We start from the raw sequence: 175,611 nt of genomic DNA on the forward strand, positions 1-175,611 counted from the left end.
CGGTGAACAAGGCCATCGCCGAGTACGAGCAGTCCCTCGTCGACTCGGGCGTCCTGGAGCCGATCACCCCGCACCCGAACGGCGCGGACATCTGCGAGTCCGCGTTCCTGCGCATCGGTGAGGAAGTGGGGCTGGGCAGCCGCTCGGTGGGTGATGCCGTCAAGCAGTTCTTCAGCGAGTCGAAGACGGCTCTCGGCAACTGATGGGAACCACCGTGACACACGCCCCTGCGACGGAGAGCCCGACCCAGCGCTCCGAGCCGCGGCACGGTCCGGTGAAGTCCGCGCGCCCCGCCGCCACCAAGCGGCGGGGCCGTCGGGAGAACCTGGCCGGCTATCTGTTCATGTCTCCCTGGATCGCCGGTTTCCTGCTGCTCACAGCGGGCCCGATGGTCGCCTCCCTCTACTTCGCGTTCACCGACTACAACCTGTTCGACGCGCCGAAGTGGATCGGCCTGGACAACTTCTCCGAGATGCTCGGGGACCCGCGCTGGCGCCACTCGGTGCAGGTGACGCTGTGGTACGTCGTCGTCGGCACCCCCCTGAAGCTGCTCCTCGCCCTCGGCGTGGCGCTGCTGCTGGCGCAGAAGCGGCGCGGACAGGCGTTCTACCGGGCCGCCTTCTACGCGCCGTCGCTGATCGGGGCGAGTGTCTCCGTCGCGATCGTGTGGAAGGCGATCTTCTCGGACGACGCGATCGTCGACCGTACCCAGCAGTTCTTCGGGATCGACGTCGGCGGCTGGACCGGCGACCCGGAACTCATCATCTACAGCCTGGTGGCGCTCACCGTCTGGCAGTTCGGTGCGCCCATGGTCATCTTCCTGGCCGGCCTCAAGCAGGTCCCGCGTGAGCTCTACGAGGCGGCCGAGGTCGACGGGGCGGGCAGGCTGCGGCGGTTCTGGAACATCACCCTGCCGATGATCTCACCGGTCCTCTTCTTCAACGTCCTGCTGGAGACGATCCACTCCTTCCAGATCTTCAGCTCGGCGTACATCGTCGGCGGCGGCGCCGGCGGCAACGCCTGCGGTCCGGCGGACGGGTCGATGGTCTACACCTGTTATCTCTATGTCCAGGGCTTCGAGAACAGCCGGATGGGTCTGGCCTCCGCCATGGCCTGGATGCTGCTGCTCGCGGTCGCCCTGGTGACCGCCGTGCTGTTCTGGTCCCAGAAGCGCTGGGTGCACTACGAGGAGGGTGCCCGATGAGCGCACAGGCCACCGACATCACACCGGCCCCCGCGAGCCGAGTCGGCCGCCTCCGGCGGAAGCTGCCCGGCTCCCTCGCCTGGCACATCGGGTCGCTGGCGATCCTCGCGGTGATCCTCTACCCCGTGATCTGGGTCATCGGCGGGTCCTTCAAGAAGAGCGAGGACATCGTCGGCAGCCTGGACCTCTTCCCGAGCGACCCGATCGCCTCGAACTACTCCAGCCTCGCCGACGGCATCGCGGACATCTCGATCTCCACGTTCTTCCTCAACTCGATCTTCCTCGCGGTCGGCTCGGTGATCGGGATCCTGATCTCCTGCTCCCTGACGGCCTACGCCTTCGCGAAGATCAAGTTCGCGGGCCGCAACCTCCTCTTCACCCTCATGATCGGCACGCTCCTGTTGCCGTACCACGTGCTGCTCATCCCGCAGTACGTGCTCTTCCGCAACATGGACATGGTCAACACGTACACCCCGCTGCTGCTCGGGAAGTACCTGGCCACGGAGGCGTTCTTCGTCTTCCTGATGGTGCAGTTCATGCGCAACCTGCCCAGGGAGCTCGACGAGGCGGCCCGCCTCGACGGCTGCGGGCATCTGCGGATCTACTGGTCGATCGTGCTGCCCCTGTGCCGCCCGGCCCTGATCACCAGCGCGATCTTCACCTTCATCAACGCCTGGAACGACTTCATGGGACCGTTGATCTACCTCAACGAGCCCGACAAGTACACCGTCTCCCTCGGCCTGAAGATGTTCGTGGACCAGGAGGGCGTGGCCAACTACGGCGGAATGATCGCCATGTCGCTGGTCGCCCTGCTTCCCGTCCTCGCCTTCTTCCTGGCCTTCCAGCGCTATCTCATCGACGGCATGGCCACGTCCGGCCTGAAGGGCTGAGGTGAGCCGACCATGGCCCAGGCCCGGGTGAAAGCGCCCAAGGAGTCGCTCTTCGCCGAGCGGTTCGCCGTCTTCGCCGAGTGTCTGCTCACGGGGGTGTGGATCGCCGTTGTCTCGTTGGGCGTGGTGACCTACCCGGCCGCCTTCGCGGCCGGCGCCCGGCATCTGCGCCGTCGTATCGCCCATGAGGGCGGCGGCTGGCGGGAGTTCGCCGCCGACTTCCGGGCCGCCGTGCGCGGCGGCTGGCTCGTCGGGCTCGCCGGGTGGGTTGCCGTGGCCGTGGCCTGGGTGGACATCCAAGCCGTACGGGCCGGCCTGCCCGGCGGGCCGCTCGTCGGCGCCCTGGGGCTGTTCGCCCTGATCGGCGCCCTCGTCGCCGGGCTGCGCGCGGCGGCGGTCTGGACGCCGGGCGCCGCCTGGCGCTCCCTGCTCGCCGCAGCCGGCCGTCGTACCGTCCTCGACCCCGCCGGTTCCTTCCTGCTCACCGGCGGAGCGGCCGTCGTCGCCGTCTCCGGCTGGTTCGTCGCACCGCTGGCCGTTCCGGTCCTGGGGTGCGTCGCCGCCGCGGCCGTCGCCGTGGAGGAGCGCTACCGGCACCGCTGACCGGCGGTGTCCCGGCCACCAGGTGGGCGCCGCGTGCGCCGTACCTCGCCCTGTCATGCCCCTGACCCTCCTTTGCCCCCGCACCCGCACGGAAAGGAAAGGCAGCATCCCCATGTCTCCCATCCCCCGTAGATCCCTGCTCAAGACGGCCGCCGTCGCCGGAGCCGCCGCACAGTTCAGCTGGGCCCTGGGGAGCGCCGAGGCCCAGGCCGCCCCCGCGGCGGCGCCCGCGGACGCCGACCCGGTCACCCTCGACTGGCTGGAGGACGGCGGCCTCGGCGCCGCCCCCGGCTCCACCCTCGGTGTGCCCTGGCCCAAGGGCGCTCTCCAGAAGGACCAGACCTTCGCGCTGACCGACGCCGACGGCAAGGCCGTCCCCGTCCAGTCCTGGCCCCTCGCCTACTGGCCCGACGGCTCCCTCAAGTGGACCGCCCACGCGGTCAGCACCGGCACCGGCAAGCTCACCCTCACCACCGGCACGCCCGCCGCGCCCGCCAAGAAGGTCACCGTCAAGAAGGCCGGCGCCACCATCGACGTCTCCACCGGCGTCATCACCGCCAAGATCGGCAAGAGCGGCGCCACCCTCATCAAGTCCGTCACCCGCGGCTCCACCGAGATCGCCAAGAACGGCCGGCTCGTCCTCGTCCGCCAGCCCGAGATCGAGGACGGGGACCAGGGCGCCGTCAGGACCGAGCGCTTCGACGGCGCGATCGACGAGGTCGCCGTCGAACAGGAAGGCCCCGTCCGCGCCGTCGTCCGCATCGACGGCAAGCACCGCAAGGGCACCCGCAGCTGGCTGCCATTCTCCATCCGGCTCTACTTCTACGCGGGCGCCGACTCCTTCCGCATGGTGCACACCATCACCTACGACGGGAAGCAGGAGCCCGGCAAGGCCGGCGGCGACTTCATCCGCGGCCTCGGCGTCCGCTTCACCGTCCCCATGCGCGACGAGTCCTACGACCGCCACATCCGCATCGGCGGCGAGGGCACCGGCCTGCTCCGCGAGGCCGTCAAGGGCATCACCGGCCTGCGCCGCGACCCCGGCGCGAACGTCCGGACCGCCCAGTTCGAAGGCCGGAAGCTGCCCGACCCCTCGACCTGGGACCAGCGGGTCACCACTCGCCTCCAGTACATCCCCGAATGGGGCGACTACACCCTCTCCCAGCTCTCCGCCGACGGCTTCTCCGTCCGCAAGCGCACCAAGAAGGGGCACGGCTGGATCCCCGCCGGCGGCGGCCGACGGGCGAGCGGCTTCGGCTACGTCGGAGGCGCCGGCGGCGGCTTCGCCTTCGGCCTGCGCGACTTCTGGGAGAAGTTCCCCGCCCAGTTCGACATCCGCGACGCCCATACCGACGCGGCCGAGGTCACCCTCTGGCTCTGGTCACCCGAGGCCCAGCCCATGGACCTGCGCTTCTACCACGACGGCATGGGCCAGGACACCTACCCCGAACAGCTCGAGGGCCTCAACATCACCTACGAGGACTACGAGCCCGGCTTCGGCACCCCCTACGGCATCGCCCGCACCAGCGAACTCCTCTTCTGGGCCCACGAGTCCACGCCCAGCGCCGACGCCATGGCCCAGCAGGTCGAGGCCGTCCGCACCCCGCCCCAGCTCGCCGCCCCACCCCAGCACCTCATCAAGGCCGGCGTCTTCGGCCGCCTCTTCTCCGAGCCGGACCGCTCCACCCCCGCCAAGGCGAAGATCGAGGACCACCTCGACTTCCTCTTCACCTACTACAAGGACCAGGTGGAGATGCGCCGTTGGTACGGCTTCTGGGACTACGGCGACATCATGCACAGCTACGACCCCAGCCGCCACCAGTGGTGCTACGACGTGGGCGGCTACGCCTGGGACAACTCCGAACTCTCGCCCGACCTGTGGCTCTGGTTCGCCTATCTGCGCTCCGGCCGCGCCGACATCTTCCGCTTCGCCGAGGCCATGACCCGGCACACCGGCGAGGTCGACGTCTACCACATCGGCCAGTGGGCCGGCCTCGGCACCCGCCACGGCGTCCAGCACTACGCCGACAGCGCCAAGCAGCAGCGCATCGCCAACACGACGTACCGCCGCTACTACTACTTCCTCACCGCCGACGAACGCGTCGGCGACCTCATGCACGCGAACGTCGACTCCGACGAGACGTTCCTCGTCCTCGACCCCATCCGCAAGATCCGCACCGAGCCCTATGAGCCGGACCGCAACGCCCTGTCGATCGGCTTCGGCACCGACTGGAGCGGTCTGGTCTCCGCCTGGCTCACCGAGTGGGAGCGGCGCGGGCCCAAGTGGGAGAAGGCAAAGGCGCGGGTCCTCTCCACCATGGAGACCATCGCCGCCCAGCCCAACGGGTTCGTCCAGGGCAACGCGCTGTACGACCTCGACACGGGGCGCTTCGCGATCGCCTCCGAACCCAGGGTCGGCGTCTCGCACCTCTCCGCGATGTTCGGGCTCGTCGAGCTGTGCGCCGAGCTGATCGACCAGGTCGACATGCCGGAGTTCAAGGAAGCCTGGCTCGACTACTGCCGGTACTACAACGCGTCCCGGGCCGAGCAGACCGCACGGTACGGGTCTCACTTCGGCACGCTGCTGCTCTTCCAGGGCCACTCGCGGCAGGACGCGTACGCGGCGGTGCAGCTGGGCGACGACTCGCTGGCCGCTCGGGCTTGGCAGCAGTTCTATTCGAGCCGGGACACCTGGGACTACAAGGAGTCGACGGACTGGTCGACGAAGAGGATCGAGGGGCCGACGGGGCTCGTGGCCGGTGGCGAGGCGTCCTGGGTCTCCACTAATGCCACTGCTCTGTATGGGCTGGCGGCCATTCAGAACCTTGCGCTTGTGGGGGACAAGATGCCGTGATGGGTGGCTGGGGGTGTGGGGTGACTGCGGGCCGGCTGTGGCTGGTCGCGCGGTTCCCCGCGCCCCTTTCAGGTCAGTGCATGCCGCCCAGGATTTCCCGTGCCCGGCGGACATCCTTGAGACGCTGCTCGTATGTTGCACCTACAGCGAGCAGGAGCAGGCCCGACAGGGCGGGGGGTACCCAGCGGGGGACGGCGTCGGCGAACTGGACGAGGTACGGGGCCAGCTCGTGCAGTGCGTCCAGAGTCAGCGCCGAGCCGCCGAGCATCAGCGGGGCCTGGAGGCGGTGACGGGCGCCGAGCAGGGTGAGCAGCAGTGCCGCCATGCCCAGGAGCAGCGGCCGGGTCCAGCCCGGGTCGGTCCAGACCGCGACCAGGCTCGGGACGAGCGTGGCCGCCAGACCCGGGCCGTACGCCGTCCAGGACGAGGTCTGCGGATCACGGCGCCTGCGCCACACGCCGAGCAGCAGGGCCGGGATCGTCACCGGAAGTGTGTACGCCTCCGGCGTTTCGACCTGCCAGGAGGCCAGCCGGACCCAGGTGGCCAGTACGAACAGGGCCGCGGCCGCGTAGCCGACGGGGCGGCGGCCGGGACGGGCCGCCGTGCCCGCGGCCATCACTCCGAGCAGGGCCAGGACCAGGGCGAGCGTCGGCGGGTGGGCGACCGCCAGGCCGATGGCGACGACCCCCGCCACGGCACCCGCGACCTCGATCGCGAGCCCGGTGGCCCCGCCGAACCGCGCCGCGAGCAGGGCGGCGGCCGCCGGTACGGCCAGCACCAGCAACGCCGTGTGCTGCGGCCCCCAGCCCGCGGCGGTACCCGTCGCGCAGGCCAGCGCGGTCGCGTACGCGACCGCCGCCGGAGCGGTGGCGGGGGAGAGGCGGGGCCAGGTCGACGCCACCGTGAACAGCACGGTCAGCGCGGACAGGGTGACCAGCGTCGCCGTCCGGTCGGCCAGGGCCAGGAACGCCAGGTCGACCGAGGCCAGCAGGGCGAGGACCGTACCGGTCGGCGGGTGGGGCAGGCGGTTGTCGACAGCGAGAGCCGCCGCCGTCACCAGGCCGAGCACCAACAGTCCGACGGCGTAGGGGAGTTCCAGGACCGCGGGGGCGGTGAGCGCCGCCGCCCACGCCAGCGCCGCCGCACCGGTCAGCGCGCGCGGCCGCCGGCCGGCCTGCCGGACGAGCAGGGCCAGGACACCGGCGACGACCACGAGTACGACCAGGGCCTGCGGCGCGTACGCCAGCCACGGGGTGTGCACGGTCACCGCCTCCCGCGCATCCGCCGGTCCGCCCGACCACGGCCGCTCCACCCAGCCGACCGGACCCGTCCCCACGACGGCGACCAGCGGCAGCGCCCACAGCAGCGCCCCGGCCTGTACGGCCCCGGAGGCCCACACCAGCCCCTGCCGCACCGCCTCCGGCAGCCGCACCCGGACCGCCGCAAGCAGGACCACCGCGCAGAGGAGGTGTGCGGGCACCGCCCAGCCATCGGGCAGCGACACCCGCAGCATGCCGCCGAGTGCGACGACCAGAAGGAGACCGCCGAGCAGCGCCGTGCCGGTGGCGACCGAAGGGGCATGGGACGGGCCCGGTGCGGAGCCCGCCGTCGTCGTACGCCAGGCCGCTCCCACCGCGATCGCCGAGGCGAGGACCAGGAGCGCCGCCGCACGGGCGGCGGCGCCCGGGCCGGTGGCCGTCCAGGACAGCCAGACGGCCGCCAGGACGCCCCAGCCGCCCATGCCGTACGCGCCGGTCACGGCCACGACACGGACCGCCCGGCCGGACCCGGCGGTCGCCCGGAGCGCCGTCGCCGCGTCCGCCGCGGCCGTGGCCAGCAGCGCCGCCGTGACGCCGTACGCGTCCGCGTCGAACGCCAGAGCGGCCAGCGGAAGGGGGAGTTGGGCGGCGCCCAGCGCGGCGGGGTGAGGGAGCCGGAGGTCCTTGAGCGCGGTCCCGTACGCCGCCCAGAGGGCCGCGAGCAGCGCCGCCGCGACTGCCGCGTACGCCGTGCCGTCCAGGTCGCCGAGCGCCGCCTCATGCAGGGCATAGGCGTCCAGCACCGTCAGAGCCAGGCCCAGCCCGGCCACCGACTCCGCCGTCGAGCGCAGCCCCCGGCGCAGCAGGAACACCGGCGCGGACAGCACCGCCGCCGTCACCGTGCCGAGCACCGCCGCCCGCCCCGCGATCCCCAGATGACCCCAGCTGACCAGCGTGAACGCCATCGCGGCGATCGTGAGCAGCGCACCACCCAGCACCAGCAGCACATTCTGGACCCGCGGCGCCGACGCCTCCGGGCGCGGGGCGAGCGGCGCCGCCACGGGGGCGGGCCGGGGCGCCGCCGCGTGCAGAGCCGCGACCAGCCAGGCGCGGCGGGCCAACAACTGGGCGCGCCGGGCGTCCAGTTGCCGCAGTTCGGCGTCGAGAAGCCGCAGCTCCTCGGCCGGGGGCGGAAGGTGTGTCATGCCACGGAGTGTGGCTCGCGTCACGCGCCCTGCCATGAGTACGGGTACTCAGGAGGTACTCGGATCCCGGCGCCGACCGCCGGTTTGAAGGATGCCCGCGGGGACCTGTATTGTTCAGTGCGTTCCCGGGCGATTAGCTCAGTGGGAGAGCGCTTCGTTCACACCGAAGAGGTCACTGGTTCGAACCCAGTATCGCCCACCGGGAAAGACCGGTCCGCCGCAGCGGGCCGGTCTTTTTTCATGCCGCCGCTCTTCACGCCGGCCGGCCCACTCACGCCGCCGCCGGCAGCTCCGGCCGCAGCGGCCACGACGTGTCCACCGTCTCCTCCTGACCGCTGCGCGCGAACCACGCCTGCAGCCCCCGCGCCTGCGCCGCATGCCAGCCCGTCTGCAGCGTGTGCAGCTCCGCCGGAGACAGCCGCTCCAGTCGGCCCGCGAAACGACGCCCCAGCGCCCGCACGACCTCCAGCGCCGCCAGCGCGTCCGCCGCCGCGTCATGAGCGTCGGACAGCGTCACGCCGTAGTGCGCGCACAGATCGGTGAGCGTTCGACGGCCCTTGCGATACCGGTCCAGATGCTTGTCCAGCACCCTGGGATCCAGCACCGTCAGCGACGCCGACTCCAGCCAGCGGTCCAACGACGACGCCCGATGCCGACGCAGCTCACGATCGAACAACGTCAGATCGAACGGCGCGTTCATCACCACCAACGGCCGCCCCGCCGACGCCTGTTCGGCCAGCAGCTCGGCTATCTCGTACATCACCGGCGCGGGCCACCGGCCGTTGCGCTGCAGATGCTCCTCCGTCAGCCCGTGCACCGCCGTCGCAGCCTCCGGCACCGGCACACCCGGGTTCACCAGCCACCGGCTCACCCGCGGCCGGGTGCCGGACGCGTCCTGGACGACGAGCGCGGCCGACACGATCCGGTCGCTCTCGACGTCCACTCCAGTCGTCTCCGTGTCGAACGCCGCCAAGGCGCCCTCGTACCAGCACGCCATACCAACACAACCCCTCGTTCACCCATGGCAGCTGACGTACCGTCTTCTGCCGGTCTGGTGATACCCGGGCTGTTTGCGCCGTACGCCGGAAGGACACAACAGGAGTACGGGTCTTTGCAGTTCAGCGGCCCGGCGCGGGATTCGCTCGGCATTCACTCGGCCCGGATCGGGCATCTCTCTTCGCTGGGAAGGCTGTTGGACATGGCGATAGCGCAGCCCGAGCGGGGCGGGCTGCTGCCCGACCGCCCGGGGCCCCATCGCGGCACACTCGCCACCACCGCCTGCATGGAGACCCTGCAGGTCGGCTATCTGCACGCCGTCGCCGCGGCCGCGGGATGCTCCCTGTCCCAGCCCTTCCCCGACAACGGCATCGACTGGCACGTCAGCCACAGCGCCCCCGGCCACACCGTCGACGACGAGGTGACCATCAAGGTGCAGCTCAAAGCGACCTACCAGATCGCCCCCCACCCACCCGGCCGCTCCTTCTCCTTCACACTCGACAACGACCATCTGCGCAAACTCGCCCGCACGCCGGTCTCCGTGCACAAGATCCTCGTCGTGATGATCGTCCCGCGCTCCCAGGACCAGTGGCTGCGGGCCGGCCACGACCGCCTCGACCTCAGACACTGCTGCTACTGGACCAACCTCGCCGGCCATCCCGTCACCGGCCGCCACCGCACCACCGTGCGCATCCCGACCTCACGCATCTTCGACGACCGGGCGCTCTGCGAGATCATGACGCGCGTCGGGACGGGAGGACGACCATGACCCACCGCCCCCTCGACGAACAGCACAGGCCCGCCCGCCCCCACCCCGCCGAACCGCCCTGGGGACGCACCCCCGAACCCGGCGACATCGACCCCACCGTCCTCGGCGCCCTCCTCGCCCGCCACGGCTGGCAGCGCCGCGGCGGCGCCCCCGGACGCTACGGCCGCTGGACACCGCCCGGCCCCGCCGCGCACGGCACCAGCCTGCTCGTACCCGAGAGCCGCGCCTTCCCCGACAGCGACGACCTCCTCGGCGAGGCCCTCGACGCCCTGACCCGCAGCGCCACCCCCTCCGCACGCGCGGTACTGATCGCACTCGCCGTGCCCAGCGACGAGATCCACTGGTGGCGCGACGCACCGGCCGGACCCGCCGGAGCCGCGCCCTGGACCGTCGAGGAGCAGCTGCGCACCGCGGCCCGCCAGATGCTGCTCGCCGGCGCGCTCGCCACACGCGCGCGTGCCGGCTACTACGGCGCCCGCCACCGTCGCACGGCCGCCGCGCTGCTGGAGGACGTGCTGGTCGGCTCCGCCGCCGAGGGCCGCCGCCTCACCGCGTTCCTGCCGGTCGCCGCCACCCGCGCGCTCGCCGTACGCCTCCACCAGGCCCTCTACGCCACCCGCGAGGCCATCGACTACCAGCGGGCCACCGGCGGCATGGACGCCTTCGACGGCGCCGTCGAGGCCGGCGTCAGCCGCGAACTCACCGAGGCGATCATCACCCTCGTCCGCGGCACGGAGGGCGCACGCGTCGCCGTCGACTGGGCACCCGCCGCCGGAGTCCCCGACGACTGCGCCGCCGGCGACGAACCCGTCGAGTTCTCACCCGGCGACCTCCCCGCCCTGCGCGAGGCCGGCGCCCGCTATCTGCGCGAGGAACCCGCCGTCACCGTAAGGATCACCGGCACCGTCGTCCGGCTGCGCAGGTCGGGGCCGCGCGGCGAGGGCAGCGTACGGCTGAGGGTGCTCGCCGGGGCCGAGATCCCGCACGTCCGGCTCACCCTCGACGAGGAGGACTACCGCATCGCCGGACAGGCCCACCTCGTCGGACTGCCCGTGCGCGTCCAGGGCCGGCTGGAGAGCAGGGGCGGCTTCCGGCGGCTCACCGGGGCCTGTGACGTCGTACCCGTTCAGGTCGACGACTCCGAGCGGGACCGGCTCATGAAATCGCTCCAGGAGAACCTTGACTTCTTCGAGGAGGCGTGCGGAGGGGAATGATTTCGCGGTCGGCGGGTGCGGGTCGGTACGATTCCCTCTTGCGCGCGCTCCCGGTATGGCGCCGCACCCCACCTGCAGTCAGGAGAGACCGGTGTCAGACGTCCGTGTGATCATCCAACGCGATTCCGAGCGGGAAGAGCGCGCGGTGACGACGGGCACCACGGCCGCCGAGCTCTTCGCCGGCGAGCGCTCGATCATCGCCGCACGCGTGGGCGGCGAGCTCAGGGACCTGTCGTACGTGCTCGCCGACGGCGAGGAGGTCGAGGGGGTCGAGATCTCCTCCGAGGACGGTCTGAACATCCTGCGCCACTCCACCGCGCACGTCATGGCGCAGGCCGTGCAGGAGCTCTTCCCCGAGGCCAAGCTGGGCATCGGCCCGCCCGTCAAGGACGGCTTCTACTACGACTTCGATGTCGAGAAGCCGTTCACGCCCGAGGATCTCAAGGCCATCGAGAAGAAGATGCAGGAGATCCAGAAGCGGGGCCAGAAGTTCTCCCGCCGCGTGGTGACCGACGAGGCCGCCCGCGAGGAACTCGCCGACGAGCCGTACAAGCTGGAGCTGATCGGCCTCAAGGGCGCGGCGTCCTCCGACGACGGCGCGGACGTCGAGGTCGGCGCCGGTGAGCTGACGATCTACGACAACCTGGACGCCAAGTCCGGGGAGCTGTGCTGGAAGGACCTGTGCCGGGGCCCGCACCTGCCCTCGACCCGGCTCATCCCGGCGTTCAAGCTGATGCGCAACGCGGCCGCCTACTGGCGCGGCAGCGAGAAGAACCCGATGCTCCAGCGCATCTACGGCACCGCCTGGCCGTCGAAGGACGAGCTGAAGGCGTACCTGGAGTTCCTCGCCGAGGCCGAGAAGCGCGACCACCGCAAGCTGGGCAGCGAGCTGGACCTCTTCTCCATCCCGGAGCAGATCGGCTCCGGCCTCGCCGTCTTCCACCCCAAGGGCGGCATCATCCGCCGGGTCATGGAGGACTACTCGCGCAAGCGGCACGAGGAGGCGGGCTACGAGTTCGTCTACACCCCGCACGCGACGAAGGGGAAGCTGTTCGAGACCTCGGGCCACCTGGACTGGTACGCCGACGGCATGTACCCGCCCATGCAGCTCGACGAGGGCGTGGACTACTACCTCAAGCCCATGAACTGCCCGATGCACAACCTGATCTTCGACGCGCGCGGGCGTTCCTACCGTGAGCTGCCGCTGCGGCTCTTCGAGTTCGGAACCGTGTACCGGTACGAGAAGTCGGGCGTCGTGCACGGCCTCACGCGTGCGCGTGGCTTCACGCAGGACGACGCGCACATCTACTGCACCCGCGAGCAGATGTCGGAGGAGCTCGACAAGCTGCTCACCTTCGTGCTGGAGCTGCTGCGGGACTACGGTCTGACCGACTTCTACCTGGAGCTGTCGACCAAGGATCCGGAGAAGTTCGTCGGCAGCGACGAGGTCTGGGAGGAGGCCACCGAGACGCTCCGCCAGGTCGCCGAGAAGCAGGGCCTGCCGCTCGTGCCCGACCCGGGTGGCGCCGCCTTCTACGGTCCGAAGATCTCCGTCCAGGCGAAGGACGCCATCGGCCGCACCTGGCAGATGTCGACCATCCAGCTCGACTTCAACCTGCCCGAGCGCTTCGACCTGGAGTACACGGCGGCCGACGGCACCAAGCAGCGCCCGGTCATGATCCACCGCGCGCTGTTCGGCTCCATCGAGCGCTTCTTCGCCGTGCTGCTGGAGCACTACGCGGGCGCGTTCCCGGCGTGGCTGGCGCCCGTCCAGGCGATCGGCATCCCGATCGGCGACGCGCACGTCGAGTACCTGGAGAAGTTCGCGGCCGCCGCGAAGAAGAAGGGCCTGCGGGTCGAGGTGGACTCCTCCTCCGACCGTATGCAGAAGAAGATCCGCAACGCCCAGAAGCAGAAGGTGCCCTTCATGGTGATCGCGGGCGACGAGGACATGTCCCACGGGTCCGTGTCCTTCCGCTACCGCGACGGCTCCCAGGAGAACGGCATCCCCTTCGACGAGGCGATCGAGAAGATCGTGAAGGTCGTCGAGGAGCGGGCGCAGGTCTGACCGGGCCGTGTGACAAGGCCCCCGGTGCGTTCCCGCGCATCGGGGGCCTTGCCTTGTCCCTCACCCGGACGCCATATGCTGCACGCATGACGAGTGAGCCGGAGCAGCAGATCGGAGTGGGGACGCAGGACGCGTTCCAGCGCCTGTGGACGCCCCATCGGATGGCCTACATCCAGGGCGAGGGCAAGCCGACCGGCCCAGGGGCTGACGACGGCTGCCCGTTCTGCTCGATCCCGGCGAAGTCCGACGAGGACGGGCTGGTCGTCCGGCGCGGTGAGCATGTGTACGCGGTGCTGAACCTGTACCCGTACAACGGCGGCCACCTGATGACCGTGCCCTACCGGCATGTCGCCGACTACACGGATCTCACCGGTCCGGAGACCGCGGAGCTGGCGGAGCTGACCAAGCAGGCGATGACGGCCCTGCGCACGGCGTCCGGCGCCCACGGCTTCAACATCGGTATGAACCAGGGCACGGTCGCCGGCGCCGGTATCGCCGCGCACCTCCACCAGCACATCGTGCCGCGGTGGGGCGGCGACACGAACTTCATGCCGGTCGTCGGCCACACGAAAGTCCTGCCGCAGCTGCTCGCCGACACCCGGAAGATGCTCGCCGAGTCCTGGCCGGTGTGAGGGCTACGCGTCGTAGAGGTCGGCCTTCTTCGGTGAGGCGTCCTGGACCGATCCGCTGAGGGTCGACGAGCGTGAGCTGAACTTCTCTATGTCCACCCGGTGGTCCTTCAGGACCTGGAGGGCGGCGTGGTGCACACGCCGGAGCACCGGGGTGGCGGCGCGCAGGACGTCGTCGCTCATGAAGCGGTTGTCCCAGGGGGGTCCGGCCCAGACGTGGCGCAGGCCGAAGGGCTCGGGCAGTCCGATCGAGCCGCCGAGCCACTTCAGCAGCGGCGGGTACCAGCTGATCGTGGCGCGCGCGGCCAGTCGTACGACCTCGTCCGGGGTGATCAGGGGGAGTTTGATCGTGCGGGTCTCCCAGAAGCGGACGGTCTTGGCGACTTCCTTGGTCGGGGCTTCGGGCTTGCTGAGGAACAGGCCGTGGACGGGGCCGAGGGCATGGCCGGTGACCTCGATGCGCAGGGTCTCCTTGAGGACGGTGACGGTGATCATCATGGTGATGATCAGCTGGCCGTCGTACAGAGTCCACTGCACGCCGAGGTAGTGCCGGTCGCCGCTGTCGAACTGCTGGTCGTTGCAGATCGTCTCCATGGCCTTCGGCTTGACCTGGTACGCCTCCACGTCGGGGCCCTCGGGCCGGGAGACGGCCTTGGTGTCCTTGCCGACCGAGGTGACGATCCAGTCCTTCACCAGGGGGGTCGGGAAGCCGCCGGTCTTGAGGCTCTGGCGGGGCAGCAGTTTCAGCTCGTCGTGGATGGCGCGGGCGACGGTCCAGCTGCGGAACTCGTGGATGCCGAGCTGGGGGTCGGAGGGGACGAGTTCCTCGGCGAGGTGCCAGGCGCCCCAGCGGGTGCCCATGCCGAGTATGCCCTTGGGGCCGGCGTAGAAGATCGAGTTGGACTGCTGTTCGGCGCTGAGCCGGGCCAGGGACTGGCGGAGCTGTTCGGCGGCGGTCTGGTTGGGGCTGGTGGGTACGGCCTCGGGGACTTTGGCGCCGATGCTGCTGCCGGACAGCAGGCTGTCCCAGCGGCCGCGCAGGTCGTCGGCGGTCTTCTCGCAGACGCGGCGGGCCAGGAACCAGCCGGCGACGGGTGCGATGACCGCGCCGCGCGCGTACCAGCCCCAGATGCCGGTGAACGGCATGCGGACGAGGAACAGCACGGCGAGCACGCCGACGGCGACGAGGAGGGCGGTGGCCGCTCCGGAGACCTTCTTGTTCTCCTGTTTGCCGAGGGTGGCGCGGAGTTGGAAGACCAGGAGCCAGGCCAGCAGCCCGGGCAGGAACAGCACGCCGCACAGGAGCATGATGGCGGTGAGCTTCTTGTCGCGTTCGCGTCGGATGCCGTTGGCCGCGAGGCAGTGCTCGACGATGGCCTGCGGCTGGGTGCCGAAGGACTGGATGAGGGGTTTGCGGCCGACGCCGATCATGCGGTCGATGACCGCTTGGGAGAAGGCTTCGCCGAAGTTGGGGCGGAAGATCTTCGCCCAGGGGCGGCCGGTGTTGACGCTGGTCTGGTACCACTCGTTGTCGGCCTTCTTGATGTCCTCCATCGGGTTGTCCCGGTAGGCCGCCGAGGCCAGGGCGAAGGTGGGTGTCTGTCCCTCGTCGCCCGTCCGCGGGACCTGTGGTCCGAAGAAGTCCGCGTAACCGCCGTCAACGGTCATTCCCGCCCCCGATCGCCGCCGTTCTCGCTTCTGCGGCCTTCCCGACTTCCGTGCTCCGCACACCTGTTGATCAGGTCATCAGGGTATCCGCCGGCGCTGACATCCGTCGGCGGACGGCCGAAGCCGCCCGCCGATCCGGAAACGAATGTTCCGCATGGGCCACTTGAGTGCGGCCCCGTATCAACTCCTACCCGTTTCCTACCCGTTCTTCGCCTGTTCGCGGACCTTCTCGGCCAGTTGCGGCGGCATCGGCTCGTGCCGGGCGTAGGAGCGGCTGAAGCGGGCGGTGCCGTGGGACAGCGACCGCAGGTCGACCGAGTACCGGCCGATCTCGATCTCGGGCACCTCGGCGCGGATCAGCGTGCGTCCGCCGGGCGTCTGTTCGGTGCCCAGGACGCGGCCGCGGCGACCGGACAGGTCGCTCATCACGGAGCCCACGTAGTCGTCGCCGACCAGCACGCTCACCTCGGCCACCGGTTCCAGCAGATGGATCCTGGTGTCCGCGGCGGCCTCCCGCAGGGCGAGGGCGCCCGCCGTCTGGAAGGCGGCGTCGGAGGAGTCGACGGAGTGCGCCTTGCCGTCGAGCAGGGTGATCCGCACGTCGACGAGCGGATAGCCGGCGGCGACGCCCTTGGCGGCCTGGGCGCGCACGCCCTTCTCCACCGAGGGGATGAACTGGCGCGGTACGGCCCCGCCGACGACCTTGTCGACGAACTCGATGCCCGAGCCGCCGGGCAGCGGCTCCACCTCGATCTCGCAGATCGCGTACTGCCCGTGCCCGCCGGACTGCTTCACATGCCGCCCGCGCCCGGCCGACTTCCCGGCGAAGGTCTCCCGCAGGGACACCTTGTGCGGTACGACGTCCACCTGGACGCCGTAGCGGCTGCGCAGCCGTTCCAGCGCGACGTCGGCGTGGGCCTCGCCCAGGCACCACAGGACGACCTGGTGGGTGTCCTGGTTCTGCTCCAGGCGCATGGTCGGGTCCTCGGCGACCAGCCGGGCCAGGCCCTGGGACAGCTTGTCCTCGTCGGGTTTGCTGTGCGCCTGGATGGCCAGCGGCAGCAGCGGGTCGGGCATCTGCCACGGCTCCATCAGGAGCGGGTCCTCCTTGGCGGAGAGGGTGTCACCGGTCTCGGCGCGGCCGAGCTTGGCCACGCACACCAGGTCTCCGGCGACGGCGTGGGACACCGGGCGCTGCTGTTTGCCGAAGGGGGTGGACAGGGCGCCGACGCGTTCGTCGACGTCGTGGTCCTCGTGTCCGCGGTCGGCGAGGCCGTGTCCGGAGACGTGGACGGTCTCGTCGGGGTGGAGGGTGCCGGAGAAGACGCGGACCAGGGAGAGCCGGCCGACGTACGGATCGGAGGACGTCTTGACGACCTCGGCGACGAGGGGGCCTTCGGTGTCGCAGGGTTTGAGGTCGCGCGGTTTGCCGTCGACGGTGGTGACGGCGGGGGTGGGGTGTTCGAAGGGGGTGGGGAAGCCGCGGGTGATCAGCTCCAGCAGTTCGACGGTGCCGAGGCCCTGCCGGGCGCCGTTGCCGGCGGGGGCGGCGGCGAGGACGGGATGGAAGGTGCCGCGGGCGACGGCTCGTTCCAGGTCCTCGACGAGGGTCTTGACGTCGACCTGCTCGCCGCCGAGATAGCGGTCCATGAGGGTCTCGTCCTCGCTCTCGGCGATGATGCCCTCGATCAGCCGGTTGCGGGCTGCCTCCATGTCGGGCAGCTGGTCCTCGCCGGGTTCGGACTCCTGGCGGGTGCCGGACGAGTAGTCGAACAGCTTCTGGGACAGCAGTCCGGTCAGGCCGGTCACCGGCGCGTGCCCGTCGGGCCCCTGGGGGCCGTGCAGCGGCAGGTACAGGGGGAGTACGGCGTCGGGGTCGTCGCCGCCGAACGCCTCGGCGCACACCCGGGTCATCTCCTCGAAGTCGGCGCGTGCGGCTTCCAGGTGGGTGACGACGATGGCGCGTGGCATGCCGACGGCCGCGCACTCCTCCCACACCATGCGGGTGGAGCCGTCCACGCCGTCCGAGGCGGAGACGACGAAGAGGGCCGCGTCCGCCGCTCGCAGACCGGCCCTCAGCTCCCCGACGAAGTCGGCGTATCCGGGGGTGTCCAGAAGGTTGATCTTGATGCCGTCCCACTCGACGGGCACCAGGGAGAGCTGTACCGAGCGCTGCTGCCGGTGCTCGATCTCGTCGTAGTCGGAGAGGGTGCCGCCGTCCTCGACGCGGCCCGCCCGGTTCACGGCCCCGGCGGTCAGCGCGAGAGCCTCCACCAGGGTCGTCTTGCCCGAGCCGGAGTGGCCGACCAGCACCACATTCCGTACGGACGCGGGGTGGTCGGCCGCCACTGCCCTGCCGGCGGCCCCGGGGTGTGTCTGTGTCTTGTCGCCCATGATCCTGCCTCCCGTGCACGGTGAGGTCACTGGGGGCGCGGACACCACGGATCCGGCCTGAGGGCGGCTCCGGCGACGCCCGCGGTTCTTCGAGCTTTCCACTCCCGTCACGGCGCGTCCATACGAAGGACGCGACCGTGCCGCTCGGCCGGCGCGGTACGGCCCGTGCGGCTGGGCCGCCCGGTCCGTGGCCGGTGCCCGGTGGGGCGGTGACACGGGTCCGGGTGCCCGAGGGTCGGGCACGCGCACGCGTGGCTACGATGGGCCAGCCGATGGCCAGCAAGGGCCGCGGCGCCACACCGACCGTCGGGAAGGCCATGCTGAACAAGTACGCGCGTGCATTCTTCACGCGTGTCCTCACACCGTTCGCCGCGTTTCTCATCCGCCGGGGCGTGAGCCCGGACACGGTCACGCTGATCGGCACCGCCGGCGTGGTCGCGGGAGCGCTGGTCTTCTACCCCATGGGTGAGTTCTTCTGGGGCACGGTCGTGATCACGCTGTTCGTGTTCTCCGATCTCGTCGACGGCAACATGGCCCGCCAGCTGGGCCGCTCCAGCCGCTGGGGCGCCTTCCTGGACTCCACGCTGGACCGGGTCGCCGACGGTGCGATCTTCGGCGGTTTCGCCCTGTGGTACGCGGGGGGCGGCGACGACAACGTGCTGTGCGCGGTCTCGATCTTCTGTCTGGCCAGCGGTCAGGTGGTGTCGTACACGAAGGCGCGCGGTGAGTCGATCGGTCTGCCGGTCGCGGTCAACGGGCTGGTGGAGCGTGCCGAGCGGCTGGTGATCTCGCTGGTGGCGGCCGGTCTGGCGGGCATGCACAAGTTCGGGGTACCCGGCATCCAGTACCTCCTGCCGGTCGCGCTGTGGATCGTCGCCGTGGGCAGCCTGGTGACGTTGGTCCAGCGGGTCGTCACGGTCCGCCGGGAGTCGGCCGAGGCGGAGGCCGCGGCCGCCGCCCAGCAGGACGGGTCCCAGGGGAGGGAGACGGCGAAGTGAGCGCCCAGGACCGGCTGACCGACGCGCTGTACGGCCTTGGCTGGGCCACCGTGAAGAAGCTCCCGGAGCCCGCCGCCGTCCGCCTGGGCCGGTCCATCGCCGACCTCGCCTGGAAGCGGCGCGGCAAGGGCGTCCAGCGGCTGGAGAGCAACTACGCGCGCGTGGTGCCCGACGCGGGCCCGGAGCGGCTGGCGGAGCTGTCCCGCGCGGGCATGCGCTCGTACCTGCGCTACTGGATGGAATCCTTCCGGCTGCCGTCCTGGAGCGCGGAGCGCGTCAAGGGCGGCTTCGCCCCCAAGGACCTGCACTACCTGACCGACGGCCTGGCCGCCGGCAAGGGCGTCATCCTGGCGCTGCCGCATCTGGCGAACTGGGACCTGGCCGGCGCCTGGGTCACCACCAAGCTGGAGACCCCCTTCACGACGGTCGCGGAGCGGCTCAGGCCGGAGACCCTGTACGACCGTTTCGTCGCCTATCGCGAGGGCCTCGGCATGGAAGTCCTGCCGCACAGCGGCGGCACCGCCTTCGGCACGCTCGCCCGGCGGCTGCGCGACGGCGGCCTGGTCTGTCTGGTCGCCGACCGGGATCTTTCCGAGTCCGGCGTCGAGGTGAAGTTCTTCGGCGACACGGCCCGGATGCCGGCCGGACCGGCCCTTCTGGCCCAGCAGACGGGCGCGCTTCTGCTGCCGGTGACACTCTGGTACGACGACTCGCCCGTCATGCAGGGCCGGGTGCATCCCCCGATCGAGGTGCCCGAGACAGGTACCCGCGCGGAGAAGACGTCTGTCATGACACAGGCGCTGGCCGATGCCTTCGCCACGGGGATCGCCGACCATCCGGAGGACTGGCACATGTTGCAGCGGTTGTGGCTCGCCGACCTCGATCCCCGGAGGGGCTCGTCGTGAGGATCGGCATCGTCTGCCCGTACTCCTGGGACGTGCCGGGCGGCGTCCAGTTCCACATCCGCGACCTCGCCGAGTACTTCGTCCGGCTCGGCCACGAGGTGTCCGTCCTCGCTCCCGCCGACGACGACACGCCCCTGCCGCCGTACGTCGTCTCGGCCGGCCGTGCGGTCCCGGTGCCGTACAACGGCTCGGTGGCGCGGCTGAACTTCGGCTTCCTGTCGGCGGCCCGGGTGCGGCGCTGGCTGCACGACGGCCACTTCGACGTGGTGCACATCCATGAGCCGACCTCGCCGTCGCTGGGCCTGCTGACCTGCTGGGCGGCGCAGGGGCCGATGGTGGCCACGTTCCACACCTCCAACCCGCGCTCCAAGGCGATGATCGCCGCGTACGCGATTCTGCAGGCCGCGCTGGAGAAGATCAGCGCGCGGATCGCGGTCAGCGAGTACGCCCGCCGCACGCTGGTCGAGCACCTCGGCGGGGACGCCGTCGTCATCCCGAACGGCGTCGACGTCGACTTCTTCGCCAAGGCCGAGCCCAAGGCGGAGTGGCAGGGCGACACCCTCGGCTTCATCGGCCGGATCGACGAGCCCCGCAAGGGCCTGCCGGTGCTGATGCGCGCCCTGCCGAAGATCCTCGCCGCCCGCCCGCAGACCCGGCTGCTGGTCGCCGGCCGCGGTGACGAGGAGGAGGCGGTGGAGAGCCTGCCGAAGGAGCTGCGCCCGCGGGTGGAGTTCCTCGGCATGATCAGCGACGAGGACAAGGCGCGGCTGCTGCGCAGCGTCGACCTGTACGTCGCGCCCAACACCGGCGGCGAGAGCTTCGGCATCATCCTCGTCGAGGCGATGTCCGCGGGTGCCCCGGTCCTCGCCTCCGACCTGGACGCCTTCGCACAGGTTCTCGACCAGGGCGCGGCGGGCGAACTCTTCACCAATGAGGACGCCGACGCGCTGGCCGACGCGGCGGTACGGCTCCTGGCGGACCCCCTGCGACGGGCCGAGCTGAGCGAGCGCGGCTCCGTGCACGTTCGCCGCTTCGACTGGTCGACCGTCGGCGCGGACATCCTGTCCGTCTACGAGACGGTCACGGCGGGCGCGGCCGCGGTGGCGGCGGCGGACGAGCGGGACTCCGGTCCGGGCTTCCGTTCCCGTTTCGGCCTGGCACGTGACTGACATCAGCCGACACCAGCCGAGGCAGCCACACTGACCGCCGGGACGCCGTGGTGCGGTCGCCGAAGCACTGTCGCGGTCGTCGTCGGGGCGCCGGGGTGTGGCTGCCGGGACGGCGTGGTGTGGTTGTCGGGGCGGTGTCGAGTGCCGCAGCGCCGGGGTGTGGCTGTCGGGATGCGGCTGTGAGGTCGTCGGAGCATGTCGCGGGGTCGTCGTCGGGGCGCCGGGGTGCGGCTGCCGGGATGCCGTGGTGCGGTCGTCGGGGCGTCGCCGTATCGCCGTCGGGATGCCGCTGTGCGGTCGGTGGGACGTCGCCGTGCGGACGCCCGGACGCTGTGGGAGAGACGGGCGCCGGGCTGAGCGGGCGCCGCTCGGTCGGTTCCGTGGAGCGTAAGGTTTCGGGCCGTGACCGCAACCCTCATCTGGATCCTTGTCGTCCTCGTCGCGATCGGCCTCTACCTGAGCTGGACGGCCGGCCGGCTGGACCGGCTGCACGCCCGTATCGACGCGGCCCGGGCGGCGTTGGACGCGCAGTTGCTGCGCCGGGCGTCGGTGACCCAGGAGCTCGCCACGTCGGGTGTGCTCGACCCGGCCGCCTCGATCGTGCTGTACGAGGCCGCGCACGCCGCCCGGCAGGCCGAGGAGGAGCAGCGCGAGGTCGCCGAGAGTGAGCTGAGCCAGGCGCTGCGGGCCGTGTTCGCGGACGCGCAGCAGGTGGAGGCGGTGCGTGCGGCGCCCGGGGGAGAGGAGGCGGCCCATGAGCTCACGGAGGCCGTCCGCCGCGTCCCGATGGCCCGGCGGTTCCACAACGACGCCGTCGGCGCGGCCCGCCGCCTGCGCGAACACCGCAAGGTCCGCTGGTTCCGCCTGGCCGGCCACGCCCCCTTCCCGATGGCGTTCGAGATGGACGACGAGCCCCCGGCGGCCCTGGCGGACCGGGCGCCCTAACGGCCGCCCGACGCCGACCGGGTACCAAAAGGATCCACCGGCTTACCATTGGCCCTTGCTGTGGACTGGTCCATTCACGTTTCCTCGGTGGCGCAGCAAACCCTCTTTCCCTTCAGTGAGGTCAACCCGTGTCCATCACCGAGAACCAGGCTCCCGAGACCGGCACCGCCCGCGTCAAGCGCGGTATGGCCGAGCAGCTCAAGGGCGGCGTGATCATGGACGTCGTCACGCCGGAGCAGGCCAAGATCGCCGAGGACGCGGGCGCCGTCGCCGTCATGGCCCTGGAGCGGGTCCCGGCCGACATCCGCAAGGACGGCGGCGTGGCCCGTATGTCCGACCCGGACATGATCGAGGGCATCATCAACGCCGTCTCCATCCCGGTGATGGCCAAGTCCCGCATCGGCCACTTCGTCGAGGCCCAGGTCCTGCAGTCCCTCGGCGTCGACTACATCGACGAGTCCGAGGTCCTGACCCCGGCCGACGAGGTCAACCACTCCGACAAGTGGGCCTTCACCACCCCCTTCGTCTGCGGTGCCACCAACCTGGGCGAGGCCCTGCGCCGCATCGCCGAGGGCGCCGCGATGATCCGCTCCAAGGGCGAGGCCGGCACCGGCAACGTGGTAGAGGCCGTCCGTCACCTGCGCCAGATCAAGAACGAGATCGCCAAGCTGCGCGGCTTCGACAACAACGAGCTGTACGCCGCCGCCAAGGAGCTGCGCGCCCCGTACGAGCTCGTCAAGGAGGTCAGCGAGCTCGGCAAGCTGCCGGTCGTGCTGTTCTCCGCCGGTGGCGTGGCCACCCCGGCCGACGCCGCGCTGATGCGCCAGCTGGGCGCCGAGGGCGTCTTCGTCGGCTCCGGCATCTTCAAGTCCGGCGACCCGGCCAAGCGCGCCGCCGCCATCGTGAAGGCCACCACCTTCTACGACGACCCGAAGATCATCGCCGACGCCTCCCGCAACCTCGGCGAGGCCATGGTCGGCATCAACTGCGACACCCTGCCCGAGGCCGAGCGCTACGCCAACCGCGGCTGGTAAGGCAGCGACACCCATGAACACCCCCGTCATAGGCGTCCTGGCCCTCCAGGGCGACGTACGGGAGCACCTCATCGCCCTGGCCGCGGCCGACGCCGTGGCCAGGCCGGTGCGGCGCCCCGAGGAGCTCGCCGAGGTCGACGGCCTCGTCATACCCGGCGGTGAGTCGACCACCATCTCCAAGCTGGCCGTCCTGTTCGACGTGATGGAGCCGCTTCGCGCGCGGGTGCGGGACGGCATGCCCGTCTACGGCACCTGCGCCGGCATGATCATGCTCGCGGACAAGATCCTCGACCCGCGCTCGGGCCAGGAGACCGTGGGCGGCATCGAGATGATCGTCCGCCGCAACGCCTTCGGCCGACAGAACGAGTCCTTCGAGGCCGCGGTCGACGTCAAGGGCGTCGAGGACGGCCCCGTCGAGGGCGTCTTCATCCGCGCCCCCTGGGTCGAGTCCGTCGGCGCCGGGGCCGAGGTGCTCGCCGAGCACGACGGCCACATCGTCGCGGTCCGTCAGGGCAACGCGCTGGCCACGTCGTTCCACCCGGAACTGACCGGTGACCACCGTGTGCACGCGCTCTTCGTCGACATGGTGCGCGCGTCCCGGGCGGCGGAGTCCTTGTAGGATCTCTGGCGTTCGTATCTGGATGGGTTACGCGAAGGAGACAGGCAGATGTCCGGCCACTCTAAATGGGCCACGACGAAGCACAAGAAGGCCGTGATCGACGCCAAGCGCGGCAAGCTCTTCGCGAAGCTGATCAAGAACATCGAGGTCGCGGCCCGCATGGGCGGCGTCGACCTGGACGGCAACCCGACGCTGTACGACGCCGTTCAGAAGGCCAAGAAGCAGTCGGTCCCCAACAAGAACATCGACTCCGCGATCAAGCGCGGTGGCGGTCTCGAGGCCGGTGGCGCCGACTACGAGACGATCATGTACGAGGGCTACGGCCCCAACGGCGTCGCCGTGCTCATCGAGTGCCTCACCGACAACCGCAACCGCGCCGCCTCCGACGTCCGCGTCGCCATGACCCGCAACGGCGGCTCCATGGCCGACCCGGGCTCGGTGTCGTACATGTTCAGCCGCAAGGGCGTCGTCATCGTCCCCAAGGGCGAGCTGACCGAGGACGACGTCCTCACCGCCGTCCTGGACGCGGGCGCCGAGGAGGTCAACGACCTCGGTGAGTCCTTCGAGGTCATCAGCGAGGCCACCGACCTGGTCGCGGTCCGCACCGCCCTCCAGGAGGCCGGTATCGACTACGACTCCGCCGACTCCAGCTTCGTGCCGTCCGTCCAGGTCGAACTGGACGAGGAGGGCGCCAAGAAGATCTTCAAGCTGATCGACGCGCTCGAGGACAGCGACGACGTGCAGAACGTCTTCGCGAACTTCGACGTCTCCGACGAGATCATGGAGAAGGTCGAAGCCTGAGCCGACGCTCACGCACGAACGGGCCGACGGGACACACCCTGTCGGCCCGTCGCGTTGTACGGCGTTGTCAGTGGCACCCGCTAGCCTGCACAAACTGGGGGTACCGCCCAGCGAAGCTGGGGGAGATCGAACGGAGGGGCGCTGGTGCGCGTACTGGGGGTGGACCCGGGGCTGACCCGATGCGGTGTCGGCGTGGTCGACGGCGTCGCGGGGCGGCCGCTCACCATGGTCGGCGTCGGCGTCGTCCGCACGCCTTCGGACGCCGATCTGAGCCACCGGCTGCTCGCCGTCGAACAGGGCATCGAGGAGTGGCTGGACCAGCACCGGCCCGAGTTCGTCGCCGTGGAGCGCGTCTTCAGCCAGCACAACGTCCGTACGGTGATGGGCACCGCCCAGGCCAGCGCCGTCGCCATGCTGTGCGCCGCCCGCCGCGGCATCCCCGTCGCCCTGCACACCCCCAGCGAGGTCAAGGCCGCCGTCACCGGCAGCGGCCGCGCCGACAAGGCCCAGGTCGGCGCCATGGTCACCAGGCTGCTCAGGCTGGACGCCCCGCCCAGGCCGGCCGACGCCGCCGACGCCCTCGCGCTCGCCATCTGCCACATCTGGCGCGCCCCCGCGCAGAACCGACTCCAGCAGGCCGTCGCCCTGCACGCGGCCAAGGCACCGACATCGAAAGGCCGTACGGCATGATCGCCTTCGTCAGCGGCACAGTGGCCGCACTCGCTCCGGACGCCGCGGTCGTCGAGGTGGGCGGCGTCGGCATGGCCGTCCAGTGCACACCGAACACCCTGTCCACGCTCCGGCTCGGCAAGCCCGCCAAGCTGCACACCTCCCTCGTCGTACGGGAGGACTCGCTGACCCTGTACGGCTTCGCGGACGACGACGAGCGGCAGGTCTTCGAGCTGCTGCAGACCGCGAGCGGAGTCGGCCCCCGCCTCGCCCAGGCCATGCTCGCCGTGCACACCCCCGACGCCCTGCGCCGGGCCGTCTCCACCGGTGACGAGAAGGCGCTGACCGCCGTCCCCGGCATCGGCAAGAAGGGTGCCCAGAAGCTGCTGCTGGAGCTGAAGGACCGCCTCGGCGAGCCGATCGGCGCCCCGGTGGTCGGCGCCCCGGTCACCCAGGGCTGGCGCGACCAGCTGCACGCCGCCCTGATCGGCCTCGGGTACGCCACGCGTGAGGCCGACGAGGCCGTGGCCGCCGTGGCGCCCCAGGCGGAGGCCGCCGAGGGCACGCCCCAGGTCGGTCAGCTGCTGAAGGCCGCCCTTCAGACGCTGAACCGCGCCCGCTAGCCCGTACCGAGGAGACTTCAGTGAACTGGGACGACACGACCGACACCGCCGCCCCCGAGCGGCTGGTGGACTCTGTCGCCGACCGTGAGGACCAGGCCGTCGAGGCCGCCCTGCGCCCCAAGGACCTGGACGAGTTCATCGGCCAGGAGAAGGTCCGCGAGCAGCTCGACCTCGTCCTGCGCGCCGCACGCGCGCGGGGAGCCACCGCCGACCATGTGCTGCTCTCCGGCGCCCCGGGCCTCGGCAAGACCACCCTCTCGATGATCATCGCCGCCGAGATGGGCGCCCCCATCCGCATCACCTCCGGGCCCGCCATCCAGCACGCCGGCGACCTCGCCGCGATCCTCTCCTCCCTCCAGGAGGGTGAGGTCCTCTTCCTCGACGAGATCCACCGCATGTCCCGGCCCGCCGAGGAGATGCTCTACATGGCGATGGAGGACTTCCGCGTCGACGTCATCGTCGGCAAAGGGCCGGGCGCGACCGCGATCCCGCTCGAACTGCCCCCCTTCACCCTCGTCGGCGCCACCACGCGCGCGGGCCTGCTGCCGCCCCCGCTGCGCGACCGCTTCGGCTTCACCGCGCACATGGAGTTCTACGAGCCCGTCGAGCTGCAGCGCGTCGTCCACCGCTCGGCGAGCCTCCTCGACGTCCACATCGAGGCCGACGGCGCCGCCGAGATCGCCGGCCGCTCCCGCGGCACCCCTCGTATCGCCAACCGTCTGCTGCGCCGGGTGCGCGACTACGCGCAGGTCAAGGCGGACGGCGTCATCACCCGCGACATCGCCTCCGCCGCCCTCGCCGTGTACGAGGTCGACGGACGCGGTCTCGACCGGCTGGACCGTGCCGTCCTGGAGGCCCTGCTGAAGCTGTTCGGCGGCGGCCCGGTCGGTCTGTCCACGCTGGCCGTCGCGGTGGGGGAGGAGCGCGAGACCGTCGAGGAGGTGGCCGAGCCCTTCCTGGTCCGCGAGGGCCTGCTGGCCCGCACCCCGCGCGGCCGTGTCGCCACGCCCGCCGCCTGGACGCACCTCGGTCTCACCCCGCCGCGCTCGTCCGCCGGGGGAAACGGACAACAGGACTTGTTCGGGACGTGACACACGTGCCGTTCAGGACGTGATGCAGCTGTGACGGCGAGCGCAGTGGCCCGAGCAGGAACCCGGGTGCCATGCTGAGCGTTGTTCCCTGCGCGGGGACTCGCTTAGACTCCGCCGATGCCGCCGTTGTCGGCGGCACACACACCCCCATCCAAACAGGCCGCTCACGTCCGCGGTCGTGCGAAGGAAATGTCGTCCCGTGAATAGCCTCGTGACCCTCCTCCCGTTCATCGTGCTCATCGGGGCCATGTTCCTGATGACCCGCTCGGCCAAGCGCAAGCAGCAGCAGGCCGCCGACATGCGGAACCAGATGCAGCCCGGCTCGGGCGTCCGCACCATCGGCGGCATGTACGCCACGGTCAAGGAGGCCAGCGACGACACGGTCCTCCTCGACGCCGGCCCCGGCGTGGAGCTGCTGTTCGCCAAGAACGCGATCGCGGCCGTGCTCTCCGACGACGAGTACAACCGCATCGTGCACGGCATCGAGCACGACCTGAAGGCCGACGTCGTCCCGGACGACGCCTCCTCCCTCACCGAGACCGACGAGTCCGCCGCCGACGCTGCCGCCGCCTCCGACGACGACAAGTCCGTCGACCTCGGCAAGAAGGAGTCGGCCGAGGAGCCGTCCGAGGAGACCCCGGCCGCCGAGGCGACGACGGGCGACGAGGCGAAGAAGACCGACGGCGACACCGACGCGAAGTAGTCATGGTCCGGGGCGCGCGGGCCGGACTGGCCGCGCGCCCCGGACCATGACGATCTGACGCAGGGGTCCCGACACCAGTCATGGCCGTCCGCCCGCTGATCCGGCGCGGAGCGGCCCGAGAGGGAGTACGAGAAGGTGGCAGCACCTAAAAAGGGCCGGAGCGCGAGCGCCCAGAGCAAGCCATGGCGCTCGCTGGTCCTGATCCTGATCGCCATCGTGGGGCTCACCGGGGGCATGTTCGCCACCGGTCAGACCAAGCCACGCCTCGGCATCGACCTTGCCGGCGGTACGAGCATCACGCTCGAGGCCAAGGCCGACCAGGGATCCGCGATCAACAAGGCCAACATGGACACCGCGGTCGACATCATGCACCGCCGTGTCAACGGTCTGGGCGTCTCCGAGGCGGAGGTGCAGACCCAGGGTGATCGCAACATCATCGTGAACATCCCCAAGGGCACGAACTCCGAGGAGGCCCGGGCCCAGGTCGGCACCACCGCCAAGCTGTACTTCCGCCCGGTCCTGGCCAGCGAGCCCACCGGCCCCGCCGCCCCGAGCCCCTCGCCGAGCGCGTCCCCCGGCGGTTCCGCGAGCCCTTCGCCGAGCGCCTCGGCGACCGGTGACGAGGCGACCTCGTCGGCGTCCCCCTCCCCGTCGGCCTCCGCGACCTCACAGGGCCGCGCCGTCACCGACGCGCTGAAGGCCGACCCCACCAACTCGCCGTCCGCCACCGCGAGCCCGTCCGACTCCGCCAGCCCCTCGGCGGCCCCAACCGGCGACGCGGCCGGCTCCGACGACGCCGCGCTCCAGGCGAAGTACGCGGCCCTGGACTGCACCGACAAGGCCGCCCGCGCCAAGGCCGCCGAGGGCACCAAGCCCACTGACTCGATCGTGGCCTGCGGCGAGATCGAGGGCGTCTGGTACAAGTACCTGCTCGGCCCGGCCGCCGTCGACGGCACCGACGTGAAGAAGGCCCAGGCGGTCTTCGACACCCAGACCGCCGCCGGCTGGCAGGTCAACATGACCTTCACCGGCAAGGGCGCCGACAAGTTCGCGGACATCACCGGCCAGCTCGCGCAGAACAGCCCCCCGCAGAACGAGTTCGGCATCGTCCTGGACGGCGAGGTCGTCTCCAGCCCGTACGTGCGCACCGCCATCACCGGCGGCCAGGCCCAGATCTCCGGCAGCTTCACGCAGGAGGAGGCCCAGGGCCTCGCCAACATGCTGTCGTACGGTGCCCTCCCGCTCTCCTTCAAGGAGCAGAGCGTGACCACCGTGACCGCCGCGCTCGGCGGTGAGCAGCTGCGCGCCGGTCTGCTCGCGGGCGCCATCGGTCTGGCGCTGGTCGTGATCTACCTGCTGGTCTACTACCGGGGCCTGTCGCTCATCGCGATCTTCTCGCTGCTCATCTCCGCGGCTCTCACCTACACGATCATGTCGCTGCTCGGTCCGGCCATCGGCTTCGCGCTGAACCTGCCGGCCGTCTGCGGTGCCATCGTCGCCATCGGTATCACCGCGGACTCGTTCATCGTGTACTTCGAACGCATAAGGGACGAGATCCGCGAGGGCCGCTCCCTGCGCCCCGCCGTCGAGCGGGCCTGGCCGCGCGCCCGGCGCACCATCCTGGTCTCCGACTTCGTGTCCTTCCTCGCCGCCGCGGTGCTGTTCGTGGTCAGCGTCGGCAAGGTGCAGGGCTTCGCGTTCACGCTCGGCCTGACCACCGTTCTCGACGTCGTCGTGGTCTTCTTCTTCACCAAGCCGCTGATGACGATCTGCGCCCGCCACAAGTTCTTCTCCGACGGCCACAAGTGGTCCGGCCTCGACCCGAAGAGCCTGGGCGCCAAGCCGCCGCTGCGCCGCACCCGCCGCCCCGCCGGTCCCGTCGCCGGCCCCGTCGAGACGAAGGAGGCGTGAGCGATGTCGAAACTCGGCAACCTCGGCGCCCGACTGCACCGTGGCGAGGTCAGCTACGACTTCATCGGCCACCGCAAGCTCTGGTACGGCATCTCCATCCTGATCACCATCACGGCCTTCGTCGGCCTGGCGGTGCGCGGCCTGAACATGGGCATCGACTTCCAGGGCGGTGCCATCTTCACCACCCCGAAGACCAGCGTCTCGGTCTCCCAGGCGGAGGAGTACGCGCACGAAGCCTCGGGCCATGAGGTGGTCGTCCAGAAGCTCGGCAACGGCAGCCTGCGCATCCAGATCGCCGGCATGGACACCCAGCAGTCCGACCAGATCAAGACCGCCCTCGCCGAGGACTTCAAGGTCGACCCGGAGCAGATCAACGCCGACCTGGTCGGCCCGAGCTGGGGCGACCAGATCGCCAACAAGGCATGGCAGGGCCTGGCGATCTTCATGGTCCTCGTCGTGATCTATCTGGCGATGGCCTTCGAGTGGCGCATGGCCCTCGCGGCGCTCGTCGCCCTGATCCACGACATCACCATCACCGTCGGCATCTACGCCCTCGTCGGCTTCGAGGTCACACCGGGCACGGTGATCGGTCTGCTGACCATTCTCGGTTACTCGCTGTACGACACGGTCGTCGTCTTCGACTCCCTCAAGGAGCAGACGAAGGACATCACCAAGCAGACCCGCTTCACCTACAGCGACGTCGCCAACCGTTCGATCAACAGCACCCTGGTGCGGTCGGTCAACACCACGGTGGTCGCGCTGCTGCCGGTGGCCGGCCTGCTGTTCATCGGCGGCGGCTTCCTCGGCGCGGGCACGCTCAACGACATCTCGCTGTCGCTGTTCGTCGGCCTCGCGGCCGGTGCGTACTCCTCGATCTTCATCGCCACGCCGCTCGTCGCCGACTTCAAGGAGCGCGAGCCGCAGCTGAAGGCCCTGCGCAAGCGTGTCCTGGCCAAGCGGGCCCAGGCCGCCACCGAGGCGGAGTACGGCCCGGCGACGGACGGCGGCGACGAGCCCGAGGACGCCGCACCCGCGGTGGTCGGTCCGCGCAGCCGCGGCCGTGGCCGACCCTCCGGGAAGCGCCGATGACCGGCATCGAGGAGTTGCTGCTCAGCCGTATCCGCGACGTGGCGGACTACCCGGAGCCCGGCGTGATGTTCAAGGACATCACCCCGCTGCTCGCCGACCCGTCCGCGTTCACGGTGCTCACCGACGCGCTCGCGGAGATCGCCGAGCGCACGCGCGCCACCAAGGTCGTCGGCCTGGAGGCCCGGGGCTTCATCCTGGGCGCCCCGGTCGCCGTCCGCGCGGGCCTCGGCTTCATCCCCGTACGCAAGGCGGGCAAGCTCCCCGGAGCCACCCTCAGCCAGGCGTACGACCTGGAGTACGGCTCGGCGGAGATCGAGGTGCACGCCGAGGACCTCACGTCCGGCGACCGCATCCTGATCGTCGACGACGTGCTGGCCACCGGCGGCACCGCCGAGGCGTCGATCCAGCTCATCCATCGTGCGGGCGCCGAGGTCGCGGGCGTCGCCGTCCTGATGGAGCTGGGCTTCCTGGCGGGCCGGCCCCGCCTGGAGGCGGCGCTGAACGGCGCGCCGGTGGAATCCCTGCTGACCGTATGACAAGCTGACCGTCTTACCGACGTACCGCATCGGGGCGGGCCCGGAGGAATCCGGCGCCCGCCCCTTGCGTTTCTCCGGTACAAGGCCCTCACAACGGCCTGAAGGCGATCCTGGGGCGCAGGATCGCTACGATGGGTGCTCCGGAGCCTGACCGGGGGACCCGGATCGCGCACGAGGAGTCCTCTTGCCAGACGAGGCCCAGCACCTGACCGCCGCCAAGCCCGAGTCCGCCTCGGCCCCCGCGGCGAAGCCCGCGTCACACGCGCAGAACGACACCCGCGGGCCGGTCGAGCACGGCCGCACCGCGCCCGTCGACAAGCCGGCCGAGCACCCGCGCCCCAAGCCGGCCCCGCCCGAGCGCCCTGCCGGCCCGTCCACCGGCACCTCCGCCGGTCGCCCCGCCGCCGCGCAGCCGCCCGCCCGCACCGGCTCCTCCAACCGCGTGCGCGCCCGCCTCGCCCGCCTCGGCGTCCAGCGCGCGAACCCCTACAACCCGGTCCTGGAACCGCTGCTGCGGATAGTCCGCAGCAACGACCCCAAGATCGAGACCGCGACCCTCCGCCAGATCGAGAAGGCATACCAGGTCGCCGAGCGCTGGCACCGCGGCCAGAAGCGTAAGAGCGGCGACCCGTACATCACGCACCCCCTCGCGGTCACCACCATCCTCGCCGAGCTGGGCATGGACCCGGCCACCCTGATGGCCGGCCTGCTGCACGACACCGTCGAGGACACCGAGTACGGCCTCGACGACCTGCGCCGCGACTTCGGCGACGTCGTCGCCCTCCTCGTCGACGGCGTCACCAAGCTGGACAAGGTCAAGTTCGGCGAGGCCGCGCAGGCCGAGACCGTGCGCAAGATGGTCGTCGCCATGGCCAAGGACCCGCGTGTCCTGGTCATCAAGCTCGCCGACCGCCTGCACAACATGCGCACCATGCGCTACCTCAAGCGCGAGAAGCAGGAGAAGAAGGCGCGCGAGACCCTGGAGATCTACGCGCCGCTCGCCCACCGCCTCGGCATGAACACCATCAAGTGGGAACTGGAGGACCTCGCCTTCGCGATCCTCTACCCCAAGATGTACGACGAGATCGTACGGCTGGTGGCCGAACGGGCACCGAAGCGTGACGAGTACCTGGCCATAGTGACCGACGAGGTCCAGTCCGACCTGCGCGCCGCCCGCATCAAGGCCACCGTCACCGGCCGCCCCAAGCACTACTACAGCGTCTACCAGAAGATGATCGTCCGCGGCCGTGACTTCGCGGAGATCTACGACCTGGTGGGCATCCGCGTCCTGGTGGACACCGTCCGCGACTGCTACGCGGCGCTCGGCACGGTCCACGCCCGCTGGAACCCGGTTCCGGGGCGGTTCAAGGACTACATCGCGATGCCCAAGTTCAACATGTACCAGTCGCTGCACACGACGGTCATCGGGCCCAACGGCAAGCCGGTCGAGCTGCAGATCCGCACCTTCGACATGCACCGCCGCGCCGAGTACGGCATCGCCGCGCACTGGAAGTACAAGCAGGAGGCCGTGGCCGGCGCCTCCAAGGTCCGTACCGACGCGCCCAAGTCCTCCGGCAAAGACAAGGACGCCATCAACGACATGGCGTGGCTCCGGCAGCTCCTGGACTGGCAGAAGGAGACCGAGGACCCCAGCGAGTTCCTGGAGTCGCTGCGCTTCGACCTCTCCCGCAACGAGGTCTTCGTCTTCACCCCCAAGGGCGACGTCATAGCGCTGCCCGCCGGTGCCACCCCGGTCGACTTCGCGTACGCCGTCCACACCGAGGTCGGCCACCGCACCATAGGAGCGCGGGTCAACGGCAGACTCGTACCGCTGGAATCCACGCTGGACAACGGCGACCTGGTCGAGGTCTTCACCTCCAAGGCGGCCGGCGCAGGCCCGTCCCGCGACTGGCTGGGCTTCGTCAAGTCGCCGCGCGCCCGCAACAAGATCCGGGCCTGGTTCTCCAAGGAGCGCCGCGACGAGGCCATCGAGCAGGGCAAGGACGCCATCGCGCGCGCGATGCGCAAGCAGAACCTGCCGATCCAGCGCATCCTCACCGGCGACTCCCTGGTCACCCTGGCGCACGAGATGCGCTACCCGGACATCTCCTCGCTGTACGCGGCGATCGGCGAGGGCCATGTCGCCGCGCAGAACGTCGTGCAGAAGCTGGTGCAGGCCCTCGGCGGCGAGGAGGCCGCGACCGAGGAGATCGACGAGGCGGTCCCGCCGTCCCGCACCCGTGGCCGCAAGCGGCGCAGCAGCAACGACCCCGGTGTGGTCGTCAAGGGCGTCGACGACGTCTGGGTGAAACTGGCCCGCTGCTGCACGCCCGTCCCCGGCGATCCGATCATCGGTTTCGTCACGCGCGGTAGTGGCGTATCGGTTCACCGCAGCGACTGCGTCAACGTGGAGTCACTGTCCCGTGAACCCGAGCGCATCCTCGACGTCGAGTGGGCACCGACCCAGTCCTCGGTCTTCCTCGTCGCCATCCAGGTCGAGGCCCTGGACCGCTCCCGCCTCCTCTCGGACGTCACCCGCGTCCTGTCCGACCAGCACGTCAACATCCTGTCCGCGGCCGTCCAGACCTCCCGCGACCGGGTGGCCACCTCCCGCTTCACCTTCGAGATGGGCGACCCCAAGCACCTCGGACACGTCCTGAAGGCCGTACGGGGCGTGGAGGGCGTCTACGACGTGTACCGCGTGACATCGGCCCGCAGGCCGTAACCCGCCCGAACAGGCGGAAGCCCCCGTACCCGAGGTACGGGGGCTTCCGCCTGTTCGGGGTGGCGGGGTCAGCCGCCGAACTCCTGCAGACCCTTCAGCGCCTGGTCCAGCAGGGCCTGGCGGCCCTCCAGCTCCCGCTCCAGCTTCTCGGCCCGGGACGTGTTGCCCTGGGCACGAGCCTGCTCGATCTGGCCCTTCAGCTTGTCCACGGCGGCCTGCAGCTGACCGGTCAGACCCTCGGCCCGCGCGCGTGCCTCAGGGTTCGTACGACGCCACTCGGCCTCCTCGGCCTCCTGGATCGCCCGCTCCACGGCGTGCATCCGGCCCTCGACCTTCGGCCGGGCGTCCCGCGGGACATGGCCGATGGCCTCCCAGCGCTCGTTGATCTGCCGGAACGCGGCCCGCGCCGCCTTCAGATCGCCGACCGGCAGGAGCTTCTCGGCCTCCTCGGCCAGCTCCTCCTTCAGCTTCAGGTTCTCCGCCTGCTCCGCGTCCCGCTCTGCGAACACCGAGCTGCGCGCCGCGAAGAAGACGTCCTGGGCGCCGCGGAAGCGGTTCCACAGGTCGTCCTCGTGTTCGCGCTGGGCACGGCCGGCGGCCTTCCACTCCGCCATCAGCTCGCGGTAGCGCGCGGCCGTCGGCCCCCAGTCCGTCGAACCCGACAGCGCCTCGGCCTCGGCGACCAGCCGCTCCTTGGTCCGGCGGGCCTCCTCCCGCTGCGCGTCCAGCTGCGCGAAGTGCGCCTTGCGGCGCTTGGAGAACGCCGAGCGCGCGTGCGAGAAGCGGTGCCACAGCTCGTCGTCCGACTTGCGGTCCAGCCGCGGCAGCCCCTTCCAGGTGTCCACCAGGGCGCGCAACCGCTCACCGGCCGCCCGCCACTGGTCGGACTGTGCCAGCTGCTCCGCCTCGGTGACCAGGTCCTCCTTGGCCCGGCGGGCCTCGTCGGACTGCTTGGCCCGCTGCGCCTTGCGCTCCTCACGCCGCGCCTCGACGGTCTGCACCAGCTTGTCCAGCCGGGCCCGCAGCGCGTCCAGATCGCCGACCGCGTGATGGGCGTCCACCTGCTCCCGCAGATGGTCGATGGCCGTCTGGGCGTCCTTCGCCGACAGGTCGGTCGTCTGCACACGCTTCTCGAGGAGGCCGATCTCGACAACCAGGCCCTCGTACTTGCGCTCGAAGTAGGACAGCGCCTCCTCAGGGGAGCCGGCCTGCCAGGAACCGACGACCTGCTCGCCGTCGGCCGTACGCACGTACACGGTCCCCGTCTCGTCGACGCGGCCCCACGGGTCGCTGCTCACAGCGCCTCCTCCACATGATGCCTGCGGAGGGCCTCAGCACCCCCGGGCATCGTCCACAGTTTCGTCACGGCCAACATAGGCGACCGGCAGGCCGCCTGTCCGCATCCAGCGCGACCGAAATTCCGCTTGGCCGCCCTGGTCATCAGGACTTCGTGACCGTCGCCTTGTCGATCACGACCGTCGCGTTCGGGGCGCCGTCACCGGCTCCCGTGTTCTCCCCCGCGGCGGCGATCTTCTTCAGGACCTCCATGCCCTCGGCGGACACCGTACCGAACGGTGTGTAGCTGGGCGGCAGCGGACTGTCCTCGTAGACCAGGAAGAACTGGCTGCCTCCGCTGTTCGCCTGCCCCGTGTTGGCCATGGCTACCGTGCCCGCCGGGTACATGTCGTCCTTCAGGCTCGCGTCCTTCAGGTTCTCGTCCGGGATGGTGTAGCCGGGACCGCCGGTGCCCATGCCCGTCGGGTCGCCGCACTGCAGCACGTAGATGCCGTTGGTGGTGAGGCGGTGGCACTTCGTGTGGTCGAAGTAGCCCTTTCCGGCCAGGAAGTCGAACGAGTTGACCGTGCGCGGGGCCGCCGAGGTCTTCAGGGCGACGTCTATCTCGCCGCACGTCGTGGCCAGCTTCATCGTGTACTTGGCCGACTTGTCGATCGACATCGCCGGCTCCTTCTCCCACGTCTGCGTCTTGACCTCGCCGGCCGCCGGCTTCTCGCAGGGGTCCTCGACCGGGGTGGGGCTGGGAGTGGCGTCCGCCGTCGCGCTCGCGTTGGCCTTGTCGTCCTTGTCCTCCTTGAGGACTCCGGTCGTGTACAGCGCGAGGCTGCCCACCAGGACCACGCCCAGCACCGACGCGATGACCGAGTTGCGGACCTTCGCCTTCCGCCGCGCCTCGGTACGCCGCTGCTGCTGCCGCAAGAACTTCTCCCGGGCGAGCTGCCGCCGCCGCTGTTCCTGGGTGACCACCGGGTTGTCTCCTCATACGTCCGTCTGTGTTGCCCCGTACCGTATATGGGTTCGCTGAGGAATCGGCAGCGCCGGTAGGCTCGGACGGAAGTCGTAGCCACCCGTATCGATACAAACGAAGGACGATCGTGCTCATTGCCGGGTTCCCCGCCGGGGCCTGGGGGACGAACTGCTACCTCGTCGCCCCCGCCGCCGGTGAGGAGTGCGTGATCATCGACCCGGGCCATCAGGCCGCCCCAGGAGTCGAGGAAGCGCTGAAGAAGCATCGGCTCAAGCCCGTCGCCGTCGTCCTCACCCACGGCCACCTCGACCATGTGGCCTCGGTCGTCCCCGTGTGCGGCGCGCACGACGTACCGGCCTGGATCCACCCCGACGACCGCTACATGATGAGCGACCCCGAGAAGGCGCTCGGCCGGTCCATCGGCATGCCGCTGATGGGCGAGCTGACCGTGGGGGAGCCGGACGACGTCCGTGAGCTGACCGACGGCACGAAGCTGGAACTGGCCGGTCTGGAGCTGACCGTCGCGCACGCGCCGGGCCATACCAAGGGGTCGGTGACCTTCCGGCTTCCCGAGACCACCGACATCCCGTCGGTGTTCTTCTCCGGGGACCTGCTGTTCGCCGGCTCCATCGGACGCACCGACCTGCCGGGCGGCTCCATGGAGGACATGCTCCAGTCGCTGGCCCGCGTGTGCCTGCCGCTCGACGACTCCACCGTGGTGCTGTCCGGCCACGGCCCCCAGACGACCATCGGCCAGGAGCGCGCCACCAACCCGTATCTGCGGCAGGTGGCGGCAGACCGCCAGGGGCACAGCGCGGATCCCGCCGCCGCTCCCCGACGAGGAATGTGACGAGAGACCTTCCGTGAGCACCTTTCAGGCCCCCAAGGGCACGTACGACCTGATCCCGCCGGACTCCGCGGCCTACCTCGCGGTCCGCGAGGCGATCGCCGCGCCGCTGCGCGCCTCCGGCTACGGCTACATCGAGACACCCGGCTTCGAGAACGTGGAGCTGTTCGCGCGCGGTGTCGGTGAGTCCACCGACATCGTCACCAAGGAGATGTACGCCTTCGAGACCAAGGGCGGCGACAAGCTGGCGCTGCGCCCCGAGGGCACGGCGTCCGTGCTGCGCGCCGCGCTGGAGGCCAACCTCCACAAGACCGGCAACCTGCCCGTCAAGCTCTGGTACTCCGGCTCGTACTACCGCTACGAGCGTCCCCAGAAGGGCCGCTACCGCCACTTCTCCCAGGTCGGTGCCGAGGCCATCGGCGCGGAGGACCCGGCGCTGGACGCCGAGCTGATCATCCTGGCCGACCAGGCGTACCGCTCGCTGGGCCTGCGCAACTTCCGCATCCTGCTCAACAGCCTGGGCGACAAGGAGTGCCGCCCGGTGTACCGGGCCGCCCTCCAGGACTTCCTGCGCGGCCTCGACATCGACGAGGACACGCGCCGCCGCATCGAGATCAACCCGCTGCGGGTGCTCGACGACAAGCGGGAGTCCGTCCAGAAGCAGCTGACCGGCGCCCCGCTGCTGCGCGACTACCTGTGCGACGCCTGCAAGGCGTACCACGAGGAGGTCCGTGAGCTGATCGGCGCGGCGGGCGTCGCCTTCGAGGACGATCCGAAGCTGGTCCGCGGCCTCGACTACTACACCCGTACGACCTTCGAGTTCGTCCACGACGGCCTGGGCTCCCAGTCCGCGGTCGGCGGCGGCGGCCGCTACGACGGCCTGTCCGAGATGATCGGCGGCCCCGCGCTGCCGTCGGTCGGCTGGGCCCTCGGCGTGGACCGCACGGTCCTCGCGCTGGAGGCGGAGGGCGTGCGGCTCGACATCCCCTCCACCACGGCCGTCTACGCGGTCCCGCTCGGCGGGGAGGCCCGCCGCCTGCTGTTCGCCAAGGTCACCGAACTGCGCAAGGTGGGCGTCGCGGCGGACTTCGCGTACGGCGGCAAGGGCCTCAAGGGCGCCATGAAGAACGCCAACCGCAGCGGGGCCCGCTACGCGATCGTCGCCGGCGAGCGGGACCTCGCCGAGGGCGTCGTCCAGCTCAAGGACCTGGAGTCCGGCGAGCAGACGGCGGTCGGTGTGAACGAGATCGTCGCGGAGCTGGAGTCCCGGCTGGGCTGAGGCAGCGGGGTGGCAGGGGATCAACCCTGCCGCCCCCCGTTCTCCGCCCGTCAACTCCGTGTGCCCCGATTCGTCCGGCCAGACGATTCCCAGACACCGGGCGGCGGAGAGACGATCGTGGTGCCTCCTTATGTCCAGCGAACGGTGGACACATGGGTGGGTGCGGCACAATGGCCCCTGCCCGAAGAAGGTCCCACTCCCCGAGCAGACGGAATCGGCCTGATGAGCAAGACGACAGTGAAAGACGTCTCCACGGTGTCCGAACCGGAGGGCGCCGAAGTGGCCGCGCCGCGGACGGCGGGGGCCGGCCGCGCCTTCGCGCTTCTTCTGGTGATCACCGGCGCGGCCGGTCTGCTCGCCGCGTGGGTCATCACGATCGACAAGTTCAAGCTGCTCGAGGCCAAGGTCGAGGGGAAGACGTTCGTCCCGGGCTGCAGCCTGAACCCCGTCGTCTCCTGCGGCAGCGTCATGGAGTCCCAGCAGGCGTCCGTCTTCGGGTTCCCCAACCCGATGCTCGGCCTGGTGGCCTACGGCATCGTCGTCTGCGTCGGCATGAGCCTGCTGGCCCGCGCCCGCTTCCCGCGCTGGTACTGGCTCACCTTCAACGCCGGCACCCTCTTCGGCGTCAGCTTCTGCGCCTGGCTGACCTTCCAGTCGCTGTACCGGATCAACGCCCTGTGCCTGTGGTGCTCCCTGGCCTGGGTCGCGACGATCATCATGTTCTGGTATGTGACCTCGTTCAACATCAGGAACGGCTTCCTGCCCGCGCCGAACTGGCTGAAGAACTTCTTCGGCGAGTTCACCTGGGTGCTGCCGGTGCTGCACATCGGCATCATCGGCATGCTGGTCCTGACCCGCTGGTGGGACTTCTGGACCAGCTGACAGCCCCGCTCCGGACCGGCCGACGGCCCCGGAGGGATTGTCGGTGCGGTGATTTAGGGTTTCAGCGTGGAGCCCGATCTGTTCACCGCCGCAGCCGAAGAACGCCAGGAGAAGGACCCGACGACCAGTCCCCTGGCGGTCCGCATGCGCCCGCGCACGCTCGACGAGGTCGTGGGCCAGCAACACCTGCTGAAGCCGGGCTCCCCCCTGCGCCGCCTGGTCGGCGAGGGCGCCAAGGGCCCGGCCGGACCGTCCTCGGTGATCCTCTGGGGCCCGCCCGGCACCGGCAAGACGACCCTGGCGTACGTCGTCTCCAAGGCCACCAACAAACGCTTCGTCGAACTGTCCGCGATCACCGCCGGCGTCAAGGAGGTCCGCGCGGTCATCGACGGCGCCCGCCGCGCCAGCGGAGGCTTCGGCAAGGAGACCGTCCTCTTCCTCGACGAGATCCACCGCTTCAGCAAGGCCCAGCAGGACTCCCTCCTCCCGGCCGTCGAGAACCGCTGGGTGACCCTGATCGCGGCCACCACCGAGAACCCTTACTTCTCGGTGATCTCCCCCCTGCTGTCCCGCTCCCTGCTGCTCACCCTCGAACCCCTCACCGACGACGACGTCCGCGGCCTGCTCCGCCGAGCCCTGGCCGACGAGCGCGGCCTCAAGGACGCCGTCGCCCTCCCCGAGGACACCGAGAGCCATCTGCTGCGCATCGCCGGCGGCGACGCCCGCCGCGCGCTCACCGCCCTGGAGGCAGCCGCCGGGGCAGCTCTCGACAAGGGCGAGACCGAGATCGCCCTCGAGACCCTGGAGCAGACCGTCGACCGCGCGGCCGTGAAGTACGACCGCGACGGCGACCAGCACTACGACGTCGCCAGCGCCCTGATCAAGTCCATCCGGGGATCGGACGTCGACGCCGCGCTGCACTATCTGGCCCGCATGATCGAGGCCGGCGAGGACCCCCGCTTCATCGCCCGCCGGCTGATGATCTCCGCCAGCGAGGACATCGGGCTGGCCGACCCGAACGCCCTGCCGATCGCGGTCGCCGCCGCCCAGGCCGTCGCCATGATCGGCTTCCCCGAGGCCGCGCTCACCCTCAGCCACGCCACCATCGCCCTGGCCCTGGCCCCCAAGTCCAACTCCGCCACCACCGCCATCGGCGCCGCCCTGGACGACGTACGCAAGGGACTGGCCGGAGCAGTCCCGCCGCATCTGCGCGACGGGCACTACAAGGGCGCGGCCAAGCTGGGCCACGCGCAGGGTTACGTGTATCCGCACGACCTGGCCGAGGGCATCGCCGAGCAGCAGTACGCCCCGGACGCCCTGAAGGACCGCGAGTACTACACCCCGACCCGGCACGGAGCCGAGGCGCGGTACGCGGACGCCGTGGAGTGGACCAGGAAGCACCTCGGTCGCAGACGGTCCTGAGCAGCCTGTAGACTGCTCCGAAGTGCTGAGTTCCGCGCAGTCAGAGCGGGACAGTCAGCCGGAACCCCCAGGGGGTTCCAGGAGCGTCGCGCACCGTCGATGGTGTCGCGGGCAGCCCACCACCACCCGGAGCCCCGGGAGAGGTCGGTGGGCCACTCGCGTGCTGCACATATGTGCCCAGACCAGGGGAGCGGCTGCCCGGCAGGTCCGGCCACGGACCCGGCGGGATTCCCCGGCTGCGGATGCGACCTCCCACCACTTCTGACAAGCCGAACTAGGAAAAGAGAAACAGTGGCGAACCAGTCCCGCCCCAAGGTCAAGAAGTCGCGTGCCCTCGGCATCGCGCTGACCCCGAAGGCCGTCAAGTACTTCGAGGCCCGCCCCTACCCGCCGGGTGAGCACGGCCGTGGCCGCAAGCAGAACTCGGACTACAAGGTCCGTCTGCTGGAGAAGCAGCGTCTGCGCGCGCAGTACGACATCTCCGAGCGCCAGCTGGTCCGCGCCTACGAGCGCGCGTCCAAGGTTCAGGGCAAGACCGGTGAGGCCCTGATCGTGGAGCTCGAGCGCCGTCTCGACGCCCTGGTCCTGCGTTCGGGCATCGCCCGCACCATCTACCAGGCCCGTCAGATGGTCGTGCACGGCCACATCGAGGTCAACGGCCAGAAGGTCGACAAGCCGTCGTTCCGCGTCAAGCCGGACGACGTCGTCATGGTCCGCGAGCGCAGCCGCGAGAAGACCCTCTTCTCGATCGCCCGCGAGGGTGGCTTCGCCCCCGACGGTGAGACCCCCCGCTACCTCCAGGTGAACCTCAAGGCCCTGGCGTTCCGCCTGGACCGCGAGCCGAACCGCAAGGAGATCCCGGTGATCTGCGACGAGCAGCTCGTCGTCGAGTACTACGCCCGTTGATCCTTCAGCGGTCGTAGGACTCTCCGCGCCGGAGCCCGTCGTCTCGTCCCGCCCTTCCGGGCGGGCGCAGCGGCGGGCTTTCGCGTGCCGCCGCGCACCGCCCGCAATCCGGTACGGAGCGCCGGCCACGGCGCGATAGGCTCAGAGAGTTGGAGTGATGACGCAGCGGTAGCGGGAAGCGGGTGCGCAGTGTCCGGTGGAGAGGTGGCCGGAATCCTGGTGGCCGTCTTCTGGGCGATCCTGGTCTCCTTCCTCGCGGTGGCACTCGTGAGGCTGGCCCAGACGCTCAGGGCGACGACCAAGCTGGTCGCGGACGTGACGGATCAGGCCGTCCCGCTGCTCGCCGACGCCTCCTCGGCGGTACGCTCCGCGCAGACCCAGATCGACCGGGTCGACGCGATCGCCTCGGACGTCCAGGAGGTCACGTCGAACGCCTCCGCGCTCTCGACCACCGTCGCCTCCACCTTCGGTGGCCCGCTCGTCAAGGTCGCCGCCTTCGGCTACGGCGTGCGCCGGGCCCTCGGCGGCCGCAAGGACGACGTGCCCGACAAGGGGCCCCGGCGTACGGTGATCGTGGGCCGTACCGTCCCGGCCGCGCGGCGGGCCAAGCGCAACGCCCGCGGAAAGAAGGACTGAGACCGAGCGATGTTCCGCCGTACGTTCTGGTTCACCACAGGTGTCGCCGCCGGTGTGTGGGCCACCACCAAGGTCAATCGCAAGCTGAGGCAGCTGACCCCCGAGAGTCTCGCCGCGACCGCGGCCAACAAGGCGCTCGAGACGGGAGCGCGCCTCAAGGACCGCGCGGTGGGCTTCGCCCTCGACGTCCGCGACAACATGGCCCAGCGGGAGGCCGAACTCCACGACGCCCTGGGCATCGCCGAGGACCCCGAACTCCCCGCACCCCGGCGGTACACCGCCATCGAGACCAACCGCAGCAACCCGAAGTACACCGAAACGTCGTTTTCTTCGCAAGCGAAGTACTCGTACAACCGGAATGAGGACCACTGATGGAGTCGGCCGAGATTCGCCGCCGCTGGCTGAGCTTCTTCGAGGAGCGCGGGCACACCGTCGTCCCTTCGGCGTCGCTCATCGCGGACGACCCGACTCTGCTCCTCGTCCCGGCCGGCATGGTGCCCTTCAAGCCCTACTTCCTGGGTGAGGTCAAGCCGCCCTTCGCGCGCGCCACCAGCGTGCAGAAGTGCGTGCGCACGCCCGACATCGAAGAGGTCGGCAAGACCACGCGGCACGGCACGTTCTTCCAGATGTGCGGCAACTTCTCCTTCGGCGACTACTTCAAGGAAGGCGCCATCAAGCTGGCCTGGGAGCTGCTCACCAGCCCCCAGGACAAGGGCGGTTACGGCCTCGACCCCGAGCGCCTGTGGATCACCGTCTACCAGGACGACGACGAGGCCGAGCAGATCTGGCACGAGGTCGTCGGCGTGCCCAAGGAGCGCATCCAGCGCCTGGGCATGAAGGACAACTTCTGGTCCATGGGCGTCCCCGGCCCCTGCGGCCCCTGCTCCGAGATCAACTACGACCGCGGCCCCGAGTTCGGTGTCGAGGGCGGCCCCGCCGTCAACGACGAGCGGTACGTGGAGATCTGGAACCTCGTCTTCATGCAGTACGAGCGCGGCGAGGGCACCGGCAAGGAGAGCTTCGAGATCCTCGGCGACCTGCCGAGCAAGAACATCGACACGGGCCTCGGCCTGGAGCGGCTCGCCATGATTCTGCAGGGCGTGCAGAACATGTACGAGATCGACACCTCCATGGCCGTCATCAAGAAGGCCACCGAGCTGACCGGCGTGGCCTACGGCGACGCCCACGCCTCGGACGTCTCCCTGCGTGTGGTCACCGACCACATGCGCACGGCCACCATGCTCATCGGCGACGGTGTGACACCGGGCAACGAGGGCCGTGGCTATGTGCTGCGCCGCATCATGCGCCGCGCCATCCGCAACATGCGTCTGCTGGGCGCCACCGGTCCGGTCGTCAAGGACCTGATCGACGTCGTCATCGGCATGATGGGCCAGCAGTACCCGGAGCTGGTCACCGACCGGGAGCGCATCGAGAAGGTAGCCCTGGCCGAGGAGAACGCCTTCCTGAAGACGCTGAAGGCCGGCACCAACATCCTCGACACCGCCGTGACCGAGACCAAGGCCGCCGGCGGCACGGTCCTCGCCGGCGACAAGGCGTTCCTGCTCCACGACACCTGGGGCTTCCCGATCGACCTCACCCTGGAGATGGCCGCCGAGCAGGGGCTGTCCGTGGACGAGGACGGCTTCCGGCGCCTGATGAAGGAGCAGCGGGAGCGCGCCAAGGCCGACGCCCAGGCCAAGAAGACCGGTCACGCCGACATGGGCGCCTACCGTGAGATCGCCGACTCCGCCGGCGAGACCGAGTTCATCGGCTACTCGGACACCGAGGGCGAGTCCACGATCGTCGGCATCCTCGTCGACGGGGTCTCCTCCCCGGCCGCCACCGAGGGCGACGAGGTCGAGATCGTCCTCGACCGCACCCCGTTCTACGCCGAGGGCGGCGGCCAGATCGGTGACACGGGCCGCATCAAGGCCGACTCCGGTGCCGTCATCGAGATCCGCGACTGCCAGAAGCCGGTCCCGGGCGTGTATGTCCACAAGGGCGTCGTCCAGGTCGGCGAGGTCACCGTCGGCGCCAAGGCCCATGCCTCGATCGACAACCTGCGCCGCAGGGCCATCGCCCGCGCCCACTCGGCCACCCACCTCACCCACCAGGCCCTGCGCGACGCCCTCGGCCCGACGGCCGCCCAGGCCGGTTCCGAGAACCAGCCCGGCCGCTTCCGCTTCGACTTCGGCTCGCCGTCCGCCGTACCGACGGCCGTGATGACCGACGTCGAGCAGAAGATCAACGAGGTGCTCGCCCGCGACCTCGACGTGCACGCCGAGGTCATGGGCATCGACGAGGCCAAGAAGCAGGGCGCCATCGCCGAGTTCGGCGAGAAGTACGGCGAGCGGGTGCGCGTCGTGACCATCGGCGACTTCTCCAAGGAGCTGTGCGGCGGCACGCACGTCCACAACACCGCCCAGCTGGGCCTGGTGAAGCTGCTGGGCGAGTCGTCGATCGGCTCCGGTGTGCGCCGTATCGAGGCCCTCGTCGGGGTGGACGCCTACAACTTCCTGGCCCGGGAGCACACGGTCGTCGCCCAGCTCCAGGAGCTGATCAAGGGCCGTCCGGAAGAGCTGCCGGAGAAGGTCTCCGCGATGCTCGGCAAGCTGAAGGACGCCGAGAAGGAGATCGAGAAGTTCCGCGCCGAGAAGGTCCTGCAGGCCGCCGCCGGTCTCGCCGAGTCCGCCAAGGACGTACGCGGTGTGGCCCTGGTGACCGGTCAGGTCCCGGACGGCACCACCCCGGACGACCTGCGCAGGCTGGTCCTCGACGTGCGCGGCCGCATTCAGGGCGGCCGGGCCGCCGTGGTCGCCCTGTTCGCGGTCAACAACGGCAAGCCGCTGACGGTCATCGCCACCAACGAGGCCGCCCGCGAGCGCGGTCTCAAGGCCGGTGACCTGGTCCGTACGGCCGCCAAGACGCTCGGCGGCGGCGGTGGCGGCAAGCCGGACGTCGCCCAGGGCGGCGGCCAGAACCCGGCCGCCGTCGGCGAGGCCGTCGACGCCGTCGAGCGGCTCGTCGCGGACACCGCCAAGTGACGATGCGCAAGGGCCGTCGACTCGCGATCGATGTCGGGGACGCCCGGATCGGGGTCGCCTCGTGCGACCCCGACGGGATCCTCGCCACTCCGGTGGAGACGGTCCCCGGCCGGGACGTGCCCGCCGCTCACCGCCGGCTCAGGCAGCTTGTCGAGGAGTACGAGCCGATCGAGGTCGTCGTCGGTCTCCCTCGCTCCCTGAAGGGGGGCGAGGGCCCGGCCGCGGTCAAGGTGCGGGGCTTCGCCCAGGAGCTGGCCAGGGCGGTCGCCCCTGTTCCGGTTCGCCTCGTCGACGAGCGGATGACGACCGTGACGGCCGGCCAGGGACTGCGCGCCTCGGGCGTGAAGTCGAAGAAGGGACGCTCGGTCATCGACCAGGCTGCCGCTGTGATCATCCTTCAGCAGGCGCTCGAATCCGAACGGGTGTCAGGAAGGCCACCCGGCGAGGGCGTCGAACTGGTCATCTGATCGCGATACGGTAACGTTCCGCGCGATGCGCCGGTTTTCGAACAGCCGGTGCACAGAAAGAGGCGGAACGGACGCCGGACCCTCACGGGCCGCGAGAACGCCGCCTCGCGGCTCTAGGGGATCGATGACTGAGTATGGCCGGGGCCCAGGCTCCGAACCGTGGCATCCCGAGGACCCGTTGTTCGGGGACGGCGGATGGGAAGGGCAGCAGGCCCACACGGGTCATCAGCCTGCCTACGGCGGCCAGCCGCAGCACTACCCGCAGCAGCCGCAGCAGCCCGGATACGGCGACTGGGGCCACGGAGCGCAGCAGTCCGCCTACGACCAGGGGCAGCAGTACGGGCACGGCCAGCAGCAGTACGACCCCCAGCAGTACCCGCAGCAGTACGCGGGACAGGGCCAGCCGTTCGAACAGTACGGTCATCAGTACGGTCAGCAGTACGGGCAGCAGGGACAGCAGCCGGGACAGCAGCCGGGGTACTCCCAGGGCGGCTGGGACGGCACCGGCGCCCACGCCCATGTGCCGTACGCGGCCGACACCGGCGACCCCTACGGCCAGCAGCCCGCCTCCTACGGCGGTGAGCAGCCGGACTTCTACCAGACCCCGGAGGCGTACCCGCCGCCGGAGCCGCCCACCCGCAGGCGCGCCGAACCGGAGCCGGAGACCGACTGGGACCCGGGCCCGGACCAGGGCGAGCACGCGTTCTTCGCCGACGGCGAGGACGACGAGGGCGAGGACGACGACACCCCCGGCAACCGCCGTGGCCGCGGTGAGCGGCGCGGCGCCAAGGGCGGTAAGGGTGCCAAAGGCGGCAAGGGAACCAAGAAGAACCGCAACGGCTGTGCCTGCCTGGTGGTCCTGCTGGTGTTCGGCGGCGGCCTCGGCGGTGTGACGTACGTCGGCTACAAGTTCTACCAAAATCGTTACGCCGAGGCCCCGGACTACGCGGGCGACGGCACCGACGAGTCCGTGACCATCGAGGTCCCCAAGGGTGCGGGCGGTGCCCAGATCGGACGCGTGCTCAAGGCGGCGGGCGTCGTCAAGAGCGTCGACGCCTTTGTCGCCGAGCTGGCGAAGGACCCCGAGAAGCAGATCCAGGCGGGCGCCTACATCCTGCGGAAACAGATGTCCGCGAAAAGCGCCATCTCGATGATGCTCGACCCGAAGAGCCAGGCCAATGTGATGGTCACTCCGGGGCAGCGCAATACCCAGGTCTACAAGGCGATCGACCAGAAACTCGGACTCTCCGACGGCACCACCGGCAAGGTCGCCAAGGAGCAGTACAAGAATCTCGGGCTGCCGAGCTGGGCGAACAGCAACAGCGAGATCAAGGACCCGCTGGAGGGCTTCCTCTTCCCGGGCACCTATCCCGCGGCCAAGGGCATGAAGCCCGAGGCGGTGCTGAAGGAGATGGTCGGCCGCGCCACCGCGAAGTACACGAAGTACGACCTCGAGACCAAGGCCAAGGCGCTCAACCTGGACAACGCGCTGCAACTCGTCACGGTCGCCAGCCTCATCCAGGCCGAGGGCAAGACCACCGACGACTTCCGCAGGATGGCAGAGGTGGTCTACAACCGCCTCGACCCCGCGAACCGCGAGACCTACGGGGCCCTGCAGTTCGACTCGACCTACAACTACGTGAAGAACCAGAGCAACATCGACGTCACCGAGGAAGAGGTCAAGGGCGACAAGGACCCGTACAACACGTACACCAACAAGGGCCTGCCGCCGGGGCCGATCGGCAACCCGGGCGACGACGCGCTCACGTCGGCGCTGAACCCGACCGACGACGGCTGGTACTACTTCGTGGCGGTCGACGGCGTGAGCAGGACCGAGTTCGCCAAGACGCACGCCGATTTCCTGAAGCTCAAGGACAAGTTCAATGCGAGCAGGGGCAACTGACACCCGCCGGGCCGCCGTACTCGGCAAGCCCATCGCCCACTCCCTCTCCCCGGTGCTGCACCGCGCCGCGTACGAGGCACTGGGGCTCACCGGCTGGACGTACGACCGCTTCGAGATCGACGAGGCGGCCCTGCCCGGCTTCGTCGACGGCCTAGGCGCCGAGTGGGCGGGCCTGTCGCTGACCATGCCGCTGAAGCGGGCGGTCATCCCGCTGCTCGACGAGATCAGCGACACCGCGGCCTCGGTCGAGGCGGTCAACACGCTGGTCTTCGCCGAGGACGGCCGCCGGGTCGGCGACAACACCGACATCCCCGGCATGGTCGCCGCCCTGCGTGAACGCGGCGTCGAACAGGTCGACTCCGCGGCGATCCTCGGCGCGGGCGCCACCGCCTCGTCCGCGCTCGCCGCGCTCGCCCGCGTCTGCACCGGCGAGGTCGTCGCCTACGTCCGCAGCGAGGCCCGCGCTGCTGAGATGCGGCAGTGGGGGGAGCGGCTCGACGTGGAGGTGCGTACGGCGGACTGGGCGGACGCCGCCGAGGCGCTGCGCGCCCCGCTGGTGATCGCGACCACCCCGGCCGGCGCCACCGACGCCCTCGCCCAGGCCGTGCCGGAGCGCCCCGCCACCCTCTTCGACGTGCTGTACGAACCCTGGCCGACCGAGCTCGCCGCCCGCTGGTCCATGTACGGCGGTGCCGTCGTCAGCGGTCTCGACCTCCTGGTGCACCAGGCGGTCCTCCAGGTGGAGCAGATGACGGGCCGTGTCCCGGCCCCGGTCGACGCCATGCGCGCAGCAGGCGAACAGGCGCTCGCCGCTCGATAGGATCCCCGGGTCGATCGGATCATCGCGGTCCGCCGGGGGGCGGGGCGAGCAGGGGGGAAGACCGTGACCACGGGGACCGCTGGGCTGCAGCTGGCGTCCGGCAAGGCCGACATCTTCGAGTTCGTCGTGAGACTGCTGCCCGACCTCCTGGGGCTGCTGCCCGACTGGCTGCAGGGGCCCGTGATCGCCCTGTGCGTGCTCTCCTTCGTCGTCCTCGCCGTCCGCAGGGTGAAGCGCAGGATCGCTCGGCGGCGTGCGCGGCGCCAGGGCCAGGAGCCCCGCGGCGCCGACTTCCTCGGCTCCTACGCGCCGCCGCAGACACAGCGGGACGCCCCGAGGTGACATGTCCCGTCCGCTTTGTGGACCGGCGGCCGGGGCCAGGCGCCGGACATGGGAGGATCGTAGGAGGCGGACCCGGGTCGAACACCTGGTCACGCCGTTGCCGTACGCGAGGACACGCGTACGCAGTGCAAGTACCACGGGCGAGCACGGAGGAGCACCGTTGAGCAGGTTGCGCTGGCTGACCGCGGGAGAGTCTCACGGACCCGCACTTGTGGCGACGCTGGAGGGGCTTCCCGCCGGCGTGCCGATCACCACGGCCATGGTGGCGGACCATCTCGCGCGGCGGCGGCTGGGCTATGGGCGCGGTGCGCGGATGAAGTTCGAGCAGGACGAGGTCACCTTCCTCGGTGGCGTCCGGCACGGGCTCACCCTGGGCTCCCCGGTCGCGATCATGGTCGGGAACACCGAGTGGCCGAAGTGGGAGCAGGTCATGGCGGCCGACCCGGTCGACGCGGACGTGCTGAAGGACCTGGCCCGCAACGCGCCGCTGACCCGGCCGCGGCCCGGTCACGCGGACCTGGCGGGCATGCAGAAGTACGGCTTCGACGAGGCCCGCCCGATCCTGGAGCGCGCCTCCGCCCGGGAGACCGCGGCCCGGGTGGCGCTCGGCGCGGTGGCCCGGTCGTACCTGAAGGAGACGGCCGGCATCGAGATCGTCTCGCACGTCGTGGAGCTGGCCGCCGCCAAGGCGCCGTACGGGGTGTACCCGGTCCCGGCCGATGTGGAGAAGCTGGACGCGGACCCGGTGCGCTGTCTGGACGCGGACGCGTCGAAGGCGATGGTCGCGGAGATCGACCAGGCCCACAAGGACGGCGACACTCTCGGCGGCGTGGTCGAGGTTCTGGCGTACGGCGTCCCGGTCGGCCTGGGCTCACACGTCCACTGGGACCGGCGCCTGGACGCGCGCCTCGCCGCCGCGCTGATGGGCATCCAGGCGATCAAGGGCGTCGAGGTCGGCGACGGCTTCGAGCTGGCCCGCGTGCCCGGCTCGAAGGCGCACGACGAGATCGTGACGACCCCCGAGGGCATCAAGCGCTCCACCGGCCGCTCCGGCGGCACCGAGGGCGGGCTGACCACCGGCGAGCTGCTGCGCGTGCGCGCGGCGATGAAGCCGATCGCCACCGTGCCGAAGGCGCTGGCCACCGTCGACGTCGTCACCGGCGAGGCCGCCAAGGCTCACCACCAGCGCTCCGACGTGTGCGCGGTCCCGGCCGCCGGCATCGTCGCCGAGGCCATGGTCGCCCTCGTCCTCGCGGACGCCGTCGCGGAGAAGTTCGGCGGCGACTCGGTGGCCGAGACCCGCCGCAACGTCGAGTCCTACCTCGACAACCTCCACATCCGATGAGCGCGCCGCTGATCGTCCTCGTCGGCCCGATGGGCGTGGGCAAGTCCACCATCGGACGGCTGCTCGCCGAGCGGCTCGGCGTCGGCTACCGCGACACGGACGACGACATCGTCGCCGCGCAGGGCCGCTCCATCGCGGACATCTTCGTGGACGAGGGCGAGCCGGCCTTCCGGGCGCTGGAGAAGGAGTCCGTGCGCCAGGCCCTGGCCGGGCACGAGGGCGTCCTGGCCCTCGGCGGCGGCGCGGTCCTGGACGCGGACACCCGCGCGCTGCTCGCCGCGCAGCGGGTGGTCTACCTGTCGATGGACGTCGAGGAAGCGGTCAGGCGCACCGGCCTGAACACGGCCCGGCCGCTGCTCGCGGTCAACCCGCGCAAGCAGTGGCGTGAGCTGATGGAGGCCCGCCGCCATCTGTACGAGGAGGTCGCCACCGCCGTCGTACCGACAGATGGTCGTACGCCCGAAGACGTCGCCCAAGCCGTTCTGGACGCACTGGAGTTGAAGGAAGCATGAGCGAGTCGGTGAGCCGGATCCACGTCGGCGGCAGCGCGGGCAGCGACCCGTACGACGTCCTGGTGGGGCGTCAGCTGCTGGGCGAGCTGGCCGGGCTGATCGGTGACAAGGCCAAGCGGGTCGCGGTCATCCACCCCGAGGCGCTCGCCGAGACCGGCGACGCGCTCCGCGCCGACCTCGCCGCACAGGGCTACGAGGCCGTGGCGATCCAGGTGCCCAACGCGGAGGAGGCCAAGACCGCCGAGGTCGCCGCCTACTGCTGGAAGGCGCTGGGCCAGTCCGGATTCACCCGCTCCGACGTCGTCGTCGGCGTCGGCGGCGGCGCGACCACCGACCTGGCGGGCTTCGTCGCCGCCACCTGGCTGCGCGGGGTGCGCTGGATCGCCGTCCCCACCACCGTGCTGGCGATGGTGGACGCGGCGGTCGGCGGCAAGACCGGCATCAACACCGCCGAGGGCAAGAACCTCGTCGGCGCCTTCCACCCGCCGGCCGGCGTGCTGTGCGACCTGGCCGCGCTGGACACCCTCCCGGTCAACGACTACGTCTCCGGGCTCGCGGAGATCATCAAGGCCGGCTTCATCGCCGACCCGGTGATCCTGGACCTCATCGAGGCCGACCCCCAGGCCGCCCGGACCCCGGCGGGCCCGCACACGGCCGAGCTGATCGAGCGCTCCATCCAGGTCAAGGCGGACGTCGTGTCGGCGGACCTGAAGGAGTCGGGCCTGCGGGAGATCCTCAATTACGGCCACACGCTCGCCCACGCCATCGAGAAGAACGAGCGCTACCAGTGGCGGCACGGCGCCGCGGTCTCCGTCGGCATGCACTTCGCCGCCGAACTCGGCCGTCTGGCGGGCCGGTTGGACGACGCCACGGCCGACCGCCACCGTACGATCCTGGAAGCGGTCGGCCTGCCGCTGCACTACCGCTACGACCAGTGGCCCAAGCTGGTGGAGACGATGAAGGTCGACAAGAAGTCCCGCGGCGACCTGCTGCGCTTCATCGTCCTGGACGGCCTGGCCAAGCCGACCGTGCTGGAGGGGCCCGACCCGGCCGTGCTCCTCGCCGCGTACGGAGAAGTGGGCCAGTAGGTCCCCCGCTGTTCCTTCCGCCCGATTCGCCTTGCGGGCCCGGGCACTTCGTACCGCCCCCTGCCGTTCATCAATCGACGGCCGGGGGCGGTACGGTTCGGTAGCGCGGGAGAGCCCCGCGCGGCCGGCGCCTGTGGCGAGCCGAGTACGACGAGACGGAGTGGCACCGGATGCAGCACGCAGTGGGTTCTCCGCTGCCGCCGCCCCATCAGCCGGGGCACGGGCCGGCCGCCGACTGGTCGTCGGCCGCACACCACCCGGGTCCGCACCAGCCGGGCACCCCTCAGCCAGGCACCCATCAGCGACCCGCCCCCGTACCCCCGCCGCCCCCCGGCTTCACCGGCGCACCCTCGGGCCCGGTCCCACCGGCCCCGCATCCGCCGGTACCGCCCGCTCCCCACCCGCCTGCCTCGCCGGCTCCCCATCCGCCGGGCCCGCCGGCGCCGCACCCCCAGGCCCCGCACCACGCCCCGGCTCCCGCTCCTCAGACACCCCCGCCCGCGGACACCACCGGCCATGTCCCGTTGCCCCCCGGCGGCCCCGTCGGTATGCCGAGCGCGCCGCCCGCCGCGGCCACCCCCGATCCGGCGACCACCACCCTCGCGGTCCTGCTCATCGGCCCCGCGGGCGCCGGCAAGACCAGCGTCGCCAAGTACTGGGCCGACCACCGCCGGGTGCCCACCGCCCACATCAGCCTCGACGACGTCCGCGAGTGGGTCCGCTCCGGCTTCGCCGACCCGCAGCGCGGCTGGAACGACCACTCCGAGGCCCAGTACCGCCTGGCCCGCCGCACCTGCGGCTTCGCCGCGCGCAACTTCCTCGCCAACGGCATCTCCTGCATCCTCGACGACGCGATCTTCCCCGACCGCCCCGCCGTCGGCCTCGGCGGCTGGAAGCGCCATGTGGGCCCCGGCCTGCTCCCGGTCGTCCTCCTGCCCGGCCTGGAAGTCGTCCTGGAACGCAACGCGGAACGTTCCGGCAACCGCCGCCTCACCGACGAGGAGGTCGCCCGCATCCACGGCCGCATGGCCGGCTGGTACGGCTCGGGCCTCCCCATCATCGACAACTCCCAGCTGGACGTCCCGACGACGGCCCGAATCCTGGACGAGATCCTGGCAAGGGCGATCGCCAGCCCGCCGAAGTGGTGACCAAGGGGAGCTTTCACCCAGGGGCGCGGGGCTGTTTCGATATGCGGCTTCGCCGCATGGGCGTGACCAGCCCCCACCGGTGGGGAGCCGAACAACAACCCCACTCGGCCGTTCCCAACCGGCACAATTCACCCACGGCTCCTACGCTCGACACATGCCAGAGATGTACGCATCCCGCCGAGCCAGGCTGAAAGAACGCTGCACCGCGGCCGGCAGCGCGGCAGCGCTCGTCTCCCGGCCCGCCAATGTGAGATACCTCGCCGGAGCGGCCCCCCACGGCGCCGTCCTCCTCCTCGGCACCCAGGAGGACGTCCTCGTCTGCGCCGGCCCCCCGGACGACCGCCCACTGGAGGGCCGCCCGGACGACACCCTCCGTATGCACACCCTGCCCGGCGCCGGAGGCGATCCGGCGGTCGCGGCGGCCGACCTCCTCACGGCGGAGGGCGCCGACTCCCTCGCCGTGGAGGAACACCACCTCACCGTCACCCGCCACCGCGCCCTGCGCTCGGTCGCCCCGCGCCTGCGCCTGGCCGACCTCGGTCAAGCCGTGGAACAGCTCAGGATCGTCAAGGACGAGGAGGAGATCTCCTGCCTGCGCATCGGCGCCGAGATCGCCGACCAGGCGCTCGGCGAGCTGCTGGAGTCGATCCTCGTCGGCCGCACCGAACGCCACCTGGCCCTGGAGCTGGAGCGCCGCCTCGTCGACCACGGTGCCGACGGCCCGGCCTTCGTGACCTCCGTCGGCACCGGTCCGAACTCCGGCCGCCGGGGGCACCGGCCCACCGACCGCCGGGTCGAGGAGGGCGACTTCCTCTCTGTCTGCCTGGGCGCGACGTACCGCGGATACCGCTGCGAGATCGGCCGTACGTTCGTCATCGGCACCGCCCCCGCCGGCTGGCAGATCGAGCTGTACGACCTCGTCTTCGCCGCCCAGCGCGCCGGACGCGAGAGCCTGGCACCCGGCACGGCCTGCCGCGATGTGGACCGTGCCGCCCGACAGGTGCTGGACTCCGCCGGGTACGCCACCGCCCTGCCGGTGCTGACCGGGCACGGTGTCGGACTGGAAATCGACGAGGACCCGCAGTTGGCTCCCGCGGCCATGGGTAAACTGGACGCTTGCGTGCCGGTCACCGTCGAGCCGGGGGTCCACCTCCCGGGCCGGGGCGGTGTCCGGATCGATGACACGCTCGTCGTCCGCCCCGAGGCGGACGGCGGACCCGAGCTACTCACCATCACGACCAAGGAGCTGCTCGCGCTCTAGCGACCCCAGGTAAGTTCAGGCACGTCCCCACGCCGCCCGGCACGCACTCTCGCCGCCGAAGGCCCTAGTAGCTCCGCTACGAGGACCTTCACCCGGCACACCGAGAGCACGCACCGAACGACGCGGGAACGCACCCGACCTTCCCCGGCGCCGCTCGGTGCGTGCCCCGGGGTCGTCCACGTCAGTCCAGGAGATTCCGCAACCGTGGCTTCCACGAACGACCTCAAGAACGGCATGGTGCTCAAGCTCGAAGGCGGCCAGCTCTGGTCCGTCGTCGAGTTCCAGCACGTCAAGCCCGGCAAGGGCCCGGCCTTCGTGCGCACCAAGCTCAAGAACGTGCTCTCCGGCAAGGTGGTCGACAAGACCTTCAACGCCGGTGTCAAGGTCGAGACGGCCACTGTCGACAAGCGCGACATGCAGTTCTCGTACATGGACGGCGACTACTTCGTCTTCATGGACATGGAGACCTACGACCAGCTCATGGTCGACCGCAAGGCCGTCGGTGACGCCGCCAACTTCCTGATCGAGGGCTTCACCGCCACCGTCGCCCAGCACGAGGGCGAGGTGCTCTTCGTCGAGCTGCCGGCCGCCGTCGAGCTGACCGTCGCCGAGACCGAGCCCGGCGTCCAGGGTGACCGCTCCACCGGTGGCACCAAGCCCGCCACCCTGGAGACCGGCCACCAGATCCAGGTCCCGCTCTTCATCACCACCGGTGAGAAGATCAAGGTCGACACGCGCTCCAGCGACTACCTCGGCCGGGTGAACAGCTAACCGTGGCTGCCCGCAACACGGCCCGCAAGCGCGCCTTCCAGATCCTCTTCGAGGGCGACCAGCGCGGCGCCGACGTCCTGACGGTCCTCGCGGACTGGGTCCGGCTGTCCCGGAGCGACACCCGGCAGCCGCCGGTGAGCGAGTACACGATGCAACTGGTCGAGGGCTACGCGGAGCACGCGCGGCGCATCGACGAGCTGATCGCGCAGTACTCGGTCGGCTGGACGCTGGACCGGATGCCGGTCGTGGACCGCAACCTCCTGCGCCTCGGGGCCTACGAGCTGATCTGGGTCGACGAGACCCCGGACGCCGTGGTCCTCGACGAGATGGTCCAGCTGGCGAAGGAGTTCTCGACGGACGAGTCCCCCTCGTTCGTCAACGGCCTGCTCGGCCGGCTCAAGGAGCTCAAGCCGTCGCTGCGCCGTGAAGGCGCCTGAGCGGCTCCATCAAGACGCCGGAGGGCCCACAGCGCAGCGCTGTGGGCCCTCCGGCGTCTGGGGTGGAAACACCTCGGGCTGGTCGTGGAAACACCTCGGGGTGGGGGGGCCCCCCCCGGGGGCGCCCCCCCCCCCGGCGGGGTGTGGTGTGGATGTCGGGGGGCCGCGCGACGCGGGGGGGGCCGCCGCGCGCGCGGGCGGCGCCCCCCCCCCCCCCCCCCCCCCCCCCCCCCCCCCCCCGGGGGGCCGGGGGGGGGGGGGGGGGGGGACCCAGGGGGGGGGGGGGGCGGCCGGCCCCCGGGGGGGGGCCCCCCCCCTCGGGGCCCCCCCCCCCCCGGCGGTACGTTTCTGCTGAACTGCTCGGCGGTCAGCTCTCCTCGTGGGCGACCGCGCGGCGCGCGTCCGCGTCCAGCACGCCCCAGCTGATCAGCTGCTCGGTGAGGACCGACGGCGACTGGTCGTAGATGACGGCGAGGGTGCGCAGGTCGTCCTGGCGGATGGAGAGCACCTTGCCGTTGTAGTCACCGCGCTGGGACTGGATCGTCGCCGCGTAGCGCTGCAGCGGACCCGCCTTCTCGACCGGCACATGGGCCAGCCGCTCCAGGTCCAGGACCAGCTTCGGCGGGGGCTCGGCGGCACCGCCCGGGGTCGTGCCCGGCAGCAGCTCCTGCACCGGAACGCCGTAGAAATCCGCCAGTTCGGCGAGGCGCTGCACGGTCACGGCGCGGTCGCCGCGCTCGTACGAACCGACCACGACCGCCTTCCAGCGTCCCTGGGACTTCTCCTCGACACCGTGGAGGGAAAGGCCCTGCTGGGTGCGGATCGCCCGGAGCTTCGCCCCGAGCTGTTTGGCGTATTCGCTGGACATATAGCTCCCCGGCACTGTGTCGACGCGGCTGGCGTTGGTCCATGCCGCGCGGCTGGTAACTCATTGTGAGGTTACGCAGCGTGATTCTTCTGCGTCAAGCCGAATGGTCCACACCGACTCTTCCGTGGTATCGATGGCCCATTGCGCCAGGGGTGTGATCGCGCGGACCCGAACGGGTGATCGCCCGGGGTGTCGGGGCGGGATCCCGAGGTGTCGTACGGGCCTGATACCGTGGATGGCGCAATCCCGACGTCCTTTAAGGTCCGTCCCGTGAGGCGGAGAAGGAGGTCCGTTTCGTATGGACACGCACGCCGACGCGCAAGCGTCCGATGCGAGGCCCGTTCTCGAAGGCCCCGACATCGCGCGGGTACTGACCCGCATCGCCCACGAGATCGTCGAACGCGCCAAGGGCGCCGACGACGTGGTGCTCCTCGGCATTCCGACCCGGGGCGTCTTCCTCGCCCAGCGGCTCGCCGTCAAGCTCGAACAGATCACCGACCGCAAGATCCCGGTCGGCTCGCTCGACATCACCATGTACCGCGACGACCTGCGCATGCACCCGCCGCGTGCGCTGGCCCGCACCGACATCCCCGGTGACGGCATCGACGGCCGGCTCGTCGTCCTCGTCGACGACGTGCTCTTCTCCGGCCGCACCATCCGCGCCGCCCTCGACGCCCTGAACGACATCGGGCGTCCCCGTGCCGTGCAGCTCGCCGTGCTGGTCGACCGCGGCCACCGCGAGCTGCCCATCCGCGCCGACTACGTCGGCAAGAACCTCCCCACGTCGCTGCGGGAGACGGTCAAGGTCCAGCTCGCCGAGGAGGACGGTCGCGACACCGTGCTGCTCGGTGTGAAGCAGACCCAGTAGCAAGTCAGGCGCGACCGGCCGCTGCCGCCTGGCGTCCCACGCGCCGGTCTGCCCCAATTCTCCCGAATGAACTGCCTTACGGAGCCTGACAGATGCAGCGTCATCTCATCTCGGCCGCCGACCTCACCCGCGACGACGCCGTCCTGATCCTCGACACCGCCGAGGAGATGGCCCGGGTGGCCGACCGGCCCATCAAGAAGCTGCCGACCCTGCGCGGCCGCACCGTCGTCAACCTCTTCTTCGAGGACTCCACACGCACGCGTATCTCCTTCGAGGCCGCCGAGAAGCGACTGTCCGCGGACGTGATCAACTTCTCCGCCAAGGGATCCAGCGTCTCCAAGGGCGAGTCCCTGAAGGACACCGCCCAGACCCTGGAGGCCATGGGCGTCGACGCCGTCGTCATCCGGCACGGCGCCTCCGGAGCCCCCTACCGCCTGGCCAACTCCGGCTGGATCGACGCCGCCGTCATCAACGCCGGCGACGGCACCCACCAGCACCCCACCCAGGCCCTCCTGGACGCCTTCACCATGCGGCGCCGGCTGATCGGGCGGGACGCGGGGCTCGGCCAGGACCTGGCCGGCAGGCGCATCACCGTCGTCGGCGACGTGCTGCACAGCCGGGTCGCCCGCTCCAACGTCGACCTGCTGCACACCCTCGGCGCCGAGGTCACCCTCGTCGCCCCGCCCACCCTGGTTCCGGTCGGCGTCGAGAACTGGCCCTGCGAGGTCTCCTTCGACCTCGACAGCACGCTGCCCAAGTGCGACGCGGTGATGATGCTGCGCGTCCAGCGGGAGCGCATGAACGCCGCCTTCTTCCCCACCGAGCGCGAGTACTCCCGCCGCTACGGCCTCGACGCCGACCGCATGGCCAAGCTGCCCGAGCACGCCATCGTGATGCACCCCGGCCCCATGGTCCGCGGCATGGAGATCACCGCCGAGGTCGCCGACTCCGACCGCTGCACCGCCATCGAGCAGGTCGCCAACGGGGTGTCCATCCGGATGGCCGTCCTCTACCTGCTGCTCGGCGGCAACGAACCCGCCGTCACCCACGCCCGTCCCGCCGAGGAGAAGTAGGACAACATGAGCAAGATCCTGATCCGTGGTGCGAAGGTGCTGGGCGGCGAGCCGCAGGACGTCCTGATCGACGGCGCGACCATCGCCGAGGTGGGCGCCGGGCTGAGCGCCGAGGGCGCCGAGGTCGTCGAGGCCGCCGGCAAGGTGCTGCTGCCGGGCCTGGTCGACCTGCACACCCATCTGCGCGAGCCGGGCCGTGAGGACTCCGAGACGGTCCTGACGGGCACGCGCGCGGCGGCGAGCGGCGGCTTCACCGCCGTGTTCGCCATGGCCAACACCTTCCCCGTCGCCGACACCGCCGGCGTCGTCGAGCAGGTCTACCGGCTCGGCCAGGAGCACGGCTACTGCGACGTCCAGCCCATCGGCGCCGTCACCGTCGGCCTGGAGGGCAAGAAGCTCGCCGAGCTGGGCGCCATGCACGAGTCCGCGGCCGGCGTCACCGTCTTCTCCGACGACGGCAAGTGCGTCCACGACGCGGTGATCATGCGCCGGGCGCTGGAGTACGTGAAGGCGTTCGGCGGGGTCGTCGCCCAGCACGCGCAGGAGCCGCGGCTGACCGAGGGCGCCCAGATGAACGAGGGCGTCGTCTCCGCCGAGCTCGGCCTCGGGGGCTGGCCGGCGGTGGCCGAAGAATCGATCATCGCCCGGGATGTCCTGCTCGCCGACCACGTCGGCTCCCGCGTCCACATCTGCCACCTGTCGACCGCCGGGTCCGTCGAGATCGTCCGCTGGGCCAAGTCCCGCGGCATCCAGGTGACCGCCGAGGTCACCCCGCACCACCTCCTGCTCACGGACGAACTGGTCCGCAGCTACAACCCCGTCTACAAGGTCAACCCGCCGCTGCGCACCGAACGCGACGTGAGGGCGCTGCGCGAGGCCCTCGCCGACGGCACGATCGACATCGTCGCCACCGACCACGCCCCCCACCCGCACGAGGACAAGGACTGCGAGTGGGCCGCCGCCGCCATGGGCATGGTCGGCCTGGAGACGGCACTGTCAGTGGTCCAGGAGACCATGGTGGAGACGGGCCTGCTGGACTGGGCCGGGGTCGCCGACCGTATGTCCTTCAAGCCTGCCGGCATCGGGCAGGCCAAGGGCCACGGTCGTCCCGTCTCGGCTGGTGAGCCCGCCAACCTCACGCTCGTCGACACGGCATACCGTGGCCAGGTGGACCCCGCGGGCTTCGCCTCGCGCAGCCGCAACACTCCGTACGAGGGGCGTGAGCTGCCGGGCCGTGTGACGCACACGTGGCTCCGGGGCAAGGCCACGCTCGTCGACGGGAAGCTCACGTGACATCTGCTGTACTCCTGCTGGCGGCCGAGAAGGAATCGGCCGAAGTGACCGACTGGGCGGCCCGGCTCGGCTGGGTCGTCGGTCTCGCCCTGTTCGTCGCCCTCGTCTACTGGCTGATGCGCGAGGGCTGGAAATGGCGCGGCACGCTCCAGAGCGACCTGCCGGAGCTGCCCGCCTCGCCGAGCGAGCCCGGTCCGGCGAAACTGAGCCTGACCGGCCGCTACCACGGCTCCACCACCGCCGGGCAGTGGCTGGACCGCATCGTGGCGCACGGCCTGGGCACCCGCAGCCGGGCCGAGCTCACCCTGACGGACGCGGGACTGGTCGTCGAGCGCCCCGGCGCGACCGACTTCTTCGTCCCGGCCGACGCCCTGCGGGAGGCCCGGCTCGACAAGGGCATCGCCGGCAAGGTCCTCACCGAGGGCGGACTGCTCGTGGTGACCTGGGCACACGGCGACAAGCTGATCGACTCCGGGTTCCGCTCGGACCACGCGGCCGAGCACAACGCGTGGGTCGACGTCATTAACTCCATGATCAACACTAGGGAAGGCGCCGAACGATGACGACCTCCACCAGGGGAGCCGAAAAGGTTCCCGCCGTACTCGTCCTGGAGGACGGCCGGATCTTCCGCGGCCGTGCCTACGGGGCCGTGGGGGAGACCTTCGGCGAAGCGGTGTTCTCCACCGGCATGACCGGCTACCAGGAGACCCTCACCGACCCGTCGTACGACCGCCAGATCGTCGTCGCCACCGCCCCCCAGATCGGCAACACCGGCTGGAACGACGAGGACGACGAGTCGAGCCGCATCTGGGTCTCCGGCTACGTCGTGCGCGACCCCGCGCGCGTGCCGTCCAACTGGCGGGCCAAGCGCTCCCTGGACGACGAACTGGTCCGCCAGAGCATCGTCGGCATCTCCGGCATCGACACCCGCGCCCTCACCCGCCACCTGCGTGAGCGCGGCTCCATGCGCGCCGGCATCTTCTCCGGCGAGGCGATCACCGCCGAGACCGAGCTCCTCGCGCGCGTGCAGGCCCAGCCCCACATGAAGGGTGCGAGCCTCTACGAGGAGGTCGCGACCCAGGAGGCGTACGTCGTCCCGGCGATCGGCGAGAAGAAGTTCACCGTCGCCGCCATCGACCTCGGCATCAAGGGCATGACCCCGCACCGCATGGCCGAGCGCGGCATCGAGGTGCACGTCCTGCCCGCCACGGCCACCGAGGAGGACATCTACGCCATCGACCCGGACGGTGTGTTCTTCTCCAACGGCCCCGGCGACCCGGCCACCGCCGACGGCCCGGTCGCCCTGATGACCGCCGTCCTGAAGCGGAAGACGCCGCTGTTCGGCATCTGCTTCGGCAACCAGATCCTCGGGCGCGCCCTCGGCTTCGGCACCTACAAGCTGAAGTACGGCCACCGCGGCATCAACCAGCCGGTCCAGGACCGCACGACCGGCAAGGTCGAGGTCACCGCCCACAACCACGGCTTCGCCGTGGACGCGCCGCTCGACAAGGTCACCGAGACGCCCTTCGGCCGCGTCGAGGTCTCCCACGTCTGCCTCAACGACGACGTCGTGGAGGGGCTCCAGCTGCTCGACCAGCCGGGCTTCTCCGTCCAGTACCACCCCGAAGCGGCAGCCGGCCCGCACGACGCCGCCTACCTGTTCGACCGCTTCACGTCTTTGATGAGCACAGTCCTGATGGAGGGCCAGCGTGCCTAAGCGCACCGATATCCAGTCCGTCCTGGTCATCGGCTCCGGCCCGATCGTCATCGGCCAGGCCGCCGAGTTCGACTACTCCGGCACCCAGGCGTGCCGCGTCCTCAAGGCCGAGGGCCTGCGCGTCATCCTGGTCAACTCCAACCCGGCGACGATCATGACCGACCCGGAGATCGCCGACGCCACCTACGTCGAGCCGATCACCCCGGACTTCGTCGAGAAGATCATCGCCAAGGAGCGCCCCGACGCCCTGCTGCCCACCCTGGGCGGCCAGACGGCCCTGAACACCGCCATCTCGCTGCACGAGAACGGCGTCCTGGCCAAGTACGGCGTGGAGCTGATCGGCGCCAACGTCGAGGCGATCCACAAGGGCGAGGACCGCGACCAGTTCAAGGAGGTCGTGGAGGAGGTCCGCCGCAAGACCGGCCACGGCGAGTCCGCGCGCTCGGTCATCTGCCACACCATGGACGAGGTGCTCGCCGGAGTCGAGCAGCTCGGCGGCGGCTACCCGGTCGTCGTCCGCCCGTCCTTCACCATGGGCGGCGCCGGCTCCGGCTTCGCCCACGACGAGGACGAGCTGCGCCGCATCGCCGGCCAGGGCCTCGCCCTCTCCCCGACCACCGAGGTGCTCCTGGAGGAGTCCATCCTCGGCTGGAAGGAGTACGAACTGGAGCTGATGCGCGACAAGCACGACAACGTCGTGGTCGTCTGCTCCATCGAGAACTTCGACCCCATGGGCGTGCACACCGGCGACTCCATCACCGTCGCCCCCGCCATGACCCTGACCGACCGCGAGTACCAGACCCTGCGCGACATCGGCATCGCGGTCATCCGCGAGGTCGGCGTCGACACCGGCGGCTGCAACATCCAGTTCGCGGTCAACCCCGTCGACGGCCGGGTCATCGTCATCGAGATGAACCCGCGCGTGTCGCGGTCCTCCGCGCTGGCCTCCAAGGCGACCGGCTTCCCGATCGCCAAGATCGCCGCCAAGCTCGCCGTCGGCTACACCCTCGACGAGATCCCGAACGACATCACCCAGGAGACCCCGGCCTCCTTCGAGCCCACGCTCGACTACGTGGTCGTCAAGGCACCCCGGTTCGCCTTCGAGAAGTTCCCGCAGGCCGACTCCACTCTGACCACCACCATGAAGTCGGTCGGCGAGGCCATGGCCATCGGCCGCAACTTCACCGAGGCGTTCCAGAAGGCGCTGCGCTCCCTGGAGAAGAAGGGCAGCCAGTTCACCTTCGTCGGCGAGCCCGGCTCCGCGGGAAACAAGGCCGAGCTGCTGCGAGAGGCCGTGCGGCCCACCGACGGCCGGATCAACGCCGTCATGCAGGCCATCCGCGCGGGCGCCACGCCCGAGGAGGTCTTCGAGGCCACGAAGATCGACCCGTGGTTCGTCGACCAGCTCTTCCTGATCAAGGAGATCGCGGACGAGATCGCGGCAGCCGCCGAGCTGACGCCCGAGCTGCTCGCCGAGGCCAAGCGGCACGGCTTCTCCGACCAGCAGATCGCCGAGATCCGCGGCCTGCGCGAGGACGTGGTCCGCGAGGTGCGGCACGCCCTGGGCATCCGCCCCGTCTACAAGACGGTGGACACCTGCGCCGCCGAGTTCGCCGCGCGGACGCCGTACTTCTACTCGTCCTACGACGAGGAGAGCGAGGTCGCGCCCCGCGAGAAGCCGGCCGTCATCATCCTGGGCTCCGGACCCAACCGCATCGGCCAGGGCATCGAGTTCGACTACTCCTGCGTCCACGCCTCCTTCGCGCTGTCCGACGCCGGGTACGAGACCGTGATGGTCAACTGCAACCCGGAGACCGTCTCCACCGACTACGACACCTCCGACCGGCTGTACTTCGAGCCGCTGACCCTGGAGGACGTGCTGGAGATCGTCCACGCGGAGGCGCAGGCCGGCCCGATCGCCGGCGTGGTCGTGCAGCTCGGCGGGCAGACCCCGCTGGGCCTCGCCCAGGCCCTCAAGGACAACGGCGTGCCGGTCGTCGGCACCTCGCCCGAGGCCATCCACGCGGCCGAGGACCGTGGCGCCTTCGGCCGGGTCCTCAAGGAGGCCGGCCTGCCCGCCCCCAAGCACGGCACCGCCACGACCTTCGCCGAGGCCAAGGAGATCGCCGACGAGATCGGCTACCCGGTCCTCGTCCGCCCGTCGTACGTCCTCGGCGGCCGCGGCATGGAGATCGTCTACGACGAGACCCGTCTGGCCTCCTACATCGCCGAGTCGACCGAGATCAGCCCCACCCGGCCGGTGCTCGTCGACCGCTTCCTGGACGACGCCATCGAGATCGACGTCGACGCGCTGTACGACGGCGAGGAGCTCTACCTCGGCGGCGTCATGGAGCACATCGAGGAGGCCGGCATCCACTCCGGCGACTCGGCGTGCGCCCTGCCCCCCATCACCCTGGGCGGCTTCGACATCAAGCGCCTGCGCGCCTCCACCGAGGCCATCGCCAAGGGCGTCGGAGTGCGCGGCCTGATCAACATCCAGTTCGCGATGGCCGGCGACATCCTCTACGTCCTGGAGGCCAACCCGCGCGCGTCCCGCACGGTCCCCTTCACATCGAAGGCGACCGCGGTGCCGCTCGCCAAGGCCGCCGCCCGGATCTCCCTGGGCGCGACCATCGCCCAGCTCCGCGAGGAGGGCCTGCTGCCCGCCCACGGCGACGGCGGCGAGCTGCCCCTGGACGCGCCGATCTCCGTCAAGGAGGCGGTCATGCCCTGGAGCCGCTTCCGGGACACCTCCGGGCGCGGCGTCGACACCGTCCTCGGCCCGGAGATGCGCTCCACCGGCGAGGTCATGGGCATCGACTCCGTCTTCGGCACGGCCTACGCCAAGTCGCAGGCCGGTGCCTACGGCGCCCTGCCGACCAAGGGCCGCGCCTTCATCTCGGTCGCCAACCGCGACAAGCGGTCGATGATCTTCCCGGCGCGGGAGCTGGTCGCCCACGGCTTCGAGCTCCTGGCCACCTCGGGCACGGCGGAGGTGCTCAAGCGCAACGGCCTGCACGCCACCGTCGTGCGCAAGCAGTCCGAGGGCACCGGCCCGGGCGGTGAGAAGACCATCGTCCAGCTCATCCACGACGGCGAGGTCGACCTCATCGTCAACACCCCGTACGGCACCGGCGGCCGCCTCGACGGCTACGAGATCCGTACGGCGGCCGTGGCGCGCTCGGTGCCGTGCCTGACGACGGTCCAGGCGCTCGCCGCCGCCGTCCAGGGCATCGACGCGCTCAACCGCGGGGACGTGGGCGTCCGTTCGCTCCAGGAACACGCGGAACACCTGACCGCGGCCCGCGACTAGCAGCCCTGAGGGGGACACCGGAAACGGTGTCCCCCTCTTCATGAGGCTCACTTCATGAGGCTTACGAGGACACCTACATGTACAAGCTTTTCTTCCGTCTGGTCTTCACACGGATGGACCCGGAGCAGGCCCATCACCTCGCCTTCCGCTGGATCCGCCTCGCCGTCCGCATCCCCGTGCTGCGCACGTTCGTCGCGGCCGCGCTCGCACCCCGCCACAAGGAACTGCGCACCGAGGCGTTCGGGCTGCGCATGCACGGCCCCTTCGGGCTCGCCGCCGGCTTCGACAAGAACGCCGTCGCGATCGACGGGATGTCGATGCTGGGCTTCGACCATGTCGAGATCGGCACGGTCACCGGCGAGCCGCAGCCCGGCAACCCCAGGAAGCGGCTGTTCCGCCTGGTCGCAGACCGGGCGCTGATCAACCGCATGGGCTTCAACAACGAGGGCTCACTGGCCGTCGCCGCGCGCCTGGCCTCCCGTACGCCCGTCTTCAGGACCGTCGTCGGCGTCAACATCGGCAAGACCAAGGCCGTACCGGAGGCGGAGGCCGTCGCGGACTACGTGAAGTCGGCCGAGCGGCTGGCGCCGTACGCCGACTACCTGGTCGTGAACGTGTCGTCGCCGAACACGCCCGGCCTGCGCAACCTGCAGGCCACCGAGGCGCTGCGGCCCCTGCTGGGCGCAGTCCGCGAGGCCGCGGACCGCACGGTCACCACCCGCCGGGTCCCGCTCCTCGTCAAGATCGCCCCCGATCTGGCCGACGAGGACATCGACGCCGTCGCCGACCTGGCCGTGGAACTCGGTCTGGACGGGATCATCGCCACCAACACCACCATCGCACGCGAGGGACTCGGTCTGACCTGCGAGCCCTCCCTGGTGAAGGAGGCCGGCGGACTGTCCGGCGCCCCGCTCAAGGCGCGCTCCCTGGAGGTGCTGCGCCGCCTCTACGCGCGCGTGGGCGACCGCATCACCCTGGTGGGCGTCGGCGGCATCGAGAACGCCGAGGACGCCTGGCAGCGCATCCTGGCGGGCGCCACGCTGGTCCAGGGCTACAGCGCCTTCGTCTACGAGGGCCCCTTCTGGGGCCGTGCGATCCACAAGGGCCTCGCCGCGCGCCTGCGCAGCAGCCCGTACGCGACCCTCGCCGACGCGGTCGGCGCCGACGTGAGGAGGACGGCATGACCGCTCTGGAACCCTTCGGCGCACGGCTGCGGCGCGCCATGGACGAGCGCGGCCCGCTGTGCGTGGGCATCGATCCGCACGCCTCCCTGCTCGCCGAGTGGGGCCTGGACGACGACGTGGCCGGTCTGGAGCGGTTCAGCCGCACGGTCGTGGAGGCGATGGCCGACCGGGTCGCCGTGCTCAAGCCGCAGAGCGCCTTCTTCGAGCGGTTCGGCTCGCGGGGCGTCGCCGTCCTGGAGAGGACGGTGGCGGAGGCCCGGGCGGCCGGTGCGCTGGTCGTGATGGACGCCAAGCGCGGCGACATCGGCTCGACCATGGCCGCGTACGCGGAGTCCTTCCTGCGCGAGGGCGCCCCGCTGTTCTCGGACGCGCTGACGGTCTCCCCGTACCTCGGTTACGGCTCCCTGTCGCCGGCGGTGGCGCTGGCGCGGGAGAGCGGCGCCGGGCTGTTCGTGCTGGCGCTGACGTCCAACCCGGAGGGCGGCGAGGTGCAGCACGCGGTGCGGGCGGACGGCCGGAACGTGGGCGCGACCATGCTGGGGCACCTGGCCGCCGAGAACGCGGGGGAGGAGCCCCTGGGGTCCTTCGGCGCGGTCGTGGGCGCGACGCTGGGTGACCTGTCGTTGTACGACCTCGACATCAACGGTCCCCTCCTCGCGCCCGGTATCGGCGCCCAGGGGGCGACGGGGGGCGACCTTCCCCGGGTCTTCGGGGGGGCCGTGCGCAATGTGGTGCCGAACGTCAGCCGCGGGGTGTTGCGCCACGGTCCCGACGTGGTCGCGCTGCGTGACGCCGCGGAGCGGTTCGCGGAGGAGATCAGGGCCGCGGTGGCGTCGGCCTGAGGGGGATCGGCCGCTCGTTCGGGTCGGCGGACGGGCGGCCTGGGGCGACTTGAGTCTGAATACATTCTCAAATCGAGGGCATTATGTCCTAAATGTCCGGCCTGGCGGAGGCTGACCAGGACTTTTCCTCTGTTCTCGCTGACTCTGGCGAACTTGACCGCTAGTCTCCGACGTGTGTGAGCGGGCGAGCGTGTTGCTCGTGGCTCCCCAGGTGTGGGGCGACTAGGTTCCTCACCGGTCCGTATCCGACAGTTCGACATCCGAGGTGACGTAGGCGTGGCTCTTCCGCCCCTTACCCCCGAACAGCGCGCAGCCGCGCTCGAAAAGGCCGCCGCGGCTCGCCGGGAGCGGGCCGAGGTCAAGAATCGACTCAAGCACTCCGGCGCCTCCCTGCACGAGGTCATCAAGCAGGGCCAGGAGAACGACGTCATCGGCAAGATGAAGGTCTCCGCCCTGCTCGAGTCCCTTCCGGGCGTGGGCAAGGTCCGCGCCAAGCAGATCATGGAGCGGCTCGGCATCTCCGAGAGCCGCCGCGTGCGCGGCCTCGGCTCCAACCAGATCGCTTCCCTGGAGCGTGAGTTCGGCAGCACCGGTTCCTGACTCCGGACACTGCCGGGAAGGGAGTCCCGGGCACTCCGGGATTGCTGGAATAATCGCTGCATGGCTGCAACATTCCGGGGGACGACCCCCGAGCCCCCGGACGTACGTCCGCGGCTGACCGTGCTCTCCGGCCCCTCCGGGGTCGGCAAGAGCACGGTCGTCGCCCATATGCGCAAGGAACACCCCGAGGTCTGGCTCTCGGTGTCGGCGACGACCCGCAAGCCCCGCCCCGGCGAGAAGCACGGAGTCCACTACTTCTTCGTCACCGACGACGAGATGGACAAGCTGATCGCCAACGGCGATCTGCTGGAGTGGGCCGAGTTCGCCGGCAACCGCTACGGCACGCCCCGCGCGGCCGTGCTGGAGCGGCTGGAGGCCGGTGAACCGGTCCTGCTGGAGATCGACCTCCAGGGCGCCCGGCAGGTCCGCGAGTCCATGCCGGAGGCCCAGCTGGTGTTCCTGGCTCCTCCCTCCTGGGAGGAGCTGGTGCGCAGACTCACCGGGCGGGGCACCGAGCCGCCCGAGGTCATCGAGCGCCGGCTGGACGCGGCCAAGACCGAACTGGCGGCCGAGCCGGAGTTCGACCAGACCCTGGTCAACACCTCCGTCGAGGATGTGGCGCGTGAGCTGCTAGCCTTGATGGATGTCGTGTGATCGCCAGCATGTGATCGCGACCTGATCTTTTCCCATCCATCGGAAGGTAGAGCGTGTCCTCTTCCATCTCCGCGCCCGAGGGCATCATCAACCCGCCGATCGACGAGCTCCTCGAGGCCACCGACTCGAAGTACAGCCTCGTGATCTACGCGGCCAAGCGGGCCCGCCAGATCAACGCGTACTACTCGCAGCTCGGCGAGGGCCTCCTCGAGTACGTCGGTCCGCTCGTCGACACCCACGTCCACGAGAAGCCGCTCTCGATCGCCCTCCGCGAGATCAACGCGGGTCTGCTGACGTCCGAGGCCATCGAGGGCCCCGCGCAGTAATACGATCGGCTCGCAGTAGGTTTTTCCACAGGCCCGGCAGCGCGACTGCCGGGCCTGTGGTGTCTCATGGAGTCGTACGTTTTCCGAGGCCGGGGAGAGATGGTGGACAAGCCGAAGGTCGTACTGGGGGTCAGCGGTGGCATCGCCGCCTACAAGGCGTGCGAACTGCTCAGAAGGCTGACGGAGTCGGGACACGACGTCCGTGTCGTGCCCACCGCCGCCGCGCTCCACTTCGTCGGCGAGGCCACCTGGTCCGCCCTGTCCGGCAACCCCGTCTCGACCGAGGTCTGGGACGACGTCCACGAGGTCCCGCACGTGCGCATCGGCCAGCACGCCGACCTGGTCGTCGTGGCCCCGGCGACCGCCGACCTGCTCGCCAAGGCCGCCCACGGCCTCGCCGACGACCTGCTGACCAACACCCTGCTCACCGCCCGCTGCCCGGTCGTCTTCGCCCCCGCGATGCACACCGAGATGTGGGAGCACCCGGCCACCCAGGAGAACGTGGCGACGCTGCGCCGCCGGGGCGCCGTCGTCATCGAACCGGCGGTCGGCCGTCTCACCGGCGTCGACACCGGCAAGGGCCGGCTGCCCGACCCGGCCGAGATCTTCGAGGTCTGCCGCCGGGTCCTGGCCCGGGGTGTGCGCGAGCCCGACCTCCTCGGCCGGCATGTCGTGGTCAGCGCCGGCGGCACCCGCGAGCCCCTCGACCCGGTGCGCTTCCTCGGCAACCGCTCCTCCGGCAAGCAGGGTTACGCTCTCGCCCGCACCGCCGCCGCCCGGGGCGCCCGGGTGACGCTGATCGCGGCCAACACCGGCCTGCCCGACCCGGCGGGTGTCGACGTGATCCAGGTCGGCACCGCGGTGCAGCTGCGCGAAGCCGTCCTCAAGGCCGCCCCCGACGCCGACGCGGTGGTCATGGCCGCCGCGGTCGCCGACTTCCGCCCGGCGGCGTACGCGGCCGGGAAGATCAAGAAAAAGGACGGCCAGGAACCGGACCCCATCGTTCTGGTGCGGAATCCGGACATCCTCGCGGAGATCTCCGCCGACCGCGCCCGCCCCGACCAGGTGGTCGTGGGCTTCGCCGCGGAGACCGACGACGTCCTCGCCAACGGCCGGCTCAAGCTGGAGCGCAAGGGATGCGACCTGCTGGTGGTCAACGAGGTGGGGGAGCGCAAGACCTTCGGCGCCGAGGAGAACGAGGCGGTCGTGCTGGGCGCCGACGGCAGTGAGACCCCCGTCCCGCACGGCCCGAAGGAGGCCCTGGCCGAAACCGTATGGGACCTGGTGGCGCAACGCCTCGGGTGACAGTTTCATGCGACTTCGAGGATCTCTCCAGTCTCGCCGGATTCGGCGTGGCGCCCCTGGCCAACGGCACACGGCATTGGGCAGAATGCCCGTGCCGCAGGTCACAGCGCTCCCGAGAGGCGAGACAGGGGGTCCGCGGTCGAGCGCGACCGATAAACTGTTCCCGGACGACGCCGGGCGCAGCCTCCGTCGCGTCCGTCAATGATCAGCCAGCAGCCGCTGCAACCACAGGGAGCGTTGTGTCCCGTCGCCTGTTCACCTCGGAGTCCGTGACCGAGGGTCACCCCGACAAGATCGCTGACCAGATCAGCGACACGATTCTCGACGCGCTTCTGCGTGAGGACCCGACCTCCCGGGTCGCCGTCGAGACGCTGATCACGACCGGCCTGGTGCATGTGGCCGGTGAGGTCACGACCAAGGCGTACGCGGACATCGCGACGCTGGTGCGCAACAAGGTCCTCGAGATCGGCTACGACTCCTCGAAGAAGGGCTTCGACGGCGCCTCCTGCGGTGTGTCGGTGTCCATCGGCGCGCAGTCCCCGGACATCGCGCAGGGCGTCGACACGGCGTACGAGACCCGCGTCGAGGGCGATGACGACGAGCTCGACAAGCAGGGCGCGGGCGACCAGGGCCTGATGTTCGGCTACGCCACCGACGAGACGCCGACCCTGATGCCGCTGCCGATCTTCCTGGCGCACCGTCTGTCCAAGCGCCTGTCGGACGTCCGCAAGAACGGCACGATCCCCTACCTGCGCCCCGACGGCAAGACCCAGGTCACCATCGAGTACGACGGCGACAAGGCGATCCGCCTCGACACGGTCGTGGTCTCCTCGCAGCACGCGAGCGACATCGACCTGGACTCGCTGCTGGCCCCCGACATCCGTGAGTTCGTCGTGGAGCCGGAGCTGAAGGCGCTGCTGGACGACGGCATCAAGCTCGACACCGAGGGCTACCGCCTGCTGGTCAACCCGACCGGCCGCTTCGAGATCGGCGGCCCGATGGGCGACGCCGGCCTCACCGGCCGCAAGATCATCATCGACACCTACGGTGGCATGGCCCGCCACGGCGGCGGCGCCTTCTCCGGCAAGGACCCGTCCAAGGTCGACCGTTCCGCCGCCTACGCGATGCGCTGGGTCGCGAAGAACGTCGTCGCCGCGGGTCTGGCCGCCCGCTGCGAGGTCCAGGTCGCCTATGCGATCGGCAAGGCCGAGCCCGTCGGACTGTTCGTGGAGACCTTCGGCACCGCCAAGGTCGACACCGACAAGATCGAGAAGGCCATCGACGAGGTCTTCGACCTCCGCCCGGCCGCGATCATCCGCGACCTCGACCTCCTCCGTCCGATCTACTCCCAGACGGCTGCCTACGGCCACTTCGGCCGCGAGCTGCCCGACTTCACCTGGGAGCGCACGGACCGCGTGGACGCCCTGCGCCAGGCGGCGGGCCTGTAGCCCCGGCCGACCCGTCACGAGGCCCGGTTCCCTTCGGGGGCCGGGCCTCGCTGTTCCCCCAGCTCGGCGGCGGACGGCCGCTGTCAGTGGGGTTTGGTAAGAATGCAAGCGTGAGCAGCGAGGACGGGATCGGTCAGGGTGGTGCGCAGGGGGCGCCGCCCGAGCAGCTCGCGTTGATCCGGGAGAGCCTGCGCAAGGCCAAGGTCCCGCGGGCCAAACCGCGGACATGGCGGGGGGCCGCACTGGCGGAGCGGTTGCCGGTGGCCCGGGTGCTGGTCGACAAGGGGGTGCTGCATCTCGACCGGTACTTCGACTACGCGGTGCCCGCCGAGCTCGACGCGGACGCCCAGCCGGGGGTGCGGGTGCGGGTGCGCTTCGGGGCCGGGCGGCACCGGGTGCGGGAGGGCCGGCGTGAGGGCGGGGGGCTGATCGACGGGTTCGTGGTGGAGAGGGTCGCCGAGAGCGACTACTCCGGGCCGCTCGCGGCGCTCGCCCAGGTCGTGTCGCCCGAGCCGGTGCTGAGCCCCGAACTGCTGCGGCTCGCCCGGGCCGTCGCCGACCGGTACGCCGGGAGCCTCGCCGATGTGCTGCAGCTCGCCGTGCCGCCGCGCAACGCCCGAGCCGAGCAGCGGCCCTCGCCGCAGCCCCTGCCGCCGCCGGCGGCACCGGAGACGGGGTCCTGGGCCCGGTACGAGCACGGGGGCGCGTTCCTGGAGTCGCTCACCTCGGGCGGCTCGCCGCGGGCCGTGTGGCAGGCGCTGCCCGGGCCACGGTGGAGCGAGGAGCTGGCCCGGACCGTCGCCGCGACGCTGGCCTCAGGACGCGGCGCGCTCGTCGTCGTACCGGACGGGCGGGCCGCTGCGCGGGTCGACGCGGCGCTGACCGCGCTGCTGGGGGCGGGACGGCATGCGCTGCTGACCGCCGACGCCGGGCCCGAGAAGCGGTACCGGGAATGGCTCGCCGTCCGGCGCGGGTCGGTGCGGGCCGTGGTCGGGACCCGGGCCGCGATGTTCGCGCCGGTGCGGGATCTGGGGCTCGTCGCCATCTGGGACGACGGGGACGACAGCCACAGCGAACAGCACGCGCCCCAGCCGCACGCGCGGGACGTGCTGCTGTTGCGGGCCGCGCAGGACAAGTGCGCGTTCCTGGTGGGCGGCTGGAGCTGCACCGTCGAGGCCGCCCAGCTCGTGGAGAGCGGATGGGCACGGCCGCTGGTCGCCGGGCGGGAGCAGGTCCGCCGGGCCGCTCCACTCGTACGGACCGTCGGCGACCAGGATCTCGCCCGGGACGAGGCGGCCCGGGCGGCGCGGCTGCCGACCCTCGCCTGGCAGGTGGTCCGGGAGGGACTGCGGCACGGGCCGGTGCTGGTGCAGGTGCCCCGGCGCGGGTATGTGCCGCGGATGGCCTGTGCACAGTGCCGGGCGGCCGCCCGCTGCCGGCACTGCTCCGGGCCGTTGGAGGCACGCGACGGCGGCGCCCTGTGGTGCGGCTGGTGCGGGCGTGAGGAGCCCGGCTGGCACTGCCCGGAGTGCGGGTCCTTCCGGCTGCGGGCCCAGGTGGTGGGCGCCCGCAGAACCGCCGAGGAGCTGGGGCGGGCCTTCCCGGCCGTGCCGGTGCGGACCTCGGGCCGGGAGCAGGTGCTGGACACCGTGCCCGGCACGCCCGCGCTGGTCGTGAGCACGCCCGGGGCCGAACCCGTCGCCGAGGGAGGGTACGCGGCCGCCCTGCTGCTGGACGGCTGGGCCATGCTCGGCAGGCCCGACCTGCGGGCCGGGGAGGACGCGCTGCGCCGGTGGATCGCGGCCGCTGCGCTCGTACGGCCGCAGGAGGCCGGTGGGACCGTGGTGGCGCTGGCCGAGCCGACGCTGCGGCCGGTGCAGGCGCTGGTGCGGTGGGATCCCGTGGGCCATGCGGTGCGGGAACTCGCGGAGCGGGCCGAGCTGGGCTTTCCGCCGGTGTCGCGGATGGCGGCCGTGTCGGGGACCGGGGAGGCGGTCGCCGCGTTCCTCGGTGCCGTGGAGCTGCCGCCGGAGGCGGAGGTGCTCGGGCCGGTGCCGGTGCCGGTCACTCCGGTCGGGCGACCTCGGCGGCCTGGGGGGCCGCCGCCCGGAGAGCAGTGGGAGCGGGCGTTGATCCGGGTGCCGCCGGGTCGCGGCGCGGCGCTGGCGACCGCGCTGAAGGCGGCGCAGGCGACGCGGACGGCCCGGGGAAGTGCGGGAGACGGCGGTCGCGGGGGCGCGGGCAGCCGTGGCGGCGCGGGTGCGGGGGCCGGTGGAGAGGACGCGCGGGTGTGGGTGCGGATCGATCCGCCTGATATCGGGTGAGGGGCGCGTGTGGGGGAGCGGGTGCCGGGTGGGTCTCGCGGAGCCGGTGACGCGGGGGTCGGGGGGACTTGTGCCGTCGCCGCCCTCCAGGCGATGAAGGGTCCGTCGCTGCGCAGCAGTGCGTCCCGCAGGTCCTTGCACAGCCGCCCCCCGGAACGGTCGTGGACCTTGGCGAGCACCTGCGCGGCGACGGCAGCAGCGCGCCGACCGCTCGCGGAGCGACTGGCACGGGTCTGCCCTCCCGGTGGGGGCGGGAGGGCAGACCCGTGCTGTGGCGTGTCAGCCGTTGCGTGGGCCGGGCAGGGCCGTTGGTCTCACCTCGTCGCGCAGGGCAGGACTGCCCGCGGTCGGCTGGGTCGGCATCGAGCGGGCCGCGGGGACCGTCGGGACCGGGGAGATGCCGGCGCCCACGTTGACCGGGTGGGTGCCGGACGACTCCGAAGCGCGGTCGGTCTCGGCGGCCGCCTGGGCCGCGGCGCGTCGCGTGCCGTAACGGCGGTGCACCGCCTGCTTGGTGACACCCAGGGCCGAGCCCACCGCGTCCCAGGAGAAGCCGAGCGAACGGTCGAAGTCGACCGCCGCGGTGACCAGGGTTTCGACGCTGTCCCGAAGCTCCTGGGCGAGGCGGACCGTGGGGGCGGGGGCGCGTCCGTAGACGACGAAGCCCGTGGACGGGCCGGAGCGGCGCGGGCGGTAGACGTTGCCCAGTTGGGCGGTCAGGGTGCGCAGTGCGTCCACCTGCCGGCGGACCCGCTCGATGTCCCGCACCAGCAAGTGCAGGCTGGCCCGGGCCTGGGCGTCGTGGGTTGCGTGGTCGGCCATGAACAAGCCTCTCGAACCGGCGTTAAGAGAAAGTGGTCAACTCTTTCTTGACCAACGCGGATTCGCTCCGCTGGTCACGCTGGGGGGCGTGTGGGCCTGTGCGTACGCCCCCTGTGGTCGGCCCGCCTTCGGCTTCGCCCCTTTGTCTCCCACCCACGCACCATCCGTTTCCCATGGGAGAGAGGCTTGGGTCTGGGGTGGGGGGTTCTGTGGGGTGGCGGCTTTCCGACTGGTCATAAACTGGGCTTCGTTCGTGTGGTTCGTCCGAGAGGGCCGTGCTCTTCCATGAAGCTTGTCTTCGCCGGTACACCTGAGGTCGCCGTTCCCGCTCTGGACGCTCTGCTGTCCTCCGGGCGGCATGAGGTGGCAGCCGTCGTCACGCGGCCCGACGCTCCTGCCGGGCGGGGGCGCCGACTGGTCGCCTCTCCCGTGGCGCAGCGGGCGGAGGAGGCCGGGATCGAGGTGCTGAAGCCGGCCCGGCCGCGTGAGCCCGAGTTTCTGGAGCGGCTCAAGGAGATCGCACCCGACTGCTGTCCGGTGGTGGCCTACGGGGCCCTGCTGCCCAGGGTCGCCCTGGACATCCCGGTCCACGGATGGGTCAACCTGCACTTCTCGCTGCTGCCCGCCTGGCGCGGCGCCGCGCCCGTGCAGCACTCCATCATGGCGGGGGACGAGATCACCGGCGCCTCCACCTTCCTCATCGAGGAGGGGCTGGACTCGGGGCCGGTCTACGGCACCATCACCGAGGAGATCCGGCCCACCGACACCAGCGGTGACCTGCTGACCCGCCTCGCCTTCGCCGGCGCCGGGCTGCTCGCCGCCACCATGGACGGCATCGAGGACGGCACCCTGAAGGCCGTACCGCAGCCGGGCGACGGCATCAGCCTCGCGCCCAAGATCACCGTCGAGGACGCGCAGGTCGACTGGACCGCGCCCGCGCTCCGCGTCGACAGGGTCGTGCGGGGCTGTACGCCGGCCCCTGGCGCGTGGACCACCTTCCGTGGGGAGCGGCTCAAGCTCATCCAGGTCACGCCCGTCCCCGACCGGACCGATCTCACCCCCGGGCAGCTCGCCGTCGGCAAGAACAGCGTCCATGTGGGCACCGGCTCCTACGCCGTCGAGCTGCTGTGGGTGCAGGCCCAGGGCAAGAAGCCGATGCGGGCCGCCGACTGGGCGCGCGGCGTGCGGATCGCGGAGGACGAGCGGGTCGGGGGCTGATCAGCCGGTTCCGGCCCGCGGCGTACGCTGGGGGGACAGCCCTCATCTGCGATCCGGAGCACCTTTTTCGTGAGCGATCAGTCCCGCCGTCCGCGTAAGCCCGGCAAGCCGTACCGTCGGCCCCAGAAGGACCCCGTCCGCATGCTCGCCTTCGAGGCGTTGCGCGCGGTGGACGAGCGGGACGCCTACGCCAACCTCGTGCTGCCTCCGCTGCTGCGCAAGGCGCGGGACAAGGGCGACTTCGATGGGCGGGACGCCGCGCTCGCCACCGAGCTGGTCTACGGGACGCTGCGGCGGCAGGGAACGTACGACGCGATCATCGCCGCCTGTGTCGACCGGCCCCTGCGTGAGGTCGACCCACCGGTGCTGGACGTGCTCGGCCTCGGGGCGCACCAACTGCTCGGGACACGGATCCCCACGCACGCCGCCGTCTCCGCGTCCGTGGAGCTCGCGCGGGTCGTACTGGGCGACGGGCGGGCCAAGTTCGTCAACGCGGTGCTGCGGAAAGTCGCCCAGGACGACCTGGACGGGTGGCTCGCGAAGGTCGCGCCGCCGTATGACGAGGATCCTGAGGACCATCTCGCCGTCGTCCACTCGCATCCGCGGTGGGTCGTCTCCGCGCTGTGGGACTCCCTCGGCGGTGGCCGCGCCGGTATCGAGGAGCTGCTGGCCGCCGACAACGAGCGGCCCGAGGTGACGCTCGTGGCCCGGCCCGGGCGGGCCACCACCGAGGAACTGCTCGGCGAGGACGCGGCCGTGCCCGGGCGCTGGTCTCCCTACGCGGTGCGGCTGACCGAGGGCGGCGAGCCCGGTGCCATCGAGGCCGTACGGGAAGGGCGGGCCGGTGTCCAGGACGAGGGCAGCCAGCTGGTCGCTCTCGCACTGGCCAACGCGCCCCTCGACGGGCCCGACGAGCGGTGGCTCGACGGGTGTGCGGGGCCCGGCGGCAAGGCCGCGCTGCTGGGTGCGCTCGCCGCCGAGCGCGGGGCGGCGTTGCTCGCGTCCGAGAAGCAGCCGCATCGGGCCGGGCTCGTGGCGAAGGCGCTCGCCGGGAATCCGGGGCCGTACCAGGTGATCGCCGCGGACGGGACCCGTCCGCCGTGGCGGCCCGGTTCCTTCGACCGGGTGCTGATGGATGTCCCGTGCACCGGGCTCGGGGCGTTGCGGCGGCGGCCGGAGGCGCGGTGGCGGCGGCGGCCGGAGGACCTCGACGGGTTCGCTCCGCTTCAGCGGGCGCTGTTGCGCTCCGCGCTGGAGGCCGTGCGGGTGGGGGGTGTCGTCGGGTACGCGACCTGTTCGCCTCACCTTGCGGAGACTCGGGCTGTTGTCGGGGATGTGCTGAAGCAGGTGCCGGAAGCCGAACTGATCGATGCGCGGGCGTTGTTGCCCGGGGTGCCGGGGCTGGGGGAGGGGCCTGATGTGCAGTTGTGGCCGCATGTGCACGGGACCGACGCGATGTATCTGGCGTTGATGCGCCGGACGGGATGAGGGGGTCATTTGTCGGGCGGGTGCGGGGCCGTTGTGGTTGTTCGCGCCCGCGCGGCGGAGCCGCTTGTGTCAGGGCCCCGCGCCCCTGAGAGAGCTGCCCCGCCCTTCCCGTCATGGCGCGACAAGGGATGCGGCCACCACACCCTCTTCCCCACATCCAGGAAGAGTGCCGTCACCAGCACCGACCGTACGACGAAGGTGTCCAGCAGGACGCCCAGCGCGACCGCGAAGCCGATTTCCGCGAAGCCGACCATGGGCAGGGTGCCCAGAGCGGCGAAGGTGCCGGCCAGGACCAGGCCGGCCGAGGTGATCACCGCGCCGGTGGCGGCGAGGCCCGTCACCACGCCCGGGCGGGTGCCCTGGCGGATCGCCTCCTCGCGGACGCGGGTGGTCAGGAAGATGTTGTAGTCGATGCCCAGCGCCACCAGGAACACGAAGACGAACAGCGGGAAGGCCACGTCCTCGCCCGCGTAGTCGAACACATGGCGGAAGGCCAGCGCGCTCAGGCCCAGGGCGGTCGCCAGTGACAGCATCACCGTGCCGATCAGCAGCAGCGGGGCCAGCACGGCGCGCAGCAGGACGCAGAGGACCAGCAGGACGACCAGCAGGACGAGCGGGATGACCAGGTAGTTGTCGTGGGTCTGGGCCTCGTCCATGTCCAGCAGGGCCGCCGTGCCGCCGCCCACCTGTGCGTCGGCGCCGGGCACGGCGTGCACCGCGTCACGCACCCGCTCCACCGTCTCCTTCGCGGCGGCGCTGTCCGCGGGGTCGGTCATGGTCGCCTCGAACAGCACCTTGCCGTCGTGCTCGGGTGCCGTGCCCGGCGGCACGCCGATGCTGGCCGGCACGACCCCCGGGTCCGCCGCGACCACGCGGCCCACCTGCTCGGCCCGGTCCGCGTCGGAGACGATGACGAGCGGATCACCGGCGCCCGCCGGGAAGTACCGCGCGGACACCTCCTGGCCGACGATCGAGTCCGGTTTCTCGGTGAAGGCGTCGGCGTTGGAGATGCCCTCCGCGCGCAGCTGGAAGAGGCCCAGGGAGAGCACCGCCAGCACCGCGGCCGTGATGCCCCAGACCATGCGCGGGCGGTGGGCGATACGACGGCCCATGCGCGCCCACACCCCGCGTGCGGTGGGATCGGGCGCGCCGAAGTGCGGGACGACCGGCCAGAAGATCCAGCGCCCGCAGACCAGAAGCAGCGCGGGGAACAGGCTCAGCATCGCCAGCAGGGCGATGGTCACGCCGATGGCCGCGACCGGACCCAGCCCGCGCGTGGAGTTCATCTCCGCGACCAGCAGGACCAGCATGCTCAGCACCACCGTGGCGCCGGAGGCCAGTACCGCGGGGCCGGCCCGGTTGAGGGCCAGCTGCATCGCCTCGTGCCGGTCCTCGTGGCGGCGCAGCTCCTCCCGGTAGCGGGCGACCAGCAGCAGCGCGTAGTCCGTGCCCGCGCCGAAGACCAGCACCAGGAGGATGCCCGCGCTCTGACCGTTGACGGTCAGGCCGGCGTGCTCGGCCAGGAGATAGATCAGCGCCTGTGCGGTGAACAGGGCCGCCACCACCGAGAGCAGCGGCACGAGCAGCAGGGTCGGGCTGCGATACGTGAGCAGCAGCATCACGATCACGACCGACATCGCGGCGAACAACAGCGTGGAGTCGATGCCCTCGAACGCCTCGGCGAAGTCGGCCGACGTACCGCCCGGGCCGGTGATGTGCACCGCCAGCCCCTGCTCGCTCCCGCCGACATCGGCGCGGATGGAGTCCACGGCCGGCGCGATGCGCTGCCAGCCGCTGGCGTCCATCGTGATCGGCACGAACACCTGCGCGGCCCGGGGGGCGTCGGCCCGGTCGAAGACGGGGCCCCGGGTCTCCCCGCCCCGCACGCCATGGTCGTCCAGCTCCTTCAACTGCCGTACGTCCTCGGCGATCCGCGCCCGGTCCGTGGCCGTCAGCCCGCTGTCCCGGGCGTACACGACGACCGCGGGGATCTGCTCCGGCCGGAACTCCTCGGAGATCTCCAGCACCTGTGTGGACTCGGCCGACCCCGGCAGCCACGACTGCGCGTCATTGTCCTGAGCGTCATTGAGCTTCGCCCCGAACGGCGCGGCGATCAACAACACCAGCAGCCACAGCCCCACGACCAGCCACTTCGACCGCCGCCCGCACACAAACCGGATGACAACCTGCTTCGCCTTCTCGAGATGCCTCATGAGCGACTCCAGGAAAGGGGCGCGGGGAACTGCGCGACCAGCCCCACACGGCCCGCGCCCGCCCGACGACAGTACTCCCCGGGACCGGTGCGGCTCTCCCCCTGAGGACATGGCAGGCTTGGGTCATGGCCGCGCAGATCAACCCCAGCATCCTGTCCGCCGACTTCGCCCGCCTCGCGGACGAGGCGAAGGCGGTCGCGGGAGCCGACATGCTCCACGTCGACGTCATGGACAACCATTTCGTCCCCAACCTCACGCTCGGCGTGCCGGTCGTAGAGTCGCTGGCCCGCGCGACGGACACCCCGCTGGACTGCCATCTGATGATCGAGGACCCCGATCGGTGGGCTCCCCAGTACGTGGAAGCGGGTGCATCCTCCGTCACCTTCCACGTCGAGGCGGCCGCCGCGCCGGTGCGGCTCGCCCGGGAGATCCGTGCGAAGGGCGCCCGTGCCTCCATGGCGCTCAAGCCCGCGACGCCCATCGAGCCGTTCGAGGACCTGCTGCCCGAGCTCGACATGCTGCTGATCATGACGGTCGAACCGGGCTTCGGGGGCCAGGCGTTCCTCGACATCATGCTTCCCAAGATTCGCCGTACCCGCGAGTTGATCAGCAAGCACGGCCTTGAGCTGTGGCTCCAGGTGGACGGCGGGGTCTCGGCCTCGACGATCGAGCGGTGCGCCGAGGCGGGGGCGGACGTCTTCGTCGCCGGTTCCGCGGTGTACGGCGCCGACGACCCGGGCGAGGCGGTCCGGGCGCTGCGTGCCCAGGCGGACGCGGCCACCGCGAAGGCGAGCTGGGCGTGCGACCACTGAGCCACAGCCAAGTGAACGGCTCTCATCAGGGCTGATCGACCGCGCCGGATCTGCAAGGATGAACGGCGAATCCAGAATGTGAACAGCAGTGAGGAGATCGCCGTGTCGGGTATGTCGGCGGGCCGGTCAGCCATGCGGATGGGACCCGCTGAGCTGGTGCAGGCGGCGGCCATGGCCCGCCGCTTCTACCTCGAGGGAAAGTCCAAGATCCAGATCGCTGAGGAGTTCGGCGTCAGCCGCTTCAAGGTGGCCCGGGTCCTGGAGACCGCCCTCGAACGGGATCTCGTACGGATCGAGATCCGCGTGCCGGCCGAGCTGGACGCCGAGCGCTCCGACGCGCTCCGCGCCCGCTACGGCCTCAGGCATGCCGTCGTGGTCGAGTCCCCGGCCGAGGCGGAGGAGACCCCGGACCCCGAGAACCTGGGGGAAGTGGCCGCCGACCTGCTCGGCGAGCTGGTCAACGAGGGAGACGTGCTCGGGCTGGCCTGGGGCCGGTCCACCATCCACATGGCGGCGGCCCTGGACAAGCTGCCTCCCTGCACGGTCGTGCAGCTGACGGGCGTGTACGACGCCGGTACCTCCGAGCGCGGCTCGGTCGAGGCCGTGCGCCGCGCCGCCCAGGTGTCCGGTGGGGACGCCCACCCCATCTACGCGCCGATGCTGCTGCCGGACGCGGCCACCGCGGCCGCGCTGCGCAGCCAGACCGGGATCGCCCGGGCCTTCGAGTACTTCGACAAGGTCACGGTCGCCTGTGTCTCCATCGGCTCCTGGGAGCCGGGCATCTCGACGGTGCACGACATGCTCAGCGACGAGGAGCGGGCGCACTACGCCTCGCTCGGGGTCGCCGCCGAGATGGCCGCGCACCTCTTCGACACCGAGGGTCGCCGGGTCGGGCGGGACCTGGGGGAGCGGTGCATCACGGTCAAGGCCGACCAGCTCCGCCGTATCCCGGAGGTCGTCGCGATCGCCGGCGGGCAGCGCAAGGCGGCCGCGATCGACGCCGTCCTGCGGTCGGGGCTCGTCACCAGCCTGGTCACGGACACGTCGGCGGCCGACTATCTGATGACCGCGGGACCCACCCCGCGGCCCGCCCTGAACCGGGCGGACCCGGACGGAGCCTGACGGCGGGTCGTACGGGGACGGTCGTGGCAGCATCGGCACCATGCTGCCGCGGTTCGTCCCCCGTCTGTTGCTGTGCCTGCTCGCCCTGCTGGTGGGGTGCTCCGGCACGGACACCGCCGCGCCGTCCTGGGCCGACGGCCTGGCCACCGTACGGGAGGCGGACCTGCCCGCCGAGGCGCGGGACACGCTCGCCCTCGTCGACCGGGGCGGCCCCTACCCGTACGCCAAGGACGGCGCCGTCTTCGGCAACTTCGAGAAACGGCTGCCCGAGCGGCGGCGCGGCTACTACCACGAGTACACCGTCGCCACCCCGGGCTCACGCGACCGCGGGGCGCGGCGCGTCGTCACCGGACAGGGCGGCGAGATCTACTACACCGACGATCACTACGACAGCTTCCGGGCGGTGCTGAGATGACGGAGTACGTCGTCACGCTGGACCTCGACGGGGTGACCGACAAGGCGGGCCTGATGGACCGCTGCGCCGAGGCGTTCGCCCTCCCTGAGTGGTTCGGGCGCAACTGGGACGCGCTCGCCGACAGCCTGTCCGACCCGTCCGTGTGGCCGTCGGAGATCGGCGACCGGGATCTGCGGATCGTCGTCCGCGGCTGGCGGCCGTACGCTCAGGCCCGGCCGGCCGAGTGGGAGACCGCGCTCGATGTGTTCGCCCACGCGATGAACGTGGTGATGCCCAGGCTCTCGGTGATGCTGGCCCTTGGAGGTTCCTCCTAAGGGCTCCCTGACCAGCCTGGATGTTATGACGGGGCATGCCGGGGCCGTCGTCATGGGACACTGAAGTACGTGCTCTTTTCCCCCTGGCACACCTGTCAGGGGGTCACCTCTGATCGACTGGGATGTGCAGCACGTGCGTTTCCTCAACGACATCCAGCCCGCCTACGACCTGACGTACGACGACGTCTTCATGGTGCCGAGCCGCTCCGCGGTCGGGTCGCGTCAGGGCGTGGACCTCTCCTCCCCGGACGGCACGGGCACCACGATCCCGCTGGTCGTCGCCAACATGACGGCCATCGCCGGGCGGCGGATGGCGGAGACCGTGGCACGGCGCGGCGGGCTCGTGGTCATCCCTCAGGACATCCCGATCGACGTCGTCACCGATGTCGTCTCCTGGGTCAAGAGCCGCCATCTGGTCCTCGACACCCCGATCGTGCTCGCCCCGCACCAGACCGTCGCCGACGCGCTCTCCCTGTTGAACAAGCGGGCGCACAACGCCGGTGTCGTGGTGGACGAGGACCACCGTCCGATCGGTGTCGTCACCGACCGCGACCTCAGCGGGGTCGACCGCTTCACCCAGCTCGAAGTGGTCATGTCCAAGGACCTGCTGCTGATCGACGCCGACATCGACCCCCGTGAGGCGTTCAACAAGCTCGACGGGGCCAACCGGCGCTACGCCCCGGCCGTGGACCGGGACGGCAGGCTCGCCGGCATCCTCACCCGCAAGGGCGCCCTGCGCGCCACGCTGTACACGCCGGCCGTCGACCGGAACGGCAGGCTGCGCATCGCCGCCGCCGTCGGCATCAACGGCGATGTCGCGGGCAAGGCCAAGCAACTGCTCGACGCGGGCGTCGACACCCTCGTCATCGACACGGCGCACGGCCACCAGGAGTCGATGATCGGCGCGATCAAGGTGGTCCGGGCGCTCGACCCGCAGGTGCCGATCGTCGCGGGCAACATCGTCTCCGCCGAGGGCGTCAAGGACCTGATCGACGCGGGTGCGGACATCATCAAGGTCGGTGTCGGCCCGGGCGCCATGTGCACCACCCGGATGATGACCGGCGTCGGCCGGCCGCAGTTCTCCGCGGTCCTGGAGTGCGCCGCCGAGGCGAGGAAGTACGGCAAGCACGTCTGGGCCGACGGCGGTGTGCGGCACCCGCGTGACGTGGCGATGGCGTTGGCCGCCGGCGCGTCCAACGTGATGATCGGTTCCTGGTTCGCGGGCACGTACGAGTCCCCGGGCGACCTTCAGCAGGACGCCGACGGGCGGCTCTACAAGGAGTCCTTCGGCATGGCGTCGTCGCGTGCGGTGCGCAACCGTACGTCCGAGGAGTCGGCGTACGACCGGGCCCGCAAGGCGCTGTTCGAGGAGGGCATCTCCACCTCCCGCATGTTCCTCGACCCGGCCCGCCCGGGCGTCGAGGACCTGATCGACTCGATCATCGCGGGCGTCCGCTCCTCCTGCACCTACGCCGGTGCCGGCACCCTGGAGGAGTTCGCCGACAAGGCCATCGTCGGCATCCAGAGCGCGGCCGGCTACGCCGAGGGCAAGCCGCTGCACGCCAGCTGGAACTGAGCCTCTCCGACGGCCCCCGTCCCCTCCCACTCACCGGGGAGGGACGGGGGCCGTCGCCGTGTCCGCAACGCCGCGCCGCCTCCGTGCAACGAATGCCCGCCGCCCCGCGATGAACGCAACGATCTTGCGGATATGCGCAAGGTTGCTGCATTACAGGGGCAACGCCCCGGCTCATAGGGTTCTGCGCTGTACGTGAGTGGCGGGGACCCCGCTCGGTGGGTTCCCGCAGTACCCGCCGGTCCCCGTCGCCCGACCGCAGCGACGAAGGAGTCAGCGCGTGCTCGACCAAGGCGCACCCCCGCAGCAGCGCCCCCTGCCCACCCCGCCGTCCCTCGGACCCGGCGCCCGCCTCATGCGGCGCAAGCCGGTGGAACGCCTGGTCGCCGAGGGTGGCCAGGGCGAGGGAGGGTCCCTGCGGCGCTCCCTCGGCCTGTGGCAACTCACCATGATCAGCATCGGTGCCACCCTCGGCACCGGCATCTTCGTGGTCCTCGGTGAGGCCGTCCCCAAGGCCGGCCCGGCCGTCACCCTGTCCTTCGTGATCGCCGGTCTGACCGCCCTCTTCTCGGCCCTGTCCTACGCCGAACTCGCCGGCACCATCCCGGTCTCCGGCTCCTCCTACTCGTACGCATACGCAACGATGGGTGAACTGGTCGCCTGGGTGTGCGGCTGGTGCCTGGTCCTGGAGTACGGCGTCTCCGTGGCCGCCGTCGCCGTCGGCTGGGGCGAGTACCTCAACGAGCTGCTCGACGGGACCATCGGCGTCACCATCCCCGCCGCGCTGTCCGCCCCGCCCGGCGACGGCGGGATCTTCAACCTGCCCGCGCTGATCGTCGTCCTGCTGGCCATGGCCTTCCTGCTCGGCGGCGCCCGCGAGTCCGCCCGTGCCAACACCGTCATGGTCGTCGTGAAGATCGCAGCCCTGCTGCTGTTCTGCGCGATCGGCGTGCAGGGCTTCCGCTCCGGCAACTACGACAACTTCATGCCGCTCGGCATGGCGGGCGTCAGCGCGGCCGGTGCCACGCTCTTCTTCTCGTACATCGGCTTCGACGCCGCCTCCACCGCCGGTGAGGAGGCCAGGAACGCGCAGCGCGACCTGCCCCGTGCGATCATGCTGTCCCTCGTCATCGTCACCGCGCTGTACGTCCTCGTCGCGGCCGTCGCCATCGGCGCCAAGCCCTGGCAGGCGTTCGACGGCACGGAGGCCGCGCTCGCCCAGATCATGCGCGAGGTCACCGGCCAGACGCTGTGGGGCACCGTGCTCGCCTTCTGCGCGGTCATCGCCATCGCCAGCGTCGTCCTGACCGTGCTCTACGGCCAGACCCGCATCCTCTTCGCGATGTCCCGCGACGGCCTGGTGCCCAAGGTGTTCGCGCGCGTCCACCCGAGGACCGGCGCGCCCCGCGCCAACACGGTGATCGTCTCCCTGTTCTGCGGTGTCCTCGCCGCCGTCGTCCCGCTGGGCCGGCTCGCCGACGCCACCAGCATCGGCACGCTGTTCGCCTTCGCGCTGGTCAACGTGGCCGTCGTGGTGCTGCGCCGGAGCCGCCCCGAGATGCCCCGCACCTTCCGGGTGCCGCTGTCCCCGCTGCTGCCCGCGCTGGGCTTCGCCTTCTGCGTCTGGATGATGGGCAGCCTGTCCACCGTCACCTGGGTGGTCTTCGGCGTCTGGATGGCCGTCGGGCTCGTGTTCTACTTCGTATACGGCTACCGCCGTTCCCGCCTCGCGACATCCTGAGAAGTGATCGACCCACCGTGCTGAACGATCTCGACGAACGCATCGTGCACGCCCTCGCCGAGGACGCCCGCCGCTCCTACGCGGACATCGGGCAGCTGGTCGGCCTGTCCGCGCCCGCCGTCAAGCGGCGCGTGGACCGGCTGCGCGCGACCGGCGCCATCACCGGCTTCACCGTACGCGTCGACCCGGCGGCGCTCGGCTGGGAGACCGAGGGGTACGTCGAGATCTACTGCCGGCGCAACACCTCGCCGGAGACCATCCAGCGGGGCCTGGAGCGCTACCAGGAGGTCGTGTCCGCGTCCACCGTCACCGGGGACGCGGACGCGATCGCCCAGGTCTTCGCCGCCGACATGCGGCACTTCGAGCGGGTGCTGGAGCGCATCGCCGGGGAGCCCTTCGTGGAGCGCACCAAGTCGGTGCTGGTGCTCTCGCCGCTGCTGCGCCGCTTCTCGTCCGGCTCACCGACGTAAACGGCTGGTGGCGGGGCCGGTCCCGGTCCTACGATCGCTGTCATGAGCCGACGACGACATTGATGCCCGTGTAGATCCCCGCGTCGGGGATCGCTGTGTCATGCCTCCCGAGGACCGCCTCGGACGCCGTACCTCCGGCATCCGATCCGATCCGACGGGAAGGCCCCATGACCCTCTCACCCGTGCGTGTGCCCGCCACCGGCGTCCGGCGGCTCACGGCCACGCTCTACGCCTACGCGTTCCTCGACGAGTTCGTCCTGCTCTACCCGGTGTACGTGCTGTTGTTAGCCGACACCGGGCTGTCGTTGTGGCAGATCTCGTCCCTCTTCGTGCTCTGGTCCCTCACCGGCGTCCTGCTGGAGGTCCCCTCCGGTGCCTGGGCGGACGCCTTCTCACGCCGGCTGCTGCTGTGGCTGGGCCCGCTGCTGACCGCGGTCGGCTTCGGTCTGTGGGTGCTCGTCCCGTCGTACTGGACCTTCGCCCTCGGCTTCGTGCTGTGGGGTGCGCGCGGTGCCCTGGGCTCCGGCGCGCAGGAGGCCCTCGTCTACGAGGAGCTGGACCGGCTCGGTGAGGCGGGCAGGTACGCCCGGGTCATGGGCCGGGCCCACGCGGTCGGGCAGATCGCCGTGATGTCGGCCATGGCCCTGGCCGGACCCGCGTTCGCGTTCGGTGGGTACCGGCTCGTCGGCGCGGCGAGTGTGCTGGCGTGTGTGCTGACAGCGGCCGTCGCGGCGCGTTTCCCGGAGCACCGGGCGCAGGCCGGCGGGGGCGAGGACGAGGGCCCGGGCTCGGACGAGCAGGGTTGGGCCGCCAGTCTGCGGTCCGGTCTCCGTGAGGCGCGGCGTGACCGCTCGGTCCGCGGGGCTCTGCTTCTGATCCCGGCCGTCTCGGCCGTGTGGGGTGCGCTGGACGAGTACACGCCGCTGCTGGCGCGGGGTACGGGTGTGGCCGCGGAAACCGTGCCCTATCTGCTGGTGCTGATCTGGGTCGGGGTCACGGTCGGCAGCCTGCTGGCCGGTCCGGCGGCACGGCTCGGGCGCCGTGGGTTCGGCGCGCTGCTCGCGGTCTCCGCGCTCGCGATGGCCGCCGGGGCGAGCGTCGGCACACCGGCCGGCATCGCGCTCGTCGCCGTCGCCTTCGGCGGCTTCCAGCTGGCGACCGTGCTGGCCGACGTCCGCCTCCAGGAACGCATCGAGGGCACCGCGCGGGCGACCCTGACCTCCGTCGCGGGCCTCGGCACCGAGCTGCTCACGATCGGGGTGTACGGGGTGTACGGCGCCCTGGGCTCGACCCTGGCCCACGGCACGGTGTTCGCGGCGTTCGCGGTCCCGTACCTGGTCACGGCGCTGTGGGTCGCGGGGTTGGGCCGCGCGGCCCGGCGCTGACGGGCGCGTCGGGGCTGGTGCGGCGGCACCTCCCAGGCTCTTGAGGCACTCGGGGAGGCACGACTGCCCGCAGCTGGGGCGGCTACGGGGGCGCAGCTGGGCGGGACAACGGGGCTGCGTGGTCCGGCCGGAAAAGGGGCGCGGGGAACTGCGCGACCAGCCCCCGCGCGCCCGCAGTCGGAAGCGCGCCGGAACCCATGCAACGAATTGCCGCCGGACGGCACCCGCACGCAATGAATCGCTCACCGGCGCGCAACGGCTTCTCCTTGTCCGGCCTGGTCAGGCGACCGTACCGTCTACGTGGCCCCCCAACCCCCCGTCCGCCCGGTGAGGAACCCGCATGCGCACAGCCCTGCTCCAGAGCTCCGGCCGCCCCGGCTCGCCCGTCGAGAACCTCAAGGTGCTCGACGAGGCCGCGGGCCGGGCCGCCGCCGCGGGCGCCGGGCTGCTGATCGCGCCGGAGATGTTCCTGACCGGGTACGCGATCGGTGACGACATCGCGCGTCTGGCCGAGGCAGCCGACGGCGAGTCGGCCGACGCCGTCGCGGAGATCGCCGGCCGGCACGGGCTCGCCGTCGCGTACGGCTACCCGGAGCGCGCCGGCGAGACCGTGTACAACTCGGCCCAGCTGATCTCGGCGCACGGCACCCGCCTCGCGAACTACCGCAAGACCCACCTCTTCGGCTGCTTCGAGCGCGACCACTTCACACCGGGCGAACAGCAGGTCGTACAGGCCCGGCTCGGCGGCCTGACCGTCGGCCTGCTGATCTGCTACGACGTGGAGTTCCCGGAGAACGTCCGCGCCCACGCCCTGGCCGGCACCGACCTCCTCGTCGTACCGACCGCGCAGATGCACCCCTTCCAGTTCGTCGCCGAGTCGATGATCCCGGTGCGGGCCTTCGAGAACCAGATGTACGTGGCGTACGTCAACCGGGTCGGCGGCGAGGGGGAGTTCGAGTTCGTCGGGCTGTCCACCCTGGCCGGCCCCGACGGGATCGCCCGCACCCGCGCCGGCCGCGCCGAGCAACTGGTGTTCGCCGACGTCGACCCCGCCTTCCTGGCCGCCTCCCGCGAGGCGAACCCGTACCTGAAGGACCGCCGCCCCGGTCTCTACGGGTCGCTGGTCTGACACCCCCGCTTTCTTTCCCGCAGTCGCAAGGAGTCCGTACCCCATGACGTCCACGGTGCCCAACGCCGTCGAGCACGCAGACGAGCAGCAGCCGCCGATCACCATGTTCGGCCCGGACTTCCCGTACGCGTACGACGACTTCCTCGCCCACCCGGCGGGCCTCGGCCAGATACCCGCGACCGAGCACGGCACCGAGGTCGCGATCATCGGCGGCGGCCTGTCCGGCGTGGTGGCCGCGTACGAGTTGATGAAGATGGGCCTCAAGCCGGTCGTGTACGAGGCCGACCAGCTCGGCGGACGGCTCCGCACGGTCGGTTTCGACGGCTGCGACGAGTCGCTCAACTGCGAACTGGGCGCGATGCGCTTCCCGCCGTCCTCCACCGCACTCCAGCACTACATCGACCTGGTCGGCCTGGAGACGAGGCCCTTCCCCAACCCCCTCGCCGAGGCGACCCCGTCGACGGTCGTCGACCTCAAGGGCGAGACGCACTACGCCGAGACCCTCGCCGACCTGCCGCAGGTCTACCGGGACGTCGCCGACGCCTGGAACAAGTGCCTGGAGGAGGGCGCCGACTTCTCCGACATGAACCGCGCGATGCGCGAGCGGGACGTGCCGCGCATCCGGGAGATCTGGGCGAAGCTCGTCGAGAAGCTCGACAACCAGACCTTCTACGGCTTCCTCTGCGACTCCGAGGCGTTCAGGTCCTTCCGGCACCGCGAGATCTTCGGCCAGGTCGGCTTCGGCACCGGCGGCTGGGACACCGACTTCCCGAACTCCATCCTGGAGATCCTGCGCGTCGTCTACACCGAGGCCGACGACCACCACCGCGGCATCGTCGGCGGCTCGCAGCAACTGCCGCTCAGGCTCTGGGAGCGTGAGCCGGAGAAGATCGTGCACTGGGAGTACGGCACCTCGCTGGCGAAGCTCCACGAGAACGGCGCGCCCCGCCCGGCCGTGACCCGGCTGCACCGCACCGCCGGCAACCAGATCACCGTGACGGACGCGAACGGTGACATCCGTACGTACCAGGCGGCGGTCTTCACGGCCCAGTCCTGGATGCTGCTGTCGAAGATCGAGTGCGACGACTCGCTCTTCCCGATCGACCACTGGACGGCCATCGAGCGGACCCACTACATGGAGTCCAGCAAGCTCTTCGTCCCGGTCGACCGGCCCTTCTGGCTTGAGAAGGACGAGGAGACCGGCCGGGACGTCATGTCGATGACGCTCACCGACCGTATGACGCGCGGGACGTACCTCCTCGACAACGGCCCGGACCAGCCCGCCGTCATCTGCCTCTCCTACACCTGGTGCGACGACAGCCTGAAGTGGCTGCCGCTGTCCGCGAACGAGCGGATGGAGGTCATGCTGAAGTCGCTGGGCGAGATCTATCCGAAGGTCGACATCCGGAAGCACATCATCGGCAACCCGGTGACCGTCTCCTGGGAGAACGAGCCCTATTTCATGGGCGCGTTCAAGGCCAACCTGCCCGGCCACTACCGCTACCAGCGGCGCCTGTTCACCCACTTCATGCAGGACCGGCTGCCCGACGACAAGCGGGGCATCTTCCTCGCCGGCGACGACATCTCCTGGACGGCGGGCTGGGCCGAGGGCGCCGTGCAGACCGCGCTGAACGCGGTCTGGGGCGTCATGCACCACCTCGGCGGCACCACGGACCCGTCCAACCCGGGCCCGGGAGACGTCTACGACGAGATCGCGCCCGTCGAGCTGCCGGAGGACTAGCGTCCACGGCCGCTAGCGGGACAGCGGCGTGAGCAGCATGCGGCCCGCGAAGCCGACTGCCGCGTCGAGGCGTTCGGTGAACTCCTCGGCTACATCCGGCAGTCGGCGCAGGGCCCACAGGGCGCGGGCCGCCGACCAGGCGGCGTCGCGGGCGCGCTCCAGGCTCCAGGAGCCGAGGAAGTGCGTGAGCGGGTCGGCGATCTGCAGCAGGTCGGGGCCCGGCATCAGCTCCTCGCGGATGCGCTCCTCCAGCGTGATCAGGAGATCGCCGATCCGTTCGAACTCGTCCTCCAGGGCGGCCGGTTCGCAGTCCAGGTCCTGGCAGCTGTCGACGACGGACAGCGCCAGGTCGTGGCCGATGTGCGCGTTGATGCCCGCCAGAGCGAACTGCAGCGGTCGTACACCGGGATGGCGGCGGAACTGGAACAGCGGCCGCCAGCAGGCCGGGGGCCGGCGGTCGGCCGCCGCCGCGTCCACCGCCGCCAGGTACCGCTCGGCGAACCGTACGTCGAGGGTGCTCGCGGCCCGCGCGTCCGGGAAGCGGCCCGCGTCGATGTGCCGGTCGACCTCCTCCGTCACGGTGAGATAGACGCGGTTGAACACCGCGATCCCGTCCCGCGCGGGCAGGGCCGCGTCCAGGGCCCGCATACGGGCGATGACCGAGTCGACGGTGGGGGCGGTCGGCTCTTCCAACTGTTCCAAGGGGGGCATGCAGGAAGAGTCGCAGCCCCGCGCCGGGCCGTGCGGTGACGCCCCGACGCTTCCCCGGAACGAGCGAACGGCCGCGTCGTACCCCCTGTGACTCGGTGCGCCGGGCCTCCTCATGGGCGGCGGTCGAGTGGACGCGGGTGGCCGCCATCACGCCGATGTTCTCGGAGTGCGAAGGCGAGGTGAGCGGCCGCTTAGGATGGGCGGTACGTGTCCCATGCACCCAGGAGCCCCACCGTGACCGCCGAAGCCCCGACCGCCCCCGCCACCCCGTCGTACGGCCGGCTGATCCCCGTCACCGTCCACTTCGACGACCTGGACGCGCTCGGTCTGCTGCACAACGCCCGGTACCCGCTGCTCGTCGAGCGGGCCTGGACCGAGCTGTGGCGGGAGCAGGGCGTGCGCTTCGAGGGCGACTGGGCGGCGGCCGGTGACGCCTGCAACGCGGTCAGGGAACTCCGCGTCAGCTATGAGGCCCCGGTCACCAGGCCCGGCGGCTACGCCGTCCACCTCTGGCTGGAGCGGCTCGGTACGACCGGGCTGACGTACGGCTTCCGCCTCTGCTCGGCGGACGGGCTCACCACGTACGCGCACGGCACCCGGGTCCTGGTGCGCCTGGACCCGGACACCCTGCGCCCCGCGCCCTGGAGCGAGACCCTCAGGACCGCCGGTCGGGCACTGCTGCGGCCGGCGGACTGACCTTCGCGCCGGTCCGCCCGCCGCCGCGCAGCACACCCGCGAACACCACCAGGCCGAACGCCAGCGCGGTCACCACGCCGAACGACACCACCAGGCTGGTCGCCTGGGCGACCCCGCCGATCAGGCTCGGCGCGATCAGCCCCGAGGTGTACGTGATCGTCGCGACGCCCGCGATGGCCTGGCTCGGGTTGGGGCCGCTGTGACCGGCCGCGGCGAAGCACAGCGGTACGACGACGGCGATACCGAGGCCCATCAGGGCGAAGCCGACCATCGCCGACGCCGGGTGCCCCGCGAACACGATCAGCAGGCCGCCCAGCGCGGCCAGCGCACCGCCGGTGCGGACCGTGCGCACCGGGCCGAACCGGTTCACCACCGCGTCGCCGACGATCCGGGCCACCGCCATGGTCAGCATGAAGCCGGTCGTGCAGGCGGCGGCCAGGCCGGCCGACGTGCCCAGCTCGTCCTCCAGGTAGACCGCGGACCAGTCCAGGCTCGCGCCCTCCGCGAACACCGCGCAGAAGCCGACCGCGCCGATCAGCAGCGCCGAGCGCGGCGGCAGCGCGAACCGCGGCGGCGGCTCCTCGTCCTCGGTCGGCCGCAGGTCCAGCACCCAGCGGCAGGCCAGCAGGCCCAGGGCGGTGAGCACGGCCGCTGCCAGCGCGTGGTGCAGGCGCGCGTCGGAGCCCAGGTGCGCGGCGAGTGTGCCGCCCGCCGAGCCGATCAGCGCGCCCGCGCTCCACATGCCGTGCAGCCCCGACATGATCGACTTGTCGAGGCGGTGCTCGATCTCGACGCCCAGCGCGTTCATCGCGACGTCGGCCATGCCGGCCGTGGCTCCGTAGACGAACATCGCCAGGCAGAGCGTCAGCAGGTTCGGCGCCAGGGCCGGCAGGACCAGCGACAGCGTCCACAGGGTGAGCAGTCCCCGCAGGGCGGGGCGGCTGCCGAAGCGGTGGGTGATCCGGCCGGCCAGCGGCATCGCGCAGGAGGCGCCGAACGCGGTGAAGGCCAGGGCGAGGCCGAGTTGGCCCGCGCCGACCCCCGCGTGGTCCTGGATCCAGGGGACGCGCGTCGCGAAGGAACCCGTGACCGCGCCGTGCACGGCGAACACGGCCGCCACGGCGTATCGGGCGCGCACGACGTCGCGCTGCTCGTCGACCATCTCCGCCATTGTCCGGCCCCTCCCGTGAACGAGTGTCGTGGCAGTGCTGGCGTAAACTATCAGGAACCCTTCCTGATAGATAGGCGATAAAGTGGCCACAGGGCCGAGGGCCCGCCGGACTCGCAGCACTGCGCTGCCGACCTGGGAGGATTCGCGGCATGCCCGCATCAAAGCCAGCGTCCCCGAGCACCGCCCGGGCCATCAACGACCGGCTCGCACTGCGGCTGCTCCAGCAGGAGGGCCCGCTCACGGCGGGGCAGCTGAAGCAGCTCACCGGTCTGTCCCGGCCGACGGTCGCCGACCTCGTCGACCGCCTCACCGCCTCCGGGCTGATCGAGGTCGTCGGCGAGACCGGCGAGCAGCGACGCGGCCCGAACGCCAAGCTCCACGGCATCGTCGCCGGCCGGGCCCACCTGGCCGCCCTGGACGTGCGCACCGAGGGCGTGTCCGTGCTGGTGTCCGACCTGGTCGGACGGGTGCTGACGGAGGCGTCGGTGCCCATCGGCGGGGACCTCGGCACCGGGCCCGCGGTGGAACAGGCGGTGACCCTCGTCGAGCGGGCGGTGAAGGAGGCCCGCGCGGACCGGCTGCACACCGTCGGCATCGGCGCGCCCGGTCTGATCGACCCCGCGACCGGTGAGCTGCGCGACTCCACCGGCCTGCCGGAATGGCACCGCCGCCTGGTCGCCGCCCTCCAGGAGCGGCTCCCCGACGCCCGGGTGACCGTCGAGAACGAGACCAACCTCGCCGCACTGGCCGAACAGCGTGAGGGTGCCGCGACCGATCGCGACACCTTCGTGCTCCTCTGGCTGGGCCACGGCACCGGCGCCGCCGTCGTCCTCGACGGCACCCTCCGCCGCGGCGCCTCCGGCGGCACCGGCGAGATCGGCTTCCTCCCGGTCCCGGGCACCGAGGGCCTGCCCTCCGCGAAGGCATGCGCGGGCGGCTTCCACTCCTTGGCCGGCTCCGCGGCGGTGCTCGCCCTGGCGGCGGAGCACGCACTGACCGGCCCGCAGACGAGCGACGGTCCCGGCGCGGCGAGCGTGGTGCGGGCAGCGGTGACGGCACTGCGGGGGGAGGCCATGGGCAGCGGCGAGGGCGGGTCGGCGGGTGTCGGCGGTCGGCCGGGGGGTGTGGGGTCGTCTGTCGTCGGAGGTCGAGCGGTGGGTGAGGGCCTGTCCGGTGGGGGGACGTCGGCCGGGGGAGGTCGGGCGGTGGGCGTGGATTCGTCCGGTGTGGAGCTGTCGGCTGTCGGAGGTCGGGCGGTGGACGTGTCCGGCGTCGAGCCGTCGGCCGCGGGAGGTTCGGCGGTGGGCGTGGACGTGTCCGGTGTGGGGTCGTCGGCCGTCGGAGGTTCGGCGGTGGGCGTCGGTCCGTCCGGTGTGGGGGCGTCCGCCGTCGAAAGCTCGGCGGAGAGGGTCGGCTCGTCCAGCGCCTCCTTCCCCGCCGACACAGGCGCCGTCCCAGCAGGTGTCGCCCCGCTGGGCGCGGCCTCGGCAGGTGCCGCCGCCCGGTTCCTGGACGTGCTCGCCGATCGTGTCGCGCTCGGTGTCGCCTCCGTCGTCGCCGTGCTCGACCCGGGATGCGTGGTGCTCGGGGGAGAGGTCGGGCAGGCCGGTGGGGCGGAGCTCGCCGCTCGGGTCGAGGCGCGGATCCGGCGGATGGCGCCGCTGGCGACCGAGGTCCGGTCGAGCGTCCTCGGCGGCACGGCCGTACTGCGCGGGGCGTTGCTGACCGCCCGGGAGTCCGCGCAGGAGGAGCTGTTCGCGCCCAGGGACCGCTAGGACATGTCCGGCGAATCATCGCCGCCCTCCTCAGCAGCCGCGCCTCGTCGGGTACGCGCGCCCACTCGCCAGGAACGCCTGGGCTGCCGAGGGACCTCGTCGCCGAGGCCCACTCGGCCTAGCTCGACCGTGCGCGAGGGGTGCCGGCCCGGCACGACTGCCCGCAGCTGCGCCGGCCGGAGCAACCACCACCTATCGGGACTCCCGAGCGGTGAGGTACTCCTCGAAGGTGCCCTTGCCCACCGACTCGGCCGGGTTGAGGTGGCCGCCCGCGCGGAAGGCGCGGTACGCCGCGCCCCAGAGCGGTACGGGAAGCAGCGGGCGGCGCTTGCCGTGGGCCCGCAGATAGGCCCGGGCCAACGAGTCGAGCGTACGGACCTCGGGGCCGCCCATGTCCGCCACCCGCCCGGCGGGCGCGCCGGTGGCCAGTTCCGCGAGCCGGGCCGCGACCTCGGCGACCTCGATCGGCTGGTCGCTCACCCCCTTGGGCACCGGCATCACCGGCAGCTTGGCGAGCGAGCGGAACACCGTCGTCAGGAGATCGTGGAACTGCGTCGCACGCAGCACGGTCCAGCCGAGCCCCGACTGCTCGACCAGCTTCTCCACGGCCAGCTTCGACTGGTAGTAGCCGTACGGCACCCGGTCGACACCCACGATCGAGATGTACACCAGGTGCCCCACCCCGGCCTCGCGGGCCGCCGTGATCAGATGCCCGGCGGCCTGCTCGTCCCCGCCGCGCGGGCTGCTCGCACAGTGGACGATCGTGTCCACGCCCGCCACGGCCTCCGCCAGGCCCGGCCCGCCCTCGCGCAGATCGACGGCGTACGGGCGGCTGTGCCGGCTGAGCACCCGCACCTCGTGCCCGTCCGCCCGCAGCCGCTCGGCGACGAGCCGGCCGAGGGTTCCGGTACCACCGGTCACCAGGATCGTGGTCATGCTGTTCAGCCCCTTCGGAATGTAACCGGATGCCGGACGCCCCGGGTGGGGCGCCCTTCACCGACTGAGACGGAGCAGCCCACGCGAATGTGACGCGCCCCGGGCACTTTTCTACGGCCGCCCGAGCTGCCGACGTACAAATCCCAGCTTGTCCGGATCCAGCGCAGCCCGCAGGGCGGCGATCCGAGGACCCGGCGGCGGGCAAGGGCCGTCGTCACCGCCGCCGGGCCCGGTCCTGTGTCGGCGGGTGTCAGCAGGAACCGAGGTCCTGCCACACCCCCCACTCGCCCGTGGTGCCGGGCTCCTCGCCCTTCGTCCACCACTTGGCCTTCCACGAGTGCCCCTTGTGGGACACGGTGTTGCCTCCCGTGTAGGCCGTTGCCGGGTCCCAGGCCGGGGCGGTGCACGTCCCACCCGTCGGCGTCGGCGTCGGAGTCGGAGTGGGATTGGCCGTGTCCGGCTCCACGAGCGTGGTGCCGCGCGCCAGGTTCCCCGCGAGCGAGTACGTCGTACCGGCGATGGTCACGGTCCAGTTCCACGGGGTGGACACCGGCAGGTAGTAGTTGAACGACAGTTCCACCGAGGCGCCCGGCGCCAGCGACTGCCAGCCGGGCAGCTTCAGCGAGACACGGTGGAAGTCGCCCTTCAGCCCGCCCACGTTGGACCCCGTGTGGTCGCTGCTGATCACCTCGGTGCCGAAGCCCGACTGGTCGGAGGCGTTGCCCGGGGCCGCGGTCGAGTAGTCGAACTGGAACTCCGTACCACCCGGCAGGGTCGTCCTGGTGTTGTTGGTGATCCTCACCTTCGGCGTGATCGGGTAGTTGGAGTCGCCGAGCTTGAAGTCGCCGAACTCCACGCCGATGTCGACGGCCCGCGTCGGCAGCGCCTTGTCGGAGACCTGCGCGCCGTACGGCGCGGCCGACTTGAACTTGTCGTACATCAGCGAGGTGAGCGTCGAGCCGGGCCCGTACTGGCCCTCGGCCGCGTTCCACGCGTAGTCGCCCGCCAGCTCCCACACCATCGTGCCGCCGATGCCGCGGTCGACGACGTAGTCCGCCTTGGTGTTCACCGACTGCTCGTCCTCGGTGGACAGGAACACCTTCTTCTGGGCGTTCCACAGCCAGGGCGCGACCAGCGCGGCGTCGTACTTGCGGACGTAGGTGCCGGTCAGCGCGGTGCCGGCGGGGAAGCCGTAGCGGGTGACGTAGTCGCCGACGATCCCCTTCTCCAGGTTCTTGGCGTGCCACATCGGGTTCGAACCCGCGGGTGACTCCTGGCCGTTGGTGTCCAGGTCGTGCCAGAGGTTGTCGATGCCGACCGCGCCGTCACCGCACTTGGTCAGACCCGATCCGGCGGGGCAGACGGTCGAGGGCGCCTTGCCCCACAGGCCGTCCGTGCCGCCCGTCACGTTCTTGAATCCCCGGGTGTAGTAGGGGAGTCCGATGTTGATCCGCCCGGCCGGCATCGAGCCGCGGAAGTAGTGGTAGGCCCAGTCGGTGTTCAGATAGCCGATGCCGCCGTACTGGGCGGTGGAGTACACGCCCGCCGCGGCGAGTTCGGCGTCCTTGCCGTCGTCGAAGAGCGAGGCGTTCGGGCCGACGTACTCGTTCCAGGCGCCGTGCAGGTCGTACGACATGATGTTGACGTAGTCCAGGTACTTCTGGACCTGGAAGGTCTCCATGCCGCGCAGCAGGTAACCGGACGAGGGGGCCGCGACCGTCAGCAGGTAGTGCCTGCCGTCCGCCGCGCCCGCGCGGTCGAGCTTCTCGCGGAGGGTCTTCATCAGGGCGGCGTAGCCCTTGACCAGGCCGGCCCGGCGGGCGTTGGCGAGCGACCAGTCGAGCGGGTTGCCGGCGTCCTTCATGGTCGTCGGGTACTCGTAGTCGACGTCGACGCCGTTGAAGCCGTACGTCCTGATGAAGTCGACGGCCGAGGTCGCGAACGTGTCGATGCCGGCCTGGTTGACCGAGCCGTCGGCGTTCGTGGCCATCGAGTAGAAACCGCCCGAGTTCACGCGTGTGCCGTCGGCGTCGAAGTAGCCGCCGGTCTCCGCCCAGCCGCCGACCGAGATCAGCGTCTTGACGTCCGGGTGCCGCTTCTTGAACTTGTTGAGCAGGTTGAAGTGGCCCTGGTAGGGGAACGCCGGGTCCATCTCGGCGCCCGCCACGCCCGGCCAGGTCATTCCCGTGGCCGCGTTGGTGGCGCCGTCCGCGCCGACGGAGAGCTTGTTCGCGCTGTCGACGTGCGCGAACGCGTAGTTGATGTGGGTGATCTTGTCCCAGGGGATGTCCGAGGCCAGATAGGCGGGCGTGCCGTCCTTGCCGGTGCGCCAGCCGGTGAAGTAGCCGATCACCCGGCGCTGGTGGTCGGCGCCCATCTTCTCCCGGCCGGCCGGGTCGTAGACCGAGCAGTAGGGGACGTCGACGCCCGGGGTGGCGTACAGGCCGTCGGGGCGGCAGGACTCCTGGCCGGCCGCCTGCGAGACGGCCGCCGGAAGTCCGGCGAGCAGCAGGCCCGCGAGCGCGGCGGTGCCCGCGAACAGGGCGGGTCTGGACCGATGGCGATGAGGTGAGGGGGACAGCACGGTCGGATCCTCTCCACGGAAGTCCACGGAAGTTGCGCAGACCCTAGGGAGGACTAGACCAATGCGTCAATAGGTATGGACCAATGGGGGAGTTGAGGGCGGGAGTGTGTCACCTGTGAGCCACCCCACAGGATTCACCCGCATGGACGCGTATCGGCCGTGGCACACTGGCTCTGTACCAGAAGCAGCGCACTCCGGGGTCGGTGAAAGTCCGAACCGGCGGTTACAGTCCGCGACCCGGTCACGTCCAGTGACCGGTTGACCAGGTGAAATTCCTGGACCGACGGTTAAAGTCCGGATGGGAGGCAGTGCGCGGCGGGCGGGCATTCGTGCGCGCCGCCGTATGTGTACTCGTCGATGGACGAGTCTGTCCGGCGTCGCCCCGGTGTCCTCGCCCGTCCTTTCTGTCGTCATCGACAGGCCCCGGAGTCCGTGCCCGAAGAGGCAGGAGGACCCGGGAAGTGTTCACCGGAATCGTCGAAGAGCTGGGCGAGATCACCGCCGTCGAGAACCTCGGCGACGCCTCCCGCTTCCGGCTGCGCGGCCCCGTCGTCACCGAGGGCGCGAAGCACGGCGACTCCATCGCCGTGAACGGTGTCTGTCTCACGGTCGTCGAACACGAGGGCGACGAGTTCACCGCCGACGTCATGGCGGAGACCCTGAACCGCTCCAGCCTGGGCGCCCTCACCGTCGGCTCCCGCGTCAACCTGGAGCGCCCCACCGCCGTCGGCGCCCGGCTCGGCGGGCACATCGTGCAGGGCCATGTCGACGGCACCGGCCGGGTCCTGGAGCGCAAGCCCTCCGAGAACTGGGAGATCGTGAAGATCTCCCTCCCCGCGGACCTCTCCCGGTACGTCGTCGAGAAGGGCTCCATCACTGTCGACGGCATCAGCCTCACCGTCGTCGACGCCGGCCCCGACCACTTCACCGTCAGCCTCATCCCCACCACCCTCGACCTGACCACGCTCGGCCTCAAGCAGCCCGGCGACCCGGTCAACCTCGAGGTCGACATCGTCGCCAAGTACGTCGAGCGGCTGCTCGGTCAGGGGGCCGGCCGGTGAACTGGCTGAACTCCGAGGCGTTCGTCCTGTTCGACCAGCACATCATCTGGTCCGACATGGTCGGCAACGTCTTCGGCCTGGCCGCCCTCGCCCTCGGCTGGCGGCGCTCCATCTGGACCTGGCCCGTGCAGTTCCTCGCCGGTCTGATCCTCTTCGGCGCCTTCTTCGGCCATCTGACCGGCAGCGCCGGCAAGCAGGCCGTCGTCATGCTGGTCGCGCTCTACGGCTGGTGGCAGTGGCAGCGCGGCAAGGACAGCGCGGCGGACGGCCATGTCTCCGTCCGGTTCGCCACCTGGCCCGAGCGCGCGGTCATGGTCGCCGCGGCCGCCGCCGGCACCGTCGCGGTCGCCCTGCTCTTCAAGGCGTACCCGTCGCTGTCCTGGGACCCGTGGCCGGACGCCTACATCTTCGTCGGCACCATCGTCGCCATGTACGCCCAGGCCCGCGGCATGGTCGAGTTCTGGTTCGCCTGGCTCCTCGTCGACCTCGTCGGCGTCCCCCTGAACTTCGCCAACGGCTACGCCTTCTCCGGCTTCGTCTACGTCATCTACGGCGCGCTCGTCCTGTGGGGCATGCGCGACTGGTGGCTGCGCTCCCGCAAGAGCACGCGGCCCGCTCTGGAAGGAGCCCCCGCATGACCACGGCACCCATCCTCTACAGCACCGACGGCATCGAGGACCTCACCCTCGACCCGGTCGAGCAGGCCATCGCGGACATCGCCGCCGGCCGCCCCATCGTGGTCGTCGACGACGAGGACCGCGAGAACGAGGGCGACCTCGTCATCGCGGCCGAGAAGATCACTCCCGAGATCGTCGCCTTCATGATGAGCGAGTGCCGTGGCCTGATCTGCGCCCCCATGGAGGGCGAGGAACTCGACCGGCTCCAGCTGCCGCAGATGGTCGGCGACAACACCGAGTCGATGAAGACCGCGTTCACCGTCTCCGTCGACGCCTCCGGCGCCCACGGTGTGACCACCGGCATCTCGGCCGCCGACCGCGCCACCACCCTCCAGTTGCTCGCGAGCGGCACCGCCGAGCCCACCGACTTCGTCCGCCCCGGCCACATCTTCCCGCTGCGCGCCCGGTCCGGCGGCGTCCTGACCCGCAACGGCCACACCGAGGCCGCCGTCGACCTCGCCCGGCTCGCGGGACTGCGCCCGGCCGGCGCCATCGTCGAGATCGCCGGCGAGGACGGCCGGATGCTCCGCCTGCCCGAACTGATCCCGTTCGCCCGCAAGCACGGCCTGACGATCATCTCCATCGAGGATCTGATCGCCTACCGCCGCAGCGCCGAACCCACCGTCCGCCGCGAGGCCGAGGTCCACCTGCCCACCGCGCACGGCGTCTTCACCGCGTACGGCTACCGCTCCAGCGTCGACGGCGTCGAGCATGTCGCCCTGGTGCACGGCGACCTCGCCGCCGGCGAGGACGTCCTGGTGCGCCTGCACTCCGAATGCCTCACCGGCGACGTCTTCCACTCCCTGCGCTGCGACTGCGGCCCCCAGCTCGACGCGGCCCTGGAGCGCATCCAGGCCGAGGGCCGCGGAGTCGTCGTCTACCTGCGCGGACACGAGGGGCGCGGCATCGGCCTGCTGTCCAAGCTGCGGGCGTACGAGCTCCAGGAGCGCGGCCGCGACACCCTCGACGCCAACCTGGAACTGGGCCTGCCCGCCGACGCCCGCGACTACGGCGCCGGCGCGCAGATCCTCGCCGACCTGGGCGTGCGCAGCGTCCGCCTGATGACCAACAACCCCGAGAAGTCCGACGCCCTGGCCCGGCACGGCATCGAGGTCTCCCTCCGGGAGCCGATGCCCGTGCAGGCCGACGAGCACAACATCCGCTACCTGCGCACCAAGCGCGACCGGATGGGACACGATCTGCCTTGGCTGGACGCGGCACCCGCGTCCACCTGCACCAACCAGTGAAAGACCGACGAGGAGACACGAGAACGTGAGCGGCAAGGGCGCACCGGAGCTGTCCGTACGCAATGTGGGTGACCTGCGGGTCGCCGTCATCGCGGCACAGTGGCACGAAAAGGTGATGGACGGTCTGGTGGACGGCGCCCTGCGCGCCCTGCACGAGCTGGGGATCGACGAGCCGACCCTGCTCCGCGTCCCCGGCAGCTGGGAACTGCCGGTGGTCGCCAAGGTGCTGGCCGGACGCGGCTACGACGCGATCGTCGCGCTCGGCGTCGTCATCCGCGGCGGCACCCCCCACTTCGACTACGTCTGCCAGGGCGTCACCCAGGGCCTCACCCAGGTCTCCGTGGACACCGGAGTCCCCGTCGGCTTCGGCCTGCTCACCTGCGACGACGAGGAGCAGGCGCTGGACCGGGCCGGCCTGCCCGGCTCCAACGAGGACAAGGGACACGAGGCGGTGACGGCGGCGGTGGCGACCGCGGCCACCCTGCGCTCAGTATCTGAACCGTGGCGCTGACGAAGCTCGTCTGTGGCATAGGCTGAGCGTCACCATGTCCAATAAGACGTTCGAGGAGCTCTTCGCCGAGCTCCAGCAGAAGGCCGCCACCGGCGACCCCGCCACCTCCCGCACCGCCGAACTGGTCGGCAAGGGCGTCCATGCCATCGGCAAGAAGGTCGTCGAGGAGGCCGCCGAGGTCTGGATGGCCGCCGAGTACGAGGGCAAGGAAGCGGCCGCGGAGGAGATCTCCCAGCTGCTCTACCACGTCCAGGTGATGATGGTCGCCCGCGGCATCTCCCTCGACGACGTCTACGCCCACCTCTGAGCCGCACCCCCGCACCCAGCACCGTACGAACGAACGAAGGAAGCCGACCTCATGCTGCGCATCGCCGTCCCCAACAAGGGTTCACTGTCCGGCCCTGCGGCGGAGATGCTGCATGAGGCCGGCTACCAGCAGCGCCGCGAGTCCAAGGAGCTGCGCATCGTCGACCCGGAGAACGAGGTCGAGTTCTTCTACCTCCGCCCCCGCGACATCGCGATCTACGTCTCGTCCGGGCGGCTCGACATCGGCATCACCGGCCGCGACCTGCTGGTCGACTCCGGCGCCGACGCCGAGGAGATCCTGCCCCTCGGCTTCGCCCGCTCCACCTTCCGCTTCGCCGCCAAGCCGGGCACGGTCGACGGCGTCGAGGACCTCAAGGGCAAGACCGTCGCCACCTCCTACGAGGGGATCGTCGCCGGGCACCTCGCCGACCGGGGCGTCGACGCCTCCGTCGTCCACCTCGACGGCGCCGTGGAGACCGCCATCGAGCTGGGCGTCGCCGAGGTCATCGCCGACGTCGTCGAGACCGGCACCAGCCTGCGCAACGCGGGCCTGGAGGTCTTCGGCGAGCCGATCATGAAGTCCGAGGCGGTCGTCGTCCGCCGCACCGGCGCGGACACCGAGGACCCCAAGGTCCAGCAGTTCCTGCGCCGCCTCCAGGGCGTCCTGGTGGCCCGGACCTACGTGATGATGGACTACGACTGCCGGGTCGAGCAGCTGGAGAAGGCCGTCGCGCTCACCCCCGGCCTGGAGTCCCCGACCGTCTCCCCGCTGCACAACGAGGGCTGGGTCGCCGTACGCGCCATGGTCCCCGCCAAGGAGGCCCAGCGGATCATGGACGACCTGTACGCCATCGGCGCCCGGGCCATCCTGACCACGGCGATCCACGCCTGCCGCCTCTGATCCGGTCCAAGGCCGCCTCTGATCTGATCCAAGGGGTCACGCAGCGATGTCCGAGCTTCCCGCCCTGCCCGTCACCTTCCGGCCCGGCCGCACCCGTGCGGTCCTGCTCACCGCCGGTGTCGCGATCTTCGCCGTCATCACGGCGATCGCGCTCCTGCTGGAGCAGCTCGGCCCGGGGGAGCGGCTCAGCTTCATCTTCACCGGCGCACTGATCTTCGGTGTGCTGGCCACGCTCGCCCGGGTGAGGGTCGTCGCCGACGAGACCGGCGTCACCGTGGTCAACATCGCCAGCAAGCGGCGCCTGCACTGGGCCGAGATCCTCCAGGTCAATCTGCGGCCCGGCGACCCCTGGGTCTTCCTCGACCTCAGCGACGGCACCAGCCTGCCCGCGCTCGGCATCCAGCCGGGTATCGCCAAGGCCAGGGCGATCGACGACGCGCGCACCCTGCGGGCCCTCGCCGAGGCCCGCTCCATCCGGGACCCCGAGCAGGGTCAGGGCTGAGCCAAGACGCTCTCCGGGTGTGGTCCGGGTGCACTCAGGGGGCGTCCACCCTGCCCCAAGAGGCCCTGTCTTGATTAATCTGGTGGCGGAGGCGACGCGGTCGCCTCCGCCGCTGACGTACCACCCGGTCCTCAGAGGTTTCCTGCTACCCGAGGAGTGACTCGCTCCAGCGATGGACGGATCGTCCTGTAGTACCTGCGCCGCCCCCTCCCGAGATACCGGGGCGGCGGCATCATGACCATCCCCCTGCTGCTGCTCGCGGCCGCCTTCCTGCTGATTCTCGCCAACGGCTTCTTCGTCGCCGCCGAGTTCGGCCTCGTCACGGTCGAGCGCCAGGACGCCGAGCAGGCCGCCGCCGACGGCGACCGACGTGCCCACCGGGTCGTGGAGTCGCTCAAGGAACTGTCCTTCCAGCTCTCCGGCACCCAACTCGGCATCACCATCACCTCCCTCGTCGTCGGCATGCTCGCCGAACCGGCGCTGGCCCAGATACTGGACGGCCCGTTCATCGCGATCGGCATTCCCGACGGCGCGGTCTCCGGCGTCGCCGTCGTCGTCGGCATGCTGCTGGCCTCCGCCGTCCAGATGGTGATCGGCGAACTCGTGCCCAAGAACTGGGCGGTGTCCCGGCCGCTGCAGGTCGCGCGCTTCGTCGCCGGCCCGCAGCATCTGTTCGCCCGTCTCTTCCGGCCGGTGATCGCCACGCTGAACGCCGTGGCCAACCGTCTCGTCCGCGCCCTCGGCGTCGAGCCCACCGAGGAGCTGGCCTCCGCCCGCACCCCCGGCGAACTCGTCTCCCTGGCCCGGCACTCGGCCCAGGCGGGCGCGCTGGAACAGGACACGGCCGACCTGTTCGTGCGCACCCTGTCCCTGGCCGAGCTGACCGCGCAGCATGTGATGACCCCGCGTGTGAAGGTCAGCGCCCTGCAGTCGTCGGCGACCGCCGAGGACGTGGTCAACCTGACCCGCGCCACCGGCCTGTCCCGCTTCCCCGTCTACCGCGAGAAGATCGACGAGATCGCCGGCATGGTCCACCTCAAGGACGCGCTGGCCGTGCCCGTGCACGACCGGCTGCGCACCCCCGTCGGCCGGATCGCCCGCCCGGCCCTGCTCGTCCCCGAGACGCTCCCCGTCCAGCCCCTCCTGGCCCGGCTGCGCAGCGAGCAGCCCATCGCCGTCGTCGTCGACGAGTACGGCGGTACGGCGGGCGTCGTCACCCTGGAGGACATCGTCGAGGAGATCGTCGGCGAGGTCCGCGACGAGCACGACGGACAGGACACCCCCGAACTCGCCGCCGCCCCGCCGGAGGACGGCCGGCCCGCCTGGGACGTCGACGGCAGCTGCCGCGTCGACATCCTCCGGCGCATAGGGCTCCAGGTCCCCGAGGGGCCCTACGAGACGGTCGCCGGCCTCGTCGCCGACCTGCTCGGCCGCATCCCGGCCGTCGGTGACCGCGCCGAACTGCCCGGCTGGCGGCTGTCCGTCCGCCGCGTCGGCCACTACCGGGCCGAGCGGGTCCGGCTCGTGCGCACCGGCGTGGTCGTGGAGGTCGCCCGATGAGCCTCCTCCAACTCCTCTTCGCCGCGCTGCTCGTCCTCGCCAACGGCTTCTTCGTCGGCGCCGAGTTCGCGCTCGTCTCCGTCCGCCGCAGCCAGATCGAACCGCTCGGCACCGCGCGGGCCCGCCAGGTGCTGTACGGCCTGGAGCGGCTGCCGCAGATGATGGCCGCCGCCCAGTTCGGCATCACGGTCTGCTCGCTGACCCTGGGCGCGGTCGCCGAACCGACCGTCGCGCATCTGCTGGAGCCGGTCTTCGAGTGGGTCCACCTCCCGCACGGGATGATCCACCCCCTCGGCTATGTCATCGCACTCGCGGCCGTGGTCTTCTTCCACCTCGTCATCGGCGAGATGGTCCCGAAGAACCTGGCCATGGCGGCCCCCGAGAAGGCCGCCCTGTGGCTCAGCCCCGGCCTGGTCTACTTCGCCCGCCTGTGCAGGCCGATCACCGTCGCCCTCGGCGCCGTCGCCCAGGCCGTCCTGCGGCTCTTCCGCGTCGAGCCCAAGGACGAGGTCGAGGCGGTCGTCACCAGCGAGCAGCTCAACCGGCTGCTGGAGGACTCCGGCCAGGCCGGGCTTCTCGATCCCGAGGAGCGGGAGCGGCTGGAGGACGCGCTGGAACTGGGCTCGCGGCCGGTGACCGACGTGCTGCTCAAGCGGGAGTCCCTGGTGACGGTGCCGCCGTCGGTCACGCCGGGCCAGATCGTCGAGCTCACCGCCCGTACCGGGTACTCCCGTTTCCCCGTCGCCGCGGAGAACGGCGCCTTCATGGGCTACCTGCATGTGAAGGACGTACTCGACCTGGAGGACTCCGAGCGGGCGGTGCCACAGCAGGTGTGGCGGCCGATGACGACCCTGCGGTCCGAGCTGCCGCTGGACGACGCGCTCACGGTGATGCGGCGGGCGGCGACCCATCTGGCGCAGGTCGCGGATGCGGGGGGTCGGGTACTCGGCCTCGTCGCGCTGGAGGACGTACTGGAGCTGCTCGTCGGTGAGGTACGCGATCCGGCGCACCGGGAGGTACCCGAGGTGAGGGTGACGGAGCCGCGGGGGAGCGGGGAGCCGGAGGAGGTACTGGCTACCTAGCTGCGGGCCGGTGGGGTTCGCTCGCCCGCGCCGGCGGGGTGCCTTACATGGCCGACGGATCCTGAGGTGCCCTGCCGCTCAGCACCTCCCCGTACGCCTGCATCAGGTCCGGCAACCGCAACGTGGCCAGGTCCTCCCGGGACAGCACCCCCGGGTACGTCGACAGCCGCAGATCCCGGTACGCACAGCTCTTCTCGTACAGGGTCCGCAGGAACCGCCCGTTCCCCAGCTCGTCGATCCACCCCTGGTCGACCACGTGTCCGGCGATCGACCGCAGCTCGTCCAGCGCCTCCTCGTCCCACCCGTCCCCGTTCTCCGCCGCGAGGACCTTGCCGATCTCGGTGAGTTCCAGGGGACGGTACGAGGGGAAGTCGACGCGCGTCGTGAAGCGGGAGGAGAGGCCGGGGTTGGCGGCGAGGAGGCGGTCCATGCCCTCGGGATAGCCGGCGAGTATGACCACGAGGTGGTCGCGGTTGTCCTCGGCCCGCTTCAGCAGCACCTGCAGCGCCTCGTCGCCGTACGCGTCGCCCTTGCCGTACCCGGAGTTGGAGAGCGAGTACGCCTCGTCCACGAAGAGGACCCCGCCGAGCGCGGAGTCGATCAGTTCGTTGGCCTTCACGGCCGTCTGACCGAGGTACTCGCCGACGAGGTCGGCCCGCTGCGCCTCGACGAGGTGGTCGCCGCCGAGCAGTCCGAGGGCGTAGAAGACCCGGCCGAGGATGCGGGCCACGGTGGTCTTGCCGGTGCCGGAGGGCCCGGAGAAGACGAAGTGGCGTTTCGGCGGCTGCACCGGCAGGCCCTGCCCGGCCCTCAGCCGGGCCATGTTCAGCTGTGCGGACAGGGCCTTGACCTGCCGTTTCACCGGCTCCAGGCCCACCATGCGCTCCAGTTCGGCGAGCGCCTCCTCCAGCAACGCGGGGTCCGTCGGCCCGGCGGGCAGCGTCGACGGCGGTGGGGCGGTCCTGTGGCGCACCGCCGGGTCGGTCACCGCCGGCAGTGGTCCGGCGGGCGGCCCGTCGGGTTCGCCGAGTTTCAGGTCCCGTCCTTCGGTGCCGAACAGCGGGTCGAGGGTGTCGGGCCCGTCCACGCTGTCCTGGCCGAGGCCGGTGAGGGTGATCGCCGCGAGGTCGGCGGGATCGTCGTACCCGTCGCCCTCGGCGATCGCGGCGAGCCGGGCCGAGGTGTCCATGAAGGCGGGGTCGACGCGGTGCACGGCCCGGTACAGCGGCAGCGCTGCGGCCGAGCGGCCGGTGCCCTCGTGGGCCCGCGCCAGCCAGTAGCGCAGCTCCTTGCGCTGCGGCTGCTCGCTGCGGCAACGCATCAGCGCGGTGGCCAGCAGCGGCTCGGCCTGCCCGTACATCTCCAGCCGGACCCGGGCCATGCCGCCGAAGAGCCCGGCCTCGATGCCGAGCAACGGGTCGTCGAGCAGCGGGTCGGTGTGCCGTACCAGTTGTTCCCAGTCCTTGACCAGATAGGACCGGCAGGCGTGCAGAAAGCGGACCTGGTGGTCGGTGTCGACCGGCGGCAGTCCGGCGAGCGCGCGGTCCAGCTCGGGGACATGGCGGCCGTCGAGCCAGTGGGAGGCGTGGGCAAGCAGCAGATCACGCGGGCTCTCCAGCACGGGCTGCACCCACCAGCCCAGCCAGTACCAGGAGTTGAGGGTGCGGCGGTGCCGGGAGCGCTGCTCGCCGAAGCGGTCGCGGTGCCGGAACATCCGCAGCAGCGCGGTAGTGGTGTCCACCCGCAGCGCGTGCAGCCCGAGCCATCCGTCGGCCATCCCCGGGTCGATCCGCACGGCTGTGCGGAACTCCTCCTCCGCCTGCGGATAGGCGCCCATGGTGTAGGCGTCCACGCCTCTCAGCCAGGCGAGGTCGGCCGGGGCCTCGGGGCCCTGCGTGCCGAAGTCCATCACGTCCCCCACAAACCGTGCCGCGGACCGGAGTTGCAACGAGCGTGAAGCAGCCGTCCGTAGGTCGCACCGAGGGCATCGTACCCGTGGGGGTGTCGCCCGCCTAAGGGTGCCGCACGGGCCGTTTGACGAGGTGGGAGCAGAAGGGTCGCATCGCGGGCGGTGACCGAGGGTGAGCGAATCGCGCCGTCGCGCGTCCGGACCGGGCCCCGCGCGCGTCGCGCGGGCAGAACGAAGCCCCCGATCACGGGGGAACAACCGGGGGCTTCGCGACTTGGGGCGGCTTCCATTGCCGCACATTGAGAACGTAAGTCCTGTACGGGCCGCCGGTCAAGCGGAGTTGAAGCACTGGGGGAACTTCTTCCGCAAGGGTCTTCACAGGTTCACCACATCGCGGGTGGTCCATCACGGTCGGTGACATTCTGGTCTCCCTCACCCGCCGCGCCGGGGCCCGGCAGCACCTCGTAGCCCCGCTTCAACTGCCGTACCAGAAGGTCCGCGTACGGCCGTGAGGGGTCCGCCGCGAAGTGCCGGCGCTCCGCCTCGACCCACTCCTCCCAGAACTCCCGCTGCTCCTCCCCGTCCCGGGCCCGGCCGCGCGCCCAGGACTCCTCGGGCGGCACCTCCATCCACAGCAGATGCGCCAGATACGGACGCAGCTCCCGGCGGCCGGCGCCCACGCCCTCGATCAGGACCACGGGCGCGGGAGGCAGTGGGCGGGGCGCGCCGAAGCGCCGCGCACGCCAGTCGTACGGGGTGTAGTGCGCCGTCTCGCCCTGCCCGAGGGGCCCGATCACCTGCGCCCGGAGCCGCCCGGTCCACGCGAACAGCTCGGCGTGGCTGGCGATGTCGTCCAGGTGCAGCACCGGCGCGCCACCCAGCGCCTGCGCCAACCGCTCGGCGAACGTGGACTTCCCGGACCCGGCATGCCCATCGACACCGACCAGACGAACCGACCCACAGGACGGCGGCAGACGGCGGAGCCGGGAGGCGAGCGGGTCGATGGCACGGTCCTGGGACGGGGGCGAACGGGTGCGCGCGCAGTCTATTGCGACCGACGGCACCACACCGCACCGTCCCGGATCGATCACGGCCTGCGAGCGCGTGTTGATCCTGGGCGACTGACGGTTATGACGCTGCTGGTCGGCGGTGCCGGCGAGCGGCGTGTCTGCGGCGGCCGCATCGTGTCGTCGTGGGGCGATCGCGGGCTCCGAGCACGCACCGACGTCAAGCGCCTGCCGACCCTGAGCGACGGTCGACTGTGATGCCGCGGTGCGCGACGTCGGCGGACCGCTCGTCGGCGGCGACCGCACGGCACCGTTCAGGAGCGATCGCCGACTTCGAGTGCGTACCAATCCCGAGTGACCGTCGACGTGGAGTGATCGCCGATCCCCAGCGCGTACCGATCCCGAGCGACCGTCGATCCGTCAGCGTGTGTCGATCCTGTGCGGCTGCCGGCTGCGTCGCCGCTGACGGGCGGCGTCGGCGGGGCTGCCGGGGGCGCCACTACCTGGGGCGGCTGACTTCGGTCGGCGTGGCACGCGCTCGGGTGCTGGCCGTGGTGGTCGGTCGCGTCCATAGTGGGCGCGAGCCGTGCACCGGATCTGCCCCGTGTCGGGCCATATCACCTGGGGGTCCTCCGCCCATGAGCAGAGCCGAACTGCCTCAGCCCTCCCGCCGTACCGTCCTGACCGTCGCCATGGTCGCGGCAGTCGGTGGGACCGCGGGCCCGGCGGCCGCAGCCGATCCGCCCGGGGTGGGCGTGACGCCGGGTGCCGAGGGAGTCGGCGCCGCCACGCCCGACGCGAAGGCGTCGGCCGGCACGGCGGGCGCCCGGGGCGGCGCCGCCGTACCGGCCCGGCCTGTCGACTACCGCTCCTGGACCACGTACGCCGAGTGGCGCGGCGGCGCCGCGCACGGCACGCGGCCCGTCGCGGGCGCGCGTCCCGGCCTGGTCATCGGTGCACCCGGCGGCACCAGCGACTACACCGACCCGCACACCGGCGAGAGCGCCCGCTGGGAGTACGCGACCTGGACGTCCCCCGTCCATCGGCTCGCCGTACCCTCGACGGAGGCGATCGCCTCCTGGAACGCGCACACCCCCGATGGCACCTGGCTCCAGGTCGAGCTGAAGGGGACGTACTCCGACGGCGAGGACACCCCCTGGTACGTGCTGGGCCGTTGGGCGGCCGGCGACCGGGACATCCGGCGGACCTCCGTCGACGACCAGAGCGACGGCCGGAGCACCGTGTGGACGGACACCCTGGCCGTCGACAACGCCTCGACCGGCCTCCGCCTGGTGTCGTACCGCCTCCGGCTGACCCTGTACCGCCGGCCAGGCACGAAGCTCACCCCGACGGTGTGGCGCCTGGGCGCGATGGGCTCGGACGTCCCCGACCGCTTCACCGTCCCGGCCTCGACGCCGGGTGAGGCGCACGAGCTGAGCGTGCCGCGCTACTCGCAGGAGATCCACCAGGGTCGGTATCCCGAGTACGACAACGGCGGCGAGGCATGGTGCAGCCCCACCTCCTCCCAGATGATCATCGAGTACTGGGGCTGCCGGCTCACCGACGAGCAACTGGCCTGGGTGGACCCGGCCCACGCCGACCCTCAGGTGTGTCACGCGGCCAGACATACGTACGACTACCAGTACGGCGGCTGCGGCAACTGGCCGTTCAACGCGGCCTACGCGGCCACCTTCGACGGGCTGCAGGGCGTGGTCACCCGGCTCTGTTCGCTCACCGATCTGGAGACGCTGATCGCCGCGGGGATCCCGGCCATCACCTCCCAGTCCTTCCTGAAGGAGGAGCTGACCGGCGCGGGGTACGGCACCGCCGGTCATCTGATGACGGTGATCGGCTTCACGGCCGACGGTGACGTCATCGCCAACGACCCGGCCGCGCCGAGCAATCGGGCGGTGCGGCGGGTCTACCGGCGGCGGGAGTTCGAGAACATCTGGCTGCGGACCAAGCGGTACAACGCCGGCGGGAAGGTCGTCTCCGGTACCGGCGGCGTCTGCTACCTCTACTTCCCGGCCCAGCCGACCCCGGCCCAGCGCAAGGCGCTCGCGGCGGTGGGGGTGCGCTGAGCGGCGCCCGTGTGTGAGCAAGGTCTCGGCCGCGAGCCGGGCGGACGGTGGCAAGGTGGATGAATCGACCGGGGGGACACCTGACCGCGCGACCACCACCAGCGAGACACCATGACCGCACACTCCGCCACCGCCGTCCGCGCCCGCACCGGCGGGCCGAAGGGCGACGGGCCGAAGACCTTCGAGCACCTCATGGGCTGGACCCTGGTCGTGGTCGTCGCGATGCTCGTCACACAGCTGGGCCTGGTGTGATCATCGGTTTAGTCATGTGACAGGTGTGACATGACCCACGCATGACCTGACATACTGCGGATGTCCCGCCGACCGTTGAGACCAGGGTCGAAATTTGAACATCCCGCAGCAGCGCGACGCCGCCCGTCCCAGAGCGCGCGGAACCGAGCGCTCACTGGCGCGCCGGGCCGAACTCATCGCCATCGGGCGCAAGTTGTTCGCCGACACGTCCTACGACGCGCTCTCGATGGACGACATCGCCAAGCAGGCGCATGTCGCCAAGGGGCTGATCTACTACTACTTCCAGTCCAAGCGCGGCTACTATCTGGCGATCATCCAGGACTCGGTCGCCGATCTGGTCTCCTTCGCGGCGAGCGGCGTCGAACTGCCGCAGGTGGACCGGGTCCACCGCACCGTGGACAGCTATCTGCGCTACGCCGAGCACAACCAGGCCGCCTACCGCACGATCGTCAGCGGCGGCGTCGGCTTCGACACCGAGGTGCAGGCCATCCGGGACGGCGTGCGCGAGGCGATCGTCGCGACCATCGCCGAGGGCGCGTACGGGCGCACCGACATCGCCCCGCTGGCCCGCATGGGCCTGCTCTCCTGGGTGTGCAGCGTCGAGGGTGCCACCCTCGACTGGATCGGCCGCCCCGGCCTCTCCCGCGACACCATGCGCGAACTGCTGGTGAAGACCCTCGGCGGGGCCATGCGCGCCGTCGAGGACCTCGACCCCGCCTACCCGGCCCCGCGGCCGGCCCGCCGCGGGGACTGAAACCCGCCCTTGGGGCGGAGGCGTCGGCCGTGATCGCGGCCGTGGCCGCCTGCCGTGCGCGGGCCGCCGTGCCGGGGCATACTCACAGCGCGCACTCGCAGGTCAGCCGGTGAGGAGGAGCCCGCCATGCCCGACCGTGCCCCTCAGTCGGTGGACCGTCCGCTGACCACGGACGAGGCCCGGGATCTCATCGCGCTCGTCCGTGACATCGCCCGCCGCGAGGTCGCCCCGAGCGCGGCCGAGGAGGAGGAAGCGGGCCGCTTCCCGCGTGAGCTGTTCACCCTGTTGTCCGAGTCGGGCCTGCTCGGCCTGCCGTACGACTCCGCCCACGGCGGCGGCGACCAGCCGTACGAGGTCTATCTGCAGGTCCTGGAGGAACTCGCCGCCGCGCGGCTCACCGTCGGCCTGGGCGTCAGCGTCCACACCCTCGCGTCCTTCGCGCTCGCCGCGCACGGCACCGACGAGCAGCGCGACGAGCATCTGCCCGCCATGCTCGGCGGCGGACTGCTGGGCGCCTACTGTCTCTCCGAGCCGTCCGCCGGCTCGGACGCGGCGGCCCTGCGGACCCGGGCCGAACGCGCGGGCGGGGACTGGGTGCTGAACGGCACCAAGGCGTGGATCACCCACGGCGGCATCGCGGACTTCTACACGGTCATGGCCCGCACCGGCGGCGAGGGGCCGCGCGGGATCACCGCGTTCCTGGTGCCGGGCGACGCCGAGGGCCTCACGGCCGCGCCGCCGGAGAAGAAGATGGGCCTGAAGGGCTCACCCACCGCCCAGCTCCACCTCGACGGCGTACGGATCCCGGACGGTCGGCGGATCGGCGAGGAGGGGCAGGGCTTCGCCATCGCCCTGGCCGCGCTCGACGCCGGCCGGCTCGGCATCGCGGCCTGCGCCGTCGGCCTGGCCCAGGCGGCCCTCGACGAGGCGCTCAACTATGCCGTCATGAGGCGGCAGTTCGGGCGGCCGATCGCCGACTTCCAGGGGCTGCGCTTCCTGCTCGCCGACATGGCGACCCAGATCGAGGCGGGGCGCGCCCTCTATCTGGCGGCAGCGCGACTGAAGGACGCCGGGCGCCCGTTCGCCCGGCAGGCCGCCATGGCCAAGCTGCACTGCACCGACACGGCGATGCGGGTCACCACCGACGCCGTCCAGGTCCTCGGCGGCTACGGCTACACCGCGGACTTCCCCGTCGAGCGCTATCTGCGCGAGGCCAAGATGCTGCAGATCGTCGAGGGCACCAACCAGATCCAGCGGATCGTCATCGCCCGTCACCTTTTGGGTCCGGAGACCCGCTGAACTGTCCCGGCCGCACCAGCGGCGCCGCCAGCCGCACCCACTCCGGGTCGTGCCGGCCCGGCAGGGTGCGGCCGCGGTCGGCCCAGGCGCGCATCAGGTCGCGGTAGATGGGCGGGTCCTGGGGCGGCGACGGGGCGTGAGGTGGTGGAGGCTGAGGCGGCGGAAGGTGCGGAACCGATTCTGTGCCCACCGGCGAGACGGGAGCAGGAACGAAGAGCTGGCGAGGACGTCCGGACACCGAGAATGTACGGGTCATACCAGGGCAACGCGCCCGGTCACCGCCGGGTCACCGGCGCGTGGGGTCGCGCTTGCGTTCGCGTTGTGCCCCGGCGCGTGCGGACGCACTGTCCCGCACCACGGCAGCCTGCGGGCCATGGTGCAGGTCAGTTCGGTGAAGGTGTGGGGCGGGCGCGGCGCGCTCAGGCGGCGTGGCGACGCATCGTCGGCACGCGCATCGGGCGCGAGCCCGGGCCGCCGACGTGCGAGAAGGGCTGGGTGCGCCAGTCGAGCCCCTGAGGGAGCGTCAACAGCAGCGCGGTCTCCTGCTCCTGGGGCTTGACGGACTCGTCCGCGGGGCGGGCCTCGGAGGCCGCGCGGCCCGTACCCGCGCAGACCGTGAGCCCGAACGGGTTCCACGGCGAGGCGCACAGCGCGTGCTCCGGCAGGACCTCCTCGTCCGCCAGCAGCGCGATGGGCTGCGCGCAGTCCGGGCAGATCACCCGGTACATCTCGAAGGTGTCGTACGCGTCGAGCTCGTCGGCGTCGTACCCGTCGGTGTCGTCGGGTTCGACGCCCTCCGGCTCGGGCTCGACAACCGACTGGAGCCGCTTGGACGCGGTGCGACCAGGGCGCTTAAGACTCTGCATGGGATTCTCCCCCTCGGGCTGGGCCGTGAAGGCGCTGCGGCCTCGACCACAGCAAGCACTTCCCATGCCGTTCCGGCGGTAATCACGGGGACATCACGAAGGCCGCCCGGGGGATGTGGCGTTGGTCACATGCCAGCCGCAGATGCGGCCGGCCGGCACATCACAAACGGGGTATGACCTGGGCTGCATAGGTATACGAGGTGATCGGGCGCCCTGTAGGTTCTTGCGCCATGGAGGAGCTGGACCGGCAAATCGTGCAGCTGCTCGTCAAGGACGGGCGGATGAGTTACACCGACCTGGGCAAGGCCACCGGCCTGTCCACATCGGCCGTGCACCAGCGGGTGCGCCGACTGGAACAGCGCGGCGTCATCCGCGGCTACGCGGCCGTCGTCGATCCGGAGGCGGTGGGACTGCCCCTGACCGCGTTCATCTCGGTGAAACCGTTCGACCCCAGCGCCCCCGACGACATCGCCGACCGCCTCGCCGGCGTCCCCGAGATCGAGGCGTGCCACAGCGTGGCGGGCGACGAGAACTACATCCTCAAGGTGCGTGTGGCGACCCCCCACGAACTGGAGGAGCTACTGAGCCGACTGCGCGCCCTGGCCGGCGTGTCGACCCGCACGACGGTGGTCCTCTCGACCCCCTACGAGGCCCGCCCGCCACGCATCTGATCCGCCTGTCCCTGCCCCAGTGAGTGCGCCGCCGACCGAGCCGCAACCACTGTGGCCTGCCAGGGCGGGACCGCCGTGGGCCGTCGACCCGTCACCGCCGTGGTCTGCCGATCGGTGACTGGTGCGGGCGGTGGGATCGCGACTGCAGTGGCTTGCCGGGTTGGGTTGGCTGTGGGCTGCCGACCCGTTACCGCCGTGTCTGCCGACTGGCGATGGTGCGGGTGGTGGGGCCGCGACTGCGGTGGCTTGCCGGGTTGGGTCCGCCGTGGGCCGTCGACCCGTCACCGCCGTGGCGTGTCGGTCTCCGCCGTGGGCAGTCGTTCCGCAGGGCGATGGGGGGTGGGCGCGGCCGACAGCGCCGGGTGCCTTGGAGTCCGCCCCAGGTGAATCCCGGGACCGGCCCCGCGAGAAACTGTCGGTCATGAGTGAACGCACCCCGGCCCCGAAGACCGTACTGCTCCGCCGAGGCGAGGTGCACAGCCCCGCCGACCCCTTCGCGACAGCGATGGTCGTCGAGACCGGCCAAGTCGCCTGGGTCGGCTCGGAAGGCGCCGCCGACGCCTTCGCGGACGGCGTCGACGAGGTGATCGACCTCGACGGCGCCCTGGTCACCCCCGCGTTCACCGACGCCCACGTCCACACCACCGCCACCGGCCTCGCCCTCACCGGCCTGGACCTGTCCGCCGCGCCCACCCTTGAGGCGGCCCTCACCCGCGTCCGCGAGTTCGCCGCCGCCCGTCCCCACGACCGCGTCCTGCTCGGCCACGGCTGGGACGCCTCCCGCTGGCCCGGCGGCCGCCCGCCCACGCGCGCGGAGCTGGACGAGGCGACCGGCGGCCGCCCGCTGTACCTGTCCCGCATCGACGTGCACTCGGCGGTCGTGACCACGGCCCTGCTGGACCTCACCCCCGGCGCCACCCCGCCCGGCGACGGCCCGCTGACCGCCGACGCCCACCACGCCGTCCGCGCCGCCGCGTTCGCCGCGGTCACCCGGGAGCAGCGCACCGAGGCGCAGCGCACCGCCCTCGCCCACGCGGCCTCCCTCGGCATCGGCTCGGTCCACGAGTGCGCGGGCCCCGAGATCTCCTCCGAGGAGGACTTCACCGACCTGCTGCGGCTCGCCGCCGAGCAGCCGGGCCCGAGAGTGATCGGCTACTGGGCCGAACAGAACGTCGAGAAGGCGCGCGAGCTGGGCGCGCTGGGCGCGGCCGGCGACCTCTTCGTCGACGGTGCCCTCGGTTCCCACACCGCGTGTCTGCACACCCCGTACGCCGACGCCGACCACACCGGCACCGCCTATCTGGACGCCGCCGCGGTCGCCGCCCATGTCGCCGCCTGCACGGAGGCCGGCCTCCAGGCGGGCTTCCACGCCATCGGGGACGCCGCCGTCAGCACCGTCGTGGAGGGCGTGCGCGCCGCCGCCGAGAAGGTGGGCCTGGCCCGCGTCCGGGCCGCGAGGCACCGCGTCGAGCACGCCGAGATGCTCACCCCGGGGACCATCGCGGCCTTCGCCGAACTGGGCCTGACCGCCTCCGTGCAGCCCGCCTTCGACGCGTTGTGGGGCGGCGAGGGCGGCATGTACGCCCAGCGCCTGGGCGCCGACCGGGCCGCGACCCTGAACCCCTTCGCCGCCCTGCTGCGTGCCGGCGTCCCGCTCGCCTTCGGCTCCGACAGCCCCGTCACGCCCCTGGACCCGTGGGGCACCGTCCGCGCCGCCGCCTTCCACCGCACCCCGGAGCACCGCGTCTCCGTACGGGCCGCCTTCACCGCCCACACCCGCGGCGGCTGGCGGGCGATCGGCCGGGACGACGCGGGCGCCCTGGTGCCCGGCGCGCCCGCGGACTACGCCGTGTGGCACACCGGGGAACTGGTCGTGCAGGCCCCCGACGACCGGGTGGCCCGCTGGTCCACCGACCCCCGCTCCGGCACCCCCGGGCTGCCCGACCTCACCCCCGGCCGCGACCTCCCGGTCTGCCTGCGCACGGTGGTCGGCGGCCGGACCGTGTTCGTACGGCCGGGCGAGTGATCCCGCGGGGCGTGGGCGGGCGAGATCACCCGTCCGCCCGCCGTCGCTCGACCTGCGCGCCCACCGCGCTGACCTGGGCATCGACGGAAGATCCGCAGGTCGTACGGCTGTTGACAGCTGATGCCCGGGGGCCGGTAGGTTCGGCGAGTCCACCATCGGACGCCCCGCCGGGGAACCTCCGGTACTCGCCGCGACGCCGCTGGGTCAGGGACGGTGTGCCCCACCGGAGCACCGTCACGGGAGCCAGGCTCAGCGCCGCGCACGGCGAGGGAACGCTCCGTCCGGACGGGGAGGTGTGACCCGGATGGGGCCGGGCGCTCAGTAGACAACGGTTCTCGGCCGACCCGCAGCCAGCGGGTCCCGGGCCGGCCCGAAGGGCGCCGGGCCCCCATCCGCAGCGGTCCAAGGTCCCGTGCACGGCCCGCGTGTGCGCTTGCCTGCCGCACGCGCGGGCGTACAGGACGAAAACCGGATCCCTACCCCGATCTTGTGGAACGACACCGCAAACGAACGTCCTGTCACGTCATCGCAGACGAAGCCCACTATGGTGGTGCCTGCGTACGGACATGAAGGGGCAGCAGTGAACGACGGCGACGGGACCCTCGCGGCACAGGACCGGGGGAGGCAGTTCGGCCCGCTCGGCACGGCCTTGGTGATCATCCCGACCTACAACGAGGCGGACAACATCAAGACCATCGTGGGCCGGGTGCGCAAGGCCGTTCCCGAGGCCCATGTGCTGGTGGCCGACGACAACAGCCCCGACGGCACCGGCAAGCTCGCCGACGAGCTGGCCGCCGAGGACGAGCAGGTCCACGTCCTGCACCGCAAGGGCAAGGAGGGCCTCGGCGCCGCCTACCTCGCGGGCTTCCGCTGGGGCCTGGACCAGGGCTACGGCGTGCTCATCGAGATGGATGCCGACGGCTCCCACCAGCCCGAGGAACTGCCCCGGCTGCTCACCGCCCTCAAGGGCGCCGACCTGGTCCTCGGCTCCCGTTGGGTGCCCGGCGGCCGGGTGGTGAACTGGCCCAAGTCCCGCGAGTTCCTCTCCCGCGGCGGCAGCACCTACTCGCGGCTCATGCTGGACGTGCCGATCCGTGACGTGACCGGTGGCTACCGCGCTTTCCGCCGCGAGACCCTCGAAGGGCTCGGCCTCGACGAGGTCGCTTCCCAGGGCTACTGCTTCCAGGTCGACCTGGCCCGCCGCGCGGTCAGGGCCGGCTACCACGTCGTCGAGGTACCCATCACCTTCGTCGAGCGGGAGCACGGCGACTCCAAGATGAGCCGCGACATCGTCGTCGAGGCGCTGTGGCGGGTCACCGCGTGGGGCCTGGGCGAGCGCGTCAACAAGATCACGGGCAAGCCCGGCGAGCGTGGCCACTAGCCTTGTCCGGACCAGCGGCCTTATCCCGCTCTGAGCCGGGCCCAGGCACACTGGAACCATGACGACAGGCGTTCCGACCAGCCCCTACCCCGCCCGACCCCGGCGCTCCCGGCTGCGCACGTTCCTGCCGCTCGGCGTCGCCGCCTGGCTGGTGCTGGAGATCTGGCTGCTGACCGTGGTCGCGGGCGAGGCGGGCGGGCTCACCGTCTTCCTGCTGCTCGCCGCCGGGTTCCTGCTCGGCTCCGTGGTCATCAAACGGGCGGGCCGCCGCGCCTTCAGGAACCTGAACGAGGCGCTGCAGCGCGGCACACCCCCGACCCGGGGCGGCGGCAACGGCCTGATGATGCTCGGCGGCCTGCTGCTGATGCTCCCCGGCCTGGTCTCCGACGCCTTCGGCCTGCTCCTGCTGCTCCCGCCGGTCCAGAAGACCGTCGGCGCCTACGCCGAGCGCACGGTCGACCGCAAGCTCCGCGAGGCGGCCGGGGGTCCCTTGGGGGACGCCTTCCAGCAGGCCCGTATGCACCGCCCGGACGGCAAGGTGGTGCAGGGCGAGGTGATCAGGGAGGACGGCCGCCCCGGTGGCGCCCCGGAGGAACCGCGTCCGCCGCTCACCCCGTGACACACCCGCTCACCCCGTGACACATCACTTCACAGCACTCCGGGACACACCACAGACCGCGGGCGCCGTACCTCAGGTACGGCGCCCGCGGTCATGTGCGTGCGTTGCGGCCGGCTTTTCGCTACGCGGACTTGCGGCTGTCCCGGGGATGCACCGCGAGGTTCATCGCCCCGGACCGCAGAACGGCCAGCCGCTCCTCGAGGACCTCTTCGAGCTCCTCACGGGTGCGCCGCTCCATCAGCATGTCCCAATGCGTGCGCGCGGGCTTGGCCTTCTTCTCCTCAGGGCCGTCACCGTCCACCAGGAGTGCCTGGGCCCCGCAGACCTTGCACTCCCACTCCGGCGGGATCTCCGCCTCGACCGAGAAGGGCATCTCGAAGCGGTGCCCCTTCTCGCATGCGTACTCCACGGCCTGGCGCGGGGCCAGGTCGATGCCGCGGTCCGTCTCGTAGCTGGTCACCACGAGGCGCGTGCCGCGAAGAGCTCGCTCACTCATGAATCGTGCCTCCCGGGCTTGTCGCCCACAGGACAGGTGTCGCTGTCGTCGTCATCCGGTCAACGTCCGGTCGGCGGTAAAGATTCCCGTTCCGAGTCCCGTTCCGGGCAATGCGTCGCCGTCGTAGCCGCAGCCTTGTCAACCAGTGCAGTACCCACCGGCGCCCGGTTTGTCACATCTGTTAGGAGATGTCACCCAGCGTTTCGGCATCTTTGACGCGCAGTAACGGTACGCCTGGCAGGCCAAACGCGTACACTACAGCCCTTTCGTCGCGAGTGCTAAATCTTCTCGGGTACGGGATTGCCCGCGTCGCCGATCGCCCGCCGGACCGGAACCCGTGCGAGCAGCAGGAACCCCAGGACGAAGAAGGCGACCAGGGAGATGATCGCGTCCCGATAGCTGCCGGTCAGCTGGTAGGTGACGCCGAACAGCAGCGGGCCCAGCCAGCTCATGCCGCGGTCGCTCATCTCGTACGCCGAGAAGTACTCGGCCTCCTTGCCCGGCGGCACGAGATGGGAGAACAGGGAGCGGGAGAGCGCCTGGCTGCCGCCCAGGACCAGCCCGATCGCGGCGGCCAGCAGGAAGAAGCCGACCGGGGCCCCGGCCGGGAGGAAGTAGCCCGCGCCCAGAGTGAGCGTCCAGGCGACCAGCGAGCCGAGGATCGTCCGCTTCGCCCCGTACCGGCGGGCCAGCCGCCCCATGCCCAGCGCGCCCGCGACCGCCAGCACCTGCACCAGCAGCACGGCGGCGATCAGCGTGGACTGCTCCAGGCCCAGTTCCTCGGAGCCGTAGATCGACGCCTGGGAGATCACGGTCTGGATGCCGTCGTTGTAGATCAGATACGCCAGCAGGAAGGCGAGGGTGAGCGGGTGGCGGCGCATGTCGCGGACGGTCGCCACGAGCTGCCGCAGCCCGGGAGCCGTGGTCCCTGTCTCCCGTACGGCCGACGGGCGGTCGCGCAGCCGCAGCAGCGGAATCAGCGCGAAGCCGCCCCACCACAGACCGGCCGAGGCCAGACAGATCCGCACCGCCATCGACTCGGAGAGGCCGAAGGAGTCATGGGCGAGATAGAGGACCAGGTTGACCACGAGGACCAGCGAGCCCGCCGCGTACCCGAAGGCCCAGCCCCGCGAGGAGACCGCGTCGCGCTCCTCGGGAGCGGCGATCTGGGGCAGGTAGGAGTTGTAGAGCATCATCGCCACCGACTGGGCGGCGTTCGCCACGATCAGCAGCAGCCCACCCAGCAGATAGCGTTCGCCGCCGAGGAAGAACATGCCCGTCGTGGCCGCGGCGCCCAGATAGGCGGCGGCGCCCAGCAGCGGCTTCTTGCGGCCGGTGCGGTCGGCCGCCGCACCCACCAGCGGCATCACCAGTACCGCCACGATCACCGACAGGGACACCGAGTACGCGAAGAAGGAGCCCGCGCGCACCGGGATGCCCAGCGGATGCACATAGCCGTCGGCGTCCGCCGCCGCCTTGGCGACCGAGGTCAGATAGGGCCCCAGGAACACGGTGAGCACGCTCGTCGAGTAGACGGAGCAGGCCCAGTCGTAGAAGTACCAGCCGCGCTGTTCGCGCCGCCGCCCGGCGGCCTCGTCGGCCGCCGTCGCCCGCACGGTCTCGGTGCCCACCCGCGCCCTCACTTCCCCGTGTGTGCGCGAGGGCCCGGGGCTCAGACCCAGACGCCCCGGTCCTGCATGACCTTGCGCAGTGTGTCGATGTGATCGGTCATGATGCCATCGACTCCCAGGTCCAGGAGCCGGTGCATCCGCTCCGGTTCGTTCACCGTCCACACGTGCACCTGCAACCCGCGCGCGTGGGCGGCACGGACGAAGCGGCGGTCGACGACCTGGATGCCCGACTGGGCCTCGGGCACCTGCGCCGCGACGGCCGAGCGGCGCAGCGCGGCGGGCACGCCCCAGGAGCGCAGCCGCAGATTCAGCACACCCCGGGTGCCGTACGAGGTCGCCAGGCGCGGGCCGGCCAGCCGCTGGGCGCGCAGCACCCGGGCCTCGGAGAACGAACCGACGCAGACCCGGTCCCAGGCGCCGGTCCGCGCGATCAGGTTGAGCAGGGGGTGCAGGGCCGGCTCCGCCTTGATGTCGACGTTCCAGCGCACCTCGGGGAAGGTCTCCAGCAACTCCTCCAGGAGGGGCACCGGCTCCTTGCCCGCCACGCGCGCGTGGCGGACCTGCGACCACGGCAGGTCCGCGATGCGGCCCGCGCCGTCGGTCACCCGGTCCAGCGTCGCGTCGTGGAAGGCGACCAGCTTGCCGTCCCGCGTGGCGTGCACATCGGTCTCGATATAGCGGTAGCCCGCCTCGACCGCGCGCCGGAACTGCGCCACGGTGTTCTCCAGCCCGTCCGCGGCCCCGCCGCGATGAGCGAAGGGAATGGGGCCGGGATGGTCGAGGTACGGGTGCGGGTGGCGTGTCGGCGTGGTCACCGACGCAGTATCGCCCGCCGCGGTGACCCTCCGGCAACCACCGAGCTGCCGGAGGGTGCCGAGGCAACGGCGAACACCCGCAGGAAGAACTGGGCGAGCGGCCCGATCGACACCGCGTAGAGGACGGTGCCGACACCGATGGTGCCGCCGAGCGCGAAGCCGGTCACCACGACCGCCGCCTCCACGCCGGTGCGCATCAGCCGGATCGACCGCCCGGTGCGCCGGTGCAGCCCCGTCATCAGCCCGTCGCGCGGGCCCGGCCCGAAGGCGGCGGCGATGTACAGGCCCGTGGCGACGCCGTTCAGGACGATCCCGGCCAGCAGCAGCGGCACCCGTACGGCCAGGGAGTGCACCTCGGGCACCAGGGCCAGGGTGCCGTCCATGGCGAGGCCGACCACGAACACGTTGGAGACGGTGCCGAGGCCGGGGCGCTGGCGCAGCGGGATCCACAGCAGCAGCACCGCCGCGCCGACGACGATCGACACCACGCCGATCGTCATCCCGGTGTGCTCGGCGAGACCCTGGTGGAGCACGTTCCACGGCTCCAGACCGAGGCCCGCCTCGACGAGGAGCGCGGTGCTGGCGCCGTAGAGCGTGAGACCGGCGTACAGCTGGATCAGCCGTCGCCCGAGACGCCGTGACATGGACAAGGGTCCCCCCGAAGTGGTGGTGGTGGCCTGACCCGTGTCACTCTGTGGCTTGGTGGGAGACGTCATCCATGGCCAATTCGGGGAAGGTGGACTGGTAATCATGGCGCAGTGGACCTCGGCGGTGGGTGCCGCGCAGCTGGCCCGGCTGCTCAAGTCCCAGCAGGAGCGCCCCGCGGGGCCCGGGTCGCGTCGCCCGCCCGCCTACCGCGCGCTCGCCGACGGCATCCGCCTGCTGGTGCTGGAGGGCCGCGTCCCGGTGGCCGCCCGGCTGCCCGCCGAACGCGAACTGGCCCTCTCCCTGTCCGTCAGCCGGACCACGGTGGCCGCCGCCTACGAGGCGCTGCGCGGCGAGGGCTTCCTGGAGTCCCGGCGCGGCGCCGGCAGCTGGACGGCCGTACCGGCGGGCAACCCGCTGCCGGCCCGTGGCCTGGAACCCCTGCCGCCGGAGGCGCTCGGCTCGATGATCGACCTCGGCTGCGCGGCCCTGCCCGCCCCCGAGCCGTGGCTCACTCGCGCGGTGCAGGGCGCGCTGGAGGAACTGCCGCCGTACGCCCACACCCACGGCGACTACCCGGCCGGGCTGCCCGCGCTGCGCGCGATGATCGCCGACCGGTACACCGCGCGCGGGATCCCGACCATGCCCGAGCAGATCATGGTGACGACCGGCGCGATGGGCGCCATCGACGCGATCTGCCATCTCTTCGGCGGGCGCGGCGAGCGCATCGCCGTCGAGTCGCCGTCCTATGCCAACATCCTCCAGCTCATGCGGGAGGCGGGCGCGCGTCTGGTGCCCGTCGCCATGGCCGAGGGGCTGGCCGGCTGGGACATGGACCGCTGGCGGCAGGTGCTGCGGGAGGCAGCGCCGCGCATCGCGTACGTCGTCGCCGACTTCCACAACCCGACCGGCGCGCTCGCCGGCGACGACCAGCGGCGGGCGTTGGTGGAGGCGGCCCGGTCGGCCGGGACGGTGCTGGTCGCCGACGAGACGATGAGCGAGCTGTGGCTCGACGAGGAGGTGCGGATGCCCCGGCCGGTGTGCGGCTTCGACCCCGCCGGGTCGACCGTGATCACCGTCGGCTCCGCGAGCAAGGCGTTCTGGGCCGGGATGCGCATCGGGTGGGTGCGGGCGGCTCCGGACGTGATCCGCAGCCTGGTCGCGGCGCGGGCGTACGCCGACCTGGGGACGCCGGTGCTGGAGCAGCTCGCCGTGAACTGGCTGTTCGCCACGGGGGGTTGGGAGCAGGCGGTGGAGCTGCGGCGCGCGCAGGCCCGGGAGAACCGGGACGCGCTCGTGGCGGCCGTACGGCGGGAGCTGCCGGACTGGGAGTTCTCGGTGCCCAGGGGCGGGCTGACGCTGTGGGTGCGGGCCGGTGGGCTGTCCGGTTCGCGGCTCGCGGAGGCGGGGGAGCGGGTCGGGCTGCGGGTGCCGTCGGGGCCGCGCTTCGGGGTCGACGGGGCGTTCGAGGGGTATGTCCGGCTGCCGTTCACCGTGGGCGGTGCGGTCGCGGAGGAGGCTGCGACGCGACTGGCCGCGGCGGCGCGGATCGTACGGAGCGGGGGGACTGCGGGCGGGGAGCCGCCGCGGACGTTTGTCGCGTAGTCGCCGTAGCTGCGGGCAGTCGTGCCTCCCCCAGTGCCTTAAGGGCCTGGGAGGTACCCCCAGGGCGGCACGGGTGGGCGGTGGGGGTCCCCCGCTCGAGCGAAGCCGAGAGTGGGGGAGGCACCCCGCCGGCGCGGGTGAGCGACACCCCCCGACCCCGGCGGCAACTCCGGGTGGCTCAGCTCACGAGCTCTCCGCGGCGACGGCCTGGACTTCAGGCTTGACGACCTCGACCGACGACGGCTCCTCGTCCGCCGGAGTCGTGCGCGGCGGCAGAAGGTCCAGTACCGCCTGCCGGTGGGTGTCGCTGGTCGCGTCGTCGTACGGGTCGGGGGTCGCCGGCACCTGGAGGCGGTGGACCGGGCCGGTGCCGAGGCGGGCGTAGCCGCGCCCCGGCGGGACGTGGTCGAGGGGAGTGGTGTGCGGGGGAGCTCCCAGGACCGCCTCCAGCTGCCGCGCCGTCGCCGGACCGAGCACGGCACGCGCGCGCGTGTGCTGTTGTACCGCGTCGCTGAGCGAGTCGAGGGCGTCGAACTGCTCGGCCACGACCACCGTCACATGCGCTGCCCGCCCGTGCCGCAGCGGCACCTGGAGCAGCGTCTGCGGATCCTTGCGGCCGTCCGCCTCAGCGAGGTGCGTGAAGAAGGTCGGCCGGTCGAGGAGGATCCACAGCGGCCGCTTGGTGTCGTCCGGCGGCGCCTGTCCCGCCTGCCGGGCACGGTTCGCGGCGATCAGCCGGCGTTCCGTCTCGTGCGCCGCCCACTCCAGGCCGGCCAGCGCCCCGGCCAGCCCCACCTCGACGCCCAGGACGCCGTCCCGTCCGGTCAGACAGGCGTACTCGCCGGTGCCGCCGCCCTCGACGATGAGGACGTCGCCGTGGCGCAGCGCCTGCAGAGCGATCGAGCGCAGGAGGGTCGAGGTGCCGCTGCCGGGCTGGCCCACCGCCAGCAGGTGCGGCTCGGTGGAGCGGATGCCGGTGCGCCAGACCACCGGCGGCACGTCGCGCTGTTCCTCGCCATGGGTGAGCGGGAGCGTGCGCTGCACATGCGTGGGGTCGGTGAACCCGAGGACCGTCTCGCCGGGGGTGGTGACGAAGGGCTGGACGGCGATGTCGGTGGGGAGCGGGGCGAGGACGCCGACGGTGAGTTCGTTGCCCTCCTCGTCCCAGGAGAACAGGTACTCGCGGCCTCGGCCCGACTTGGCGGACAGCAGATGCTCGACACGCGCGCGTGCCTCCGCCTCGCCGTCCGGGAAGTACGCCGGGTAGCGGATCACCAGCTGGGTGATCCGGCCGGAGCCGTCGAACTCGTACGTCGGGAACGCCTTCTCCCACTCGCCACCGTGCGCGTACAGCGGGGCGGGGTCCTCCGCCGTCGCGAAGTACGGGACGAGCGCCTCGTAGAGCGCCTGGAGCCGCTGGGTCTGCGACTCGTCGGGCCCTTCCGGGGCCGGTGGGGTGCGGTCCCGTCCCTGCCAGGCTGCCGCCGCCATCAGGGTGATGACGGCGAGCAGAGGGCCGTACGGAGCGAGCGCCACGACCAGTACCAGCGAGGCCACCAGGAACAGCAGCGGCCCGCGCTTGTCCTTGGGGGTCTCGGCCCACTTGCGCCGCCCGGCCGAGGCCAGCCGGCGCAGCCCGCGGGTGATCGTGATCAGCGGATGGAGGACGTCGGTGGCGCTGTCGGCCGCCGTCCGGGCCAGCTCCCGGCTCCGGGCGATCTGCGCGCTGCCTGTGCTCAGGATGCGGGGGAGGGGGCGCCGGGCCACTGCTGTCTCCTGAAGGTGCGTACGGACGGGGCGGACGGATCGGACGGCGGTACGGGCGGAGGGGCGGGCGGCGTCAGAACTTGATGCCGCCGAGGAGGCTGGCCAGGCTCTCGCCGCCCGCCTTGATGCTCGGCGCGATGGCCGTACTGGACAGGTAGAAGCCGAACAGGACCGAGACCGTGGCGTGTGACGCCTTCAGTCCGTCCTTGCGGAAGAACAGGAAGACGATGATGCCGAGCAGGACCACGCCTGAGATGGACAGGATCATTTGGGATCTCCTGGTTCGCGGGGACAGTCACCATGAGTACTTCCAGGCTCACAGCATGTATCCATACGATAAAAGGTGCAAATGGGGGAAATTCCATAGATTTCCCCCAGATGGTGGAGCGTTGGAGGGCCCGTCTGAACTGCGAATTTGCGGCGAACGGAGCTGCTGCTGATCTTTGCCTCCGTCCGGGCCGGTCATGTCCGCCCGGAGCCAGTACCCTGGCGATTCACCTGAACGGTGGCACACAGAGATGGATGGAGAGGCGGTCCGGCCGATGACTGAAGCCCCCGACCCCGAGGTCGTGGAGCTGGCGACCAGGATCTTCGATCTGGCCCGGCAGGGGCAGACCGAGGCGCTCGTCGCGTACGTCGACGCGGGCGTTCCGGCCAACCTCACCAACGACCGGGGCGACTCGCTGGTGATGCTCGCCGCCTATCACGGGCACGCCGACGCCGTCCGTGCGCTGCTGGCCCGCGGGGCCGACGCCGACCAGATCAACGACCGAGGCCAGACCCCGCTCGCGGGGGCGGCCTTCAAGGGTGAGACCGAGGTGATCCGGGCCCTGCTGGAGGCGGGCGCCGACCCGGCCGCGGGGACCCCCTCGGCCGTCGACACCGCCCGCATGTTCGGCAAGGCGGAGCTTCTGGAGTTGTTCGGAGTGGACTGAGACAACATGCCTGAGCAGCTAAGACGCAGTTTCTGACCAGGTAGATCAACGACCACGGGGGAGGCGGTACAGGGCCGCCGGAAATTTCGGTCGCGGCAGGCAGAACAGCCGAGTCATCATGACGTCGTGATTCACGGACGCGATGGCTGGGCAGGTGTTGCCGCACCGCGCGGGCCGTGATGCGGTCCGCATGGGCCACTTGACGAGAGGCAGAGGAAGATGGCTTACAGCAAGCAGGAAACGGCGGGCGCCCCGACGTGTTGTCACGCGGCCAGGTAGTGCACGTCCCCGGTTGCGTCGACGCTTGATGTGAGGCTGTTTCCCATGTTCGATCCGTTCATAGCGCCCAGCGGTACGCTGCTCGGCCTGCTGCAGCGGGGCCGCGGCGACGGCACACTGCACGCGCTCACCGCCCCGCGGGCCGAAGCGCTCGCGGCCCTCAACCACTGTGTGCTGCGCGACCCCCGCCACGACTGGCAGGTGGAGAACCGCTCCCTCTACTACGCCCGTCTCTACCTCGACCTGGGCGGCGACCTGGACGAGATCGAGGCGCACCTCTTCGACGTCGAGGACGCCTTCGACACCGAGGAGTCCCGCACCGGGCTCGCCCTGGCCGTCCTCGGCCACCTCGCCTCCTACGGCAGGCGGGACGCCCTGGAACTGCTGCGCCGGTACGCCGCGTCCGGGTCCAACTGGGCCTGGGCCCTCGACGAGCTCGCCCTGCGCGACGACGACGCGGGCCTGCGCGCCCTCGCCACGCCCGTCCTGGCCCGGTTCGCCACCGACCCCGAGGGCGAGGCCGAGCTGGCCGCCGCCGTACGGGACGCCTTCGAGCCCCGGCCCTGGCGGCTGTGGGCCGAGGACCCGCGCGAATACATCTCCACACGCGTGCGTGCCGCACAGGAGACCGGCTGTTTCGACCGCTGGCAACGGCAGATGCGACCTACCGGGCCCCGTCCGGGGTGGAGCGTGCGGGCCGTGTTCGAGTGGGCCCAGCAGGGCGTCGAGCGTGGCGCCGCACTCCATGTGCCGGCCGCCCGATGTCTCGCGGCCGTCGCGGGACCGGAAGACCGGCCGGAGATCGTGCGGGCCGCCCAGGACGGCACCGAGGGAGCCCGGTGCACCGCCCTGCGCTACCTCGCCGACAGCAACGACCCCGACGCCCTCGACCTGATCGAGCGGGCCGTGGCCACCGGCCCGTCGCCCGTGGTGGACGCCGCCGTCGACGCCTTCGAACGCATGCGCAGTGTCGCCGCCGTCGACCGCGCCCGAGGCTGGGCCCGCCGGCCCGACGCCCTCGGCGCCGCCGCCGGACGCGTGCTCGCCTGCCGGGGCGGCACCCAGGACAGCGACCAGGTCCTCGCCGCCCTGCGTGAGGCCGTACGCGGCGAGGGCTGCGACGCGCCGACCCTGTGGACGCTCGTCGACGGCGCCGGACGCCTCGGCATCGTCTGCGCGGCCCCCGTACTGCGCCACATCTACCGCGAGACCGCCTCGTCCCATCTGCGCGGCCGCTGCGCCCGCGCGCTCGCCGCCACCGACCCCTCCTTCGCCACCGGCTTCGCCGTCGAGTGCCTCTGGGACTGCGAGGAGGCCACCCGCGAGATCGCCGCACGACACGCCGAGACCGGTGACGCCCGGGTGGCGGAGCGGCTGCGCCGGCTCGCCGCCGACCCGGCCGAGGAGGCGGAGGTCCAGACGGCCGTCCGCAGCCGGATCGGCCCGGACCCGACCGCCATGTGAGCGTCCCGGGCCTTCGCGCGTCCGCCGGGTGAACAGGGGATGACCCGCGGGTCAGGTGGGTATGCACACCGTCTGACCTGCGAGGGTGCGCGGTGCAACGCTCATGGGACGTTTGTCGTTCGGAAAGATCCACTTTGACGCGGGCACGTCCGGCACGGCGACAACACCCCTATGCGTGTCGTCATCGTGACCGAATCCTTTCCCCCCGATGTGAACGGCGTGGCCCACTGCGCGCTCCAGACCGCCCGGCACCTCGTAGATCGCGGTCACCTTCCGCTCGTCGTCGCGCCGGCCACCAGCGCCGGCAGCGGGCCCGACGCCCTGGCGCCGTGCCCCGTCGTCCGTGTCCCCTCCCTCCCGCTCCCGGGCTACCCCCAGGTCCGCGTCGCCCTCCCCAGCCGGCGTGTCGCCACGGCCATCGCCGAACACCGGGCCGACCTGGTCCACCTGGCCAGCCCCTTCGTCCTCGGCGTGCGCGGCATGGCCGCCGCCGCCCGGCTCGGCATCCCCGCCGTCGCCGTCTACCAGACCGACCTCGCCGGATACGCCCGCACCTACATGGGCGCCGGCGAGGCCGCCGCCTGGCGGCGCATCCGCTCCGTCCACGCCGCCGCCGACCTCACCCTCGCCCCGTCCAGCGCCGCCCTGCGCGACCTGGAGGCACACGGCGTGCCCCGGGTCACACTGTGGCCGCGCGGCGTCGACACCGTCCGCTTCCGCCCCGCCCACCGCGACGAGTCCCTGCGCCGCGCCCTCGCCCCCAACGGCGAGGTCCTCGTCGGCTACGTCGGCCGGCTCGCCCCCGAGAAACAGGTCGAACTGCTGGCAGGCGCCTGCGCCCTGCCGGGCGTGAAAGTCGCGGTCGTGGGCGACGGGCCCAGCCGGCCACAGCTGGACGAGGCGCTGCCCGGCGCGCTCTTCCTGGGCCGCCGCACCGGGCACGACCTCGCCCGGATCTTCGCCTCGCTGGACGTCTTCGTGCACACCGGCCCCTTCGAGACGTTCTGCCAGACCGTGCAGGAGGCCATGGCCAGCGGTGTGCCCGTCGTCGCGCCCGCCGCCGGAGGCCCCCTGGACCTGGTCGCCCACGGACACACCGGGCTGCTGGTGCCACCGCGCGACCCGGCCGCCGTACGCGACGCCGTCCGGGCCCTGGCCGCCGACCCCGCCCTGCGCACCGCCTACGGCACCGCCGCGCGCGCCATGGTCGAGGACCGCACCTGGGCCGCCGTCGGCGACCGGCTCATCGGCCACTACGCCGACGTCCTGGCCGCCCGCACACCGGTGGTGGCCGCATGAAGACCGAAGGACTGCGGATCGTCCGGCTCGCGAACTTCGTCGCCCCGGCCTCCGGAGGGCTGCGCACCGCGCTGCGCGAACTGGGCAAGGGCTTCCGGGCCGCCGGCCACGAGCCGGTGCTGATCGTGCCCGGCGAGCGGCACACCGTCCAGGACACCGAACAGGGCCGCGTCATCACCCTGCCCGGCCCGCTGCTGCCCGGCACCGGCGGCTACCGCGTCCTGACCGACCGGGGGCGCGTCGCCCGCCTCCTGGAGGAGCTGGCGCCCGACCGCCTGGAGGTCTCCGACCGTACGACCCTGCGCTGGACCGGCAAGTGGGCGCGGCGCGCCCGCGTCCCCGCCGTGATGGTCTCCCACGAGACCGCCGACGGCGTGCTGCGCACCTGGGGCGTGCCCGAGGCCGCCGCCCGGCGCACCGCCGACGCACTCAACGTCCGTACGGCGAACACGTACGCGCGCGTGGTGTGCACCACCGAGTTCGCCGAGCGGGAGTTCGTCCGCATCGGCGCCCGCAACGTGGTGCGCGCCCCGCTCGGCGTCGACCTGACCGAGCGGCACCCGTCCCTGCGCGACCTCGGGCTGCGCGCCCGGTACGCCCGCCAGGACGAGGTGCTGCTGGTGACCTGCACCCGGCTGTCCGTGGAGAAGCGGCCCGGCACAGCGATGGACACCCTGGAGGCGCTGCGGGCGCGCGGCATGCGGGCGGTGCTGGTCGTGGCCGGGGACGGGCCGCTGCGCCCGCGCCTGGAACAGCGGGCCCGTGACCGCGCCCTGCCGGTCACCTTCCTGGGGCACCTCGCCGACCGGGGCGCGCTGGGCGCGCTGCAGGCGGCCGCCGACCTCTGCCTGGCCCCCGGGCCCGCGGAGACCTTCGGGCTCGCCGCGCTGGAGGCGATGGCCTGCGGCACGCCCGTCGTGGTGAGCGCCTCCTCCGCGCTGCCCGAGGTGATCGGGTCGGCGGGAGCCACCGCGGCCGACCGGGGGGACGCCTTCGCGGACGCCGTGGAGGCACTCCTGGCCGCCCCCGAGGGCGAGCGGCGGGCGGCGGCACGCGCGCGTGCGGAGTGCTTCGGTTGGGGGACGGCCGTCGCCGCCTTCCTGGCGGCACACGACGCGACGATACCGACCCGTCCCGTCGTGTCCGGGAGCCGCGGATGACCGTGGTGCGCCCCGTCCGCTTCGTGGCGCTCGGGGACTCGTTGACCGAAGGCGTGGGCGATCCCGTCGGCGACGGGTGGCGCGGCTGGGCCGCGCTGCTCGCCGGCGGGCTCGGCCCGGCCGTGGACTTCACCAACCTCGCCGTCAGCGGGGCGCAGACCCGGGAGGTGCTGGAACGGCAGCTTCCGGTCGCGCTGGAGCTGCGGCCGGACGTCGTGTCGGTTCTGATCGGCGTCAACGACACCCTGCGCCACACCTTCGACATCCATGCCGTGGCCGCCCGGCTGGACCAGGTGTACGCGGCCTGCGCCCGGCGGGACGCGGTCCTGCTCACGGCGTGCCTGCCTGACCCCGGCGCCATGCTCGGGCTGCCGGGGGCGCTGGCCCGGCCGTTGGCGCGACGGCAGCGGGCGGTCAACACCGTCGTACACGCGCTGTCCTCGCGGTACGGGGCCGTTCATCTGCATGCCGCGGAGGGGGCCTGGCTGACGGATCGCGCCATGTGGAGCGCGGATCGGCTCCATCCGGGGGAGCGGGGGCACCGGCAGCTGGCGTTGCGCTTCCACACGGTGCTTTCGGACGTGGGCCTCGCGACGGGTGCGGCTCCCTCGGCTGAGCCGGAGTTTCCTGTGCCGACCAGGGCGGAGAGCTTGCGGTGGCTGGCGACGGAGGGTACGGGGTGGGTGTTGCGGCGGTGTACTGATCTGCTGCCGCAGCTGGTCTCCCTGGCCGCGGACGAGATGCGTCATCGGGCGCGTGGGACCAGTGCGCGGTTGGATGTGCGGGCGGCTGCGGCGGTGTCGGCGGCGCTGGGGGCTCTACCCGGGTGCCGTGACGGGTCGTTGGGCGGGTGCGGCGCCGTGGGGGCTGGTCGCGCCCACGCGGCGGCAGCCGCACATCGAATACCGCCCCGCGCCCCCGTATAGCCGCCGTATGGCCAAGAAGCGGACCGGTGTACCCGGTACCGCCTGGGCCGCTGCCGGGAGGTCGGTCGGGTGGACCACGGCGATCACCGGGTAGCCGCCGGTGGTCGGGTGGTCTGCGAGGAAGACGACCGGGCGGCCGTCCGGGGGGACCTGGACGGCGCCCAGGACCATGCCCTCGCTGGGGAGTTCGCCGGTGCGGGCGCGTGCCAGGGCTGGGCCCTCCGTGCGCAGGCCGATGCGGTTGCTCGCCGGGGAGACGCGGTACGCGCGTGTGGTGAAGGTGTGGAGGGCCTCCGGGGTGAACCAGTCGTCGCGTGGGCCGAGGGTGACTCGCAGGGTCAGTTCGGTCGGGGGGGCGGGCTGGGGGGCCACGTCCACGCGCGCGTCGGGCGTGGCGGCGGGGCCCAGGGGCAGGACCGTGCCGTCGGCGAGGGGGGCCGGGCCGAGGCCCGACAGGAGGTCCGTGGAGCGGCTGCCGAGGATCGGTTCTACGGCGACGCCTCCGCTGACGGCGACGTAGGAGCGCAGACCGGAGACGGCTCGTCCGACGTCCAGCACCGCCCCGGCGGGGACCCGGACGGGGGCGCCCCACGCGGCCGGCCGCCCGTCCACCGTGACCGGGCAGGGGGCGCCGCCGACCGCGGCCGTGACGGCGGATCGCGGCCGCAGGGCGCAGCCGTCGAGGGTGGTCTCCAGGACGGCCGCCCCGGGCGGGTTGCCGACCAGCCGGTTGACCAGCGCGGCGGCCGGTGCGTCCAGGGCGCCGGAGCGTGGCACGCCGAGGTGGGCGTACCCGGCCCGGCCCCGGTCCTGGACCGTGGTGAGGGCTCCCGCGCGGACGACCGCGAGGGCACGGTCGCTCATACGGCGGCCCCCGGGGGCTCGGGCACGAACCGCACGCGTGTGCCCGGCGCCAGCAGCGCGGCCGGCACGCGCGCGTGGTCCCACAGCACCGCGTCCGTGGTGCCGATGAGCTGCCAGCCGCCGGGGGAGGAGCGCGGATAGACGCCCGTGTACGGGCCCGCGAGCGCCACCGAGCCCGCGGGGACGGCGGTGCGCGGGGTCGCCCGGCGCGGCACGTCGTAGCGCGGAGGGAGACCTGTGAGGTAGCCGAAGCCGGGCGCGAAGCCGCAGAAGGCGACGCGGAACTCGGTCGCCGTGTGCAGCCGGGCGACCTCGTGGGGCGCGACATCCCAGTGGGCGGCGACCTCGGCCAGGTCGGGACCGTCGTAGCGCACCGGAATCTCCACGACGTCCGGGGCCGACGCGGGCGCGGGCGGCACCTCGGCGGTGGTCAGTTCGGCCGCCACTCCGGCCGGGTCGGCCAGGCCGTCCAGGAGGACCGTACGGGCCGCCGGGACGATCTCACGCACCGTCAGCAGGCCGGCCGCCCGGCGGCGCAGCAGTTCCGCGTGGAGGGCCTGCGCGGCCGGGCCCGAGGCGACCTCGACGAGCAGGGCGTCCGTGCCGACCGGCAGCACGCGGACGCTCATGCGAACGCCTCCACCCGCACGCCCGACTCCTCCAGCCGTCGCCGGACCCGCCGGGCCAGCTCCACCGCGCCGGGCGTGTCACCGTGCAGGCACAGGGACCGCGCGCTGACCTCGATCGGCGTCCCCGTGTGCGCGGTGACCAGGCCGAGGCGGGCCAGGCTCACCGACCGCTCCACGACCGCCGCCGGATCGTCGACCACAGCGCCCTCCTCACCGCGCGGCACGAGCGTGCCCCGAGCGGTGTAGGCGCGGTCCGCGAACGCCTCGGGGACGGCGGCCAGCCCCGCCTTCCCGGCCAGCTCCAACAGCCGGGAGCCGGGCAGCCCGAGCACCGGCAGCGCCCGATCGGCGAGGAGCACGCCGTCGACGACCGCGCCCGCCTGCTCCTCGTCGTGCACGACCCGGTTGTAGAGCGCGCCGTGCGGTTTGACGTACGCCACGCGCGCGCCCGCCGCCCGGGCGAACACCTCCAGGGCGCCGATCTGGTACGCCACCTCGGCGGCCAGTTCGGCGGGCGGCACGTCCATGGCGCGCCGCCCGAAGCCCGCGAGGTCCCGGTAGGAGACCTGCGCGCCGATCGTCACGCCCCGCTCGGCCGCCAGCTCGCACACCCGCCGCATGGTGGCCGCGTCCCCGGCGTGGAAGCCACAGGCCACGTTGGCGCTGGTGACGACGGACAGCAGCTGCTCGTCGTCGGTCAGCCGCCAGCGGCCGAAGCCCTCGCCGAGGTCGGCGTTCAGATCGATCGCGGTCATGGATCCTTCCGGTTTCTCTGATCGGTTCTCTGGTCAGAGAACGCGGTACTGCTCGTCGCGGGCGTCGGTGAGGAACATCTGTCCCGGGGCGTGGGTGAGGACGAACGGCGGGCGCGAGGCCATCACCGCGGCCTGCGGGGTCACCCCGCACGCCCAGAACACCGGGATGTCGTCCCGCTCGGCGGCCACCGGGTCGCCGAAGTCGGGCCGGCCGAGGTCGCCGATGCCGAGCGTCGAGGGGTCGCCGCAGTGCACGGGGCTGCCGTGCACCGCCGGGAGCAGACTGCTCTCCCGGATCGCTGCCGCCAGGTGCTCCGGCGGCACCGGGCGCATCGACACCACCATGGGGCCGCGCAACCGCCCGGCGGGACGGCACCGACGGTTCGTCACATACATCGGGACGTTGCGGCCCTGCTCGACATGGCGGACGGGGACACCCGCCGACGTCAGCGCCCACTCGAAGGTGAAGCTGCAGCCGATCAGGAACGTCACCAGATCGTCGCGCCAGTACGCGCGCACGTCCGTCGGCTCGTCCACCAGGGCACCGTCCCGCCACACCCGGTAGCGCGGCAGATCGGTGCGCAGGTCGGCGCCCTCGGCGAGGACGGTCCGGAAGGAGCCGGCGTCCGTCACGTCGAGCACCGGACAGGGCTTGGGGTTGCGCTGGCAGAACAGCAGCATGTCGTACGCCCAGTCGGCGGGCACCGCGACCAGGTTGACCTGGGTGTGGCCCGCCGCGACCCCGGCCGTGGGGCCCGTCAGGCCGTCCCGGAAGTGGGCCCGGGCGGTTTTCGGGCTCCACGCGTGCGCGTGCGCGTCGACCAAGGTGACGAGGCGGTCGTCCGTACGGTTCACACCAGCTCCTTCCCGCGCGTCTCGGGCAGGCCGAGCAGCGCCAGGGCGGCGATGCCGTAGCCGATCGCGCCGAAGACCAGCGCGCCGCCCACACCCCAGCTGTCCGCCAGGAAGCCGACCGTGGTCGGGAAGACGGCGCCGACGGCGCGCCCGGTGTTGTACGTGAAGCCCTGCCCGGTGCCGCGCACGGCCGTCGGGTACAGCTCGCTCAGGAAGGACCCGAAGCCGCTGAAGATCGCCGACATGCAGAAGCCGAGCGGGAAACCGAGCACCAGCAGCAGGGTGTCGGCCCCGCTCGGGATGTTCGCGTACGCCACGATGCACAGCGCGGACAGCAGGGCGAACAGCCAGATGTTGCGGCGGCGGCCCAGCCGGTCGGTGAGGTGGCCGCCGGTCAGATAGCCGAGGAAGGCGCCCGAGATCAGGAAGGTGAGATAGCCGCCCGTGCCGACCACGGACAGCCCTCGCTCGTTCTTCAGATACGTCGGCACCCAGGTCGCCAGCGTGTAGTAGCCGCCCTGGACACCGGTGGAGAGCAGCACGGCGAAGAGGGTCGTGCGCAGCAGCGGGCCCTGGAAGATCGCCGGGAACGAGCCCTTCACAACGCTCCGCTCCCGGGCGGCGGCAGCCTCCGGGGCGTCCTGCACCCGGCGCCGCATCCACACCACCAGCAGCGCGGGCAGCGCGCCGGTCCAGAACATCACGCGCCAGGCCACGTCGTCGCCGAAGAACGAGAAGACCAGCGTGTACACGATCACCGCGAGCCCCCAGCCCACGGCCCACGAACTCTGGATCGCGCCGAGCGTGCGTCCCCGGTGCCTGGCGCTCGCGTACTCGGCGACCAGGATCGCGCCGACCGCCCACTCGCCGCCGAAACCGAGGCCCTGCAGGGCCCGGAAGACCAGCAGCGTCTCGTAGTTCGGCGCGAAGCCGCAGGCGACGGTGAACACCGCGTACGTGATCACCGTGATCATCAGCGCCCTGACCCGGCCGACCCGGTCGGCCAGCACGCCCGCGAGGGCGCCGCCGATCGCCGACACCACCAGGGTGACGGTGGTGAACAGGCCGGTCTGACCGCTGTCCAGCCCGAAGTACGCCGCCAGCGCGACCATGCTCAGCGGCAGCGTGAAGTAGTCGTAGGAGTCCAGGGCATAGCCGCCGAACGCGCCGGCGAAGGCGCGCCGGCCGCGCGGGCCGAGGGCGCGCAGCCAGCCGAACGCGCCGTCGTCGACGGCGCGCGTGTCTGTCGGGGGAGGTGTTGTCAGGGACGGGGGCGGAGGGGTCGTGCTCATGGAGGCACCTCGCAAGGGATGACGGAGGGTGCGTTGACTGAGCCGTGCCGTGCGAAAACCGCGGCGCCGCGGTGGGGACGGGGCGGTGCCGTGTCCAGCAAGGTAGAGGATCGTTGAACGATCCTTCAATACCCCCGTTGTCTCGTCCTGGTGTCTGCGATTGAATTCCGGGCATGGCAGAGCAGCTGGCGGGACTGGCCGACGACCGTGCCCTCCTGGGGCGCACCAGCACGGCCGAGCGGGTCGCCGACATCCTCAGGAGCCGTATCGCCGAGGGGTTCTTCCCGCCCGGCACCCGGCTCTCCGAGGACAGCATCGGCGGCGCCCTGGGGGTGTCCCGCAACACCCTGCGGGAGGCGTTCCGGCTGCTCACCCACGAGCGCCTGCTCGTCCACGAGCTGAACCGCGGCGTCTTCGTGCGGGTCCTCAGCGTGGAGGACGTCGAGGACATCTACCGCACGCGCGCGTTGGTGGAGCGCGCCGTCGTACGGGGTCTGGGCGAGCCTCCGTACGCGCTCGACGCCCTCGCCGCGGCGGTCGCGCAGGGGCGGCGCGCGATAGCCGAAGGCGACTGGAACGCGCTGGGCACGGCCAACATCCACTTCCACCGGGAGCTGGTCGCCCTGGCTGGCAGCGAACGCACGGACGAACTCATGCGCAGTGTCTTCGCCGAGCTGCGCCTCGCGTTCCACGTCGTGGGCGACCCACGCCGGCTGCACGAGCCCTACCTCGCGCGTAATCAGGAGATCCTGCGGGCGCTGGAGGCGGGGGACCGGGACGGGGCGGAGAAACTGCTCGCGGTGTATTTCGGGGACTCGCTGGAGCGGATCGTGGAGGTGTACCGGCGGCGCGTCGGTGAGGACGGCTGAGCGGTCCGTCCTACCGGTGTGACCACCATGACGCCGGAGCACGCCTGCGTCGTTTGGGTCGATGTCAGACCCAGCACCTACTCTGTGCATCGTGACTTCGCCTGCCTCGACGGACCGTGTTCCGCCCCAGCTCAGCGCGGGGCCGCGCCCCGCACCGGGCCCGGCCGCCGACGAAGGGCTCGCGCGGCGCCTCCGCGCGCTCGCCTGCACCGCGCCGATCCACGACCTGGACGCGCGCAAGGCCAACCTGGCCGGTGAGTACTCGGTGTACGGCATGGCGGAGATCGCCCTCGCCGCGATCGACCTCGTCACCCTGAACATGGACTTCGACACCGGTGCCGACCACGACCAGATCGTCGCCCGGCTGCTCCCCCGCATCGGAGCCCAGGCCCCGCAGCGCCCCGTCGCCGAGCACGAGCGCGTGGCCCGCTGGGTCCTGGAGAACCTGATCAATGTCGGCAGCGTCGACCGCGGCTTCCGCGCGGTGTACGGCACCTTCGCCCCGGACGGCAGCTATGTGCGCCGTGACTACGACTTCAAGCTGATCGAGGAGGTCCCCGGCTACGGCGGCGCGGTGTACCTCCGCACCACGGACGAGGCCGTCAACGTGCTCGTCGGCGCCCTCGACACCGATGTCACCAGCGCGCAGATCGCCGCCGAGGTCAAACTGGAGGTGCTCATCCGGCGCGGCCGCCTCGCCGACGCCCAACTCGCCGCCGAACAGGCCCGCTACCGCACCGTGCAGTACTCCGAGACCCTGCGCCGCGCCCTGGACGCCACCCGGCGCAACGTCCGCGCGGTCGACTGGCTCAGCGCCGTGCCCGACATGATCGCCGAGGCCCTCGACCACGTGGCCGACCGCTACCGCCACGAGAACGCCATCCTCACCAACATCCGCAAGGCCCGCGACGAATCCGAGGACCCCGAGCACAAGCGGCGGGCCGCCGAGCTGGTCGACATCGTCAAGGACTGCATCCGGCGCCACACCCAGCTGCAGTCCCGCCTGCTGGAGGCGGGCCCGCTCTTCCGCGCCGAACAGGACCGGCAGGCGTTCGCCACCCCCATGACCTCGTCGGGCATAGACCTCTACGGGCATCTCGTGGCCCCCGTCCTGCCGCTGCCCCTGGAGGAGGCCGTCCGCGTCACCGACGCGTTCTTCGCGCGCGGCACCGGGCTGCGCACACCGGTGTCCGTGCGGGTGGGCGACCTCGTCGACATCCTGCTCACCCCGCCGCTGGAGCGGGAGCACCTGGGCGCCGAGATGCCCGAGCCGGACCTCATCGCCACCCCCGACGACAGCCGGTTCAGCGACGAGCAACTGGCCGCCGCCATGGAACTGCTGGACCTGCCCGCGGACGCCCCGCGCAGACTGTCGGGGCTGCTCGCCGAGGCGCGCCGACAGGACCCCGAGCTGCCCTACCTGGTCGCCCTGCTGGCGGTGCACGCGGCCAGCCCGGCGGTCGGCACCGCCTACCGGCAGGGCGAGGAGAAGCTGCTGTTCGCGGTCGACGACGGCACCGAGCTGACGGACCCCGAGTTCGGCGGCGCCGACCTGATCGTCGGCACCGCCCTGCTGGACGCCGTCGGCATGGCGGCGGACCGGACGGAAGCAGCATGAGTGAGCACCAGCGAAGCAAGGAGCCGACACCGTGACCGAGCACGTCGAGTGGAGTGAGCCGGAGACCGCCGCCGCGCCGGTGAGCACCGCCGTCACCCCCGCCGACGCCGCCGACGCGGCCCGGCTCGTCGCCTTCGGACTCCAGCCCAAGCTGCAGCCCGCGCGCGACCAGGAGTACACCGAGCTGCTGCGCCGCTACCGGGAGGACCCGCCGTTCGCCCGGCTCGCCGACGCCGTGGCCGCCGGGCTCGGGCTCGTCGTGCTGGAGGTGTCCCCGCGGGCGGGGATGGCCGTCACCGCCGCCGAGGACTCGGTGTTCGCCGTCCGCATGGGCGACTACGCGCGTCGCACCTCCGCGGACGGCGGCGACCGGTTCCTGCACGGGCTCGCCCATCTCGCCGTCGCCGCCCTGGCGTTCCCGCGCCCCGAGGACCTCGCCGACGACGGGTACATCGGGCGGGTCAGCGTCAACGGCGTCGACGCCTTCGTCCGGCAGGCATGCCGCCGGCTGGAGGCACGGGCCGAGGAACAGGGCGAGAACACCGACCCGGCCAGCGGTGCGCCCGGCCTGGAGACCGCCTGGCGGATCTGGGCCAGACGCAGCGCCACCGGGGCCACCAAGGACGCCCGCCGCCTCGCCGGCTCCACCACCGGCATCGTCGGCAAGGCCGTCGCCTTCCTCACCGACTCCGGCTTCCTCCAGCGCACCGGCGACGACAACGGCGGCACGTACCGCACGACCGCCCGCTACCAGCTCCAGGTCCGCGACATGGCCGGCAGCGCCGCCATGGCCGAGCTGCTGGAACTGGGCGTCGTCCCGGTGACCGACGGCACGCCGACCCTGCTGCCCGCCGAGGACACCGACGACCTGGAGCTGGTGGCCGAGGCCGGGCTGCCGTTCCACTCCTGACGCCGCGACACCCCGACGCACCAACGCCTCGACGTCCTGAAGTCCCGAACCACCGCACCCTTCCGAAGACTTACGAGAGTCCGCCATGTACGAGCTGTCCCGGGTCCGCCTCTACTCCATCGGGCCCGCCGGTGCGCGCTACGCCGACACCGTGCTTGACCTGCGAGGCGTCGGCGACGTCGTGCCCGAACCCGCCCCCGCGCAGGCGGAGTTCTTCGAGGACGAGCCGGTCGGCCCACCGCGCCGGCCCGCGCCCGCCGGGGTGCTCTTCCTGGAGAACGGCGGCGGCAAGTCCGTCCTGCTCAAGCTGATCTTCTCGGTGATGCTCCCCGGCCACCGCAACACCCTCGGGGGCGCCAGCTCCGGCGTGCTGCGCAAGTTCCTGCTCGCCGACGACTGCGGGCACGTCGCCCTGGAATGGCAGCATGTGCAGACCGGCGAGTGCGTCGTCGTCGGCAAGGTCAGCGAGTGGCGCGGGCGGCAGGTGTCCAACGACCCGCGCAAGTTCGCCGAAGCCTGGTACTCCTTCCGGCCCGGGCCCGGCCTCACCCTGGACAACCTGCCCGTCGCCGAGTCCACCGCCGTCCGCCCGCCCGTCGAGGGCGCCTCCGGGGCACAGGGGCGCCGGCGCACCATGAAGGGCTTCCGGGACGCGCTCACCGAGGCGGGCAAGGCGTATCCGCACCTGGAGGTGCACTGGGAGGAGACCCACGAGCGCTGGACCGAGCACCTCGGCGACCTCGGCCTCGACCCCGAACTCTTCCGCTACCAGCGGGAGATGAACGCCGACGAGGGCGAGGCGGCCGGCCTCTTCGCGGTCAAGAAGGACTCCGACTTCACCGACCTGCTGCTGCGCGCGGTCACCGACACCCGCGACACCGATGGGCTCGCCGACCTGGTCAGCGGCTTCGGCAACAAGCTGGGCCGACGCTCCGAACTGATCGCCGAGCGGGACTTCACCGCCGGGTCGGTCGACCTCCTCGGACGGATCGTCGAGGCCGCCGGGACACGCTCACGCGCGCGTGACATCCACGTCGGCGCCGAGCGCCGCACGCGCACCCTGGCCCGCCGGCTGTCCGCGCGGGCCGTACGCGAGCGAGCCCGGGCCGCCGACCTGGCCCAGCGGGTCACCGCCGCCGCGTACGCCGTGACGCACTCCGAGGGCGCCCGCGAGCGCAGCGCGCTGATCGCCGCCGAACTCGCCTACCGGCACGCCTCCTTGGCGCTCGCCGCCGCCGAGAAGACGACCGCCGCACAGAAACGGGAACTCGCCGACGCGCGCACCCTGCACTCCGCCTGGCAGGCCGCCGAGGCCGTGCTGCGCCACCGGGCCGCCGCCGACCGCGTCGCGCGCGTGTCCGCCGCGATCCAGGAGGCCGAACGGGACGCCGCCCCGGCCCTCGCCGCCCGCGCCAAGGCCGCCATCGACCTCGTCCGCGCCCTGCACGCGGCCGCCGAGAGCGCCGAGCACCTCGCCAACGAGGAGGAGGAGCGCTCCGCCGCCCTCCAGGAGGCCGGCGAGACCGCCCACCGCGACTCCACCGCCGCCGCCACCGAGGCGCAGCGCGCCCGCAGCGAGATCGGGCATCTGCGACAGCGGCTCACCGAGGTCGAGCAGGAGACCGCCGAAGCCGTCCGCGCGGGCTGGCTCGACGACAGCGCCCCCGACGCCGACCCGGCGCGCGCCGCCCTCGCCGCCAGCGACGCCGAGAAGACCGCAGTCGCCGCCTGGGACACCGCCCGCGAGACCTCCCGCCGGGCCACCGAGCACGCTCGCGAGGCCGCCTCCGCCGAGTCCCGCGCCGAGCTGACCGCCGCCCGCGCGTCCGACGCGGCCACGGCCGCCCAGCGGTCGTACGAGGCCGAGCGCCGCATCGCCGAGACGCTCGCCTCGGAACCGCGGCTGGCGGAGCTGCTCAGCCTGCCGGGCGCGCCGGACGGTGGACGGGCCGGTGTGCCCGGCCCCCGGAGCGGGGCGAGTGACGGGGCTGCGGGCCCGCGGGGCCGGTCCGCGGGTCCGCGGGGCGGGACGGAGCCCACCGACGGTGCGTCGCCCGGCCCGCACGCGGGCGCGTCCCCGCGTGTCCCCACCGGCGGATCCGACACCGCGAGCCTCCTCGCCGACGGCCCTCTCATCCCCGAGGAGCTCGACCGCTGCGCCGACGAACTGCGCGAACTCCTCGACGACGCCGTCTCCTCCGCCGAACGCCAGCTCTTCGAGCTGCGCACCGCCGCCGCCGACGACTCCCGGATCCTCGGCGCGCTCGGCGACGGCGGACTGCTGCCGCCCGGACCCGATGTGCTGGCCACCGTCGAGTTCCTCGGCGAGCACGGCATCCCCGCCCTGCCCGGCTGGCGCTACCTCGCCCAGGCCGTCGACCCCGCCGACCACGCGCGGGTGCTCGCCGCCCGCCCCGAACTGGTCGACGGTGTGATCATCACCGACCCGGACTCGCACACCCGCGCGCGGGACGCGCTCAGCGACGCGGCCCTGCTGCCACGCTCGGCCGTCGCCGTCGGTACGGCGGCCGCCCTGCTCGCCCCGACCCCGGCGCCGACGTCGGACGACGGCGCCGTGTTCCTCGTACCGCCGAACCCGGCCATGCACGACGAGCACGCCGCCGACGAGGAGCGGCAGGCGCTGCGCGCGCGGGCGACCGAGCGGGACGAGGAGATCCGCCGGCTCGCCGCCCGCCTCGGCAAGGACCGGGAGCTGGCCGCGCGGCTCGCCTCCTGGCGCACGAGCTGCCCGGCCGGCCGGCTGGCGGAGCTGGCGCGGGCCGCCGAGGACACGCGCGCCTTCGCCGAGGAGGCCGAGGCCGAGCTGGCGGAGGCGCGCACCGTGCGGGCGGAGGCCGAGGAGGCCGCCGCCGAGGCCGCCCAGGTCCGCGACGAGCGCCAGGAGGCCGCGCAGCGGGCCCGGCGCGCCGCCGACGCCCTCGCCGGGCTCGCCTTCCGACTGCGCGAGCGCGCCGGCTGGCAGGTCAAGCTCCGTGAACTCGCCGACGAGGCCACCGAGTCCGAGGCCCGTGCCCAGACCTGTCTGGAGCGGGCCCGCGCCGCCGACGAGGACCGCCGTGCCGCCCAGCGCGCCGCCGACGACGCCCGCCGCACCGCGCGTGCGCTGCGCGCCGAGCGCGCCGAGATCGCCGGCGCCCCTGACGACGTACCGGACGGCGACGGCGACGACACGCCGGGTTCGTCCCTGCCCGCGCTGCGTGAGGCGTACCGGGCCGCCTCCCAGGTGTACGAGAAGGTCGGCGTCGGCGCCGACCTGCGCGCCGAGCAGGCCCGCGCGGAGAGCGACGAGAGCGCGGCCCGCGCGGAGCTGGACCGGCTCAGCAACAAGGTGCGCACGCGCGCGGAGCAACTGCTCCAGTCGCCCGACGGGTCCGACGGGCCGTCCCGGCAGGCGGCCGCCGCGCGCGCCGAGGAGCTGGTGCAGCTCCTGGAGACCCGGATGTCCACCGCGAGCGAGCAGCTCGGCCGACTGCGTGGCGAGGCCGAGCGGCACGCGCCCGAGGACGGCGAGGCGCACACCGAACTGCCCGAGGACCAGGAACCGCGCGACGCCGAGCACGCCCAGGCCCTGCTGCGCACCGCCACCACCGAACTCGCCTCCCGCACCGAGGCGTTGGCCCAGGCCCGCGACGCGCACGCCGAACTGCTGGACACCCACCGCGCCGCCGAGGACGCGGCCGGCGGCTTCGACGAGATCGCCGCGATGCTGCGCGACCTGCTGCGCGAGCACACGCCCGAGGAGGACCAGGAGGAGCCGGAGCCCTACCCCGGCAGCCTGGAGGAGGCCCGGCAGTCGGCCGCCGAGGCCCGCCGCTCGCTGCGCGGCTGCGCCGCCGACCTGTCCGCCGCCGAGGCCGCCGTACGCGAGGCGAGCGACGTCCTCGTACGGCACGCCAACTCCACGCGCTACGAGCAGGTCCGCACCCCCGCCCGCCAGCAGATCCGGGAGCTGCCCGCCTCCGCCCTGCCGGAGCACGCCCAGAAGTGGGCGGACGCCTTCGCGCCCCGACTGCGGGTCCTCACCGACGAGTTGGCGCAGCTGGAGCGCAACCGCGACTCGATCGTGGACCGGCTGCGCGGCCTCGTGGAGTCGGCGCTGGCCACGCTCAGGTCCGCCCAGCGGCTCTCCCGGCTCCCGGAAGGGCTCGGCGAGTGGTCCGGGCAGGAGTTCCTGCGCATCCGCTTCGAGGAGCCCGACCAGGCCACCCTCACCGAGCGGCTCGGCGAGGTGATCGACGACGCCACACGCGCGGCGGTGAAGAAGAACTCCGACCTGCGTCGGGACGGCATGTCCCTGCTGCTGCGGGGCGTCGCCGCCGCGCTCCAGCCCAAGGGCGTCGCCGTGGAGATCCTCAAGCCTGACGCCGTGCTGCGCGCCGAACGCGTCCCCGTCGGGCAGATGGGCGACGTCTTCTCCGGCGGCCAGCTGCTCACCGCCGCCATCGCCCTGTACTGCACGATGGCCGCGCTGCGCTCCAACGACCGGGGCCGCGACAAGCACCGCCACGCGGGCACGCTCTTCCTCGACAACCCCATCGGACGCGCCAACGCGACCTACCTGCTGGAGCTCCAGCGGGCCGTGTCGGACGCGCTGGGCGTCCAGCTCCTGTACACCACCGGCCTGTTCGACACCACCGCGCTGGCGGAGTTCCCGCTGGTCATCCGGCTGCGCAACGACGCCGACCTCAGGGCGGGCCTGAAGTACATCCGCGTGGAGGAACACCTGCGGCCGGGGCTGCCGCAGCAGACCCCGGCCGGAGAGGCCGTGCACAGCGAGATCACGGCGACGCGGATGTTCAAACGGCCCGCCCCGCAGGAGGCGTGACCCCGATCAGTCGAACCAGCCCTGCGGCGAGGGGTTGGTGTTGCGCCAGATGTGCTTGGTCTCGCGGTACTCCGCGAGACCGGCCGGCCCCAGCTCACGCCCGGTGCCGGACTGCTTGACGCCGCCCCATTCCGCCTGCGGCACGTAGGGGTGGTAGTCGTTGATCCACACCGTGCCGAGCCGCAGCCGGGACGCCACCCGGTGCGCCTTCGCCTCGTCGCGGGTGAACACCGCGCCCGCGAGACCGTAGATGCTGTCGTTGGCGAGCCGCACCGCGTGGTCCTCGTCGGTGAACCGCTCCACGGTCAGCACCGGTCCGAAGGACTCCTCCCGGACGACCGACATGCCGCTGGTGCACTCGTCCAGGACGGTCGGCAGGTAGTAGAAGCCCCGCGCGTACGCGTCGCCGTCGGGTCGCGCCCCGCCGCAGCGCAGCACCGCGCCCTCCTCGACGCCCCCGGCGACGTACGCCTCGACCTTGTCGCGGTGCGCCGCCGAGATCAGCGGGCCGGTCTGCGCCCGCTCGTCGAAGGGCCCGCCCAGCCGGATCCGCTCCGCGCGGCGCACCACCTCGTCGACGAACCGGTCGTGCAGGGAGTCCTCGACCAGCAGCCGCGCACCCGCCGAGCAGACCTGCCCGGAGTGCAGGAACACGGCGGTCAGTGCCATGTCGACGGCCGTGTCGAAGTCGGCGTCGGCGAACACCACGTTGGGGTTCTTGCCGCCGAGTTCGAGCGCGACCTTCTTCACCGTGCCGGCCGCGGCGGCCATCAGGCGGCGGCCGGTCTGCAGCCCGCCCGTGAAGGACACCAGGTCGACGTCCGGGTGGTCACCGAGTGGCGCGCCCGCCTCCGGGCCGGCTCCCAGCACCAGGTTGGCGACGCCCGCCGGCAGCCCGGCCTCCTCCAGCAGCCGCATCAGATGGATCGCGGTGTGCGGGGTCAGCTCGCTCGGCTTCAGCACGAACGTGTTGCCCGCGCCCAGCGCCGGCGCCACCTTCCACGCCGTCTGCAGCAGTGGGTAGTTCCACGGCGTGATCAGCCCGCAGACCCCGACCGGCTCGTACACCACCCGGCTGTCGGCGTTCGCCACGCCGGTGTCGATGACCCGGCCCGTCTCGGTGGCCACCAGCCGCCCGAAGTAGCGGAAGCAGGCGATCACGTCGTGGACGTCGTACTCGCTCTCCACCAGGCGCTTGCCGGTGTCGAGCGACTCGGCGCGGGCCAGCGCGGCGCGGTCGCGGTCCATCAGGTCGGCGACCCGCAGCAGCAGGTCGCCGCGCTCGACGGCGGAGGTGTGCGGCCAGGGGCCGTGGTCGAACGCCTGCCGGGCGGCGGCGATGGCCTCGGCGGTGTCCTTGCCGCCCGCCTCGTCGACGACGGCGACCAGACTGCCGTCGGCGGGACAGCGGATCTCCCGGGTCCGCCCGTCGCGCGGGGCGGTCCAGGTACCGCCGATGAACAGGTCCGGCATTGCCGTTCCTTCCTGTGGTTCGTGCGTGATGCTGCTGGGGCCGGTTACGGCAGCCAGGACTTGACGACGTCCGGGTGGGCCTCCACCCACTTCTTCGCCGCCTCGCTCGCGGACAGCTTGTCCTGGGTGATCATCTTGGCGACCTCGTTCTGGTCGTCGGCCGTCCACTTGAAGTTCTTGAGGAACTGGGCCGCCTTGCCGCCGTCCTTGGCGAAGTCGGCGTTGAGCCACTTCTGCAGCGGGGTGTTGGGGTAGGCGCAGGCGACCTTCTTCGGGTCGGCGTCGCAGCCCTCCTTGTACTCGGGCAGCTTCACCTCCACCAGCTCCACCTGGGCGTTCAGCCACTGCGGGGTCCACCAGTAGGTGAGGAAGGGCTTCTTGGCCTTGTAGTTCTGCTGGATCTGGGTGATCTGGGCGGCCTCGGAGCCGGCGTAGACCGTCTTCAGGTCCAGGTCCAGGTTCTTGATGATGGCGTCGTCGAACGTGACGTAGTCCGGCGAGCCCTCCAGCAGCTGGCCCTTGCCGCCGCTCTCGGAGGTCTTCAGCTGGTCCGCGTACTTGTTGAGGCTCTTGTAGTCGGTGACGTCCGGGTTGGCGTCCGCCCAGTACTTGGGCACGAACCAGCCGATGTGACCGGTGACGCCGAGGTCACCGCCCGGGACGACGGTCTTCTGCTTCTCGACGTACTGCTGCTCCTGCTCGGGGTGGCCCCAGTCCTCCAGGATGGCGTCGATCGTGCCCTTGCCGAGCGCGTCCCAGGCGATGACCTCGCCCATCTGCTTGGTGGCGACCTTGTAGCCGAGCTCCGTCTCCAGGACGTACTTGGCGACGGCCGCGTTGGCCTCGGCACCCACCCAGGACGGGACGGTGAGGGTGACGGTGTCGGTGCTGCCGGCGCTGGTCGACTTGCCGGTGTCGGCGGCGCCGCAGCCGGCGACGGTCGTGAGCGTCAGCCCGGCGACGAGGGCGAGGACGCGGCGCTGTCTGATGTGCATGTGATTCTTCCTCAACTTTCCGGAACAAAAAATGGGGGGGGACGGAGTTCAGCGGTCCGTGCCGCGCGACGCGGCGGGCTGGGTGACCCGGTCCAGGACCAGGCCGAGGCAGACGATCGCGGCGCCCGCGACCAGGCCGACGCCCAGGTCACCGCGGGACAGGCCGTACACGACGTCGTAGCCGAGCGCACCGCCGCCGACGAGGCCGCCGACGATGACGACCGCGAGGACCAGCACCACGCCCTGGTTGACGGCGAGCAGCAGCGCGGGCCGGGCCAGTGGCAGCTGCACCTGGCGCAGTTGCTGCGCGCCGGTCGCGCCGAGCGAGCGGGCCGCCTCCAGCGCGGCCGGGTCGGTCTGCTTCACGCCCTGCGTGGTGATGCGGACCACGGCGGGCAGGGCGTAGGCGACGGCCGCGGTGATGGCGGCGGCGCGGCCCACCCCGAACAGGGCGACGACCGGGATGAGATAGACGAACTGGGGCAGCGTCTGGAGCACGTCCAGGACGGGCCGCAGCGCCCGCTCCAGCCAGCCGACCCGGGCGGCCAGGACACCGATGGCGACACCCAGCAACAGCGCCAGCGCCAGCGCGGCCAGCACCTGCGACAGCGTGTCCAGGGTCTGCGGCCACACCCCCAGCACCCCGGTGACGGCGAGTGCGGCCGTCGCGCCCAGCGCGGCGCGCCAGGTACCGACCAGCAGCGCGAGAGCGGCGACGAGCAGCAGCAGCGACCACCAGGGAGCACCCTGCAGCGCACTGCGCAGGGGGTTGAGGACCCAGGAGGTGAAGTTCGACGCCCACACCTCCGTCCCGCCCAGCACGGGCACACCGGAGTGCAGGTTGTCGACCATCCACTCCTGGAAGGAGTTGACGGAGCCGGAGATGTCCAGCGTCCAGGCGTCCGGCCAGCGCGCCGCGCCCGCGGCCCTGCCCGCGACGAACGCGGCGACGGTACCGGCGGCGGCCAGCGCCCAGGCCGGGCCGCCGTGCAACAGCCGCGGTCCGTCGGCCACGGGCGCGCCGATCCGCTCGCCCGCCGCCTCGGTCGTACGGTCCAGCCATACGGCGATCAGCACGATCGGGATGCCCGCGGCGAGCGCCGCGCCGACGTCGACCGTCGCGAGCGCCGAGTACACCTCGTCGCCGAGGCCGCCGGCGCCGATCACGGAGGCGATGACGACCATGGACAGCGCCATCATGATGGTCTGGTTGAGGCCCAGCAGCAGCTCCTTGCGGGCCAGCGGCAGCCGAGCCTTCAGCAGCTGCTGGCGGGAGTCCGCGCCCAGCGACAGGGACGCCTCCAGCACGGACGGGTCCGCGCCGCGCAGCCCGAGGGAGGTGAGCCGGGCCATCGGCGGGGCCGCGTAGATGACGGTGGCCAGCAGCGCGGCGGGCGAGCCGGTGCCGAAGACCAGCACGAACGGCAGCAGATAGGCGAAGGCCGGGAGCACCTGCATGGTGTCCAGGACGGGTCGCAGCGCCCGGTCCACGCGCGGGAACAGGCCCGCGGCCAGGCCCAGCAGGAAGCCGACCAGCGCGGAGACGGCGACCGCGACGATCATCAGGGCCAGCGTCAGCATCGCCGGGTCCCACATGCCGAGCAGTCCGCAGCCGGCGAAGGCGCCCAGCGCGATCGCCGCGACCTTCGCCCCGGCCCGGCCCGCGCCCGCCGCGCACCACGCCAGTAGTACGGCCGCCGCGGTCAAGCCGGGCCAGCCGAGGCCGTCCAGCACGGCGTACACCCCGTCGACGGCGTCGACCGTGGTGTTGCTGATGTGCAGCAGGAAGTACAGGAACAGCGGGCTGGTGTCCCGGTTGTCCACGATCCACTGGCTGAGGTCGTCCAGCGGCCCGGACACATCCACGCCGAGGCCGTTCGGCCAGGATCCGCTGCCCCACAGCACGGCGGCGAACGGCACCAGGACGACGGCCACGGCCGCCAGGCCGACGAGCCGCCGGCCGAGAGGGGGCAGCACCGCGAGTCGGCGCAGCAGCAGGGCGCGGGTGGCGGCGCCGGACGTCGGGCCCGGTGGGGAGACGTCGCGCTCGGAGGTCTGTTTCTCGGGTACGAGCGTGCTCATCGTCATCTCACCCCCGCCGGCTCGGGGTCCAGTCCCGCGACGACCGCCAGCAGGTTGGTGTGGTCGACGACGCCCAGACAGCGGTCGTCCTCCACCACGCAGGCGGCGCTGCCACTGCGGGCCACGGTCTCGATGGCGGACGCGACGACGGTGTCGGGGGAGAGGGCACCGGGGTGTTCGGTGCCGCCGCAGTCGCCCGGGCGCATGGCGCTGCGCACCGTGATGACCTGCTCGCGGGGCACGTCGCGCACGAAGTCGCGCACATAGTCGTCGGCGGGCGTCGCGACGATCTCCTCCGGCGTGCCGCACTGCACGATCTCGCCGCCCCGCATCAGCGCGATGCGGTCGCCGAGCCGCAGGGCCTCCTGCAGGTCGTGGGTGATGAAGACCATGGTGCGGCCCTCCTCGCGGTGCAGCCGGATCACCTCCTCCTGCATGTCGCGCCGGATCAGCGGGTCGAGCGCGCTGAACGGCTCGTCGAACAGCAGGACCTCGGGATCCACGGCCAGCGCCCGGGCGAGCCCGACGCGCTGCTGCTGTCCGCCGGAGAGCTGGGCCGGACGCCGGTGCTCCATGCCCTCCAGGCCGACCTTGGCGACGACCTTCATGGCCGCCGCGCGCCGCTCCACCTTGCCGAGGCCCTGGATCTCCAGGCCGTACGCCACGTTGTCGAGCACCGAGCGGTGCGGCAGCAGACCGAAGTGCTGGAAGACCATGGCGGCCCGGTGCCGGCGCAGTTCACGCAGCCGGGTCCGGTCCATCGCCCGCACGTCCTCGCCGTCGATCTCCAGCGCGCCGGAGGTCGGCTCGATGAGCCGGGTCAGACAGCGCACCAGAGTGGACTTGCCGGAGCCTGACAGGCCCATGACGACGAAGACCTCGCCCTTGCGGACGTCGAAGGACACGTCCCGGACGGCGACCGTGCAGCCGGTCCGACGGCGCAGCTCGTCGGCCGGCAGGCCGGCCAGCTCGGTGCCGGGGACACGCTCCGCCTTGGGGCCGAAGACCTTCCAGAGGTTGCGCACCGAGAAGACGGGCGGCGGTGCGTCGTCGGTCGAGGGCGCCGGATTTCGCGCGGCTTCCTTCTGCGGGCTGGACATCAGGCATCGACTCCCGGGTGCGTCGGCCGAGTGAGCAGGTCGGCGCACTTCTCGCCGACCATGAGGACCCCGATCATCGGATTGACGGCGGGGATGGTGGGGAACACGGAGGCGTCCGCGACGCGGATGCCGCGCAGGCCGTGCACGCGCAGGTCGGGGCCCACGACGGCGAGCGGGTCGTCGGCGGCGCCGATCCGGCAGGTGCCCGCCGGGTGGTACACGGTGTGCGCCACCTTGCGGGCGTACTCGCTGAGCTCCTCGTCGCCGGTCACCTCGGGGCCGGGGCACACCTCGCGCTTGAGCCAGCCGGCCAGCGGCTCGGTCCTGGCGATCTCGCGGGCGATGCGGATGCCGTCGACGAGGGTCCGGCCGTCGTGGTCGTCCTCGTCGGTGAAGTAGCGGAAGTCGAGCGCCGGCTTCACGGACGGGTCGGCGCTGGTCAGACAGAGTCGGCCCCGGCTGCGGGGCTTGGGGATGTTCGGCGTCATCGACACCCCGTACGGGGGCTTCTCGTACCCGAGCCGCTCGGGGTTGTCGGTGAACGGGATTTGGTAGAAGTGGAACATCAGGTCCGGGCCCTCGGAGGCGGGGTCCCGGCGCACGAACAGGCCGGCGTCGGAGTCCATCGCGGAGTTCTCCGGTATGGGGCCGTGCGTCTCCCACACGATGACCGACTCGGGGTGGTCGAGCAGGTTCTCGCCGACGCCGGGCAGATCGTGGATCACGGGGATGCCGAGCGCCGCCAGGTCCTCCTTGGGGCCGATGCCGGACAGCATCAGCAGCCGCGGGGTGTCCACGGCACCCGCGCAGACGATCACCTCACGCGCGGCGTTGACGGTCTTCTCGGTCCCGTCGGCGGTGCGCACCCGCACGCCGCTCACCCGGTCACCGTCGGTCTCCAACCGGAACGCCCAGGTCTCCAGCATGAGGTGGAGGTTCGGCCGGTCGAGGAAGGGGTGCAGATACGCCACCGAGGCCGAGGAGCGCTTGTTGTTCTCGGGGTGGTAGGCGAGGTCGAAGAAGCCGACGCCCTCGTGGAACGGCTCCTTGTTGAAGCCCTCGACGCGCGGCACACCGGTGGCCTGCCGCGCGGCCTCGACGAAGTCGCGGGCGATGGCGTTGCGGTCCTTCTCGTCCACCGCGACGATGTTGTTCAGCAGCCGGTCGTAGTACGGGTCCATGCTGGCCGCGTCCCAGCCCTCGGCTCCGGCCTCGACCCACTCCGCCCAGTCGGACGGCAGCGGCTTGAAGCTGATCAGGGTGTTGTGGGACGAGCAGCCGCCGAGGACGCGGGCGCGGCTGTGGCGGATGTGGGAGTTGCCGCGCGGCTGCTCGGTGGTCGGGTAGTCGTAGTCGAGTTCACCACCGAGCAGGCCGAGCCAGCGGCGCAGCGTCAGCACCTCGGGGCGGTCCACATCGGACGGTCCGCCCTCGATGACCGCTACGCTGACCTGCGGGTCCTCGGTGATCCGTGACGCGATCACGGATCCGGCCGTACCGCCGCCGATGACGACGTAGTCGTAAGTGTCCTGCTCGGGCATGGGGTTCCTGCTCCTTGTCGTGCGGGCCGGACGACTTTTCCGGCTCCCCATGTCCGGTCAGGTTGTTGACCGGACATGGGACGGGGCGCCTGCCCTGCTCTTTCTGGGTCATTCGAATTCAGCGTCGAATGTGGCACTCGTCACATCAACGGGATTTCCTCTGCCCCAAGTTGTCCGATAGGTCAGAAATGGGGGACCCGAATGCGGCGCTCGGAGGTGTCGGCGCACCCCGGCGCTCGACGGTGACTGCGGCACGGGCCTCGTGGGCACGGCATGCTCCTCTGTTGTTGCGCAATACACGATGGCTTGCGCGATGGGGAACATAGTGGGAACGCCGCCGATAGCCCGTCAAGAGGGGCGAGTTAACCCTTGGCAAAAGGAATGGCCCGGCCGAAACCCGCCCGACACACAGTGGCGTGAACGCCCCGGGTGACGGAGTTCCGGCCGAGCCGACTGCCCGTCAGAGGCCGTATCCCCCATACGGCGGGGCAGTGAGGTGATGCTGCGGGCCCGCATGATGCTGGGCGCCGCGTCGAAGTGTCCTGTGCTCGGAAGGTGTCGACGGCCGCCGGGCCGAACGGCACAGGGTTGTCGCCAACCGGGCGGAGAAGAAGTCGGAGGAGCGGGGTGGAGCCCCGCGTGGTGACGGCCCGAGGCCCGTGGCTCACGGATGCGACAGCTGCCCCGCCCCACCCCGCCCGCGTATCCGCTCCTGGGCGCGCTCCGCGGCCCGCTCCTGCCGTCGGACCCGGCGCCGCTCCCGGCGCAGTGCGCGGGCGGTACTGCTCGGCGTCGACACGACCCCGTTGCGCTGCTTCCACACCTGCCGCGTCACCCAGACGTCGAGCACGGCCCACGTCGCCACCACGGTGCTCACCACACTGCTGATCACCATGGGAAATGTCAGCCAGGATCCGGCCATCGTGCACAGGTAGGCCACCATCGCCTGCAACAGCGTCACGGCGATCAGGATCACCGAGCGGACCGCGGCTGCCCGCACCGGATCCGGCATCCGCCGGCGCCGCGCCGGCTCCTCGACCCACAGCGGCCGATGGGCAGGCTGCTCCCGCCGCGCCCAGGCCGGCCCGTTCCGCCGCGCGCCGGCGTCTCCCCCTGCCCACACAGTCCTGTCCCCCGTCCACGCCGGAACGCCGCGTCGGTCCCTCACCCCGCGGCCACTTGCCGGAATGTCGCGATCCGGCGCCCCGGGGTGCCGCTGCGCCGCCCCGTCCACCGCAGTGCCGCCCTCAGGTGTCTCGCGCCGCTCCGCCGTGCCCATCAACGTGTCACTCCCCACCGCCAGCAGACCGCTCGCCCCGGCATGACATCCGGCTCCCCAGTGGCTGCCCGGCTTGCGCTGTTTTACGCCGCCGAGGTGCGGCATGCGGCCCATGTGGCCGATTCCGCCCCCAATTCCCTAGGAGAAGGACGAACAAGACGCCCCGAAGATTCCCAAGGGACGATAAATTCCGGCCAATCCACCGACGGGTACCCCGCCGTCGCCTCCTGCCCGCACCGCCGGAGCCAGGGAAGCAATCTCCCTCAATGCCCCGACACCTCCCCATCTCCGGGCGCACGTGCGGAAGTTCTGCTTCCGGACGGCTCTTCGAGTTAACTGTGTGACGGTAGTAGGCTCGCGGCGTTTGTTGACGCACATGCGTGCCCCCCTTTCCACCGGGGGTTCGAGCTGGGGGAGACCATGCGCTTTCGCGGGAAGTCGATCCGCCGGAAGATCGTGGCGCTGCTTCTCGTGCCGCTCGTGTCCCTGACCGCCATCTGGGGCTTCGCCACGGTACTCACGGGACGCGAGGCGAGCCGGCTGTTCACCGTCTCCTCCCTGATGGAGAAGGTCGGTTACCCCGTCGAGGACACCATTCGCGTCATCCAGCAGGAACGCCGCCAGACCCTGGTCTATCTCGCAGACCCCCGCGCCGCCGACGCGCTCACCGCGCTCCGCCGCACCCGCGCCGCCACGGACAGGACCGTCGCCGAACTCCGCGCGAACGCCGGCGACCCCGACCTGCGCGACATCCTGAACCAGGACGACAGCGACGGCCTCACCGCCATCCTGGACGCCCTCGACGGCGTCGACTCCCTGCGTGGCAGCGTCGAGCAGGGCACCGTCACCCGCGCCCAGGCCCTCGACCTCTACAACAAGCTCGTCGACCCCGGCTACGAACTGCTCTCCAAGCTCGACGCCGTCGACAGCGTCGAACTGGACAAGCAGTACCGGGCCCTGGTCCACGCCGCCCGCGCCCGTGAACTGCTCTCCCGCGAGGACGCCCTGCTCGGCTCCGCCCTCGTCGTGGGCAAGCTGACCCGCGACGAGATCCGCGCCGTCTCCGACCTGGAGGCCCAGCGGCGGGCGGTCTACGACATCAGCCTGCCCCAGCTGCCGACCGCGGAACGCGAACGCTACGAACGCTTCTGGAGCAACGCCACCACCGCCCCGCTGCGCACCGCGGAGAAAGCCGTCGTCGTCACCGAACCGGGCGGCATGCCACGCGGCGTCACCGCCAAGAGCTGGGACACCGCCGCCGGGAACGCGCTCGACGAACTCGGCACCCTCGACGAGCAGGCACACGACCGCTACCAGGACCGCGTCCGCCCGGACGCGATCGAGGTCATCGTGAAGGCCGCCGTCGCCGGTGTCCTCGGCCTGATCGCCCTGCTGGTCTCCCTCTTCCTGTCGGTGCGCGTCGGCCGCGGCCTCATCCGTGATCTGCGCCAGCTGCGGCTGGACGCCCACGAGGCGTCCGGCGTCCGGCTGCCGAGCGTGATGCGCCGCCTGTCCGCGGGCGAACAGGTCGACGTGGAGACCGAAGTGCCCCGCCTGGAGTACGACAAGAACGAGATCGGCGAGGTCGGCCAGGCCCTCAACACCCTTCAGCGCGCCGCCGTCGAGGCCGCCGTCAAGCAGGCCGAACTGCGCGCAGGCGTCTCCGAGGTCTTCGTCAACCTCGCCCGACGCAGCCAGGTCCTCCTCCACAAGCAGCTCACGCTCCTCGACACCATGGAGCGCCGCACCGAGGACACCGAGGAACTCGCCGACCTCTTCCGCCTCGACCACCTCACCACCCGCATGCGCCGCCACGCCGAGGGCCTGGTGATCCTCTCCGGCGCCGCTCCCTCCCGCCAGTGGCGCAAGCCCGTCCAGCTCATGGACATCGTGCGGGCCGCCGTCGCCGAGGTCGAGGACTACGAACGCGTCGAGGTCCGCCGCCTGCCACGGGTCGCCGTCACCGGCCCGGCCGTCGCCGACCTCACCCACCTGGTGGCCGAACTCCTCGAGAACGCCACGGTGTTCTCCCCACCGCACACCGCCGTCCAGGTCCTGGGCGAACGCGTCGCCAACGGATTCACGCTGGAGATCCACGACCGGGGCCTCGGCATGGCACCCGAAGCCCTCCTGGACGCCAACCTCCGGCTCGCCGAGACCCCGGAGTTCGAGCTGTCCGACACCGACCGGCTCGGCCTGTTCGTGGTCAGCCGGCTCGCCCAGCGCCAGAACGTCCGCGTCTCCCTGCAGCCCTCGCCCTACGGCGGCACGACAGCCGTCGTGTTCATCCCCGACACCCTGCTGACGGACGACGTCCCCGACACCAACGGCATCGGCTTCCGCCTCGACCGCCCACGGCCCCCCAAGGAGGAGGAACCCGTCGAAGGCCGCAGGCCCACGCTCTCCCCGGCATCCGTACGCCTCCCCGGACTTCCCGGCCCCCTGCTGGACGGCCCGGTCGAACTCGAGGCCCCCGTCGACCTGGACGCCTCCGTCGGCCTCGACGCCCTCGGCGACTTCCCCGACGGCCTGCCGGACGACGGCGAACACGGCGCCCTGTTCCGCCCGCGCCACAGCCTCCGGCGCGCCCAGGACAACCGCACGGCCCCCGCCGACAACCTCGACCGAGGCGCGGCGGACCCCGTCGGCAACGAGGCCGGAGCGCCCGTGTCCCTGCCGCGCCGCCACACCCCCAAGCTCGTCAGCTCCCACGGCCGTCCCGTCGGAGACCAGCGCCCCTGGCGGCCGGAGCCGGACAAGGACGCGGCTTCCAGCCGGCCGGAGGACACCCCGGCAGCCCTGCCGACGCGCCGCCGGGGCACAACGGCCCAGATTCCCCGGGCCGACGCCACGCCCGAGCAGCCCACCGAGCACCCGGGGCGCCAGGCCGGACCCGGGCGCGCCTTCGACAAACCGGGCGAGCCGCCGTCGCTGCCACGGCGCGCCCGGCAGAACACGACCGCGTCCGACCAGCGCGGTGACTCCGTGCAGCGGCCCGGAGCCGACACCCAACGGCACCCCGGCGCCCTGCCGAGCGGACCGGACGGCACCGGCCGACGACCCTCGGCGCACGAACCCGGCACAGCATCCGGAGCCCTGCCACGGCGCGTCCGCCAGGCGAGCCTCGCCCCACAGCTGAGGCAGGGCCCCGCACGGGGCGACGAGGAGCGACCCGACCTCGCCGACCGCGACGCCGACGAAGTCCGCAGCCGTATGGCCTCCCTGCAGCGGGGCTGGCAGCGCGGCCGCGCAGAGAACGCCGCGGGCGACGACGCCCACAGCGGCACAGCACCACGAGGAACTAAGGGGGACGGTCGATGACCGCACCGAAGGCGACCGGCCACACCACGACCGAAGGACGCGAGCTGAACTGGCTCCTCGACGAGCTCGTCGACCGCGTGGCCAGCATCCGCAAGGCCGTCGTCCTCTCCAGCGACGGACTGGCGACGGGTGTGTCCAAGGACCTGACCAGAGAGGACAGCGAGCACCTGGCCGCTGTGGCGTCCGGGTTCCACAGCCTCGCCAAGGGCGTGGGCCGCCACTTCGAGGCGGGCAGTGTCCGGCAGACCGTCGTCGAGCTCGACGACGCCTTCCTGTTCGTGACCGCCGCCGGCGACGGCTCCTGCCTCGCCGTCCTCTCCGACGCCGACTCCGACGTCGGCCAGGTCGCCTATGAGATGACGCTGCTCGTCAAGCGGGTCGGCGTCCACCTGGGCACGAACCGGCGCACCGATCTGCCCTCCGGCGGGTAGTGGGATGGCATGAGCACAGACGGTCAGGGAAGCAGCCACTGGTTCGATGACGAGGCAGGGCCGGTCGTGCGTCCGTACGCCATGACGCGCGGCCGTACCAGCCACGTCGGCCAGCACCGCCTCGATCTGATCGCGGTGGTCGTCACCGAGCCCCACGCGGACGACCCGGACACGGACCCCTCGCTGTCCCCGGAACACGTGGACATCGTCGGCCTGTGCCGGGACACCCCGCAGTCGGTCGCCGAACTCGCCGCCGAACTCGACCTTCCCATCGGAGTGGTACGGGTCCTCGTCGGCGATCTGGTGGACGCGGAATTCGTCCATGTGAACCGGCCCGTACCCCCTGCCGAACTGCCGGACGAGAGTATTCTGCGCGACGTGATCAACGGCCTCCGGGCGCTGTGAACAGCGCGGAAGCGGGGTGAAGACGTGACAGGCTGGCAGTTCTGGGTGGATCGGGGCGGCACCTTCACCGACATCGTCGCGCGCCGCCCGGACGGCCGGCTGCTGACCCACAAGCTGCTGTCGGAGAACCCGGCCCGGTACTCCGACGCGGCCGTGGCCGGCGTACGTGAACTGCTGGACGGCTCGACGGACCCCGTCGACGCCGTCCGCATGGGCACGACGGTCGCCACCAACGCCCTGCTGGAACGCAAGGGCGAACGCACCCTCCTCGTCATCACCCGCGGCTTCCGCGACGCCCCGCGCATCGCCTACCAGAACCGCCCGCACATCTTCGCCCGCCGCATCGACCTGCCCGAACTGCTCCACGAGCGGGTCGTCGAGGTCGACGAACGCATCGCCGTGAACGGCACGGTCCTGCGCGCCCCCGATCTCGAAGCTCTCGCCGGCCCCCTCCAGCAGGCGTACGACGACGGGATCCGGGCCGTCGCCGTGGTCTGCCTGCACAGCCACCTGCACCCCGCCCACGAGCAGGTGGTGGGAGCCCTGGCCGAGCGGATCGGCTTCCCGCAGATCTCGCTGTCCAGCGAGGTCAGCCCGCTGATGAAACTCGTCCCGCGCACGGACACCGCCGTCGTCGACGCCTACCTCTCGCCCGTCCTGCGCCGCTACGTCCGGCAGGTCGCCGACGAACTGCGCGGCGTACGGCTGATGTTCATGCAGTCCAACGGCGGGCTCGCCGAGGCCGGGCAGTTCCGCGGCAAGGACGCCGTCCTGTCCGGGCCCGCGGGCGGCATCGTCGGCATGGCCCGCATGTCCCAGCTCGCCGGCTTCGACCACGTCATCGGCTTCGACATGGGCGGCACCTCCACCGACGTCTCCCACTTCGCCGGCGAGTACGAGCGTGTCTTCACCACCCAGATCGCCGGCGTCCGGCTGCGCGCCCCCATGCTGGACATCCACACGGTCGCCGCGGGCGGCGGCTCCGTCCTCCACTTCGACGGCTCGCGCTACCGCGTAGGGCCGGACTCGGCGGGCGCGGACCCGGGTCCCGCCTGCTACCGCGGCGGCGGGCCGCTCGCCGTCACCGACGCCAACGTGATGCTCGGCCGCATCCAGCCCGCCCACTTCCCGGCCGTCTTCGGCCCCGACGGCGACCAGCCCCTCGACGACACCCTCGTCCGCGCACGCTTCACCGCCCTCGCGCACGAGATCCGTAAGCGCACCGGCGACGACCGCACCCCCGAGCAGGTCGCCGAGGGCTACCTCCAGATCGCCGTCGCCAACATCGCCAACGCCGTCAAGCGGATCTCCGTCCAGAAGGGCCACGACATCACCCGCTACGCCCTCACCACCTTCGGTGGTGCGGGCGGACAGCACGCGTGCGCGGTCGCCGACTCGCTGGGCATCCGCACCGTCCTGGTGCCGCCCATGGCCGGTGTCCTGTCCGCGCTCGGCATCGGCCTCGCCGACACCACCGCCATGCGCGAACAGTCCGCCGAGGCACCCCTGGAAGCCGCCGCCCTGCCCGGCGTCCTCAAGACCGCCGCCGACCTGGAGGCGGCCGCCCGCGCCGAACTCCTCGCCGAGGACATCCCCGGCGAGAGCATCCGCGTCACCCGCCGCGCCCAACTCCGCTACGACGGCACCGACACCACCCTCACCGTCGAGCTGACCGAGCCCGACGCCATGCGGCACGCCTTCGAAGAGCGTCATCGCGCCACGTACTCCTTCACCCTCGACCGCCCGATCGTCGTCGAGGCCCTCTCCGTGGAAGCCACCGGCATCACCACACCCCCCGATCTGTCCGCCCTCGCCCCGTACGAAGGCCGCCCCGCCGCACCCGGGACCGTCCGCCTCCACACCGGCGGCACCTGGCGCGACGTACCCCTCCACCGCCGCGAGGCGCTGCCCCCCGGCGAGACCGTCACCGGCCCCGCGATCATCACCGAGGCCGGCGCGACGACCGTCGTCGACGACGGCTGGCGGGCCGCGGCGACCGACGACGGGCATCTGGTCATGGAACGCACGGCGATCACGCAGAGTTCCGAACTCGACACAGAAGCCGACCCGGTTCTGCTTGAGGTCTTCAACAACCTCTTCATGTCCATCGCCGAACAGATGGGTGCCCGGCTGGAGTCCACCGCCCAGTCGGTCAACATCAAGGAACGCCTCGACTTCTCCTGCGCCCTGTTCGACCCGGACGGAAACCTGGTGGCCAACGCACCGCACATCCCCGTCCACCTCGGCTCGATGGGCACCAGCGTCAAAGAGGTCATCCGGCGCCGCGCCGACGCCATGCGGCCCGGCGACACCTACGCCGTCAACGACCCGTACCACGGCGGCACCCACCTGCCCGACGTGACCGTGATCACCCCGGTCTTCGACACCGCGAACACGGACGGTGACCGGATCCTCTTCTATGTGGCCTCCCGCGGCCACCACGCCGAGATCGGCGGCATCGCCCCCGGCTCCATGCCCGCCCACAGCCGCACCATCGACGAGGAAGGCGTCCTCTTCGACAACTGGCTGCTCACCGAGAACGGCCGTTTCCGCGAGCAGGAGACCCTCCAGCTGCTCACCGAGGCCCCCTACCCCTCCCGCAACCCGAAGACCAACCTCGCCGACCTGCGCGCCCAGATCGCCGCCAACCAGAAGGGCGTCGACGAAGTGGGCCGCATGATCGAGCACTTCGGGCTCGACGTCGTACAGGCGTACATGCGGCACGTCCAGGACAACGCCGGGGAAGCCGTCCGCCGGGTCATCGACGCCCTCGACGACGGCGAGTACGCCTACGAGACCGACTCCGGCGCCGTCATCCGGGTACGCGTGCGCGTGGACCGCGAGAACCGCTCCGCCACGATCGACTTCACCGGCACGTCACCGCAGCTGGACGGCAACTTCAACGCCCCCTTCGCCGTCGTCAACGCCGCCGTCCTGTACGTCTTCCGCACCCTGGTCGACGACGACATCCCGCTCAACGACGGCTGTCTGCGCCCCCTGAACCTCGTGGTGCCGCCCGGCTCCCTGCTCGCACCCCGGCCGCCCGCCGCCGTCGTCGCCGGCAACGTCGAGACCTCCCAGGCGATCACCGGCGCCCTCTACGCGGCCCTGGGGGTGCAGGCCGAGGGCTCCGGCACCATGAACAACGTCACCTTCGGCAACAGCCGCCACCAGTACTACGAGACCGTCGCCTCCGGATCCGGCGCCGGCGACGGCTTCCCCGGCGCGAGCGTCGTCCAGACCCATATGACCAACTCCCGGCTCACCGACCCCGAGGTCCTGGAGTGGCGGCTGCCCGTCCGGCTGGAGGAGTTCACGGTCCGACGCGGCAGCGGCGGCGCCGGCCGGTGGCCCGGCGGGGACGGCGCGGTGCGCCGCATCCGCTTCCTGGAGCCCATGACCGTCTCCACCCTGTCCCAGCACCGCAGGGTGCCCCCGTACGGCATGGCGGGCGGCGAGCCCGGCGCGCTCGGCGCCAACCGCGTGGAACACGCGGACGGCACGGTCACCGAACTCGGCGGCAGCGACTCGGCCGACGTCCACGCCGACGACGTACTCGTCATCGAAACCCCCGGCGGCGGAGGCTACGGACCGCCGCCCACCGACCCCCATCGAGCAGGAGAAGAGACCGATGATCTTCGGGCGTTCTGAGCGCGGCAAGCCCCCGGTCGAGCCCGTCACGCTCAAGATCCTGGTGGCCGGCGGCTTCGGCGTCGGCAAGACCACCCTGGTGGGCGCCGTCAGCGAGATCAGGCCGCTGCGCACCGAGGAGTACCTCACCGAGGCCGGCCGTCCGGTCGACGACACCACGGGCGTGGAGGGCAAGCACACGACCACCGTCGCCATGGACTTCGGGCGCATCACCCTGCGCGAGGACCTGGTGCTCTACCTCTTCGGCACCCCCGGTCAGGAGCGGTTCTGGTTCATGTGGGACGAGCTGTCCGAGGGCGCGCTCGGTGCCGTCGTCCTCGCCGACACCCGCCGCCTGGAGGACTGCTTCGCCGCCGTCGACTACTTCGAGCGCCGCTCCCTACCGTTCGTCGTCGGCGTCAACTGCTTCGAGGGAGCCGCCCGTTACCCGGCCGAGGACGTCCGCCGGGCCCTCGACCTCGACGACGACATCCCCGTACTGCTGTGCGACGCCCGCGATCGACGGTCGGTCAAGGACATCCTCGTCGGCGTGGTCCAGCACGCCATGGACTACGGCACCGCACGCCGCCAGACCGTCACCACCTGAGCCACCCGCACCGGCGCGAACGCGGCCCGTACCCCCGCCGACCGGGGTACGGGCCGTGGCTCATGAGACGGTGCCCACGCGCGCGTGCTCAGCTGTCGCCGTCCTCCAGCCAGCCCAGACTCTTCTCCACGGCCCTGCGCCAGTGGTGGTACTCGCGGTCCCGCACGGACGCCTCCATCGCCGGCGTCCACTCGGCGTCCTTCTGCCAGTGCGCCTTGAGCTCGTCCAGGTCGTTCCACACCCCGGTGGCCAGCCCCGCCGCGTACGCGGCGCCCAGACAGGTCGTCTCCGACACCCTCGGCCGGATCACCGGCACCCCGAGCACGTCCGCCTGATGCTGCATCAGCAGGTTGTTGCTCGTCATGCCGCCGTCCACCTTCAGGGTCGTGATGTGCACCCCGGAGTCCTGGAACATGGCGTCCACCACCTCACGCGTCTGCCAGCTCGTCGCCTCCAGCACCGCGCGTGCGAGATGGGCCTTCGTGACATAGCGGGTGAGCCCGGTGACGACCCCGCGCGCGTCGGCGCGCCAGTACGGCGCGAACAGGCCCGAGAACGCCGGCACGATGTACGCCCCGCCGTTGTCCTCGACACTCGCCGCCAGCGTCTCGATCTCGTCGGCCGTACGGATGATGCCCAACTGGTCCCGGAACCACTGCACCAGCGCGCCCGTGATCGCGATGGACCCCTCCAGGCAGTACACCGGCGCCTCGTCGCCGATCTTGTACCCCATCGTGGTCAGCAGCCCGCTCTTCGACGGCACCGGCCGGTTGCCGGTGTTGAGCAACAGGAAACTGCCCGTGCCGTAGGTGTTCTTGGCCGTGCCGACGTCGTAGCACGCCTGGCCGAACACGGCCGCCTGCTGGTCGCCCAGCGCCGACGCCACCGGCACCCCGGCGAGTTGGCCCACCGCCGTGCCGTACACCTCGGCGGAGGAGAGTATCTCCGGCAGCACGGCCTCCGGCACGTTCATCGCGGAGAGGATCGAGGCGTCCCACTGGAGGGTCTCCAGGTTCATCAGCATGGTGCGCCCGGCGTTGGTCACGTCGGTGATGTGCCGGCCGCCCTCGGTGCCGCCGGTGAGGTTCCAGATCAGCCAGGAGTCGATGGTGCCGAACGCGATCTCCCCGCGCTCGGCGCGGGCCCGTAGGCCGGGCACGTTGTCGAGCAGCCAGGCGGCCTTCGGGCCGGAGAAGTAGCTGGCCAGCGGCAGGCCCGTCCGGTCCCGGAAACGGTCCTGCCCGTCCGCGCCGCCCAGTTCGTCGCAGAGCGCGGCCGTGCGGGTGTCCTGCCAGACGATCGCGTTGTGCACGGGCTTGCCGGTGGCGCGGTCCCACAGCACGGTCGTCTCACGCTGGTTGGTGATGCCGAGCGCGCTGATCTGGTCCGTGCGCAGCCCCGCCTTGGTGATCGCCCCGGCGACCACGGCCTGCACCTTGGACCAGATCTCGGTGGCGTCGTGCTCCACCCAGCCGGGCTTGGGGAAGATCTGGCGGTGTTCGCGCTGGTCGACGGCGACTATCGCGCCGTCGTGGTCGAAGATGATGCAGCGGCTCGAGGTGGTGCCCTGGTCGATGGCGGCGACGTACTGCGCGGCGTGGTCCGTCATGGCTACCCCTTGGGCTCGGTTCAGAAGGCTGCGTTGTACAGGAGACCCGCGAGCGCTCCGCCGACGAGCGGGCCGACGACCGGGATCCAGGCGTAACCCCAGTCGGAGGTGCCCTTGTTCGGGATCGGCAGGAAGGTGTGGACGATACGCGGGCCCAGATCACGCGCCGGATTGATGGCGTAGCCGGTGGGCCCGCCGAGGGAGAGACCGATGCCGACGACCAGCAGCGCGACGATCAGCACCAGCGTCCCGGACTCACCGAGCCCCTTCGTCAGACCGAAGGCGAGGATCGGCAGGACGAGCGCGATCGTCGCGATGACCTCCGTGATCAGGTTGGCGACCGGGTTCCGGATCTCCGGGATGGTGGAGAAGATGCCGAGGGTGGGCGTCGGCTCCTCGTCGGCGCCCTCCTCGCGGGTGTTCGCCTGGAACTGGGCCAGATAGACCAGGTACGCGAGGACGGCGCCCAGCATCGCGCCGACCATCTGCCCCAGCAGATAGACCCAGACCTTCCCCCACTTGTCGGTGTCGATGGCGATCCCCAGGGTCACGGCCGGATTGAGGTGTCCGCCCGACAGGGGAGCGGCCGTGTACGCGCCCGCCATCACGCCGAGGCCCCACCCGAACGCGATCACCACCCAGCCCGAGGCGCGGGCCTTGGAGTGTCTGAGGGTGACGGCGGCGCAGACGCCCGCGCCGAAAAGGATCAGGATCCCGGTGCCGATGACCTCGCCGACGAAAATGTCTCCGTTGCTCATGGCGGCTCCTAAGCCCGGCCCGGGGCGATCGACCCCGGTGCTCCGTACAGGGTGCGGTTCCCGTGGCTTCGGCCTGGACAGGGCGTGTCCCGCGCCCCGTCCGGCGTCCGTGACGAGCGTGCCGTCATGGCCGAATCGCCCGAGGTGGAACGGGCCGTCGATCGGGAAGCCCGCGCCCGGCGCGTGCCTGGATCCGCCGAGAATGTACGGCGATGTCGGCTGACACCGGGAAGTGTTCACCGGCGCCCAGGGAGCGTCAAGGAGCCCGACGACAACGGTTGGCCCGGCGGTGACGCGTTCCCCCGGACGGGCCGACGGCCCGCCCCCGCTCCCAGGACGGCCCGCCCCCGCTCCTACGACGGCCCGCGCACCGGCGCACGCACCGCGCCGCCCCGGCTCACCCCGGCCCCGGCTCCGCGGCCACCCGCCGCGCCCCGGCCGCCGGCATCGGAGCCGAGCCACGGCGGACCTCATGGCCGGGCAGGCCGGCGCGGCCCAGCACCCAGCTCGGTCCGCACAGAGACTTGGCCGCCTTCTTCAGCGGCGCCAGACAGGCGGCGGCCTGCCGGTGGTCGGTCACGCTGCCCGGCGGACACACCACCGTGGCCAACGACAGGGTCACCGGGCGCCCGCCCGCGGACCAGGACACGTCCAGCACCGCGGCGGCCACCGGATCCAGGCCCTCCGGATCCGCCAGCACCAGGAAGTCGTCCCCGCCGATGTGCCCCACCCGCGTGCCGCCGAACTGCTCCGCGGCCGCCACGAACTGCAGCGCCCGGCCCACCGCCCGGATCAACTCGTCGCCCGCCGCGAACCCGGCCCCGTCATTGACCTGCTTGAAGTGGTCGACATCCAGCCAACTCAGGGCGAACGTCCGCCCGTCCGCGATCCGCCGGTCCACCTCCCCGGTGATCGCGTCCGAACCGGGCAGCCGGGTCAGCGGATTCAGCCCCGCCGCCTCCTCGACGCGGGTCTCGGCCAGCGCCCGTACGAGATCCGCGAGCCGTACGACACCCACGCACCGCCCCTGGCGGTCGACGACCGCCACGTCGTCCGAGGTACGGTCCCGCCCGCCGACCGCGACGACGTCCAGCACCTCCCAGGCGGTGGCGTCGACGCCGACCGTGCGCGGCGGGTCGCCCAGCTTGGCCGCGGGCCGGTCGGCGTACAGCGCGTGCCCGTACCGCCCCGACATCGACAGCAGGAAGCGCGAACGGTGCACCGACCGGACCGGAACCCCCGCCCGGTCCACCAGCAGCACCCCCGACACGTCCGGCGACCCGGTCAGCAGCGCCCGCACCTGCCCCGCCGACGCGGTGGCCGGCAACAGCGCGGCGGGCCGGACGAACTGCCGCACCGACGGCCCCTGCCGAGGCGCCGACACGCCACCGGGGGAGCGCGGCGGAACGTACACGTCCGAGACGGGCAGCCGGGCCGGCGGCGCGAACAACTCGCCCTGGGCCAACTGCGCCCCCGCCGAGAGCGCGACCGCGCACTCCCGCTCGGTCTCCACCCCCTCGACGGCCAGCAGCGCCCCCAACTCGTCGCACAGCGTCCGCATCGCCCGCACCGCCGCGGGCCGCGCCAGCAGGGAGGCGTCGAGCTTCACCAGATCCGGCGCGAGCTCCACAAGGAGCCGCAACGGTACGTCCCCGTCGCCCACCCCGTCCGCACTGATCCGGAAGCCCTGCTCGCGCAGCGCCCCCAGCGCGGCCAGCAGAGCCGGCTGCGGCACATGGGTGTACGGCGGCACGATGTCGAGCGACACCTCCCAGGGCAGCCGCCCGGCCTCGCGTACGGCGTCGCGCAGGGAGGGGAGACCGCCCAGATCGGCCAGGGTGCCGGCGAACACGTTCACGTGCAGCGGCAGCAGCGTCTCCTTGCGGGCCGCCCAACGCACCGCCAACACCGCCAGCCGACAGTCGAGTTCGGGTTCCCGGCGGGCCCGGGCGAGGATGTCGCCGGTCTCCGGGCGGGCGAGGAGCTCCAGCCCGGCCACCCCGCCGGTGGTCAGGTTGACCACCGGCTGGAAAGCGAAGCGGAGAGTATCCGTCCAGGAGTGCACGCGAGCATGATGGCGCCGTGGGCGGGCGCCCAGGCGCAGTTCATGAGACGTTCACGGAGGATTCCGGGGCGATCACGGAGCGTGCGAACAGCGGCCCGGGCACCCTCTCGCCTTCGCCCGGCCCTCACCGCACGGCCACCACCGCCGACCCATGCCCGAACAGCCCCTGGTTCGCCGTGATCGCCACCCGTGCCCCCGGTATCTGGCGCTCACCGGCCTGCCCCCTCAACTGCCAGGTGACCTCGCAGACCTGTGCGAGAGCCTGGGCCGGCACCGCCTCCCCGAACGACGCCAGACCACCGCTGGCGTTCACCGGTATCCGCCCGCCCACGGCCGTCGCGCCCTCCCCGAGCAGCTTGGCGCCCTCGCCCGCGCCGCACAGCCCCAGATCCTCGTACCACTGCAACTCCAGGGCGGTGGACAGGTCGTAGACCTCCGCCAGGGACAGGTCCTCCGGCCCCACCCCGGCCTCCTCGTAGGCGGCCCGGGCGATCGAGGCCCGGAACGGCTCGGCGTCCGGCTCCACCGCCACGGCCGAGTCGGTCGCGATGTCCGGCAGATCCAGCACCGTGGCGGGATAGCGCGGCGTCACAGTGGACACCGCACGGATCCGTACCGGCTCGGCCACCCCGTGCCGACGTGCGAACTCCATGCTGGACAGGACCAGCGCCGCCCCGCCGTCCGAGGTGGCGCAGATGTCCAGCAACCGCAGCGGGTCGGCGACCAGGGGCGAGGCCGCGACCTCCTCACCGGTGACCGGCCGGCGGTAGCGCGCGTACGGATTCAGCGCCCCCATGGCGGAGTTCTTCACCTTGACCCGGGCGAAATCCTCCGGCGTGTCCCCGTGCACGGCCATCCGCCGGCGCGCGTACAGCCCGAAGTACGTCGGGTTGGTGGCGCCGAGGACCCGGAAGCGCAGCCAGTCGGGATCGTCCGGCCGGTCCCCGCCCGCCGGCCGGAAGAACCCCTTGGGAGCAGAGTCGGCCCCCACCACCAGCGCGACATCTGCGAGGCCCGAGAGGATCTGCGCCCGCGCCGCGTCGATGGCGTGGGCGCCCGACGCGCACGCCGCGTACACGCTCGTGACGCGGGCCCCCTGCCAGCCCAGTGCCCTGGCGAAGGTCGCCCCGGCCACATACCCGGGATAGCCGCCACGCACGGTGTCCGCGCCCACGATCGAGCCGATGTCCCGCCACTCCAGCCCGGCGTCGGCCAGCGCCGCGCGCGCCGCCGCCACTCCGTACTCGACGAAGCCGCGCCCCCACTTGCCCCACGGATGCATCCCCGCGCCGAGCACCGCCACCTCTGCCGTCATGCCCTCACCCCCGTCGGACGCCAGTGCCAGGTCGTCCAGGTCGTCTCCGCGTCCTCGTGGAGCACGCCCGGCACTGCCTCCACTTCCATGCCCACCGCCAGATCGGCGACGGTGACCCCGGGAGCCGCCTGTCCCAGCACCACGATCCGTTCTGCGGCCAGCTCCACAGCGATCAACGCGTACGGCTCCCACGGAAGTTCCGGATTCGTCACATAGGGTGACGGAGGCCGGTACCGGCTGTCGGTGTACGACCAGACACGCCCGCGCCGCGACAGCGGAACCTCCGTCAGCTCACTGCCCCCACAGCGCGGATCGCGGCAGTGGCCGTCCTCACGCGGGAAGAAGACCGCACGGCACGCCGAGCAGCGCGTCCCGAGCAGTGCGAAGTCCTCGCCGTCCGCGGTGAACCACCCGGCGACCACCGGCTTTCGTGTACGCGACAAGACCCCTCCCGGCGCGAGATCTGACGGAACGTCAGGAGTGTGCCACGGCCTGCGGAAAATGGGCAGGGCGCGGGGACGGGCAGGGTGGAGACATGACACGACTCTCCAGCGCAGTACGCGATGCGATCACCGCGCTCGCCGCTTCGCCGGCCGCGACCGCCGCCTCCGCACCCGCCCAAGCCCTCCACCAGGCCCTCACCAGGGCGGACTGAACCGTCACGGCGTCACGCCCTCCCCGCGATCGGATACAGTCCGCCGCGTGTCCGATACTCAGCACACCACTTCGAACTCCGCACATGACTCGCATTGTTCGAGCTGCGGAGCACCCTACGGGGAGAGCGTCACCGGCTGGCCCCGTACCTGCCCGGCCTGCGCGACCGTGGCCTACCGCAACCCGCTGCCGGTGGCGATCGCCCTCCAGCCCGTGTACGACACCCAGGGCACCGCCCTCGTCGTCATCACCCGCACCGTCGAACCCGCGCTCGGCGGCATCGCACTGCCCGGCGGCTACATCGACGACCGCGAGGACTGGCGGCAGGCCGTCGTACGCGAACTCAAGGAGGAGACCGGCATCGACGTCGCGAGCCGCGACGTGAGGCTCGCCGACGCGATGAGCTCACCCGACGGGCACCTGCTGCTCTTCGGGCTGCTGCCGGAGCGCCCCGCCGACCGCCTGCCCACCTCGGCCGCCACGGACGAGACCGAGGGCTGGCACCTCCTGCGCAGGCCGGAGGAGCTTGCCTTCCCTCTGCACACGCACGCCGTGCGGGCGTTCTTCGAAGGCCGCTACGTCTGAGCCCGGCTGAGTCCGGCGCCTACGTCTGAGCCCGGCGCTCGCCGAGTCCCCGTATGCGCACCGGCTGGGACGGCTCCCGCACGCCGTCCTCGCCCTCCCGTTCCACGACCAGCTCCCGGCCCTCCCAGCGGGCGACGTACCGCTCGATCTCCGGCTCGTCCCAGCCGTCGCCCGCGTCCCGCACGACCAGGCCGCCGCCCGTCCGCCCCCGGGCGGGCGCCCACACCTCAAGCTCCGGCCCGCCGTCGTCCCCGCGGACGGGGAGGACGGCACCCGCGCGCGCGAGCACCGGAATCCGCGACAGCGGCGCGTCGATCAGCACCTGCCCCGGCCCCTCGTACGTCCGCTCCGTCGCCGTGTCGTACCACAGCCCCCGCGGCAGCTGCACCGCGCGCCGGTCCGCACCCGGATCCAGCACCGGCGCCACCAGCAGACAGTCACCGAGCAGAAAGGCGTCCTCGCAGTCGCGCAACGCCCGGTCCTCGGGCGCGCCCCACCACAGCGGCCGCACATACGGCGCCCCGGTGCGCCGCGCCAGATGCGCCAGCGTCACGAAGTACGGCAGCAGCCGACGGCGCTCGACCAGCGCCACGCGCGCGTGCCCGAGTACCGCGGCACCGAACTCCCAGGGCTCCCGGCGGCCGGCCCGCAGACTCGCGTGCGTACGGAACAGCGGCAGGTAAGCGCCCAGCTGGAACCACCGCAGATACAGCTCCGGCGACGGACTGCCGTCGAACCCGCCGATGTCCGGCCCCGAGTACGGCTCCCCGCACAGCCCCAGCCCCAGGACCAGCGCCAGCGACGCCCGCAGCCCCGGCCAGCCTGTGGCGACATCGCCGGACCAGGTGCCGCCGTAGCGCTGCATGCCGACCCAGCCGGAGCGGGAGAACACGAACGGCCGCTCCTCGGGAAGCAGCGCGCGCAGCCCCTCGTAGCCCGCCCGAGCCATGCACAGGGCGTACACGTTGTGCCCCTCGCGATGGTCCCCGCCGCGCCCCTCCAGCGCGTGCCGGGCCGAGCGCGGCAGTGTCGTCTCCCCGAACGCGGCGAACGACGTCGGCTCGTTCATGTCGTGCCAGAAGCCGGCGAACCCCTGCTCGAGCCGCTCCCGGTAGAGCCCGCCCCACCACGCGCGCACACGCGCGTGCGTGAAGTCCGGGTAGACCGACACTCCGGGCCACACCACCCCCCGCACCGATCGCCCCGACGCGTCCCGAACGAACGCGTCCACGGCCGCCCCGCTGTCGTACACCTCGTTGCCCGGCGCGGCCTTCACCGCCGGGTCCACGATCGACACCAGACGGATCCCCTCCCGCCGCAACTCCTCGGCGAGCACCGGAAGCTTCGGGAAACGGTCCTGGTCGACAGTGAAGACCTGATGGTCGTCGTAGTGGTCGATGTCCAGATGGACGGCGTCCAGCGGCAGACCGTGCTCCCGGTACCCGGCGACGATCCGCCGCACCTCCTGCTCACTGCCGAACCCCCACCGCGCGTGATGGTGACCCAGCGCCCAGGCCGGCGGCAGCGCGGGCGGCCCGGTCAGCGACGCCCAGGCGAGCAGCACGCGCGCAGGCGTGCCCACCACCACCCAGCAGCGCAGCGGGCCGCCGTCCATGCGCAGCTCACTCGTCCCGGGCCGGTCGTGCCCGGAACCGGCTCCCTCCTCGCCCTCCCGCAACGTCACCCTGCCGTCCCAGGTGTTGTCGTAGAACGCCAGATGCGTCCCCGCGTCGGCCACCACCATCTGCACCGGCATCGTGATGTACAACGGGTCGTCGCCAGGGCCGAAGGCGAGCCCCGGATCCGTGTTCCACAGCCGGTACGCCCCGTCCCGCAGGCGCGCCCCCGACGCCCGCCCGCCGAGCCCGAAGAACCGCGCGTCCGCCGCCACCTCCGAACGCTGCATCCAGCGCGCCGGACCGCCGCCCTCCGGCTCCCACCAGCGCGGCGGCAGATCACGGCGCAGCGACACCCCGCCGGGCGTGAGCACCTCGACCGCGCCGTGCCGCGAGACGATGACCGTCACCCGCTCGGCCACCACCCGCCAGCCGCCGTCCTTGTCCGGCTCCAGCACGGCTCGGGGATCGGGTTCCGGGCAGCGGCCCGCCAACGCGTACGACGGCTCGGGACCGGCGCCGTCCCAGCCCCAGAACACGGCCCCGTTCACGGCGACCACGATCCGCAGCTCCGAGCGGCTGAACCGGAGAACCCCGCCTCCCGGCCCGGGCTCCACCTCCCGCACCAGTCCGGGCACCCGCGCCCGCTCGGCGCCCCGCGGCGGCAGCGCGGCGGCGTCCGCGCGCGTCCTGCGCCACGCGGCCCGTACGGTCCGCAACCCCTGTGCCGCTCCCACGGCACCCAACGACTTCATCGAACGCACCAGGTCACGACCGTTCATACTGCTCACCCTGCCATTGCCCGCGCACCTCGCGTGTGTCGTTCAACTGCCGTTCACCCGTGTCGGGACCACATCTTTGCGACATGGACCATGTGGAGCGCACCCTGGTGTAGAAGTCGATCACATGGCATCGTCCGTGTCAGCCGCGTCACGCGCACACCCCAGCACGTGCGCGGCCGACGCACACGACGCGCACAGTCCGGGAGCCGCCCCATGTCGACCGAGAACCCCCAGCCGCTCTGGCAGCCCGATCCGCAGCGCATCGCGCGCGCACAGGTCACCAAGTTCCAGACCTGGGCCGCCCAGCGGCACGGCGCACCCGCCGAAGGCGGCTACGCGGCCCTGCAGCGCTGGTCCGTCGACGAGCTGGAGACCTTCTGGAAAGCCGTCACCGAGTGGTTCGACGTCCGCTTTTCGAGTCCCTACGCGCGCGTGCTCGCCGACCGCTCGATGCCGGGCGCCCAGTGGTTCCCCGGGGCGACCCTTAACTACGCCGAGCACGCCCTGCGCGCCGCGGCGACCCGCGCGGACGAACCAGCCCTCCTGTACGTCGACGAGACCCATGAACCGCGCCCGGTGACCTGGTCCGAGCTGCGCCGCCAGGTCGGGTCCCTGGCCACCGAACTACGCGCCCTGGGCGTCCGCCCCGGAGACCGCGTCAGCGGCTACCTCCCGAACATCCCACAGGCCGTCGTCGCCCTGCTCGCCACCGCCGCCGTCGGCGGCATCTGGACGTCCTGCGCCCCCGACTTCGGCGCCCGCAGCGTCCTCGATCGCTTTCAGCAGGTGGAACCCGTCATCCTCTTCACGGTCGACGGCTACCGCTACGGCGGCAAGGAGCACGACCGCCGCGAGATCGTCGCCGAACTGCGCCGCGAACTGCCCACCCTGCGCGCCGTCGTCCACATCCCCGTCCTCGGCACAGAGGCACCGGAAGGCGCCCTGGACTGGTCGGCCCTGACATCCGCCGACACAGAACCCGTCTTCGAGCAGGTGCCCTTCGCCCACCCGCTGTGGGTGCTGTACTCCTCCGGCACGACCGGCCTGCCCAAGGCCATCGTCCAGTCCCAGGGCGGCATCCTCGTCGAGCACCTCAAACAACTCGGCCTGCACTGTGACCTGGGCCCCGAGGACCGCTTCTTCTGGTACACGTCGACCGGCTGGATGATGTGGAACTTCCTCGTCTCCGGCCTCCTCACGGGCACCACGATCGTCCTCTACGACGGCAGCCCCGGCCACCCCGACACCGGCGCCCAGTGGCGCGTCGCCGAACGCACCGGAGCCACCCTCTACGGCACCTCCGCGGCGTACGTCATGGCCTGCCGCAAGGCCGGCGTGCACCCGGCCCGCGACTTCGACCTCTCCCGCGTCCAGTGCGTGGCCACCACCGGCTCGCCCCTGCCGCCCGACGGCTTCCGCTGGCTGCACGACGAGGTCCGCGACGATTTGTGGATCGCCTCCGTCAGCGGCGGCACGGACGTCTGCTCCTGCTTCGCCGGGGCCGTCCCCACACTCCCCGTGTACACCGGCGAACTCCAGGCCCCCGGCCTCGGCACCGACCTCCAGTCCTGGGACCCCAGCGGCCACCCCGTCATCGACGAGGTCGGCGAACTCGTCGTCACCAACCCCATGCCGTCCATGCCGGTCCACTTCTGGAACGACCCCGACGGCAGCCGCTACCACGACAGCTACTTCGACACCTACCCCGGCGTCTGGCGCCACGGCGACTGGATCACCGTCACCGCACGCGGCTCCGTCGTCATCCACGGCCGCTCCGACTCCACCCTCAACCGGCAGGGCGTCCGCATGGGCTCCGCCGACATCTACGAGGTCGTCGAACGCCTCCCAGAGATCAAGGAATCCCTGGTCATCGGCATCGAACAGCCCGACGGCGGTTACTGGATGCCCCTGTTCGTCCACCTGGCCCCCGGAGCCGTCCTCGACGACGCCCTCCTGAACCGCGTCAAGCAGGCCATCCGCGAGCAGCTCTCGCCGCGCCACGTCCCCGACGAGATCATCGAGGTACCCGGGGTCCCGCACACCCTCACGGGCAAGCGCATCGAGGTCCCGGTCAAGCGCCTCCTCCAGGGCACACCACTGGAGAAAGCGGTCAACCCGGGCTCCATCGACAATCTCGACCTGCTGCACTTCTACGAGGACCTGGCCCGCAAGCGCGCCTGAACCATTCCCCGTCACCACGCCAAAGCACCTCGCGAGCCGTTGTCAGTGCCGCCGGTTACTGTGAGTGAGCATTGATCGACTGCGCTCACCGACGCGCTCAGGGGGAAACATGGCGTACACCGACGACCAGACCATGCGACGCGTTCTGCGCCGCGAAATCGCCGGCACCATCGGCCTGCTCACCGACGAACACGACTTCCGCGCCATGCGGCGCTACCGCAGCTTCACCTTCGACGACCACACCACCTACCTCAAGCAGGTCGAGGCGCTCCTCAAAACCCGCGCCCTTCAGGGCAACCACACCACGGTTGCCCTGTTCGACCCGGTCGAATACGCCGAGTACTGCGCGGAGCAGGGCCTCGACCCGGACGTCCCCGCGCACCGCTCCCGCTTCACAGCCGAACTGGCCGCCACCGGCCCGACCATCCCCTACGAGGGCCAGCCCCTGGCCGACCTCGTGCCGGCCCTGGTCGACGAAGCCGTCCGCCAGGCCACCTGGGAGTACGCCGCCACACTCCTCGCCCGCCTCGGCGCCTGCGCCTCCTGCGGGGAGGACATCGGCCACGCGGCGTTCACCCGCGCCTCACACCTCCTCGTCCGTATCCTCGACACCGCACCACCCGGCAACCGCCATCTCGTCTGCAGCGTCAAGGGAACCCCCGAAACGCTCGTGGCCGTCCTCCACGCCGACCAGACCCCCGAGGGGACCACCCGAGTCGACGAGGCGGAAGTCCTCGAATTCACCACCGTCCTGGCCGTCGGCCTCGTCACCCGCAGCCCCGGCGGACTCGTCATGCGCACCAGCGCCCCCGAGGGACCCGACCGCGTCTACGGCTGGCGCATCCGCCAAGACGCCCTCGACCCCCTCACCGCCGGTGAGGTCTTCGACGCCTACTGCACCGACGTCGAATCCGGAGACCTGATCTCGCCCGAGTCCGACGTCGACTACAGCACACCGCCCGACCTCGGGGAGGAAGGAGCCACCCCCGGCCACCACCACTGACCGAGACCGGCACGACACGGCGAAGGGGCGTCCCGCGATACCGGGACGCCCCTCCACAACCGCAGATCACCGCCGATCAGCGGCGATCACCGACGGCCGACGCGACTACTCCCCGGACAGCACCGCCTGCGCCGCGGTGCGTGCCTCCTCGGCACTGTCCGCCGCACGCGCGGCCGCCGCCGCACGCTCGCACTGCGCCAGCGTGTACTTCGCCAGCGTCGCGCGCACATAGGGAATCGACGCCGAGCCCATCGACAGGGAGGTGACCCCCAGACCGGCCAGCACACACGCCAGCAGCGGGTCGGACGCGGCCTCACCGCAGACACCGCAGCTCTTCCCCTCGGCCTTGGCCGCCTCCGCGGAGAGCGCGACCAGGTCGAGCAGAGCGGGCTGCCACGGATCCTGCAGCCGGGAAACCGCGCCCACCTGACGGTCCGCGGCGAAGGTGTACTGCGCGAGGTCGTTCGTGCCCAGCGACAGGAACTCGACCTCCTGAAGGATCGAGCGCGCCCGCAGCGCGGCCGACGGGATCTCCACCATCGCCCCGAACTTCGCCCGCAGCCCGGCCGCACGGCAGGCGTCCGCGAACGCCCTCGCATCAGCGCGGTCCGCCACCATCGGGGCCATGACCTCGAGGTAGACGGGCAGCCCCTCGGCGGCCTTCGCCAGCGCGGTCAGCTGCGTACGCAGGATCTCCGGGTGGTCCAGCAGCGTCCGCAGACCACGCACGCCCAGCGCCGGGTTCGGCTCGTCGGCCGGAGTCAGGAAGTCGAGCGGCTTGTCCGCGCCCGCGTCCAGGACCCGCACGACGACCCGGCCCTCGGGGAACGCCTCGAGCACCTGACGGTACGCCTCGACCTGCTTCTCCTCGGACGGAGCGTTCTTGCTGTCGTCCAGGAACAGGAACTCGGTACGGAACAGACCGACGCCCTCGGCGCCCGCCTCGACGGCGGCCGGCACATCGGCGGGCCCGCCGACGTTCGCGAGCAGCGGCACCTTGTGGCCGTCGGCCGTGACACCCGGCCCCGTCGAGGCGGCCAGCGCCGCCTTGCGCGCGGCCGCCGCGGCCTCCAGCTCCGCCTTCTTCTCCTCGCTCGGGCTGACGAAGATCTCGCCCGTGCTGCCGTCGACCGCGATCACCGTGCCCTCGGCGAGCTCACCGGCTCCCGGCAGCGCCACGACCGCGGGCACACCCAGCGCCCGCGCCAGGATCGCGCTGTGACTGGTCGGCCCGCCCTCCTCGGTGACGAAACCGAGCACCAGCGTCGGGTCCAGCAGCGCGGTGTCGGCAGGCGCGAGGTCACGGGCGACCAGGACATACGGCTCGTCGCTGTCCGGAACACCCGGCATCGGAACCCCGAGCAGCCGGGCGACGATACGATTCCGCACGTCATCGAGGTCGGCCACCCGACCGGCCAGGTACTCACCGGCGCCCGCGAGCAGCTCCCGGTACGCCGCGAAAGCGTCGTAGACGGCGCGCTCGGCCGTGCTGCCGACAGCGATGCGCCGGTCCACGTCCGCCATCAGCTCGGGGTCCTGGGCCATCATGGCCTGCGCCTCGAGCACCGCCTGTGCCTCACCGCCGGCCAGATTGCCGCGCGCCATCAAATCGGCCGCCACGGCGTCCACCGCCTGACGAGCGCGCCCCTGTTCGCGCTCTGCCTCTTCCGCCGGTATCTGCTTGGCCGGCGGCTCAAGAACCGCCGTTCCCATGTGCCGAACCTCGCCGATCGCCACACCGTGGCTCACACCGACGCCTCGCAGCGTTGTCTCCATCTCACCCGTCTCCGATAGTGCGGCGGGTCCCGCCGCCGCGGTGGTTGTCCTACCTGCCGTCTACGACGGCGTCGGCATGGCTGCCGGGAAAAGCGTCACTGCCAGGAAAAGAGAACGTCGCCGGCCTTCACGTCGCCGGTGTCACGGAGGTCGCTGAGGGAGTCGGCCGTGGCCTCCAGGGCCACGATGGGGCAGACCGGCGACTTCCCGGCCGCCTCGACGGCGGAGGGGTCCCACCGCACGACGGCCTGACCGCGGGTGACGGTGTCGCCCTTGTTCACGAGGAGCTCGAAGCCCTCGCCATTGAGCTGCACGGTGTCGATGCCGAGGTGGGTGAGGACACCGTGGCCCTCGCTGTCGACGACGACGAAGGCATGCGGGTGGAGGGAGACGATGACTCCGTCCACGGGGGCGACAGCCTCGGACGGCTCCCGGACCGGGTCGATCGCGGTGCCCGGGCCGACCATGGCCCCGGAGAAGACCGGATCGGGCACAGCGGAGAGTCCGATAGCGCGTCCTGCCTGCGGGGACGTCACGGTGGTCATGGGAAGCCTCCCAGGGGTGGAGTTGTACATGGGCCGTCACTGCCTGTCCCGGACGGCGCACTGTGCAGCAGGGTATGTCATATGAAGTACCGGTTCCGCATGAGAGCTCCGATCGTGGTCTAGACCACTAGCCTAATCGATTTGCGCGGCCTCCTGGGACGGATGTAGAGTCGTACTCCTGCTTGGGGTTGAGCGACGCAGCAACGCGTGCCGATCAAGCAGCACCCAATTTGTCAGATCCTATCTCGGGATCATCTTCCGCATGTCTGCGGAACGGTGGTCAGAGAGACGGAAAGACGCTGATAGAGTTGGAAACACCGAAGGGAAGCGCCCGGAGGAAAGCCCGAGAGGGTGAGTACGAAGGAAGCGTCCGTTCCTTGAGAACTCAACAGCGTGCCAAAAGTCAACGCC

The 175,611-nt window shown here is 71.7% G+C and carries 147 protein-coding genes, 1 tRNA gene, 1 pseudogene and 1 riboswitch (1 of these 150 cut by a window edge); of the genes and pseudogenes, 108 read left to right on the forward strand and 41 right to left on the reverse strand.

Translation table 11 applies throughout. The features are described from left to right. From ACH5AC_RS18745 to ACH5AC_RS18765, 5 genes are all read left to right on the forward strand, one after another. On the forward strand, window positions 1–203 hold the end of the coding sequence (locus ACH5AC_RS18745) for an ABC transporter substrate-binding protein (RefSeq protein ID WP_398862988.1). The gene continues 1,087 nt to the left of window position 1, outside the view; 203 of the gene's 1,290 nt are visible here — the last part of the coding sequence; its start codon lies off the left edge, out of view; its stop codon occupies window positions 201–203. Further along, window positions 203–1,204 carry a carbohydrate ABC transporter permease gene (locus tag ACH5AC_RS18750; protein WP_398862989.1) on the forward strand — a complete coding sequence of 334 codons (1,002 nt, stop codon included), beginning with the start codon at window positions 203–205 and terminating at the stop codon, window positions 1,202–1,204. Before ACH5AC_RS18745 ends, ACH5AC_RS18750 begins: the two co-directional genes overlap by 1 nt. Further along, complete coding sequence (locus ACH5AC_RS18755) at window positions 1,201–2,094, forward strand: carbohydrate ABC transporter permease (protein WP_398862990.1); 894 nt, start codon at window positions 1,201–1,203, stop codon at window positions 2,092–2,094. The genes ACH5AC_RS18750 and ACH5AC_RS18755 overlap by 4 nt, the downstream gene beginning before the upstream one ends. A 12-nt stretch (window positions 2,095–2,106) precedes the next feature. Then, window positions 2,107–2,697, forward strand: a complete 591-nt coding sequence (locus ACH5AC_RS18760) for a hypothetical protein (RefSeq protein WP_398862991.1) — start codon at window positions 2,107–2,109, stop codon at window positions 2,695–2,697. A 112-nt stretch (window positions 2,698–2,809) separates the two neighbouring features. Next, window positions 2,810–5,551, forward strand: coding sequence for a Tat pathway signal sequence domain protein (locus ACH5AC_RS18765; RefSeq protein ID WP_398862992.1), 2,742 nt, complete (start codon window positions 2,810–2,812; stop codon window positions 5,549–5,551). 73 nt (window positions 5,552–5,624) lie between these two features. On the opposite strand, the gene ACH5AC_RS18770 is transcribed toward ACH5AC_RS18765, so the two are convergent. Continuing rightward, window positions 5,625–8,015, reverse strand: a complete 2,391-nt coding sequence (locus tag ACH5AC_RS18770) for an SCO7613 C-terminal domain-containing membrane protein (RefSeq protein WP_398862993.1) — start codon at window positions 8,013–8,015, stop codon at window positions 5,625–5,627. 127 nt (window positions 8,016–8,142) lie between these two features. Between ACH5AC_RS18770 and ACH5AC_RS18775 the strand changes: the two genes are divergently transcribed. Then, window positions 8,143–8,214 (forward strand) — tRNA-Val (locus ACH5AC_RS18775). A gap of 72 nt (window positions 8,215–8,286) precedes the next feature. Here ACH5AC_RS18775 and ACH5AC_RS18780 read toward each other — a convergent pair. After that, entirely contained in the window at window positions 8,287–9,012 is a 726-nt protein-coding gene (locus ACH5AC_RS18780) for a 3'-5' exonuclease (protein ID WP_398862994.1), read from the reverse strand. 201 nt (window positions 9,013–9,213) lie between these two features. Between ACH5AC_RS18780 and ACH5AC_RS18785 the strand changes: the two genes are divergently transcribed. The 4 genes from ACH5AC_RS18785 (at window position 9,214) to ACH5AC_RS18800 (ending at window position 13,694) form a co-directional block, all read left to right on the forward strand. Beyond that, the gene (locus ACH5AC_RS18785) at window positions 9,214–9,780 is read left to right on the forward strand and encodes a DUF4365 domain-containing protein (protein WP_398862995.1); all 567 of its coding nucleotides are present in this window, start codon (window positions 9,214–9,216) and stop codon (window positions 9,778–9,780) included. Then, window positions 9,777–10,994, forward strand: coding sequence for a hypothetical protein (locus tag ACH5AC_RS18790; RefSeq protein ID WP_398862996.1), 1,218 nt, complete (start codon window positions 9,777–9,779; stop codon window positions 10,992–10,994). The genes ACH5AC_RS18785 and ACH5AC_RS18790 overlap by 4 nt, the downstream gene beginning before the upstream one ends. Before the next feature lie 91 nt (window positions 10,995–11,085). Continuing rightward, window positions 11,086–13,062, forward strand: coding sequence for a threonine--tRNA ligase (gene thrS, locus ACH5AC_RS18795; RefSeq protein ID WP_398862997.1), 1,977 nt, complete (start codon window positions 11,086–11,088; stop codon window positions 13,060–13,062). Between the two features lie 86 nt (window positions 13,063–13,148). Further along, the gene (locus ACH5AC_RS18800; RefSeq protein ID WP_398862999.1) at window positions 13,149–13,694 is read left to right on the forward strand and encodes an HIT family protein; all 546 of its coding nucleotides are present in this window, start codon (window positions 13,149–13,151) and stop codon (window positions 13,692–13,694) included. Window positions 13,695–13,697: 3 nt separating this feature from the next. Here ACH5AC_RS18800 and ACH5AC_RS18805 read toward each other — a convergent pair whose 3' ends face one another. Beyond that, window positions 13,698–15,359, reverse strand: a complete 1,662-nt coding sequence (locus ACH5AC_RS18805) for a hypothetical protein (protein ID WP_398863000.1) — start codon at window positions 15,357–15,359, stop codon at window positions 13,698–13,700. A gap of 198 nt (window positions 15,360–15,557) precedes the next feature. Further along, window positions 15,558–17,753, reverse strand: a complete 2,196-nt coding sequence (locus tag ACH5AC_RS18810; protein WP_398863001.1) for an elongation factor G-like protein EF-G2 — start codon at window positions 17,751–17,753, stop codon at window positions 15,558–15,560. Between the two features lie 260 nt (window positions 17,754–18,013). On the opposite strand from ACH5AC_RS18810, the gene pgsA reads away from it, so the two are divergent. The 15 genes from pgsA to ACH5AC_RS18885 all read left to right on the forward strand — a co-directional run bounded on the left by pgsA (window position 18,014) and on the right by ACH5AC_RS18885 (window position 33,571). Beyond that, window positions 18,014–18,751: a phosphatidylinositol phosphate synthase gene (gene pgsA / locus ACH5AC_RS18815; RefSeq protein WP_398863140.1), complete on the forward strand. Its 738-nt coding sequence runs from the start codon at window positions 18,014–18,016 to the stop codon at window positions 18,749–18,751. Then, window positions 18,748–19,656, forward strand: coding sequence for a phosphatidylinositol mannoside acyltransferase (locus tag ACH5AC_RS18820; protein WP_398863002.1), 909 nt, complete (start codon window positions 18,748–18,750; stop codon window positions 19,654–19,656). Before pgsA ends, ACH5AC_RS18820 begins: the two co-directional genes overlap by 4 nt. Then, window positions 19,653–20,825 (forward strand): glycosyltransferase family 4 protein, encoded by a 1,173-nt coding sequence (locus ACH5AC_RS18825; protein WP_398863003.1) that lies wholly within the window; start codon window positions 19,653–19,655, stop codon window positions 20,823–20,825. The genes ACH5AC_RS18820 and ACH5AC_RS18825 overlap by 4 nt, the downstream gene beginning before the upstream one ends. Window positions 20,826–21,227: 402 nt before the next feature. Beyond that, complete coding sequence (locus ACH5AC_RS18830; protein ID WP_398863004.1) at window positions 21,228–21,770, forward strand: hypothetical protein; 543 nt, start codon at window positions 21,228–21,230, stop codon at window positions 21,768–21,770. A gap of 128 nt (window positions 21,771–21,898) precedes the next feature. Further along, on the forward strand, window positions 21,899–22,804 hold the full coding sequence (gene pdxS / locus ACH5AC_RS18835) for a pyridoxal 5'-phosphate synthase lyase subunit PdxS (protein WP_398863005.1): 906 nt from the start codon (window positions 21,899–21,901) through the stop codon (window positions 22,802–22,804). Between the two features lie 13 nt (window positions 22,805–22,817). Continuing rightward, complete coding sequence (gene pdxT / locus ACH5AC_RS18840) at window positions 22,818–23,423, forward strand: pyridoxal 5'-phosphate synthase glutaminase subunit PdxT (RefSeq protein ID WP_398863006.1); 606 nt, start codon at window positions 22,818–22,820, stop codon at window positions 23,421–23,423. Window positions 23,424–23,471: 48 nt separating this feature from the next. Further along, entirely contained in the window at window positions 23,472–24,224 is a 753-nt protein-coding gene (locus ACH5AC_RS18845; protein ID WP_398863007.1) for a YebC/PmpR family DNA-binding transcriptional regulator, read from the forward strand. Between the two features lie 144 nt (window positions 24,225–24,368). After that, window positions 24,369–24,914, forward strand: a complete 546-nt coding sequence (gene ruvC, locus ACH5AC_RS18850; protein WP_398863008.1) for a crossover junction endodeoxyribonuclease RuvC — start codon at window positions 24,369–24,371, stop codon at window positions 24,912–24,914. After that, a complete protein-coding gene (gene ruvA, locus ACH5AC_RS18855; protein WP_398863009.1) occupies window positions 24,911–25,516 on the forward strand; it encodes a Holliday junction branch migration protein RuvA in 606 nt (201 codons plus the stop codon). Before ruvC ends, ruvA begins: the two co-directional genes overlap by 4 nt. Before the next feature lie 20 nt (window positions 25,517–25,536). After that, entirely contained in the window at window positions 25,537–26,607 is a 1,071-nt protein-coding gene (ruvB, locus tag ACH5AC_RS18860; RefSeq protein ID WP_398863010.1) for a Holliday junction branch migration DNA helicase RuvB, read from the forward strand. Between the two features lie 199 nt (window positions 26,608–26,806). Next, complete coding sequence (gene yajC, locus ACH5AC_RS18865; protein ID WP_398863011.1) at window positions 26,807–27,310, forward strand: preprotein translocase subunit YajC; 504 nt, start codon at window positions 26,807–26,809, stop codon at window positions 27,308–27,310. Window positions 27,311–27,445: 135 nt separating this feature from the next. Continuing rightward, window positions 27,446–29,221, forward strand: a complete 1,776-nt coding sequence (gene secD / locus ACH5AC_RS18870) for a protein translocase subunit SecD (RefSeq protein ID WP_398863012.1) — start codon at window positions 27,446–27,448, stop codon at window positions 29,219–29,221. A gap of 3 nt (window positions 29,222–29,224) precedes the next feature. Further along, a complete protein-coding gene (gene secF / locus ACH5AC_RS18875; RefSeq protein ID WP_398863013.1) occupies window positions 29,225–30,310 on the forward strand; it encodes a protein translocase subunit SecF in 1,086 nt (361 codons plus the stop codon). Next, window positions 30,307–30,846, forward strand: a complete 540-nt coding sequence (locus ACH5AC_RS18880; protein ID WP_398863014.1) for an adenine phosphoribosyltransferase — start codon at window positions 30,307–30,309, stop codon at window positions 30,844–30,846. The genes secF and ACH5AC_RS18880 overlap by 4 nt, the downstream gene beginning before the upstream one ends. A 184-nt stretch (window positions 30,847–31,030) precedes the next feature. Continuing rightward, window positions 31,031–33,571 carry a RelA/SpoT family protein gene (locus ACH5AC_RS18885; protein ID WP_398863015.1) on the forward strand — a complete coding sequence of 847 codons (2,541 nt, stop codon included), beginning with the start codon at window positions 31,031–31,033 and terminating at the stop codon, window positions 33,569–33,571. 68 nt (window positions 33,572–33,639) lie between these two features. On the opposite strand, the gene ACH5AC_RS18890 is transcribed toward ACH5AC_RS18885, so the two are convergent. Both ACH5AC_RS18890 and ACH5AC_RS18895 read right to left on the reverse strand, forming a co-directional pair. After that, on the reverse strand, window positions 33,640–34,869 hold the full coding sequence (locus tag ACH5AC_RS18890) for a DUF349 domain-containing protein (protein ID WP_398863016.1): 1,230 nt from the start codon (window positions 34,867–34,869) through the stop codon (window positions 33,640–33,642). A 142-nt stretch (window positions 34,870–35,011) separates the two neighbouring features. Further along, window positions 35,012–35,833 carry a peptidylprolyl isomerase gene (locus tag ACH5AC_RS18895; protein WP_398863017.1) on the reverse strand — a complete coding sequence of 274 codons (822 nt, stop codon included), beginning with the start codon at window positions 35,831–35,833 and terminating at the stop codon, window positions 35,012–35,014. A gap of 128 nt (window positions 35,834–35,961) precedes the next feature. Here ACH5AC_RS18895 and ACH5AC_RS18900 point away from each other — a divergent pair, with 128 nt between their 5' ends. The 19 genes from ACH5AC_RS18900 to nusB all read left to right on the forward strand — a co-directional run bounded on the left by ACH5AC_RS18900 (window position 35,962) and on the right by nusB (window position 54,944). After that, window positions 35,962–36,684, forward strand: coding sequence for an MBL fold metallo-hydrolase (locus ACH5AC_RS18900; protein WP_398863018.1), 723 nt, complete (start codon window positions 35,962–35,964; stop codon window positions 36,682–36,684). A 13-nt stretch (window positions 36,685–36,697) separates the two neighbouring features. Next, on the forward strand, window positions 36,698–37,960 hold the full coding sequence (hisS, locus tag ACH5AC_RS18905; protein WP_398863019.1) for a histidine--tRNA ligase: 1,263 nt from the start codon (window positions 36,698–36,700) through the stop codon (window positions 37,958–37,960). Window positions 37,961–38,182: 222 nt separating this feature from the next. After that, window positions 38,183–38,842 (forward strand): vitamin K epoxide reductase family protein, encoded by a 660-nt coding sequence (locus ACH5AC_RS18910; protein WP_398863020.1) that lies wholly within the window; start codon window positions 38,183–38,185, stop codon window positions 38,840–38,842. A gap of 66 nt (window positions 38,843–38,908) precedes the next feature. After that, the gene (locus ACH5AC_RS18915) at window positions 38,909–40,264 is read left to right on the forward strand and encodes a replication-associated recombination protein A (RefSeq protein ID WP_398863021.1); all 1,356 of its coding nucleotides are present in this window, start codon (window positions 38,909–38,911) and stop codon (window positions 40,262–40,264) included. A gap of 291 nt (window positions 40,265–40,555) precedes the next feature. Next, the gene (rpsD, locus tag ACH5AC_RS18920; protein ID WP_398863023.1) at window positions 40,556–41,170 is read left to right on the forward strand and encodes a 30S ribosomal protein S4; all 615 of its coding nucleotides are present in this window, start codon (window positions 40,556–40,558) and stop codon (window positions 41,168–41,170) included. Between the two features lie 189 nt (window positions 41,171–41,359). Then, complete coding sequence (locus ACH5AC_RS18925) at window positions 41,360–41,806, forward strand: DUF948 domain-containing protein (RefSeq protein WP_398863024.1); 447 nt, start codon at window positions 41,360–41,362, stop codon at window positions 41,804–41,806. Between the two features lie 9 nt (window positions 41,807–41,815). Beyond that, a complete protein-coding gene (locus tag ACH5AC_RS18930; protein ID WP_398863025.1) occupies window positions 41,816–42,178 on the forward strand; it encodes a hypothetical protein in 363 nt (120 codons plus the stop codon). Next, window positions 42,178–44,850, forward strand: a complete 2,673-nt coding sequence (alaS, locus tag ACH5AC_RS18935; RefSeq protein ID WP_398863026.1) for an alanine--tRNA ligase — start codon at window positions 42,178–42,180, stop codon at window positions 44,848–44,850. The genes ACH5AC_RS18930 and alaS overlap by 1 nt, the downstream gene beginning before the upstream one ends. Window positions 44,851–44,852: 2 nt before the next feature. Next, window positions 44,853–45,317, forward strand: coding sequence for a Holliday junction resolvase RuvX (ruvX, locus tag ACH5AC_RS18940; RefSeq protein ID WP_398863141.1), 465 nt, complete (start codon window positions 44,853–44,855; stop codon window positions 45,315–45,317). 124 nt (window positions 45,318–45,441) lie between these two features. Then, complete coding sequence (gene mltG / locus ACH5AC_RS18945) at window positions 45,442–47,220, forward strand: endolytic transglycosylase MltG (RefSeq protein WP_398863027.1); 1,779 nt, start codon at window positions 45,442–45,444, stop codon at window positions 47,218–47,220. Further along, on the forward strand, window positions 47,201–48,040 hold the full coding sequence (locus tag ACH5AC_RS18950; protein WP_398863028.1) for a shikimate dehydrogenase: 840 nt from the start codon (window positions 47,201–47,203) through the stop codon (window positions 48,038–48,040). Before mltG ends, ACH5AC_RS18950 begins: the two co-directional genes overlap by 20 nt. Before the next feature lie 63 nt (window positions 48,041–48,103). After that, the gene (locus ACH5AC_RS18955; RefSeq protein ID WP_398863029.1) at window positions 48,104–48,382 is read left to right on the forward strand and encodes a hypothetical protein; all 279 of its coding nucleotides are present in this window, start codon (window positions 48,104–48,106) and stop codon (window positions 48,380–48,382) included. A 160-nt stretch (window positions 48,383–48,542) separates the two neighbouring features. After that, a complete protein-coding gene (gene aroC, locus ACH5AC_RS18960) occupies window positions 48,543–49,727 on the forward strand; it encodes a chorismate synthase (RefSeq protein ID WP_398863030.1) in 1,185 nt (394 codons plus the stop codon). Next, window positions 49,724–50,239: a shikimate kinase gene (locus ACH5AC_RS18965; protein WP_398863032.1), complete on the forward strand. Its 516-nt coding sequence runs from the start codon at window positions 49,724–49,726 to the stop codon at window positions 50,237–50,239. Before aroC ends, ACH5AC_RS18965 begins: the two co-directional genes overlap by 4 nt. Next, the gene (gene aroB / locus ACH5AC_RS18970; protein WP_398863033.1) at window positions 50,236–51,327 is read left to right on the forward strand and encodes a 3-dehydroquinate synthase; all 1,092 of its coding nucleotides are present in this window, start codon (window positions 50,236–50,238) and stop codon (window positions 51,325–51,327) included. Before ACH5AC_RS18965 ends, aroB begins: the two co-directional genes overlap by 4 nt. A 170-nt stretch (window positions 51,328–51,497) precedes the next feature. Next, window positions 51,498–52,475 carry an AAA family ATPase gene (locus ACH5AC_RS18975; RefSeq protein ID WP_398863034.1) on the forward strand — a complete coding sequence of 326 codons (978 nt, stop codon included), beginning with the start codon at window positions 51,498–51,500 and terminating at the stop codon, window positions 52,473–52,475. 154 nt (window positions 52,476–52,629) lie between these two features. Next, window positions 52,630–53,736: an aminopeptidase P family protein gene (locus tag ACH5AC_RS18980; protein ID WP_398863035.1), complete on the forward strand. Its 1,107-nt coding sequence runs from the start codon at window positions 52,630–52,632 to the stop codon at window positions 53,734–53,736. A 204-nt stretch (window positions 53,737–53,940) separates the two neighbouring features. Then, the gene (gene efp, locus ACH5AC_RS18985) at window positions 53,941–54,507 is read left to right on the forward strand and encodes an elongation factor P (protein WP_398863037.1); all 567 of its coding nucleotides are present in this window, start codon (window positions 53,941–53,943) and stop codon (window positions 54,505–54,507) included. Between the two features lie 2 nt (window positions 54,508–54,509). Next, window positions 54,510–54,944 (forward strand): transcription antitermination factor NusB, encoded by a 435-nt coding sequence (gene nusB, locus ACH5AC_RS18990; RefSeq protein WP_398863038.1) that lies wholly within the window; start codon window positions 54,510–54,512, stop codon window positions 54,942–54,944. A gap of 367 nt (window positions 54,945–55,311) precedes the next feature. Here nusB and bldD read toward each other — a convergent pair whose 3' ends face one another. Further along, a complete protein-coding gene (bldD, locus tag ACH5AC_RS18995) occupies window positions 55,312–55,812 on the reverse strand; it encodes a transcriptional regulator BldD (protein ID WP_110626898.1) in 501 nt (166 codons plus the stop codon). A gap of 298 nt (window positions 55,813–56,110) precedes the next feature. Between bldD and pyrR the strand changes: the two genes are divergently transcribed. From pyrR to ACH5AC_RS19065, 14 genes are all read left to right on the forward strand, one after another. After that, window positions 56,111–56,680 (forward strand): bifunctional pyr operon transcriptional regulator/uracil phosphoribosyltransferase PyrR, encoded by a 570-nt coding sequence (gene pyrR, locus ACH5AC_RS19000; protein WP_398863039.1) that lies wholly within the window; start codon window positions 56,111–56,113, stop codon window positions 56,678–56,680. 92 nt (window positions 56,681–56,772) lie between these two features. Further along, window positions 56,773–57,753, forward strand: coding sequence for an aspartate carbamoyltransferase catalytic subunit (locus ACH5AC_RS19005; protein ID WP_398863040.1), 981 nt, complete (start codon window positions 56,773–56,775; stop codon window positions 57,751–57,753). A 6-nt stretch (window positions 57,754–57,759) separates the two neighbouring features. Next, the gene (locus ACH5AC_RS19010) at window positions 57,760–59,046 is read left to right on the forward strand and encodes a dihydroorotase (protein ID WP_398863041.1); all 1,287 of its coding nucleotides are present in this window, start codon (window positions 57,760–57,762) and stop codon (window positions 59,044–59,046) included. Further along, window positions 59,043–59,609 (forward strand): hypothetical protein, encoded by a 567-nt coding sequence (locus ACH5AC_RS19015; RefSeq protein WP_398863042.1) that lies wholly within the window; start codon window positions 59,043–59,045, stop codon window positions 59,607–59,609. The genes ACH5AC_RS19010 and ACH5AC_RS19015 overlap by 4 nt, the downstream gene beginning before the upstream one ends. Continuing rightward, window positions 59,606–60,763, forward strand: a complete 1,158-nt coding sequence (carA, locus tag ACH5AC_RS19020; protein WP_398863043.1) for a glutamine-hydrolyzing carbamoyl-phosphate synthase small subunit — start codon at window positions 59,606–59,608, stop codon at window positions 60,761–60,763. The genes ACH5AC_RS19015 and carA overlap by 4 nt, the downstream gene beginning before the upstream one ends. Next, window positions 60,756–64,076 (forward strand): carbamoyl-phosphate synthase large subunit, encoded by a 3,321-nt coding sequence (carB, locus tag ACH5AC_RS19025; protein ID WP_398863044.1) that lies wholly within the window; start codon window positions 60,756–60,758, stop codon window positions 64,074–64,076. Before carA ends, carB begins: the two co-directional genes overlap by 8 nt. Before the next feature lie 77 nt (window positions 64,077–64,153). Next, window positions 64,154–65,260 (forward strand): quinone-dependent dihydroorotate dehydrogenase, encoded by a 1,107-nt coding sequence (locus ACH5AC_RS19030; RefSeq protein ID WP_398863045.1) that lies wholly within the window; start codon window positions 64,154–64,156, stop codon window positions 65,258–65,260. Continuing rightward, window positions 65,257–66,102: an orotidine-5'-phosphate decarboxylase gene (gene pyrF, locus ACH5AC_RS19035; protein WP_398863046.1), complete on the forward strand. Its 846-nt coding sequence runs from the start codon at window positions 65,257–65,259 to the stop codon at window positions 66,100–66,102. Before ACH5AC_RS19030 ends, pyrF begins: the two co-directional genes overlap by 4 nt. A gap of 276 nt (window positions 66,103–66,378) precedes the next feature. Beyond that, on the forward strand, window positions 66,379–66,702 hold the full coding sequence (locus ACH5AC_RS19040) for an integration host factor (protein ID WP_003977346.1): 324 nt from the start codon (window positions 66,379–66,381) through the stop codon (window positions 66,700–66,702). A gap of 60 nt (window positions 66,703–66,762) precedes the next feature. Further along, window positions 66,763–67,356, forward strand: coding sequence for a guanylate kinase (gmk, locus tag ACH5AC_RS19045; protein WP_398863047.1), 594 nt, complete (start codon window positions 66,763–66,765; stop codon window positions 67,354–67,356). Between the two features lie 53 nt (window positions 67,357–67,409). Next, window positions 67,410–67,682, forward strand: coding sequence for a DNA-directed RNA polymerase subunit omega (rpoZ, locus tag ACH5AC_RS19050; protein ID WP_003977348.1), 273 nt, complete (start codon window positions 67,410–67,412; stop codon window positions 67,680–67,682). Window positions 67,683–67,784: 102 nt separating this feature from the next. Continuing rightward, window positions 67,785–68,987 (forward strand): bifunctional phosphopantothenoylcysteine decarboxylase/phosphopantothenate--cysteine ligase CoaBC, encoded by a 1,203-nt coding sequence (gene coaBC / locus ACH5AC_RS19055; protein ID WP_398863142.1) that lies wholly within the window; start codon window positions 67,785–67,787, stop codon window positions 68,985–68,987. A 239-nt stretch (window positions 68,988–69,226) separates the two neighbouring features. Continuing rightward, on the forward strand, window positions 69,227–70,435 hold the full coding sequence (gene metK / locus ACH5AC_RS19060; RefSeq protein ID WP_398863048.1) for a methionine adenosyltransferase: 1,209 nt from the start codon (window positions 69,227–69,229) through the stop codon (window positions 70,433–70,435). Between the two features lie 110 nt (window positions 70,436–70,545). Continuing rightward, window positions 70,546–72,759 carry a primosomal protein N' gene (locus ACH5AC_RS19065; protein WP_398863049.1) on the forward strand — a complete coding sequence of 738 codons (2,214 nt, stop codon included), beginning with the start codon at window positions 70,546–70,548 and terminating at the stop codon, window positions 72,757–72,759. A 279-nt stretch (window positions 72,760–73,038) separates the two neighbouring features. On the opposite strand, the gene ACH5AC_RS19070 is transcribed toward ACH5AC_RS19065, so the two are convergent. Continuing rightward, complete coding sequence (locus ACH5AC_RS19070) at window positions 73,039–73,581, reverse strand: hypothetical protein (RefSeq protein WP_398863050.1); 543 nt, start codon at window positions 73,579–73,581, stop codon at window positions 73,039–73,041. Between the two features lie 285 nt (window positions 73,582–73,866). Here ACH5AC_RS19070 and fmt point away from each other — a divergent pair, with 285 nt between their 5' ends. Beyond that, window positions 73,867–74,799 carry a methionyl-tRNA formyltransferase gene (gene fmt / locus ACH5AC_RS19075; protein ID WP_398863052.1) on the forward strand — a complete coding sequence of 311 codons (933 nt, stop codon included), beginning with the start codon at window positions 73,867–73,869 and terminating at the stop codon, window positions 74,797–74,799. A gap of 69 nt (window positions 74,800–74,868) precedes the next feature. Further along, window positions 74,869–76,287, forward strand: coding sequence for an RsmB/NOP family class I SAM-dependent RNA methyltransferase (locus ACH5AC_RS19080; RefSeq protein WP_398863053.1), 1,419 nt, complete (start codon window positions 74,869–74,871; stop codon window positions 76,285–76,287). 5 nt (window positions 76,288–76,292) lie between these two features. On the opposite strand, the gene ACH5AC_RS19085 is transcribed toward ACH5AC_RS19080, so the two are convergent. Continuing rightward, window positions 76,293–78,500 carry an MMPL family transporter gene (locus ACH5AC_RS19085; RefSeq protein ID WP_398863054.1) on the reverse strand — a complete coding sequence of 736 codons (2,208 nt, stop codon included), beginning with the start codon at window positions 78,498–78,500 and terminating at the stop codon, window positions 76,293–76,295. Window positions 78,501–78,625: 125 nt separating this feature from the next. Between ACH5AC_RS19085 and rpe the strand changes: the two genes are divergently transcribed. The 10 genes from rpe (at window position 78,626) to ACH5AC_RS19135 (ending at window position 89,202) form a co-directional block, all read left to right on the forward strand. After that, window positions 78,626–79,312, forward strand: coding sequence for a ribulose-phosphate 3-epimerase (rpe, locus tag ACH5AC_RS19090; RefSeq protein WP_398863055.1), 687 nt, complete (start codon window positions 78,626–78,628; stop codon window positions 79,310–79,312). Window positions 79,313–79,390: 78 nt separating this feature from the next. Next, window positions 79,391–80,434: a sugar-binding transcriptional regulator gene (locus ACH5AC_RS19095; protein WP_398863056.1), complete on the forward strand. Its 1,044-nt coding sequence runs from the start codon at window positions 79,391–79,393 to the stop codon at window positions 80,432–80,434. Window positions 80,435–80,474: 40 nt separating this feature from the next. Beyond that, window positions 80,475–80,849: a ribonuclease domain-containing protein gene (locus ACH5AC_RS19100; RefSeq protein ID WP_398863057.1), complete on the forward strand. Its 375-nt coding sequence runs from the start codon at window positions 80,475–80,477 to the stop codon at window positions 80,847–80,849. Next, window positions 80,846–81,163, forward strand: coding sequence for a barstar family protein (locus ACH5AC_RS19105; protein ID WP_398863058.1), 318 nt, complete (start codon window positions 80,846–80,848; stop codon window positions 81,161–81,163). The genes ACH5AC_RS19100 and ACH5AC_RS19105 overlap by 4 nt, the downstream gene beginning before the upstream one ends. A gap of 133 nt (window positions 81,164–81,296) precedes the next feature. After that, complete coding sequence (locus ACH5AC_RS19110; protein WP_398863143.1) at window positions 81,297–82,739, forward strand: GuaB1 family IMP dehydrogenase-related protein; 1,443 nt, start codon at window positions 81,297–81,299, stop codon at window positions 82,737–82,739. Between the two features lie 277 nt (window positions 82,740–83,016). Beyond that, the gene (locus ACH5AC_RS19115) at window positions 83,017–84,477 is read left to right on the forward strand and encodes an amino acid permease (RefSeq protein ID WP_398863059.1); all 1,461 of its coding nucleotides are present in this window, start codon (window positions 83,017–83,019) and stop codon (window positions 84,475–84,477) included. 17 nt (window positions 84,478–84,494) lie between these two features. After that, window positions 84,495–84,947, forward strand: coding sequence for an Lrp/AsnC family transcriptional regulator (locus ACH5AC_RS19120; RefSeq protein ID WP_030166598.1), 453 nt, complete (start codon window positions 84,495–84,497; stop codon window positions 84,945–84,947). Between the two features lie 167 nt (window positions 84,948–85,114). Then, on the forward strand, window positions 85,115–86,332 hold the full coding sequence (locus ACH5AC_RS19125; RefSeq protein WP_398863061.1) for an MFS transporter: 1,218 nt from the start codon (window positions 85,115–85,117) through the stop codon (window positions 86,330–86,332). A gap of 340 nt (window positions 86,333–86,672) precedes the next feature. After that, entirely contained in the window at window positions 86,673–87,461 is a 789-nt protein-coding gene (locus ACH5AC_RS19130; protein ID WP_398863062.1) for a carbon-nitrogen hydrolase family protein, read from the forward strand. A gap of 43 nt (window positions 87,462–87,504) precedes the next feature. Continuing rightward, entirely contained in the window at window positions 87,505–89,202 is a 1,698-nt protein-coding gene (locus ACH5AC_RS19135; RefSeq protein ID WP_398863063.1) for a flavin monoamine oxidase family protein, read from the forward strand. 12 nt (window positions 89,203–89,214) lie between these two features. Here the strand turns inward: ACH5AC_RS19135 and ACH5AC_RS19140 are convergent, their stop codons facing one another. Further along, the gene (locus ACH5AC_RS19140) at window positions 89,215–89,913 is read right to left on the reverse strand and encodes a DUF5995 family protein (protein WP_398863064.1); all 699 of its coding nucleotides are present in this window, start codon (window positions 89,911–89,913) and stop codon (window positions 89,215–89,217) included. A gap of 234 nt (window positions 89,914–90,147) precedes the next feature. On the opposite strand from ACH5AC_RS19140, the gene ACH5AC_RS19145 reads away from it, so the two are divergent. Beyond that, the gene (locus ACH5AC_RS19145) at window positions 90,148–90,609 is read left to right on the forward strand and encodes an acyl-CoA thioesterase (RefSeq protein ID WP_398863065.1); all 462 of its coding nucleotides are present in this window, start codon (window positions 90,148–90,150) and stop codon (window positions 90,607–90,609) included. On the opposite strand, the gene ACH5AC_RS19150 is transcribed toward ACH5AC_RS19145, so the two are convergent. Next, the gene (locus ACH5AC_RS19150) at window positions 90,569–91,780 is read right to left on the reverse strand and encodes an MFS transporter (protein ID WP_398863066.1); all 1,212 of its coding nucleotides are present in this window, start codon (window positions 91,778–91,780) and stop codon (window positions 90,569–90,571) included. The genes ACH5AC_RS19145 and ACH5AC_RS19150 overlap by 41 nt on opposite strands. A 149-nt stretch (window positions 91,781–91,929) precedes the next feature. Between ACH5AC_RS19150 and ACH5AC_RS19155 the strand changes: the two genes are divergently transcribed. Next, the gene (locus ACH5AC_RS19155) at window positions 91,930–93,555 is read left to right on the forward strand and encodes an ROK family protein (RefSeq protein WP_398863067.1); all 1,626 of its coding nucleotides are present in this window, start codon (window positions 91,930–91,932) and stop codon (window positions 93,553–93,555) included. Between the two features lie 192 nt (window positions 93,556–93,747). On the opposite strand, the gene ACH5AC_RS19160 is transcribed toward ACH5AC_RS19155, so the two are convergent. Next, window positions 93,748–94,491: an SDR family oxidoreductase gene (locus tag ACH5AC_RS19160; protein ID WP_398863068.1), complete on the reverse strand. Its 744-nt coding sequence runs from the start codon at window positions 94,489–94,491 to the stop codon at window positions 93,748–93,750. 250 nt (window positions 94,492–94,741) lie between these two features. Further along, window positions 94,742–97,072, reverse strand: coding sequence for a chitinase C-terminal domain-containing protein (locus ACH5AC_RS19165; protein WP_398863144.1), 2,331 nt, complete (start codon window positions 97,070–97,072; stop codon window positions 94,742–94,744). 188 nt (window positions 97,073–97,260) lie between these two features. After that, a riboswitch (FMN riboswitch) is annotated at window positions 97,261–97,391 on the forward strand. A gap of 145 nt (window positions 97,392–97,536) precedes the next feature. On the opposite strand from ACH5AC_RS19165, the gene ACH5AC_RS19170 reads away from it, so the two are divergent. The 9 genes from ACH5AC_RS19170 to ACH5AC_RS19210 all read left to right on the forward strand — a co-directional run bounded on the left by ACH5AC_RS19170 (window position 97,537) and on the right by ACH5AC_RS19210 (window position 104,922). Beyond that, the gene (locus tag ACH5AC_RS19170; protein WP_398863069.1) at window positions 97,537–98,136 is read left to right on the forward strand and encodes a riboflavin synthase; all 600 of its coding nucleotides are present in this window, start codon (window positions 97,537–97,539) and stop codon (window positions 98,134–98,136) included. Beyond that, the gene (locus ACH5AC_RS19175) at window positions 98,133–98,774 is read left to right on the forward strand and encodes a nicotinamide riboside transporter PnuC (RefSeq protein WP_398863070.1); all 642 of its coding nucleotides are present in this window, start codon (window positions 98,133–98,135) and stop codon (window positions 98,772–98,774) included. Before ACH5AC_RS19170 ends, ACH5AC_RS19175 begins: the two co-directional genes overlap by 4 nt. After that, window positions 98,771–100,060, forward strand: coding sequence for a bifunctional 3,4-dihydroxy-2-butanone-4-phosphate synthase/GTP cyclohydrolase II (locus ACH5AC_RS19180; protein ID WP_398863071.1), 1,290 nt, complete (start codon window positions 98,771–98,773; stop codon window positions 100,058–100,060). Before ACH5AC_RS19175 ends, ACH5AC_RS19180 begins: the two co-directional genes overlap by 4 nt. Before the next feature lie 25 nt (window positions 100,061–100,085). After that, window positions 100,086–100,571, forward strand: a complete 486-nt coding sequence (ribH, locus tag ACH5AC_RS19185) for a 6,7-dimethyl-8-ribityllumazine synthase (RefSeq protein ID WP_398863072.1) — start codon at window positions 100,086–100,088, stop codon at window positions 100,569–100,571. 34 nt (window positions 100,572–100,605) lie between these two features. After that, on the forward strand, window positions 100,606–100,878 hold the full coding sequence (locus tag ACH5AC_RS19190) for a phosphoribosyl-ATP diphosphatase (RefSeq protein ID WP_171144228.1): 273 nt from the start codon (window positions 100,606–100,608) through the stop codon (window positions 100,876–100,878). 51 nt (window positions 100,879–100,929) lie between these two features. Beyond that, a complete protein-coding gene (gene hisG, locus ACH5AC_RS19195; protein ID WP_398863073.1) occupies window positions 100,930–101,778 on the forward strand; it encodes an ATP phosphoribosyltransferase in 849 nt (282 codons plus the stop codon). A 46-nt stretch (window positions 101,779–101,824) separates the two neighbouring features. Further along, window positions 101,825–102,280, forward strand: a complete 456-nt coding sequence (locus ACH5AC_RS19200) for a PH domain-containing protein (protein ID WP_398863074.1) — start codon at window positions 101,825–101,827, stop codon at window positions 102,278–102,280. Between the two features lie 234 nt (window positions 102,281–102,514). Further along, complete coding sequence (locus tag ACH5AC_RS19205) at window positions 102,515–103,840, forward strand: hemolysin family protein (RefSeq protein ID WP_398863075.1); 1,326 nt, start codon at window positions 102,515–102,517, stop codon at window positions 103,838–103,840. Continuing rightward, entirely contained in the window at window positions 103,837–104,922 is a 1,086-nt protein-coding gene (locus ACH5AC_RS19210) for a hemolysin family protein (protein WP_398863076.1), read from the forward strand. The genes ACH5AC_RS19205 and ACH5AC_RS19210 overlap by 4 nt, the downstream gene beginning before the upstream one ends. Before the next feature lie 43 nt (window positions 104,923–104,965). Here the strand turns inward: ACH5AC_RS19210 and ACH5AC_RS19215 are convergent, their stop codons facing one another. Beyond that, window positions 104,966–106,831: an AAA family ATPase gene (locus ACH5AC_RS19215; RefSeq protein WP_398863077.1), complete on the reverse strand. Its 1,866-nt coding sequence runs from the start codon at window positions 106,829–106,831 to the stop codon at window positions 104,966–104,968. A gap of 383 nt (window positions 106,832–107,214) precedes the next feature. After that, window positions 107,215–107,895 (reverse strand): uridine kinase, encoded by a 681-nt coding sequence (locus ACH5AC_RS19220; RefSeq protein ID WP_398863078.1) that lies wholly within the window; start codon window positions 107,893–107,895, stop codon window positions 107,215–107,217. 66 nt (window positions 107,896–107,961) lie between these two features. Here ACH5AC_RS19220 and ACH5AC_RS19225 point away from each other — a divergent pair, with 66 nt between their 5' ends. The 5 genes from ACH5AC_RS19225 to ACH5AC_RS19245 all read left to right on the forward strand — a co-directional run bounded on the left by ACH5AC_RS19225 (window position 107,962) and on the right by ACH5AC_RS19245 (window position 112,224). Continuing rightward, window positions 107,962–108,096 carry a hypothetical protein gene (locus tag ACH5AC_RS19225; protein WP_398863079.1) on the forward strand — a complete coding sequence of 45 codons (135 nt, stop codon included), beginning with the start codon at window positions 107,962–107,964 and terminating at the stop codon, window positions 108,094–108,096. A 380-nt stretch (window positions 108,097–108,476) separates the two neighbouring features. Beyond that, the gene (locus tag ACH5AC_RS19230) at window positions 108,477–109,919 is read left to right on the forward strand and encodes a peptidase C39 family protein (protein ID WP_398863080.1); all 1,443 of its coding nucleotides are present in this window, start codon (window positions 108,477–108,479) and stop codon (window positions 109,917–109,919) included. A gap of 111 nt (window positions 109,920–110,030) precedes the next feature. Beyond that, window positions 110,031–110,171 (forward strand): SCO1431 family membrane protein, encoded by a 141-nt coding sequence (locus tag ACH5AC_RS19235; RefSeq protein WP_398863081.1) that lies wholly within the window; start codon window positions 110,031–110,033, stop codon window positions 110,169–110,171. Window positions 110,172–110,265: 94 nt separating this feature from the next. Next, the gene (locus tag ACH5AC_RS19240) at window positions 110,266–110,925 is read left to right on the forward strand and encodes a TetR/AcrR family transcriptional regulator (RefSeq protein ID WP_398863082.1); all 660 of its coding nucleotides are present in this window, start codon (window positions 110,266–110,268) and stop codon (window positions 110,923–110,925) included. Between the two features lie 126 nt (window positions 110,926–111,051). Continuing rightward, complete coding sequence (locus tag ACH5AC_RS19245; RefSeq protein WP_398863083.1) at window positions 111,052–112,224, forward strand: acyl-CoA dehydrogenase family protein; 1,173 nt, start codon at window positions 111,052–111,054, stop codon at window positions 112,222–112,224. A gap of 419 nt (window positions 112,225–112,643) precedes the next feature. On the opposite strand, the gene ACH5AC_RS19250 is transcribed toward ACH5AC_RS19245, so the two are convergent. Next, a complete protein-coding gene (locus ACH5AC_RS19250; RefSeq protein WP_398863084.1) occupies window positions 112,644–113,090 on the reverse strand; it encodes a hypothetical protein in 447 nt (148 codons plus the stop codon). 230 nt (window positions 113,091–113,320) lie between these two features. On the opposite strand from ACH5AC_RS19250, the gene ACH5AC_RS19255 reads away from it, so the two are divergent. The 4 genes from ACH5AC_RS19255 to fxsA all read left to right on the forward strand — a co-directional run bounded on the left by ACH5AC_RS19255 (window position 113,321) and on the right by fxsA (window position 117,787). Then, complete coding sequence (locus ACH5AC_RS19255; protein WP_390662387.1) at window positions 113,321–113,761, forward strand: Lrp/AsnC family transcriptional regulator; 441 nt, start codon at window positions 113,321–113,323, stop codon at window positions 113,759–113,761. A gap of 421 nt (window positions 113,762–114,182) precedes the next feature. Then, window positions 114,183–115,787: an amidohydrolase gene (locus ACH5AC_RS19260; RefSeq protein ID WP_398863085.1), complete on the forward strand. Its 1,605-nt coding sequence runs from the start codon at window positions 114,183–114,185 to the stop codon at window positions 115,785–115,787. A 580-nt stretch (window positions 115,788–116,367) separates the two neighbouring features. Further along, window positions 116,368–117,168, forward strand: coding sequence for a polyprenol monophosphomannose synthase (locus ACH5AC_RS19265; RefSeq protein ID WP_398863086.1), 801 nt, complete (start codon window positions 116,368–116,370; stop codon window positions 117,166–117,168). Window positions 117,169–117,226: 58 nt separating this feature from the next. Then, window positions 117,227–117,787 (forward strand): FxsA family membrane protein, encoded by a 561-nt coding sequence (gene fxsA / locus ACH5AC_RS19270; RefSeq protein WP_398863087.1) that lies wholly within the window; start codon window positions 117,227–117,229, stop codon window positions 117,785–117,787. A 121-nt stretch (window positions 117,788–117,908) separates the two neighbouring features. On the opposite strand, the gene ACH5AC_RS19275 is transcribed toward fxsA, so the two are convergent. The 4 genes from ACH5AC_RS19275 to ACH5AC_RS19290 all read right to left on the reverse strand — a co-directional run bounded on the left by ACH5AC_RS19275 (window position 117,909) and on the right by ACH5AC_RS19290 (window position 121,379). Continuing rightward, the gene (locus tag ACH5AC_RS19275; RefSeq protein ID WP_010357981.1) at window positions 117,909–118,283 is read right to left on the reverse strand and encodes an RNA polymerase-binding protein RbpA; all 375 of its coding nucleotides are present in this window, start codon (window positions 118,281–118,283) and stop codon (window positions 117,909–117,911) included. A 278-nt stretch (window positions 118,284–118,561) separates the two neighbouring features. After that, window positions 118,562–119,914: an MFS transporter gene (locus tag ACH5AC_RS19280; protein WP_398863088.1), complete on the reverse strand. Its 1,353-nt coding sequence runs from the start codon at window positions 119,912–119,914 to the stop codon at window positions 118,562–118,564. Window positions 119,915–119,955: 41 nt separating this feature from the next. Further along, window positions 119,956–120,729, reverse strand: a complete 774-nt coding sequence (locus ACH5AC_RS19285; RefSeq protein ID WP_398863089.1) for a glycerophosphodiester phosphodiesterase — start codon at window positions 120,727–120,729, stop codon at window positions 119,956–119,958. Next, on the reverse strand, window positions 120,726–121,379 hold the full coding sequence (locus ACH5AC_RS19290) for a YitT family protein (protein WP_398863090.1): 654 nt from the start codon (window positions 121,377–121,379) through the stop codon (window positions 120,726–120,728). Before ACH5AC_RS19290 ends, ACH5AC_RS19285 begins: the two co-directional genes overlap by 4 nt. 100 nt (window positions 121,380–121,479) lie before the next feature. On the opposite strand from ACH5AC_RS19290, the gene ACH5AC_RS19295 reads away from it, so the two are divergent. Next, a complete protein-coding gene (locus ACH5AC_RS19295; RefSeq protein WP_398863091.1) occupies window positions 121,480–122,979 on the forward strand; it encodes a PLP-dependent aminotransferase family protein in 1,500 nt (499 codons plus the stop codon). Window positions 122,980–123,162: 183 nt separating this feature from the next. Here ACH5AC_RS19295 and ACH5AC_RS19300 read toward each other — a convergent pair whose 3' ends face one another. Both ACH5AC_RS19300 and ACH5AC_RS19305 read right to left on the reverse strand, forming a co-directional pair. Continuing rightward, window positions 123,163–124,746 (reverse strand): hypothetical protein, encoded by a 1,584-nt coding sequence (locus tag ACH5AC_RS19300; protein ID WP_398863092.1) that lies wholly within the window; start codon window positions 124,744–124,746, stop codon window positions 123,163–123,165. A 73-nt stretch (window positions 124,747–124,819) separates the two neighbouring features. Continuing rightward, window positions 124,820–125,014, reverse strand: a complete 195-nt coding sequence (locus tag ACH5AC_RS19305; RefSeq protein ID WP_398863093.1) for a hypothetical protein — start codon at window positions 125,012–125,014, stop codon at window positions 124,820–124,822. 274 nt (window positions 125,015–125,288) lie between these two features. Between ACH5AC_RS19305 and ACH5AC_RS19310 the strand changes: the two genes are divergently transcribed. From ACH5AC_RS19310 to ACH5AC_RS19330, 5 genes are all read left to right on the forward strand, one after another. Continuing rightward, window positions 125,289–125,681 (forward strand): ankyrin repeat domain-containing protein, encoded by a 393-nt coding sequence (locus tag ACH5AC_RS19310; RefSeq protein ID WP_398863094.1) that lies wholly within the window; start codon window positions 125,289–125,291, stop codon window positions 125,679–125,681. Between the two features lie 324 nt (window positions 125,682–126,005). Then, window positions 126,006–127,424, forward strand: coding sequence for a HEAT repeat domain-containing protein (locus ACH5AC_RS19315; protein WP_398863095.1), 1,419 nt, complete (start codon window positions 126,006–126,008; stop codon window positions 127,422–127,424). Between the two features lie 171 nt (window positions 127,425–127,595). After that, window positions 127,596–128,723 (forward strand): glycosyltransferase family 4 protein, encoded by a 1,128-nt coding sequence (locus ACH5AC_RS19320; protein ID WP_398863096.1) that lies wholly within the window; start codon window positions 127,596–127,598, stop codon window positions 128,721–128,723. Continuing rightward, the gene (locus tag ACH5AC_RS19325) at window positions 128,720–129,883 is read left to right on the forward strand and encodes a glycosyltransferase (RefSeq protein ID WP_398863097.1); all 1,164 of its coding nucleotides are present in this window, start codon (window positions 128,720–128,722) and stop codon (window positions 129,881–129,883) included. Before ACH5AC_RS19320 ends, ACH5AC_RS19325 begins: the two co-directional genes overlap by 4 nt. Window positions 129,884–129,888: 5 nt before the next feature. Further along, window positions 129,889–130,809 (forward strand): SGNH/GDSL hydrolase family protein, encoded by a 921-nt coding sequence (locus tag ACH5AC_RS19330; RefSeq protein WP_398863145.1) that lies wholly within the window; start codon window positions 129,889–129,891, stop codon window positions 130,807–130,809. On the opposite strand, the pseudogene ACH5AC_RS19335 reads toward ACH5AC_RS19330, so the two are convergent. The 5 genes and pseudogenes from ACH5AC_RS19335 to ACH5AC_RS19355 all read right to left on the reverse strand — a co-directional run. Continuing rightward, window positions 130,810–131,673 (reverse strand): annotated as a pseudogene (locus tag ACH5AC_RS19335) (biotin-dependent carboxyltransferase family protein); the annotation flags it as partial. Then, window positions 131,670–132,302, reverse strand: coding sequence for an allophanate hydrolase subunit 1 (locus tag ACH5AC_RS19340; RefSeq protein ID WP_398863098.1), 633 nt, complete (start codon window positions 132,300–132,302; stop codon window positions 131,670–131,672). The gene ACH5AC_RS19340 and the pseudogene ACH5AC_RS19335, both read right to left, overlap by 4 nt. After that, window positions 132,299–133,057 carry a LamB/YcsF family protein gene (locus tag ACH5AC_RS19345; RefSeq protein ID WP_398863099.1) on the reverse strand — a complete coding sequence of 253 codons (759 nt, stop codon included), beginning with the start codon at window positions 133,055–133,057 and terminating at the stop codon, window positions 132,299–132,301. The genes ACH5AC_RS19340 and ACH5AC_RS19345 overlap by 4 nt, the downstream gene beginning before the upstream one ends. 33 nt (window positions 133,058–133,090) lie before the next feature. After that, window positions 133,091–133,912, reverse strand: a complete 822-nt coding sequence (locus tag ACH5AC_RS19350; RefSeq protein WP_398863100.1) for a putative hydro-lyase — start codon at window positions 133,910–133,912, stop codon at window positions 133,091–133,093. Then, complete coding sequence (locus tag ACH5AC_RS19355; RefSeq protein WP_398863101.1) at window positions 133,909–135,204, reverse strand: MFS transporter; 1,296 nt, start codon at window positions 135,202–135,204, stop codon at window positions 133,909–133,911. The genes ACH5AC_RS19350 and ACH5AC_RS19355 overlap by 4 nt, the downstream gene beginning before the upstream one ends. Window positions 135,205–135,377: 173 nt before the next feature. Here ACH5AC_RS19355 and ACH5AC_RS19360 point away from each other — a divergent pair, with 173 nt between their 5' ends. From ACH5AC_RS19360 to ACH5AC_RS19375, 4 genes are all read left to right on the forward strand, one after another. Beyond that, window positions 135,378–136,073, forward strand: a complete 696-nt coding sequence (locus tag ACH5AC_RS19360) for a GntR family transcriptional regulator (RefSeq protein WP_398863102.1) — start codon at window positions 135,378–135,380, stop codon at window positions 136,071–136,073. Between the two features lie 91 nt (window positions 136,074–136,164). Then, window positions 136,165–137,691 (forward strand): hypothetical protein, encoded by a 1,527-nt coding sequence (locus tag ACH5AC_RS19365; RefSeq protein ID WP_398863103.1) that lies wholly within the window; start codon window positions 136,165–136,167, stop codon window positions 137,689–137,691. 31 nt (window positions 137,692–137,722) lie between these two features. Next, complete coding sequence (locus tag ACH5AC_RS19370; RefSeq protein WP_398863104.1) at window positions 137,723–138,601, forward strand: hypothetical protein; 879 nt, start codon at window positions 137,723–137,725, stop codon at window positions 138,599–138,601. Window positions 138,602–138,686: 85 nt separating this feature from the next. Further along, the gene (locus ACH5AC_RS19375) at window positions 138,687–143,447 is read left to right on the forward strand and encodes a hypothetical protein (RefSeq protein ID WP_398863105.1); all 4,761 of its coding nucleotides are present in this window, start codon (window positions 138,687–138,689) and stop codon (window positions 143,445–143,447) included. A 6-nt stretch (window positions 143,448–143,453) separates the two neighbouring features. Here ACH5AC_RS19375 and ACH5AC_RS19380 read toward each other — a convergent pair whose 3' ends face one another. The 6 genes from ACH5AC_RS19380 to ACH5AC_RS19405 all read right to left on the reverse strand — a co-directional run bounded on the left by ACH5AC_RS19380 (window position 143,454) and on the right by ACH5AC_RS19405 (window position 151,917). Next, window positions 143,454–144,920 carry an aldehyde dehydrogenase family protein gene (locus tag ACH5AC_RS19380; protein WP_398863106.1) on the reverse strand — a complete coding sequence of 489 codons (1,467 nt, stop codon included), beginning with the start codon at window positions 144,918–144,920 and terminating at the stop codon, window positions 143,454–143,456. A gap of 44 nt (window positions 144,921–144,964) precedes the next feature. Continuing rightward, window positions 144,965–145,915, reverse strand: coding sequence for a glycine betaine ABC transporter substrate-binding protein (locus ACH5AC_RS19385; protein WP_398863107.1), 951 nt, complete (start codon window positions 145,913–145,915; stop codon window positions 144,965–144,967). Window positions 145,916–145,963: 48 nt separating this feature from the next. Then, the gene (locus ACH5AC_RS19390) at window positions 145,964–147,997 is read right to left on the reverse strand and encodes an ABC transporter permease subunit (protein ID WP_398863108.1); all 2,034 of its coding nucleotides are present in this window, start codon (window positions 147,995–147,997) and stop codon (window positions 145,964–145,966) included. A gap of 2 nt (window positions 147,998–147,999) precedes the next feature. Continuing rightward, the gene (locus ACH5AC_RS19395; protein WP_398863109.1) at window positions 148,000–149,097 is read right to left on the reverse strand and encodes a glycine betaine/L-proline ABC transporter ATP-binding protein; all 1,098 of its coding nucleotides are present in this window, start codon (window positions 149,095–149,097) and stop codon (window positions 148,000–148,002) included. Then, complete coding sequence (locus tag ACH5AC_RS19400; RefSeq protein WP_398863111.1) at window positions 149,097–150,638, reverse strand: GMC family oxidoreductase; 1,542 nt, start codon at window positions 150,636–150,638, stop codon at window positions 149,097–149,099. Before ACH5AC_RS19400 ends, ACH5AC_RS19395 begins: the two co-directional genes overlap by 1 nt. Window positions 150,639–151,302: 664 nt before the next feature. Continuing rightward, window positions 151,303–151,917, reverse strand: coding sequence for a hypothetical protein (locus tag ACH5AC_RS19405; protein WP_398863146.1), 615 nt, complete (start codon window positions 151,915–151,917; stop codon window positions 151,303–151,305). A gap of 420 nt (window positions 151,918–152,337) precedes the next feature. On the opposite strand from ACH5AC_RS19405, the gene ACH5AC_RS19410 reads away from it, so the two are divergent. Genes ACH5AC_RS19410 through ACH5AC_RS19430 form a run of 5 tightly spaced genes read left to right on the forward strand, consistent with a single transcriptional unit; the run spans window position 152,338 to window position 160,311 of the window. Then, the gene (locus ACH5AC_RS19410; protein ID WP_398863112.1) at window positions 152,338–155,238 is read left to right on the forward strand and encodes a nitrate- and nitrite sensing domain-containing protein; all 2,901 of its coding nucleotides are present in this window, start codon (window positions 152,338–152,340) and stop codon (window positions 155,236–155,238) included. Then, entirely contained in the window at window positions 155,235–155,669 is a 435-nt protein-coding gene (locus ACH5AC_RS19415) for a roadblock/LC7 domain-containing protein (protein ID WP_398863113.1), read from the forward strand. Before ACH5AC_RS19410 ends, ACH5AC_RS19415 begins: the two co-directional genes overlap by 4 nt. 9 nt (window positions 155,670–155,678) lie before the next feature. Next, on the forward strand, window positions 155,679–156,074 hold the full coding sequence (locus ACH5AC_RS19420) for a DUF742 domain-containing protein (RefSeq protein ID WP_398863115.1): 396 nt from the start codon (window positions 155,679–155,681) through the stop codon (window positions 156,072–156,074). Window positions 156,075–156,098: 24 nt separating this feature from the next. After that, window positions 156,099–159,725 (forward strand): hydantoinase B/oxoprolinase family protein, encoded by a 3,627-nt coding sequence (locus ACH5AC_RS19425; protein WP_398863116.1) that lies wholly within the window; start codon window positions 156,099–156,101, stop codon window positions 159,723–159,725. Beyond that, window positions 159,706–160,311 (forward strand): GTP-binding protein, encoded by a 606-nt coding sequence (locus ACH5AC_RS19430; RefSeq protein ID WP_398863117.1) that lies wholly within the window; start codon window positions 159,706–159,708, stop codon window positions 160,309–160,311. The genes ACH5AC_RS19425 and ACH5AC_RS19430 overlap by 20 nt, the downstream gene beginning before the upstream one ends. 88 nt (window positions 160,312–160,399) lie before the next feature. Here ACH5AC_RS19430 and glpK read toward each other — a convergent pair whose 3' ends face one another. The 5 genes from glpK to ACH5AC_RS19455 all read right to left on the reverse strand — a co-directional run bounded on the left by glpK (window position 160,400) and on the right by ACH5AC_RS19455 (window position 166,480). Then, the gene (gene glpK, locus ACH5AC_RS19435; RefSeq protein WP_398863118.1) at window positions 160,400–161,920 is read right to left on the reverse strand and encodes a glycerol kinase GlpK; all 1,521 of its coding nucleotides are present in this window, start codon (window positions 161,918–161,920) and stop codon (window positions 160,400–160,402) included. A gap of 20 nt (window positions 161,921–161,940) precedes the next feature. Continuing rightward, the gene (locus tag ACH5AC_RS19440) at window positions 161,941–162,678 is read right to left on the reverse strand and encodes an MIP/aquaporin family protein (protein WP_398863119.1); all 738 of its coding nucleotides are present in this window, start codon (window positions 162,676–162,678) and stop codon (window positions 161,941–161,943) included. A gap of 397 nt (window positions 162,679–163,075) precedes the next feature. Then, window positions 163,076–164,743: an EAL domain-containing protein gene (locus ACH5AC_RS19445; protein ID WP_398863120.1), complete on the reverse strand. Its 1,668-nt coding sequence runs from the start codon at window positions 164,741–164,743 to the stop codon at window positions 163,076–163,078. Window positions 164,744–164,867: 124 nt separating this feature from the next. After that, on the reverse strand, window positions 164,868–166,058 hold the full coding sequence (locus ACH5AC_RS19450; protein ID WP_398863121.1) for a lipid-transfer protein: 1,191 nt from the start codon (window positions 166,056–166,058) through the stop codon (window positions 164,868–164,870). Beyond that, the gene (locus ACH5AC_RS19455) at window positions 166,055–166,480 is read right to left on the reverse strand and encodes a Zn-ribbon domain-containing OB-fold protein (RefSeq protein ID WP_398863148.1); all 426 of its coding nucleotides are present in this window, start codon (window positions 166,478–166,480) and stop codon (window positions 166,055–166,057) included. The genes ACH5AC_RS19450 and ACH5AC_RS19455 overlap by 4 nt, the downstream gene beginning before the upstream one ends. A gap of 280 nt (window positions 166,481–166,760) precedes the next feature. On the opposite strand from ACH5AC_RS19455, the gene ACH5AC_RS19460 reads away from it, so the two are divergent. Further along, window positions 166,761–167,297 carry an NUDIX domain-containing protein gene (locus ACH5AC_RS19460; RefSeq protein ID WP_398863122.1) on the forward strand — a complete coding sequence of 179 codons (537 nt, stop codon included), beginning with the start codon at window positions 166,761–166,763 and terminating at the stop codon, window positions 167,295–167,297. Between the two features lie 19 nt (window positions 167,298–167,316). Here the strand turns inward: ACH5AC_RS19460 and ACH5AC_RS19465 are convergent, their stop codons facing one another. Further along, entirely contained in the window at window positions 167,317–169,695 is a 2,379-nt protein-coding gene (locus ACH5AC_RS19465) for a TIM-barrel domain-containing protein (protein ID WP_398863123.1), read from the reverse strand. A gap of 213 nt (window positions 169,696–169,908) precedes the next feature. Between ACH5AC_RS19465 and ACH5AC_RS19470 the strand changes: the two genes are divergently transcribed. After that, window positions 169,909–171,876 carry an acetoacetate--CoA ligase gene (locus ACH5AC_RS19470; RefSeq protein ID WP_398863124.1) on the forward strand — a complete coding sequence of 656 codons (1,968 nt, stop codon included), beginning with the start codon at window positions 169,909–169,911 and terminating at the stop codon, window positions 171,874–171,876. A 109-nt stretch (window positions 171,877–171,985) separates the two neighbouring features. Further along, complete coding sequence (locus ACH5AC_RS19475) at window positions 171,986–172,879, forward strand: hypothetical protein (RefSeq protein WP_398863125.1); 894 nt, start codon at window positions 171,986–171,988, stop codon at window positions 172,877–172,879. Between the two features lie 105 nt (window positions 172,880–172,984). Here the strand turns inward: ACH5AC_RS19475 and ptsP are convergent, their stop codons facing one another. Both ptsP and ACH5AC_RS19485 read right to left on the reverse strand, forming a co-directional pair. Further along, on the reverse strand, window positions 172,985–174,655 hold the full coding sequence (ptsP, locus tag ACH5AC_RS19480) for a phosphoenolpyruvate--protein phosphotransferase (protein ID WP_398863126.1): 1,671 nt from the start codon (window positions 174,653–174,655) through the stop codon (window positions 172,985–172,987). 95 nt (window positions 174,656–174,750) lie between these two features. After that, window positions 174,751–175,200: a PTS glucose transporter subunit IIA gene (locus ACH5AC_RS19485; protein WP_398863128.1), complete on the reverse strand. Its 450-nt coding sequence runs from the start codon at window positions 175,198–175,200 to the stop codon at window positions 174,751–174,753. Window positions 175,201–175,611: the final 411 nt, after the last annotated feature.

Origin of the sequence: Streptomyces sp. NPDC018693, from assembly GCF_044391385.1 — a bacterium.
Taxonomy (GTDB): domain Bacteria; phylum Actinomycetota; class Actinomycetes; order Streptomycetales; family Streptomycetaceae; genus Streptomyces.

Excerpts from the sequence above, each read along its gene's own strand:
- ACH5AC_RS18750 (WP_398862989.1), top strand. The coding sequence starts at position 203 with ATGGGAACCACCGTGACACACGCCCCTGCGACGGAGAGCCCGACCCAG.
- ACH5AC_RS18755 (WP_398862990.1), top strand. The coding sequence starts at position 1,201 with ATGAGCGCACAGGCCACCGACATCACACCGGCCCCCGCGAGCCGAGTC.
- ACH5AC_RS18760 (WP_398862991.1), top strand. The coding sequence starts at position 2,107 with ATGGCCCAGGCCCGGGTGAAAGCGCCCAAGGAGTCGCTCTTCGCCGAG.
- ACH5AC_RS18765 (WP_398862992.1), top strand. The coding sequence starts at position 2,810 with ATGTCTCCCATCCCCCGTAGATCCCTGCTCAAGACGGCCGCCGTCGCC.
- ACH5AC_RS18770 (WP_398862993.1), bottom strand. The coding sequence starts at position 8,015 with ATGACACACCTTCCGCCCCCGGCCGAGGAGCTGCGGCTTCTCGACGCC.
- ACH5AC_RS18780 (WP_398862994.1), bottom strand. The coding sequence starts at position 9,012 with ATGGCGTGCTGGTACGAGGGCGCCTTGGCGGCGTTCGACACGGAGACG.
- ACH5AC_RS18785 (WP_398862995.1), top strand. The coding sequence starts at position 9,214 with ATGGCGATAGCGCAGCCCGAGCGGGGCGGGCTGCTGCCCGACCGCCCG.
- ACH5AC_RS18790 (WP_398862996.1), top strand. The coding sequence starts at position 9,777 with ATGACCCACCGCCCCCTCGACGAACAGCACAGGCCCGCCCGCCCCCAC.
- ACH5AC_RS18800 (WP_398862999.1), top strand. The coding sequence starts at position 13,149 with ATGACGAGTGAGCCGGAGCAGCAGATCGGAGTGGGGACGCAGGACGCG.
- ACH5AC_RS18805 (WP_398863000.1), bottom strand. The coding sequence starts at position 15,359 with ATGACCGTTGACGGCGGTTACGCGGACTTCTTCGGACCACAGGTCCCG.
- ACH5AC_RS18810 (WP_398863001.1), bottom strand. The coding sequence starts at position 17,753 with ATGGGCGACAAGACACAGACACACCCCGGGGCCGCCGGCAGGGCAGTG.
- pgsA (WP_398863140.1), top strand. The coding sequence starts at position 18,014 with ATGGGCCAGCCGATGGCCAGCAAGGGCCGCGGCGCCACACCGACCGTC.
- pdxT (WP_398863006.1), top strand. The coding sequence starts at position 22,818 with ATGAACACCCCCGTCATAGGCGTCCTGGCCCTCCAGGGCGACGTACGG.
- ACH5AC_RS18845 (WP_398863007.1), top strand. The coding sequence starts at position 23,472 with ATGTCCGGCCACTCTAAATGGGCCACGACGAAGCACAAGAAGGCCGTG.
- ruvA (WP_398863009.1), top strand. The coding sequence starts at position 24,911 with ATGATCGCCTTCGTCAGCGGCACAGTGGCCGCACTCGCTCCGGACGCC.
- secF (WP_398863013.1), top strand. The coding sequence starts at position 29,225 with ATGTCGAAACTCGGCAACCTCGGCGCCCGACTGCACCGTGGCGAGGTC.
- ACH5AC_RS18880 (WP_398863014.1), top strand. The coding sequence starts at position 30,307 with ATGACCGGCATCGAGGAGTTGCTGCTCAGCCGTATCCGCGACGTGGCG.
- ACH5AC_RS18910 (WP_398863020.1), top strand. The coding sequence starts at position 38,183 with ATGAGCAAGACGACAGTGAAAGACGTCTCCACGGTGTCCGAACCGGAG.
- ACH5AC_RS18930 (WP_398863025.1), top strand. The coding sequence starts at position 41,816 with ATGTTCCGCCGTACGTTCTGGTTCACCACAGGTGTCGCCGCCGGTGTG.
- alaS (WP_398863026.1), top strand. The coding sequence starts at position 42,178 with ATGGAGTCGGCCGAGATTCGCCGCCGCTGGCTGAGCTTCTTCGAGGAG.
- ruvX (WP_398863141.1), top strand. The coding sequence starts at position 44,853 with ATGCGCAAGGGCCGTCGACTCGCGATCGATGTCGGGGACGCCCGGATC.
- mltG (WP_398863027.1), top strand. The coding sequence starts at position 45,442 with ATGACTGAGTATGGCCGGGGCCCAGGCTCCGAACCGTGGCATCCCGAG.
- ACH5AC_RS18950 (WP_398863028.1), top strand. The coding sequence starts at position 47,201 with ATGCGAGCAGGGGCAACTGACACCCGCCGGGCCGCCGTACTCGGCAAG.
- ACH5AC_RS18965 (WP_398863032.1), top strand. The coding sequence starts at position 49,724 with ATGAGCGCGCCGCTGATCGTCCTCGTCGGCCCGATGGGCGTGGGCAAG.
- aroB (WP_398863033.1), top strand. The coding sequence starts at position 50,236 with ATGAGCGAGTCGGTGAGCCGGATCCACGTCGGCGGCAGCGCGGGCAGC.
- ACH5AC_RS18975 (WP_398863034.1), top strand. The coding sequence starts at position 51,498 with ATGCAGCACGCAGTGGGTTCTCCGCTGCCGCCGCCCCATCAGCCGGGG.
- ACH5AC_RS18980 (WP_398863035.1), top strand. The coding sequence starts at position 52,630 with ATGCCAGAGATGTACGCATCCCGCCGAGCCAGGCTGAAAGAACGCTGC.
- bldD (WP_110626898.1), bottom strand. The coding sequence starts at position 55,812 with ATGTCCAGCGAATACGCCAAACAGCTCGGGGCGAAGCTCCGGGCGATC.
- pyrR (WP_398863039.1), top strand. The coding sequence starts at position 56,111 with ATGGACACGCACGCCGACGCGCAAGCGTCCGATGCGAGGCCCGTTCTC.
- ACH5AC_RS19005 (WP_398863040.1), top strand. The coding sequence starts at position 56,773 with ATGCAGCGTCATCTCATCTCGGCCGCCGACCTCACCCGCGACGACGCC.
- ACH5AC_RS19010 (WP_398863041.1), top strand. The coding sequence starts at position 57,760 with ATGAGCAAGATCCTGATCCGTGGTGCGAAGGTGCTGGGCGGCGAGCCG.
- carA (WP_398863043.1), top strand. The coding sequence starts at position 59,606 with ATGACGACCTCCACCAGGGGAGCCGAAAAGGTTCCCGCCGTACTCGTC.
- ACH5AC_RS19030 (WP_398863045.1), top strand. The coding sequence starts at position 64,154 with ATGTACAAGCTTTTCTTCCGTCTGGTCTTCACACGGATGGACCCGGAG.
- pyrF (WP_398863046.1), top strand. The coding sequence starts at position 65,257 with ATGACCGCTCTGGAACCCTTCGGCGCACGGCTGCGGCGCGCCATGGAC.
- gmk (WP_398863047.1), top strand. The coding sequence starts at position 66,763 with ATGGCTGCAACATTCCGGGGGACGACCCCCGAGCCCCCGGACGTACGT.
- ACH5AC_RS19070 (WP_398863050.1), bottom strand. The coding sequence starts at position 73,581 with ATGGCCGACCACGCAACCCACGACGCCCAGGCCCGGGCCAGCCTGCAC.
- fmt (WP_398863052.1), top strand. The coding sequence starts at position 73,867 with ATGAAGCTTGTCTTCGCCGGTACACCTGAGGTCGCCGTTCCCGCTCTG.
- ACH5AC_RS19085 (WP_398863054.1), bottom strand. The coding sequence starts at position 78,500 with ATGAGGCATCTCGAGAAGGCGAAGCAGGTTGTCATCCGGTTTGTGTGC.
- rpe (WP_398863055.1), top strand. The coding sequence starts at position 78,626 with ATGGCCGCGCAGATCAACCCCAGCATCCTGTCCGCCGACTTCGCCCGC.
- ACH5AC_RS19100 (WP_398863057.1), top strand. The coding sequence starts at position 80,475 with ATGCTGCCGCGGTTCGTCCCCCGTCTGTTGCTGTGCCTGCTCGCCCTG.
- ACH5AC_RS19105 (WP_398863058.1), top strand. The coding sequence starts at position 80,846 with ATGACGGAGTACGTCGTCACGCTGGACCTCGACGGGGTGACCGACAAG.
- ACH5AC_RS19125 (WP_398863061.1), top strand. The coding sequence starts at position 85,115 with ATGACCCTCTCACCCGTGCGTGTGCCCGCCACCGGCGTCCGGCGGCTC.
- ACH5AC_RS19130 (WP_398863062.1), top strand. The coding sequence starts at position 86,673 with ATGCGCACAGCCCTGCTCCAGAGCTCCGGCCGCCCCGGCTCGCCCGTC.
- ACH5AC_RS19135 (WP_398863063.1), top strand. The coding sequence starts at position 87,505 with ATGACGTCCACGGTGCCCAACGCCGTCGAGCACGCAGACGAGCAGCAG.
- ACH5AC_RS19140 (WP_398863064.1), bottom strand. The coding sequence starts at position 89,913 with ATGCCCCCCTTGGAACAGTTGGAAGAGCCGACCGCCCCCACCGTCGAC.
- ACH5AC_RS19150 (WP_398863066.1), bottom strand. The coding sequence starts at position 91,780 with ATGGCGGAGATGGTCGACGAGCAGCGCGACGTCGTGCGCGCCCGATAC.
- ACH5AC_RS19155 (WP_398863067.1), top strand. The coding sequence starts at position 91,930 with ATGCCCGCATCAAAGCCAGCGTCCCCGAGCACCGCCCGGGCCATCAAC.
- ACH5AC_RS19160 (WP_398863068.1), bottom strand. The coding sequence starts at position 94,491 with ATGACCACGATCCTGGTGACCGGTGGTACCGGAACCCTCGGCCGGCTC.
- ACH5AC_RS19180 (WP_398863071.1), top strand. The coding sequence starts at position 98,771 with ATGACCACGGCACCCATCCTCTACAGCACCGACGGCATCGAGGACCTC.
- ACH5AC_RS19190 (WP_171144228.1), top strand. The coding sequence starts at position 100,606 with ATGTCCAATAAGACGTTCGAGGAGCTCTTCGCCGAGCTCCAGCAGAAG.
- hisG (WP_398863073.1), top strand. The coding sequence starts at position 100,930 with ATGCTGCGCATCGCCGTCCCCAACAAGGGTTCACTGTCCGGCCCTGCG.
- ACH5AC_RS19200 (WP_398863074.1), top strand. The coding sequence starts at position 101,825 with ATGTCCGAGCTTCCCGCCCTGCCCGTCACCTTCCGGCCCGGCCGCACC.
- ACH5AC_RS19205 (WP_398863075.1), top strand. The coding sequence starts at position 102,515 with ATGACCATCCCCCTGCTGCTGCTCGCGGCCGCCTTCCTGCTGATTCTC.
- ACH5AC_RS19210 (WP_398863076.1), top strand. The coding sequence starts at position 103,837 with ATGAGCCTCCTCCAACTCCTCTTCGCCGCGCTGCTCGTCCTCGCCAAC.
- ACH5AC_RS19215 (WP_398863077.1), bottom strand. The coding sequence starts at position 106,831 with ATGGACTTCGGCACGCAGGGCCCCGAGGCCCCGGCCGACCTCGCCTGG.
- ACH5AC_RS19225 (WP_398863079.1), top strand. The coding sequence starts at position 107,962 with ATGACGCTGCTGGTCGGCGGTGCCGGCGAGCGGCGTGTCTGCGGCGGC.
- ACH5AC_RS19230 (WP_398863080.1), top strand. The coding sequence starts at position 108,477 with ATGAGCAGAGCCGAACTGCCTCAGCCCTCCCGCCGTACCGTCCTGACC.
- ACH5AC_RS19235 (WP_398863081.1), top strand. The coding sequence starts at position 110,031 with ATGACCGCACACTCCGCCACCGCCGTCCGCGCCCGCACCGGCGGGCCG.
- ACH5AC_RS19245 (WP_398863083.1), top strand. The coding sequence starts at position 111,052 with ATGCCCGACCGTGCCCCTCAGTCGGTGGACCGTCCGCTGACCACGGAC.
- ACH5AC_RS19250 (WP_398863084.1), bottom strand. The coding sequence starts at position 113,090 with ATGCAGAGTCTTAAGCGCCCTGGTCGCACCGCGTCCAAGCGGCTCCAG.
- ACH5AC_RS19255 (WP_390662387.1), top strand. The coding sequence starts at position 113,321 with ATGGAGGAGCTGGACCGGCAAATCGTGCAGCTGCTCGTCAAGGACGGG.
- ACH5AC_RS19260 (WP_398863085.1), top strand. The coding sequence starts at position 114,183 with ATGAGTGAACGCACCCCGGCCCCGAAGACCGTACTGCTCCGCCGAGGC.
- fxsA (WP_398863087.1), top strand. The coding sequence starts at position 117,227 with ATGACGACAGGCGTTCCGACCAGCCCCTACCCCGCCCGACCCCGGCGC.
- ACH5AC_RS19275 (WP_010357981.1), bottom strand. The coding sequence starts at position 118,283 with ATGAGTGAGCGAGCTCTTCGCGGCACGCGCCTCGTGGTGACCAGCTAC.
- ACH5AC_RS19295 (WP_398863091.1), top strand. The coding sequence starts at position 121,480 with ATGGCGCAGTGGACCTCGGCGGTGGGTGCCGCGCAGCTGGCCCGGCTG.
- ACH5AC_RS19305 (WP_398863093.1), bottom strand. The coding sequence starts at position 125,014 with ATGATCCTGTCCATCTCAGGCGTGGTCCTGCTCGGCATCATCGTCTTC.
- ACH5AC_RS19310 (WP_398863094.1), top strand. The coding sequence starts at position 125,289 with ATGACTGAAGCCCCCGACCCCGAGGTCGTGGAGCTGGCGACCAGGATC.
- ACH5AC_RS19315 (WP_398863095.1), top strand. The coding sequence starts at position 126,006 with ATGTTCGATCCGTTCATAGCGCCCAGCGGTACGCTGCTCGGCCTGCTG.
- ACH5AC_RS19320 (WP_398863096.1), top strand. The coding sequence starts at position 127,596 with ATGCGTGTCGTCATCGTGACCGAATCCTTTCCCCCCGATGTGAACGGC.
- ACH5AC_RS19325 (WP_398863097.1), top strand. The coding sequence starts at position 128,720 with ATGAAGACCGAAGGACTGCGGATCGTCCGGCTCGCGAACTTCGTCGCC.
- ACH5AC_RS19340 (WP_398863098.1), bottom strand. The coding sequence starts at position 132,302 with ATGAGCGTCCGCGTGCTGCCGGTCGGCACGGACGCCCTGCTCGTCGAG.
- ACH5AC_RS19345 (WP_398863099.1), bottom strand. The coding sequence starts at position 133,057 with ATGACCGCGATCGATCTGAACGCCGACCTCGGCGAGGGCTTCGGCCGC.
- ACH5AC_RS19355 (WP_398863101.1), bottom strand. The coding sequence starts at position 135,204 with ATGAGCACGACCCCTCCGCCCCCGTCCCTGACAACACCTCCCCCGACA.
- ACH5AC_RS19360 (WP_398863102.1), top strand. The coding sequence starts at position 135,378 with ATGGCAGAGCAGCTGGCGGGACTGGCCGACGACCGTGCCCTCCTGGGG.
- ACH5AC_RS19375 (WP_398863105.1), top strand. The coding sequence starts at position 138,687 with ATGTACGAGCTGTCCCGGGTCCGCCTCTACTCCATCGGGCCCGCCGGT.
- ACH5AC_RS19380 (WP_398863106.1), bottom strand. The coding sequence starts at position 144,920 with ATGCCGGACCTGTTCATCGGCGGTACCTGGACCGCCCCGCGCGACGGG.
- ACH5AC_RS19385 (WP_398863107.1), bottom strand. The coding sequence starts at position 145,915 with ATGCACATCAGACAGCGCCGCGTCCTCGCCCTCGTCGCCGGGCTGACG.
- ACH5AC_RS19390 (WP_398863108.1), bottom strand. The coding sequence starts at position 147,997 with ATGAGCACGCTCGTACCCGAGAAACAGACCTCCGAGCGCGACGTCTCC.
- ACH5AC_RS19395 (WP_398863109.1), bottom strand. The coding sequence starts at position 149,097 with ATGTCCAGCCCGCAGAAGGAAGCCGCGCGAAATCCGGCGCCCTCGACC.
- ACH5AC_RS19400 (WP_398863111.1), bottom strand. The coding sequence starts at position 150,638 with ATGCCCGAGCAGGACACTTACGACTACGTCGTCATCGGCGGCGGTACG.
- ACH5AC_RS19405 (WP_398863146.1), bottom strand. The coding sequence starts at position 151,917 with ATGGGCACGGCGGAGCGGCGCGAGACACCTGAGGGCGGCACTGCGGTG.
- ACH5AC_RS19410 (WP_398863112.1), top strand. The coding sequence starts at position 152,338 with ATGCGCTTTCGCGGGAAGTCGATCCGCCGGAAGATCGTGGCGCTGCTT.
- ACH5AC_RS19415 (WP_398863113.1), top strand. The coding sequence starts at position 155,235 with ATGACCGCACCGAAGGCGACCGGCCACACCACGACCGAAGGACGCGAG.
- ACH5AC_RS19420 (WP_398863115.1), top strand. The coding sequence starts at position 155,679 with ATGAGCACAGACGGTCAGGGAAGCAGCCACTGGTTCGATGACGAGGCA.
- ACH5AC_RS19430 (WP_398863117.1), top strand. The coding sequence starts at position 159,706 with ATGATCTTCGGGCGTTCTGAGCGCGGCAAGCCCCCGGTCGAGCCCGTC.
- glpK (WP_398863118.1), bottom strand. The coding sequence starts at position 161,920 with ATGACGGACCACGCCGCGCAGTACGTCGCCGCCATCGACCAGGGCACC.
- ACH5AC_RS19440 (WP_398863119.1), bottom strand. The coding sequence starts at position 162,678 with ATGAGCAACGGAGACATTTTCGTCGGCGAGGTCATCGGCACCGGGATC.
- ACH5AC_RS19450 (WP_398863121.1), bottom strand. The coding sequence starts at position 166,058 with ATGACGGCAGAGGTGGCGGTGCTCGGCGCGGGGATGCATCCGTGGGGC.
- ACH5AC_RS19465 (WP_398863123.1), bottom strand. The coding sequence starts at position 169,695 with ATGAACGGTCGTGACCTGGTGCGTTCGATGAAGTCGTTGGGTGCCGTG.
- ACH5AC_RS19470 (WP_398863124.1), top strand. The coding sequence starts at position 169,909 with ATGTCGACCGAGAACCCCCAGCCGCTCTGGCAGCCCGATCCGCAGCGC.
- ACH5AC_RS19475 (WP_398863125.1), top strand. The coding sequence starts at position 171,986 with ATGGCGTACACCGACGACCAGACCATGCGACGCGTTCTGCGCCGCGAA.
- ptsP (WP_398863126.1), bottom strand. The coding sequence starts at position 174,655 with ATGGAGACAACGCTGCGAGGCGTCGGTGTGAGCCACGGTGTGGCGATC.
- ACH5AC_RS19485 (WP_398863128.1), bottom strand. The coding sequence starts at position 175,200 with ATGACCACCGTGACGTCCCCGCAGGCAGGACGCGCTATCGGACTCTCC.